At 53.1% G+C, this 230,686-nt stretch carries 204 protein-coding genes, 2 tRNA genes, 3 pseudogenes and 1 other annotated feature (2 of these 210 running past the window's edge); of the genes and pseudogenes, 100 read left to right on the top strand and 109 right to left on the bottom strand.

Annotated features, from left to right (window positions below; all coding sequences use genetic code 11):
* Positions 1-678, top strand: the 3' portion of a protein-coding gene (locus ACZRKO_RS07785; protein WP_463736637.1) for an energy transducer TonB. Its footprint begins 54 nt before the window's first position; the window shows 678 of its 732 coding nt (coding positions 55-732); the start codon falls outside the window, past its left edge; it ends in the stop codon at positions 676-678.
* A 111-nt stretch (positions 679-789) separates the two neighbouring features.
* On the opposite strand, the gene yciA is transcribed toward ACZRKO_RS07785, so the two are convergent.
* The 4 genes from yciA to ACZRKO_RS07765 all read right to left on the bottom strand — a co-directional run bounded on the left by yciA (position 790) and on the right by ACZRKO_RS07765 (position 3,195).
* Positions 790-1,230 (bottom strand): acyl-CoA thioester hydrolase YciA, encoded by a 441-nt coding sequence (gene yciA / locus ACZRKO_RS07780; protein WP_463736636.1) that lies wholly within the window; start codon positions 1,228-1,230, stop codon positions 790-792.
* Between the two features lie 67 nt (positions 1,231-1,297).
* Positions 1,298-1,837: a septation protein A gene (locus tag ACZRKO_RS07775; RefSeq protein ID WP_463736635.1), complete on the bottom strand. Its 540-nt coding sequence runs from the start codon at positions 1,835-1,837 to the stop codon at positions 1,298-1,300.
* A gap of 101 nt (positions 1,838-1,938) precedes the next feature.
* Positions 1,939-2,691 (bottom strand): YciC family protein, encoded by a 753-nt coding sequence (locus ACZRKO_RS07770; protein ID WP_463736634.1) that lies wholly within the window; start codon positions 2,689-2,691, stop codon positions 1,939-1,941.
* A gap of 126 nt (positions 2,692-2,817) precedes the next feature.
* Positions 2,818-3,195, bottom strand: coding sequence for a YkgJ family cysteine cluster protein (locus ACZRKO_RS07765; RefSeq protein WP_463736633.1), 378 nt, complete (start codon positions 3,193-3,195; stop codon positions 2,818-2,820).
* Between the two features lie 288 nt (positions 3,196-3,483).
* On the opposite strand from ACZRKO_RS07765, the gene ompW reads away from it, so the two are divergent.
* Positions 3,484-4,116 carry an outer membrane protein OmpW gene (gene ompW, locus ACZRKO_RS07760; protein WP_463736632.1) on the top strand — a complete coding sequence of 211 codons (633 nt, stop codon included), beginning with the start codon at positions 3,484-3,486 and terminating at the stop codon, positions 4,114-4,116.
* A 72-nt stretch (positions 4,117-4,188) separates the two neighbouring features.
* Here ompW and ACZRKO_RS07755 read toward each other — a convergent pair whose 3' ends face one another.
* The 6 genes and pseudogenes from ACZRKO_RS07755 to ACZRKO_RS07730 form a co-directional block, all read right to left on the bottom strand.
* The gene (locus tag ACZRKO_RS07755; RefSeq protein ID WP_140471614.1) at positions 4,189-4,503 is read right to left on the bottom strand and encodes a BON domain-containing protein; all 315 of its coding nucleotides are present in this window, start codon (positions 4,501-4,503) and stop codon (positions 4,189-4,191) included.
* Between the two features lie 224 nt (positions 4,504-4,727).
* Positions 4,728-5,534, bottom strand: a complete 807-nt coding sequence (trpA, locus tag ACZRKO_RS07750) for a tryptophan synthase subunit alpha (protein WP_463736631.1) — start codon at positions 5,532-5,534, stop codon at positions 4,728-4,730.
* Entirely contained in the window at positions 5,534-6,724 is a 1,191-nt protein-coding gene (trpB, locus tag ACZRKO_RS07745; protein ID WP_463736630.1) for a tryptophan synthase subunit beta, read from the bottom strand. Before trpB ends, trpA begins: the two co-directional genes overlap by 1 nt.
* 46 nt (positions 6,725-6,770) lie before the next feature.
* A complete protein-coding gene (gene trpCF, locus ACZRKO_RS07740; protein WP_463736629.1) occupies positions 6,771-8,135 on the bottom strand; it encodes a bifunctional indole-3-glycerol-phosphate synthase TrpC/phosphoribosylanthranilate isomerase TrpF in 1,365 nt (454 codons plus the stop codon).
* A 3-nt stretch (positions 8,136-8,138) separates the two neighbouring features.
* A pseudogene (gene trpD / locus ACZRKO_RS07735) lies at positions 8,139-9,746 on the bottom strand (bifunctional anthranilate synthase glutamate amidotransferase component TrpG/anthranilate phosphoribosyltransferase TrpD).
* 1 nt (position 9,747) lies between these two features.
* Positions 9,748-11,310: an anthranilate synthase component 1 gene (locus ACZRKO_RS07730; protein WP_463736628.1), complete on the bottom strand. Its 1,563-nt coding sequence runs from the start codon at positions 11,308-11,310 to the stop codon at positions 9,748-9,750.
* A gap of 42 nt (positions 11,311-11,352) precedes the next feature.
* Positions 11,353-11,453 (bottom strand) — a sequence feature (Trp leader region).
* Between the two features lie 281 nt (positions 11,454-11,734).
* Here ACZRKO_RS07730 and rnm point away from each other — a divergent pair.
* The 4 genes from rnm to ACZRKO_RS07710 all read left to right on the top strand — a co-directional run bounded on the left by rnm (position 11,735) and on the right by ACZRKO_RS07710 (position 15,689).
* A complete protein-coding gene (gene rnm, locus ACZRKO_RS07725; RefSeq protein WP_463736627.1) occupies positions 11,735-12,640 on the top strand; it encodes an RNase RNM in 906 nt (301 codons plus the stop codon).
* 15 nt (positions 12,641-12,655) lie between these two features.
* Positions 12,656-13,276: an L-threonylcarbamoyladenylate synthase gene (locus ACZRKO_RS07720; RefSeq protein ID WP_463736626.1), complete on the top strand. Its 621-nt coding sequence runs from the start codon at positions 12,656-12,658 to the stop codon at positions 13,274-13,276.
* 827 nt (positions 13,277-14,103) lie between these two features.
* Positions 14,104-14,970: a 23S rRNA pseudouridine(2605) synthase RluB gene (gene rluB / locus ACZRKO_RS07715; RefSeq protein ID WP_463737504.1), complete on the top strand. Its 867-nt coding sequence runs from the start codon at positions 14,104-14,106 to the stop codon at positions 14,968-14,970.
* A 119-nt stretch (positions 14,971-15,089) separates the two neighbouring features.
* Positions 15,090-15,689, top strand: a complete 600-nt coding sequence (locus ACZRKO_RS07710; protein ID WP_463736625.1) for a histidine phosphatase family protein — start codon at positions 15,090-15,092, stop codon at positions 15,687-15,689.
* A gap of 36 nt (positions 15,690-15,725) precedes the next feature.
* Here ACZRKO_RS07710 and cobO read toward each other — a convergent pair whose 3' ends face one another.
* Both cobO and ACZRKO_RS07700 read right to left on the bottom strand, forming a co-directional pair.
* On the bottom strand, positions 15,726-16,331 hold the full coding sequence (gene cobO / locus ACZRKO_RS07705) for a cob(I)yrinic acid a,c-diamide adenosyltransferase (RefSeq protein WP_463736624.1): 606 nt from the start codon (positions 16,329-16,331) through the stop codon (positions 15,726-15,728).
* A 9-nt stretch (positions 16,332-16,340) separates the two neighbouring features.
* Positions 16,341-17,102: a YciK family oxidoreductase gene (locus ACZRKO_RS07700; protein WP_463736623.1), complete on the bottom strand. Its 762-nt coding sequence runs from the start codon at positions 17,100-17,102 to the stop codon at positions 16,341-16,343.
* A gap of 366 nt (positions 17,103-17,468) precedes the next feature.
* Between ACZRKO_RS07700 and sohB the strand changes: the two genes are divergently transcribed.
* A complete protein-coding gene (gene sohB / locus ACZRKO_RS07695; RefSeq protein WP_463736622.1) occupies positions 17,469-18,512 on the top strand; it encodes a protease SohB in 1,044 nt (347 codons plus the stop codon).
* A 58-nt stretch (positions 18,513-18,570) separates the two neighbouring features.
* On the opposite strand, the gene ACZRKO_RS07690 is transcribed toward sohB, so the two are convergent.
* Together ACZRKO_RS07690 and ACZRKO_RS07685 are read right to left on the bottom strand one after the other, a co-directional pair.
* Positions 18,571-19,746 carry an IS4 family transposase gene (locus ACZRKO_RS07690; protein ID WP_463736621.1) on the bottom strand — a complete coding sequence of 392 codons (1,176 nt, stop codon included), beginning with the start codon at positions 19,744-19,746 and terminating at the stop codon, positions 18,571-18,573.
* 161 nt (positions 19,747-19,907) lie between these two features.
* The gene (locus tag ACZRKO_RS07685; RefSeq protein ID WP_463736620.1) at positions 19,908-20,159 is read right to left on the bottom strand and encodes a YciN family protein; all 252 of its coding nucleotides are present in this window, start codon (positions 20,157-20,159) and stop codon (positions 19,908-19,910) included.
* Positions 20,160-20,597: 438 nt separating this feature from the next.
* On the opposite strand from ACZRKO_RS07685, the gene topA reads away from it, so the two are divergent.
* The 3 genes from topA to acnA all read left to right on the top strand — a co-directional run bounded on the left by topA (position 20,598) and on the right by acnA (position 27,591).
* A complete protein-coding gene (topA, locus tag ACZRKO_RS07680; RefSeq protein ID WP_463736619.1) occupies positions 20,598-23,195 on the top strand; it encodes a type I DNA topoisomerase in 2,598 nt (865 codons plus the stop codon).
* 357 nt (positions 23,196-23,552) lie between these two features.
* Positions 23,553-24,527, top strand: coding sequence for an HTH-type transcriptional regulator CysB (gene cysB, locus ACZRKO_RS07675; RefSeq protein ID WP_463736618.1), 975 nt, complete (start codon positions 23,553-23,555; stop codon positions 24,525-24,527).
* A gap of 388 nt (positions 24,528-24,915) precedes the next feature.
* The gene (gene acnA, locus ACZRKO_RS07670; RefSeq protein WP_463736617.1) at positions 24,916-27,591 is read left to right on the top strand and encodes an aconitate hydratase AcnA; all 2,676 of its coding nucleotides are present in this window, start codon (positions 24,916-24,918) and stop codon (positions 27,589-27,591) included.
* 81 nt (positions 27,592-27,672) lie between these two features.
* On the opposite strand, the gene ribA is transcribed toward acnA, so the two are convergent.
* Positions 27,673-28,263 carry a GTP cyclohydrolase II gene (gene ribA / locus ACZRKO_RS07665; protein ID WP_463736616.1) on the bottom strand — a complete coding sequence of 197 codons (591 nt, stop codon included), beginning with the start codon at positions 28,261-28,263 and terminating at the stop codon, positions 27,673-27,675.
* 293 nt (positions 28,264-28,556) lie between these two features.
* Here ribA and pgpB point away from each other — a divergent pair, with 293 nt between their 5' ends.
* From pgpB to lapB, 3 genes are all read left to right on the top strand, one after another.
* Positions 28,557-29,327 (top strand): phosphatidylglycerophosphatase B, encoded by a 771-nt coding sequence (pgpB, locus tag ACZRKO_RS07660; protein ID WP_463736615.1) that lies wholly within the window; start codon positions 28,557-28,559, stop codon positions 29,325-29,327.
* Positions 29,328-29,581: 254 nt separating this feature from the next.
* On the top strand, positions 29,582-29,893 hold the full coding sequence (locus tag ACZRKO_RS07655; RefSeq protein ID WP_463737503.1) for a LapA family protein: 312 nt from the start codon (positions 29,582-29,584) through the stop codon (positions 29,891-29,893).
* A 6-nt stretch (positions 29,894-29,899) separates the two neighbouring features.
* Entirely contained in the window at positions 29,900-31,069 is a 1,170-nt protein-coding gene (gene lapB, locus ACZRKO_RS07650) for a lipopolysaccharide assembly protein LapB (protein WP_463736614.1), read from the top strand.
* Between the two features lie 181 nt (positions 31,070-31,250).
* Here lapB and ACZRKO_RS07645 read toward each other — a convergent pair whose 3' ends face one another.
* The gene (locus ACZRKO_RS07645) at positions 31,251-31,532 is read right to left on the bottom strand and encodes an Arc family DNA-binding protein (RefSeq protein ID WP_463736613.1); all 282 of its coding nucleotides are present in this window, start codon (positions 31,530-31,532) and stop codon (positions 31,251-31,253) included.
* 191 nt (positions 31,533-31,723) lie between these two features.
* Between ACZRKO_RS07645 and pyrF the strand changes: the two genes are divergently transcribed.
* Together pyrF and yciH are read left to right on the top strand one after the other, a co-directional pair.
* Positions 31,724-32,467: an orotidine-5'-phosphate decarboxylase gene (gene pyrF, locus ACZRKO_RS07640; protein ID WP_463736612.1), complete on the top strand. Its 744-nt coding sequence runs from the start codon at positions 31,724-31,726 to the stop codon at positions 32,465-32,467.
* On the top strand, positions 32,464-32,793 hold the full coding sequence (gene yciH / locus ACZRKO_RS07635) for a stress response translation initiation inhibitor YciH (protein WP_463736611.1): 330 nt from the start codon (positions 32,464-32,466) through the stop codon (positions 32,791-32,793). Before pyrF ends, yciH begins: the two co-directional genes overlap by 4 nt.
* A gap of 212 nt (positions 32,794-33,005) precedes the next feature.
* Here yciH and osmB read toward each other — a convergent pair whose 3' ends face one another.
* On the bottom strand, positions 33,006-33,233 hold the full coding sequence (osmB, locus tag ACZRKO_RS07630; protein ID WP_463737502.1) for an osmotically-inducible lipoprotein OsmB: 228 nt from the start codon (positions 33,231-33,233) through the stop codon (positions 33,006-33,008).
* Positions 33,234-33,575: 342 nt separating this feature from the next.
* Between osmB and araD the strand changes: the two genes are divergently transcribed.
* Positions 33,576-34,271 (top strand): L-ribulose-5-phosphate 4-epimerase, encoded by a 696-nt coding sequence (araD, locus tag ACZRKO_RS07625; protein ID WP_463736610.1) that lies wholly within the window; start codon positions 33,576-33,578, stop codon positions 34,269-34,271.
* A 17-nt stretch (positions 34,272-34,288) separates the two neighbouring features.
* Here araD and ACZRKO_RS07620 read toward each other — a convergent pair whose 3' ends face one another.
* From ACZRKO_RS07620 to ACZRKO_RS07610, 3 genes and pseudogenes are all read right to left on the bottom strand, one after another.
* Positions 34,289-35,035 carry a DeoR family transcriptional regulator gene (locus ACZRKO_RS07620; protein WP_463736609.1) on the bottom strand — a complete coding sequence of 249 codons (747 nt, stop codon included), beginning with the start codon at positions 35,033-35,035 and terminating at the stop codon, positions 34,289-34,291.
* 49 nt (positions 35,036-35,084) lie between these two features.
* A pseudogene (locus tag ACZRKO_RS07615) lies at positions 35,085-35,195 on the bottom strand (hypothetical protein); the annotation flags it as partial.
* A 158-nt stretch (positions 35,196-35,353) separates the two neighbouring features.
* Positions 35,354-35,571: pseudogene (locus ACZRKO_RS07610) on the bottom strand (glycyl-radical enzyme activating protein); the annotation flags it as partial.
* Between the two features lie 234 nt (positions 35,572-35,805).
* Here ACZRKO_RS07610 and fsa point away from each other — a divergent pair.
* Entirely contained in the window at positions 35,806-36,471 is a 666-nt protein-coding gene (fsa, locus tag ACZRKO_RS07605) for a fructose-6-phosphate aldolase (RefSeq protein WP_463736608.1), read from the top strand.
* Between the two features lie 316 nt (positions 36,472-36,787).
* Positions 36,788-37,786, top strand: a complete 999-nt coding sequence (gene kdgT, locus ACZRKO_RS07600; RefSeq protein ID WP_463736607.1) for a 2-keto-3-deoxygluconate transporter — start codon at positions 36,788-36,790, stop codon at positions 37,784-37,786.
* 293 nt (positions 37,787-38,079) lie between these two features.
* Here the strand turns inward: kdgT and ACZRKO_RS07595 are convergent, their stop codons facing one another.
* From ACZRKO_RS07595 to spy, 6 genes are all read right to left on the bottom strand, one after another.
* Entirely contained in the window at positions 38,080-38,385 is a 306-nt protein-coding gene (locus tag ACZRKO_RS07595) for a YbdD/YjiX family protein (protein ID WP_463736606.1), read from the bottom strand.
* Positions 38,375-40,444 carry a carbon starvation CstA family protein gene (locus ACZRKO_RS07590; protein WP_463736605.1) on the bottom strand — a complete coding sequence of 690 codons (2,070 nt, stop codon included), beginning with the start codon at positions 40,442-40,444 and terminating at the stop codon, positions 38,375-38,377. Before ACZRKO_RS07590 ends, ACZRKO_RS07595 begins: the two co-directional genes overlap by 11 nt.
* Positions 40,445-40,695: 251 nt before the next feature.
* Complete coding sequence (locus tag ACZRKO_RS07585; RefSeq protein WP_463736604.1) at positions 40,696-42,501, bottom strand: carbon starvation CstA family protein; 1,806 nt, start codon at positions 42,499-42,501, stop codon at positions 40,696-40,698.
* A 138-nt stretch (positions 42,502-42,639) separates the two neighbouring features.
* Positions 42,640-43,365 carry a two-component system response regulator BtsR gene (btsR, locus tag ACZRKO_RS07580; RefSeq protein WP_463736603.1) on the bottom strand — a complete coding sequence of 242 codons (726 nt, stop codon included), beginning with the start codon at positions 43,363-43,365 and terminating at the stop codon, positions 42,640-42,642.
* The gene (locus ACZRKO_RS07575) at positions 43,359-45,050 is read right to left on the bottom strand and encodes a LytS/YhcK type 5TM receptor domain-containing protein (RefSeq protein ID WP_463736602.1); all 1,692 of its coding nucleotides are present in this window, start codon (positions 45,048-45,050) and stop codon (positions 43,359-43,361) included. The genes btsR and ACZRKO_RS07575 overlap by 7 nt, the downstream gene beginning before the upstream one ends.
* 162 nt (positions 45,051-45,212) lie before the next feature.
* A complete protein-coding gene (spy, locus tag ACZRKO_RS07570; protein WP_463736601.1) occupies positions 45,213-45,719 on the bottom strand; it encodes an ATP-independent periplasmic protein-refolding chaperone Spy in 507 nt (168 codons plus the stop codon).
* A gap of 366 nt (positions 45,720-46,085) precedes the next feature.
* Here spy and ACZRKO_RS07565 point away from each other — a divergent pair, with 366 nt between their 5' ends.
* Positions 46,086-47,507: an aminotransferase-like domain-containing protein gene (locus ACZRKO_RS07565; protein ID WP_463736600.1), complete on the top strand. Its 1,422-nt coding sequence runs from the start codon at positions 46,086-46,088 to the stop codon at positions 47,505-47,507.
* Here ACZRKO_RS07565 and ACZRKO_RS07560 read toward each other — a convergent pair.
* From ACZRKO_RS07560 to ACZRKO_RS07535, 6 genes are all read right to left on the bottom strand, one after another.
* Positions 47,504-48,121: an SIS domain-containing protein gene (locus tag ACZRKO_RS07560; RefSeq protein WP_463736599.1), complete on the bottom strand. Its 618-nt coding sequence runs from the start codon at positions 48,119-48,121 to the stop codon at positions 47,504-47,506. The genes ACZRKO_RS07565 and ACZRKO_RS07560 overlap by 4 nt on opposite strands.
* Positions 48,121-49,758 (bottom strand): FGGY-family carbohydrate kinase, encoded by a 1,638-nt coding sequence (locus ACZRKO_RS07555; RefSeq protein WP_463736598.1) that lies wholly within the window; start codon positions 49,756-49,758, stop codon positions 48,121-48,123. The genes ACZRKO_RS07560 and ACZRKO_RS07555 overlap by 1 nt, the downstream gene beginning before the upstream one ends.
* A 61-nt stretch (positions 49,759-49,819) precedes the next feature.
* Complete coding sequence (locus tag ACZRKO_RS07550; RefSeq protein WP_463736597.1) at positions 49,820-50,773, bottom strand: ABC transporter permease; 954 nt, start codon at positions 50,771-50,773, stop codon at positions 49,820-49,822.
* A gap of 1 nt (position 50,774) precedes the next feature.
* Positions 50,775-51,764, bottom strand: coding sequence for an ABC transporter permease (locus ACZRKO_RS07545; RefSeq protein ID WP_463736596.1), 990 nt, complete (start codon positions 51,762-51,764; stop codon positions 50,775-50,777).
* On the bottom strand, positions 51,757-53,292 hold the full coding sequence (locus ACZRKO_RS07540) for a sugar ABC transporter ATP-binding protein (protein WP_463736595.1): 1,536 nt from the start codon (positions 53,290-53,292) through the stop codon (positions 51,757-51,759). Before ACZRKO_RS07540 ends, ACZRKO_RS07545 begins: the two co-directional genes overlap by 8 nt.
* Before the next feature lie 176 nt (positions 53,293-53,468).
* Positions 53,469-54,455 (bottom strand): substrate-binding domain-containing protein, encoded by a 987-nt coding sequence (locus ACZRKO_RS07535; RefSeq protein WP_463736594.1) that lies wholly within the window; start codon positions 54,453-54,455, stop codon positions 53,469-53,471.
* 746 nt (positions 54,456-55,201) lie between these two features.
* Here ACZRKO_RS07535 and ACZRKO_RS07530 point away from each other — a divergent pair.
* From ACZRKO_RS07530 to ACZRKO_RS07505, 6 genes are all read left to right on the top strand, one after another.
* A complete protein-coding gene (locus ACZRKO_RS07530) occupies positions 55,202-56,413 on the top strand; it encodes a bifunctional succinylornithine transaminase/acetylornithine transaminase (RefSeq protein WP_463736593.1) in 1,212 nt (403 codons plus the stop codon).
* 29 nt (positions 56,414-56,442) lie between these two features.
* Positions 56,443-57,537, top strand: a complete 1,095-nt coding sequence (astA, locus tag ACZRKO_RS07525) for an arginine N-succinyltransferase (RefSeq protein WP_463736592.1) — start codon at positions 56,443-56,445, stop codon at positions 57,535-57,537.
* On the top strand, positions 57,534-59,012 hold the full coding sequence (astD, locus tag ACZRKO_RS07520; RefSeq protein WP_463736591.1) for a succinylglutamate-semialdehyde dehydrogenase: 1,479 nt from the start codon (positions 57,534-57,536) through the stop codon (positions 59,010-59,012). Before astA ends, astD begins: the two co-directional genes overlap by 4 nt.
* Before the next feature lie 31 nt (positions 59,013-59,043).
* Positions 59,044-60,387 (top strand): N-succinylarginine dihydrolase, encoded by a 1,344-nt coding sequence (gene astB / locus ACZRKO_RS07515; protein WP_463736590.1) that lies wholly within the window; start codon positions 59,044-59,046, stop codon positions 60,385-60,387.
* 17 nt (positions 60,388-60,404) lie between these two features.
* Positions 60,405-61,385, top strand: a complete 981-nt coding sequence (gene astE, locus ACZRKO_RS07510; protein WP_463736589.1) for a succinylglutamate desuccinylase — start codon at positions 60,405-60,407, stop codon at positions 61,383-61,385.
* Between the two features lie 680 nt (positions 61,386-62,065).
* A complete protein-coding gene (locus ACZRKO_RS07505) occupies positions 62,066-63,154 on the top strand; it encodes an iron-containing alcohol dehydrogenase family protein (protein ID WP_463736588.1) in 1,089 nt (362 codons plus the stop codon).
* A gap of 6 nt (positions 63,155-63,160) precedes the next feature.
* Here ACZRKO_RS07505 and ACZRKO_RS07500 read toward each other — a convergent pair whose 3' ends face one another.
* The 5 genes from ACZRKO_RS07500 to ACZRKO_RS07480 all read right to left on the bottom strand — a co-directional run bounded on the left by ACZRKO_RS07500 (position 63,161) and on the right by ACZRKO_RS07480 (position 69,198).
* Positions 63,161-64,033: a MurR/RpiR family transcriptional regulator gene (locus ACZRKO_RS07500; protein ID WP_463736587.1), complete on the bottom strand. Its 873-nt coding sequence runs from the start codon at positions 64,031-64,033 to the stop codon at positions 63,161-63,163.
* Position 64,034: 1 nt separating this feature from the next.
* Entirely contained in the window at positions 64,035-65,378 is a 1,344-nt protein-coding gene (locus tag ACZRKO_RS07495; protein ID WP_463736586.1) for an MFS transporter, read from the bottom strand.
* Between the two features lie 266 nt (positions 65,379-65,644).
* A complete protein-coding gene (locus ACZRKO_RS07490; RefSeq protein WP_463736585.1) occupies positions 65,645-65,965 on the bottom strand; it encodes a hypothetical protein in 321 nt (106 codons plus the stop codon).
* 133 nt (positions 65,966-66,098) lie between these two features.
* Positions 66,099-66,860, bottom strand: a complete 762-nt coding sequence (fhuF, locus tag ACZRKO_RS07485) for a siderophore-iron reductase FhuF (protein ID WP_463736584.1) — start codon at positions 66,858-66,860, stop codon at positions 66,099-66,101.
* A 229-nt stretch (positions 66,861-67,089) separates the two neighbouring features.
* Entirely contained in the window at positions 67,090-69,198 is a 2,109-nt protein-coding gene (locus ACZRKO_RS07480; protein ID WP_463736583.1) for a putative bifunctional diguanylate cyclase/phosphodiesterase, read from the bottom strand.
* Positions 69,199-69,607: 409 nt separating this feature from the next.
* Between ACZRKO_RS07480 and gdhA the strand changes: the two genes are divergently transcribed.
* The gene (gene gdhA, locus ACZRKO_RS07475; protein ID WP_463736582.1) at positions 69,608-70,951 is read left to right on the top strand and encodes an NADP-specific glutamate dehydrogenase; all 1,344 of its coding nucleotides are present in this window, start codon (positions 69,608-69,610) and stop codon (positions 70,949-70,951) included.
* Positions 70,952-71,030: 79 nt separating this feature from the next.
* Here the strand turns inward: gdhA and ACZRKO_RS07470 are convergent, their stop codons facing one another.
* Positions 71,031-72,056 (bottom strand): LacI family DNA-binding transcriptional regulator, encoded by a 1,026-nt coding sequence (locus ACZRKO_RS07470; protein WP_463736581.1) that lies wholly within the window; start codon positions 72,054-72,056, stop codon positions 71,031-71,033.
* A gap of 305 nt (positions 72,057-72,361) precedes the next feature.
* Between ACZRKO_RS07470 and ascF the strand changes: the two genes are divergently transcribed.
* From ascF to ACZRKO_RS07455, 3 genes are all read left to right on the top strand, one after another.
* Positions 72,362-73,843 carry a PTS cellobiose/arbutin/salicin transporter subunit IIBC gene (gene ascF / locus ACZRKO_RS07465; RefSeq protein ID WP_463736580.1) on the top strand — a complete coding sequence of 494 codons (1,482 nt, stop codon included), beginning with the start codon at positions 72,362-72,364 and terminating at the stop codon, positions 73,841-73,843.
* A 23-nt stretch (positions 73,844-73,866) separates the two neighbouring features.
* Positions 73,867-75,297 carry a 6-phospho-beta-glucosidase gene (locus ACZRKO_RS07460; protein WP_463736579.1) on the top strand — a complete coding sequence of 477 codons (1,431 nt, stop codon included), beginning with the start codon at positions 73,867-73,869 and terminating at the stop codon, positions 75,295-75,297.
* 144 nt (positions 75,298-75,441) lie between these two features.
* A complete protein-coding gene (locus ACZRKO_RS07455) occupies positions 75,442-77,496 on the top strand; it encodes an FUSC family protein (protein ID WP_463736578.1) in 2,055 nt (684 codons plus the stop codon).
* A gap of 33 nt (positions 77,497-77,529) precedes the next feature.
* On the opposite strand, the gene ACZRKO_RS07450 is transcribed toward ACZRKO_RS07455, so the two are convergent.
* Positions 77,530-78,456, bottom strand: coding sequence for a LysR family transcriptional regulator (locus tag ACZRKO_RS07450; protein ID WP_463736577.1), 927 nt, complete (start codon positions 78,454-78,456; stop codon positions 77,530-77,532).
* A 154-nt stretch (positions 78,457-78,610) separates the two neighbouring features.
* Here ACZRKO_RS07450 and ACZRKO_RS07445 point away from each other — a divergent pair, with 154 nt between their 5' ends.
* Entirely contained in the window at positions 78,611-79,708 is a 1,098-nt protein-coding gene (locus ACZRKO_RS07445) for a 4-oxalomesaconate tautomerase (RefSeq protein WP_463736576.1), read from the top strand.
* Between the two features lie 73 nt (positions 79,709-79,781).
* On the top strand, positions 79,782-81,224 hold the full coding sequence (locus tag ACZRKO_RS07440; protein ID WP_463737501.1) for an anion permease: 1,443 nt from the start codon (positions 79,782-79,784) through the stop codon (positions 81,222-81,224).
* Positions 81,225-81,304: 80 nt separating this feature from the next.
* Here ACZRKO_RS07440 and ACZRKO_RS07435 read toward each other — a convergent pair whose 3' ends face one another.
* Positions 81,305-82,645: an AppA family phytase/histidine-type acid phosphatase gene (locus ACZRKO_RS07435; RefSeq protein ID WP_463736575.1), complete on the bottom strand. Its 1,341-nt coding sequence runs from the start codon at positions 82,643-82,645 to the stop codon at positions 81,305-81,307.
* Between the two features lie 39 nt (positions 82,646-82,684).
* Complete coding sequence (locus tag ACZRKO_RS07430; protein ID WP_463736574.1) at positions 82,685-83,692, bottom strand: LacI family DNA-binding transcriptional regulator; 1,008 nt, start codon at positions 83,690-83,692, stop codon at positions 82,685-82,687.
* A 204-nt stretch (positions 83,693-83,896) separates the two neighbouring features.
* Here ACZRKO_RS07430 and ACZRKO_RS07425 point away from each other — a divergent pair, with 204 nt between their 5' ends.
* On the top strand, positions 83,897-84,976 hold the full coding sequence (locus ACZRKO_RS07425; RefSeq protein ID WP_463736573.1) for a cellulase family glycosylhydrolase: 1,080 nt from the start codon (positions 83,897-83,899) through the stop codon (positions 84,974-84,976).
* 41 nt (positions 84,977-85,017) lie between these two features.
* Positions 85,018-86,409, top strand: a complete 1,392-nt coding sequence (locus tag ACZRKO_RS07420) for an MFS transporter (protein WP_463736572.1) — start codon at positions 85,018-85,020, stop codon at positions 86,407-86,409.
* Positions 86,410-86,480: 71 nt separating this feature from the next.
* On the opposite strand, the gene ACZRKO_RS07415 is transcribed toward ACZRKO_RS07420, so the two are convergent.
* Positions 86,481-87,380, bottom strand: coding sequence for a LysR substrate-binding domain-containing protein (locus ACZRKO_RS07415; protein ID WP_463736571.1), 900 nt, complete (start codon positions 87,378-87,380; stop codon positions 86,481-86,483).
* A gap of 104 nt (positions 87,381-87,484) precedes the next feature.
* Here ACZRKO_RS07415 and ACZRKO_RS07410 point away from each other — a divergent pair, with 104 nt between their 5' ends.
* Complete coding sequence (locus ACZRKO_RS07410; RefSeq protein ID WP_463737500.1) at positions 87,485-88,123, top strand: NADPH-dependent F420 reductase; 639 nt, start codon at positions 87,485-87,487, stop codon at positions 88,121-88,123.
* Positions 88,124-88,215: 92 nt separating this feature from the next.
* Here the strand turns inward: ACZRKO_RS07410 and ACZRKO_RS07405 are convergent, their stop codons facing one another.
* On the bottom strand, positions 88,216-88,854 hold the full coding sequence (locus ACZRKO_RS07405) for a nitroreductase family protein (RefSeq protein WP_463736570.1): 639 nt from the start codon (positions 88,852-88,854) through the stop codon (positions 88,216-88,218).
* 232 nt (positions 88,855-89,086) lie between these two features.
* On the bottom strand, positions 89,087-90,178 hold the full coding sequence (ychF, locus tag ACZRKO_RS07400; protein ID WP_463736569.1) for a redox-regulated ATPase YchF: 1,092 nt from the start codon (positions 90,176-90,178) through the stop codon (positions 89,087-89,089).
* A 217-nt stretch (positions 90,179-90,395) separates the two neighbouring features.
* Between ychF and ACZRKO_RS07395 the strand changes: the two genes are divergently transcribed.
* Positions 90,396-91,877, top strand: a complete 1,482-nt coding sequence (locus tag ACZRKO_RS07395) for a SulP family inorganic anion transporter (RefSeq protein ID WP_463736568.1) — start codon at positions 90,396-90,398, stop codon at positions 91,875-91,877.
* A gap of 65 nt (positions 91,878-91,942) precedes the next feature.
* On the opposite strand, the gene pth is transcribed toward ACZRKO_RS07395, so the two are convergent.
* The gene (gene pth, locus ACZRKO_RS07390; protein WP_463736567.1) at positions 91,943-92,533 is read right to left on the bottom strand and encodes an aminoacyl-tRNA hydrolase; all 591 of its coding nucleotides are present in this window, start codon (positions 92,531-92,533) and stop codon (positions 91,943-91,945) included.
* Positions 92,534-92,825: 292 nt separating this feature from the next.
* Here pth and ychH point away from each other — a divergent pair, with 292 nt between their 5' ends.
* Positions 92,826-93,098, top strand: a complete 273-nt coding sequence (gene ychH, locus ACZRKO_RS07385; protein ID WP_463736566.1) for a stress-induced protein YchH — start codon at positions 92,826-92,828, stop codon at positions 93,096-93,098.
* Between the two features lie 153 nt (positions 93,099-93,251).
* Here the strand turns inward: ychH and prs are convergent, their stop codons facing one another.
* The 3 genes from prs to lolB all read right to left on the bottom strand — a co-directional run bounded on the left by prs (position 93,252) and on the right by lolB (position 95,874).
* Entirely contained in the window at positions 93,252-94,199 is a 948-nt protein-coding gene (gene prs, locus ACZRKO_RS07380) for a ribose-phosphate diphosphokinase (protein WP_104921955.1), read from the bottom strand.
* A gap of 189 nt (positions 94,200-94,388) precedes the next feature.
* Positions 94,389-95,249, bottom strand: a complete 861-nt coding sequence (gene ispE / locus ACZRKO_RS07375) for a 4-(cytidine 5'-diphospho)-2-C-methyl-D-erythritol kinase (RefSeq protein ID WP_463736565.1) — start codon at positions 95,247-95,249, stop codon at positions 94,389-94,391.
* Position 95,250: 1 nt separating this feature from the next.
* On the bottom strand, positions 95,251-95,874 hold the full coding sequence (gene lolB, locus ACZRKO_RS07370) for a lipoprotein insertase outer membrane protein LolB (protein ID WP_463736564.1): 624 nt from the start codon (positions 95,872-95,874) through the stop codon (positions 95,251-95,253).
* Positions 95,875-96,172: 298 nt separating this feature from the next.
* On the opposite strand from lolB, the gene hemA reads away from it, so the two are divergent.
* The 6 genes from hemA to kdsA all read left to right on the top strand — a co-directional run bounded on the left by hemA (position 96,173) and on the right by kdsA (position 101,617).
* Complete coding sequence (hemA, locus tag ACZRKO_RS07365; protein ID WP_463736563.1) at positions 96,173-97,435, top strand: glutamyl-tRNA reductase; 1,263 nt, start codon at positions 96,173-96,175, stop codon at positions 97,433-97,435.
* Between the two features lie 31 nt (positions 97,436-97,466).
* Positions 97,467-98,549: a peptide chain release factor 1 gene (prfA, locus tag ACZRKO_RS07360; RefSeq protein WP_463736562.1), complete on the top strand. Its 1,083-nt coding sequence runs from the start codon at positions 97,467-97,469 to the stop codon at positions 98,547-98,549.
* Positions 98,549-99,397 (top strand): peptide chain release factor N(5)-glutamine methyltransferase, encoded by an 849-nt coding sequence (gene prmC, locus ACZRKO_RS07355; RefSeq protein WP_463736561.1) that lies wholly within the window; start codon positions 98,549-98,551, stop codon positions 99,395-99,397. Before prfA ends, prmC begins: the two co-directional genes overlap by 1 nt.
* Positions 99,398-99,452: 55 nt before the next feature.
* Positions 99,453-99,845: a SirB2 family protein gene (locus ACZRKO_RS07350; protein WP_463736560.1), complete on the top strand. Its 393-nt coding sequence runs from the start codon at positions 99,453-99,455 to the stop codon at positions 99,843-99,845.
* A gap of 2 nt (positions 99,846-99,847) precedes the next feature.
* Positions 99,848-100,657 carry an invasion regulator SirB1 gene (sirB1, locus tag ACZRKO_RS07345; protein ID WP_463736559.1) on the top strand — a complete coding sequence of 270 codons (810 nt, stop codon included), beginning with the start codon at positions 99,848-99,850 and terminating at the stop codon, positions 100,655-100,657.
* A 105-nt stretch (positions 100,658-100,762) separates the two neighbouring features.
* Entirely contained in the window at positions 100,763-101,617 is an 855-nt protein-coding gene (gene kdsA / locus ACZRKO_RS07340) for a 3-deoxy-8-phosphooctulonate synthase (RefSeq protein WP_463736558.1), read from the top strand.
* A gap of 90 nt (positions 101,618-101,707) precedes the next feature.
* Here kdsA and dauA read toward each other — a convergent pair whose 3' ends face one another.
* Positions 101,708-103,393 carry a C4-dicarboxylic acid transporter DauA gene (gene dauA, locus ACZRKO_RS07335; protein ID WP_463736557.1) on the bottom strand — a complete coding sequence of 562 codons (1,686 nt, stop codon included), beginning with the start codon at positions 103,391-103,393 and terminating at the stop codon, positions 101,708-101,710.
* 276 nt (positions 103,394-103,669) lie between these two features.
* Here dauA and ACZRKO_RS07330 point away from each other — a divergent pair, with 276 nt between their 5' ends.
* A complete protein-coding gene (locus ACZRKO_RS07330; RefSeq protein ID WP_463736556.1) occupies positions 103,670-104,770 on the top strand; it encodes a GGDEF domain-containing protein in 1,101 nt (366 codons plus the stop codon).
* 55 nt (positions 104,771-104,825) lie between these two features.
* Here ACZRKO_RS07330 and ACZRKO_RS07325 read toward each other — a convergent pair.
* Both ACZRKO_RS07325 and ACZRKO_RS07320 read right to left on the bottom strand, forming a co-directional pair.
* A tRNA-Ser gene (locus tag ACZRKO_RS07325) sits at positions 104,826-104,915 on the bottom strand.
* Between the two features lie 168 nt (positions 104,916-105,083).
* Positions 105,084-105,173, bottom strand: a tRNA-Ser gene (locus ACZRKO_RS07320).
* A gap of 406 nt (positions 105,174-105,579) precedes the next feature.
* Between ACZRKO_RS07320 and ACZRKO_RS07315 the strand changes: the two genes are divergently transcribed.
* The 4 genes from ACZRKO_RS07315 to ACZRKO_RS07300 all read left to right on the top strand — a co-directional run bounded on the left by ACZRKO_RS07315 (position 105,580) and on the right by ACZRKO_RS07300 (position 109,618).
* The gene (locus ACZRKO_RS07315) at positions 105,580-107,061 is read left to right on the top strand and encodes a peptide MFS transporter (RefSeq protein ID WP_463736555.1); all 1,482 of its coding nucleotides are present in this window, start codon (positions 105,580-105,582) and stop codon (positions 107,059-107,061) included.
* A 135-nt stretch (positions 107,062-107,196) separates the two neighbouring features.
* On the top strand, positions 107,197-108,138 hold the full coding sequence (gene ghrA, locus ACZRKO_RS07310) for a glyoxylate/hydroxypyruvate reductase GhrA (protein WP_463736554.1): 942 nt from the start codon (positions 107,197-107,199) through the stop codon (positions 108,136-108,138).
* Positions 108,139-108,236: 98 nt separating this feature from the next.
* A complete protein-coding gene (locus tag ACZRKO_RS07305; protein WP_463736553.1) occupies positions 108,237-108,977 on the top strand; it encodes a PHP domain-containing protein in 741 nt (246 codons plus the stop codon).
* Between the two features lie 56 nt (positions 108,978-109,033).
* Complete coding sequence (locus ACZRKO_RS07300; protein WP_463736552.1) at positions 109,034-109,618, top strand: TorD/DmsD family molecular chaperone; 585 nt, start codon at positions 109,034-109,036, stop codon at positions 109,616-109,618.
* A 73-nt stretch (positions 109,619-109,691) separates the two neighbouring features.
* Here the strand turns inward: ACZRKO_RS07300 and ACZRKO_RS07295 are convergent, their stop codons facing one another.
* The 3 genes from ACZRKO_RS07295 to mdtH form a co-directional block, all read right to left on the bottom strand.
* Positions 109,692-110,255: a lipoprotein gene (locus ACZRKO_RS07295; RefSeq protein WP_463736551.1), complete on the bottom strand. Its 564-nt coding sequence runs from the start codon at positions 110,253-110,255 to the stop codon at positions 109,692-109,694.
* A 199-nt stretch (positions 110,256-110,454) separates the two neighbouring features.
* Positions 110,455-111,102, bottom strand: coding sequence for a glutaredoxin 2 (gene grxB, locus ACZRKO_RS07290; protein WP_463736550.1), 648 nt, complete (start codon positions 111,100-111,102; stop codon positions 110,455-110,457).
* Between the two features lie 137 nt (positions 111,103-111,239).
* A complete protein-coding gene (gene mdtH, locus ACZRKO_RS07285; RefSeq protein ID WP_463736549.1) occupies positions 111,240-112,445 on the bottom strand; it encodes a multidrug efflux MFS transporter MdtH in 1,206 nt (401 codons plus the stop codon).
* A gap of 236 nt (positions 112,446-112,681) precedes the next feature.
* Here mdtH and rimJ point away from each other — a divergent pair, with 236 nt between their 5' ends.
* The 4 genes from rimJ (at position 112,682) to murJ (ending at position 116,563) form a co-directional block, all read left to right on the top strand.
* Positions 112,682-113,266, top strand: a complete 585-nt coding sequence (gene rimJ / locus ACZRKO_RS07280; RefSeq protein WP_463736548.1) for a ribosomal protein S5-alanine N-acetyltransferase — start codon at positions 112,682-112,684, stop codon at positions 113,264-113,266.
* A gap of 9 nt (positions 113,267-113,275) precedes the next feature.
* Positions 113,276-113,932 (top strand): DUF480 domain-containing protein, encoded by a 657-nt coding sequence (locus tag ACZRKO_RS07275; RefSeq protein WP_463736547.1) that lies wholly within the window; start codon positions 113,276-113,278, stop codon positions 113,930-113,932.
* 9 nt (positions 113,933-113,941) lie between these two features.
* Positions 113,942-114,874 carry a Gfo/Idh/MocA family protein gene (locus tag ACZRKO_RS07270; RefSeq protein ID WP_463736546.1) on the top strand — a complete coding sequence of 311 codons (933 nt, stop codon included), beginning with the start codon at positions 113,942-113,944 and terminating at the stop codon, positions 114,872-114,874.
* Between the two features lie 153 nt (positions 114,875-115,027).
* Entirely contained in the window at positions 115,028-116,563 is a 1,536-nt protein-coding gene (gene murJ, locus ACZRKO_RS07265; protein WP_463736545.1) for a murein biosynthesis integral membrane protein MurJ, read from the top strand.
* Between the two features lie 120 nt (positions 116,564-116,683).
* On the opposite strand, the gene argS is transcribed toward murJ, so the two are convergent.
* Complete coding sequence (gene argS, locus ACZRKO_RS07260; protein WP_463737499.1) at positions 116,684-118,417, bottom strand: arginine--tRNA ligase; 1,734 nt, start codon at positions 118,415-118,417, stop codon at positions 116,684-116,686.
* Between the two features lie 295 nt (positions 118,418-118,712).
* On the opposite strand from argS, the gene ACZRKO_RS07255 reads away from it, so the two are divergent.
* Positions 118,713-119,267: a VOC family protein gene (locus tag ACZRKO_RS07255; RefSeq protein WP_463737498.1), complete on the top strand. Its 555-nt coding sequence runs from the start codon at positions 118,713-118,715 to the stop codon at positions 119,265-119,267.
* 1 nt (position 119,268) lies between these two features.
* Here the strand turns inward: ACZRKO_RS07255 and ACZRKO_RS07250 are convergent, their stop codons facing one another.
* Positions 119,269-120,417: a MalY/PatB family protein gene (locus ACZRKO_RS07250; RefSeq protein ID WP_463736544.1), complete on the bottom strand. Its 1,149-nt coding sequence runs from the start codon at positions 120,415-120,417 to the stop codon at positions 119,269-119,271.
* A gap of 111 nt (positions 120,418-120,528) precedes the next feature.
* On the opposite strand from ACZRKO_RS07250, the gene cutC reads away from it, so the two are divergent.
* Positions 120,529-121,287, top strand: coding sequence for a copper homeostasis protein CutC (cutC, locus tag ACZRKO_RS07245; RefSeq protein WP_463736543.1), 759 nt, complete (start codon positions 120,529-120,531; stop codon positions 121,285-121,287).
* A gap of 319 nt (positions 121,288-121,606) precedes the next feature.
* On the top strand, positions 121,607-121,822 hold the full coding sequence (locus ACZRKO_RS07240; RefSeq protein WP_463736542.1) for a hypothetical protein: 216 nt from the start codon (positions 121,607-121,609) through the stop codon (positions 121,820-121,822).
* A 76-nt stretch (positions 121,823-121,898) separates the two neighbouring features.
* On the opposite strand, the gene cmoB is transcribed toward ACZRKO_RS07240, so the two are convergent.
* The 3 genes from cmoB to ACZRKO_RS07225 form a co-directional block, all read right to left on the bottom strand.
* Positions 121,899-122,870: a tRNA 5-methoxyuridine(34)/uridine 5-oxyacetic acid(34) synthase CmoB gene (gene cmoB, locus ACZRKO_RS07235; RefSeq protein WP_463736541.1), complete on the bottom strand. Its 972-nt coding sequence runs from the start codon at positions 122,868-122,870 to the stop codon at positions 121,899-121,901.
* Entirely contained in the window at positions 122,867-123,610 is a 744-nt protein-coding gene (cmoA, locus tag ACZRKO_RS07230) for a carboxy-S-adenosyl-L-methionine synthase CmoA (protein WP_463736540.1), read from the bottom strand. The genes cmoB and cmoA overlap by 4 nt, the downstream gene beginning before the upstream one ends.
* Positions 123,611-123,763: 153 nt before the next feature.
* Positions 123,764-124,162: an MAPEG family protein gene (locus tag ACZRKO_RS07225; RefSeq protein ID WP_463736539.1), complete on the bottom strand. Its 399-nt coding sequence runs from the start codon at positions 124,160-124,162 to the stop codon at positions 123,764-123,766.
* A 70-nt stretch (positions 124,163-124,232) separates the two neighbouring features.
* Between ACZRKO_RS07225 and ACZRKO_RS07220 the strand changes: the two genes are divergently transcribed.
* A complete protein-coding gene (locus ACZRKO_RS07220; protein WP_463736538.1) occupies positions 124,233-124,373 on the top strand; it encodes a hypothetical protein in 141 nt (46 codons plus the stop codon).
* A gap of 3 nt (positions 124,374-124,376) precedes the next feature.
* Here the strand turns inward: ACZRKO_RS07220 and ACZRKO_RS07215 are convergent, their stop codons facing one another.
* Entirely contained in the window at positions 124,377-125,195 is an 819-nt protein-coding gene (locus tag ACZRKO_RS07215) for a DUF72 domain-containing protein (protein WP_463736537.1), read from the bottom strand.
* A 69-nt stretch (positions 125,196-125,264) separates the two neighbouring features.
* On the bottom strand, positions 125,265-125,840 hold the full coding sequence (locus ACZRKO_RS07210; protein ID WP_463736536.1) for a hydrolase: 576 nt from the start codon (positions 125,838-125,840) through the stop codon (positions 125,265-125,267).
* A gap of 369 nt (positions 125,841-126,209) precedes the next feature.
* On the opposite strand from ACZRKO_RS07210, the gene aspS reads away from it, so the two are divergent.
* The 6 genes from aspS to ruvB all read left to right on the top strand — a co-directional run bounded on the left by aspS (position 126,210) and on the right by ruvB (position 131,553).
* Entirely contained in the window at positions 126,210-128,003 is a 1,794-nt protein-coding gene (gene aspS, locus ACZRKO_RS07205) for an aspartate--tRNA ligase (protein ID WP_463736535.1), read from the top strand.
* Positions 128,003-128,449 carry a dihydroneopterin triphosphate diphosphatase gene (gene nudB, locus ACZRKO_RS07200; RefSeq protein WP_463736534.1) on the top strand — a complete coding sequence of 149 codons (447 nt, stop codon included), beginning with the start codon at positions 128,003-128,005 and terminating at the stop codon, positions 128,447-128,449. The genes aspS and nudB overlap by 1 nt, the downstream gene beginning before the upstream one ends.
* Positions 128,450-128,466: 17 nt before the next feature.
* The gene (locus tag ACZRKO_RS07195) at positions 128,467-129,210 is read left to right on the top strand and encodes a YebC/PmpR family DNA-binding transcriptional regulator (RefSeq protein WP_463736533.1); all 744 of its coding nucleotides are present in this window, start codon (positions 128,467-128,469) and stop codon (positions 129,208-129,210) included.
* Positions 129,211-129,316: 106 nt separating this feature from the next.
* Positions 129,317-129,838 carry a crossover junction endodeoxyribonuclease RuvC gene (gene ruvC / locus ACZRKO_RS07190; RefSeq protein ID WP_463736532.1) on the top strand — a complete coding sequence of 174 codons (522 nt, stop codon included), beginning with the start codon at positions 129,317-129,319 and terminating at the stop codon, positions 129,836-129,838.
* An 87-nt stretch (positions 129,839-129,925) separates the two neighbouring features.
* Positions 129,926-130,540 (top strand): Holliday junction branch migration protein RuvA, encoded by a 615-nt coding sequence (gene ruvA, locus ACZRKO_RS07185; protein WP_463736531.1) that lies wholly within the window; start codon positions 129,926-129,928, stop codon positions 130,538-130,540.
* An 8-nt stretch (positions 130,541-130,548) separates the two neighbouring features.
* Positions 130,549-131,553: a Holliday junction branch migration DNA helicase RuvB gene (gene ruvB / locus ACZRKO_RS07180; protein WP_463736530.1), complete on the top strand. Its 1,005-nt coding sequence runs from the start codon at positions 130,549-130,551 to the stop codon at positions 131,551-131,553.
* A gap of 107 nt (positions 131,554-131,660) precedes the next feature.
* On the opposite strand, the gene znuB is transcribed toward ruvB, so the two are convergent.
* Together znuB and znuC are read right to left on the bottom strand one after the other, a co-directional pair.
* The gene (gene znuB / locus ACZRKO_RS07175) at positions 131,661-132,446 is read right to left on the bottom strand and encodes a zinc ABC transporter permease subunit ZnuB (protein ID WP_463736529.1); all 786 of its coding nucleotides are present in this window, start codon (positions 132,444-132,446) and stop codon (positions 131,661-131,663) included.
* Complete coding sequence (gene znuC / locus ACZRKO_RS07170) at positions 132,443-133,201, bottom strand: zinc ABC transporter ATP-binding protein ZnuC (protein WP_463736528.1); 759 nt, start codon at positions 133,199-133,201, stop codon at positions 132,443-132,445. The genes znuB and znuC overlap by 4 nt, the downstream gene beginning before the upstream one ends.
* A gap of 95 nt (positions 133,202-133,296) precedes the next feature.
* Here znuC and znuA point away from each other — a divergent pair, with 95 nt between their 5' ends.
* The 3 genes from znuA (at position 133,297) to lpxM (ending at position 136,720) form a co-directional block, all read left to right on the top strand.
* Positions 133,297-134,229, top strand: coding sequence for a zinc ABC transporter substrate-binding protein ZnuA (gene znuA, locus ACZRKO_RS07165; RefSeq protein WP_463736527.1), 933 nt, complete (start codon positions 133,297-133,299; stop codon positions 134,227-134,229).
* Positions 134,230-134,250: 21 nt separating this feature from the next.
* A complete protein-coding gene (gene mepM / locus ACZRKO_RS07160) occupies positions 134,251-135,567 on the top strand; it encodes a murein DD-endopeptidase MepM (protein ID WP_463736526.1) in 1,317 nt (438 codons plus the stop codon).
* A gap of 181 nt (positions 135,568-135,748) precedes the next feature.
* Positions 135,749-136,720, top strand: coding sequence for a lauroyl-Kdo(2)-lipid IV(A) myristoyltransferase (gene lpxM, locus ACZRKO_RS07155; protein ID WP_463736525.1), 972 nt, complete (start codon positions 135,749-135,751; stop codon positions 136,718-136,720).
* Positions 136,721-136,783: 63 nt separating this feature from the next.
* Here the strand turns inward: lpxM and ACZRKO_RS07150 are convergent, their stop codons facing one another.
* The 6 genes from ACZRKO_RS07150 to ACZRKO_RS07125 form a co-directional block, all read right to left on the bottom strand.
* Positions 136,784-138,010, bottom strand: coding sequence for an MdfA family multidrug efflux MFS transporter (locus tag ACZRKO_RS07150; RefSeq protein WP_463736524.1), 1,227 nt, complete (start codon positions 138,008-138,010; stop codon positions 136,784-136,786).
* Positions 138,011-138,097: 87 nt separating this feature from the next.
* Complete coding sequence (locus ACZRKO_RS07145; RefSeq protein WP_463736523.1) at positions 138,098-140,482, bottom strand: GNAT family N-acetyltransferase; 2,385 nt, start codon at positions 140,480-140,482, stop codon at positions 138,098-138,100.
* Positions 140,483-140,492: 10 nt separating this feature from the next.
* On the bottom strand, positions 140,493-141,797 hold the full coding sequence (locus tag ACZRKO_RS07140; RefSeq protein WP_463736522.1) for a lysine N(6)-hydroxylase/L-ornithine N(5)-oxygenase family protein: 1,305 nt from the start codon (positions 141,795-141,797) through the stop codon (positions 140,493-140,495).
* A 12-nt stretch (positions 141,798-141,809) separates the two neighbouring features.
* Positions 141,810-143,354 carry a pyridoxal phosphate-dependent decarboxylase family protein gene (locus ACZRKO_RS07135; protein WP_463736521.1) on the bottom strand — a complete coding sequence of 515 codons (1,545 nt, stop codon included), beginning with the start codon at positions 143,352-143,354 and terminating at the stop codon, positions 141,810-141,812.
* 632 nt (positions 143,355-143,986) lie between these two features.
* Positions 143,987-145,429 carry a pyruvate kinase gene (gene pyk, locus ACZRKO_RS07130; protein WP_463736520.1) on the bottom strand — a complete coding sequence of 481 codons (1,443 nt, stop codon included), beginning with the start codon at positions 145,427-145,429 and terminating at the stop codon, positions 143,987-143,989.
* Between the two features lie 75 nt (positions 145,430-145,504).
* A complete protein-coding gene (locus ACZRKO_RS07125; RefSeq protein ID WP_463736519.1) occupies positions 145,505-146,374 on the bottom strand; it encodes a MurR/RpiR family transcriptional regulator in 870 nt (289 codons plus the stop codon).
* Positions 146,375-146,732: 358 nt separating this feature from the next.
* Here ACZRKO_RS07125 and zwf point away from each other — a divergent pair, with 358 nt between their 5' ends.
* The 3 genes from zwf (at position 146,733) to ACZRKO_RS07110 (ending at position 149,737) form a co-directional block, all read left to right on the top strand.
* A complete protein-coding gene (gene zwf / locus ACZRKO_RS07120) occupies positions 146,733-148,208 on the top strand; it encodes a glucose-6-phosphate dehydrogenase (protein ID WP_463736518.1) in 1,476 nt (491 codons plus the stop codon).
* A gap of 10 nt (positions 148,209-148,218) precedes the next feature.
* Positions 148,219-148,914 (top strand): 6-phosphogluconolactonase, encoded by a 696-nt coding sequence (gene pgl / locus ACZRKO_RS07115; protein WP_463736517.1) that lies wholly within the window; start codon positions 148,219-148,221, stop codon positions 148,912-148,914.
* A gap of 181 nt (positions 148,915-149,095) precedes the next feature.
* Positions 149,096-149,737 (top strand): bifunctional 4-hydroxy-2-oxoglutarate aldolase/2-dehydro-3-deoxy-phosphogluconate aldolase, encoded by a 642-nt coding sequence (locus ACZRKO_RS07110; RefSeq protein ID WP_463736516.1) that lies wholly within the window; start codon positions 149,096-149,098, stop codon positions 149,735-149,737.
* A gap of 64 nt (positions 149,738-149,801) precedes the next feature.
* Here ACZRKO_RS07110 and ACZRKO_RS07105 read toward each other — a convergent pair whose 3' ends face one another.
* The gene (locus tag ACZRKO_RS07105; protein WP_463736515.1) at positions 149,802-150,146 is read right to left on the bottom strand and encodes a RidA family protein; all 345 of its coding nucleotides are present in this window, start codon (positions 150,144-150,146) and stop codon (positions 149,802-149,804) included.
* A gap of 142 nt (positions 150,147-150,288) precedes the next feature.
* Here ACZRKO_RS07105 and ACZRKO_RS07100 point away from each other — a divergent pair, with 142 nt between their 5' ends.
* The 5 genes from ACZRKO_RS07100 (at position 150,289) to rnd (ending at position 156,891) form a co-directional block, all read left to right on the top strand.
* The gene (locus tag ACZRKO_RS07100; protein ID WP_463736514.1) at positions 150,289-152,202 is read left to right on the top strand and encodes an ATP-dependent DNA helicase; all 1,914 of its coding nucleotides are present in this window, start codon (positions 150,289-150,291) and stop codon (positions 152,200-152,202) included.
* 90 nt (positions 152,203-152,292) lie between these two features.
* On the top strand, positions 152,293-152,994 hold the full coding sequence (gene tsaB, locus ACZRKO_RS07095) for a tRNA (adenosine(37)-N6)-threonylcarbamoyltransferase complex dimerization subunit type 1 TsaB (protein ID WP_463736513.1): 702 nt from the start codon (positions 152,293-152,295) through the stop codon (positions 152,992-152,994).
* A 63-nt stretch (positions 152,995-153,057) separates the two neighbouring features.
* Positions 153,058-153,678, top strand: a complete 621-nt coding sequence (locus ACZRKO_RS07090; RefSeq protein ID WP_463736512.1) for a Slp family lipoprotein — start codon at positions 153,058-153,060, stop codon at positions 153,676-153,678.
* Positions 153,679-153,936: 258 nt separating this feature from the next.
* Complete coding sequence (gene fadD, locus ACZRKO_RS07085; protein ID WP_463736511.1) at positions 153,937-155,634, top strand: long-chain-fatty-acid--CoA ligase FadD; 1,698 nt, start codon at positions 153,937-153,939, stop codon at positions 155,632-155,634.
* Between the two features lie 135 nt (positions 155,635-155,769).
* A complete protein-coding gene (gene rnd, locus ACZRKO_RS07080) occupies positions 155,770-156,891 on the top strand; it encodes a ribonuclease D (RefSeq protein ID WP_463736510.1) in 1,122 nt (373 codons plus the stop codon).
* 328 nt (positions 156,892-157,219) lie between these two features.
* Here the strand turns inward: rnd and minE are convergent, their stop codons facing one another.
* The 3 genes from minE to minC are packed head-to-tail and all read right to left on the bottom strand — an operon-like array spanning position 157,220 to position 159,019.
* A complete protein-coding gene (gene minE, locus ACZRKO_RS07075) occupies positions 157,220-157,489 on the bottom strand; it encodes a cell division topological specificity factor MinE (RefSeq protein ID WP_463736509.1) in 270 nt (89 codons plus the stop codon).
* Between the two features lie 3 nt (positions 157,490-157,492).
* Positions 157,493-158,305 carry a septum site-determining protein MinD gene (gene minD / locus ACZRKO_RS07070; RefSeq protein ID WP_140474027.1) on the bottom strand — a complete coding sequence of 271 codons (813 nt, stop codon included), beginning with the start codon at positions 158,303-158,305 and terminating at the stop codon, positions 157,493-157,495.
* 24 nt (positions 158,306-158,329) lie between these two features.
* Positions 158,330-159,019 carry a septum site-determining protein MinC gene (gene minC / locus ACZRKO_RS07065; protein WP_463736508.1) on the bottom strand — a complete coding sequence of 230 codons (690 nt, stop codon included), beginning with the start codon at positions 159,017-159,019 and terminating at the stop codon, positions 158,330-158,332.
* Between the two features lie 136 nt (positions 159,020-159,155).
* Here minC and ACZRKO_RS07060 point away from each other — a divergent pair, with 136 nt between their 5' ends.
* The 5 genes from ACZRKO_RS07060 (at position 159,156) to ACZRKO_RS07040 (ending at position 162,743) form a co-directional block, all read left to right on the top strand.
* A complete protein-coding gene (locus tag ACZRKO_RS07060; RefSeq protein ID WP_463736507.1) occupies positions 159,156-159,428 on the top strand; it encodes a YcgL domain-containing protein in 273 nt (90 codons plus the stop codon).
* Positions 159,429-159,548: 120 nt separating this feature from the next.
* On the top strand, positions 159,549-160,715 hold the full coding sequence (locus ACZRKO_RS07055) for a lytic murein transglycosylase (protein WP_463736506.1): 1,167 nt from the start codon (positions 159,549-159,551) through the stop codon (positions 160,713-160,715).
* A 22-nt stretch (positions 160,716-160,737) separates the two neighbouring features.
* On the top strand, positions 160,738-161,394 hold the full coding sequence (locus ACZRKO_RS07050) for a fumarylacetoacetate hydrolase family protein (protein WP_463736505.1): 657 nt from the start codon (positions 160,738-160,740) through the stop codon (positions 161,392-161,394).
* A gap of 119 nt (positions 161,395-161,513) precedes the next feature.
* A complete protein-coding gene (locus ACZRKO_RS07045) occupies positions 161,514-161,963 on the top strand; it encodes a YcgN family cysteine cluster protein (protein WP_463736504.1) in 450 nt (149 codons plus the stop codon).
* A 321-nt stretch (positions 161,964-162,284) separates the two neighbouring features.
* On the top strand, positions 162,285-162,743 hold the full coding sequence (locus ACZRKO_RS07040) for a hypothetical protein (RefSeq protein WP_463736503.1): 459 nt from the start codon (positions 162,285-162,287) through the stop codon (positions 162,741-162,743).
* 69 nt (positions 162,744-162,812) lie between these two features.
* Here the strand turns inward: ACZRKO_RS07040 and dsbB are convergent, their stop codons facing one another.
* Positions 162,813-163,346: a disulfide bond formation protein DsbB gene (dsbB, locus tag ACZRKO_RS07035; protein WP_463736502.1), complete on the bottom strand. Its 534-nt coding sequence runs from the start codon at positions 163,344-163,346 to the stop codon at positions 162,813-162,815.
* A gap of 187 nt (positions 163,347-163,533) precedes the next feature.
* On the bottom strand, positions 163,534-165,111 hold the full coding sequence (gene nhaB, locus ACZRKO_RS07030; protein WP_463736501.1) for a sodium/proton antiporter NhaB: 1,578 nt from the start codon (positions 165,109-165,111) through the stop codon (positions 163,534-163,536).
* 242 nt (positions 165,112-165,353) lie between these two features.
* Between nhaB and fadR the strand changes: the two genes are divergently transcribed.
* Complete coding sequence (fadR, locus tag ACZRKO_RS07025; RefSeq protein WP_463736500.1) at positions 165,354-166,073, top strand: fatty acid metabolism transcriptional regulator FadR; 720 nt, start codon at positions 165,354-165,356, stop codon at positions 166,071-166,073.
* 75 nt (positions 166,074-166,148) lie between these two features.
* On the opposite strand, the gene ACZRKO_RS07020 is transcribed toward fadR, so the two are convergent.
* Both ACZRKO_RS07020 and ACZRKO_RS07015 read right to left on the bottom strand, forming a co-directional pair.
* Positions 166,149-167,684: a SpoVR family protein gene (locus ACZRKO_RS07020; protein ID WP_463736499.1), complete on the bottom strand. Its 1,536-nt coding sequence runs from the start codon at positions 167,682-167,684 to the stop codon at positions 166,149-166,151.
* Between the two features lie 235 nt (positions 167,685-167,919).
* The gene (locus ACZRKO_RS07015) at positions 167,920-168,423 is read right to left on the bottom strand and encodes an N-acetyltransferase family protein (protein ID WP_463736498.1); all 504 of its coding nucleotides are present in this window, start codon (positions 168,421-168,423) and stop codon (positions 167,920-167,922) included.
* 489 nt (positions 168,424-168,912) lie between these two features.
* Here ACZRKO_RS07015 and ACZRKO_RS07010 point away from each other — a divergent pair, with 489 nt between their 5' ends.
* On the top strand, positions 168,913-170,214 hold the full coding sequence (locus ACZRKO_RS07010) for a D-amino acid dehydrogenase (RefSeq protein WP_463736497.1): 1,302 nt from the start codon (positions 168,913-168,915) through the stop codon (positions 170,212-170,214).
* Between the two features lie 65 nt (positions 170,215-170,279).
* Positions 170,280-171,353: a catabolic alanine racemase DadX gene (gene dadX / locus ACZRKO_RS07005; protein ID WP_463736496.1), complete on the top strand. Its 1,074-nt coding sequence runs from the start codon at positions 170,280-170,282 to the stop codon at positions 171,351-171,353.
* Between the two features lie 8 nt (positions 171,354-171,361).
* On the opposite strand, the gene ACZRKO_RS07000 is transcribed toward dadX, so the two are convergent.
* Complete coding sequence (locus ACZRKO_RS07000) at positions 171,362-172,555, bottom strand: multidrug effflux MFS transporter (protein WP_463736495.1); 1,194 nt, start codon at positions 172,553-172,555, stop codon at positions 171,362-171,364.
* A 146-nt stretch (positions 172,556-172,701) separates the two neighbouring features.
* Entirely contained in the window at positions 172,702-173,532 is an 831-nt protein-coding gene (gene nadE, locus ACZRKO_RS06995) for an ammonia-dependent NAD(+) synthetase (protein ID WP_463736494.1), read from the bottom strand.
* A gap of 465 nt (positions 173,533-173,997) precedes the next feature.
* Here nadE and ACZRKO_RS06990 point away from each other — a divergent pair, with 465 nt between their 5' ends.
* Positions 173,998-174,762, top strand: a complete 765-nt coding sequence (locus ACZRKO_RS06990) for a DUF481 domain-containing protein (RefSeq protein ID WP_463736493.1) — start codon at positions 173,998-174,000, stop codon at positions 174,760-174,762.
* Between the two features lie 122 nt (positions 174,763-174,884).
* On the opposite strand, the gene ACZRKO_RS06985 is transcribed toward ACZRKO_RS06990, so the two are convergent.
* The gene (locus tag ACZRKO_RS06985) at positions 174,885-176,159 is read right to left on the bottom strand and encodes a YeaH/YhbH family protein (RefSeq protein ID WP_463737497.1); all 1,275 of its coding nucleotides are present in this window, start codon (positions 176,157-176,159) and stop codon (positions 174,885-174,887) included.
* A 34-nt stretch (positions 176,160-176,193) separates the two neighbouring features.
* Positions 176,194-178,128: a protein kinase YeaG gene (gene yeaG / locus ACZRKO_RS06980; RefSeq protein WP_463736492.1), complete on the bottom strand. Its 1,935-nt coding sequence runs from the start codon at positions 178,126-178,128 to the stop codon at positions 176,194-176,196.
* A gap of 489 nt (positions 178,129-178,617) precedes the next feature.
* Here yeaG and ACZRKO_RS06975 point away from each other — a divergent pair, with 489 nt between their 5' ends.
* The gene (locus tag ACZRKO_RS06975; protein WP_463736491.1) at positions 178,618-179,367 is read left to right on the top strand and encodes a MipA/OmpV family protein; all 750 of its coding nucleotides are present in this window, start codon (positions 178,618-178,620) and stop codon (positions 179,365-179,367) included.
* 89 nt (positions 179,368-179,456) lie between these two features.
* On the opposite strand, the gene ACZRKO_RS06970 is transcribed toward ACZRKO_RS06975, so the two are convergent.
* On the bottom strand, positions 179,457-180,323 hold the full coding sequence (locus tag ACZRKO_RS06970; protein WP_463736490.1) for a D-hexose-6-phosphate mutarotase: 867 nt from the start codon (positions 180,321-180,323) through the stop codon (positions 179,457-179,459).
* Positions 180,324-180,462: 139 nt separating this feature from the next.
* Positions 180,463-181,461, bottom strand: coding sequence for a glyceraldehyde-3-phosphate dehydrogenase (gene gapA, locus ACZRKO_RS06965; RefSeq protein ID WP_463736489.1), 999 nt, complete (start codon positions 181,459-181,461; stop codon positions 180,463-180,465).
* Positions 181,462-181,808: 347 nt separating this feature from the next.
* Here gapA and msrB point away from each other — a divergent pair, with 347 nt between their 5' ends.
* Both msrB and ACZRKO_RS06955 read left to right on the top strand, forming a co-directional pair.
* A complete protein-coding gene (gene msrB / locus ACZRKO_RS06960) occupies positions 181,809-182,222 on the top strand; it encodes a peptide-methionine (R)-S-oxide reductase MsrB (RefSeq protein ID WP_463736488.1) in 414 nt (137 codons plus the stop codon).
* Between the two features lie 90 nt (positions 182,223-182,312).
* A complete protein-coding gene (locus tag ACZRKO_RS06955) occupies positions 182,313-182,585 on the top strand; it encodes a YeaC family protein (RefSeq protein ID WP_463736487.1) in 273 nt (90 codons plus the stop codon).
* A 76-nt stretch (positions 182,586-182,661) separates the two neighbouring features.
* Here the strand turns inward: ACZRKO_RS06955 and pncA are convergent, their stop codons facing one another.
* The 3 genes from pncA to sppA form a co-directional block, all read right to left on the bottom strand.
* Positions 182,662-183,288, bottom strand: coding sequence for a bifunctional nicotinamidase/pyrazinamidase (gene pncA, locus ACZRKO_RS06950; RefSeq protein ID WP_463736486.1), 627 nt, complete (start codon positions 183,286-183,288; stop codon positions 182,662-182,664).
* Between the two features lie 10 nt (positions 183,289-183,298).
* Complete coding sequence (gene ansA / locus ACZRKO_RS06945) at positions 183,299-184,309, bottom strand: asparaginase (RefSeq protein ID WP_463736485.1); 1,011 nt, start codon at positions 184,307-184,309, stop codon at positions 183,299-183,301.
* A gap of 139 nt (positions 184,310-184,448) precedes the next feature.
* Positions 184,449-186,302 (bottom strand): signal peptide peptidase SppA, encoded by a 1,854-nt coding sequence (gene sppA, locus ACZRKO_RS06940; RefSeq protein ID WP_463736484.1) that lies wholly within the window; start codon positions 186,300-186,302, stop codon positions 184,449-184,451.
* Between the two features lie 213 nt (positions 186,303-186,515).
* Here sppA and ACZRKO_RS06935 point away from each other — a divergent pair, with 213 nt between their 5' ends.
* From ACZRKO_RS06935 to ACZRKO_RS06925, 3 genes are all read left to right on the top strand, one after another.
* Positions 186,516-187,067 carry an NAD(P)H nitroreductase gene (locus ACZRKO_RS06935; RefSeq protein WP_463736483.1) on the top strand — a complete coding sequence of 184 codons (552 nt, stop codon included), beginning with the start codon at positions 186,516-186,518 and terminating at the stop codon, positions 187,065-187,067.
* A 238-nt stretch (positions 187,068-187,305) separates the two neighbouring features.
* Positions 187,306-189,273 carry a DNA topoisomerase III gene (locus ACZRKO_RS06930; protein ID WP_463736482.1) on the top strand — a complete coding sequence of 656 codons (1,968 nt, stop codon included), beginning with the start codon at positions 187,306-187,308 and terminating at the stop codon, positions 189,271-189,273.
* Complete coding sequence (locus ACZRKO_RS06925) at positions 189,263-189,571, top strand: DUF1496 domain-containing protein (protein WP_463736481.1); 309 nt, start codon at positions 189,263-189,265, stop codon at positions 189,569-189,571. Before ACZRKO_RS06930 ends, ACZRKO_RS06925 begins: the two co-directional genes overlap by 11 nt.
* Before the next feature lie 71 nt (positions 189,572-189,642).
* Here the strand turns inward: ACZRKO_RS06925 and add are convergent, their stop codons facing one another.
* From add to malX, 3 genes are all read right to left on the bottom strand, one after another.
* Positions 189,643-190,641 (bottom strand): adenosine deaminase, encoded by a 999-nt coding sequence (gene add, locus ACZRKO_RS06920; protein WP_463736480.1) that lies wholly within the window; start codon positions 190,639-190,641, stop codon positions 189,643-189,645.
* A 167-nt stretch (positions 190,642-190,808) separates the two neighbouring features.
* On the bottom strand, positions 190,809-191,993 hold the full coding sequence (locus ACZRKO_RS06915; protein WP_463736479.1) for a MalY/PatB family protein: 1,185 nt from the start codon (positions 191,991-191,993) through the stop codon (positions 190,809-190,811).
* An 86-nt stretch (positions 191,994-192,079) separates the two neighbouring features.
* Complete coding sequence (malX, locus tag ACZRKO_RS06910; RefSeq protein ID WP_463736478.1) at positions 192,080-193,696, bottom strand: maltose/glucose-specific PTS transporter subunit IIBC; 1,617 nt, start codon at positions 193,694-193,696, stop codon at positions 192,080-192,082.
* A gap of 278 nt (positions 193,697-193,974) precedes the next feature.
* Between malX and malI the strand changes: the two genes are divergently transcribed.
* Positions 193,975-195,006: a Mal regulon transcriptional regulator MalI gene (gene malI / locus ACZRKO_RS06905; RefSeq protein ID WP_463736477.1), complete on the top strand. Its 1,032-nt coding sequence runs from the start codon at positions 193,975-193,977 to the stop codon at positions 195,004-195,006.
* Between the two features lie 82 nt (positions 195,007-195,088).
* Here malI and ACZRKO_RS06900 read toward each other — a convergent pair whose 3' ends face one another.
* The gene (locus tag ACZRKO_RS06900; protein WP_463736476.1) at positions 195,089-196,636 is read right to left on the bottom strand and encodes a YdgA family protein; all 1,548 of its coding nucleotides are present in this window, start codon (positions 196,634-196,636) and stop codon (positions 195,089-195,091) included.
* A 151-nt stretch (positions 196,637-196,787) separates the two neighbouring features.
* Positions 196,788-197,963, bottom strand: a complete 1,176-nt coding sequence (gene manA / locus ACZRKO_RS06895; RefSeq protein ID WP_463736475.1) for a mannose-6-phosphate isomerase — start codon at positions 197,961-197,963, stop codon at positions 196,788-196,790.
* 270 nt (positions 197,964-198,233) lie between these two features.
* Here manA and fumC point away from each other — a divergent pair, with 270 nt between their 5' ends.
* The gene (gene fumC / locus ACZRKO_RS06890; protein ID WP_463736474.1) at positions 198,234-199,634 is read left to right on the top strand and encodes a class II fumarate hydratase; all 1,401 of its coding nucleotides are present in this window, start codon (positions 198,234-198,236) and stop codon (positions 199,632-199,634) included.
* 116 nt (positions 199,635-199,750) lie between these two features.
* On the opposite strand, the gene ACZRKO_RS06885 is transcribed toward fumC, so the two are convergent.
* Positions 199,751-200,428: an SDR family oxidoreductase gene (locus tag ACZRKO_RS06885; protein WP_463736473.1), complete on the bottom strand. Its 678-nt coding sequence runs from the start codon at positions 200,426-200,428 to the stop codon at positions 199,751-199,753.
* 133 nt (positions 200,429-200,561) lie between these two features.
* Between ACZRKO_RS06885 and ACZRKO_RS06880 the strand changes: the two genes are divergently transcribed.
* Entirely contained in the window at positions 200,562-201,308 is a 747-nt protein-coding gene (locus ACZRKO_RS06880; protein WP_463736472.1) for a DUF3750 domain-containing protein, read from the top strand.
* Between the two features lie 468 nt (positions 201,309-201,776).
* Here ACZRKO_RS06880 and nth read toward each other — a convergent pair whose 3' ends face one another.
* The 11 genes from nth to ACZRKO_RS06825 form a co-directional block, all read right to left on the bottom strand.
* Entirely contained in the window at positions 201,777-202,409 is a 633-nt protein-coding gene (gene nth / locus ACZRKO_RS06875) for an endonuclease III (RefSeq protein ID WP_463736471.1), read from the bottom strand.
* Complete coding sequence (locus tag ACZRKO_RS06870) at positions 202,406-203,116, bottom strand: electron transport complex subunit E (RefSeq protein ID WP_463736470.1); 711 nt, start codon at positions 203,114-203,116, stop codon at positions 202,406-202,408. The genes nth and ACZRKO_RS06870 overlap by 4 nt, the downstream gene beginning before the upstream one ends.
* Positions 203,109-203,741 carry an electron transport complex subunit RsxG gene (gene rsxG, locus ACZRKO_RS06865; protein ID WP_463737496.1) on the bottom strand — a complete coding sequence of 211 codons (633 nt, stop codon included), beginning with the start codon at positions 203,739-203,741 and terminating at the stop codon, positions 203,109-203,111. Before rsxG ends, ACZRKO_RS06870 begins: the two co-directional genes overlap by 8 nt.
* A gap of 22 nt (positions 203,742-203,763) precedes the next feature.
* Positions 203,764-204,816: an electron transport complex subunit RsxD gene (gene rsxD / locus ACZRKO_RS06860; protein ID WP_463736469.1), complete on the bottom strand. Its 1,053-nt coding sequence runs from the start codon at positions 204,814-204,816 to the stop codon at positions 203,764-203,766.
* Positions 204,817-206,832 (bottom strand): electron transport complex subunit RsxC, encoded by a 2,016-nt coding sequence (gene rsxC / locus ACZRKO_RS06855; protein WP_463736468.1) that lies wholly within the window; start codon positions 206,830-206,832, stop codon positions 204,817-204,819.
* A gap of 10 nt (positions 206,833-206,842) precedes the next feature.
* Positions 206,843-207,409, bottom strand: a complete 567-nt coding sequence (gene rsxB, locus ACZRKO_RS06850; protein ID WP_463736467.1) for an electron transport complex subunit RsxB — start codon at positions 207,407-207,409, stop codon at positions 206,843-206,845.
* Entirely contained in the window at positions 207,409-207,990 is a 582-nt protein-coding gene (gene rsxA / locus ACZRKO_RS06845; RefSeq protein WP_034790318.1) for an electron transport complex subunit RsxA, read from the bottom strand. The genes rsxB and rsxA overlap by 1 nt, the downstream gene beginning before the upstream one ends.
* 113 nt (positions 207,991-208,103) lie before the next feature.
* Entirely contained in the window at positions 208,104-208,559 is a 456-nt protein-coding gene (locus ACZRKO_RS06840) for a DUF2569 domain-containing protein (RefSeq protein WP_463736466.1), read from the bottom strand.
* Between the two features lie 191 nt (positions 208,560-208,750).
* Positions 208,751-210,115, bottom strand: a complete 1,365-nt coding sequence (gene dcuC / locus ACZRKO_RS06835) for an anaerobic C4-dicarboxylate transporter DcuC (protein WP_463736465.1) — start codon at positions 210,113-210,115, stop codon at positions 208,751-208,753.
* Between the two features lie 151 nt (positions 210,116-210,266).
* Positions 210,267-211,217, bottom strand: a complete 951-nt coding sequence (gene tus, locus ACZRKO_RS06830; RefSeq protein WP_463736464.1) for a DNA replication terminus site-binding protein — start codon at positions 211,215-211,217, stop codon at positions 210,267-210,269.
* Positions 211,218-211,374: 157 nt separating this feature from the next.
* Positions 211,375-212,619, bottom strand: a complete 1,245-nt coding sequence (locus tag ACZRKO_RS06825; protein ID WP_463737495.1) for an MFS transporter — start codon at positions 212,617-212,619, stop codon at positions 211,375-211,377.
* 213 nt (positions 212,620-212,832) lie between these two features.
* On the opposite strand from ACZRKO_RS06825, the gene ACZRKO_RS06820 reads away from it, so the two are divergent.
* From ACZRKO_RS06820 to ACZRKO_RS06805, 4 genes are all read left to right on the top strand, one after another.
* Complete coding sequence (locus ACZRKO_RS06820; protein WP_463736463.1) at positions 212,833-213,738, top strand: LysR family transcriptional regulator; 906 nt, start codon at positions 212,833-212,835, stop codon at positions 213,736-213,738.
* A 153-nt stretch (positions 213,739-213,891) separates the two neighbouring features.
* A complete protein-coding gene (gene mlc, locus ACZRKO_RS06815) occupies positions 213,892-215,112 on the top strand; it encodes a sugar metabolism global transcriptional regulator Mlc (RefSeq protein WP_463736462.1) in 1,221 nt (406 codons plus the stop codon).
* Between the two features lie 207 nt (positions 215,113-215,319).
* Complete coding sequence (gene bioD, locus ACZRKO_RS06810) at positions 215,320-216,006, top strand: dethiobiotin synthase (protein ID WP_463736461.1); 687 nt, start codon at positions 215,320-215,322, stop codon at positions 216,004-216,006.
* A gap of 143 nt (positions 216,007-216,149) precedes the next feature.
* Positions 216,150-217,637 carry an MDR family MFS transporter gene (locus ACZRKO_RS06805; protein WP_463736460.1) on the top strand — a complete coding sequence of 496 codons (1,488 nt, stop codon included), beginning with the start codon at positions 216,150-216,152 and terminating at the stop codon, positions 217,635-217,637.
* Here ACZRKO_RS06805 and ACZRKO_RS06800 read toward each other — a convergent pair whose 3' ends face one another.
* From ACZRKO_RS06800 to ACZRKO_RS06790, 3 genes are all read right to left on the bottom strand, one after another.
* The gene (locus ACZRKO_RS06800; RefSeq protein ID WP_463736459.1) at positions 217,638-218,585 is read right to left on the bottom strand and encodes an ABC transporter substrate-binding protein; all 948 of its coding nucleotides are present in this window, start codon (positions 218,583-218,585) and stop codon (positions 217,638-217,640) included.
* A 9-nt stretch (positions 218,586-218,594) separates the two neighbouring features.
* Positions 218,595-219,692, bottom strand: coding sequence for an LLM class flavin-dependent oxidoreductase (locus tag ACZRKO_RS06795; protein ID WP_463736458.1), 1,098 nt, complete (start codon positions 219,690-219,692; stop codon positions 218,595-218,597).
* A 157-nt stretch (positions 219,693-219,849) separates the two neighbouring features.
* Entirely contained in the window at positions 219,850-220,770 is a 921-nt protein-coding gene (locus ACZRKO_RS06790) for a LysR family transcriptional regulator (protein WP_463736457.1), read from the bottom strand.
* A gap of 192 nt (positions 220,771-220,962) precedes the next feature.
* Between ACZRKO_RS06790 and ACZRKO_RS06785 the strand changes: the two genes are divergently transcribed.
* Positions 220,963-221,583 (top strand): cysteine dioxygenase family protein, encoded by a 621-nt coding sequence (locus tag ACZRKO_RS06785; protein ID WP_463736456.1) that lies wholly within the window; start codon positions 220,963-220,965, stop codon positions 221,581-221,583.
* Positions 221,576-223,219 carry a rhodanese-like domain-containing protein gene (locus tag ACZRKO_RS06780; RefSeq protein WP_463736455.1) on the top strand — a complete coding sequence of 548 codons (1,644 nt, stop codon included), beginning with the start codon at positions 221,576-221,578 and terminating at the stop codon, positions 223,217-223,219. The genes ACZRKO_RS06785 and ACZRKO_RS06780 overlap by 8 nt, the downstream gene beginning before the upstream one ends.
* 54 nt (positions 223,220-223,273) lie before the next feature.
* On the opposite strand, the gene ACZRKO_RS06775 is transcribed toward ACZRKO_RS06780, so the two are convergent.
* Complete coding sequence (locus ACZRKO_RS06775; protein WP_463736454.1) at positions 223,274-223,540, bottom strand: YjbD family protein; 267 nt, start codon at positions 223,538-223,540, stop codon at positions 223,274-223,276.
* A 245-nt stretch (positions 223,541-223,785) separates the two neighbouring features.
* Here ACZRKO_RS06775 and ACZRKO_RS06770 point away from each other — a divergent pair, with 245 nt between their 5' ends.
* The gene (locus ACZRKO_RS06770; RefSeq protein ID WP_463736453.1) at positions 223,786-224,340 is read left to right on the top strand and encodes an N-acetyltransferase family protein; all 555 of its coding nucleotides are present in this window, start codon (positions 223,786-223,788) and stop codon (positions 224,338-224,340) included.
* A gap of 47 nt (positions 224,341-224,387) precedes the next feature.
* Positions 224,388-225,509 (top strand): ABC transporter substrate-binding protein, encoded by a 1,122-nt coding sequence (locus ACZRKO_RS06765; RefSeq protein WP_463736452.1) that lies wholly within the window; start codon positions 224,388-224,390, stop codon positions 225,507-225,509.
* 42 nt (positions 225,510-225,551) lie between these two features.
* Here ACZRKO_RS06765 and ACZRKO_RS06760 read toward each other — a convergent pair whose 3' ends face one another.
* Both ACZRKO_RS06760 and ACZRKO_RS06755 read right to left on the bottom strand, forming a co-directional pair.
* On the bottom strand, positions 225,552-227,600 hold the full coding sequence (locus ACZRKO_RS06760; protein ID WP_463737494.1) for a TonB-dependent siderophore receptor: 2,049 nt from the start codon (positions 227,598-227,600) through the stop codon (positions 225,552-225,554).
* 540 nt (positions 227,601-228,140) lie between these two features.
* The gene (locus tag ACZRKO_RS06755; protein ID WP_463736451.1) at positions 228,141-228,524 is read right to left on the bottom strand and encodes a YebF family protein; all 384 of its coding nucleotides are present in this window, start codon (positions 228,522-228,524) and stop codon (positions 228,141-228,143) included.
* A 133-nt stretch (positions 228,525-228,657) separates the two neighbouring features.
* Between ACZRKO_RS06755 and ACZRKO_RS06750 the strand changes: the two genes are divergently transcribed.
* Together ACZRKO_RS06750 and ACZRKO_RS06745 are read left to right on the top strand one after the other, a co-directional pair.
* Positions 228,658-229,539, top strand: a complete 882-nt coding sequence (locus ACZRKO_RS06750) for an NAD(P)-dependent oxidoreductase (RefSeq protein ID WP_463736450.1) — start codon at positions 228,658-228,660, stop codon at positions 229,537-229,539.
* A 324-nt stretch (positions 229,540-229,863) separates the two neighbouring features.
* Positions 229,864-230,686: the 5' portion of an isopenicillin N synthase family dioxygenase gene (locus ACZRKO_RS06745; RefSeq protein ID WP_463736449.1), read on the top strand. 203 nt of this gene lie beyond the right edge of the window; only the first 823 of its 1,026 coding nucleotides appear in the window; its start codon is at positions 229,864-229,866; its stop codon lies off the right edge, out of view.

Genomic DNA, 230,686 nt, shown 5'->3' with positions numbered 1-230,686 from the left:
GTCGGCATCCACGTCGCGATAATTGCCGCCTTACTGTATGTCACTATGAAGGACCCCATTAAGCTGCCGAAGCAACAACTGCAGGTAATGAGCGTTACGATGGTGAATCCGGCGGATTTTGCACCACCACCAAAACCGCAAGTTGCACCTGAACCTGAGCCGGAACCCGCGCCTGAAGTTAAGCCTGAACCGCCGCCGCCAGAAGCAGTGCCGTTACCGGAGCCGAAGCCCAAGCCGAAACCAGTGAAGAAGCCGGTTGAGAAACCGAAACCGAAGGCCAAACCGGTTGAGAAAACCGTCGAGAGAACGGAAAAACCAAAAGTCACTGACGATGCGTCGCTGTTAAACAACAACAAGCCGGACGTCAAACCTGCGGCTAAGCCGTCTGTACCGGCAACTCAGGGCGTAAGTACCGGGCCACGACCCTTAGACCGTTCCAAGCCACAGTATCCGGCCAGAGCCTTTGCACTGCGTCTGGAAGGCCGTGTACGGGTTCAGTTTGATGTCGATAGCGAAGGGCGCGTGGATAATGTGCGTATTTTATCTGCTGAGCCGCGCAATATGTTTGAGCGTGAGGTCAAACAGGCGATGCGTAAATGGCGCTATGAACCGAAGGCGGCCAATAACCTGGTCGTTAACCTGGTGTTTCGCATCAACGGTGGCACGTCTGTGGAATAAAATCGTCATGCCGTTAATAAAAAGGTCGCCACAGTGGGCGACCTTTTTGCTTTCGGATTTATCTCTTGGTGTTAACGACAGATTTGCTGGAGGTAGCCGTCAAACTTCACCTCAGTCTTCCGACACGCCGCCAGACTCTACGCTGAAATTGCTTCTGCCATCGGGAAGAGTACGTGACTTACCTTCGTCATCAACCGCAACATAGGTAAATACCGCTTCAGTAGCTCTGTAGCGCTGTCCTATTGGTTCGGACGAGACTTTCTTCACCCAGACTTCCACATTGATGGTGATGGAGCTGTTACCGGTTCTGATACATCGCGCGTAGCAGCACACCACATCGCCTACGGCGACCGGTTTCAGAAACGTCATCCCATCGACACGCACGGTGACAACACGACCTTTGGCAATCTCCTTTGCCTGAATCGCTCCGCCCATGTCCATTTGCGACATCAACCATCCACCAAAAATATCGCCATTCGCGTTGGTATCCGCAGGCATCGCCAGCGTGCGTAACACCATTTCGCCATTAGGCAGGCTCTGCTTTTCGTTCATATTGATCGGCTTCTTGGCTATTCATAATTGAGGCCTTTCGAAGAGAAAGGCCCATGCAGGAGAATGCTTATTTTTTTTCTTCATCCGGCATATGCCGGTAAATATAGACCCCGCTCAGCAGGGTAAACACCAGCGTGAGTACGGTCAGGCCGAACACTTTGAAATTAACCCAGACTTCCTGAGGTAGCCAGAATGCGACATATATGTTCGCCAGCCCGCACAGCAGGAAGAAAATCGCCCAGCTGATATTGAGCTTGTTCCAGACGTGGTCCGGCAGCGTCAGCTCTTTGCCCAACATACGCTGAATCAGCGGTTTTTTCAGTACCAACTGGCTGACCAGCAGAGCGCCTGAGAACAACACGTAAATGACCGTCACTTTCCATTTAATGAATTCATCATTATGGAATACCAGCGTCAGGGTGCCGAAAACGGCCACCATGGCGAAAGTGATGAGCGTCATCTTTTCGACTTTACGGTATTTAATCCAGGTGAAGATCAGTGCAAGCGCGGTTGCGGCAATCAGCGCGCCGGAAGCGACAAAAATATCGTACATCTTATAAAAAACGAAAAAGACGACCAGGGGAAGAAAATCGAGGAGCTGCTTCATACTTCATTCCATGTTTATTGTATGGTTTGACTATACCGGAATCGTTTCACGGACAAAAGAAAAGGGCGCCAGAGCACCCTTTCAATGACTGCTCGTGATATTCAGACGCGCAGTTTGGAGTAGAGACGGAACAGATAAATCAGCAGCAGCGCTGAAATCATATTGCTCAATGTACTCATCACGACCGTCGCGGCCATGGTTGGCAGGATGGTCAGATGGCTTACCGCCAGCAGGACCAGCATTTTTGCAGCCAGCCAAAACATGATTGCCGGAAAGACTAAGCGGGCATTGGCAAAGGCCAGCTTACCGCTGACTTTAATGGACTTAAATACGCCCATTTTTTCCGTGCAACTGATGACCGGCGACATAGAAACGGCCACGGCAATCAGCACGCCGGGGACGACAAACAGCGTCAGGCCCAGCTGAATCAGCAGCGTACAGACCAGTATCAGGCCCAGCAAACGTGGAAGAACGGGCGCAGAGGCGCCGATAGCGCGCAGCGCGCTGGTGGACATACCATTTGACACCATTTGAATCAGCGTCAACATCCCACCGACCAGCAGCACATTGCCGACCAGCGCAGAGAAAGTCGCCGCGCCAGACACCCTGAGCAGCACCATTTGCTGTTCGGGTGACATCGTCTGAATAAGTTCCTGCAAGCTCATGCCTGTCGTGCCTGACAGGTCATCACTTGTCGCGCTGAGCAGGCTCAGCTGGTCGCCACCAGGGATTAAGAGTTGATTCAAAATGACGGTAATAAATGCAGTCAGCAGGGCCAGCAGCAGAATGCTGGTCAGCTGGTTACGCATAAAGTTGAAACTGTCACGGTACAACGCACCGGCCGTGATAGGCATGAACGCTCCTTGGCAAAATAATCGAAAGACAATCAGGCGGGGATTGTACCCTGTAATGTTGCACGGTGGCACCCCGGCAATGATATCTGACTGATTTCTTATCGATCCGCCTGATCAACCGCTGAATCATACTGCGGCAACCGTTGCGAAAATAGACAGCGGGAGAGTGAGATTCACAGGAGGAAGACCGTATTGTGCGCGTGCGCGGTCACAGGCCTCATTGCTCACGCCGTTTAGCCCTGACGGATCAAACTCATGGCAAGGCGTCGGGCGGTTAAGGTAAATGGAGCAAGAGACTGACTGACCAATTTCGCCTTCCAGCGCAACACAGCGTGGGGATTTACTGTTGGTCCCCTGCATACAACTTAGAAAAGGGGTGACCTGTTCGGTCAAAGCCTGAGGAACAACCCCGCCAGCTTCTGCTGATTCAGCCCAATAAAAGGAAACGCGGAAATAGGCGCAGCACGCGCCACAGGAGATACACGGATTGTTAATTTCGCTCATTCAGGAAAACTGCCGACTCCTTACAGCATCAAACCAAAATCCACATTGACCATGCACGCTACGCAGCCGCAACTTTTTAAGCAATCACTATTTGTTCACTTTGCGAACACGGAAGAAACACCCGTTATTGATGTGGATCAATTTCTTCCTTTTTAATGATTTAGATTACTTTGCATAAGATGCAATTTCTTAATAAATCATTTAAAGATGTGATCCCGCTCGGATCAAGGCATACCCAAGAGTAGGTATATTCATGCGGATTATGAATCCACACAAAGGAAAGGGATAATGAAAGCAGCATATTGGGCATTAATCGCAGCGGCAGCCATGCCGACAATTGCCAGTGCGAATCAGGCAGGGGATATTATTTTTCGTGTAGGGACCGCGACGGTTCGTCCGACGGGGGGATCAGACAACGTCCTGGGGTTGGGATCATTCAACATTGATAACAACACGGAGCTGGGACTCACTCTCGGCTATATGTTTACCGACAACATCGGTATGGAATTGCTGGGTGCGTCGCCCTTCAAACACAAAGTCGGGCTAGACAGCACAGGTACGATTGCCGAAGTTAAGCAATTGCCCCCTTCATTGATGGCGCAATATTATTTTGGCGATCGTCAGGATAAATTGCGTCCTTATGTCGGGTTAGGGATTAACTACACCACTTTCTTCGATGCGGATTTTAACCAGACGGGACGCGATGCCGGGCTGTCTGATCTCAGCCTGAAAGACTCCTGGGGCGTGGCAACACAGGCGGGGCTTGATTACAATCTTGACAACAACTGGCTGATCAACATGTCTGTCTGGTGGATGGATATCGACACTGATGTGAAATTCAAAGCCGGTGGCGAAGACCAGACGATCAGCACGCGTATCGACCCGTTCGTGTTTATGTTTGCTGTCGGCTATCGTTTCTAAATAAATAACCTGAGCAGCATAAAAAAGAGGCGCTATTGACGCCTCTTCACTTTTTCACATCACGACAACGTCTTATTTAAGACGCATATCGTTCTCGATGGATTTCACACCCGCTACACCACGCGTCACTTCGACCGCACGGTTTGCATCCGCCGTTGAGGTCACGAAGCCGCTCAGTTGAACGCGACCTTTAAAGGTTTCGACACTGATTTCACGCGATGCGATGGTTTTGTCAGCCAGCAAAGCAGATTTAACTTTGGTGGTCACAACAGTGTCATCGATATAACCGCCGGTGCCTTCTGATTTCTTGGTTGGCGCACAAGCGGCTACCGCCATGACGACAACAGCTGCCATGCAAAATGCCGACAATGTCTTGAATAGCTTCATAAATAACTCTCCATGCTAGGTTGAAACTCACCATCTAATGATTAATAACGCACATTCCCCGCGCGGCAACCATAAAAATGAAAGGGATCCTGCGGGTAGTCTAAGTGTGGTGTATGGAGAGAGGATATACAAATGTAAAACGGTAAAAAGAAGTCAACTCATCACAATAAACAACGCCTTATCTGCATGAGCAAATAAGGCGTCGGTCAGGAGGGAAAGCCGAATCAGGCGCGGGTAGCGGCTTTCATTTCACTGACGAAACGTGAAAGCTGCGCCAGCATTTCAGACGGCTGATGCACATTGTTCTCGATGATGCGCACGGTGGCCGATCCGGAGATCGCCCCGGCAGCGCCGGCTGCCAGCGTTTCTTTTACCTGTGCGGGTTCTGAAATACCGAAACCCTGCAACGGTGGTGCTGCGTTATATTCACGCAACTTATTGACCAGATGAGTCAGCGGTGTCAAAGCCCGTTTTTCTGTACCGGTTACGCCTGCGCGGGACAGCAAATAGGTGTATCCGCGGCCATGGGATGAAATTTCCCGCAACAAATCGTCACTGGCATTTGGCGGGCAAATGAAGATGGGTGCTATGCCGTGGCGCATCGCCGCGGCGCGGAAGGGTGCAGACTCTTCATAAGGCACATCGGCGACCAGAACGGAATCCACACCCACGTCGGCGCAGCGTTGGTAGAACGTATCAATGCCGTTATGGAACACCAGATTCGCATACATCAGCAGGCCAATCGGGATGTCCGGGTGTTTTTCACGGATGCGCGCCAGCATATTGAAGCACTGCGTTGGCGTCACACCGGCGGCGAAGGCACGCAGGTTAGCGTTCTGAATCGTTGGGCCGTCGGCCAGCGGATCAGAGAACGGAATGCCCAGTTCAAGCGCGTCGGCACCGGCTTCAATCAGCGTATCGATAATCGATAACGAAAGTTCAACACCGGGATCGCCGAGCGTGACGAAAGGAACGAAGGCGCCTTCTTTTTTGCTTTCCAGACGCTTAAATAATTGCTGATAACGTTCCATTAAATCTCTCCCCGGGCAGTCAGGATGTCATGTACGGTGAAAATATCTTTGTCACCACGGCCAGAAAGATTCACCACCAGAATTTGTTCTTTTTGCGGTGTTTCCTTGATAAGTTTTAGCGCGTAGGCCAGCGCATGGGAAGACTCGAGCGCAGGGATAATCCCTTCGTGACGGGACAATTCCTTAAATGCTTCCAGTGCTTCGTCATCGGTTATCGACACATATTCCGCACGGCCAATGCTGTTGAGATAGGCGTGCTGCGGGCCGACGGACGGGAAATCCAGACCAGCGGAGATTGAATAGGATTCTTCGATCTGGCCTTCAGACGTTTGCATCATCGGGGCTTTCATGCCGAAGTAGATGCCTACGTGGCCGTGTTTCAGCGGAGCACCGTGTTGTCCGGTTTCGATACCCAGACCGCCCGGCTCAACGCCGATCAGCTTCACGCTGGTATCGTCAATGAAATCGGCAAACATACCGATGGCGTTGGAGCCGCCGCCGACGCAGGCGATCACCGCGTCAGGCAGGCAGCCTTCGCGCTCTTGCATCTGGACTTTGGTCTCTTCGCCGATCATGCGCTGGAATTCACGCACGATGGTCGGGTACGGGTGCGGGCCTGCGGCGGTGCCAAGCATATAGTGTGCGGTCTCATAGCTGCCAGACCAGTCACGCAGCGCTTCGTTACAAGCATCTTTCAACGTGGAAGAACCACTGTGTACCGGGATCACTTCTGCGCCCATCAGACGCATACGGAACACGTTCGGTGACTGACGCTCAATATCTTTGGCGCCCATATAGATGCGGCATTTCAGGCCGAGCAGGGCGCAGGCGAGGGCGGAGGCCACGCCATGCTGACCGGCACCGGTTTCGGCAATAATTTCAGTTTTACCCATACGCTTGGCCAGCAGAGCCTGACCCAATACCTGGTTGGTCTTGTGCGCGCCGCCGTGCAGCAAATCTTCACGCTTGAGGTACAGCTTGGTTTTGGTACCCGCGGTCAGGTTTTTACACAACGTCAGGGCCGTAGGACGACCGGCATAGTTTTTCAGCAGGTCAATAAATTCAGCCTGAAACTCCGGGTCACGCTGTGCGCTGACAAAAGCTTCTTCCAGCTGAACCAGCGCGGGCATCAGAATTTGCGGAACATACTGGCCGCCAAATTCGCCGAAGTAGGGATTAAGTAAAGTCATATTATTCCATCCTGTCTGTCAATTTTTGCGTCATCGCGGGTGAAAATCAGTAAGCCCGCAATGTCTGGAATACGGCCGTTATTTTATCGGCATCTTTAATGCCTGGTTCACGCTCAACGCCGGAGTTAAAATCCAGCCCCGCGCAACCAAGCTGTGCGGCATCGACAATGTTGTCAGCCCGCAGCCCGCCCGCAAGTAACACGTTGCTGAGATCTTGTCCGGCCAGCTTGCTCCAGTCGAAACTCTGACCGGTGCCGCCTTTGCCGTTATCGAGTACGTAACGATCAACCTGAGTCAGTTCACGCGCAGGCATGACCTCTTTGACGCTCAGCGCTTTCCAAATCTTGCACGGTTCTGGCAAGAGCGGGCGCAGGGTATCGATATAAGCCTGATCCTCATCGCCATGCAGCTGTACGGCTGAAAGCTGCAATGATCTGGCAATTTCGGCCACGCGGTCTGGCGTTTCATCACGGAATACGCCGACGTATTTCAGCGGCGCGCCAGCCTGAACTTCTTTCGCCTGCTCAACACTCACATGGCGTGGCGAAGCCCCGACAAAAATTAGGCCGCCGTAAATCGCTCCGGCATCATGGGCAACGGCGGCGTCCTGCGGGCGGGTGAGGCCACACACTTTATTATCACCCAGCATCACGCGGCGGACTGCGCCGGTCAGATCGGCTTCTGACATCAGCGCGCTGCCAATCAGGAAACCATTGGCAAAGCGGCTCAGCTCACGGATTTGCGCATAATTATTGATGCCCGACTCGCTGATCACCGTCACACCGTGCGGCACGCGCGGCGCCAGCTGGCGGGTACGATCTAAGTCGATAGAGAGGTCACGCAGGTCACGGTTATTGATGCCGACCACTTTGGCTTTCAGCCCAACGGCGCGTTCCAGTTCTTCTTCATTACTGGCTTCGGTCAGCACGCCCATATTCAGGCTGTGAGCCACGGCGGCCAGTTGCACATACTGTTCGTCATCAAGTACAGACAGCATCAGCAAAATTGCATCGGCCTGATAAAAACGTGCCAGATGGATCTGGTAAGGGTCGATGATAAAATCTTTACACAGCACCGGCTGCGTCACGGCGTTGCTCACCAGAGGCAGGAAATCGAAACTGCCCTGAAAATACTTCTCATCGGTTAATACTGAAATAGCCGAGGCGTAGTTTTTATAGACACCGGCGATTTCTACCGGATCAAAGTTATCGCGGATGGTGCCCTTGGACGGTGAGGCCTTTTTACATTCAAGAATGAAGACCGTTTTTGTCCCTCTCAGGGCTTCATAGAAATTGCGCTGGCTGGGTTTGATTTCGTTTTGAAAGCTGGCCAGGGGTTGCTGTTCTTTACGTGCCGCGACCCAAACTGCTTTATCGCGGACAATCTTGTGGAGCACGGTTTCCTGCTGCATCACTTATCCTCTTGCTGCCAATGCGGTAACACGCTGGAATGCTGCGCCGCTGCGTATTACTTCCAAAGCCTGCTGTGCGTTTTGCTTTAAATTTTCCTGACCGAAAAGGCGCAATAACATCGCCACATTGGCGGCCACTGCGGCCTCATGGGCCGGTTCTCCTTTACCTTGTAATAAGCGTGCCAGAATGTCACGGTTTTCTTCCGGCTCGCCGCCCAGCAGCGCTTCGACAGGATAATTGTCCAGCCCGAAGTCCTGTGGTGTCAGTTCATAGGTAGTGATTTCACCCTTATTCAGCTCGGCAACCTGAGTCGGTGCGTGGATCGCCACTTCATCCATCCCGCCGCCGTGAACCACTGCCGCACGCTCATAACCGAGGGTGCGCAGCGTTTCAGCAATCGGGCGTACCAGTTCTGGGCTGTAAACCCCAATCAATGCCAGCGGCGGACGTGCCGGGTTAATCAGCGGGCCCAGCACGTTGAACAGCGTGCGGGTTTTCAGCGATTTACGTACCGGCATCGCGTGGCGAAAACCCGTGTGATACTGCGGCGCGAACAGGAAGCAGATGCCTAAATCATCCAGCGCCGCGCGGGACTGTTCCGCAGGCATATCCAGTTGAATTCCAAAAGCTGCCAGTAAATCGGAGGAACCGGAACGGCTTGAAACGCTGCGGTTGCCGTGTTTGGCGACGCGGACGCCGCAGGCCGCAGCAACAAAGGCGCTGGCGGTCGAAATATTGATGCTGTTAGTGCCGTCACCACCGGTGCCGACAATGTCCGCGAACTGATAATCAGGACGAGGGAACGGCTCCGCGTGGGCCAACAGCGCCTGTGCTGCACCGGCGATTTCTGCCGGTTGTTCGCCGCGCACTTTCATGCTAATTAAGGCCGCCGCTAATTGCGCAGGCTCCAGTTCGCCCTTCACGATGGCGGTAAATAACTGCTGGCTCTCTTCCTGCGTCATCACCTGAGCGCAGTACAGGTTTTCGAGGATGCCGGAAATTGTTTGAGTTTTCATTGTCAGCACCTCGTCTTATGCCAAAGCCCAGGCCAGCGTCTGCTCTAACAGACGGGCGCCCTGAGACGTTAAAATGGATTCAGGATGGAACTGGAAGCCGCAAACGCGATCTTTATTGTGACGTACGGCCATCACCATATCGCCATAGCGCGCGTTAACCGTCAGCCCTTCAGGGATCTGGCTACCAACCAGCGAGTGGTAACGCGCAACCGGTAACGGGTTATTCATCCCGGCGAACATGCCTTCGTTGTCATGCGTAATAGAGGAAGCTTTACCGTGCAGGATCTCACCGGCCTGTCCGACATATCCGCCGTAGGCTTCCACAATGGCCTGGTGTCCCAGACAGATGCCGATAATCGGCAACTGGCCGCGCAGACGCTTCAGCAGTTCAGGCATACAGCCCGCTTCTGACGGCGTGCCGGGGCCGGGGGAGAGCATCAGCACCGGTTTTTCCAGCAGGCTCAGTTTTTCGAGGATCACGTCAGCTGGGATCTGGTTGCGGTAAATCACCACGTTATGGCCGCTGGAGCGCAGCTGATCCACCAGGTTGTAGGTGAACGAATCCACGTTATCAATCAGTAAAATATCGGCCATCTTAAAATACCTCTTTGGCATTGTGGGCAGTGGCGATGGCACGCAGCACGGCACGGGCTTTATTGCGGGTTTCGTCAGCTTCGGCTTGCGGAACAGAGTCCAGAACCACGCCGCCGCCAGCCTGAACGGTGGCAATGCCGTCTTCTACATAGGCCGAGCGGATAACAATGCAGGTATCGAGATCACCCTGGGCGGTGAAGTAACCCACCGCGCCACCGTAGCTGCCACGACGGCTTTTTTCAGAACCGGCAATCAACTGCATGGCACGGACTTTCGGCGCACCGGTCAGCGTGCCCATGTTCATGACTGCCTGGTAGGCGTGCAGTACGTCGAGATCTGCACGCAGAGTCCCGACCACGCGGGAAACCAGATGCATCACGAAGGAATAACGGTCAACTTTGGTCAGGTCAGCGACATAGCGGCTGCCCGGCTCACATATACGCGCCAGATCATTGCGCGCCAAATCGACCAGCATCAGGTGCTCGGCCAGCTCTTTGTGGTCAGTACGCATTTCCAGTTCGATGCGGCTGTCGAGATCGCGATCCAGAGAGCCGTCTGCACGGCGGCCGCGCGGGCGGGTACCGGCAATCGGGTAGATCTCAATCTGGCGGTTGGTGGCGTCATATTTCAGTGCGCTTTCCGGCGAGGCACCGAACAGGGTGAAATCGTTGTCCTGCATGAAGAACATGTACGGGCTTGGATTGTTGTTTTTCAGCGTTTCGTAAGCTGCCAGCGGCGCAGGGCAAGGCAGGGAGAAACGGCGCGAAGGTACAACCTGGAAAATTTCTCCGGCACGGATGCCTTCTTTCATCTGCTCAACCACGGCGCCAAACTCTTCGTCACTCTGATTAACGCTGAGCTTCATGTCCGTCACATCCTGATGCGGAATGGCGTGTGGCGGCAATTGCAGTTGATGTTGCAGCTGTTCGAGGCGGGCATGCAGACGCTGTTTTTCCTCGCTGTCCGGCGTAAACAGGCTAGCCTGTAAACGGCTGCTGCGGTTCTGGTGATCGAGAACCAGTAATGTTTCTGACAGATAGAAACAGAAATCAGGACAGCGTTGGTCGGCACGAAGTTGCGGTAAATCTTCAAATCCAGCGACTAAATCGTAAGCAAACAGGCCACCGAGCAGGATGGCCTCGCGCTCTTCTTCTGGCGTTTCTACCAGATCCAGAATGCTGCGCAGCGCATCAAACACGGAACGTGAACGCAAACGGGCGTCCTCTTCCTGCATCTGGTCGATAGCCGGGAAAGTCAGTTCGCGGCCGTTAGGTCGCACATCGTTATGGACATCGGCGGGCAGTGCGGCATCCATCAACGGCAACAGTGATGCCCCGTTGGCGGTCAGCGCCTGCACGGACACTTTATTGCCAAGCGCGGTAATGCGCAGCGCACTGTCAATTACCAGCAGGCTTTTCAGGTTCTGTTTGCTGGTGATCTCCGCCGACTCCAGTAACAAGGTCGCAGGGCGTGCACCACAAAGCTGGTGGAAGATGGCCGTCGGGTCACCACGGTAACTTCCTTGTGCGGTCAGCAGTTCTAATCGAGGTCGTTGAATAGTCATGTTGCTTCCTGAAATTTCTACCAAAGGGATAAGAAGACGGCCATAAAAAAGCCCGCAATCAGCGGGCTTCGGGTATCTGCATGTCTGTTAACAGCTATGCGTGATCACACCGCCCGCGAAGGGAAGTGGCGCCACCAGCTGAGTACAGAAATCATTGAAATGTTCATCATCAGATACCCTTCGTCGTTATAAAAATGGTAATCACGTTACTCCGTGAACTTGCGTACTAGTAAACTAGTTCGCGAGGCGTTAGTCAACTCTCTTTTGCATCTTTCTTGATGAGTCAGAAGATTGAAACCCTCGCGATACCGGCCTTTGCCCGTGGCATACAAGCGTCGTCAGGGGAGATAGGGTTAACCCGAAGGCGGTTAACGGGTTATGATAACTGCCGCTTTCAGCAACCGGTTTAACCACTATTACTTTTATGACTTCAATCGCCACCGACATTCCAGAACCCAGCACCGCCTTCACACTCTATGATCTGCACAGCCATACCACGGCCTCTGACGGATATTTGTCGCCTGAAGCACTGGTCGCCCGTGCAGTAGAAATGCGGGTGGGCGTACTGGCCATCACTGACCATGACACGACGGACGGGCTGGCACGGGCGGCGCAGGCCATTGCTGAGCACCATCTTCCATTACAGCTTATCAGCGGCGTTGAGATCTCCACATTGTGGGAAAATCACGAAATTCACATTGTTGGTCTGGGCATTGATCCCCGACATCATGCGATGCAAACCTTACTGGCTTCACAAGCAGCCCTGCGTGTCGAACGTGCGCAGGAAATGGGACGCCGGCTGGAGAAAGCCCTGATAACCGGTGCCTGGGAAGGCGCACTGCGGCTGGCGCAGGGCGGGGCAGTTACCCGTGCACACTTTGCCCGTTATCTGGTGGAAATAGGTAAATGCGACAATATCGCACAGGTCTTCAAAAAGTACCTCGCCAAGGGCAAGACCGGCTACGTGCCGCCACACTGGTGTACAATAGAACAAGCAGTTGACGCCATTCATCTGTCCGGCGGTCAGGCTGTTGTGGCCCATCCTGGACGCTATGGGCTGTCAACCAAATGGCTAAAACGGCTGCTGGCATTTTTTGCCGAACAGGGCGGGGATGCAATGGAAGTCGCCCAATGCCAGCAAGCACCCAATGAACGAAGCCAGCTCGCCGCCTTTGCAAGAGACTATAATTTACTGGCATCGCAGGGTTCTGACTTTCATCAACCCTGCTCCTGGATAGAACTGGGGCGTAAACTGTGGCTTCCCGCCGGTGTCGAACCGGTGTGGAAAGGGTGGGCGGAACCCACACGCATTGCCCCCATTACCCAATGAGTTAAGAAGGGAATTATGAGTCAATTTTTCTATATTCACCCCGAGAACCCGCAGCCGCGTCTGATCAATCAGGCAGTGGATATTTTGCGTAAAGGCGCCGTTATTGTGTACCCGACCGATTCCGGTTACGCACTGGGCTGTCGTCTGGAAGATAAAAACGCGATGGAGCGCATTTGCCGCATCCGTCAGCTGGACGGTAACCATAACTTCACGCTGGTCTGCCGCGATCTCTCTGAGCTGTCGACCTACGCCTATGTGGATAACACCGCGTTTCGTCTGATCAAAAACAATACGCCGGGCAATTACACTTTCATTCTGAAAGCGACCAAAGAAGTGCCGCGCCGTCTGATGAGTGAAAAACGCAAAACCATCGGTCTGCGCGTACCGTCAAATCCTATCGCACTGGCGTTGCTCGACGTACTCGGCGAACCGCTGATGTCCACGACCCTGATGTTGCCCGGTAATGATTTTGCCGAATCCGACCCTGACGATATCAAGGACAACCTGGGCAAGCTGGTGGATTTGATCATCCACGGCGGCACCATCGGCCAGCAGCCGACCACCGTGGTGGATCTGACCGAATCTGCGCCAGAAGTGGTTCGCGAAGGCGCGGGCGACCCAACGCCTTTCCTTTAATGGTATATAAATTAGCCCGCAGATAGATACAAAAAGAGTGCGATTGTGTATAATGGCGGGCTGACTTTTCATAAGTCATTGTTTTGATGAGTGATGCTGTTTTCGCGACGTGAAGTACTCCCTGTATCGCACAGGAATTCCGCAACAGCCGCTGACTTATTCATAAGTACTGAACTGATACTAATTCTGGCGGGCAGACGATGGGTCACATCGTGCTGCCGGCTCTCCCCGACGCCTGTGAAGGCGACAAATGAGGCTGCTCAATGAGCGAGAAGTATAATTCCCAGAAGCATACAAGCGACAGATCCAAACCGGGCCGTTCGGCCACTGACAAACCTAAAAACGGCAGAAATTCAGGCGCAGCCAAAGGCCGTCCTGAACCAACGCGTGCTGAAAAGCGCGGCGAAAAGCCCCAAACTGATAAGGCGCGTACCGATAAGTCACGTAATGACAAATCACGCACCGATAAAGCCCGTCCTGATTCTGCGCGCAGTGATTCCCGTATCGAAAAACCACGTACGGGTAAAGCCCGCCCGGAAGGCGGTCGCTCAGATCGTAACGATAAAGCCCGCTCAGAAGGCGGTCGCTCAGATCGTAACGATAAAGCCCGTCCAGAAGGCGGTCGCTCGGATCGTAACGGTAAAGCCCGTCCGGAAGGTGGTCGTCCGGATCGTAACGATAAAGCGCGTCCCGACAAAGCCCGCAGCGCCAAGCCAAAACCGGCCTCCGCTGTGTTGAAAAATGACGTTGATGCGCCAGAAGACGACGAGCCGAAATACGAGAAGCCAAAAAACGCCCTCGACAGCACTGAAGGTCAGAGCGAAAAGCTGCAAAAAATCCTGGCCCGTGCGGGCCACGGTTCACGCCGTGAAGTCGAAGCGATGCTGCAGGCTGGCCGTATCAGCGTTGACGGCAAAATTGCTTCTTTAGGTGATCGTGTAGAAATGGTCGCCGGAACGAAAATTCGTCTCGACGGTCACGTTCTGTCAATCATCGAATCGCAAGACACCGTCTGCCGCGTGCTGGCGTACTACAAGCCGGAAGGTGAGTTGTGTACCCGCAGTGATCCAGAAGGCCGTCCGACCGTATTTGACCGTCTGCCAAAAATGCGTGGTTCACGCTGGGTGGCGGTGGGTCGTCTTGACGTCAACACCTCCGGCCTGCTGCTGTTCACTACCGACGGTGAGCTGGCAAACCGCCTGATGCACCCAAGCCGTGAAGTTGAGCGCGAATATGCTGTACGCGTATTCGGCCAGATTGACGACGAGAAAATCAAACAGCTGAGCCGTGGTGTGCAGCTCGAAGACGGCCCTGCCGCCTTCCGCAGCATCAAGTATCAGGGCGGCGAAGGTTTGAACCAGTGGTATAACGTTACGCTGACCGAAGGCCGTAACCGCGAAGTTCGCCGGTTGTGGGAAGCCGTTGGTGTTCAGGTTAGCCGTCTGATCCGTGTTCGTTACGGTGATCTGAATCTGCCTAAAGGCTTGCCTCGCGGCGGCTATAAAGAGCTGGATCTGCCGGAAATTAACTACCTGCGTACGCTGGTAGAGATGAACGAAGAAACCGTCAGCAAGATGCCGGTAGAACGTGACCGTCGTCGTGTGAAAGCCAACCAGATCCGTCGCGCCGTGAAGCGTCATACCCAGGTTGCTCCCGCGCGACGCAGCGGTACGCCGTCAAAGCGTAACGGATAACCTGACCATCATAATGCTGTTAGCGTAGTGCTGTTCTGATAAACCGCGGTCTGTGACTGCGGTTTTTTTTGCCCTGTTTATTATACAGCAGCCAGGAAGATAATGCGGATGGAAACGACATGAGATTATATCTGGTTCGACATGGTCAGACTGAGGCCAATGTGGATGGCGTATTTTGTGGCAGTAGTGATGTGGCGCTGACATCACACGGTGTGATTCAGACGCAGCATGTGGCGCAACAGCTGGTTTCCATACCGCTCGACGCCATCATTCACACCGATCTCATCCGCAGCCGCATGACGGCAGAAGCCATAGCGGCAGGGCGTGACACCGCGTTGCAGGTTCAGCCGCTGTTGCGGGAGATGTGTTTTGGCGAGTGGGAGTTGCGTCACCACCGTGACCTGCTTGCCTCTGATGCACCGGGCTACGATTTATGGTGTCAGGACTGGCAGGCGGCACAGGTACCGCAGGGGGAGTCGTTTGCGGCATTCACCCAGCGTATCCGCCAGGCTATGCGTCAGCTCTATCTGATGCCGCCGGAGAGCCGTCTGGCCATCGTCGCCCATGAGGGCTCGCTAAGCCTGATGCTGGCGATGATGCTGAAACTGGCGCCTGCCGATATGTGGCGTTTCCCGTTTAAACAGGGTTGCGTCACTGAGATTGAACTCACTAACGGCTCCTGTGTGATTCAGCGTCTCAATGACAGCGGCACTCTGTGAATGACTGAAGTTAACATGAACGTGCAGGGCGCCGGTTTACCAATCGATGCCCTGTTGCGCCATAATACCAGCGTCAAAAGCATGTTTGACCGGACGCAGTTCGCTTACAGTATCGGCCAGTTCGAGCAAATCACGGTGGCAGCCACGGCCGGTAATAATGACGGTCTGGTGGGCAGGACGCGCTTTTAATGCGTTTATCACTTCGGCCAAATCCAGATAGCCGAAACTGACCATGTACGTCAGTTCATCAAGCACCACCAGATCCAGCGAAGTATCGGCCAGCATACGCTTTCCGTGTTGCCAGACGCTCTGACAGGCCGTCGTATCGGTCTCTTTGTTCTGCGTCTCCCAGGTAAAGCCGGTTGCCATCACCTGAAACTCTACGCCGTGCGGCTCCAGCAGATTTTTCTCACCGTTCGGCCATTCGCCTTTGATGAACTGGATAACACCTGCGCGCTGACCGTGACCCACGGCGCGGGTAACTGTCCCAAATGCCGCCGTGGTTTTACCTTTTCCGTTGCCAGTGAAAACGATCAAGATCCCGCGGCGTTCCTGCGCCGCTTCAATGCGCGCATCGACCTGCTCTTTAAGCCGCTGCTGGCGCTGTTTATGGCGATCATTACTGCTGTTTTCTTCGGTCATTATCTGGCCTTATTCCGCCGGTCCGGCTTTGCGGCCGGGCTGGGCATCAAAGCTGGTGCCGGTTTTACGGCGGCTGTCATCGCCCATTAAATAGAGGTACAGCGGCATGATATCGGCCGGTGCTTTAAGCTTTTCGCTTTTCTCATCGGGGAATGCAGATGCCCGCATACTCGTGCGTGTTCCGCCCGGATTGATGCAGTTAACGCGCAAGTTGGTGTGTTTATATTCTTCGGCCAGCACCTGCATCATGCCCTCGGTCGCGAATTTTGACACGGCATAAGCCCCCCAGCCGCTGCGGCCTTCGCGACCTACGCTTGAAGTAGTAAAGACCAGTGAAGAGCTTGGGGATTTTAGCAACAGAGGCAACAACGCCTGCGTCAGCATGAAGGTCGCGTTGACGTTAACCTGCATCACGTTGTTCCAGTCTTCAAGCTTGATTTCCGCCATCGGAGTAATTTCACTGAGCAGACCTGCATTATGCAACACGCCGTCCAGATGCGGCACCCACCGTGCAATCTGTTCTGCCACATGCTGGCAGTCGTGCTGGCTTGCGGTGAGTAAATCCAGAGTATAAATATCCGCCGGATGGTAGCCGCGCTGGGCAATCTCTTCCTGTACTTTCGCCAGTTTGCTTTCGGTGCGGCCCAGTAAAATCAACTTTGCGCCAAAACGCGCATAAGTCAGCGCGGCTTCACGACCGATGCCGTCACCCGCGCCGGTGACCAGAATAATACGGTGGTTAAGAAGATCGGATTTTGGATGATAATGCACGGGATTTCCTTTTACCTGATTCGAAATGTGGCGCCATTTTGCGTCACACGTCGGAACAAAACGCCCCTGCGGGAACACTAGGGTCTGCAACCGAGGGCGCTTTGGCTAAAGTTTCGTCATCACACGGATGAATACTGGGTTATATGCCTGAAATAAACCTTTGTTTCAACGATTAACCCATCGTTTACGGATTCTTTTGTAACAAAAATGGAACATCGCTGCATCCCTTTTTGCCTGTCATCAGAGGGAAGGGCAAGGAATCACGGCGATAATCTTCTGGCCGCCGACACATTCCGGCAAGACGTTCTGACGCCAATTGTCTAGAATAAGCAGCATCTTATTACCACAGTGTAAAAGGCGGTATGTGTGGATTTATTATCTCTTTATGGTCTGTTTCTGGCCAAAGTTGTCACCGTGGTTATCGCCATCGGGGCGTTAGTGATTCTGGTTGTTGGGCTCAGACAGCGTAAATCGCAGGGAAAAGGTGAACTTCATCTGGTGGACCTGGGGGAACAGTACCGCGAAATGCAGCGAGAAATGCGCACTGCACGCCTTAACCCAAGCGAACAAAAGCTAAGTAATAAAGCCTTTAAAAAGCAGGAAAAGGCGGAAGCGAAACAGAAAAAATCTCAGGCCAAAACCGGCGTGACCAAAAGTAAACCCTGCCTGTATGTACTGGACTTCAAAGGCAGCATGGATGCCCATGAAGTCACGTCGCTGCGCGAAGAGATCTCGGCCGTACTGGCGGTAGCAACACCGGAAGATGAAGTGCTGCTGCGTCTGGAAAGCCCCGGCGGCGTGGTGCACGGCTATGGCCTGGCATCTTCACAGCTGGCACGTTTGCGACAGGGGGGGATTCGTCTGACCGTCGCGGTGGACAAAGTCGCCGCCAGTGGCGGCTACATGATGGCATGCGTGGCAGACCGGATTGTGGCGGCACCGTTTGCCATCATCGGGTCGATCGGCGTTGTTGCGCAGATCCCTAACTTCAGTCGTTTACTGAAAAAGAACGACATTGATGTTGAATTGCATACTGCCGGAGAGTTCAAACGCACCCTGACGTTGTTCGGTGAAAATACTGAGGAAGGGCGCGAGAAATTCCGCGAAGACCTCAACGAAACCCACGTGCTGTTTAAAGAGTTTGTGCATCAACACCGGCCTTCGCTGGACATCGACAGCGTTGCTACCGGTGAGCACTGGTTTGGCACTCAGGCGCGGGAAAAAGGGCTGATTGATGCCATCGGCACCAGTGATGATTTATTAATTGCTGAGATGAAAAACCATGAAGTGATTGCAGTGCGTTATAGCCGCCGTAAACGCATGATGGATAGGTTTACCGGCAGTGCGGCAGAAAGTGCAGACCGACTGTTTCTGCGCTGGTTGCAACGTAGCCAAAAACCCTTGCTCTGAAAACTGCTCTATAAATGAAAAAAGGGACAATTGTCCTGAGGGATCCCCAGAAATATCATCAGTAGACCATGATGATGTCTCGGTAAGCCCTCGCCATTTCTTCATAAATACTGTCGGGGTTCATCCCCGACAGTATTCCCGGTGATTGTTGTATAACGTTTTTACTCAGTGTCAGATACGACAACACCCTTCTCGATTTAATACTGTTCGCCTGAAACCAACAATTTACCCCTTTCTTTTCAAGGTAATAACCTGTCATCCACATAACGATACTGTAGAGCGTTGCAACCAGGCACAGTACCGAAATCCGCTTTTCTCCCCGGCTTTTACTTGCCCGCAGTCCCAGACCATAACGCTCACTTTTTTCATCCCGGAAGTTCTGTTCTATTTGCATTCGACGACTGTAAGCCTTGATTATTTCCCGTGGTTTATAACCCATCAGACGGGTAAAAATTAGCCACGGTTCCTGTGCATTCTTACGATACATCTTGTTCGTTTTGGGGTAACACTGGTTGCCTTTTCTGCCCGTCGCTCGCTTATGCACTGTATAAAAATGCCCCAGACAATCCCGGCTAGTGTTACGTGCCAGGCGGCCAAAGCCCAGATAGGTTGGCTTTGTTGTTGAAGCAATATCCCGTGCCATCTGCCACTCTTCGCCACCGGTTATCTGAAAATATAGGCTTCCCCTTACGCGTCCGACAAAATGCCAGCCCAGAGAACGAATATGATGGAACCAGCTGCTGCGAAATCCGCCATCTGTCACGATGATGACCTGTTTATCATTGCCGATAGCGGCAGCCATCTGCTCAAGAAAGTCGTTCTGAACGGTGGAGTTGTTCTGAAAGCGGGAGGAAATAACTTTACTCATCAGCGGGATGGCTCTGCCATCACATAGCAGGCTTGCCCGCAGCACACTGAGTTCCGCTGACGGATAACCACTCCAGTCAACTGCAATGACACAAAATGGAAGACTGTGAGTCAGGCGGGAAACCAGTTGCTGATAAATAGCAGGAATATCCTTAAACATCAAATCGTTGTTGAGATGCGTATCGACACGCTTGATCTTGTGTTTAACGCGCGCTGTTCCGGGCAGAAATCTGCCGATACTGGTGAGGGAAAGAGAAGCGCCGCGAGTCAATGCAACGGTCATATCTAGCAGAGTGTTTTTGCGATACTGATGTATCGAACGGAGGGACTGACTAAAGAATCTGTGGCAAAGTTGAGAAGCAGGCATAGAGGGGAGATCTTACTTTTTGGTGGAACACTAAGTAGATCACAACCTTCTATGCCTGTCTTTATTTATGGGGAGCCCTCAGGACAATTGTCCCTTTTTTATTGCCCCTGAATCGGGGGTAACGCTTCTTTTATTATCCCGGAATAGCCGGCTAAAAACACTTAATCAGCCAGATGGTATTTTTCTGAAAAGAGATGTGCCAAATGTTTAAACATATTAAACACCGCAGTGGTTTTCAGCGTTGGCAGTCCGTTGTCATCGAGAAAAAATTCCCCGCGAAAAACCAGCACATTTCCTTTCTGTTCAACCCCGGTGGCGACCATTCCATGCAGATAATCGCCATGTTCGCGAATGACTTTATTCGCTTCGGTCAGTAAAGCTTCACGACTAATTGCCGATGTATTTCCGTGCATGTTATTTACTCCCAACTATAATTGCTGGCGATATTGTAATCCCGCCATGGATAAAACCGCAAATCCGCTAAGGTTAAACAAAATCTTAATTGTGTGTATTTTGACCGCATTGGCGAAAAGAAGAATTACGTGCTAATTAAGTTGCGTGGCGATTTTTATCAGGTAGAGTGTGGGATTTTGTGGCTTCAGGTGGAATGTTTTGTTTACGCATGGTCACTTATTGTCATCCTGAAATGTATTACAGTGTTTGAGTTTGCCCGCTAAACTCGCGCAAAATCAGTTAATTGTGCTTCTGGAAGTCAGTTTGAGTGTCGATTTTAAAAAAAGTGTTGACCTCCTGACTCACTGCCGCAATATAAAAAAAGACGTTACATTGTGCCGCGGCATAACAAGTTAAAATCTTCTTCAGCAGAAGAATAAATTAGGTAAAAGGTAATTATGGGCAAAGCTCTCGTAATAGTTGAGTCCCCGGCAAAAGCCAAAACGATTAATAAGTATTTAGGAAATGACTACGTGGTTAAGTCCAGCGTCGGTCATATCCGCGATTTGCCTACTAGTGGTTCTGCCAGCAAAAAAGCCGCCACCTCACCTGAAGAAAAAACAAAGAAAAAAGTAAAAAAGGATGAGAAAACGGCACTGGTTAACCGCATGGGTGTTGACCCCTATCACGGTTGGGAAGCGCAATACGAAATACTGCCGGGTAAAGAGAAAGTCGTCGCTGAGTTAAAAGCCTTAGCCGAAAAAGCCGACCACATCTATCTCGCAACCGACCTTGACCGCGAAGGAGAGGCGATAGCCTGGCATTTGCGGGAAGTGATCGGGGGTGATGAAAAACGCTTCAGCCGCGTGGTGTTTAACGAAATCACCAAGAACGCGATTCAGAACGCGTTCAAGCAACCTGGCGAACTGAATATTGATCGTGTAAATGCCCAGCAGGCGCGTCGCTTTATGGACCGCGTGGTGGGTTACATGGTATCCCCGCTGTTGTGGAAGAAAATTGCCCGCGGCTTGTCCGCTGGTCGTGTTCAGTCCGTGGCAGTGCGTCTGGTGGTTGAGCGCGAAAAAGAGATTAAAGCGTTTGTGCCCGAAGAGTACTGGGAGCTGCATGCCGATTTGCTGGCGCACAAAGATACCGCGCTGCAAATGGAAGTGACGCACCACCTCGAAAAACCGTTCAAACCGGTCAATAAAGAACAAACCCATGCTGCCGTGTCGTTGCTTGAAAAAGCGCGCTACACCGTGGTGGATCGCGAAGACAAACCGACCAGCAGCAAGCCGGGTGCACCTTTTATTACTTCCACATTGCAGCAGGCGGCCAGTACGCGTCTGAGCTTTGGTGTGAAGAAAACCATGATGATGGCGCAGCGTCTGTACGAAGCCGGTCATATCACCTACATGCGTACCGACTCCACCAACTTGAGCCAGGATGCCGTGGAAATGGTCCGTGGCTACATCGGTGAAAACTTCGGTGACAAATATCTGCCGAAAGCGCCGTTGCAGTACAGCAACAAAGAAAATTCTCAGGAAGCGCACGAAGCGATTCGTCCTTCTGACGTGGCTGTCGTTTCCGAACAACTGAAAGACATGGAAGCCGACGCGCAGCGTCTGTACCAGCTTATTTGGCGCCAATTTGTGGCCTGCCAGATGACACCAGCGCAGTACGATTCCACCACGCTGACGGTAAAAGCAGCCGATTACTCGCTGCGCGCCAAAGGCCGCACCTTACGTTTCGACGGCTGGACCAAGGTCATGCCAGCGCTGCGTAAAGGCGATGAAGATCGCGTGTTGCCGGTGATTGAAGTCGGTACTGAATTGAAACTGCAACAGTTACTGCCTACCCAGCACTTTACCAAACCGCCAGCGCGTTTCAGCGAAGCGTCGCTGGTTAAAGAACTGGAAAAACGCGGCATCGGCCGTCCGTCCACTTATGCGTCGATCATTTCGACTATTCAGGACCGCGGCTATGTTCACGTGGAAAACCGTCGCTTTTACGCCGAGAAGATGGGTGAGATCGTCACCGACCGTCTGGAAGATAATTTCCGCGAACTGATGAACTACGATTTTACCGCCCGTATGGAAGATGGCCTCGATCAGGTCGCTAACAACAAGGCGGAGTGGAAAGCCGTGCTGGATGAGTTCTTCACGGAATTCAGCAAGCAGTTGGAAACGGCCGAGAAAGATCCTGAAGAGGGCGGTATGCGCCCAAATCAGATGGTCCTGACCAGCATTGAGTGCCCGACGTGCGGCCGCCCGATGGGTATCCGTACCGCCAGCACCGGCGTGTTCCTCGGTTGCTCCGGTTATGCGTTGCCGCCAAAAGAGCGCTGCAAAACCACCATCAACCTGATTGCTGACGCCGAAGTGCTCAATATTCTGGAAGGTGATGAAGCAGAAGCTAATGCGCTGCGAGCCAAACGCCGCTGTGGCAAATGTGGCACCGCGATGGACAGCTATCTAATCGACAACCAGCGTAAGTTGCACGTCTGCGGTAATAACCCGGAGTGTGATGGCTACGAAATCGAGCAGGGCGAATTCCGCATCAAAGGCTATGACGGCCCGATTGTTGAGTGCGAAAAATGTGGTTCTGAAATGCACCTGAAAATGGGCCGTTTCGGTAAGTACATGGGGTGTACCAACGACGAGTGTAAGAATACCCGTAAGATTTTACGCAACGGCGATGTCGCGCCACCGAAAGAAGATCCGGTGCCGTTACCTGAGTTACCGTGCGAAAAATCAGATGCATACTTTGTTTTGCGTGATGGCGCAGCGGGCGTCTTCCTGGCAGCCAATACTTTCCCTAAATCGCGCGAAACCCGTGCACCGTTAGTGGAAGAACTAGCCCGCTTTAAAGACCGCCTGCCGGAAAAACTCAGCTATCTGGCTGATGCACCGCCAGCCGACCCTGAAGGTAATAAATCGATGGTTCGCTTTAGTCGTAAGACTAAGCAGCAGTATGTCTCTTCGGAGAAAGACGGCAAAGCCACCGGCTGGTCAGCGTTCTACGTTGATGGCAAATGGGTCGAAGGCAAAAAGTAACCAGACTGTTTTACGCAGACGGTATACCTCTAAAAACCAGCTCATCGGGCTGGTTTTTTTATTGCAATAAGATCTATTATCGCTGCGTTATAAGCATTTTGGTACTTAAGCTATTTTTATTCTCTATTCACGTCGTCAGCAGGCCATCAACCGACTATACAATGTGTCAATAATTGATATAATTGTTATATAAAATCTCTTTTTATGCTTTTAAATTATTACCGAGCACTCTGTAAGGCGTTCCGGGCAGGGATGTTAATTGGCATAAAGGAGAAAAAGACAATCTATTTCCAGACCTTTCAGCCGCTTGGCGAACAGGGATGGCTGACAGGGTTTGAAACTAGGATGGTATGAGATATGAAATTACAGCAACTGCGCTACATCGTAGAGGTTGTTAATCACAATCTGAACGTCTCCTCGACGGCAGAAGGCCTGTATACCTCGCAACCGGGCATCAGTAAGCAAGTCCGAATGCTGGAAGACGAACTGGGAATCCAGATTTTTGCGCGCAGCGGCAAGCACCTGACTCAGGTAACACCCGCCGGGCTGGAAATCATCCGCATCGCCCGTGAAGTGCTGTCGAAAGTAGACGCCATTAAAGCGGTTGCCGGTGAGCATACTTACCCGGACAAAGGTTCGCTCTACGTGGCGACCACCCATACGCAAGCGCGTTATGCGCTTCCAAACGTCATCAAAGGCTTCATAGAGCGTTATCCGCGTGTTTCCCTGCACATGCATCAGGGATCGCCTACGCAAATCGCTGAGGCGGTTTCAAAGGGCAATGCGGACTTCGCCATCGCCACCGAAGCGCTGCACCTCTATGACGACCTCATCATGCTGCCGTGTTATCACTGGAACCGCGCCGTTGTGGTTCAGCCCGATCACCCGCTGGCGGGCAAAGATAAAGTGACGATTGAAGAGCTGGCGGCCTATCCGATTGTCACTTATACCTTCGGCTTTACCGGCCGTTCTGAGCTGGATACCGCCTTCAACCGTGCCGGTCTGACGCCACGCATTGTGTTTACCGCGACCGATGCAGACGTCATCAAAACCTACGTTCGTCTCGGTCTGGGTGTTGGCGTTATCGCCAGCATGGCGGTTGATCCGGTGCAGGATCCTGATCTGGTCACGGTGGACGCCCGTGATATCTTCACCTACAGCACTACCAAGATTGGTTTTCGCCGCAGCACGTTCCTGAGAAGTTACATGTATGACTTTATTCAGCGTTTTGCGCCGCACCTGACGCGTGACGTGGTGGATACCGCCGTTGCACTGCGTTCAAATGAAGATATCGAAGCGATGTTTAAAGACATCAAACTGCCGGTGAAGTAGCAGACTCTACCCGTGCAACAGTGAAATCCCGATCGGCCTTAACGGCGGTCGGGATTTTTTTTGCGTTGCCCGCCACCTTCCTCAACAAAGATTCAACCTGATGAACACTTCGTGTTGTTATCAAAATGTTACTCATATTTTGTGTTATGTTTGTATAAGCACTTATAAGCCAGCGGGTTATTCGGCAAGAAATCTGTGAACGTCGATAAACATAACCAGCGCTGCGCTGAGCATTATTAAGCCAATGTTATTTACCTTAAATCATTCAAGTTGCATTAAGGCGGCAACGGAGTGAAGCCCCGGAAGCTTACTGTTGTAAGTGAGAGGGTGAATGAAGGCAGCCAACGCAAAGGCAGCTTGAAGGATGACAGGTAAAAAAGGAGAAGCTATGTCGTCCGATCTTCGAAAGATTAGTCAGGATAAGCTGGCAGCCCTCGATAAGGAATATCACTACTACAGCCTGCCCAAAGCGGCGCAAACGCTGGGTGACATTCAACGTCTGCCTAAATCCCTCAAAGTCCTGCTCGAAAACCTGCTGCGCAACATTGACGGTGACACTGTCACTGAAGACGACCTGCGTGCGCTGGTCGAGTGGCAGAAAACCGGCCATGCCGATCGCGAAATTGCCTACCGACCTGCCCGCGTTCTGATGCAGGATTTCACCGGCGTACCGGCGGTGGTTGACCTCGCCGCGATGCGTCAGGCGGTGAAGCGTCTGGGGGGTAACGTCGAGCAGGTTAACCCGCTGACCCCCGTCGATCTGGTCATTGACCACTCGGTCACCGTCGATGAATACGGTGACGACCAGGCTTTTGACGAGAACGTCCGTCTGGAAATGGAGCGTAATCATGAGCGCTATATTTTCCTGCGCTGGGGGCAAAAAGCCTTTAACCGGTTCCGCGTGGTGCCGCCCGGCACCGGGATTTGCCATCAGGTTAACCTTGAATATCTCGGGCAGACGGTATGGCATGAAGAGATTGATGGCAAAACTGTCGCCTATCCTGACACCTTAGTCGGTACCGATTCGCATACCACCATGATTAACGGCCTTGGCATTCTGGGCTGGGGCGTGGGCGGCATTGAAGCCGAAGCGGCCATGCTCGGTCAGCCGGTATCGATGCTGATCCCCGACGTGGTGGGTTTTAAACTGACCGGGAAACTGGGCGAGGGTATTACTGCTACCGATCTGGTCCTGACAGTGACACAGATGCTGCGTAAACATGGTGTAGTGGGCAAGTTCGTCGAATTTTATGGTGACGGTCTGGCCGACTTACCGCTCGCTGACCGCGCAACTATCGCCAATATGTCTCCGGAATTTGGTGCCACCTGCGGCTTCTTCCCGGTGGATGAAGTCACACTCAGTTATATGAAACTCAGCGGGCGCAGCGACGAGCAAATCGCGCTGGTGGAAGCTTACAGCCGCGCACAGGGGCTGTGGCGTCATGAGGGCGACGAGCCGGTCTTTACCAGTTCGCTTGAACTGAACATGGCACTGGTGGAATCCAGTCTGGCCGGGCCAAAACGTCCGCAGGACCGCGTGGCGCTGCCAAACGTACCGAAAGCCTTTAACGCCGCTACGGAACTTGAAATTGGCAATGCGAAAGGCAAACAGACGCAGTCAGAAAGTTTCACGCTAAATGGTCAGCATCTGCAACTGACCACCGGCGCGGTGGTCATTGCCGCGATCACCTCTTGTACTAACACCTCTAACCCGAGCGTACTGATGGCGGCCGGTCTGCTGGCCAAGAATGCCGCAGAGAAAGGGCTGACCAGTAAACCCTGGGTGAAGACCTCGCTGGCACCGGGCTCTAAAGTAGTGACCGAGTATCTCAACGCCGCCGGGCTGATGCCGTATCTGGAAAAGTTGGGCTTTAACCTGGTAGGTTACGGCTGTACGACCTGCATCGGTAACTCCGGCCCGCTGGCGGACCCTATCGAAGCCGCGATCAAAGAGGGTGACCTGACTGTCGGGGCGGTGCTTTCGGGGAACCGTAACTTCGAAGGACGTATTCATCCGCTGATCAAAACCAACTGGCTGGCTTCGCCGCCGCTGGTGGTGGCCTACGCGCTGGCCGGTAACATGAAAGTGGACCTGACGCACGACCCGCTCGGGGAAGATAAAAACGGCAATCCGGTTTACCTGAAAGATATCTGGCCGACGTCGAACGAGATTGCCAAAGCCGTTGAACAGGTCAAAACCGACATGTTCCATCGGGAGTATGCCGAAGTCTTCAACGGTGATGCTAACTGGCAGACCATCAAGGTCGATGGTACGCCGACTTACACCTGGCAGGAAGACTCCACCTACATCCGCCATCCGCCGTTCTTCAGCGACATGAAAGTTGAGCCCGATGCCGTTGAGGACATCAAAGATGCCCGCATTCTGGCGATACTGGCCGATTCCGTGACCACCGACCACATCTCTCCGGCAGGGAACATTAAAGCCGACAGCCCGGCCGGGCGTTATCTGACGCAGCACGGTGTCGAGCCGAAGTCCTTTAACTCCTATGGTTCGCGTCGTGGTAATCATGAAGTGATGATGCGCGGTACTTTCGCCAATATTCGTATTCGAAATGAAATGGTGCCGGGCGTCGAAGGGGGCTTTACCCGCCATATTCCGTCTCAGGAACCGTTGGCCATTTACGACGCGGCGATGCGTTATCAGCACGAGAGTGTGCCGACGGCGGTGATTGCCGGTAAAGAGTACGGTTCAGGTTCCAGCCGTGACTGGGCGGCGAAAGGGCCGCGTCTGCTGGGCGTACGGGTAGTGATTGCCGAATCGTTCGAGCGAATTCACCGTTCGAATCTGATCGGAATGGGCATCCTGCCGCTGGAGTTCCCGCAGGGCGTGACGCGTAAAACGCTGAAACTGACCGGTGATGAAACCATCAGCGTCAGCGGTATGCAGACGCTAAAACCGGGCCAGACGGTGCCTGTTCACATTACTTTTGCTGACGGACATACCGAAATCGTCAATGCCCGCAGCCGTATCGATACCGGTAATGAACTGACGTACTTCGAAAACGGCGGCATTCTGCACTATGTGATCCGCAAAATGCTGTGATCCGCAAAATGCCGTGACAGATGCAATGAAGACATAAAAAAAGGCACCCTTATCGGTGCCTTTCGTCGTTATCGGGAAACGTTACTGGTCGAGCATATGGCCCATCTTGGCAGCTTTGGTTGCCAAATAGCGCTCATTTTTCGGGTTCTTGCCGACGATAAGCGGAACGCGTTCGACAATATTAATCCCGGCTTCGGTGAGGATCTCGACTTTCTTCGGATTGTTAGTTAACAGCCGTACCGCAGGCACACCCAGCAGCTTAAACATATCAGCACACAGGGTGAAGTCGCGCTCATCGGCGGCGAAACCCAGCTGGTGGTTGGCTTCGACGGTGTCATAGCCCTTGTCCTGCAATGCGTAGGCGCGGATTTTATTCAGCAGACCGATATTGCGGCCTTCCTGACGGTGATACATCAGGATCCCACGGCCCTCTTCAGCAATGTGATTGAGCGCCGCTTCCAGCTGGAAACCGCAGTCACAACGCAGGCTGAATAACGCATCACCTGTCAGGCACTCGGAATGCACACGCGCAAGGACCGGCGTCTCGCCAGTGATATCACCGAAAACTAAAGCCAGATGATCGTGACCTGTTGCCAGTTCTTCAAAACCCACCATCAGGAAATCACCCCATGGTGTGGGCAGTTTTGCTTCTGCCACTCGTTTCAGCTGCATTTTATGCTCCAAATACTCTTCATCTGTGTTTATTAACGTTCAGTATTTTATTCGTTGTTGCGCATCCTACGTCCAGATGCCCGGATTGACCAGCAGAAATCCCGAGGTGATACGAGTTTGCAACAGGCTGATGATTATTCTGCCACAAATCAGGCGGGCGCTTAGCGGGAATATTTGAACAATTACGTCATAACTTATGAATTATAACATCTGTAAAAATAAGAGTTTGTTATGGGATGTTAAGGGTTAATAAGGTTGCTACACTTCGACTCTTTGGCTGTGTAAGGATGCCTATGTATCACATTGTCAGGCGTGTCATTTTGGGCACCGTCATTCTGCTGGCTATGCCCGCTATCGTCTGGACCAGTGGCTGGCTGTGGACTCCTGGACTGAATCCGTCAATCTTGCGACCGTTATTTTGGGTCACTGAAACGGTCAGCGAGCCCTGGGGAATTCTCACGACAATCATTCTGTGCGCCTGGTTTTTGTGGTGCCTGCGGTTTCGTCTCAAAGCGGCGGCAGTGCTGGTGGTCATTCTGGCGGCCTCCATTGTGGTGGGCCAGTACGTGAAAGATGTTATCAAAGGGGAAGTCAAAGAGCCGCGGCCTTATGTGGCCTGGCTGGGGACTTCTCATCAAATGGATGTGATTCAGTTCTACGCAATGAAAGGCAAGGAGCGGGGCAAAGAGGTGAAAGCGCTGTTGGGCGATGATGCCGACCTGCCACATTGGCTGAAGAAAAGCTGGCAGAACGACACCGGCTATGCCTTCCCGTCTGGGCACACGATGTTTGCGGCCACCTGGGCGCTGCTGGCGCTGGGCATCTTGTGGCCACGCCGCCACTTTAAAACCGTCATTTTCATGATGAGCTGGGCGGTGATCGTCATGGGCAGCCGTCTGATGCTCGGGATGCACTGGCCGCGTGATTTAATGGCATCGGTAGGGATTAGCGCCATACTGGTGATGCTCTCCTGCTGGCTGACCGAGCGCTTCATTGGTCCGCTGACGCCGCCACCGGCAGAAAAGCGCGAAATTGCAGCGCGTGAGACACAAGAGACCAAATAGTTGCACTGACAACCGGGACAGATGCCCTTTTAAATGAAGGCCATCATCCCCATATCTTCTACGCTGGCCTATCAGATTGGGCTTTGACGGTGAATTTAAATAGGCTTCGTGGCGTATTTGTCCGAACTTTCTGTGAAGTGCGTTTTATCCGTTCTGAGCATTTCCATGCTTTGTGTGGAAATGCTAACTTATTAGGTCAGGACGTGAGTTTTTGGCATAATTCATCCGGTACACCCGGCATTACAGGAATGAATGTGAAATATTTGCTAATTTTTTTGCTCGTGCTGGTCGTTGTGGTCATCTCCATTACCCTCGGCGCCCATAACGATCAGGTAGTTACCTTCAATTATTTGCTAGCGCAGGGCGATTATCGTGTTTCCACGCTGCTTGCTGTGCTGTTCGCCACCGGCTTTGTGCTGGGCTGGGTCATTTGTGGTTTGTTCTATTTGCGCGTCCGCCTTTCGCTTGGACGTGCTCAGCGTAAAATTAAGCGCCTGGAACAACAGATCGCACCCGTACCGGTGGTGGTTACCCCCGTCGCGCCTTCCGCTGTTAGCAAGGAATAATCCTTTATGTTAGAGCTGCTGTTTCTGTTGTTGCCCGTTGCGGCCGCCTATGGCTGGTACATGGGGCGCAGAAGTTCTCAGCAGGATAAACAGGAAAACGCCAACCGCCTGTCGCGTGAATACGTGGCGGGCGTTAACTTTTTGCTGTCAAACCAGCAGGATAAAGCCGTCGATCTGTTCCTCGAAATGCTTAAAGAGGACAGCAGCACCGTCGAGGCTCACCTGACGCTGGGCAATCTGTTCCGTTCCCGTGGTGAAGTTGACCGTGCCATCCGTATTCATCAGTCACTGATGGAGAGCGCCTCGCTGACCTTTGAGCAGCGTCTGTTGGCCGTTCAGCAATTGGGTCGTGACTACATGGCCGCCGGCCTGTATGACCGCGCCGAAGATATGTTTAATCAGCTAGTGAAAGAGCAGGATTACCAACTATTTGCCCTTGAACAACTGCTTGTTATTCATCAGGCAACCAGCGACTGGCAGAACGCGATTGATGTCGCCGAACGTCTGGTGAAACTGGGTAAAGACAATCGCCGTAAAGAGATCGCCCATTTTTGGTGTGAGCTGGCACTGCAGGCGATGGCCTCTGATGATCTGGATAAAGCCACCGGCTTGTTGAAGAAAGCCGCGTCGGCCGACAAACTCTGCGCCCGTGTTTCCATTATGCAGGGCCGTATCCTGATGGCGCAGGGCGAATACGGCAAAGCAGCCGATGTGTTGAAACGCGTGCTTGAACAAGACAAAGAAGTGGTCAGCGAAACCTTGCCGATGCTGCAAGATTGTTATCAGCATCTCGGCGAACCGCAGGCCTGGAGTGAATTTCTCAAACGCTGTGTGGATGAAAATACCGGTGCCAGCTCCGAGCTGATGTTGGCTGAAATTATTCAGGCGGCCGAAGGTCGCGAAGTGGCACAGGTCTATATGAACCGCCAGTTACAGCGCCATCCCACCATGCGCGTATTCCATCACCTGATGGACTACCATCTGGCGGATGCGGAAGAAGGACGTGCGAAAGAGAGTCTGATGCTGTTACGCGACATGGTTGGCGAGCAGATCCGTACCAAACCGCGTTACCGTTGCCATAAGTGCGGCTTTACTGCGCACTCCCTTTACTGGCATTGTCCGTCCTGCCGGGCGTGGGCGACGGTCAAACCTATCCGCGGCCTCGATGGCCAGTGATCTTCCTCTTCATCCTTCGGGTTGTCTCTGTGTTGGCTGCCTTTAGTCATTCGGCCGTCCCTATGTCTCACCCCAGTCACTGATATAAATCAGCGCCTGGGGATTCGTTCGGTTGCCGCCTTGATACAATCCGGATGCTTTTGAGGATCCTTTGACAATAAAAGGATCGGGAAAGCAGAAACTACTTCTTCTTACTGATCGTTTTACGCACAGAAAGCAGCAGCGTGCGCAGCTTTTTAATCTCTTTCTGGGTCAGGGCTTCTTCGATAATTTCGTTGGTGTGTTGATTGTCGATATCGTGTTCAGTGGCTTTGGCGCTTTTCTTCCCTTTATGAGTAAAACTTTGCTCAAGACGGGCACCGGCTTCGGCGCTTAATGAATGGCCGGCTTCAGCCGCAGCGGCACGGATCTGTTCTTTTAATTCGACAGGGATCTTGATGGTCAGGGTCGTTATCTCGCTCATTTTGCTCTATTTCCTTCAGCCTAAAACTCCAACCTATGCCACGATTATGACGCCGTCCAGAGCTTCATAAAAAATTCACAAAAATGTAACATTACGCGCGACTGGGATTTACGGCAGATGACAGGTAAAATGCGGGCGGCAGAAAATGCCGTGCTGCTATCTTCCCTGAATACTGACAAGAGGTTGACGAAATGAAGTCTGAAAATATCATCCATAACAATGACTTGAACTCATCACCGATTGTTGTCGCCCTCGACTACGCCGATAAATCTGCCGCACTGGCGTTTGCCGACCGCATCGACCCGCGCGATTGCCGTCTGAAAGTCGGCAAAGAGATGTTTACCCACTTCGGCCCGCAAATTGTCAAAGATCTGCAGTCGCGCGGTTTTGAGGTCTTTCTGGATCTGAAATTCCACGATATCCCCAACACCACCGCCCACGCCGTTGCCGCTGCCGCCGATCTGGGCGTATGGATGGTCAACGTGCATGCCAGCGGCGGGGCACGCATGATGGTGGCGGCTAAAGAGGCGCTGAGCCCCTTCGGTGCCGATGCCCCGTTACTGATTGCCGTTACCGTGCTGACCAGCATGGAAGGCAGCGATCTGGCCGATTTAGGCATTCAGCTTTCACCGGCTGACTACGCCGAACGTCTGGCGCGCCTGACCCGCGACTGCGGCCTGGATGGGGTTGTCTGTTCCGCACAGGAATCCACGCGTTTTAAAACGGCACTCGGGAAGGATTTCAAACTGGTCACGCCGGGGATCCGCCCGGCAGGCAGCAAAGCCGATGACCAGCGCCGCGTGATGACGCCGCAGGAAGCACTGGCCGCCGGTGTGGATTACATGGTCATTGGCCGTCCTATTACCCAGTCAGCCGATCCCGCACAAACCCTGCGTGATATCCACGCGTCTCTGCGTTTAGGCGAAATAAAATGAAAAATGACAGCAACAGCCGCCTGGTTTACTCCACCGATTCAGGCCGGATTGATGAGCCGAAAGCCAAAGCTGAACGTCCGAAAGGCGATGGCGTTGTGCGTATTCAGCGTCAGACCAGCGGACGAAAAGGCAAGGGCGTATGCCTGATTTCCGGGCTGGACCTCGATGACGCGGCACTCGACAAACTGGCTGCAGAGCTTAAAAAGAAGTGTGGATGCGGCGGTTCGGTCAAAGAGGGGGTGATTGAAATTCAGGGCGACAAGCGTGATTTACTCAAACAGCTTTTAGAAGAGAAAAGTTTTAAGGTGAAGCTGGCTGGAGGGTGATCCTTCCGGCCCACTTGTAGCCTGAAGCATTCGGACCTGAAACGTTCTGTTCTTAAAAATAAGTAAAAAAATGCTGCTTTCTCATCGAAGCAGCATTTTTTAATAACCGGTTTGTCGTCTCAGAGGATGACAAATAAAAAGAAGACCTGAAAGTTGTGCCAATAACCTGTTTTTAGTTGTTAACCTTTATTCTATTTACTGTCTTTCAGTCTCTATTTGCTTACCTGATGCCCGACAATCCCACCGACTGCCGCGCCGCCTAATGTACCCAGCGTGCTGCCATCAGTCAGAACTGCGCCACCCAAAGCACCGGCACCCGCACCAATCGCGGTATTACGGTCGCGTTTAGACCAGTTTCCACAGGCAGTGACAGACATCGCGAGAGTCAGAATCAATGCAACACTGGCAATACGTTTCGATGTACAACTTGAAAATGACATCATGGTAATTCTCCTTAAGAACGATTAGCTCTCATACCCACGTATAAGTATAGGTAACAACCGTTAATTCACCTTTATTCCGGGCGCAACATCCACCCGGTGGAATAAAAGTAGTGAAATTCTCATTCATTCACTAGGTGAATAGTCTTAATTCACTTTTATGGGCGCGCTTTATAGCACAAAAGCCTCATGCGGCTATCTTCCCGCTGAAGTATCCACCGCTTCATCCGGCAAACTTACGGTTGCAGCAGAACCTTACGTACTCTTTAGCCATTTGCCCCATACCTGCCAGACGGTTCCAACCAGAGAATAAGAGAAACTATAGCCATTCAGGGATCTCTTATGCTCAGGCAACTTAAAGAACAGGTTCTGCACGCCAATCTGGCGCTGCCAAAACACCATCTGGTGACATTTACCTGGGGGAACGTCAGTGCCGTTGACCGCCAGCAGGGGCTGATGGTGATCAAACCTTCCGGTGTGGAATACGAACATATGCAGCTCGATGACATGGTGGTCGTCGAACTTGAAACCGGGAACGTGGTGGAGGGCAGAAAAAAACCCTCGTCTGATACCGATACCCATCGCGTGCTGTACCTCAATTTCCCTGACGCAGGCGGTATTGTGCATACCCATTCGCGCCATGCCACTGTGTGGGCACAGGCGGGGAAAGACATTCCGGCGTGGGGGACAACGCACGCTGACTACTTCTATGGCAACATTCCCTGCACACGAAAAATGACGGACGCAGAAATCGCCGGGCGATATGAGTGGGAAACCGGAGAGGTCATTGTCAAAACTTTTGCCGAGCGGCAGCTGTCAGCCCGCGACGTGCCTGCGGTACTGGTGCACTCTCACGGTCCTTTTGCCTGGGGAAAAGATGCGGAAACGGCAGTGCATAACGCGGTAGTGCTGGAGGAAGTGGCTTACATGGGGATCTTCTCCCGCCAGCTGACGCCGGATCTTGCCGATATGCAGCCACAGTTACTGGATAAACATTTCCTGCGCAAACACGGTAAAAATGCTTACTACGGCCAGTAATTTTGCCGTAGTAAAGATCATTGGCTCACGGCGTTGACGGTGATCCCCGCATTGACCAGCTGTGTGTGAAAAGTTTGTGCCAACTGGTCGTCGGTTATCACGCGCGATACCGCACTGACCGGGCCTAGCGGATGACCGGTGATCTGGCCGAATTTACTGGAGTCGGTAAGTACAACGTTTTCCACGCCTTTCGCCATCACGGCGTTGATGATATCCGCGCGCAGCATATCGCGGCCGGTGAACCCGGTCTCTGCGGTAAACCCGTCAATACCGATAAACGCCTTGCTGAAATTGACCTGTTGCAGGCACAGGCGGGTCAGCGGGCCAACCAGCGTCTGGCTGGCTTTCTGGTACATGCCGCCCAATAAAATCACATCACACGGCATACTTTTAAGCAACGTGGCGACATAGCTGCTGACGGTAACCACCGTCAGGTTCTTTTTGTCGCTGAGATACTGGGCTAGCAAGGCCACGCTGCTGCCACTTTCGAAAAACACCGTTTCCCCATCATGAATCAGCGAGGCGGCAAACTTTGCTAACTGCTGCTTACGGCCGAAATTGGACATCATTCGTTGGTCGACGTCATCCGTGTTTACCGCCACGGCGAAACCGTGCACGCGGCGTAAATAGTTACGCTGCTCCAACAGAGTGAGGTCATGACGGATGGTCACTTCTGAAACCTGACACACCTGCGCCAGCTCATTTACGCTGATGCGCTGCTTGTCGTTGACCCATTGCAAAATGATCTGCTGTCTGTCGTTCATGATTATCCGAAACTGCGGGCAACAAAGGTTGCCCGTGATGTTAGAAAAGTTAGAGCGAGTGCTCGGTGCGGGCGATGATATCATCCTGCGCTTCCGGCGATAAGGCCGTAAAGAAGGCGGAATACCCGGCTACGCGCGCAACGAGGTCGCGGTAGTTCTGAAGCGTCTTCTGTTTCAATCCGCCCGACGATGTATTCCGGGAAAATCGGCGCGGCGCGCGCTCGTTACAGACAGGCGGTTTGACGATATGGATCAGAACCTCTTTGTGTGCCTTGATGCAATCAGAGAGTTTTTCCAGTGTTAACTGAGTCATTATCGTTATCCTCTTAGCAGGGCAGTCAGCCCCTTTTCGGTAGCGTAGTCTTGCGCAAACGTCAGCAAATCGGACCACTCAGCGGCTGGCGAGGTGCCAGATAGGGTTGGTCAAGCAGGTCATACTTATTAATACCCAGCGTGTGAGAGGGCAGAAAATGAATTTCCTGACAGCCGGTTTCACCTGCTGCAATGTCAACGATGGCCTGAACCGAAGCGCGGTCAGGCAATTAAACGGTTCTTCATCAACGTGCTTCACCGGGGCCGTCATGGGTTGAATAACGCTGTATATTGAAGATCATGGGCTGCTCCTGGGATTAAACAACCACCATATTTTACTTTCGTAATAAAATGGATTTCATTCGAAACTATTTTTGTTGACGATCAACAAAAGTACCGCCTTAAGCGGTAAACTCTTCGATACTTTGCATTCGCTCACAGGTTTCAAGGAGAGAGTTATGGAGTTGTATCTCGACACCGCTGATGTCAGCGCAGTAAAACGTCTGTCGCGCATTCTGCCGTTGCAGGGTGTAACGACCAATCCGAGTATCGTGGCTAAAGAGCGCAAATCGCTGTGGGAAGTGCTGCCCGCACTACGTGATGCACTTGGCGGTACGGGTAAGCTCTTTGCGCAGGTGATGGCGGCGGACGCCGAACAGATGGTGGCCGAAGCGGTCCTGCTGAGCCAGCGTGTGCCGGGTCTGGTGGTCAAAGTGCCGGTGACGGCAGAAGGGCTGGCCGCGATAAAAAAACTGAAGCTGATGAATATCCCGACGCTAGGTACGGCGGTATACGGCGCAGGTCAGGGCCTGCTTTCGGCGCTGGCGGGGGCAGAATACGTGGCGCCTTACGTCAACCGATTAGACGCACAGGGCGGTGATGGCATTGCGATGGTAACGGAACTGCAAACGCTGCTGCGCTTGCACGCAACGGGTTCAAAAGTGCTGGCCGCCAGTTTCCGCACGCCGCGTCAGGCCGTCGATTGCCTGCTGGCGGGGTGTCAGTCCATCACGTTACCGGTCGATGTGGCTGAACAGTTCCTGGGCACCCCGGCCGTGAGTGCCGCCGTGGCGCAGTTTGACCAGGACTGGGAGCAGGCGTTTGGTACCCGCTCACTGAACTAGTATTCTCAATACTGCCTTCAACATCTTCATAAGCCCGCGCAGGTTGCCTGTCGCGGGTTTTTTTATGCCCGCATGAGCTTAATCAAAACTGATGATCTATAAAATAGAAACATCGTTTCATTTTTATGTGTTGGATCACTTTCATACAGCAAGCAAATAGATACCTTAGCGTCCACTGAGTTTGTTTATCAGAGAACTTCAGCACTCATGCCAACCTGGAACGGCACTTTACGTAGTCATTATTCAACATAACAACAGCCTCCAGAGCCTGATTCACGGTCTCTGAGAGCGAACATAATGATCAGGTGGACATAAGATGCATATCAAACGTGCGATAGAAAAAATCCCCGGTGGGATGATGTTGGTACCGTTATTTATCGGGGCGATTTGCCACACTTTTGCGCCGGATTCAGGCAAGTATTTTGGCTCATTCACCAACGGACTGATCTCCGGCACGGTACCAATTTTAGCCGTGTGGTTCTTCTGCATGGGTGCCTCGATCAAACTCAGCGCTACCGGAACTGTGTTACGTAAATCCGGCACGCTGGTGGTCACCAAAATCGCCGTGGCCTGGGTAGTGGCGGCACTGGCATCACATTTCATTCCGGAAAACGGTGTCGAATTTGGCTTCTTCGCCGGGCTGTCAACGCTGGCGCTGGTGGCCTCAATGGACATGACCAACGGCGGTCTGTATGCCTCCATCATGCAGCAATACGGCACGAAGGAAGAAGCGGGGGCGTTTGTGCTGATGTCGCTTGAATCCGGCCCATTGATGACCATGATTATCCTTGGCACCGCCGGCATTGCCTCCTTTGAACCTCACGTTTTCATTGGTGCCGTCTTGCCTTTCCTGGTGGGTTTTGCCCTTGGTAACTTTGACCCAGAATTGCGCGAATTCTTCGGCAAAGCCGTACAGACCCTGATCCCGTTCTTCGCCTTTGCGCTGGGTAATACCATCAATCTGGCCGTGATTGCACAAACAGGTTTGCTCGGCATTGCACTCGGCGTTGCAGTGATCATCGTGACGGGTATTCCGCTGATGCTGGCCGATAAATTTATCGGTGGCGGAGACGGAACCGCCGGTATCGCGGCCTCCAGCTCTGCTGGTGCCGCAGTTGCCACACCGGTACTCATCGCCGAAATGGTCCCGCAGTTTAAGGCCGCCGCACCGGCCGCCACCGCGCTGGTCGCCACGTCCGTGATTGTTACCTCAATACTGGTACCGATCATTACCGCGATGTGGGCGCGGAGGGCCCGCAATAAAGCGATTAGCGGGAAGGTCACCATGGATGACCAGATGGCGCGAATTAAGTAGGTTCGGGCTACAGGCAGCCGGTTTGCCTTTGAATTCAAATTCAAATTCAACTTCAAGGTCGTGGGCGCCGGCCCACACCGGGGTAAGGGGATTTAAACGAATCCCCTTACCAATCCCGCGTTTTATTCACTCTGTTGCTGCGCAAGTTGGAACGGACGTGTTTCAGGTAATTCCGTTATAGCCGCAAGCCGCTTAGGCGGTGCCTTCGCCGCCTTCTGAGCGGGTGTGGGCAGCAGGCCCACGACCTTGAATTTGAATTTAAAAAGCGAGAGCGGGTCGCAACCCGCCCACCCTCAGCACGGACATTTCCCCATTTTCCCTCCCTCACTTGGAAATCTCGCCTCAAGACATCGCCGGTGAAAATCCCGCTCCGAGAGCGGGGTGCCGTGCGGGTGGCGGACGCGGAAGTGAGTAACATAGTTGCCGTAATCCTGCACGCCGACCATCAGCCGGAAGCTTTGCGCGGTGCGCCGGGCGATGAGTTTTAGCCACTGCGCCACGTTGTGCGGTTTGGGTTCGACCACAAACAGCGGCTGGCAGCGGGTGATGACCAGAGCGCCTGGCAGACGCGGGGTAAATATCAGGCGGTTATCCGACATGACGAGCCTCCCGGCGCTGAACAACGGCGGTTTCGTGCACCGTCGGCGTAGCTGACTTCAGCGCGCGGCGGATAACGAAGAACGAAGATACCAGCATAGTGACCGCCACCAGCATGAAGAAGGCGCAAAGGGCGGCATTGATTTGATTGCTCAGCACAATAGTATGCATATCGGCCAGCGTTTTGGCCGGTTTGATAATTTCACCGCTGTCGATGCCTGCGGAGAATTTCTTCGCCTGCGCCAGAAAACCGATCGACGGCTTTTCGTGGAAAATCTTTTGCCAGCCCGCGGTCATCGAGGTAATAAACAGCCAGATGGTCGGCAAAATTGTCACCCAGGCGTAACGCTGTTTCTTCATTTTGAACAGTACAACGGTACCCAGAATCAGCGCCATCGATGCCAGCATCTGATTACCAATACCGAACAGCGGCCACAACGTGTTGATGCCACCCAGCGGGTCGACGACACCCTGATAAACAAAGAAGCCCCAACCCGCGACGGCCACGGTGGTTCCGGCGATGGTGCCTATCCAAGAGCGGTTATTGGCAAGCGATGGCACTGCGACACCCACCAGATCCTGCACCATAAACCGGCATGCGCGGGTACCGGCATCGACGGCAGTCAGGATAAACAGGGCTTCAAACAGAATGGCGAAGTGATACCAGAAGGCCATCATGGCGCGGCTGTTAAAGACTTCGGTGATGATGTGCGCCATGCCAACTGCGAAGGTCGGAGCGCCACCGGCGCGGGACAGAATTGAGTGCTCGCCGACGTCTTTGGCGATTTGCGTCAGGATATCCGGCGTGACAACGAAGCCCCAGGTATTGATCACCTGTGAGGCACTTTCTACGGTGGTGCCAATCAGCGCCGCCGGTGAGTTCATGGCGAAATAGACGCCGGGATCGATGACCGAGGCGCAAATCATCGCCATGATAGCGACGAAAGACTCCATCAGCATCGCACCGTAGCCGATGAAACGGATATGGCTTTCACGCTCAATCAATTTCGGCGTCGTGCCGCTGGAGACCAGCGCGTGGAAGCCGGAGATGGAACCGCAGGCGATGGTAATAAACAAGAACGGGAACAGGCCGCCGGAGAACACCGGACCGCTGCCGTCGATAAACTTCGTCACCGCAGGCATTTTCATTTCCGGCATGGCAAATACGATGCCGACAGCCAGCCCCGCAATCACGCCAATTTTCAGGAAGGTGGAAAGGTAATCACGCGGGGCCAGCAGCAGCCAGACCGGCAATACCGAGGCGATAAAACCGTAGATCACCAGCACCCAGGTCAGCGTGGTGCCGTGCAGGGTGAAAATCGGCCCCCAGAACGGGTCGGCCGCCACGTTGCCGCCGTAAATAATCGCCAGCATCATCAGTACGAACCCGATGACTGAGACTTCCGCAATTTTACCCGGACGCAGAAAACGCATGTAGATGCCCATAAACAGCGCGATAGGAATGGTCGCCGCAATGGTAAACAGGCCCCACGGGCTGTCGGCCAGCGCTTTGACCACTACCAGCGCCAGAGCGGACAGAATGATAATCATCACGCCGAGCGCGCCTAACATAGTGACCACACCGGCAAAACTGCCTAACTCCTGCTTGGCCATTTCACCGAGGGAACGGCCATCGCGGCGAGTTGAGATAAACAGGATCAGGAAATCCTGTACCGCACCCGCCAGCATCACCCCGACTAAAATCCAGATCGTTCCCGGCAGGAAGCCCATCTGCGCCGCCAGAATCGGCCCGACCAGCGGCCCTGCACCGGCAATCGCGGCAAAATGGTGACCAAACAACACCCATTTGTTGGTCGGCACGTAGTCAAGACCGTCGTTGTGGCGCTCGGCGGGGGTCATGCGGCGGTCATCAAGTTCGAAGACTTTTTCAGCAATAAAAACGCTGTAGAAACGGTAGGCGATGCTGTAACAGGCGAGGGCAGCGACCACCAGCCATACGGCGTTGATGTGCTCGCCACGACTAAGCGCCAGCATGCCGAAGGCGAAAGCCCCGGCTAACGCCACTACCAGCCAAGCGATCCCGGACTTGACGTTTTTCATGTTTTACTACTCCTTGAGTAAATGGCCTGCGGCAAAACGGCAGTTAATATGTTTTTTAGATGTTAAATTACTGTTTAAAAATAGTGTGTTCGGCGAGGTTGGCATTAAGAGAAAGGTGGAATTGTGACGAAGCTGACGCTTTGCTTGAGGAAGTAACATCGGGGTACAGGGAAAGGGCGACAATGGACGTTGAATCATAAAAAAACCGGCCATATCAGGGCCGGTTTGCAAGATTGAAGGTAGGTTGACCGTCAGGCGAGTTCGGTCATTTCGTCAGGCATGTTTTCACGTTTACCGTTCCACAGCGTAATCCAGCGTAAAACCGAGGCGATCATGATAACGATACCGAGTACCACCATGATGATGGAAATGGTGCCGTTAAACAGGTTGAAGCCTTTGGCTGCAGGGTTGAAATAGACATGTGCCACCATCCAGTACGCGGCGTAGTTCACCGTCACGTACAGGTAGGAGAGCGGAATTAGACAGGTCAGCACGTAGCGGCGTTTTTCCGCCAGACGCAGGATAATGGTGGCGCCAATCATCAGCCCAATTGACGCCATCAGCTGATTTGACACCCCAAACAGCGCCCAGACGGAGTTGATATCGCCAGAGTTCAGCAAATATCCCCACAGCAGACAGGCCACAATGCTACAGGCGACGGCACCCGGCCACCAGTCGGTGCGTTTAAGCGGTGCCCAGATATCGCCGAGGAAATCCTGCAACAAATAGCGCGCCACGCGTGTGCCGGAGTCCACGGCGGTCAGAATAAATACCGCTTCGAACATCACCACAAACTGGAAGAAGTAGGAAGAGAGATGACCGAACCACGGAATGCGGGTGAAAATATCCGCCATCCCGACGGCCAGCGTCACTGCGCCACCGGTACGTCCGGTGAGATCCAGACCAATCGCCGCGCTCAGCTGCGGCAAATTGACCACATTCATCCCAAGACCGGCGAACACTTCCGGTGCGGAGTTAATTGCAAAATAGTCAGCCGGATGCAGAGACGTTGCGGCGATAAGCGCCATCACGCCTACCACACACTCAGCCAGCATGGCACCGAAGCCAACGGGCAGGATATCGCTCCATTTGTCGATCTGCTTTGGTGTAGTGCCTGAACCGATAAACGCGTGGAAGCCGGAAATCGCCCCGCAGGCAATGGTGATCGAGATGAACGGCCAGACCGGACCGGCCAGCACCGGGCCGCCGCCGTGGATAAACTGCGTGACGGCCGGGAACTGAATTTCCGGGTTAATAAATACCACACCGATAATCAGACCACCGAAGACGCCGATTTTCATAAAGCTGGAGAGATAACCACGTGGAGTCAGCAGCATCCAGACCGGCAACGCCGTGGCGAAGAAGGCATAAATCGGCAGCACAAGACTGACGGTTGATGCGCGCAGGCTCAGCCATTCACCAAACGAGGAAGCCTGAATATAGGGGCCTAAAATCACGCAGGCCATGATGGCGATAATGCCCACCCAGGTTGCGCCTTTCATATTGCCGGTGACGCGCTCCCATAAACCGACGCAAATTGCCACCGGAATGGTCATGAACACCGCAAAGGTGCCCCACGGGTTACGCTCCAGCGCATGAACCACCACCATCGACAGCCCGGCCATGGTGATCGTGATAATGAACAGCATCGCAAGCCCGGTACACCAACCTGCTACCGGGCCGAGTTCCAGCTTTGCCACTTCCGACAGCGACTTGCCGCGGTGCTTCATCGAGGCGAACAGCACCACGGTATCGTGGACGGCACCGCCGACGACGCAGCCGATAAGCAGCCACAATAAGCTCGGCAGATAGCCATACTGCGCCGCCAGCACCGGTCCAACCAGCGGTCCGGCCGCTGCGATGGCCGCAAAGTGACTGCCGAAATTGACCCATTTCTTGGTGGGAACATAATCTTTGCCATCTTCTAAAAGATGCGACGGAGTAACCTGAGTGTCATCGGCCCGCAGCACCTTACGCACGAAAAATACGCCGTAAAGCCGGTAACAGATGGTCAGGATACAGAGCGTCGCAATCACAAACGTCAGTGCGTGTTGCATACCTTTTTCTCCAGAGGGTGAGGTTTCGGTCGCAGACTAAACCTCGTTTCCGGATGCGGACAGCCTTAAATCGGTAAGCGGTTGCCAGGCGCGCTGAACGGTAAAAAAGGGCGGCTGAGCGGTAAGGGACACTGGATATTAATGACCTAATCCCAACTGCTCTTTGAGGGATTTCAGATAGCGGCGGCTGACAGGAATGGTTTTGCCATTGCTCAGATGCAGCTCGGCCTGACCACTATCATCAAAGCGGATCTCACGCAGATGTGCCATGTTCACCAGATATTGCCGGTGACAACGTAACAGCGGCGTCCGAGCCTCCAGTGTGCGCAGGGTAAGATCTGTCATGCCTTCCAGCCCGTCGTGGCGCACGGCGCTGATACCGCTGACGCCGGAGCTGACATACAGAACCTCACCAACAGGCAGCAGGTAAATCCGGCTGTGGCCGGTACAGGGAATATATTGCAGGTGGCTTTCACTCTCTTTCAGCCCGGAGAGAGGCTGCGGCGGGCGGTGCTGATGCAGGCGTTGCAGGGTTTTGTTCAGTCGCCGGGCTTCTACCGGTTTGAGCAGATAGTCAAACGCGTGCTCCTCAAATGCCCTGACGGCGTACTCATCAAAGGCAGTCAGAAACACGATGTAAGGCATCGCCTGTGGATCAATCATACCGACCATTTCCAGCCCGCTGATGCGCGGCATCTGAATATCTAGAAACACCACATCAGGGCGGTGGCGGTGAATGGCACCAATGGCGTCAATGGCATTGGCGCATTCCCCCGTCACGCAAATCTCCGGATCCGCCTGCAACAGGCCGCGCAGGTTCTCCCGCGCCAGCGGTTCATCATCAACAATCAGTACGTTCAGCATGGCGTTTCCTTTTCCAGCGGCAGGTGCAAAATGATGCGGGTAAAATGATCCGGCTCACACTCCACGCGCAGCCCAAAGGCATCGCCGTAGCGCAGCCGCAAACGCTTATCGACCAGCGTCATGCCGAGGCCGGATTTGTCGTTATTGTCCTGATACAGCCCGGCGTTATCCTCCACCGTAAACTGCCATTGCAGCGCACTGGCGGACGCCCTCAGGTGAATTGTGCCACTGGTCAGCAGATGAGAGGTTCCGTGTTTGATGGCATTTTCGACGAGGGGTTGCAGGGAGAAGGCCGGTAAGCGCAGCGCCAGCAGGTGTTCGGGTAAGTCAAAAGTGACGTGTAAACGATCGCTGAACCGCGCTTTTTCGATTTGCAGATAGGCATTCACGTGCTCTATTTCATCGGCCAGCGTGACTTCGTCACCGGGACGTTTGAGATTTTTGCGAAAGAAGGTTGAGAGATACTGCACCAGTTGACAGGCCTGTTCACCGTCCCGGCGGATCACCGCCACCAGCGTATTGAGAGCATTAAACAGGAAATGCGGATTCACCTGCGCGTGCAGCAGTTTAATTTCTGACTGCGTCAGTAACTGTTTATGCCGTTCATATTGACCAGCAATAATTTGCGCCGATAGCAAGCTGGCGATCCCTTCGCCCAGAGTACGGTTAATCGAGCTGAACAGACGGTTTTTGGCTTCATACAGTTTGATGGTGCCGATCACCACATTATTCTCGCCACGGAGGGGGATCACCAGCGTCGAACCGAGTTTGCACTGAGCATGGAGCGAACAGCGATAGGGCATTTCGTTGCCGTCGGCATACACCACCTGACCTTGCTCAATGGCCCGCCGTGAGTGCTCTGAAGAAATCGGGGTGCCCGGCAGATGGTGGTCATCCCCCGTGCCGATGAATGCCAGCAGCTTGTCACAGTCGGTGATGGCGACCGCACCGATGTCCAGCTCCTGATAAATCACCTGCGCCACCTTCATGCTGTTTTCCTGATTGAAACCCTGACGCAAAAGCCCTTCGGTGCAGGCGGCAATTTTTAACGCGCGGGCAGAAAACGCCGTGGTGTACTTTTCAAACATCGCACGGCGGTCGAGCAGAATGCGCATAAACATGGCTGCGCCGACGCTGTTGGTGACGACCATCGGCAGGGCGATGCTTTTCACCAGAACCAGCGCCTCGTCAAAGGGTTTGGCGACCAGCAAAATCACGCCCATTTGCATGATCTCCACCCCGAGCGTCACTCCGGCGGCGGTCAGCGGATTGAACAGGCGGTCGATGCGGCCGCGTTTGAGCAGTATCCGGTGCATCAGCCCGCCAACCAGCCCACCAAGAATGGTGGAAAGCATACAACTGAGCGCTGTCATCCCGCGGAGGGAATAGCGGTGCAGTCCGCCGGTCAGCCCCACCAGCACGCCCACGACTGGCCCACCCAGCAGACCGCCGAGCACGGCACCAATGGCGCGGGTGTTGGCGATAGAGTCCTGAATGTGCAGCCCGAAATAGGTGCCCATAATGCAGAAAATTGAAAAAATCACGTAACACAGCAGCTTGTGCGGCAGGCGCACCGTGACCTGCATCAGTGGAATAAACAGCGGCGTTTTACTCAGCAGATAGGCGATGACCAGATACACGCACATCTGTTGCAGCAGCAGTAAGACTAAGTTGAATTCGTACATCCTCACTTCCTGTGACATGACCCCGAAACAAAACGGGACGCACTATAAAGGAGAATGACATTACAGACTATGAGGAGACTCACTCATTAGAGACATGAGCAGGGAAATATAAAAAAAACCGGCCAGCAAGGCTGACCGGTTTGGATGGGGCTAAAAGCAGAATTATTCAGCGGCGGCTGGCGCAGCTTCACCGGCTTTGTGTTCGTGCATTTTTTCCATTTTCTCTGCGCGTTTCTGATAGTTCTCGTTGAACTGTTTTTTCTGCTCAGGGGTCAGCAGGTTATACATTTTGTTCTCGGCACGGGCACGGTCAAGCATGTGCTGGGACTGGGACTGCGTCATGGTGTCGATCTGCGATTTCACTTTGGCTTCATCGAAGCTGTCAGCAGCGACCAGGCCATGCATGGTGTCCATTTGGGCCTTCATTGCAGCGCGGTCAGGACGCGGGCCGCTGTCTTTCATGATCTCTTTCATCTGAGTTTTTTGCTGCTCAGTCAGGTTCAGGCCAGCGAATGGGTTCATACGATGCGGGCCTTTATGGTGCATCATTTTGCCCTGAGTGGCCGCCGCAGGTGCGTCAGTTGCCGGAGTCGTCTCAGCAGCGAAAGCGAAAGAAGCCGAGCTAAGAGCCAAAGTTGAAGCCACAATCATTGCGGTAAGTTTACGCATAATTAAATTCCTTATAGGGGTTTCAGGCACGTCGCCCGTTTGTGTTGACGAAGGAAAGTCTAACCCTATGAATGAATAGTAATACGGGCAAGTTGTAAAAGAGTGAAAGGTGACGTGTCTTTTTTTAGGCGATCGTGGAGAAAACGTTTAGAAAGCGTAAGGTTGCGAACAAAATCCTAGCAGTCGTTCGGATTAATCTGGGGCTCGCGGGGGATTGAGAAACATTATCATGGTTAATGTTTAGTCTCAAAGCATCATTGAGAAATATGTTTGCGACGTAAAGAGGGTTTAAGGCGCGTTGAAAGTGCAAACGTGACTATAATAGTTATCATTTTATTAACATCATCTATAACAGTGAGTCACTCCATGGCGCTTACCCGTTACGAAAACCTTGCTCAGACGCTGCGTCGCCAGATAGACACACAGGTCTGGTTGCCGGGCGACAAGCTGCCGTCGCTACGGGTGAGCTGTAAACAGTCGGGGCTGAGTCTGATGACCGTTTTGCAGGCTTACCAGTTGCTGGAAAGCCAGGGGCTGATTGTGGCCCGGCCGCAGTCAGGCTATTACGTGGCACCGCGCAAAATGCGGGCTGTGAGCCGCAAGGCGGACCAGACATTGCACGCCGCCGAACAGGTGGACGTCAATGATGCAATTTTCGATATTCTTAAAGCCGGGCAGGATGCGTCGATAGTTCCGCTGGGTTCAGCCTTTCCCGATCCTCTGCTCTTTCCACAACCCCGTCTGGCGCGATCCCTTGCCAGCGCTGTGCGCCGCATGTCGCCGCACAGCGCCATGGCAAATCTGCCGCCGGGAAACGAGGAACTGCGCCGCAGTATTGCCCAGCGTTACGCCCAAAACGGCATGGAAGTCGCACCGGATGAAATCGTGATCACATCAGGTGCGATGGAGTCACTGGGGCTGAGTCTGCAGGCAGTGACGGAACCGGGCGACTGGGTAGCGATTGAGTCACCGGCTTTCTATGGCGTTTTGCAGGCCATCGAGCGGCGCAAACTCAAAGCGGTGGCGATCCCGACCGATGTCCGCACCGGCATTGACCTGGATGCGCTGGAACAGGCGCTCAATACCTATCCCATCAAAGCCTGCTGGCTAATGTCTAATTTCCAAAACCCTCTTGGCTGCACGCTTTCGCCGGAGAAGAAAACACGGCTAGTGACAATATTACAGTCTCATAGCGTAACGGTGATTGAAGATGATGTGTACGGTGAGCTTTACTTTGGCGGTGAGCCGCCTATGCCGCTCAAGGCGTCGGAGAACCGCCGCCAGATCCTCCATTGTTCATCATTCTCAAAATGTCTGGCCCCCGGATTTCGCGTGGGTTGGGTAGCCGCGGGTGTGTTTGCCGGGAGGATTCAGCGTTTACAACTGATGAGTACATTATCTGCAAGCGTACCAGTACAACTCGCGTTGGCAGATTATATGCAGCAGGGCGGTTACGACACGCATTTGCGCCGTCTGCGCCGCCAGCTTGAACAGCGTCAGATGGCGATGTTCAATGCCATTACCGGGGCTTTTCCCGCCAGCGTGTCCTTCAGCCAGCCAGAGGGCGGCTACTTCCTGTGGCTGGATCTGGGGGAAAAGGTCGATGCGGCAAAAATCTATCAGCGTGCGCTGGCGCAGGGTGTCAGCATCGCGCCCGGCACAATGTTTGCTGTCGATGACCGCTACCGGCACTGCATCCGTATCAATACCTCCTTTGAATGGGGGCCACCGGTTGCCAGGGCCATTCAGGTATTAGCCACGCTGGTGGCGGATGAACTGAAAACTTAACCCTCGCTCTCACGCAGCGACTTGCCCACATTTCCCCCCGGATGTACCGCCAGCAGCGTCTGTTTGTCGAACCCGTTGCGCAGCATGATGCAGCCGCAGATAGCGTCAAACACGGCCAGTACCAGCACGATAGAGGTTGTTGCCAGCATATTCAGCGGATCAATTTCCCGCTGAATATGGGTTTTCAGCACCAGCGTCGAGGCACGGGCGATAGCCGAGTCGAGATTTTCGGTGACGCTGATGAGCGTCACGCCTTTGCGTGCCAGCGTCGGCAGCAGACGTGTCAGTTCCCCGGAGTTGCCACCTCGGGAAATCATAATCATCACGTCTTCCGCCCGCAGGAAACCTAAGTCTCCGTGTGCGGCGTCGGTGGCGTTGAGATAGATGGCTGGCTGCTCAACGCAGGCCAGCATGTGTGCCACTTTACGGGCGGCAATCCCCGAGGTCCCAACTCCGGTGACAGCAATTTTTCCCTTGCAGGCAGCCAGCGTATTCAGCACCTGCTGCCAGATTTGCGGATCCACATTCTGCTGCAATGCCAGCAGTTCCTGACTGTAGGTTTGCCATCCGGCGCAGGCCTGTTGCCATTCGGCACGTTCAGGTTTCTCTGACATCAGACCTCCTCCTGCATCAGGCGGCGGTATTTCATGTGGTCGTGGTAAAGCTCATGAAACACCTTATATTTGCGGTCGTAATACTCTTTGATTTTGTTAGTCTGCGGCGTCACGGTTTTCCCGATGCGGCTCATGGCGGCCATGGCTTCCGGCAGGGAGTCATAAGCGCCGGCAGCCACCGTGCCCATCATGGCGCTGCCGAGTAACATCGCTTCGCTCTCTTCCGGCAGCAGCATGGCGCAACCGGTAGCATTGGAGTGCTCCTGCACAAATACCGGGTTTTTGGTGCCACCGCCGCTGGCCATCATCGTGTCGATGCAATAACCGCTCTGATTCATGGTTTCAATAATGTGACGTGTGCCAAGCGCAAGCGCCTGAATGGTCGCCAGATAGTGAAGCGCCATATCCTCCGGTGTGCGTGAGAGTTTAAGGCCGGTCAGCGTACCGGTTAACGTCGGGTTAGCGCGTGGTGAACGGTTGCCGTGGAAGTAGGGCAGCATATGAATATCTTTGGTCAGGAACGCGATGTTCTCCGGCTCGCCCGCCATTTTTCGCAAAATCCCGTTCAGCACTTCATAAATAGTTTTACCGCTGTCTTTGCCCTGTTTCAGCAGATCCTGATAGCAAGGGTGTGACTGGATCACATGGTCGATAAGCGCGCCGGTAGTGGACTGGCCGCCTTCATTGAGCCAGTAGTCCGGTAAAATGGCAGAATAGTACGGCCCCCAGATGCCGCCGATATAGCGGGCGCTGCGCGACATCGCCATATGCGCGGTTGAGGTGCCGCCAATCAGCGCGATGCGATGGTCGAAATCGGCTGTTTCGCCGGAAGCACCGCTGGCCCCCAAAATTCCGAGACTGCCTGCGTGGGCATCGATGATCGACACGCTGACCGCCGTGCCCGCCATCAGGCCCATTTCTGCGGCGGCGCGTTGCGTCAGGCCGTGGCCCAGCGGCTGGCCCATGGTTTTCACTTCGCTGCCAATTTTAGCGGCATTATTTTCCAACAAATCTTCGAGGCCGATCTGTTTGAAGTAGCTGGAGTCCCAGCGGTCTTCATGACCCACGTAGGTCCATTTACACACCGTCGAGCACAGTGAGCGGGTGGTGTCCTGCGTGGCGCGCCAGGTCAGGAAGTCGGGCAGGTCGAACAGATGACCGACGTTGTTCCAGGTAGTCGGCATATGTTGCTTAAGCCACAGTAATTTAGGCGTCTGCATCTCCGGCGAAATAATCCCGCCAACAAACTCCAGCACCCGGTGGCCGGTGGCATTTATGCGGTCGGCCTGCGTGATGGCGCGGTGATCCATCCATACGATAATATTCTGCTCACTGCGTCCGGACGGGCTGACCGTCAGCGGCTTGCCCTCTTTATCCAGTACGACCAGCGAACAGGTAGCATCAAATCCCATGCCTTTTACCTGAATCGGGTTGATGTCGGCCTGATTCATTGCGTCTTTGACCGCGTTACACACCGCCTGCCAGATCTCATCTGAGGATTGCTCGACAAAGTCGGCCTTAGGGCGGAATAACGTGATATCGCGGCTCGCCTGTCCGACCATCCGCCCGGTCATGTCAAACACGCCTGCGCGGGCACTGCCTGTACCTACATCCACGCCAATAAAATAACTCGCCATGTTGATTCCCTTTCTTGTCTTATTCTTTATTGAGACAGCAGCCTGCCGGGTGAACCACCGGTCAGGACTTACGATTTTGTAGAGCGATAAACAGGATCAGCACGCCGCCCCATAATGCCATGGTCAGATAACTGCTCACGCCCATCAGGTTCAGGCCACTCTCGAGCATCTGCAATACGATCAGCGCCAGCACGAGGCCCAGTACGCGGCCAAAACCGCCGTCCGGGTTAATGCCACCGAGTACCGAGGCGAGGATGGTCACCAGCAGGTAGGAGTCGCCATAACCGGCCTTGGCCGAGTTGAATTTGGACATCATCAGCAGTGCCGCCCCCCAGCCAAGCAAGGCGGAGAGGATATAAACCGCAATGGTGACTTTATGTGTGTTGACGCCGCTAAAGCGGGTGGCCTGCTCATTGGAGCCCATCAGATACAGGCTGCGCCCGAGCGTGGTGTGTTCGAGCAGTACCCAGAGCAACAACGCCACCAGTAAAAACAGCAATAGAGCCACCGGAATACCCAGCAGGCTGGCGTTACTCAGATACTGAATAGCCGCCGGAAAACCGGAGATCACCGCGCCGTTGGTCAGCAAAATGTTCAGCCCGGCGATCAGCGTCATAGTGCCGAGTGTGGCGAGAATCGGTGAGACGCCGATAAAGGCAATCAGCGCACCGTTCAAGGTGCCAATCGCCAGCGCAACGGCCAGTCCGGCCAGCATCGCCAGAATGAAATAGACGGGCTGATCAGGGTGCGCCACTAAAATGGCGGCCATCACCAGCGAACAGGCATTGGCCCCGGCAATGACCGACAGATTGATCCCGCCGGTCAGCATGGTGATGCCCATGCCCAGCGCCAACATGCCTAAAATCGGCAACTGCGAGGAGATGGACTGGAAGTTACCCAGACTGAAGAACTGCCCGCCAAGCGTGAACGAGAAGAGCAGGGCTACGGCCAGGATGATCAGTAACTGCAAACGGATGATGCGGTCCGCCGGGATAAATCGGGTTAAGGTTGTCATGTCACATTCCCTTCGCCAGTTTGCGTTTTTCATTCCACGCGGTGCTGCTGATGCTGACCAAAATGATCACCCCACTGAAAACCTGATGCCAGTAAGAGGAAATACTCAGCAGCGTAAGCCCGTTTTGCAGGAAGGCCAGAAGCATCACACCAAGCACCGTGCCGGTCAGCGATCCGCGTCCGCCGGTCATACTGGTGCCGCCTAAGACAACAGCGGCCAGCACCGTGAGCTCATAACCTAGCAGTGAGTTTGGTGCGACAGACTGGGTGATTTGCGCCTGTACCACGGCAGCAATCCCGGCCAGCAGTCCCATAAACCCGTAAGCATAGAAGTGCAGCCGCAGAATGTTCAGGCCAAGACGTGACGCTGCGTCGCGGTTGCTGCCCATCGCGTAGATCTGGCGGCCAATGCGTGTACGGTTCATCAACATGCCGGTGGCGATAATCACACCAATCAGGCTGAGCAGCGGCAGTGTCAGGCCATAGTCATAGCCATCCGAGCCTTTGAACGAGAACCAATTGATACCGTTCATAAACCAGTCCGGGAAGCCATACAGCCAGGTGCCGTTTGTCAGGTAAACCAGCAGACCGTAAAACAGATTCAACGTGGCAATGGTGATGATGATGGCCGGAACGCGTAGCCAGTAGACCAGGAAACCGTTAACCAGCCCGAGCAGCAGACCGACACCCATCGCCATAGCAAAGGCTATCGGGAAGCTGCCACCGTGATGGATGATATAACTTGCCATCACGTACTGACCGATAGAGGTCACGGCCGGGAAGGAGATATCGATGCCTCCGGCGATCAGCACCACGAACAGGCCGCAGGCCAGAATGCCGAGAATGGCATAGCTGGTGGCGACGTCGGTCAGGTTACCGAGGGTCAGGAACTCTTTGGTGCCAAGGCTCAGGCCAACCGCCAATACCAAAACCAGTAACCCGAGCCAGAATTCATGCTGCGCAAAGGCTTTACTCAGATGTTTTTTATCCATTTATCACCTCCGCAATTTCGGCTTCGCTGCACTGGTGTGGTGCGAACTCGGCAATCAGCTGGCCTTTACGCATCACCAGCACGCGGTGGCTGTTGTAATAGGCCTCAGGAATTTCATCGCAAATCATTAATACCGCCATACCGGACTCGGCCAGATCCCGCGCGATGCGGTAAATACCCTCTTTATTGGCGATATCCACGCCGACCGTCGGTGAGTCGAGGATCAGAATGTGAGGGTTGGTCGCTACCCATTTGGCAATCGCAATACGCTGGGCGTTACCGCCGGAGAGTGTTTTCACCGGCAGTGCGCTATCCGAGACTTTAATGTTCAGGTCGCGGATCAGATCTTTCACCACCGATGCCGCCTTGCGGTGGTCCATCAGCCCGCTGCGGGTTTGCAGCTTGTTGAAAATTGACACCAGCGTGTTGTCATAGATGGATTGCTCCATGATTAACCCCTGCGTCAGGCGGTCTTCTGACACGTAGGCAATGCCGTGGCGGATAGCATCACGGTTACTGTGCAGCTTGACCTTCTTGCCGTTCACCCTGATGTCACCGCTGTCCGGCTGGCTCATGCCAAACAGGCTCATGCACAGTTCGGTACGCCCGGAACCGAGCAGGCCAATAATTGAGGTGATTTCCCCCTGACGCAGCGACAGCGAAATATCCGCATACTGACCGGCGCGGCTCAGATGACTGACTTCCAGCAGCGGCGTGGCCTCTGCCGGTGCGCGGTGGGGCAGATGACTGTAGCTGAAACGCTGGCCGGTCATCAGAAACGCCAGTTCATTGCTGTCGAGTTCGCTGGCGGGATAAGTACCGACCAGTTTGCCGTCGCGCATCACGCTGATGCGATCGGCCACTTCCATCACTTCGTCCAGACGGTGGCTGACAAACACCACGCAGATCCCGGCGGCTTTGAGTTCATTCACTACGCGTAGCAGGCCGTTTACTTCGGTGCGGGTCAGTGAGGCAGTCGGCTCATCCATGATGACCAGACTCGCATCAGCGGCGATTGCCCGGCATATTGCCACCAATTGACGGTCGGCAATGGACAACTTTTCGACTTTACGATCGGGATCCAGAGACACCCCGACGCGTTGCATAGCCGCCAGCGCTTTATTGCGCATTACCTCGCGATGTACCCAAAAATCTCCCCCCGGCAAATAGCGGTGTATGGCAATATTTTCGGCAACCGATAAATTAGGGAATAACGACAGATCCTGATAAATCACCTGAATGCCGTAATAAGAGGAGAGCTGCGGCGTCAGCGAATGAAATAATTTACCGTCAAGGGTAATGGCTGCGCCTTTTTCCGGATTATAAACGCCGGAAATCACTTTAATAATGGTGCTTTTACCACAGCCATTCTGACCGGCAAGGCAATGCACTTCGCCCTTATTTAATGTCAGGGTGACATTATCGAGCGCCAGTACGCCGGGGAATTTTTTACTGATTTTTTCGAGGCTGATGAATGCTTCAGCTGGAACCGGGGGAGCGAGCGAACTGGAATTTGATGAAGTATTCATCATGTTATCCTTACAGCGTTCTGTGTTTTATATGTTTTTTAGCTTTTGTATAGAAAGGCAGATACGGCACAGCATACAACGCCGTATCTGTTTCTATTTGCCTGGTGAAGGCGGCTTGGAGTGAAAAGACTCCCGATCAAATCAATGCATTATTATGAGTATTCAAAAGCTTATATTCAGAAACCTAAAGACTTCGCATTCTCTGGCGTGACTTCGAGGATCTTATTAAAACGAATTACGTGCTTATCCATATCGACGTCGGCTTTACCCAAACCGTCAATGGTCAGATCTTTCGTTACGGGCTTACCCTGTAACATCTGGTCGGCCACGCTGACCAGCGCAAAGCCCGCATCTTTCGGATCCCACAGCAGGACTTTTTTAATGTCACCGCGCATCAGGTAGGGTGCGGCCTGAGCAGGCATGGCAATACCCACTACGGCAATTTTATCTTTGGCGCGTTTTTGCTGAACCGCCTGACCGGCCCCGATTGGGCCTAATGAACCAAACCCGATAATGCCTTTCATATCAGGATAGGTTTTCATTAAATCCAGTGTGGTGGAGTAAGACTTATCAATATTTTCAGCCACCGGCAGGCGTGAAGTGACTTCATGCATGTCCGGGTATTTTTCTTTCTGGTATTTAATCGCTGCATCAGCCCACGCATTATGCAAAGGCACGGTCAGGGAACCGACATAAATAGCGTAACCGCCTTTGCTGCCCATATCCTTGGCTAACTCATCCATGTTGGCTTCGGCATATTTTTGGCTATCAATGGTTTCAATATCCCACTGACCAATTTGCTGGTCGGGCGATTCGTGGGTTAACACCACAATACCGGCGTCACGAGCTTTTTTAAGCACCGGCTCTAATACTTTGGCATCGTTGGGAACCACGATAATGGCATCAACTTTTTTAGCGATTAAATCTTCGATGACTTTAACCTGCGCAGCCGGATCAGGCGTTGAGGCCCCAACCTGATAGGCATTAACGTGAAGTTTTTGCGCGGCATCTTTTACGCCGACTTCCATGCGGGTGAACCACGGAATGCCGGTGACTTTGGCAACCAGGGCGATATCGTAGGGCTTGGCGGCGAAACTTGGTGTGGAGATCAACATGCATGCAGAAACCACACATGCGCTGACTAATGCGAGGTTAAATTTCATGGCTTTTACCTTTCTTATGATCTTCTGTGTAGGGGTAGTGGTTATTTTTTCCACGCCCTGAGATTAGCAAAGGGTAAATGTCGTGCACGTGGGAAAGTGAACGTAATGTGATCAATGCCCGGAAATGTAAAATCTAATGATTTTTAATGTTAAATTTAGGTTAAAATTTTAAGGTTGATTGGAACGGAAAGGGTGGTTGTGGTCTTTTGTTAAATCAATTGAATTAATGCATCATTTAAATAACATTAAATTAACAATAAAGGGCGGTTAGCCTGCCGTTTTCCATAATGTCAGCGGCAAGCGTCAAACAGAATGCGCAGATTGTGAGAATAATCACGTATTGCCGGGGCCTCTCGAGCGGTTTCTTTGGTTCTCAACCCGGTTCGCGCTCACCAAAAGCGTGCAGTGCGCTCCCCGACATGGTGCGCAAGCCGGTACCTGCTTCATCCCCGACATGCCTGCGATCACACTCCTGAGTGAAATATTCATAAATTCCCCCTGCATACTCAGTCGAACGGGCTTCATGCTGCAAAAGGGAATTATTTTTATTATTCAGTTTTTATGCATTTTATGTGAATAGCGGCCGCTTTTAAGTGGTTGTTTTTTCTTGCTGACGCCGTTTTTATGCATTTTTTTCCTTTGCTGGCACGAACACTGCAATCTATTATCAACCCAAGAGAGTTAATTTTTTAACTTAAAAGTAACAATTTCGTAGCAGTCCGACCCCCTTTGACTCTGAGGTAGATATGCAACAACAACACAACGTCAGCCGCCAAAACTTTGATGACTGGATGGTGCCGGTTTACGCACCTGCCTCCTTTATACCGGTACGCGGCGACGGCGCCTGGTTATGGGATCAGGAGGGCAAGGATTATGTCGACTTCGCCGGTGGCATTGCGGTAAATGCGCTGGGCCATGCGCACCCGGAAATCAAAAAAACACTGATGGAGCAGGCGGAGAAGGTCTGGCATCTGGGGAACGGTTATACCAACGAACCGGTACTGCGTCTGGCAAAACAGCTGATTGACGCCACCTTTGCCGACAAAGTGTTCTTCTGTAACTCGGGGGCGGAAGCCAACGAAGCCGCGTTGAAACTGGCGCGTCTCTATGGACGCAAGCAGGGCGGGAATAAGAGCGAAATCATCGCGTTCAAAAACGCCTTCCACGGACGTACCTTGTTTACTGTGACGGCGGGCGGGCAGCCTAAGTATTCCGAAGATTTCGCACCGCTGCCGCAGGACATTACTCATCTGCCGTTTAACGATCTGGCCGCGGTAGCCAGCCAGATCTCTGATCGCACCTGTGCGGTGATCGTCGAGCCTATTCAGGGCGAGGGGGGCGTACTGCCTGCCGATGCACATTTCCTGCAAGGGTTGCGCGAGCTGTGTGACAAACATCAGGCGCTGCTGATTTTCGACGAAGTTCAGACCGGCGTAGGCCGTACCGGTGAGCTGTATGCCTATCAGGGTTACGGCGTGGTGCCGGATATCCTGACCAGCGCCAAGGCGCTCGGCGGGGGTTTCCCGATTGGCGCGATGCTCACTACAGACCGCTACGCGGTGTTGTTCCAGCCGGGAACCCACGGTACGACCTACGGCGGTAACCCGCTGGCGACGGCGGTAGCGGGAAAAGTCTTTGCGATTATCAATACGCCGGAAGTGCTGAATGGCGTGCAGAAGCGCCACCAGTGGTTTATTGACGGCCTGAAACGCATTAACGATCAGTACCACGTGTTCTCAGAAGTGCGCGGCGGCGGTTTGCTGCTGGGTGCAGTGATGAGTGAACGTTTTGCCGGTCAGGCCAAGCAGCTTAATACGCTGGCGGCAGAAGAGGGGCTGATTGCCCTGATCGCCGGGCCGGATGTGCTGCGCTTTGCGCCATCGCTGATCATTGCGGGTAGCGATATCGAAGAAGGGCTGAACCGTCTCGAACGCGCGGTAAAACGCCTTTGCGCGTAACCACGACTTAAGTTAATGAGGTAAACACCATGATGTTGATACGCCCTGTGCGGCCCGGCGATCTCGCTGATATCCTGCAGCTGGCCGGCAAGACCGGCATCGGTTTAACCTCTTTGCCAAAAGATGAGGCGCATCTGCGCACGCGCATTGAGCGCTCGGTTGCCACCTGGGAAGGACGGCTGGACAAAGCCGATCAGGGCTATCTGTTTGTGCTGGAAGATACCGACGTCAATCAGGTCGTCGGCGTCAGCGCCATTGAAGTGGCGGTGGGGCTCAGTGAGCCTTGGTACAACTTCCGCCTAGGCACGCTGGTGCATGCGTCGAAAAGTTTGAATATTTATAAGCCGGTGCCGACGCTGTTTCTAAGCAACGATCACACCGGCTATACCGAACTCTGCACATTGTTTCTCGATCCCGACCGCCGCAACGGCAAGAACGGTCAGCTGCTGTCGAAGGTACGTTTCCTGTTTCTGGCCGCATTCCGCGAACACTTCTCGCGCAAAGTGATCGCCGAAATGCGCGGTATCTCTGATGACAATGGCAATTCGCCGTTCTGGGAGAGCGTCGGGCGGCACTTCTTTGGCATGGAATTCGCCGAAGCCGACCGTCTGACCGGCATGGGGCAGAAATCCTTTATTGCCGAACTGATGCCCAAACACCCCCTTTATACTGAACTGCTCAGCCCGCAGGCGCGTGAAGTGATTGGCCAGGTGCATCCGCACACCGCCCCGGCCCGTGCGGTGCTGGAGGGGGAAGGGCTGCGCTACGCCGGTTACGTAGACATTTTTGACGCTGGTCCGACGCTGGAAGGCGAAATCGATGAACTGCGTGCGGTCAAAAACAGCCGTCTGCTGACGGTCAAAATCAGCGAAGAGATCGCTGACGAAGATGCGCCGCTGTATCTGGTCGCCAATGAAAACTATCAGGATTTCCGCGCCGTACTGGTCCCCGGCGGGCACGCCCTCAGCAAACTGACTCTGGATGCCGCTACGGCCCACACCCTCGGCGTCACGGCAGGGGATAAAATCCGCGCCGTGGCGCTGTTTCCCTTTCAAGGCTCCGTCAATGCATCACTCCTGATGGATACCCCTACCGATTTAAGCACTGAGGAAAGTCTCGTATGATGCATCCCGCACTGTTTATTAAAGGCCAGTGGCGCAGCGGACAAGGCGCGTTATTGGAGAAAACTAACCCGGCCGATAACGCCGCACTGTGGTCGGCGCTGTGCGCCAGCCCGGAAGATGTTGAAGCTGCCTGCGCCGCCGCCCGCGAGGCATTTCCTGGCTGGGCGCGCAAAACGCTGGCTGAGCGTGCTGCCGTAATCGGTCGTTTCGCCGAACTGTTGACGGAACATAAAAGCCGTCTGGCTGAGATTATCAGTCTGGAAACCAGTAAACCGCACTGGGAAACGCTGACAGAAATTCAGGCAATGATAGGCAAAGTAGCAATCTCCCTTGAAGCCAATCAGGCCCGTACCGGTGAAAAACATACGCCGATGCCTGATGGCGAAGCGGTGCTGCGTCATCGCCCGCACGGCGTACTGGCGGTGTTCGGCCCGTATAACTTCCCCGGTCATCTGCCGAACGGCCACATTGTTCCGGCGCTGCTGGCGGGGAATACTTTGGTTTTCAAACCGAGTGAACTGACGCCGAAAACGGCGGAAGAGACGGTGAAACTGTGGCAACAGGCCGGGCTGCCGGACGGCGTGCTGAATCTGGTGCAGGGTGGGCGCTCCACCGGCGAAGCGTTGGCGGCATCGGCGCAACTCGACGGTCTGCTGTTTACCGGCAGCGCGGGAACCGGTTATCAGTTACATCGCCAGCTTGCCGGGCAGCCGGAGAAAATTCTGGCCCTGGAAATGGGGGGCAATAACGCGCTGATCGTCGAACCGGTGGACGATATCGATGCGGCGGTCAACCTGACCATTCAGTCGGCGTTTATTTCCGCCGGACAGCGCTGTACCTGCGCGCGTCGCTTGCTGGTAAAGCAGGGGAAAGCGGGAGATGTCTTCATCCAGCGCCTGATAGAAGTGACCGCGTCACTTTTGGTCGGGCGCTGGAACGATACGCCGCAGCCGTTTATCGGTGGGGTGATTTCTGATGCCGCCGCGCGCGGTATGCTGAAAGCGCAGGATGACTTGATTGCCCTCGGGGGCAAACAGTTGCTGACGCTGACCCGCCCTGATCCTCATAGCACCTTGCTTAAACCGGGCATTATCGATCTGACCGGTGTGGCAGGCGTGCCGGACGAAGAGTACTTCGGCCCGCTGCTGAGTGTTATCCGCTACAACGATTTCGACCAGGCAATTTCGCTGGCGAATCAGACCCGCTTCGGGCTGGCGACCGGGCTGATTTCCAACAATCGTGCGCAATTTGATCAGTTACTGATTGAAGCCCGCGCCGGGATTGTGAACTGGAACAAACCGCTGACCGGGGCATCCAGTAATGCGCCCTTTGGTGGCATCGGCGCATCCGGTAACCACCGCGCGAGCGCGTATTACGCCGCAGACTACTGCGCCTGGCCGATGGCCTCGCTGGAAAGCGACAAGCTTGAACTTCCCGTGACGTTGTCACCTGGAATTGATTTCAGCCGCGTCTGAAAGCCATCAGCAACGCAAAAAGGAGAGACGCATGTCCGGATGTGAAGCAAATTTTGACGGGCTGGTAGGGCCGACGCACCACTACGCGGGGCTGTCATTTGGCAACGAAGCCTCGACGCGTAATCAGCACGCAGTCGCTAACCCAAAACTGGCGGCCAAACAGGGTTTGCAGAAGATGAAATCCCTGGCTGACCTCGGTTTTGCGCAGGGCGTGCTGCCGCCGCACGAAAGACCGCACTTAGCCACGCTGCGCCAGATGGGTTTCGGCGGCAGCGACCGTGACGTGCTGAGCCAGGCACAGGCCTATTCGCCGCGCCTGCTGTCATCACTGAGTTCCGCATCATCGATGTGGGTGGCGAACGCCGCGACGGTGTCCCCTTCGGCGGACAGCGCAGACGGGCGCACGCATTTCACTGTCGCCAACCTGAACAACAAGTTTCACCGCGCCATCGAGGCCGACACCACGTCGGCTATTTTGCGCGCTACCTTTAAACACGACGGCCACTTTGCCCACCATGACGCGCTGTCGCAGGTGGCGGCACTGGGCGACGAGGGCGCCGCCAACCATAACCGTCTGTGCGGGGAATACGACCAGCCCGGCGTGCAGGTATTTGTTTATGGCCGTGACGGACTGGTGGCCGGTGAAAACGAGCCGGTGCGCTATCCGGCGCGCCAGACCCGTTTAGCCAGCGACGCAGTGGCAAGATTGCATCAGCTCAGCCCATCGCGCACGGTGTTCGTACAGCAAAACCCGGAAGCGATTGACTGCGGCGTATTCCATAACGACGTGATTTCCGTCAGTAACCGCAATGTGTTGTTTCACCATCAGCAGGCTTTTCTCCACTCGGGTCAGGCGCTGGATGAGATCCGCCGCAAAATGGCCGCGCTGGAGCTGGATTTCCAACCCATCTGCGTACCGCAAAACCGCATAACGATTAACGATGCGGTGGCGACCTATCTGTTTAACAGCCAGCTGCTGAGCAAAAACAACGGTAAGATGATGATCGTGGTGCCGGAAGAGTCCCGCCAGCATATCGGCGTGTGGGATTATCTGTGCGAATTGCAGGAAAGCGGCGGACCCGTTGATCAGATTGAAGTTTTCGACCTGCGTGAAAGTATGCGTAACGGCGGCGGGCCGGCCTGTCTGCGTCTGCGTGTGGCGCTGAACCGCGCCGAGCTGGCGGCGGTCAACGACGGGTCTCTGATGAATGACACACTGTTTACCGGTCTCAATCAGTGGGTGGACAAGCATTACCGTGACCGTATGCAGGCCGAAGATCTGGCCGATCCCCAGTTGCTGACCGAAGTGCGCTACGCGCTGGATGAACTGACGCAGATCCTCGGGCTGGGTACGATTTACCCGTTCCAGCGCTGAATTTGCAGGGAGCACCTATGTTTGATTTTCTAAGCCAGACCCTGAGCGGAGAACCGCCTGTGGCCATCACCGGACAAACCACCATGCTGGACTGGATATGGCGCGCAGAGGGCATTCTGGAGCTTTCGCCGCATCACGCCTGTGACAGTGCGGTAGTGATTTCCGCCGGTATCCACGGCAATGAAACGGCGCCGATTGAGCTGCTTAATCAGCTGGTGTCAGAATTGCTGAGCGGCGAACGGACGCTGAATGTCAGGTTGCTAGTGCTGCTCGGCAATCCGTCGTCGATGCGCATTAATAAGCGTTTTGTGGAGGCCGACATGAACCGCATGTTCGGCGGCCGTCATGCACGCTATTGCCCGAACGGTGAAACACAGCGCGCGCACGAACTAGAGCAGGCGATGGCGCTGTTTTACCGTACCGCGTCCGCCGCCGGTGCCTCCCGGCGTTTTCATTATGATTTGCACACCGCCATCCGTGGATCACTGCATGTCCGTTTCGGCCTGTTACCGTTGCAGGCCCGCCCGCACGGCGCAGAGATGCTCCACTGGCTGGACGCCGCCGGGCTTGACGCGCTGGTCTTTCACCGCTCACCCGGCGGTACCTTCACCCATTTCAGCAGCGAAGTGTTTTGCGCTGAGAGCTGCACGCTGGAGCTTGGCAAAGCCTTGCCCTTTGGCAGTAACGATCATCAGCAGTTCACTGGTATCCGCCTGGCGCTGGAAGCCTTAGTCAGTGCAGAACCGCTGCCAGAACGGCAGGCCGATACCCCGTTAAAACGTTACCGCGTCACGCAGGATGTCATCCGTACACAGGACGATTTTCAATTACATATTCCGGGGGATGCCCTGAATTTTTCAGCCTTCCCGAAGGGGTTTGTGATTGCGGAGGAAACCGGTAAGGTTTTTCGGGTTGAAGCGCCGGAAGAATATGTGTTGTTCCCGAATGCCTCGGTGGCGTTGGGGCTGAGGGCAGGATTGATGTTGGAGCGCTTTTGAAAGCGCTGGAAACTTTCAAATTCAAATTCAAGACCTTGGGTTGCCACCCAAACTGGCCTTAAGAGGCGCCTATCGCCGCGCCTCTTAAGAATCTCCGGCTCTTTTAAAAACAGCAGCTGCGCAGGTCACAATGGCCGTGTTTCAGGGGCCATGGTTATAGCCGCAAACTCCGCCGCTGCGCGGTGCTCTCATTTCGGGTTCGGACCAGCTCGAAAAAAGCCTCTCACCGTTTCTCACCGCTCATTCGACGTCGTTTTGAACGCGGCCGAGGCTTTTCTAAATTCAAATTCAAATTCAGATCTGCTTTGTCTTTAAAAATGTCGAGGCCGCATTCAAAAATACCGCCGGAGGAGAGGCGCAAAACCGCGAGTCTTTTTACGCGGGTTGAAGCCCGAACGAAGGGAACCGCGTAGCGGCGGGATTTTGCGGCTATCACAGCGGCGACTGAAACACGGCCATCCCGATTCAGCGATAGCGCGCAGTTAAAGAGCCGGAGATTCTTAAGAGGCGCGGCGATAGGCGCCTCTTAAGGCCAGTTTGGGTGGCAACCCAAGGTCTTGATCTTGAATTTGAAGTTTTAAAAGCGGATTCGGGCCGCAACCCGACGTCGATACCGGCAGAATCGCCCGCCAGCGACTACGCTTCTCTTTAATGATTCCTTTGTCATCATAAGGACAACTATGTATACCCATCGGTTGGTTTTCCCTGCCAGCGTGCTGCGCGGGCGCGGGGCGGTTAAGCATCTGGGGGCTGTGTGCGGGCGTCTGGGGCAACGGGCATTGCTGGTGGGCGGAAAGCGTGGGATAGCCAGCGTGGAGGCGCGGGTGGCGGACCAATTGGAGCAACAGATGGTCAGTTATCTCGGGCATGAAGTGTTTAACGGCGAGTGCTGTCAGGAAGAGATAACGCGGCTGGCGGATGTGTTCCGCGTGCAAGGTGTTGAGGTGATTATCGCCACCGGCGGCGGGAAGGCGCTGGATACCGCTAAGGCGGCGGCCGTGGCCTGTAATCTGCCGGTGGTCACGTTGCCTAGCATCGCCGGGACCTGTTCGGCGGTGACGTCGCTGTCGTTTCGCTATCATCAGGACGGACAGTTTCGCGATATGTTCCCGCTGACGTATGGCCCGGCGGCCGCGGTGATTGATGCCGATATTCTGGCACAGGCACCGCTGAATTGGCTCTCTGCAGGTATCGGCGATACGCTGGCGAAATGGTATGAGTACCGCGCTATCAGTGACCTGAATACACTTTCCGGGTTATCCGGTGTGGCGCGCACCAACAGCGAACTGTGCTTTACGCTGATTGAGCATTTTGCCGCCGACGCCTGTTTGGCGGTCGGAGAGGGCAAAGCTAACGCAGCACTGGAACAGGTGCTGGACGCGATTTTCCTGTACGCCGGGTTGACGTCGATCATGAGCAACGGCGCGCATACCGGCGCGGCACATGCCTTATATGAAGGGTTTACGGCCTGTGGAAAAACCCGCCACTTCCCACACGGGCTGCTGGTCGGCTACGGCAACTTGTGCCTGCTGGCGCTGGAGAATCGCAGTGATGAAGAGCTGCACGGTGCGCTGGCGCTGGCGCGGGCCAGTGCGATCCCGACTCAGCTTGACCATCTGGCACAAGGCATTACGGAGCAGGATCTGGCGGATATAATCGACCGCAGCCTGAGTGCGCCGGATATGGTGAATATGCCGTTTGAGGTGGATTTCGCCGCCATGAAGGCGGCGATAGAGCGGGTTAACGGGTTGAGCCAGACGCTAATCTGATAACCATTATTTACGCCGTCTGGCGGTGACCACGTCATGCGTGCGTTGCAGGGCATCGCGCGCGGCGGGCAGGCGCTGGGTTACGCCAATAAACAGACAGTCGATGATCAGTAACTGACTGGTGCGGCTGGCCATCGCGGCGGCGCGAAAGCCCAGCTCCCGGCCGCTGGTCAGTAACACGCAGTCGGCTTTACGGCCAAGCGTGGAGCGGGCACTGGCGGTTATCGCCAGCGTAAAGGCGCCGGCGTTTTTAGCCTGTTGCAGGGCATCGGCGGTTTCGCTGGTTTCGCCCGAGTGGGAGATAGCCAGCGCGACGTCCATCGACGTCAGCAGACAGGCGCTGACCAGACTTTCATCCCCGCTGCCGTAAGTCTGGCAGGCGATACCAATGCGCCTGAGTTTCTGGCAGAAATCCTGCGCAACCAGCGATGACGCCCCCACACCATACACATCGATGCGCCTTGAGTGACTCAGGGCGTTGATCGCCTGTTCCAGCCCGTCGCTGTCAATCAGCTCTGCCGTCGCCGTCGCCCCTTCCACTTCAAACGCCAGCAGTTTGCGCAGAATTTGTTGTGGACTATCCTGATCGCCGATGTCAGCCACCAGCGGTGAGGGCGGCTTCGTCTCGTCACGGAAGAGTTCGGCTGCCAGCGCCAGCCGCAGCGCCGGATAGCCTTCAAACCCCAGACGACGGCTGGCACGGACTACTGTCGCGGTACTGGTCGCTGCCTGCTTCGCCAGCGCCGTCACGCTGATGTGGGCAATGCGCTGCGGGTCTTCAGCGATCAGGCTGATCACCCGCTGCTCCGCCTGTGAAAAGCTGCCCTGCAATGCCCGCAAACGGGCTTCAAGACCGAGGCCACCCGAAAAGATAGGCATATTATTTTTCCAGCTCACGCAGGTGGTCATCTTTACGCAGCGTCATCAGCGCAAACAGGCTGACGATACAAGTGCCGACCACGTAATAGGCCGGGATATCCAGATTGCCGGTCTCTTTAATCAGGCCGGTGATGATAAGGCCCGCACAGCCCGAGAAGACCGCATTCGACAGGGAATAGGACAGGCCGAGCCCGGTATAGCGCACGCGGGTCGGAAACATCTCCGCCAGCATCGCCGGGCCGGGGCCTGCAATCATACCGATGGCCGCACCGGCGATCAGTACCGCGATGCCCTTAGCCATCAGGCTGCTTTCGGTGTCCTGCAACAGATGCAGCAGCGGGAAGGTCAGCAGGATCACCGCCAGCACGGCTATGATCATCACTTTCTTACGGCCAATTTTATCGCTGAGGATCCCTGCGGGTAGGATTGCCAGTGCGAAACCGACGTTTGCCAATACGGTGGCGACCAGTGCCTGTAGAAAAGTGGCATGCAGGGAGGTTTGCAGGTACGAAGGCATGACTACCAGGAAGGTGTAACCGCCTGCGGACCAGCCCATCATGCGGCCAATGCCCAGTGCGATGGCTTTAAGCGTGGCGACAGCAGAGGCTTTCTCCGCGGCGGTTTTCTTGCCTTTGGCTGGTGCCTGCTGGCTGGCCTGAAAACTCGGGGTTTCATCCAGTTTTAGCCGCAGCCAGAGGGCCACAAAGCCCATCGGCAGCGCCAGCAGGAAGGGAATACGCCAGCCCCACTCTTTCATCTGCGCATCGGGCAGAGTTTGCACCAGCAGGGCGACAAGACCGACGCCGGTCAGCAGGCCAAGGGCGACGGTGAACGACTGCCATGCACCGTACAGTCCACGTTTACCTTTAGGGGCAAATTCGGTCATCAGTGAGACGGCGCCGCCAAATTCACCACCGGCAAACAGCCCCTGGAACATGCGCAGCAGCGTCAGTAATAGCGGGGCGGCTACGCCAATTTGGGCATAAGTCGGTAACAGACCAATCAACGCCGTGGCGAGGGTCATCAGCAGCACCACGGCAATCAGTGTGGGTTTACGGCCAATGCGGTCGCCGATGCGGCCAAAGATGATTGCGCCAATCGGGCGGCAGAAGAAGGCCAGCGCAAAGGAGGCGTAGGTCAGAATAAGTCCCGTCATGCCGCTCTGGCCTTCGAGGGTGAAGAAGTTACCGGCGATAAGCGTCGCCAGATAGCCGTAAACGCCAAACTCATACCATTCGATGAAGTTACCGACCGAACCGGCGACCAGCGCACGGCGTGACTGCCTGGCGCTGACTGCTGGCGGTAAGGTGTGTTGTTTGAGTGTTGTATTCCCGGAGCTGGTCATCAGTTACCTCAAAGGTCGTGAAGATTGTTTTTTTTATAAAAGCAAAGGGGTGGTGAAAAATCTTGTAAACAATTTTCTAAATTTATGCTGATTTAATGTCAATGATTTTCATGTTTTGAACAAAATAAAAGCGAAAGATGTGGAGCAGGCAACGTTTTGCAGGGGATGGGGCGGCAGCGGGCAAAAAAACAGGCTGCTCCGTTTCGGGGGGCAGCCTGTTTTTAGGAAGAGTTATGAGGAACGATGAAACGCTATTTACACAAGATTCAGAGGGTATGAATATCGATACCATCGCCGATATTACTGTTCTGATAATAGTTGCGCGGGACTTCTACCTGATACTGCTGGTCGTCGCAGGCGACTTCCAGAATGTATCGCTCATTTTCAAAAGAGTCGATTGGGATAAACCCGAAGAAACCTTCCGCAACGCTAAATGTGCGCGATGAGGGAATAGCGTAACGGTGAACAATCCTTGCTCTTAGCGGCTGCTGCTTGCCGGTTAACGTGTTCCATACGCGGTTAACGGGTTGCGACAGTGTGACGAGCACATCTGAGGCCAGCGATTTGATAGTCATCTTGGATGTCATAAAGTGAATACCTCGTTGGTCGTTATAACCCAATTCTTATAATTTCGTCGGGCTAAGATCCAATCTTTTTTTCACCTAAGCTTAGAGCGTAATTCGTGCGTAAAGGTAAGTGCCGGAGAAATCGAGGCTTATTTCAGGCCGGACTTTTTCTTTTTTTTCCGGATTTACGTTCTGCTAGCAATAACGGGCAAGAAGGGCACATCACGTGGTCGGACAATTCATAGCGCAGACAACACTGGCGGCGGAACTGCGGGCTGTTTTCATCCTGCGGATCTTCCGGGCGCATGGGCTGGTGCAGCGGGTTTTTTCCGCCGTAATGCAGTTCGCGGGCGTTAAGCAATGCCATGCCGTCGGAGATATCGGCATTAACCAGCTCGGCCTGCTTAATTCCCCAACCGACGCGCACGCCAGCGTTGCTCCAGTAAATTCCCGGTTTCAACCCGGAGACGTCCGCCAGCGCCTGACAGACCGGGCGCAGATGCTGTTCGATCATCTCATCAAAACGCGCCATCGGCTGCGCGGACAGCAGCGCCTCACCGGGGCCGTCGAGGTAAATCTGGTTGGGCAATCCCTCTTCCTGAAGCGAAAGATAGACGTTTTGCGCGGCAATGGGCAACTGCCAGCCGTGGCTGAGGGAGATGATCACCCAGCTCGGCAGCAGGTTGGCGAAGTACCATTGTGACCACATTGAGATACGTGCACGGCGTTTTTCCGCATCACGGGCATCTTCGGCGTAGATCGTCAGATAGCGTTCGAGCACGCGGGTGCAGCCCTCAGCGGTCGTCAGCAGGGACATCGGCAGGGCGTTGGTCACCAGCGGCGTCATCGGTTTGAAACTGTCGGCAACCCAGCTAATCGGGGTGTCACGGAAACTGTTGAGGATCGTCTGCATCATCGCTTATGAATAGGTTCAATAAATCACGCTAATGAAAACAGGGTAACCAAAAATAAAGTGAAATAGTAATGATTTCTATTTGTATTGGCATTGAGTGTGTATTTTTCTTCCGGTTTTTCGACAGGGCGCAGCAAGCCACGCCCGGCGTAACCCGAACCAAAAAGTAATAAGCCGAAAAGCGGGGTGAATCAAGCGCTTATCACCTCATTAAACGCGTCATTTTCGTGGTCTACTGTGCACACTGAAGTGACAAATCTACCGGTGTAAATCCGGTCAACCGTGATTCAGACGGTTGCGGACGACCAAAGAAATAGCCCTGGAACAACGAGCATCCCTCTTCTTTCAGGCGTCGGAACTGCTCGTCGGTTTCCACGCCCTCGGCGGTGGTCTGAATATCCAGACTGCGGCTCATACCGGTGATAGCCCGGATGATAGCCAGCGCTTCGCGGCTGTCCTGCATGTCATTAATAAAGGATTTGTCGATTTTGATTTTGTCGAACGGGAATGAGCGCAGGTAACTCAGCGACGAGTAACCGGTGCCAAAATCATCCAGCGCGATACGCACACCCAGCGCCTTGAGTTTTTCGAGCGTCGCCACATTGCTGTGGTTGTTGTCGAGCAGCACTGATTCGGTGATTTCGACCTCCAGCCGGTGCGGCGCCAGCCCGGATTCGGTCAGTGCTGCTTCGATAACCGACAGCAGGGCGCTGTTTTTAAACTGAACCGGAGAGAGGTTGACCGCAATGGTCTGTTCGCCCACCCAACTGGCCGCTTCATGGCAGGCTTCATGTAGCGCAAAAGCGCCGATACTGTGGATAAGCCCGGTCTCTTCGGCAATCGGAATGAAATCCATCGGCATGATCAGGCCGTTAACTGGATGGTTCCAGCGCATCAATGCTTCATAACCAATGATTTCGTTGTGCGCACTGTCGGTGATCGGCTGGTAGTAGAGACGCAACTGCTTGCCGGTGATGGCGTCGCGTAAATCCAGCTCAATATCGCGCCGTTTACGGGCTGCTTCGTCCATCTCTACCCGGAACACTTCATAGCGATTACGGCCATTGCGTTTGGCTTCGTACAGCGCCATATCTGCGCAGCGCAACAGATGGTCCGGCGAATCTTCGCTGTCTTCTGCCATAGCAATCCCGACGCTCAGCCCGACGGTGAGCGAATGGCCTTCAATGTTGATCGGCGGTTTGACCGCTTCAATCAGCCGCTGGGCAATCTGATGCGCCTTTTCAACGTAAGGAAGGTTCGGCAGCACGATAGCAAACTCATCGCCGCCAACGCGGGCCAGCGTGTCCTGCTCGCGCAGCACAAAGCGTAAACGCTTGGCGATGCCGCGCAGCAGTTCATCCCCAATCTGATGACCGAGTGCATCATTCACATTCTTGAAATTATCCAGATCCAGACAGAGCGTGGCGGTCAGCCGGTTGGAGAGTTTCGACATATTCAGCGCTTCCTGCAAACGCTGGCCAAACAGCACACGGTTCGGCAGGCTGGTCAGGTTGTCGTGGTGCGCCATGTGATGAATGCGTGCATGGGCCGCGTGCTGATCGGTGACGTCATCGGCAATCATCAGAACATAACTGGTTTGCGCATCGCTGCCGCTGATCATTGATGCGGTGGTTTGCAGGGTGCGTTCGCCAATGGGTGTCGCCAGCTGTTGTTCACTTTTATGCACACCTTCAGAGCGCAGGCACTCGTCTGACTGCTTGTTCAGGTAATCACTGATCCCCTGATTGAGGCAGTCCTGTGGACGCTTGCCGATCATCTGCTCGCGCGGCTTGCCCAGGAGTAATTCAGCCTGACGGTTAACCAGTAATATTTCGCGCGAGACAGCATTCTCGACGATCACCGACGAAGGAATATTGGCGATCACCGTGTCGAGGAACTGCGACAGGGCAGTCATCCGCTCATTGTTAGCTTCCGCCAGATCTTTTGCCGCCAGCAGTTGCTGTTCATATTCACGCCGTTGGGTGACATCGCGGGTCACTTTGGCAAAGCCAATCAGCACGCCAGCTTCACGAACTGCCTCGATAATAACGTGCGCCCAGAATTGGGTGCCGTCTTTACGCTGCCGCCAGCCTTCTGCTTCATAACGGCCCACGCTGCGGGCTGTTTCCAGCCCGTGCGACGGCCAGCCTGCTTTTTGATCTTCAGGAATATAGAAACAGGAGAAATGTTTGCCCACGATTTCGTCGCGCCGGTAGCCTTTCGCGCGCTGCGCACCGGCGTTCCAGTTGGCGATAACCCCCTCGGGCGTGAGCATATAAATGGCGTAATCTTCCACGCTTTGAACCAGCAACCGATACATTACATCAGAATCTTCGTTCATTTTATTTGCCTGATAGCGGACCGCCACTGTTCAGGATCCTCCCAAACAAGGGTCCGGCTGTGATTTACGTCTGTCCCGACGCATTTTTGCTGTGTTGTGTGGCCTGACGTTAGCATAAGAAAATTCCTACTACGTCTGGTTTTGGCAGTAATGTGTTCATATTTAGGCTGTTACAGTAAAAAGATCGGACTTAAGCAAAATTTCCTTCGCGAGGCCGGTGTAACAGAAGGGAGGTATCGGCCATTTCCACGAAAACTTTATGGTCATGTAAAAAAGTTTTTCAACCCGTTGCTGTATGCATCTAAAGCGGTGATATATTCGGGTTGCACAACATCTTCTCCGGACGGTTTTAATAATAAAAGCACCTAAAAAGTTGTCGGGGATATTTACTGAATAAAAGGAATTAATAATGAAGGGTTTGACCTCTCTCGAGTCGTTTTTAGAATCATTACAACAACGTGATCCTCACCAGCCTGAATACCTGCAGGCGGTGCGTGAAGTCTTTACCTCGTTGTGGCCTTTTCTGGAACAACATCCTCATTACCGCGAACAGAGCCTGCTTGAGCGTTTAGTCGAGCCAGAGCGCGTGATCCAGTTCCGCGTAGCCTGGACTGACGACCGCGGCCAGGTGCAGGTTAACCGAGCGTGGCGCGTACAGTTCAACTCCGCTATCGGTCCATACAAGGGCGGTATGCGTTTTCACCCGTCGGTCAATTTATCCATCCTCAAATTCCTCGGGTTTGAACAAACGCTGAAAAATGCCCTGACCACGCTGCCGATGGGCGGCGGGAAAGGCGGGTCGGATTTTAATCCGAAGGGTAAAAGCCAGCTTGAGGTGATGCGTTTTTGTCAGGCATTGATGACGGAGCTGTATCGTCATCTTGGCCCGGATACCGACGTTCCGGCAGGGGATATCGGTGTCGGTGGCCGTGAAGTGGCCTTTATGTCCGGCATGATGAAAAAGCTGTCCAATAACACCGCCTGCGTGTTCACCGGCAAAGGTCTGTCGTTTGGCGGCAGTCTGATCCGCCCGGAAGCCACCGGTTATGGGCTGGTCTATTTCACGGATGCCATGCTGCAACGCCACGGTCTGGGTTTTGAAGGTAGCCGAGTGTCTGTCTCCGGGGCCGGCAACGTCGCACAGTACACTATAGAGAAAGCCATGCAGCTGGGTGCGCGGGTTGTGACCGCGTCGGATTCAGGGGGCACGGTGGTGGATGAAGCCGGTTTCACGCCTGAAAAACTGGCGCATCTGGCTGAGATCAAAAACACGCGTTATGGCAGTATCGAAGAGTACGCGAATGAACGCGGGCTGGTCTATTTAGCGGGCCAGCAGCCGTGGAGCGTGCCGGTAGATATCGCGCTGCCGTGCGCCACGCAAAACGAGCTGGGTATTGATGCTGCACGCGTGCTTATTGCCAACGGCGTGAAAGCGGTGGCCGAAGGCGCGAATATGCCTACCACGATTGAGGCCACGGATGCTTTCCTCGATGCCGGTGTGCTGTTCGCGCCGGGCAAAGCAGCCAATGCGGGTGGTGTGGCGACCTCCGGGCTGGAAATGGCGCAGAATGCGGCCCGCCTTAGCTGGAAGTCAGAGAAGGTCGACGTGCGCTTGCACCACATCATGCTGGATATTCATGAGTCCTGTGTGGAGCACGGCGGCGAAGGCAAGCAGACCCACTACGTGCACGGCGCGAACATCGCAGGTTTTGTTAAAGTGGCAGATGCCATGCTGGCTCAGGGCGTGCTTTAGCCCTTACGTTGTTCTAAAGGTATGAAATAAAAATCCGCGTTAATTCGCGGATTTTTATTTTGAGTGTTTTTAATGAAGACTATTTTTCTGTTTTAAAATAAGGACCAGCGCTTACAGAGTCGCGAATAATAAGTTCTGAGGAGAACAGATTATTATGGGATAAATAGCCGCCATCCAGCATGGAAATTAACCGGTTGATCACTTCATTAACCATATCGCGAACCGGATCTTTTATGCTCGATAATGCGGGCTGAAGGAAAGGGGCCGTCGGAATATTATCAAAGCCAATCACTGACACTTTTTCCGGCACGGGAATACGTGCATCACTTAACGTCTTCATTGCACCAATTGCCATTTCGTCATTGCTTGCCAGCACGGCGCTGAAGGCAATTTCACCGGCGATAAGCTGACTGAGGGCCGCCGCACCGCTGGTGGGCGTCCATTTTCCGGCCACGATCAGATTGTCGTGAACCGGGATGCTGAAAGTGTTCAACGCCTGTTTATAGCCGGAAAGTCGTTCAATCGCGGTCGGTGAGTCAAGCGATCCGGTGATAAATGCAATCTCGCGGTGACCCTGTTCAATCAGGTATTGAGTGGCATTGAAGCTCGAGCCTTTATGGTCACAGCAAATACAGTGACTTTGATGTTTTCGCAGCTTACGGTTCACGACCATCACCGGTTTATTACTCTGTTCAATAACAAGGTCCAGGGCATCGATGGTTAAAAAACGCGGGTAGATAATAATAGCGTCACAGCGTAAATCCAGCAGGAACTGGATCGCCTGCTGTTCTTCTTCTGCGCTGTGTTTACCATCGACCAGAATAAGCTGACGGCCCGTATCTTCTAGTTTCTGCGCGGCCTGAGAGAGTAACTCATTAAAGTAACTCCCGTTATAAAGTGTATTCGTCACCACCATACCGATGCACTCTGATTTACTGGAAGCCAGATTGCGCGCCAGTAAATTTGGCCGGTATTCCGCCTCTTCTATGGCTTTGTAGACGGCGTTTTTCGTCGCTTCGCTGACATACCCTTTACCAGATAACACGCGTGAAACAGTGGCTTTCGATACGCCTGCTTTTGTCGCCACTTCTTTCATTGTTGACATCGGGTCTTCCTGAAGCCTTGTAAATTATCGACATTCTATACCCAATTTCCCGTCAGTTGCAGGCAGACAGTAAACGAGCCGATGAAGGGTTTATCGATGTCGATCAAGATCACATAACAAACATTTTACAACTTCATCTATTGATGTCTTCTTCGCATGTGCACATTCTTGTGTGGAACCGGTTACCTATTTACCTCTGTTGTACACCTAAGAAGAAATTTAAGAAGAAGAAATTGCGCGCATGACCGGTGAATAACGCGCCCGCAAAAAACTCACAACCCTATGAAGTGAAGAGAGTTGCCCCTATGTCAAAGAGCTATGCAGCAATATCACTGTCGATCATCGATGCCATCGGCGGCGCCGCGAATGTCTCGGCGGTAACCCACTGTATGACCCGTTTACGCTTCGTGCTGAACGACGACGCCAGCGTCGATACCGCGAAACTGAAAGCCATCAAAGGCGTGCTTGGTGTGGTGCGCAGCGAAAACCAGTGTCAGGTGATCATCGGTAACAATGTTTCGCAAGCCTATGCCGAAGTGGTGAAGCTGCTGCCGGATGACGCGCTGACGCCCAACGCGAAAGTGCCTGACAATAAAATTACGCTCAGGCGTATCGGTGCAGGGATCCTCGACGCCCTGATTGGCACCATGTCACCGCTGATCCCGGCGATTATCGGCGGTTCAATGGTGAAACTGCTGGCAATGATCCTCGACATGACCGGCGTCGTTGAGAAGGGCGCTTCGACGCTGGTTATCTTAAATACCATCGGTGACGGCGCGTTCTTCTTCCTGCCGGTGATGGTGGCCGCGTCGGCGGCGATAAAATTCAAAACCAATATGTCGCTGGCGATTGCCATCGCCGGGGTGCTGGTACATCCCGCATTTATTGAGTTAATGGCCAAAGCGGCGCAGGGGCAGAAAGTCGAGTTTGTCGGGCTGTCCGTCACGGCAGTGAAATACACTTACACCGTTATCCCGGCGCTGTGCATGACCTGGCTGCTCTCTTACATCGAAAGATGGGTGGATCGTATTACGCCGGCGGTGACCAAAAACTTCCTCAAGCCGATGCTGATCATGCTGATTGCCGCACCGATCGCCATCCTGTTCATTGGCCCGCTGGGTATCTGGATCGGCAGCGGGATTTCAGCGGTGGTCTACACCGTTCACGATTATCTGGGCTGGCTGTCTGTCGCCATTATGGGCGCGCTCTGGCCGCTGCTGGTGATGACCGGTATGCACCGCGTGTTTACGCCGACCATCATTCAGACCATTGCTGAAACCGGTAAAGAGTCGATGGTGATGCCCTCTGAGATTGGCGCCAACCTGTCGCTCGGTGGCTCTTCACTGGCGGTTGCATGGAAGACGAAAAACCCTGAGCTGCGCCAGACCGCGCTGGCGGCGGCGGCGTCTGCCATTGTGGCCGGTATTTCTGAACCCGCACTGTACGGCGTGGCGCTGCGGCTCAAACGCCCGCTGATCGCCTGTCTTATCAGCGGCTTTATTTGTGGCGGCATCGCCGGTATCGGTGGGCTGGCCAGCCATTCGATGGCGTCGCCGGGGCTGTTTACCAGCGTTCAGTTCTTCGATCCGACCAATCCGATGAGCATTGTCTGGGTATTCGGCGTGATGATTCTCGCCGTGGTGATCTCGTTTTTCACTACCTTATTGCTGGGCTTTGAAGACATCCCGGTTGATGAACCGCCGGTGGACGAAGAACCGGTTGACACTAAACATGACGACGCCAACCCCAATCCGTTTGCTGCGACCCCGAACGCAGTAAACAATTAACTCAGTAACAGAAGGACTTGCTCATGCAGGCAACAACATTTCCCGACGGTTTCTTATGGGGCGGCGCATTGGCCGCCAACCAGGCTGAGGGGGGCTGGCGCGAAGGCGGTAAAGGGCTGACGACAGTCGATATGATCCCGCACGGCCCGCACCGTCTGGCGGTAAAAATCGGGCAGGAAAAGCGTTTTTCGCTGAAATACGACGAATTCTATCCAAGCCATCAGGCCATCGATTTCTATCATCGCTATAAAGAAGATATCGCCCTGATGGCCGAGATGGGGTTCAGTGTGTTTCGCACCTCGATTGCCTGGAGCCGTTTATACCCGAACGGCGATGAACTGGCGCCCAACGCTGACGGGATCGCGTTCTACCGTGACATGTTTGCCGAATGCAAAAAGTACAATATCGAACCGCTGGTGACGCTGTGCCATTTCGACGTGCCGATGCATCTGGTGGTGGAATACGGCTCGTGGCGTAACCGCAAAATGGTGGAGTTCTTCAGCCGTTACGCCCGCACCTGTTTCGAGGCGTTTGATGGGCTGGTGAAATACTGGCTGACCTTCAATGAAATTAATATTTTGCTGCATAGCCCATTTTCCGGCGCGGGGCTGGCGTTCGATGAGGGCGAAGATCAGGAGCAGGTGAAGTATCAGGCGGCGCACCATGAGCTGGTGGCCAGTGCGCTGGCGACCAAAATCGCCCATGAGGTGAACCCCGCTAATCAGGTCGGTTGTATGCTGGCGGGCGGAAATTTCTACCCGAGAACCTGCAAACCGGAAGACGTCTGGGCCGCGCTGCAAAAAGACCGCGAGAACTTGTTCTTTATCGACGTTCAGGCGCGCGGTGCCTATCCGTCGTACACCCGCCGCCTGTTCAAAGAAAAAGGCATTTCTATCGTGGCCGAAACAGGCGATGACGAACTGCTGAAACACACCGTCGATTTCGTCTCCTTCAGCTATTACGCCTCACGCTGTGCGTCGGCCGACATGAACGATAATAACAGCAGCGCAGCGAACATCGTCAAATCGCTGAAGAACCCCCACATTCAGGCCAGCGAATGGGGTTGGGGCATTGATCCGCTGGGTTTACGCATCACCATGAACATGATGTATGACCGCTATCAGAAACCGCTGTTTCTGGTCGAGAATGGGCTTGGCGCAAAAGATGAGATCAATGCGCAGGGTGAAATTGAGGACGATCACCGCATCAGTTATTTGCGCGAACACGTTCTGGCGATGCGCGAAGCCATCGAAGACGGCATTCCGGTCATCGGCTACACCTCGTGGGGTTGCATCGATCTGGTCTCGGCTTCTACCGGTGAAATGAGCAAACGCTACGGCTTTGTTTACGTCGACCGGGACGACTCAGGCAATGGCACGCTGGACCGCAAGAGAAAGAAATCCTTCTACTGGTATCAGAAAGTGATAGCGAGTAATGGGGCTGATTTGGGGTGATAGATAAAAAGCGTCGTTAGAATAAATGCCGCATCACTGACATCGGAATAGTTAGCATGCTTTTTGTTACAAACTTGGTCATAGTTCAACGTCAGGACCAGTATAAAATACTGTTTTGGAATTCTCTGAGTTGTTGATTTAACGATGAAATGGTTAACAAAAAATGCTGTTTTATTCTCTGTTAAAACGTGTATTGCGGCATTTTTGTCACTCTATATCGCGCTCGAACTCAATCTCGATAAGCCTGCCTGGTCAATGGTGTCGGTTTACGTTATTTCACAGCTCTATTCCGCCTCGACGCTCTCAAAAGCGACCTATCGCTTTTTAGGCACAGTGCTTGGCGGGATTTTCATCTTTCTGATTTACCCGGCCACCGTCACTAATCCGATGCTGTTTAGCTTCAGCGTGTCGCTGTGGGTGGCGTTTTGTCTCTATCTTTCGCTGCATGACCGCACGCCGCGGGGCTATGTGTTTATGCTGGCCGGATACAGCGCAGCGATCATGGGGTTTGCGGATGTCGATACGCCGCTGTCGATCACCTATACCGTTATCTCGCGTATTGAAGAGATCACCGTCGCCATTATTTGCAGTACGCTGATCCACATGCTGGTGTTCCCGGTGCGGATGCGTAATTTGCTGGAGAACAGTGTCAGCAACTGGTACGACAGTGCAAAAAAACTTTGTACCGAACTGCTGACCGCACAGGCTAAAGAGAGCTCGCCGGAACGGCAGCATATTCTGGTGCAGATGGCGAATTACCCCATTAACGTTGAAGCGCTGATCACCCACTGTGTCTTTGAGGGCGATTCGGCACGCAAGCTGATCCGTCTGGTGTCGGCGCAATATCAGCATCTTTCCTATTTAATCCCTACGCTGACTGCGATAGAAAAACGCCTGAGTTTACTGGCGGAGCAGGGGATCACTTTCCCGAATTTTGTCTCTGCGACTTTCAGTCAGTTCCTGCTGTGGCTTAACAGCCCGGAGCAGAGCGGGAACGCGCAGGCCATTCAGGAGGAAATCCGCAGCTCACAGGAAAGAATAAAAAACCAGTATGGCACCGGGGAAATGAGCGCCGAAGAGGGCTTACTGCTCATTGGCCTGCTGGAACGCTTGCAGAATTTTATTCATATCGGGGAAGCTTATTTTGGCGTTACCGAGCGGGTCAGTCAGGTAAGCCGTGATAAAAAACGCGGCAAACTGACGCTTTTCAGAAAGCACAAGGACGAAGGGATGATCCTGCTTTCCTCCTTCAGCGCCTTTGCGGCTACCATGATTGGCTGCCTGTTCTGGATAGGCACCGGCTGGCGCGACGGGGCGTCGGCACCGATGATGGCGGCGGTTATCTGCTCATTCTTTGCCACACTCGACAGCCCGATTGCGTCCATCCACGTCTTTCTGAAAGGGGTGCTGATCGCCATCGTGATCAGCTTTGTGTATGTCGCGGTGTTTATCCCGATGTCGATCAACTTTGAAGCGCTGGTTATCTGCCTTGCGCCGGGTTTACTGGCGCTGGGGCTGGTGATCGCCAACCCGGCCACAAACTTTATCGGGTTGATTATCGCCACGCAGATACCGGGTTTTATCGGCATGAATCATGATTTCAAACCGGATCTGCTGGCTATCGTAAATGCGTCGATTTCCACCATCGTGGGAATTGTTATTGCACTGCTGACCACGGCGCTGATCCGCAATAAACGCCCCTCCTGGACCGCCAAACGCGCATTGCGCAAAGGCATTAAAGAGCTGCTGCAATTTACCAACGAAATCAAAATTAATGCATCATCCCTGCTGTCGCGTCAGCAATATGTCGCCAGTATGCTGGATAAAGTGAATATTATTCTGCCGCGCAATAAAGTGGACCCGATACCCAACGTGGCGCTCGGCGGCAACTTAATTACCGAAATCTGGCTGGGGGTAAACTGCTACGACTTTTATGCACGCCATCAGGGGATTTTACGCAGCCACACCTTTGAAGCCGACACCCTGATGTATGAAATTAATCAGTATCTGAAACGTCGGCTTAAAAACATCTATATCGGCCCGCCTGATTCATTATTAGAAGAATTAAACCGCGCATTGCTTCAACTTGAGTCACTGTGCCGGGATGATATGCAGCTGTTTGCGCCGCTGTTTCATCTGTTTAATATCCGCATGGCGCTGTATCCGACCGAGCGCTGGCCGGAGGCTCTGGCGGCGTAAATAGCGAAGCGCGAATGAGGGGTTGGTTTTGATTCACCCATTAAACTTGTTGATCCACGGGCTGCTCTGTTGGTTTGACCACTGTTGCAGCAACAATTCTTTAAAGCGCTCGGCGGCAGGCGTTAATGCCGGATCCCGGCGCTGCACCAACCCTAAAGTGCGCCGCACGACGGGTTCCACCAAGGGTTTGCTGACCAAAATCGGGTGATCATCTTTTGGCATCGCCAGACTCGGCAGGGCAGCAATGCCCAGACCGGCCTCCACTAACCCCAGAGAAGTAGAAAGATGGCGGACTTCATAAAACCAGTTCGGTTTCCAGGATAAGCCCTGCAAGGCTTGTTCAATCAGCACGCGATTACCGCTGGAGCGGCGCACGCCAATCAGGGGGTAATCTGCCAAATCTTCCCACATCACGAGAGACTGCTGCGCTAAAGGGTGGTCGCGGCGACAGGCCAGTACAAAAGGTTCGTTTACCAGCGGGGTGAACTCCACGTTGGCATTTGTGACATTGATCATATTCAGGCCGAAATCGGCGTTACCGTTTAGCACGGCCTCGAGGCAATCATAAGCGCTGTGTTCCAGAATTCGCAGACGGATGTTGGGGTATTGCTGATTATAATGGCGGATAACCACCGGCAGAAAATAGAATGCCGCCGTCGGCAGACAGGCGATGGTCAGCATCCCGCTTTGCTGGGATGCCATCTCTTTGATGTTCAAAATCGAGTTATTAAATTGATCCAGCAGAAGGCGCGCGTCGGGCAAAAACTTCCTTCCCACCGCTGTCAGGACTACCTTGCGTGTCGAACGCTCAAATAGCTGCGCGCCGAGGCGCTCTTCCAGTTTTTTGATTCGCCGGGTCAGGCTGGGCTGCGTGGTATTTAATAATTCAGCGGCACGGGTAAAGCTATTTACCTCGGCGATTTTGACAAAGGCATAAATACCTTGCAGTTCTTGCTGCATGATTGCTTTTCCTTGCTGGGTAAGAGATCTCCATCAGTGCTTTTCACATTAATACGAATAACGCATTAATAACGTGATTTTCGACATTAGAGTCAGCGATAGCTCTATGCAATGCTTTGATTAAGGGGTTACTTATCTGACAGGGAAGGAAATTATGTTACATATCCCATGCGTATTAATGCGGGGAGGGACGTCAAAAGGCCCGTTGATTCTGGCCAGTGATTTGCCCTCTGATCCGCAGGAACGCGATGATATTTTACTGGCACTGATGGGGGCAGGGCATGAGCTGGAAATTGACGGCATCGGCGGGGGGGCTCCCCAAACCAGTAAAGTCGCGATTGTTAGCCGCTCAACCCATCCCGACGCGGATGTGGATTATCTGTTTGCTCAGGTCATGGTGAAAGAGCGGCGGGTGGATACCACGCCCAATTGCGGCAATATGCTGTGCGCAGTGGGCCCCTTTGCCGTTGAGAAGGGGCTGGTGGCGGTGAGCGGCCCGGTTACACGTGTCCGTATCCGAAATATGAATACCGATACCTTTGTGGAGGCCGATATTCAGACACCCGGGGGCGCGGTGACATACGAGGGTACGACCGCGATTGACGGCGTGCCGGGATGCGCTGCACCGGTGGGATTAACCTTCCTCAATGCAGCCGGGTCGAAAACCGGCAAATTGCTACCTAGCCTGCGGATAACGGAGTCGTTTGACGGTGTTGAAGTGACCTGTATAGATATGGCGATGCCGATGGTATTAATTCATGCCGCCTCAATGGGAAAAACAGGCAGTGAGTCGCCCCAAGAGCTGGAGAGCGACCCACAGTTTTTGCAACGGCTGGAAAGTATCCGCCGGCAGGCCGGTCAAGCGATGGGGCTGGGGGATGTCAGCCAGAAAGTGATCCCGAAACCTGTACTGCTGTCGGCGCCGCAGGCCGGAGGCTCGCTGCAGGTGCGCTATTTTATGCCGCATAACTGCCACAAATCGTTGGCGGTCACTGGGGCGATAGGTATTGCTTGTGCAACTGAAATATCTGGCAGTGTCGCGCAAAAAATTGCCATCAGTAATAAAACGGCGGGTGATGCTATCAACGTTTCACTGGAACATCCCAGCGGAAAAATAACCGTGGGTCTGGTCCGGCAGGGAAATAATGTCGAGAACATACGTGCTTCTGTTATCCGAACGGCGAGAAAACTATTTTCTGGCAATGTGTATGTTCCCGAGAATGCTCACGAACTCATGAGTATCGCCGAATAGTTTATTTTTAATCGAAGGAATTATCATGGCTGATAATATCTTGGCCGGGCCACGTCCGGCGAAAAAAGTGGGAATGAATCCCATTATATGGAAATTGGCAGTGCTTTTTATTATCCCATTAATGACGTTTATTATTCCTGCCCCTGAGGGATTACAGGATCTGGCCTGGAAATTATTGGGTATTTATCTGGCGGCAATCGTGGGTCTGGTTATTAAACCCTATCCTGAAGCGGTGATCCTGCTGCTGGCTATCGCCGCTTCAGCAGGGGTTATCGGTAATATCGGTATGCCGGGCGCAAAGGGCGGCTTAAAGATTGATTCCGTGCTGAGCGGGTATGCGTCTGGGACCACGTGGCTGGTGTTTGCGGCATTCACCTTGAGCGCAGCCTTTGTGACCACGGGGCTTGGCAAACGTATCGCCTATACCTTGGTAGGGAAAATCGGCAAAACCACGTTGCGCCTGGGATACGTAACGGCGCTGCTGGATTTACTGCTGTCACCTGCGACGCCGTCGAACACCGCCCGCGCTGGCGGGATTGTGTTCCCGATTTTCAACAGTATCGCCGTTGCTTTAGGTTCCGACCCGGAGAAAAGCCCGAGTAAAGCGGGACGCTATCTGATGGTGAATATTTATATGGTCACTAAAACGACCAGCTATATGTTTTTGACAGGTTTTGCCGGTAATGCCCTCGCGCTGTCACTGATGCGCGATATTTTGCATATCAAACTCAGTTGGGGTGGGTGGGCATTGGCGGGGGTATTACCAGGCCTAATCATGTTAACGGCGATCCCCTATATTGCGTATAAAATAGCCAAGCCGGAACTAAAAAGTATCGATAATAAAGCGATTGCTGAAAAAGGTCTGGCTGAACTGGGGGCCATGAGTATTAAAGAGAAAGGTCTGTTGGTTATCTTTATTTTTGCGCTGCTGGGTTGGATATTTTCGGGGTATATCGGCATGAATGAAGCGTCGGTTGCCGTGAGTGTCATGAGTATTACGTTATTATGCGGCGTCGTCAGCTGGGATGATATTTTAAAAAATAAAGGCGGCTGGAGTACTTTAATATGGTACGGCGGCATCATTGGTCTCAGTTCGACATTGTCTAAAAGCGGCTTCTTTACCTGGCTGGCGGACACGTTGGCTCATCGCTTTGATTTCAGTGGCATGGGGGAATCTGTGGTTGCCGTATTGTTGCTGGCGAGTATTTTGGTGCGTTACCTGTTTGCTTCCGGCGGGGCCTATGTGGCGGCTATGGTGCCGGTATTTGCTACGCTGGGTCTGGTAAGTGGTACGCCACCGATGGTGCTGGCTCTGGCAATATTGTTCTCCAATTCCTATGGCGGCTGTGTGACCCACTATGGCGGTGCGGCCGGGCCTGTGGTCTTTGCCGCAGGCTATAATGACATTAAATCCTGGTGGATTATCGGCCTGACGGTTTCACTTATCACTTATGTGGTGCAGTTGTTTATCGGCATTCCGTGGTGGGAGTTTTTGATCAGCCACGGCTGGTTGTAAGGCAGGGCGCGTTAATTACTGTCAGCGAAGTAAAAATCCCGACCTCAAGTCGGGATTTTACGTTTGAATAGAGACTGCCGTTAACGCAACTGACACGCCTGCTCAGTGCTTTGGCTGACTAAATGCGTGAACGTTTGCAGCGGGCAATAGCCTTCGGCAGTCTGGTCATTGCACCCCGGTATTTTGAGTTGCACACGTCCCGCCGGCTCTTTCAGTGTCAGCGGAGTCTGCTCACGCAACTGCGCCAGCGTCTGATACATCATATTCACGCTAACGAACTGTTTCCCGGCTTTATCTGACCAGCGCTCAAAAACCAGCGCGCCGCCCGGTGGGGTATTGTCGGGCTGCCCTGGTAGTGTCCATGACATATCCAGCATCCCTGAAATATTGGCGATATTAGTGTCGTGACCGGCAATAAACAGGATCTTATTATCCGGGGAGATATCCGGCATTTTGCTGGTGGCGGCGTTCGGATCAAGCGCATTGGCGATGGTTTGCAATAATGGCGTACCGTTATGTTTGGCGATATAAGGTGTGCGCGACATCAAATTAAACTGCGCGTTATGCAATTTCAGCAAGGATGCCCATTCTTGTACTGAATGAATGTTGCCCCATGCAGGCTGTGGCATCCCCTGTGACTGTTCCAGCAGGAAAATTTCTGCCAGCGTTGACGAAAGCCCGACGGCACCGCCAAGCGCGACTTTATTCCCGTTGTCGGTTACCGACAGTTTGGTTGGCATTGCCTGCGAAAAATCACATGTTTTATCTGCGTGATGTTGCTGACAATAGGCTGATTTGGGGAAATTGAGCACGTTGCTCATGAGCGTCAGGGAAGGGAGATATTGTTGATTAAGGGTATCAAGCGGCACTCCGGCCTGCTTTTCGACGGCCTGCTGCACCTGCGTTTTGTCCATTGAGCAAACACCTGCCTTCACAGGGTGAAACAGCGGATCAACCTGCTTGAGATTCTGCTGGTGGTGAATAGTTAAGCCGCATTGCGGGGCAAGGCCAGCCAGAAACGCCTCGCCGGTTTTGCGGGTGCGCTGATCGACGTCTGCCCAGACATATACCGAGCCCGGTGCCGGACAACCTTCTTTTGACAGAATGCTTCGCTGTTGATACTTCAGCCGGTAAAACCCGCCCATCAGGCTAATCAGATGCTCGCCGCGCGGCGTGAGGTAACCGAGTTTCACCGGCCACTCCGGCCAAACTTCAGGCGTCACGTCGCGCATGGTTTGCGTCATTTTGGTGGGCGCCCGCACGCCGTGGCGGCTGAGTATGACCACCTTTTCTAACCGGTATCCAGAAGGTGGAGTGTCGCTGGCATAAGCTGCGGAGCTCAAGGACGATGCAGAGATAAGGGCGAGCAGAATTCCATTGCGAAGGATAAGGTTAGTGCGTTTAAACAGAGAGATTGTCATTTACAGCCTCTTTATTATTTGCAGCGTTGAACTGGGGTTTTAGCCGAGCGTACTTGCCCGCATCTTTAATCTTCCCGCCATAATCACCCGCGTGGCAGCATCTTCGCCGGAGCAGAGATATTCCACCGCCATGCGGCCAAGTTCGATATAGGGCAGCTGGACGCTGGTCAGCTTGGGTGTCATCTGGTCGGCGATGCGTTGATCGTCGTAACCCGCCACCAGAATGTCCTGCGGAATACGCAGATGCAGTTCGGTCAGTGCCTGATAGCAGCCGATGGTCATCCAGTCGCTGGAGCAGAAAATCGCATCCGGCGGTTCAGGCTGTTGCATCAGTTGTAACGTAGCGCGATAGGTTTCGTTCAGTGACCAGTTGGTGGTTTTGACCCGTTGATCGTCGTGTGAAATTCCGGCTTGCGATAGGGCTTCGCGATAACCCTCGAGGCGCATTTCACAGGCTTCCATCCAGTGATCGCCCATGATGTGGGCAATGCGGGTAGCCCCCTGATCGATAAGATGGCGGGTGATCTGCAACGCATTGGCGCGATCATCTGGCAAAAAGGTGGGCAGCAGCGGAAACGCGCGATCATAGACGTTCAGCAGGACAACGGGAAGTTGGGTCTGGTTGATGAACGGGGAAAAGTCCATTGCCTGCGTGACAGGTGAAGCAATGATAATTCCCGCGCAGCGCCGTTGATTGAGTTGCGCAATGATACGCACCGCCAGTTCGACGTCGTCGCCGTAATCATAAATCGTCAGCAGGGTATCATGCCTCCACGCGGCTTCACGGGCTTCACTCAGGGCATCTACAAAGGGGTCATAACTAGGCATGGTGTTGATTAGCAAGGCAATCTCTTCCTGACCATTATCGCGGTGCGGCGCAGGCATTTTTTTGTAGCCCAGAGCCAGCGCGGTGTTGAAGACCCGCTCACGGGTTTCATCACTGAGTTTAACCGAGCGCGAATTGTTTAAAATCAGTGAAACAGTGGCCTGAGAAACGCCCGCTTCACGCGCGATATCAATCATCGTGACTTTGTTTTTCTTCTCCATTTTCCCTATCCCGTCGCCCATTTTTCTCCCCGCGCACTATATCACAACCGCTCATTTTCCCAGACCACAGGACCGGGAAGATGAAAGAGTGTGATCTCACTTCCAGAACCTGAATGTCTGATTTGCAGCCAAAGTTAATTGATAATAAAAATTAGCTAATAATATTAGTTGATGCATTTTCATTCTAAAACTAAGGGCAATGAGATGAAAGAGAAATGGAGTGAGCAGCAGGCTGGAGAGTGGGGAAAACGGCAGGGATGGATATGTGCCTTTAACTATTTGCCACGTACGGCGGTGAACTGGACGGAACTCTGGCAGCGCGAGACCTTTGATGCCGTGACCATTGATCAGGAGCTGGGCTGGGCACATGGCATTGGCTACAACCAGTTGCGCATCAATCTGCCGTTTATTGTCTGGCAGGACGACCGCGAGGGTTTACTGGCGCGTATCGATCAGTTCCTCGCCATTGCTGACAGTCATCAGATTAAGGTAATGCTGACGCTGATGGACGACTGCGGGTTCTCAGGCGACGAGCCCTATCTCGGGCCGCAAAAAGCCCCGGAACCGGGAAAACATAACAGTCAGGCGGCCGCCAGCCCGGGGCGGGATATCGTCTGCAACCGCGAAAAATGGCCGGAGGTTGAGCGGTATGTTCGTGACGTGATCCGCCGTTTCCGTGACGATCCGCGTATCGCGATTTGGGATTTATACAACGAACCCGGTAACCGGGGCACGTTTGCCACCGGCCTTGAAGAAGTGTTGTATGACGAAAAGCTGGAAGTCTATGCGCTTGAGCTGATGCAGAAAGCCTTTGTCTGGGCGCGCGAGGAGGATCCTGTGGCACCGTTAACTGTCGGCGCATGGCATTTTTCACAAGATCTGGATCAGCCCGAAAGAGAATTTTTCACCCATCCTGTCGACGTCGCAGCGGCAGAGCTGTCCGATATCATCAGTTTCCACGCCTATGTGGCGACGCCGAAACTGCTGCAGGCGCTGCGTTTCTGGCAGAAGTTTAATCGTCCGATGCTGTGTACCGAATGGCTGGCGCGCCACGTCGGCAGCGTGTTTGAGGAGCAGTTACCGCTGTTCAGCGCCTTCAACGCGGGCTGTTATCAGTGGGGATTAGTGCGTGGCAAAACACAGACTACGCTGCCGTGGCCCATTGTGCGCAAAGGAAACCACGATTATGCCCATCTATGGTTCCACGACGTGCTGGACGAGTACGGTATCCCGTTCCGTCGCGCTGAAATGGACCTGGTCCGCCGTTTAACAAACATAAAATAACTCTTACAACAGGCAGCACAGGGACGTGCGGGGCGAAAAAAATGACGATTTCAATGAAAATCCCTCCCAGGGAATTGTGGTCTTATTTCGGTTACGGGTTGGGGCAGTGTTTCAGTTTCGGGTTGGTGGGTTCTTTTATTAACTATTTTTATACTGATGTTCTGGGTATTTCAGCACTGGCCGCCAGTACTATCTTTCTGGTTGCCCGTGCATGGGATGCGATTCACGATCCGTTATTTGCCAGCGTAATGGACACCATTCAGACCCGCTTCGGCAAATTCCGTCATTTTATGTTACTGGCACCTTTTCTGATCACGCTGGTGACGCTGGCATCGTTTTATAATATTAACGCGCCGATGGGCACGAAAATTATCTATGCTGGCGCCACTTATATTCTGTGGGGAACGCTGTACGCGATTTCGGATATTCCGTTCTGGTCGATGAGTTCGGTAATGAGTTCCGAGCCGAAAGAGCGTACCAAGGCAGTGACCGCTGCGGTACTCGGCGTCAACGCCGGGATCGCCTGTGCGTCGATTTTCTTCCCGCGTCTGACGGCATTTTTTGCGCCAGGTTCCGACGACCACGGTTACTTCTGGGCGACAGTGGTAATGATGGTGGTGGGCCTGCTGCTGATGTTCAATGGCTTCTGGCATATTAAAGAACGCGTGCCACCGAGCAGTGAAAAAGTCACGATGCGGGACACTTTCCATAATCTGAAGAACAACCGGCCACTGTTTTTCGTCTTAGCCGCGTTCTTTTTCTGCGTTCTGCATAATATTGCCAATGGTATTTATATCTACTTCTTTATTTATAATATGGGCGACGGGGCATTACAGGCCGTTATTGGTATTATGGGAATATTAGCGGCGATCACCTGCCTGACAGCGCCGTTATTAACCCGCCGGTATAAAAAACGCACGCTGTTCATTGTGCTGTGTATGCTGGATATTCTGGTGCGTATCCTGTTGTGGTTTGCCGGTTATCACAATCTCACTGTGCTCTTTATCCTGCTTGGGTTAAGTACCGTCTTCGTGATGATGAGTAATCTGTTCACGTCCGCCATGATTGTCGACACCATCGAATATGCCGAATACAAAACCAACAAACGCTGTGCGGCCATCACATTCTCTGGCCAGACGTTTACCGGCAAAATGTCGGTCGCGGTCGGCGGCGGGCTGGTGGGGATTTTTCTCACGGCGATTCACTATGTCCCTCATGCGGCGCAGCAAAGCGAAAGTGTGCTGAACGGGCTATTCTTTGGTATCAGTCTGTTACCTGCCGTCGGGTCGCTTATCCGCATTGGCTTTATGTGGTTCTTCGACTTTACCGAAGATAAACATGCCGAAGTGCTGGCGATTCTGGCACAGCGACGCACGTCTGGCGGGGTGTTTGAGGAAGGGAAAGAAGCGAAGGGAAAACTGCTGGAAGTCTGATTTTCGGCGATACAGTCAGTGTCAGCCGGGCCCGCGTATTTATGTCGGTTTCGGCTGTCGCTGACGGGGCTTTACCGGTTGTGTTCACCCAATGCTTCTCTGAGAGCATGAATAAAGCTGCGGACTTTAACCGTTTGTCTCATTCCCGCCGGTGTCAGGACGTGCATCGGCCGCGAAGGCCCTTCATAATCTGATAAAACCTGTACCAGACGACCGGCCCTGATCTCTTCATTCAGTACGTCCTCCGGGCCCAGCGTCACGCCGTACCCTCTGACCGCCGCATGGAGCAGCGCTCGCCAGTCATTGGCGCGAAAACGGCCTGTGGGCTGGATCTCCTGAGATTTCCCCTCTTTGCAAAACAACCAACGGCAGGGTATCTGCGGGGACCAAATTCCGTAGATAAGACACGAGTGCCGCGCGAGGTCGTCGGGGTTTTGCGGCATACCGTGCTGGGCCAGATATTCCGGCGATGCGCAGGCAATCAGCCGGTAGGGGCGCAGCGGGTAGGCAATCATCGGGCTGTCGTTCAGTTCACCAATACGCAGGATCACCTCATAGCCTTCTTCGACCGGATCGACGAAGCGGTCACTCAGCGTCAGTTCAACCTGGGTGTCGGGGTATTTATCGAGATACTGCGTGATAAAAGGGGCCAGGGTCGAGGTGCCAAAGGTCACGGGGGCATTGACGCGCAGGGTACCTGAGGGACTGGCTTTCATCTCCAGTGCAATAGCATCGGCGGCTTCTGCTTCTGAAAGCACGACCTTACAGCGTTCATAGTAACTGCGGCCGATATCTGTCAGGTGCTGGCGGCGGGTGGTCCGGCTCAGCAGCGCGGTCCCCAGCCGTGATTCGAGTCGGGCAATATGTTTGGCCACCATCTGTGGAGAAATTCGCAGCGCGTTCGCTGCCGCCGCGAAGGATCCCAGCTCTGCGGCCCGTACGAAGACATTCATGCTGGTTAACCGATCCACGATCCCCTCCTTTTTGTTGTTTATCTATGGCTTTGATGGGTATTTATCAACACTCAGTATTGAATTATCTTAATCTTTCGGTAGCTAAATGAAAGGTGAGAATGATGAACATAGGCATTATCGGAGCGGGATTTGTGGGCCGTGCGGTCGCGAAACTGGCGATTCAGGCCGGGCATCGGGTTATGGTCAGTAATTCACGGGGGCCGCAGACGCTGTTCAGCCTGAAGCCAATGTTGGGTTGCGACATCGGCACCGCCACGCAGGCGGCGAGTTTTGGTGACATCGTGGTGATCGCGGTTCCTCTTACGGCCATCGGACAACTGCCGGTGGCCGAACTTAGCGGGAAACCGGTTATCGATGCCGTGAACTATTATCCCGAACGCGACGGGCAGATAACAGAACTGGATCAGCAGATGACCACGACCAGTGAGTATCTGGCGGGTTTTCTGCCGCAATCGAAGATAACTAAGGCCTTTAATGCCATTCAAATGACAGACCTCGAAAAAGAGGGGCTGCCCGCCGGAGACCCTGAGCGCCGCGCATTGCCACTGGCCGGAAACGATGCGGCAACTAAAAGTCTGATTATCACGCTTTACAACGCTTTTGGTTTTGACGCGGTGGATGCGGGCGCACTCTCCGAAGGCTGGCGTTTCCAGCGTGGAATGCCGAGTTATTGCGTACGAATGACGAAGAGCGAGTTGAAGGGCGTTCTGGCAGAGGCGCATCGCCCGGATCCGGCGTAACGGGTCAATGTCAGTGCTTCATAATGGATAAGGAATTGATAAAAAAATCCACGCTCTGACGTGGATTTTTTGTTAGCAGACTGCCATCCGGTTTACTTAATTTCAGTGACGAAGTCTTCGCGACTGCGCCGGACTTTCTTCAGGTTCACCAGCCAGTCGCCTTCTGTTGCCCGATAACCCAGCGGGAGCATCACCACGCTGCGTAAGTTCTTCGATTTCAAACCGAGGATCTCATCAACGGCAACCGGGTCAAACCCTTCCATTGGCGTGGCATCGACCTCTTCGAACGCTGCGGCAATCAGCGCGGCGCCAAGGCCAATATAAGCCTGACGGGCTGCTGCCTGGTAATTCGCTTCGGTTCCCCGTTCAGCGACAATCCCCAACAGCATCTGGCGATAGTTTTCCCATCCTTCGTTTTTAAAACCCCGGACGTCGTTGGTCAGGTCGAACATCATATTCACGCGATCCGCGGTGATGTCGTCCCATGCAGCAAATACTAGCAGGTGGGAGCAGTCGGTAACCTGCGCCTGATCCCAGGACACGGTTCTGATTTTGGCGCGGATATCAGGGTTGCTCACCACAAAGAGTTCAAACGGTTGAAGCCCGCTCGACGTCGGTGCCAGCCGCACAGCCTCTACGATATGTTCGAGTTTTTCGGCAGGCACGGTTTTCGTTGCGTCGAATTTCTTGGTCGCGTAGCGCCACGCCAGTCTTTCATTTAAGGTCGTCATTTTGTTTTCCTGAAGAATAATGTGAGAAGCGGTGTGGTGATGCCGGTGAAACTCATTTCCCCGAATAGTGGCTGATAATCGCACTATCCACCGGCTTTGTTTTGTGAATTTGAGCCCTGTGTGGTGGAGAGAATCGTACTGCGCAGATCCCTGAAAACAAAAAAATCCACGCTTTCGCGTGGATTCTGAAATTGCTTTCTGTATCCAACAGTGCCAACCGGCGCAGGATAGATTAGACGTTGAACAGGAAGTTCATGACGTCGCCGTCTTTCACGATGTAATCTTTGCCTTCTGAACGCATTTTGCCGGCTTCTTTCGCGCCTTGTTCACCTTTGTAGGTGATGAAGTCGTCAAAGGCGATAGTTTGTGCGCGGATAAAGCCTTTTTCGAAGTCGGTGTGGATTTTACCGGCTGCCTGCGGGGCGGTAGCGCCAACTGGGATGGTCCAGGCACGGACTTCTTTCACGCCAGCGGTGAAGTAAGTTTGCAGGTTCAGCAATTCATAACCAGCGCGGATCACGCGGTTAAGACCCGGCTCTTCCAGACCCATTTCAGCCATGAATTCTGCACGGTCTTCATCTTCGAGTTCAGCGATATCAGATTCAACGGCGGCACAGACGGCAACCACAACGGAACCTTCAGCTTCGGCAATTTTGCGTACGATATCGAGGTACGGGTTATTTTCATAACCGTCTTCGTTAACGTTGGCGATGTACATGGTTGGCTTCAGGGTCAGGAAGCTCAGGTAACGGATGGCCGCTTTGTCTTCATCAGTCAGATCCAGCGCACGCAACATGCCGGCTTCAGAAAGCTGCGGCAGACATTTTTCCAGCGCGGCCAGCTCGGCTTTGGCATCTTTGTCGCCGCCTTTGGCACGTTTCTGTACACGGTGAATGGCGCGTTCGCAGGTGTCGAGGTCCGACAGGGCCAGTTCGGTGTTGATAACGTCGATGTCGTCAGCCGGGTCAACTTTGTTATTTACGTGGATGATGTTGTCGTTTTCGAAACAACGTACTACATGGCCGATAGCTTCGGTTTCACGAATGTTGGTCAGGAACTGGTTACCCAGACCTTCACCTTTAGACGCGCCTTTTACCAGACCGGCGATGTCCACGAATTCCATGGTTGTCGGCAGGATACGCTGCGGTTTTACGATGGCGGCCAGCTGGTCGAGGCGTGAATCAGGCATCGGCACCACACCGGTGTTGGGTTCGATGGTACAGAACGGGAAGTTAGCTGCTTCGATACCCGCTTTGGTCAGCGCATTGAACAGAGTAGATTTACCGACGTTCGGCAGGCCCACGATACCGCATTTGAATCCCATGTTGTTCTCACCTTAATATCTTAATAATCAAGCAATTAACGTTAATTGCGCGATGTAATGACCGTATTAGGCCGCATTATACACGCAATAGCGCTTTTTCTCGAATACCCGTCATCCTTCGAACCGCTGCTGCGTGGAATCAATCCTTGCCTCACTCCACCCATTTTTAGATACTTGTCACAATTATTTAACTGACTGGAAATAAACCGGATGTTTTATGTTTAGCCTGCGTGGTCTGAATATGGTGGAAGTGAAGAACGACACGCTGGCAGGATTTGTGGTGGCGGTGTCGATGATCCCGGAAGCCGTCGGGTTCTCGCTGGTGGCGGGACTGTCGCCGATTGTCGGGCTGCACACGGCATTTATCATCGGGCTGGTCACCGCGTTGTTTGGCGGCAAACCGGGAATGGTATCAGGCGCTGCGGGCTCTATTGTGGTGGTGCTGATGAGTCTCGCCGCGCAGCACGGTATGGGCTATGTGCTGTGGGCGACAATTTTTGCCGGAGTCATTCAGATACTGATTGGCGTGTTCCGGTTGGGGAAATTTATCCGGCTGGTGCCGCTGCCCGCGATTCACGGTTTTGTTAACGGGCTTGCGATCGTCATTATGCTGGCGCAGTTACACATGATTGCCGGGCAGGGGCCGCTGATGTACGGGCTGGTGCTGTTGGCGATTCTGGTGGTGGTATTTTTCCCGAAACTGACGCGGGTCATTCCTTCTTCGCTGGCCGCGCTGATCGTGGTTGCCGGCGTGGCGATTGGCTTTAACCTGCATACCCTGCGGGTTGGGGATTTGGCGGATATCTCCGGTGCCTTGCCGCACTTCAGCCTGCCCGTTGCACCTTTTACTCTTGAGATGCTGAAGGTGGTGCTGCCTTACGCGGTGGTGATCGCGCTGGTCGGATTGATTGAATCGCTGTTGACCATGACCGTGCTGGATGAAATGGGCAACAAAAAGGGTAACGGGAATCGAGAAAGTATCGCTCAGGGGGCGGGAAACACGATTTGCGGGCTGTTTGGCTGTTTTGCCGGTTGCGCGATGATTGGTCAGTCGATTATCAATTTTACCTCGGGCGGCCGTGGGCGTATTTCCGGGGTGGTCGGTGCTATTCTATTGATTCTGTTTGTGATTAGCCTGTCGGGTTACATCGGTTTGCTGCCGGTGGCGGCTCTGGCGGGGATCATGCTGGTCGTGTGTTACAACACCTTTGAGTGGAGTTCGCTGCGCAGGCTGCGTCGCATGCCCAAGGCCGACGCGCTGGTGATGTTGATTGTCACCTTAATCACCATTTTCACCGATCTGGCCGTCGCGGTGATCAGCGGAGTGATTATCTCCGCGCTGGTCTTCGCGTGGCAGCAGGCGCGTATCCGTATTCGCGAACATAAAACGAAGGGCGACCTGACGATTTATAAGCTGGAAGGACCACTGTTCTTTGGCTCCTCGGCCAGCTTCGCCGAGTTATTCGAACCGCAGAACGATCCGCAAAACGTGGTATTGGATTTTGCCGCCACGCGGGTGATGGACTCCAGCGGCGTTGAGGCGATTGATAAACTGACTGCGCGCTATCTCGAGGCGGGGAAATCGATTCGACTGCGCCACCTCAGCGATGACTGCGTGAACCTGCTGAAAAAGGCCGGGCCGTTCTGTAGTCACGAGCTGGATGACCCGCAGTATTACGTCGCCGAAGACAGTCTGTAAGGCAATCAGCAATAAAAAAGGCGCGAATTTCGCGCCTTTTGGCTTTTAACTGACTTCTAACTCATTTACGGCTGGGCTTTAAAACTGTGCAGGCGCTGGACGGTTTTCTCTAAACCTTCTTTCATCAGCATCTCGGTACAGCGTAGCGACTCGTCAATCGCATCATCAATCAGTTTCTGCTCACTGGCCGGCGGTTTACCGAGCACAAATCCCACGACTTTACTTTTGTCCCCCGGATGCCCGATACCAATGCGCAAACGGTAAAAGTTCGGGTTATTGCCCAGTTTGCTCTGAATATCTTTCAGACCGTTATGACCGCCATTGCCGCCACCAAGTTTGATTTTTGCTACGCCCGGCGGAATATCCAGCTCGTCGTGGGCGACCAGAATTTCATCTGGCTCGATGCGGTAGAAGTTAGCCATCGCCAGCACGGCTTTGCCGCTGAGATTCATAAAAGTAGTTGGCACCAGCAGGCGGACGTCGTGACCTGACAGCGACAGGCGTGCGGTATAGCCGTAAAACTTACTCTCTTCTTTCAATTGCTGATTGTGCTGGCGGGCGAGAAGATCCACGTACCAGGCACCGGCGTTATGTCGCGTTTGGGCGTATTCCGCACCGGGATTGGCCAGACCCACTATTAATTTAATGCTGCTCACGTTGGTTTCGCTTCTTCATGAGGTGACGATCAGGGCGCTAGTTTACCTGCGCAGCTCTGTTGTGCCAAACCCGCGGAAGGGAATTACCGGTTATTACTTCGAAGGGTGAATAATATTGATCACCTATTATTCATCCTCCGAAGGTAAATGACCGAATAACGTAAAGATTTGTCATTTGATGTTTCACGACTGTGATCGTTGCCGCAAAGTTAAATCCGGTCGCCGACTACACTTTAATCAGGAAAAGCAGATAAGCATCGCTGTTTAATTGATGGATTACAGGAGGTGACATATGAAACGTAAAACCGCAGCAGTATTAGGCAACGTGCTGATGGGGCTTGGTCTCGTCACTATGGTCGGCGGAGTCGGATACTCCATACTTAATCAACTGCCGAGTATGAATTTACCGCAGTTTTTGGCCCACGGTGCCGTCGCCAGTATTTTCCTCGGCGCGATCCTTTGGCTGGCTGGTGCCAGAGTCGGCGGACGTGAACGTGTCGCTGACCGTTACTTTTGGGTTCGTCATTACGATGCCCGCTGCCGTAAAAGCCATCGCCACCCTTAATGCCTCCCGATTAGAACTCTGGTAAAACAGTTTTCTAATAAAAGAAAAACCCGTTATCGCCAAGGCCATAACGGGTTTTTTGTTTTCTATTTTTCCCACACGATGTTTTAACCGATTAATTCATTTCCCTTCCCTAAGAGGAAGGGGGAATGATTAATGTTCGAACATGGCAGAAATAGATTCTTCATTGCTGATACGGCGAATTGCCTCGGCCAACATACCTGACAGGGTCAGGGTGCGGACTTTTTTCAGCGCACGAATTTCCGCAGACAGCGGGATGGTATCGCAAACAATCACTTCGTCGATCACGGAGTTTCTGATGTTTTCAACAGCGTTGCCGGAGAAGATCGGGTGAGTTGCGTACGCAAATACGCGCTTCGCACCGCGTTCTTTCAGTGCTTCAGCCGCTTTACACAGCGTACCACCAGTATCAATCATGTCATCAACCAGCACGCAGTCGCGGCCTGCCACATCACCAATAATGTGCATCACCTGAGAAACGTTTGCGCGAGGGCGACGTTTATCGATGATAGCCATGTCGGTGTCGTTAAGCAGTTTAGCCACGGCGCGGGCACGGACAACACCGCCAATATCCGGAGAAACCACGATTGGGTTTTCCAGATTTTGTTGCAGCATATCTTCCAGCAGGATTGGACTACCGAACACGTTATCAACCGGTACGTCGAAGAAGCCCTGGATCTGTTCGGCGTGTAAATCTACGGTAAGAACGCGGTCAACACCCACGCTGGAGAGGAAATCAGCAACGACTTTAGCAGTGATTGGCACACGGGCCGAACGCACCCGGCGATCCTGACGTGCATAACCGAAATAAGGAATGACGGCGGTAATACGGCCGGCGGAAGCGCGGCGTAAGGCATCAACCATTACGACCAGTTCCATCAGGTTATCGTTAGTAGGCGCGCAGGTGGACTGGATAATGAAAATATCTCCGCCACGTACATTTTCGTTGATTTGCACACTTACTTCACCGTCGCTGAAACGACTGACGGCGGCGTCACCAAGACTGGTGTATAAACGGTTGGCAATACGTTGTGCTAGTTCCGGGGTGGCGTTACCAGCAAAAAGCTTCATATCAGGCACGAGAAGAACCTCAGGCTTGCGTCCAGGGAAGACATCGGCTTATGACACCACCGGGCGGTGAGCGGTGCCACAGCATTATGCTTACGAGAAAAAATACTACGATACATCAAAACGTTACTGCAAAAATAACTCTGTTGTCTACTGAGAGGCTGGCAAAGAACAGACACAGACAACGGGACTGTGATTGCTCTACGCTTTGCCTGCGGCCCTCAACAGTTCTGCGCGGTAAGAGTGAAGGGGGGAGACGTTAACGCCTTTCGCCACAAAACCCGAAACCCACGCAGGAACCTGACGCAAAACTTCACGGGCTTCATGCTCTGAGTTGAATTCGGCAAACACACAGGCACCCGTCCCAGTCATACGTGACGGCGCGTATTCTAACAGCCAAGAAACAAGCTGTTCAACCTCGCAAAATCGTTTTCTCGCAATCGGTTGGCAATCATTTGTCCAGGCTGTGCTTAAAAGCACATTAATCGGACGTTTTGGAGTGTTGCGGGTCAATTGCGGATCACCAAAAATGGCCGGAGTTGGAATATGAATTCCCGGATGCGCCACCAGATACCATTTTTCCTCCGGTTCAACGGGTTGCAGTACTTCACCAATGCCTTCGGCAAAAGCGGCATGACCCATGACAAAAACCGGCACATCAGCACCCAGTGCCACGCCCAACTTAGCCAATTGTTCGTCTGAAAGGGCGCATTCCCACAGCAGATTAAGCGCAATCAGCACGGTGGCAGCATTAGATGAACCGCCGCCAAGGCCGCCGCCCATCGGGATACGCTTGGTCAGCGCAATGCCCGCACCCAGTGGCGTGCCGGTGTGACTTTTCAACAGACGTGCGGCGCGCACCACCAGATTATCTTCATCATCGACACCGGAGACCGGCGTGGTGAGGATAATCTGACCGTCGGTGCGCGGCGTAAAATCGAGGCTGTCGCCGTAATCCACAAACTGAAACAGCGTTTGCAGTTCATGGTAACCGTTGGCGCGCTGCCCGGTGATATACAGGAATAAATTGAGTTTAGCCGGAGAAGGCCACGATTGCGTCATCTCAGTTTAATGTCCAGCTGTCCATTTTCAACTTGATACGCTGATCGCCCTGAGTCAGTTCCAGACGATCTGGCAGGGAAGGGATGACCTCATCGCTGTAGCTCTGGTAAACCACGTTGCCCTTCAGGCCGTTGTGGCTGTAGTTCACTTTTGACAGGCGGTACTGGCTGTCGAGGGTGAAATCACTCTCATCGCCCGGCAGGCCGAGCATCCACAAACGCAGGTTAGCCAACGGAATCGACATGCCGGTCAGTTTCTGGATCATTTCGTCAGGATTGTCGCTGGTATATTTCTTGCCCTGATTATTGGTGAGCTGGGCGATGCCGCTTTGTACTTTCAGTTCCATCTCGGTGCTGCCGAGCGGATTGGTCAACAGCAAACGGTAGCTGTCCGGCGAGTATTGCTGCCAGAAGAAGCGCGCATAAACTTTCTGCCGGTCGGAAATATAGGCGAAGGCGCCGCGGGTCTGATAATGCTCCAGCTGTTTGACCTGCGCTTCGTGCTCACGCCACTGCGGCGAAGTCGGGCTGGTTGCCGGGCCTTTAGGAGCATTGATCGAACAGGCGGCAAGAACCAGGCTGGCAAGAGGAAGAAGGCGAAGTAAGTGGGCTTTACGCATTGGCATATCGGATTAAGTCCTTGGGTGCTGAGGCATCAGTGCCTGGGCAAATTCGGCGGTCGCCAGTTTATCACACTGGCGCGATGCGCGTTTTCAAAAACAGGAACATTTCCCTGTTGTTCTCTCATTAAGAAAGAAACAGAAGCGTTGATCATCTTTGAGAAGCCTGCCAGTGGCAAAGCTGATTTGTAATAGGATTTAACGGATAATGCTGCTTAGCTTTTATTGATCCCGCGCATTATGTAGAATGCGCTTCAGACGTAAACCCATACCAACATAAGTATTACTCGATAATCGCTTCCCTATGACCCTGCTTGCATTAGGTATCAATCACAAAACCGCACCGGTTTCTTTGCGTGAACGGGTAACTTTTTCCCCCGAGACCATTGAACAGGCGCTCTCCAGTCTGCTCCAGCAACCGCTGGTGCAGGGCGGTGTCGTGTTGTCCACCTGTAACCGGACTGAGCTCTATCTCAGCGTGGAACAACAGGAAAATCTTCAGGAACAGCTGGTGAACTGGCTGTGTGATTATCACAAGCTTAGCGTTGAAGAAGTCAAAAAAAGCCTTTACTGGCATCAGGATAACGCCGCTGTCAGTCATCTGATGCGTGTGGCAAGTGGTCTTGATTCGCTGGTACTCGGTGAGCCACAAATTCTCGGCCAGGTTAAAAAAGCCTTTGCAGAATCCCAGCATGGGCAGGCTGTTTCCGGTGAACTTGAGCGTTTATTCCAGAAGTCCTTCTCCGTAGCCAAGCGTGTACGCACTGAAACCGATATCGGCGCCAGCGCCGTGTCTGTGGCATTTGCCGCCTGTACGCTGGCGCGCCAGATCTTTGAATCCCTCTCTGACGTCAGCGTGCTGCTGGTCGGGGCCGGTGAAACCATCGAACTGGTGGCGCGTCATCTGCGTGAACATAAAGTTCGCCATATGATGATTGCCAACCGTACCCGTGAACGTGCGCAAGTGCTGGCCGATGAAGTCGGCGCGGAAGTGATCACCTTACAGGATATCGATTCCCGCCTGGCGGAAGCCGATATTATTATCAGTTCCACTGCCAGCCCGCTGCCGATCATCGGTAAAGGCATGGTGGAAAGGGCGCTGAAAGCCCGCCGTAATCAGCCGATGTTGATGGTGGATATCGCCGTTCCGCGCGACATTGAGCCGGAAGTCGGCAAACTCGCCAATGCCTACCTTTACAGCGTTGACGATCTGCACAGCATTATTCAAAACAATCTGGCCCAACGTAAAGCCGCAGCAATACAGGCGGAATCGATCGTTGAACAGGAAAGCTCTAATTTCATGGCGTGGCTGCGTTCGCAGGGCGCGGTGGAAATTATTCGTGATTACCGCTCGCGTGCCGATCTTGTCCGTGCCGAGGCCGAAGCCAAAGCGCTGGCGGCCATTGCGCAGGGCGCCGATGTCACCGCGGTTATCCATGAATTAGCGTATAAATTAACTAACCGTCTTATTCACGCTCCCACCCGCTCTTTGCAACAGGCCGCCAGCGATGGTGATGTCGAACGCTTGCAAATTTTACGCGACAGCCTCGGGCTGGATCAGCAATAGTTCTTTTTTCTCACAGGGTTAAACACCACGCATGAAGCCTTCTATTGTTGCCAAACTGGAAGTGTTACAAGAGCGCCATGAAGAAGTACAGGCGATGCTCGGCGATGCCGCCGTTATTGCCGATCAGGACAAATTCCGCAATCTTTCCCGCGAATACGCACAGCTGACCGACGTCTCTGAATGTTTTCTGACCTGGCGTCAGGCGCAGGAAGATTTAGCCGCAGCCGAAGAGATGCTCGACGATCCAGAGATGCGGGAAATGGCACAGGACGAAATCAAAAGCTGTAAAGCCAAACTGGAAGAACTGGAACAGCAACTTCAGCTACTGCTGTTGCCAAAAGATCCGGATGATGAACGCGGCTGCTTCCTTGAGATCCGTGCAGGAACCGGCGGTGACGAAGCGGCGATTTTCGCCGGTGATCTGTTCCGCATGTACAGCCGTTATGCTGAAACCCGCCGCTGGCGTGTCGAAATCATCAGCGCCAACGAAGGCGAGCACGGCGGTTATAAAGAAGTGATCGCTAAAGTGACGGGTGAGGGCGTTTACGGCCAGTTCAAATTTGAGTCTGGCGGTCACCGCGTCCAGCGTGTACCGGAAACCGAGTCTCAGGGCCGTATTCATACATCAGCCTGCACCGTAGCCGTAATGCCGGAAGTGCCGGAAGCCGAGCTGCCGGAGATCAACGCCGGTGATTTGAAAATTGACACCTTCCGCTCTTCGGGCGCGGGCGGTCAGCACGTTAACACCACTGATTCCGCCATCCGCATTACCCACTTGCCCACCGGCATCGTGGTTGAATGTCAGGATGAGCGTTCTCAGCACAAGAACAAAGCCAAAGCGATGTCGGTGCTCGGGGCGCGTATTCGTGCGGCAGAAATGGCAAAACGCCATGCGGAAGAAGCGTCAACGCGCCGCAACCTGCTCGGCAGCGGTGACCGTTCGGACCGTAACCGTACTTACAACTTCCCGCAAGGTCGTGTGACCGATCACCGCATCAACCTGACGATTTACCGTCTGGATGAAGTGATGGAAGGCAAACTGGACGCGCTGATCCAGCCTATCGTGCAGGAATATCAGGCCGACCAGCTTGCTGCGTTGTCAGAGCAGGATTAATGGATTTTCAACACTGGCTGGCTGTGGCCACGATGCGTCTGGCGGCGGGCGAAAGCCCTAAGCGGGACGCGGAAATTTTGCTGGGGTTTGTCACGGGTAAGGCGCGCACCTTTATTATGGCCTTCGGTGAAACACCGCTGACGGCCACTCAGTCAGAACAGCTTGAAGCCCTGCTGGCGCGACGCGAGCAGGGTGAACCTGTTGCCTATCTGGTCGGTGAACGCGAATTCTGGTCACTGCGGCTGAGCGTTTCTCCTGCCACATTGATTCCCCGTCCTGATACCGAATGTCTGGTTGAACAGGCGCTGCTGCGCCTGCCTGCCACGCCGGTCAATGTGCTGGATCTCGGCACCGGCACCGGGGCAATCGCACTGGCGATTGCCAGCGAGCGGCCGGATTGTGACATCACCGGTATCGACCTGCACCCCGAAGCTGTCAAACTGGCTGAGCATAATGCGCAGAAACTGGCGATCCCCAATGCCCGGTTTCTGCACGGCAGTTGGTTTACGCCGGTTCCCCGGCAGCGTTTCGCACTGATCGCCAGTAATCCTCCTTATATTGATGCAGCCGATCCTCATCTTGCTGAAGGTGACATACGTTTTGAACCTGCCAGCGCACTGGTGGCTGAAAATGCCGGTCTGGCCTGTCTGGCGCATATTATTCAGTCGGCAACGGCGTATCTTGACGAGGGAGGGTGGCTGCTGCTCGAACATGGCTGGCAGCAGGCAAAGGACGTACAAAACATATTTGCTCAGGCGGGATACTGTGAAATTTCTACCGTGAAAGATTATGGCGGTAACGATCGGGTCACGCTGGGGCAATGGGTCAAAGAGTCACTCAATCAATAATAACGCAGTGACCGGCCTGGCATCAGGCCATTTTTTACTAACAAGGAAGCCGGATATGTCGTCATATATTTGGGTTAAGAATCTCCATCTGGTCACTATAACGCTGAGCATTATCTTGTTCGTCTTGCGTTTTTTCTGGAAATGGGCCGGTTCTGCTATGCTGCAAAAGCGTTGGGTGAAGATCATGCCTCACGCCGTCGACACGCTGTTATTGTTGAGCGGTGTAGCGCTGATTTTTATTACCCATTTCTATCCGTTCAGCCCACAGGGAACCTGGCTGACCGAAAAGCTTTTTGGCGTTATCATTTACATCCTCCTGGGTTTTGTGGCCTTGAGTAAGCGCCCGCGCAGTCAGACGACGCGCTGGATTGCCTTTATTCTGGCACTGGGATGCTTGTATTTGATCGTGAAGCTTGCCATGACCAAAATACCGCTGCTAATGGGATAACTATGAGTGCCATTGCTGATTTTGAATTTAACACCTCGCCGCTGAGCGCCGGGGTGATCCTGGTGACACAGGCGATTCGCTTTGATTTTAAAGCCGAAGAGGTCAGTCGCCAGTTACAGTCGCTGGTTGATGAGGCGCGCCAGGTGGTGCCACAAGATCTCAATCAGGATCAGCAACTTGAAGTATTAATTAAGTTGTTTTACCGCACCTGGGGTTTCGGCGGTGCGGGCGGTGTCTATCGCCTGTCAGATGCTATCTGGTTGGACAAGGTGTTGGCATCACGTCAGGGAACCCCGGTATCGCTGGGGATTATTTTCCTGCATATCGCCCATGAACTTGATTTACCCCTGATGCCGGTTATCTTCCCCACTCAGCTTATCCTGCGTGCCGACTGGCTCGATGAAGAGATGTGGCTGGTGAATCCGATCAACGGCGATACGCTGAGTGAGCACATTCTGCACGTATGGCTGAAGGGCAATCTGGGTGTCAGTGCGGAAATCGAGGATGATGATCTCGAAGAAGCGGAGCACACCGTCATCGTGCGTAAAATGCTCGATACTCTCAAAGCGGCGTTGATGGAAGAGAAACAGATGGAACTGGCACTGCGCGCCAGTCAGGCCGTGCTGGAGTTCGATCCCGAAGATCCCTATGAAATTCGCGATCGCGGGTTGATTTATGCCCAGCTGGATTGTAACCATGTGGCGATTTCTGATTTAAATTACTTTGTTGAGCAGTGTCCGGAAGATCCGATTTCCGAAGTGATCAAAATGCAGATCCATGCCATTGAACACAAGCAAGTGACGCTACACTGAGTTACAATCTGCAACGAATTTTCAGATATCAATGACCAGATTTGCGTTTAAATACAGCAAGTTAACTGTATTACCGTACCTGATTACTCTTTATAAGGCCAAAGCATGAAACAGAAAGTGGTTAGCATTAAGGATATTAACGTCGCGAACGACCTGCCGTTTGTATTGTTCGGTGGTATGAACGTGCTGGAATCACGTGATATGGCAATGCGTGTTTGTGAGCATTACGTTACCGTCACGCAAAAATTGGGCATTCCTTATGTGTTCAAAGCGTCTTTTGATAAAGCCAACCGCTCGTCTATCCACTCCTACCGTGGGCCAGGTCTTGACGAAGGGATGAAGATTTTCCAGGAGCTGAAAAAAACTTTCGGCGTGAAAATCATCACCGACGTGCATGAATCCTGGCAGGCACAGCCTGTTTCAGAAGTGGTTGATGTGATTCAGTTACCTGCGTTTCTGGCCCGCCAGACCGATCTGGTTGAAGCGATGGCTAAAACGGGCGCCGTCATTAACGTCAAGAAACCACAGTTCGTCAGCCCAGGCCAGATGGGCAATATTGTGGATAAATTCAAAGAAGGCGGCAACGATCAGGTTATCCTGTGCGATCGCGGCAGCAACTTTGGTTATGACAATCTGGTTGTCGACATGCTGGGCATCAACGTAATGATTAACGCCACTGGCGGTCATCCGGTGATCTTCGACGTGACTCACGCCCTGCAAACCCGTGACCCGTTTGGTGCCGCTTCCGGTGGCCGTCGTGCACAGGTGGCTGAACTGGCCCGTGCCGGTATGGCCGTTGGCCTTGCGGGTCTGTTTATCGAAGCTCATGAAGATCCGGAACACGCGAAGTGCGACGGTCCTTCCGCATTACCGCTGGCTAAACTGGAGCCTTTCCTGGTACAGATGAAGGCCATTGATGATCTGGTCAAAAGTTTCCCGGCGCTTGATACCAGCAAATAAGCGACAGTGATCCGCATGGTTATCCGTGCAGAAAGTAAAAAGGCGGCCTCTGCAGGTCGCCTTTTTCATTTTAACTTTTCACTGCATTTCTCAGCGTGGTAAGGGGTCCATGAGTGCTTCGGAAAGTGAACTGTAGAAACTGAGGCGTCCAGCCACGGGCTTCACTCCCGCGCGTGCCAGCGTTTTCAGCGGCTGGAAGGGGATATCAGTGATCACCAGTTCTACGCCCTCGGGCAACGCTTCAATGTAACTTTGCAGCGCGCTCAGACCACCGGCATCGAGCAGAGCAACGCGATCCCAAATCAGAATGATGCGTTTCGCGCTACCACTGCGAACCAGCAACTGCGTAAAAATACGCTCAGCGGCAGGGAAGAACAGCGGGCCGCTGATGCGTAATACACACTCGTCGGCGCCATATTCTCCAGGAACCTCGGTCAGGCGGGTCATTTTCGCGATGCGGCGCATAAACAGCAGCGAGGCCATGACAATCCCGGCAGTAATGGCGATCACCATGTCGAACAGCACGGTGAGGCTCATACAGGTCAACATCACCAGAATGTCATCCTTCGGCGCACGGCGCAGGAGGTTAATGACTTTGTGCGCTTCACTCATATTCCACGCCACCATCAGCAGCAGGGCGGCCATCGCGGCTAGCGGCAGCCATGACAGCCACGGAGCCAGCACCAGCAGCGCCAGAATAACCAGCAGGGAGTGAATAATGGCGGAGATCGGTGAGGTCGCTCCGGCACGCACGTTTGCCGCTGAACGGGCAATGGCTGCCGTGGCGGTGATCCCGCCGAAGAACGGCGTGATGATGTTGCCAATACCCTGACCGATCAGCTCGTTGTTGGAGTGATGCTTTTTGCCTGTCATACCGTCGAGTACCACGGCGCACAGCAAGGACTCGATGGCCCCGAGCATCGCCATGGAGAAGGCCGCAGGCAGCAGCGCCTGAATCAGATCAAGGTTCAGCCCTTGGCCGCCGCCCTGAACCCAGGGCAGGGTGAACTGCGGCAGGATAGCCGGTATGCCGCTGCCCTGTGAACCGTCAGGCAACAGATATTGAAAGCGTGAGCCTATTGTCGCCACCGGATGACCGGCCTGTATGAAAAGGGCCATCACCGCACAACCTGCCAGCAATGCCGGTAAATGACCGGGAACCCGCAGGCCAAGTTTTGGCCAGACTATCAGGACGGCTAATGTCACGACGCCAATCAGTGCGTCGCCGATATCCAGCGTCGGCATGGCCTGCACCAGCGCTATCACTTTACCGACGTAGTGTTCCGGCATAGCCGCGACGCTTAGCCCGAAGAAATCCTTAATCTGCATAGTCGCGATGGTGATACCAATACCCGAGGTAAACCCAAGCGTGACCGGCAGCGGAATGTATTCAATCAGCCTGCCAAAGCGCGCAAGCCCCATCAAAACCAGCATCAGCCCGGACATCAGGGTCGCCAGCAGTAAGCCAGATAAACCGTACTGTTGCGAGACCGGATAGAGGATCACCACGAAAGCCGCAGTCGGGCCGGAGACGCTAAAACGTGAGCCCCCGCAGACCGCAATGATAATCCCGGCGACGGCGGCAGTATAAAGGCCATATTGCGGGGGTACCCCGCTGCCGATAGCCAGTGCCATCGCCAGCGGAATGGCGATGATCCCGACAGTGACACCAGAAATGACGTCTTTTAGCAGGCGCTGCACGGTATATCTTTCGTTGATACAGGCGTCGATAAGGGCGCTGAAGAGACGCAGAGGACGATTTGTTGGGGTATTCATAACATCGTGGATCACCTGAAAACTGGCATAAAATAAGGCGGGTTTGGTACCCGTCACGGGTTATTGCGTGACCATACGCCTTTTTACCGCCGTTGTTGTAGATATAAATCAATGACCGTCTGGGTGAGCGATAAGATAATGGATTAATCTCATTTTTGGGTGGAAGAGAAACCAACATCACAATTTTTTTGCCGTGTTCACGGCGTTCAGATTGTTCATCTATATTTAAATCAGTGCTTATTTCGCTGGGTTTTCACAAAGGAAATTCTATTCCTCATGCCGGATTTCACTTCTCTGGGCAATTTATACGCTGGTATTTGCGTGACTTACGCCACGCTGTCGATCAGCTATTTTGTTCTCAGCCGCAGCGAACCTTTTAATTTCAACGGAGACGTGTGGAAACGGATAGTCTTTGGCCTCGCGGCCGGCGTTTCAGCGTTGTTTCTGTCAGGCGACCGTCTGGTACTGAACGAACATCTGTTTTACAGCTTCGAAATGTTGCCGATGATTCTGGTGACTTTTTTTGGTGGCTGGCTCAGCGGGGTGTGCTGTTATGTCTTTGTGTTTGCCTTCACCGGCGCTTTTACGCTGAATAATCTGTTCATTGCCTGCATTATGATGCCGCTGCTTTTATTTCGCGTCTGGCGTAACCGCCGTCACCGGGTATTTTACATTGCCATCATTTTAATTGGCTTGCTGCGTTTGGCGTTGGTCTCCAGCCTGCAGGGATTATACGCGGCCTGGACCTCGCTAATTTTATATCAGCTGACCGCCGCCGCCTGCATGATTTTGTGTTATCACGCGCTGAATTTTAAAGAAATCTACATGAATAAGGTGTTCAACATTCGGGTACAGGCCGCGACGGATGAGCTTACGCAAATTAATAACCGCGCGAGTATTGATTACCGCCTGTTATTACAGCAAAGACAGCGTCAGGCCTGCGGGTTGATTATTATTGATGTCGATAATTTCAAGCAGGTCAATGACGGCTACGGACATCTGGTTGGCGATCGTGTGCTGAGCGAAGTGGGACGATTACTGCGCCATCTCACCCGCAATGAAGATTTTGCGGGGCGCTTCGGCGGCGAGGAGTTTCTTGTGATGACGGCGACCTATGAGCCGGAGACGCTCATTTCTATTGCCGAACGCATCCGTCAGGAAGTTGAACAGTGCGTCATCGTACTCGACGACGGGCGGCAGTTGAAAGTGACGGTATCGCTCGGGGTATCGCTCTATTTGCCCGGAATGATGATCCGCAAAGCGCTGAAACTGGCAGATCAGGCGCTTTATCAGGCCAAACGGAAGGGCAAAAATCAGGCGATCGTCAGCTCGATTTTGCATCTGGCCAGATTAGGCGACAGAAAGCCAAAAGTTTAAATCAGCAAAAGCAAAAAGGGCCTGGATTTTCATCCAGGCCCTTTTTGCTTTTATATGGCGGTGAGAGAGGGGTTCGAACCCTCGATACGCGTTAGCGTATACACACTTTCCAGGCGTGCTCCTTCAGCCACTCAGACACCTCACCGTATTCGTTACATCGCTATGCAGTGCAACGGGGCGCTACTATAGGGAGAGCAGCCTGACGGGTCAAGAAGAATTTAGCAGATTAGGTTCAGGTGGTTAAGACGTGGGCAGTTGACTCGTTGGAAAGCAAAAGGGCCTGGATTTTCATCCAAGCCCTTTTGCTTATATATGGCGGTGAGGGAGGGGTTCGAACCCTCGATACGCGTTAGCGTATACACACTTTCCAGGCGTGCTCCTTCAGCCACTCAGACACCTCACCGTAAGTCGAACATCGCCGTAGCGCTGTTGACCGGCGCTAATGTAGGGAAAAGCGGGCCCAGCGTCAACACTCTTTTTCACGATCCGATCCGATGACTCAAACTTAAAGCAATTTGCTGATTTACAGAGCAAAAAAAGGCGCAGCACTGAACAACGAGGGAAAAGAATTTCGTGTTATTAATCTCACTAATGATTGTGAATAAATAATTAGAAAAAATGCATAGAAGCACAATTATCACGCAAACAGTTATCTCTCGAAGTAAATAGCAAAATATGTTGTGAAAAAGTGCACTTGCGGGGGTATAACAATGCCCTTCATCAGTTTGCCTCATAAAAAAACCACATATAAAGAGGGTTAGGCAGACCGTATTTCGTTTATTCACATTATGGTAAGACGGGGTTCACACTTGAGTCATTCACAGAATGCGGCATCGCCGCACCACGGGCACCGGTCGGTCATTCCGGCAGGTTCCGGCGCGCTATTCTTTATTCAAACCTTTTCGACATTAGGTTTTGCAGTGCTGTACTCCACGCTGGTGCTTTACGCCACCAAGCGTCTCGGGTTCAGCGAGGCTAACGCCAACGCCATTATGGGGGTGTTCGGCGCCTTCAACTATGGGCTGCATATGTTTGGCGGTTATCTGGGCGGGCGTTATCTCAGTAACCGTAATCTGTTTGTTCTCGGCATGGTATTGCAGGTGTTTGGCTGCGGGCTTATCGCCATGGAAGGGGCGCTTGGCCTGTACTGGGGCCTGGCGATGTTCCTCACCGGCAGTGGTCTTAATGTGACCTGTCTGAATATGATGCTGACCCAGCGTTTTGCGCCGGACGATGACCGCCGTGAGTCGGCATTCCTGTGGAACTACGCCGGGATGAATCTGGGCTTCTTTATCGGTTTCGCCGTTGCGGGTTATTTCCAGCTGAGTGAAAACTATAAAGCCCTGTTCCTGTTTGCCACCCTCGGTAACGTGCTGGCGATTATCGTCACCTTCACCCGCTGGCGGATTCTGGCCGATATCAGCACGCCGCTCAGGGAGGTCAGCCGCAGCCAGTTTATGCGCCGTGGCGCTATTGGCATCGCCGTGTTGGTGGTGCTGGTACCGATTATCCGCCTGATGCTCACCCACGCTGAGTTCAGCAGCTATTTTGTGGTAGTGCTGGGTATTGTGATTTTTGCCGCCATGGCGCTGCTGACATTCCGTCATCGCGACCGCGACGAACGCCGCAGCATGAAAGCCTATCTGATTCTGGCGCTGGGTTCGCTGGTATTCTGGACGCTTTATCAGCTGGCGCCGATGGGATTGATGCTGTTCTCCGAGCACAACATCGATCTGAACGTTTACGGTATCCGCGTTGCGCCGCAGTGGGTGCAGAACATCAATACTGTGGTGATTGTTGTCGGCGGTCCGCTGATGGCACTCTGGTTCAAAAGCCTGCGTCAGCGTGGCTGGAAGCTGGATATTCCCCTGCAATTCTCCGCCTCGCTGTTCTGCATGGGGCTGGGAATGCTGGTGCTTCCGTGGGGTATCAGTCTGGCGGGTGGCAATGGTCTGGTGGCGTTCAAATGGATTGCCATCAGCTACATCCTGCAAAGTATCGGTGAACTGCTTATCTCGCCAATTGGTTATGCGATGATTGGCAAACTGGCTCCGGCCCGCTATCAGGGCGTGATGATGGGCTGCTGGATGATGGTGACCGGCGTGGCATCCGTGCTCGCGAGCTATGTTTCCGGTCTGATGCCTGAAAACGCAGGCAGCACACCGGTGCTGACCAATCCGGGCTACAGCGCAGTGTTCAGCGCGCTGGGTTGGGGTTCAGTCGTTACCGGCGTGGTGCTGGTCGTTCTCATCCCGCTGCTGCGCCGTTTGATCCAACGCGTTCCGGCCTGAAGGCCACGCCCTATTCAGGGCATCAATGGATAACAACACAGGCTCCGTTCTACGGGGCCTGTTCTTTTTTTCATCTTTGGGTTGCATCCTGATGATATTCGGGGAAATCTATCAGGGCTTAGGAGGCAAACCACCATGAACATTATTTTTTACCACCCTACATTTGATTCGAAGACATGGATTGACGGAATAAGTAAAAGATTACCGCAAGCCCGCGTCCGTGCATGGCACCGTGATGACACACAACCCGCCGATTACGCTCTGGTCTGGCAGCCACCCCACGAGATGCTGGCGCCGCGCACGACACTCAAAGGCATCTTTGCCCTCGGCGCTGGCGTTGACGCCATCATCACGCAGGATCAGCAACAGCCGGGGACATTACCGCCCGGTGTGCCCTTGCTGCGCCTCGAAGATACCGGCATGTCACTGCAAATGCAGGAATATGCGTTGGCCACGGTGCTGCGCTATTTTCGCCGCATGGACGAGTATCAGCTGCTCCAGCAACAAAAACAGTGGCGTCCGCTGACCCCGCATCAGCATCAGGATTTCACCGTCGGGATTATGGGCGCAGGCGTGCTTGGCAGCAGCGTCGCAGAAAAACTCATCGGTATGAATTTCCAGGTTCGCAGCTGGAGCCGCCGTCTTAAAGATATTCCGGGCGTCAAAAGCTTCTTTGGCGACGAACAGCTCCATGAATTCGCCAGTGGCTGCAAGCTGCTCATCAACCTGCTGCCTAACACGCCGCAAACCGCAGGCATTCTGAATCAGGGCCTATTTTCCCATTTGCAGGATCACGCCTATCTGATCAATCTGGCGCGGGGGATGCATCTGGTTGAGGGCGATTTACTGCGCGCGCTCGACAGCGGACAGATAGCCGCTGCGACGCTGGATGTTTTTGTCGAAGAACCTCTGCCGGGTATGCACCCTTTTTGGTCACATCCGCGTGTTAGCATTACGCCGCACATCGGTGCCAATACCTTACCGGAACAGGCTATGGACAACATCGCCGCCAATATTTTGGCAATGGAAGAGGGGCGCGCACCGACGGGGCTGGTGGATTTGACGCGCGGCTATTAAGCACCGTCTCACCGGCCCGATAACCCATCAGAGTCTGCTAAAATTAATTCAGCCACGGCGAACATCGCCGCCGTGGCTGCTAACTTCAGGGAGCCACTATGCCGTATCCGGTTGATTTACATATGCACACCGTCGCCAGCACCCATGCTTACAGCACGCTGCATGACTATATTGATGAAGCGAAAGGAAAGGGCATCAAATTATTTGCCATCACTGACCATGGCCCGGACATGGCGGATGCGCCGCATTACTGGCACTTTATGAATATGCATGTCTGGCCGCGTCTGGTGGATGGCGTCGGCATCCTGCGTGGGATTGAGTCGAACATTAAAAATATTGAAGGTGATATCGACTGCACGGGACCGATGCTGACTGCCATCGATGTGATCATTGCCGGTTTCCACGAGCCGGTGATGCCGCCTTCCGATAAAGAAACTCACACGGCGGCGATGATCGCAGCCATGGCCGGTGGCGAAGTCCATATCATCAGCCATCCGGGCAATCCGCGTTATCCGATTGATATTCCAGCCGTGGCCGCCGCCGCCGCGAAATATAATGTAGCGCTGGAACTGAATAACTCGTCGTTTACCCATTCGCGCAAAGGCAGTGAGCCAAACTGCCGCGCTATCGTAGAGGCTGTGAAAGAGGCTGGCGGCTGGCTGGCGCTGGGCTCCGATTCACACATTGCTTATTCGCTTGGCGGGTTTGAACATTGTGAAAGAATTCTGCGTGAAGTTGGCTTCCCTGAGGAACGTATCCTCAACGTTAGCCCGCGCCGCTTTCTGGATTTTCTGGTCATGCGTGGCCGCGCACCCATTGCTGAATTAAGCGAACTGTGACATTGTCACGTCCGTTTTGAATTTCCCTTTTTCTTCTGGCTTAGCAGGTTGCCGATATGAATGAATTTTCCGTAGTTTGCCGCGTACTCGGCACATTGTTTTACCGCCAGCCGCAAGATCCCCTGCTGGAGCCGCTGTTCGGTCTGATCCAGCAAGGGAAGTTGCTGGAACACTGGCCGCTGGAGCAGGATGCCTTGCTGGTCCGCCTGCAACAAAGTGCCGATCCGCAGGCGCTGTCTGCCGAGTTTAATTATCTGTTTGTTGGCGCAGAATGCGCAGTCTCCCCGTACCGCAGCGACTACGTTGAAGGCGCGAACGAACTGGATGTGCGCACTTTCCTTCAACAGCGCGGTATGCCGCTTGGCGAAACACCTGCGGACCATTTTGGGTCTATGCTGCTGGCCGCGTCTTGGCTGGAAGATCAGTCAACTGAAGATGAGGTGGTGGCCCAAACCACACTGTTTGACGAGTTGTTGTTCCCGTGGTGCGGCAAGTTTTTAGGCAAAGTTGAAGCCCATGCGACCAGCGGTTTCTACCGCACGCTGGCTGAAATCAGCCGTGAAGCCTTACAGGCAATGCGTGATGAGCTGGAAGAAGCGGCGCCGCAGGACATTGAAGGCGACGAGGAAGACGAGCAGTAATTCTTCTTAAATCACCAATAAAAAGCCCGGACATGAAATCTCATGCCGGGCTTTTTTATGCAACCTGCAAAGTTTAGTCAGTAAAAGGGATCACCAGTTCACCCGGTTTCACTTCCAGTCCTTTCGCCAGCTTCTTCGCCATCGCTTCGCCTTTGCTGTGATCGGCATTGAGCACATAGGCGGGTTTCTGATCAAAGTAAGATTTCAGTGACTGATTGAGATAAGGCATCAACCCTTTCATCACAGAATCCATTTTTTCCGGCTTTATGGTGTAATCCACGACTTCCATATCTTTCAGGAAAATCGCCCCTTTCTCTTTATCGAACGAGGGCTGCGCTTTCAGCGTCAGGGTCATGTCGGCTTTTTGCGGTCCGAACAGCGAGGTGATATCCACGCTGGCATTGCCTGTCAGGGTCACTTTGCCTGGCTCTGCGCGACCGATCTGGCTGTTAAGATTGGTCAGGATGATTTTGGCATCCACCAGGCCGGGTACGCCCAGCTGTTTCTGAAAATCATTATGCTGGTGCAAGTAATCATTTACCTGCTGCTCACTCAGTGTGTATTGCGTGAGCTGGTTACATCCGGCAAGCAGGCCGGCTAACATCAGGGCAGCAGCCCCTAAAAATAGCTTTCTCATTTATTCCTCTGCGACAGCGACGTAACGCGGCAAGACAGGTAAACCCTGTTTTCTATGAACAACCTTGCCAGCATGGTCTGTTAAAAACCCAATGCCAATCAGACAACGCCGAATAGCCTAAGTGCTTGAGGGCGGGATTAAAAGAGGAAAATGTGCCTATGGAGGGAAGTAGCCGGAGCGGAACTCCGGCTGAAAAGGTTCAACTAGCCATGCTGGTCAGCAGATTCACTTGCGTTTGTTTCGCCATATTATCGCGGTACGCCTGAACGCGGGAGGGCAGATCCACGCCCTGAACAATCGACAGCGAGCGCAGCAGCGGCCACAGGCTGAAGTCATCTTCGGATAATTCGCCATTCACGGCATTAGGTTCAACGATCAGTTTGTCCAGCGCCCGTAGGTCGTTGCTGATCTTTTTGACCAGCCCCTCGGAGTGCTGCAGGTGCTCCTTAAAGTCGCCAATCTGTGCCTGCTTTTTCTCGGTGAAATATTTGCGGGCCGCAGGGGTGGCGAATTCCTCAAGAGGAGCGTGAGCAAAGCGCGGGAGCAGTAATTTTGCGGTGTATTCCGAGACCTGACGTAGCCAAGCGGCAATCGCAGGATTGGTGGCGCCGGTCAGCAGCGGCTCGCCGTCGCTTTTATCGATGAAAAGCACGATATCCATGCTTTCCGGCATAAAGCTGCCATCTTTTTTTTGCAGGATAGGCACCATTTTTTTACCGACCATCGAAACAGGGGTCTTTTCGTCGTCGTTTAGCAGGGCTTTTATTTCAATCGGGATGTTTTTCAGACCGAAAATCATGCGGGCTTTAACGCAGAAGGGACAATGTTCGTAGATGTAAAGTTTCATAATGCAATGCTCCTTTATCCGTGGCAGGCCTGTAGGGTGGATGAAAAGGTCTGCCGGGTTACGACGCATTATGAAGTATGGGTAAAGAATGCAGTGAGATCAAACCACCACCCTGAAGCAGCGATGGCTAAACCGCATTAATTACCGCTTAGCATCGCCGGTTCAATGCGGCGCAGATTGAATTGCCAGTATAAACCGGTGAGCGTGATAAACCCGACGATACCGAGTAAAAACCACGGCAATTCTGGCACATCGAGCGCGCGTCCGGTGTCGTACATCCAGCCTCCGCCGGTGTAACCGATAACCCCGCCCAGCGCCAGACCGAGCCGGCTGAACCCCATATAACTGCCGCGCGCCCGCGCATCAGCGAGCGATGCCCCCAGCGTTTCACGGGCGGGTTCGGCAATGATTGAACCCATATAGAAAAAGCCAATCAGCAGCAATAACGGATTAATAGATGTCACCAACCCCACCGGCAGCAGACTCAGGGTCATGATCAGTAACCCGAACATCAGGCGTTGCTCCAGACGAAAACGTTTCTCGCTCCAGCGGGCAATTGGATAAAGCAGCGTCAGCGACAGGGCGGCTTCAATGGCATACATCCATTTCACCGCCGTAGGGCTGCCGGCGATGTCATTGACCACAATCGGTAGCATCAGCATGACCTGCACGGTCAGCATGTAATATCCGGTGAGAGTCAGCACGTAGCTGACAAAACGGCGGTCGCGCAATACGCGCATCATCCCTTCACGCATCGGGGCCCGAACGGTGGAGATGCGATAAGCCGGCAGCAGCCAGGCGTTACAGGCGGCTGCGAGTACAAAAATAGCGGCACCGGCCCAGCATACGTAGTGGAAGTCATACTGCAGCAGCCAACTGCCGATAAGTGCGCCAATTACGGCGCCAGCGCTGTCTTGCATCATCAATAAGGAATAAAAACGGCTACGCTCATGGGGGCGGGTGAGTTTTATCACCAGCGCGGTGCGGGGTGGGTCAAAAAGAGTCCCGCCGAGACCGGACAGTACGCAGGAAGCCACGAGGATCCACGGCGCATCCGCCATGGCCATCGCGGCAAAACCCGCCGCACGTAGCAACATTCCGGTGACGATCATTGGTTTTGCACCAAAGCGGTCGGCAATGGCACCGCCAAATATGCCCAATCCCTGCTGGGTGAGCTGCCTGACACCCAGAGCCAGCCCGACAGCCATCGCGGCCCAGCCGAGCTGGTCGACAAAGTGGATCGAGATCAGGGGAAACACCATAAAAAAGCCTAAAATAACCAGCGCATTATCTAACAGCAGGAAATATTTACCCAAGCTCCGAGCTTGCGAGACCAATGACATGCTTCACCTGAAGGGTTGTCTGCACCCGATCCAACAGGTGCTGATAGGAGAAATTTTACCGTTACAATTCTGAACCTCAAACGGATAATAGGATAGGGCGCTATAGATAATATTTTTTTATCGTCAAGCCGCGCAGAGACTGGCAGAATTGACCACCTGACGATGGCTGGACTCGCCCGATCGTTTGTTTCCTATCAATACTTCTTATCGACCTGTGCGGACTGTGGAGGGAAGGGATGTTTGGCTATAAATCTGCCACACCAAGAGTGCGGCTTACCACTGACCGGATGGTCCTGCGTTTAGTCCATGAGCGAGATGCGCACCGCATGGCGGATTACTATGTTGAGAACCGCGCCTTTCTCAAACCCTGGGAACCCGTTAGGGATGAAAGTCATTGCTATCCGTCCGGCTGGCAGGCGCGTCTTGGGCTTATCACCGAGATGCAAAAACAGGGTAATGCCTACTATTTTATTCTGCTCGACCCCGATGAAAATCACGTTCAGGGCGTGGCGAATTTCAGTAATGTTCTGCGCGGTTCGTTTCATGCCTGTTTTCTCGGCTACTCGCTGGGTGAAAAGTGGCAGGGGCATGGGCTGATGTTCGAAGCACTGCAGTCGCTTATCCGCTACATGCAACGCCAGCAAAAAATGCACCGTATAATGGCCAACTATATGCCGCACAATCAGCGCAGCGGGGATTTACTCGCCCGGCTGGGGTTTGAGCGGGAAGGTTATGCCAAAGATTACTTATTGATCGACGGTAAGTGGCAAGACCACATTCTGACCGCCCTGACTTATCAGGAATGGACCGCCTCCCGTTAAGGAAGCCGCATGAAACATGAACTGAGTGCCAAAGAAGCCCGCGTTGTCGGTTGTTTGCTGGAAAAACAACTCACCACGCCTGAACAATATCCGATGACGCTCAACGGTCTCACCACCGCGTGTAATCAGAAAACCAATCGTGAACCGGTGATGGAACTGAGCGAAAACGACGTGCAGCAAACGCTGGATTTGCTACTGCGCAAACATATTATCCGCACCCTCAGTGGCAGCCGGACGATGAAATATGAGCATCGCTTTTGTAACTCTGAATTCGGCAATCTGAAATTTTCACCGCAGGAAGTGGCGATCGTCACCACCCTGTTGTTGCGCGGTGCACAGACGCCGGGCGAACTGCGAACCCGCACTAACCGCCTGCATGATTTCTTGGATGTGGGCGAAGTGGAACAAACCCTGACCGAACTGGCGGCCCGCGAAGATGGCCCGTTCTGCGTGCGCCTGGCGCGTGAGCCGGGGAAAAGAGAGAGCCGTTTCATGCATCTGTTCAGTGGCGAAGTGACTAACATCGCCACCACGGCAGAAGAGGATGTATTTGCAGCGCCGCGGGTGGGCAGTTCTGCTCTTGAAGAGCGTGTTGCGGTGCTTGAAACAGAAGTGTCTGAACTGAAACAGAGGCTGGAACACCTGCTGGAACGTTTGGCGGATTAAGGAACAGAGATGAGTAAATTACGAATTGGTGTTGTCGGCCTTGGTGGTATTGCACAAAAAGCCTATCTGCCGGTGCTCAGCCATGAAGAGAACTGGACGCTGGTGGGCGGATTCTCTCCTAATCAGCAAAAAGCTCAGGCGGTTTGCGACAGTTACCGTATGCGCTGTTTCTCGCGTCTGGATGAACTGGCCGCGCAGTGTGACGCCGTGTTTGTCCACAGCAGCACCGCGACGCATTTTGATGTGGTTGGCCAGCTATTGCAGCAGGGTGTTCATGTTTATGTTGATAAACCGTTGGCGGCAGAACTGGATCAGGCTGAACAGCTAATAGAGCAAGCACATAAGGCGGGAAAAGCCTTGATGGTGGGCTTCAACCGGCGTTTTGCTCCACGCTATATCGAACTTAAACAGCAGATTGAACAGCAGCCTGCGGCTTCTTTACGCATGGATAAACACCGTTCGGACAGCATCGGGCCCAACGATCTTCGATTCACGCTGCTTGATGATTATCTGCACGTGGTGGACACCGCGCTGTGGCTGGCCGGTGGTCAGGCAAATTTAGTGAGCGGGCAGCTCACCGTTAACGACCAGCAGCAGCTGATTTACGCTGAGCATCACTTCCACTGTAACGGCAGTATGGTTACCACGTCGATGCATCGCCAGGCTGGCAGCTCACGGGAAATTATTCAGGCGGTCACTCAGGGCGCGGTCTATCAGATAAGTGACATGAAGCAATGGCAGGAAGAGAAAAAAGAGATCATCAGCCAGTTACCGGTCGCCAGTTGGCAGACCACGCTGGCCCAGCGCGGATTTGAAGGGGCGATTAAACATTTTATCAATGCTATCGCCAGTCAGACCATACCGCAAACCAGCGGTGAGCAGGGCATTTATGCCCAACGTATTATCGCGAACATTCTGAAAAGCAACGGAATAACTGCCTGAAAGCAGGCAGGTAATATTATATAACAACTGCCGGTAGCTATTGCATTCGGTATGCGTAGACTATGGCGCACGTTAGAGCCCTGCCGGGCCTTTCCAGTCACGCCTGCTGTTGCAGGCGTGACTGTTTAGTCACTGGCAACTAAGAAAAATGACATGAATCTACTGAAATCTTTGGCAGCCGTCAGTTCAATGACGATGTTTTCACGTGTATTAGGATTTGCCCGCGACGCCATTGTGGCGCGCGTTTTTGGCGCTGGTATGGTCACCGATGCCTTCTTTGTGGCATTCAAACTTCCTAACCTGTTGCGCCGGATTTTTGCCGAAGGCGCATTTTCGCAGGCGTTTGTCCCCATTCTGGCCGAATATAAAACCCAGAAAGGCGAAGAGGCAACGCGAACGTTTGTCGCTTATGTCTCCGGCTTACTGACGCTGGTACTGGCGCTGGTGACGATCCTCGGCATGCTTGCCGCTCCGTGGGTAATCTACATAACCGCCCCCGGATTTGTCGACTCCCCGGATAAATTCGCGCTGACCAGTGCGCTGCTACGGGTCACGTTCCCCTATATTCTGCTGATTTCACTGGCGTCACTCGCGGGGGCTATTCTCAACACCTGGAACCGCTTCTCGATCCCGGCATTTGCACCAACGTTTCTCAACGTCAGCATGATTGGTTTTTCTCTGTTTGCGGCGCCTTACTTCCATCCGCCGGTGATGGCACTGGCGTGGGCTGTGGTGGTCGGTGGTGTATTGCAATTGGGCTATCAGCTGCCGCATCTGAAGAAAATCGGCATGCTGGTATTGCCGCGCCTTAACCTGAAGGACGCAGGTGTCTGGCGGGTGATGCGTCAGATGGGACCGGCTATCCTCGGGGTTTCTGTCAGTCAGATTTCGTTGATCGTCAATACTATCTTCGCCTCATTTCTGGTTTCAGGCTCTGTCTCGTGGATGTATTACGCTGACCGCCTGATGGAGTTCCCGTCAGGTGTCCTTGGCGTTGCGTTAGGCACCATCCTGCTGCCTTCACTGGCGCGCAGTTTCTCCAGCGGCAATCACATGGAATATAACCGCCTGATGGACTGGGGCCTGCGCCTGTGCTTCCTGCTGGCGTTACCGAGCTCTGTCGCCCTGGGCATTCTGGCAAAACCGCTGACCGTTGCCTTGTTCCAGTACGGGAAATTCAGTGCTTTCGATGCTCTGATGACCCAACGGGCGCTGGTGGCCTATTCTGTGGGGCTGATGGGGCTTATTGTCGTGAAGGTATTGGCGCCGGGCTTCTATTCCCGTCAGGACATCAAGACGCCGGTCAAAATTGCCATTATCACGCTGGCTTCAACGCAGGTGATGAACCTGGCGTTTATCGGGCCGCTGAAACATGCCGGGCTGTCGTTGTCGATTGGTCTGGCCGCCTGTCTGAATGCCGGTCTGCTTTACTGGCAGCTGCGTAAACAGGATATCTTCCAACCGCAGCCGGGCTGGCGCATCTTCCTGATCAAACTAATTGTTGCTGTCGTGGTGATGTCCGCTGCGCTGCTGGGCATGATGTATGTGATGCCAGACTGGGACTTGGGTGGAATGGCCTATCGTCTGGCCCGCTTACTGGCGGTAGTGGTAGTGGGCGTGGTGGCCTATTTTGGCGTGCTGGGTCTGCTGGGCTTTCGTGTTAAAGAGTTTGCGCGTCGTCTGGATTAATGCGTTGTTAGCTGCAACTGAAAACAAAAACATAAAAGGGCGCTAAGCGCCCTTTTACTTATGTAAAACCTCATACCTAAAACCCTTCAGACCGTATTAAGGGGCCTGAAGGAACTAGGATTACATACGTTCTACGGTTTCGATACCTAAAGTATCCAGCCCAGTTTTCAGCGTGCGCTGCGTCAACAGGGCCAGTTTCAGGCGGCTGTTGCGGCTGGTTTCGTCTTCGGCATTGAGGATCGGGCAGTGCTCGTAGAAGCTCGAGAAAAGGCCTGCAACGTCGTAAAGGTAAGCGCACATGGTGTGCGGCGTCCCTTCACGGGCAACGACGGTCAGGACTTCTTCGAACTGCAGCAGACGGGTCGCCAGGGCGGCTTCGCGATCTTCGCTGATCACCATAGGTTGCGTCAGGCTGTTAACGTCAATATCGGCACGTTTGAAGATCGACGCCACGCGGGTATAAGCGTACTGCATATAGGGCGCAGTGTTACCTTCGAAGGCCAGCATGTTATCCCAGTCGAAGATGTAATCGGTGGTGCGGCTTTTCGACAGGTCAGCGTATTTAATCGCACCGATACCCACGGCGTTAACCAGTTTCTCCAGCTCTTCGGCGTCTTTCAGCTCAGGGTTTTTCTCTGTGATGAGCTTACGTGCGCGTTCAATCGCTTCGTCCAGCAGGTCTGACAATTTCACTGTACCGCCGGAACGGGTTTTGAACGGCTTACCGTCTTTCCCCAGCATCATGCCGAACATGTGGTGTTCAAGCGCGACAGAGTCAGGTACATAACCCGCTTTACGCGCGATGGTCCATGCCTGCATCAGGTGCTGGTGCTGACGTGAGTCGATGTAATACAGCACGCGATCTGCACCCAGCGTTTCGTAACGGTATTTGGCGCAGGCGATGTCCGTGGTGGTGTAGAGGTAGCCGCCATCCTTTTTACGGATGATGACGCCCATCGGATCGCCGTCTTTATTCTTGTATTCGTCCAAATAAACGACCACCGCGCCTTCACTGTCAACCGCCAGCCCTTTGGCTTGCAGATCGGACACGATGCCTGGCAGCATGTCGTTGTACAGGCTTTCGCCCATCACATCGTCTTGAGTCAGCGTCACGTTCAGACGGTTATAGGTCAGTTGGTTCTGGGCCATGGTTACGTCAACCAGTTTGCGCCACATCTGACGGCAATATGCGTCGCCGCCCTGAAGCTTAACCACGTAACCTCGTGCGCGGGCCGCAAACTCTTCGTCTTCGTCATAGTTTTTCTTGGCAGCGCGGTAGAACTCTTCGAGGTCGGCCAGATTCATGTCACCGGCGTTCTCGTTCTGCACTTTTTCCAGATAGGCAATCAGCATCCCGAACTGTGTACCCCAGTCGCCTACGTGGTTGGCACGGATCACTTTATGGCCCAGCAGCTCATTGGTGCGAACAGCGGCATCACCAATAATGGTGGAGCGGATGTGCCCAACGTGCATCTCTTTCGCTACGTTCGGAGCCGAATAGTCAATGACGATAGTCTGTTGTTCTACCGGAGAAATACCCAGTTTGGCATCTTGCAGAGCACTGTCGGCGTTTGCCGCGACGAAGCCACGGTCGAGGAAAATATTGATGAAACCCGGACCGGCAATATCCACATTGGAAGCAATACCGCTCAGATCTAACAGCTCAACCACTTTCTCTGCCAGTTGTCGTGGCGCCATACCCAGTTTTTTGGCCACTGACATTATGCCGTTAGCCTGATAATCACCAAACTGTGCCTTGGCAGACTGACGGACCTGCGCTTCGCAATCAGCAGGCGCGCCTGCTGCGGTCATCGCCTGACTGACTTTATCGGAAAGAAGTGCCTGTATATTCACTGAGTTACCTTTAGTAGAACTCACCGTATCCTTCATGCCACAGCGGCGCTTTACCGCTTGCCTGCAACAAGAATGATTAAGGGAGGAACGTGATTGTTTACTGATTCGCCACTTATGTGAAGAACCGAAAATGATGCGTGTTTATATCATATTAGCCCTGCGGAGTCAGTATTGCCGCATGAAGAGAAGGAGGCAAAAACCTATTCTGCGGCATGTATCTGGCAACGGAATGAAAGCCTGTGTAAATTAGCCGCCGAGGGTGATGACTAAAAAGGAAATAGCTACCATGCAGAACATGAAAGAGGTCACCGGGCTGGCCGATCTGGTTAATGATATGCCGCGCTTTGTTGAGGCGTTGCGTGCCTTTGCTGATAAATTGCAGCTCGATTTGTCTGTCTATCATGCAGACCACATTTCGCTGCGTTGTCATCAGAACACTACCGCTGACCGCTGGCGTGAGGGGTTGGCGCAGTGCGCCACGTTGCTCAATGAGACCGAAATCAATGGTCGCCCGATCTGCCTGTTTTCACTGACATCGCCGTTAAGCGTAGGGCCACTGAGTATTGATCTGGTCGAGTTGCCGTATCCGGGCGAAAAACGCTACCCGCATGAAGGCTGGGAACATATCGAACTGGTACTGAGCGGGGGGGAAGAGGGGTTCTATGCCCGGGCACTGGCCCAACTGGCTGACGAAGCCTTAGTGGCACCGGGCATAAAGTTAAAACAGAGTTCGCCCAAAGGTGAGCATGAACGGCTGCCTAACCCGACGCTGGCTATTACGGATGGTACGGTCACCATCAAATTCCACCCGCACAGCCTGCGGGATATCGTCGCCAGCGAACGAGAATAACTTAGCGGTTGAGGCCCGCCAGCGCGTTGTCCATGCGTTCCATGGCCTGTTCCAGCAGCGCGCGCTGGCAGCCAAGGTTAATGCGCACAAACTTCGCATTGCCAAAATCGGCTCCGGAAGTGAAACCCACCCCCGCGTCAACGAAGAAACGGTAAGGGTCTTCAACCGGCAGTGCTGAAGCGTCTATCCAACCTAGGTATGTACCTTCAATCGGCAGTATACGTAGACCGGGCATAGCGTTAATGCGTCGGGTGACCAGATCCCGATTATCCCGCAGGTAATCGAGTTGTGCTTCCAGCCACGTCGCGCCATCACGGTATGCGGCGGTGGCGGCAACGTACGCAAGAATATTGACGTGGGGAACAATGCCACGAGACGTATCTTTAAATTTCCTGCGCAGCGCGGCGTTGGGGATAATCGCCATCGAGGCGCCAAGCCCGGCGAGATTAAAGGTTTTGGACGGTGACATCAGGGTAATTGAGCATTGTGCGGCATCCTCATTCAATGACGCAAAAGGAATATGTTTCAGGCCGCGTTCCAGCAGCAGGTCGCAATGAATTTCATCGGAGCAGACCACCAGATTGTGGGCCTGTGCGAAGGCCTGTTGTTGTAACAATTCTTCGCGGCGATAAACAGTGCCACCCGGATTATAAGGGTTACAGAGCATCAGCAATCTTTCAGTGCCATCGAGTTGCTGGCCGATATCGCTGAAATCAGCCAGCCAGCGCTGTTGTTGCGCTTTCACCGGGATGTTTTTAAAGCGGCGCCCTTCTGATTGCGCGGCCTCGATAAACGGCGGATAAATTGGTGAAGGCAGCAGGCTGGTTTCATCCAGCGCCGTATTGGCGCGAACGGCGACATTCAGTCCGCAGACTAACCCAGGCAGTGAGACAATCCATTCGGGTTTGATATCCCATTGATAACGATCGCTCATGCGTTGCACAAAAAGCGCGACCAGTTCGGGCGGTGTAAAACCGTAGCCAAAAACGCCCTCGGCCACACGCTGTTGAAGTTCTGCGATCACCTGTGGCGGAGAAGTAAAGTCAGTGTCGGCGACCCAAAGAGGAATGACATCCTGATCTTTATATTTGTTCCACTTAACGCTGTCACTGTGACTACGGTCTACCCATTGATCAAAATTGAGTGTCATAGTTAACTTTCCAAAGCAGGCAGTTGGGCGGGATGCTCATGCTAAAGCCTACGCGACATGGCCCGTTACAGACAAGTGTTGTAGCATAATGCCGTTATTCAGGAGAATCACATGACTAAGTTAGAAGTGTGTTGTTATAGCGTGGACTGTGCGTTAACGGCTGAGCAGGCTGGCGCCGATCGGGTTGAATTGTGCGCAAGTCAGGCCGATGGCGGCATCACGCCAAGTTACGGAACCTTAAAACTGGCACGGGAAAAAGTAACCATACCGGTTCACCCGATTATTCGACCAAGGGGCGGTGACTTTTGCTACAGCGAAAGTGAATTTAATGTTTTGAAAAGCGACGTTGCCTGCATTCGTGATCTCGGTTTCCCCGGTCTGGTGGTCGGTATTCTGGATTCAGAAGGGCATATTGATATGCCTAAAATGTGGGAAGTAATGGCGCTTTGCGGTGATATGGCGGTGACGTTTCATCGGGCATTCGATATGTGTCTCAACCCTAAAGTGGCGCTGGAGCAACTGACCCAGTTAGGCGTGGCACGCATTCTGACGTCGGGGCAGCAGCAAAATGCCGAGGTCGGTTTACCGATGTTACGGGAACTGAATGAACTCAGCCGTGGTCCAATCATTATGGCCGGTGCGGGTGTTCGTTTGACTAACTTGCAGAAGTTTGTCGACATCGGCCTGAGCGAGTTACACAGCTCCGCCGGGCGTCAGGTTCCGTCTTCAATGCGTTATCGCAAAGCAGGTGTGACCATGAGTTCTGATACCGATTTCGATGAGTTCAGCCGTTATTGTGTTGACGGCGATATCGTGGCAGCGATGAAAACGGCATTAGAATTTGGCGATGAACTTTCACGTAGCGCGTGACGTGCGGCATGAATGAATGTGCAGGAGACAGGTTTTTTCTGTGCAGCTGATTTAACCGGGTCTAAGGACCCTTATTGCGTCGCCCTGCGCAAGTACCAAGCCCCGTCATCTTGTCGGGGCTTTTTTTATGCTTTTGACCCTCGCAGATTTGCCCGTCACTGAAAGGGTCATTCATCAACAAATTTGAAGTTTAATGGTGTTTAAAGCGAAATAAGCCCTTTGTACACTCGCATTTTTCATGGAGTTTGGCTATCTTGAAGGTAAGAAAATTACCATTCCGCGAGGATTGCAATAGGCATAGTCCTAATGCATACATTTTATGCCTGATATGCAAATTTATTGCGATAGCTGTGGGTGCGATCGCTTTACGGTGAGTAAAACTAAACCGATGGACGTAGCGGTGAAATCGCTTATTTGCCGCTCCTGCGGCGCGCCAACACGGGCTGACAGTGTGGTGGTGTTCACTGAACACACCTGGATAAGCCAGCTGCCGAGTGTGGATGCTGAAGAAGAAAGCTCCAGGCTGACAGGGTAGTTTCGGAAGTAAAAACAGAAAATGGCGGTGTTAAACCGCCATTTTCTGTTCTGCAATATGAGTCACATCCAGCGGGTTAAGGCTTGCGTGCAATCAGCAAGGCGCGACGAGGAGCCGGATATCCTTCAATCGTTTTAGTCGGATCCTTCGGATCAAGGAATTCGGCCAGTGACTCACTGGTCATCCAGTCAGTGCGGTGCTGCTCTTCCACGGTAGTCACGCTGACATCGGCAATTCGGACGTCAACAAATCCGCACTTAATCAACCAGCCTTTCAGAGCTTCTGCTGAGGGAATGAAATAGATATTGCCCATCTGCGCATAGCGATCGCCCGGCACAAGTACTTGCTGACGGTCACCTTCCACCACCAGCGTTTCCAACACCAACTCTCCTCCACTGACTAACTGATTTTTCAGTTGATAGAGATGGTCCAACGGGGAGCGGCGGTGGTACAACACCCCCATTGAAAAGACGGTATCGAAGGCATTCAGTTCTGGCAGTTGTTCAATACCCAGCGGCAACAGATGAGCACGCTGATCGCCGCCCAGCAGCTTACGCACGGCCTCAAACTGACAGAGGAAGAGTTGCATCGGATCGATACCCACTGCCAGATGTGCGCCCGCGCCAATCATGCGCCACATGTGGTAGCCACTGCCGCAGCCGACATCCAAAATGGTACGGCCGGCCAGCGGAGATATATGTGGCAGAACGCGATCCCACTTCCAGTCGGAGCGCCATTCAGTATCAATCTCCACGCCGTAGAGCGAGAAGGGGCCTTTGCGCCATGGCATCAGGTTTCGCAGCAGGTTTTCAACACCTTCGCGCTGACCCAGAGGTAAAGGTTCCAGCATACTGGCGCTGACGCTGTGCAACAGATCCAATTTTTCCGGTTGCAACAGAGGCAGACGGTCAACGGCGTTAAACCACATTTTGAATTTGCCATGCAACGACTCTTTCTGCCACGCGGTCAGTTGTGAAGGCAGGGTATTTAGCCACGGGCTAAGCGGACCTTTGGCGATGCGCTGATAGAAATCACCGAATTCGATCATTGGGCTTCCCCGGCTTTAAGGGCTATCAGTGAACCGAAATTGAAACACTGGAACCAGACTTCGGAGTGTTCAAAACCGGCCTGTTTCAGACGGGACTTATGAACTTCCACCGAGTCGGTCAGCATGACATTTTCCAACATGCTGCGCTTCTGACTGATCTCGAGTTCGCTGTAACCGTTGGCGCGCTTAAAGTCGTGATGCATGTTGTAGAGCAACTCGCCGACGTCTTTATCTTCAAAACTGAATTTTTCCGAGAGCACCAGCGCGGCACCCGGGCGCATTCCCCGATAAACCTGATTAAGCAACCGCTGACGATCGTCTGGTTGCAAAAATTGTAGGGTAAAGTTGAGCACGACCATAGAGGCATTGCTCAGTTCGACATCCAGAATATCTGCTTCTATAACGTTAACCGGCGTATCGGCACGAAAGGCATCAATATGGCGGCGGCAACGTTCGACCATAGCCGGTGAGTTATCGACAGCAATAATTTCGCAACCCGGCACTTTAATATTGCGACGCATCGACAACGTGGCGGCACCCAGCGAGCACCCAAGATCATAGACCCGGCTGTCAGGTTGTACAAAACGCTCGGCCAGCATACCAATCATCGAAATAATATTGGAATAACCCGGCACGGAGCGCTGGATCATGTCGGGGAAGACTTCGGCAACGCGTTCATCAAACGTCCAGTCGCCGAGTTTGTCTATCGGTGCAGAAAAAAGAGTATCGTGGTTAGCCATAGTGCTGAGTCAGACCAGAAATTGAAGGGGCATAATTTTGAGGGCAGATTTTAACAGAGTCTGCGGTGAGCAGATACCGGTAAAATGTGCCCATTGTTGCGCGGGCGCAGGATTTTTAGTGATAACGGGGGCCGCACTGAGGACGTTAAACGCTTACCAGCGGATATTTAAAAACTGCGACCAGGGCAGATAAATTATATTCACCACCACCATCAGCAGAAGGGAAATATAGGTTGCGCCCATGCCGTTGCGACGCCAGGTAAATTCGCGGTGCTTCAGGCCATAATAATGGAACAGGCGGCCAACAATCAGCATCAGTCCGCAGACGTGGACCATCCAGGCTTCCGCACCATTCATTTCCATCATAATCAGTAATAAACAACCGATTGGCAGATATTCCACCGCATTGCCATGCACACGAATGGCTGTCTGTAATTCGTACGACCCGCCGTCACCTGTAGCAATCCGATATTCCATACGCAATCTGACGACATCGAAAGATAATTTAAGTAATAGCACTGCAGCGAGCACGACATATAACGCGCTTATCATTTTACAACCTCGATATTACAGGATTGACTAATTGCCCAGGCCGCTTAATCGCTATACCGAAAAAACGACGATGCAGGAAACCGCGCAAGCGGCGGGCAACATTCGCCTGCAAAAAAGCATGGCAATAATAACGGGGGAACAAATCACTGTCTTGGATAATACCGCTGATGCGCCCAAAAAGCGCATCAAAAAGCCTGAGGGCCAATCTTAATACTCAAAACAGGGAATCTTGCTCCGGCCAGTCCGGGGCAGGTGGCAGATCGGGCAGGGCGAGACGCAACTGTTGCCACAAACTTTGTGCCTGTTGCGGGGCATCGCTGCAATCGGGTGTGTGGATAAAAAGATAAGGCTGATGCCCGCTAGCGCACCACTGTTTGAGCTTTTCTGTCCAGACGGCGAACAGCTTTTTATTGTCTTCCAGCACATCGCCGCCAATGAAGCGCACTATCGGGTGCTCAGCGGTTGCCAGTGCATGGACCGGCAACACTGGCTTTTTCTGCTGGGCGTCACGCACAGCATCTGTGTGTGGCTTGGCGCTATGCACCGGGCGGCTGTCGAGGATTGCTCGGTTAATTCCCCGCTGATGCAGACCCTGATTCAGCGCACGTTCCTCTTCGCCTTTGTTGAAAAATAGCGGGTGACGTACTTCGACACCGTAATCAAAGCCATGCGGCAGGGCATCCATAAATTGCCATAAACGATCCAGGTCAGCAGGTGAAAAGGCGGCAGGAAGTTGTAACCATAGCTGGCCGACACGCTCACCCAGCGGGGCGATGCATTGATAGAAGGCGTCCAGTTCAGTTTGACAATCACGCAGGGCGGCTTTGTGACTGATGGCGGACGGGAATTTAAAGCAGAAGCGGAAAGTGTCCGGCGTCATATCGTGCCAGCGCATCACCACTTCCTGTTTCGGCAAGGCATAAAAGGTGGTATTGCCTTCTACGCAGTTAAAGTATTGCGCGTAATCAGCGAGGTCACGCAGGCCAATACGGCTCCAGGCACTGTGGTGCCATTGCGGCAATCCAATATACATACGGGCAATATCCTTATTAAAACGCCCCCAAACAGGCGGCGTAATGATTCAGTTTTTTCCAGACTAACCTTACTGGGGAAGGGCAGCAAGCACCTCTGCGGTGGATCTAACGCGTGAGATGCGTGGGAAGATGTTTTTCACGCTGGACTGATGATGTTCATCGTTGTGCGCGCTACAAGCATCTTCGGCTATTACCAACTCATAGCCGTGTTCCCAAGCGTTACGCGCAGTAGACTCGACGCCGATGTTGGTCGAAATACCCGCCAGCACGATGGTTTTGATGCCACGGCGGCGCAGTTGCAGATCCAAATCTGTGCCGTAGAACGCGCCCCACTGGCGTTTGACGACCTGAATGTCGCTTTCAGTCACCGCCAGTTGTTCGGGGAATTCCCACCACACTGCCGGTAAACCACCTTCTGGCATCTTCGCAGGCATATCTACTTCCTGTTTCAGCGCTTCGGCAAAAGTGTCTGACCAGCCGACGCGTACCATCACCACCGGTGCACCGAGTTGGCGAAAACGGGTGGCCAGACCGGTGGCGTTATCCAAAACGTGCTGGGCGCTGTGCGGGCCGCCGGCAAAAGGTAGGATACCTTTCTGTAAATCGATAAGTACCAGTGCGGTGGTTTTTGGGTCGAGTTTCATCGGTTGTGGCTCCGGGGGGGCTGATAAAGGTCAGACAAAAGGGGGTACTCATTAAAATTATTTGCCTGCTACCTATAAAAAGGTTCAGGCGAGTTTATGCTAAGGCATGGACGGAAATGTGGATAATATTGTTAAATTATGTGTGACAGAGGTTAACGATGGAAATCAGCGGGGTGCAGCGCGTCTTCGCTCTTATCCTAAGGCGGAAATTCCTTTATAATGACCGCCTTTTTTAGAACCTTAGATTTCTAACATAAGCAAACCTATTCCGCGTGCCGCAGTTTTTATGCGAGTGGGCGACCAGAGTGAATAACCGTTTCTGTGCCCGTGAGCCATGTGACCGGGTAGTAGGATCAAAAGGATACCGTTATGCGTACTGTGTATTGTGGAAAACTGAATGCGTCCAACGTGGGCCAGGAAGTGACGTTGTGTGGCTGGGTTAATCGTCGTCGTGATTTAGGTGGTTTGATTTTCATCGATATGCGTGACCGTGAAGGTATCGTTCAGGTTTTCTTCGACCCGGATCAGGGTGAAGCTTACAAGCTGGCTTCTGAACTGCGTAACGAGTTCTGTATTCAAATTACCGGCACCGTGCGCGCTCGTCCGGAAAGCCAGTTCAACAAAGATATGGCAACCGGTGAAGTGGAAGTATTCGCCAGCGGCCTGAACATCATCAACCGTTCAGAATCACTGCCGCTGGACTCCAACCACGTCAACACCGAAGAAGCACGCCTGAAGTATCGCTATCTGGACTTGCGCCGCCCTGAGATGGCTAACCGCCTGAAGGCTCGTGCGAAAATTACCAGCCTGGTACGCCGTTTCATGGACAGCCATGATTTCCTCGACATCGAAACCCCGATGCTGACTAAAGCCACGCCAGAGGGGGCGCGTGACTATTTGGTACCAAGCCGTGTGCATAAAGGTAAGTTCTACGCTTTGCCGCAGTCTCCACAGCTGTTCAAACAGTTGCTGATGATGTCCGGCTTTGACCGTTATTATCAAATCGTGAAATGCTTCCGTGACGAAGATTTGCGTGCTGACCGTCAGCCTGAATTTACCCAGATCGACGTCGAAACTTCCTTCATGAGCGCAGAGCAAGTGCGTGAAATTATGGAGAAGTTGGCCCGTGAACTGTGGACCGAAGTGAAAGGCGTAGATCTGGGTGATTTCCCGATCATGACCTTCGCCGAAGCCATGCGCCGTTACGGTTCAGACAAACCTGACCTGCGTAACCCGATGGAACTGGTTGACGTTGCTGATCTGTTCAAAGATATCGAGTTCAAAGTCTTCGCTGATCCGGCCAACGATCCGAAAGGCCGCGTGGCTGCACTTCGCGTACCGGGCGGCGCTATCCTCAGCCGTAAGCAGATCGACGAATACGCTAAATTTATCGAAATTTACGGCGCGAAAGGTCTGGCCTATATCAAGGTTAACGACATCACCAAAGGTCTGGAGGGGATTCAGAGTCCGGTGGCTAAATTCCTGAACGAAGAGTTACTGCTGGCGCTTATCGGCCGTACCGGTGCGCAAGACGGTGACATGATCTTCTTCGGCGCAGCCAGTGCGAAAATCGTGACTGATGCTATCGGCGCACTGCGTCTGAAAGTGGGCCGTGACCTGAAAATCACCAAAGAAGACAGCTGGGCACCGCTGTGGGTGATTGACTTCCCGATGTTCGAAGACACCGATGAAGGCGGCCTGTCAGCCATGCATCACCCGTTCACCGCGCCAAAAGAGATGACGGCTGAAGAGCTGGCGTCGAATCCGGTTTCTGCAATCGCCAATGCCTATGACATGGTGATCAACGGTTACGAAGTGGGCGGCGGTTCTGTGCGTATTCACCGCAGCGAAATGCAGCAAACTGTTTTCGGCATTCTGGGTATTAACGAACACGAACAGCGTGAGAAGTTTGGCTTCCTGCTCGACGCCCTGAAATACGGCACACCACCGCATGCGGGTCTGGCGTTTGGCCTTGACCGTCTGGTGATGCTGCTGACCGGTACGGATAACATCCGTGACGTTATTGCTTTCCCGAAAACCACCGCTGCGGCCTGTCTGATGACCGAAGCACCAAGCTTTGCCAACCCGGCATCCTTGCTGGAGCTGGGTATTGCGGTTGTTGCGAAAAAAGCGACGCCCGACACAAATTTAGAGAATATCTAATGAGTCATAAGCGTCCTGAGTCGATACTGTGCGTCATCTACGCCAGCAACACCGGCCGGGTGCTGATGCTTCAGAGGCGGGATGACCCGAATTTCTGGCAGTCGGTGACCGGCAGTCTGGAAGGTGGGGAGTCCCCGGAATACACTGCGCAGCGTGAGGTCCTGGAAGAGGTCGGTATCGATATCGCCGGTGAAAGCCTGCTTTTACTGAACTGCCAGCGCTGCGTGGAGTTTGAGCTGTTTGCTCATTTGCGTTATCGCTACGCTCCCGGCGTGACCCGTAACAAAGAACATTGGTTCTGTCTGGCACTACCCGAAGAGCGGGATGTAAAAATCACTGAACATCTCGCGTACCAATGGCTCGATAAAGTTGCAGCAGCGACCTTAACGGTGTCCCCGAGTAACCAGCAGGCGATTGAAGAATTTGTAACTATTGAGTCTGATTAGACTAACTGGAGATTTTTATGGCAGGTCACAGTAAGTGGGCCAACACCAAGCACCGCAAAGCGGCGCAGGATTCAAAACGCGGCAAAATTTTCACCAAAATTATTCGTGAGTTGGTGACCGCCGCGAAACTGGGTGGTGGCGATCCGGGCGCTAACCCGCGTCTGCGCGCTGCCATCGACAAAGCACTGGCCAACAATATGACCCGTGACACCCTGAACCGTGCGGTTGCGCGTGGCGTCGGCGGTGATGATGATACCAATATGGAAACCATCATTTATGAAGGTTACGGTCCTGGTGGCTCAGCTGTGATGGTTGAATGCCTGAGTGACAACCGTAACCGTACCGTGGCTGAAGTGCGTCATGCCTTCAACAAAACCGGCGGTAACCTAGGTACCGATGGTTCTGTTTCCTATCTGTTTGCCAAGAAAGGGGTGATCACCTTCGCACCGGGTCTGGATGAAGACGCTGTAATGGAAGCTTCTCTGGAAGCTGGCGCTGAAGACATCGTCACTTATGACGATGGCGCTATCGACGTTTTCACTGCCTGGGAAAATATGGGCGAAGTGAAAGATGCGCTGGAAGCCGCAGGCTTTAAAGCAGACTCCGCTGAAGTCACGATGATCCCATCGACCAAAGCCGATATGGATGCCGACACTGCACCTAAACTGTTGCGCCTGATCGACATGCTGGAAGATTGTGACGATGTACAGGAGGTTTACCACAACGGTGAAATCTCTGACGAGATTGCAGAAACACTGTGATTTCCGTGCCGCCGGTGGTTTCCACCGGCTGGCTATCCTGTTACCCCGCAGCAGTTTATACTCTCCCACTTCCTTATAAAAACGACATACAAGGCGTTGCTTGGCTATGGCTATTATTCTGGGGATTGACCCCGGCTCGCGTATTACCGGCTATGGCATTATCCGCCAGACAGGGCGACAGCTGAGTTATCTCGGCAGTGGGTGTATCCGCACCGTTGTTGACGATATGCCGACGCGTCTGAAACTGATATACGCAGGTGTATCGGAAATCATTACCCAATTTCAGCCTGACTTTTTTGCCATCGAATCCGTGTTTATGGCGAAAAACCCTGATTCAGCGCTGAAGCTCGGTCAGGCGCGCGGTGCTGCGATTGTCGCCGCCGTGAATCAGGATTTACCGGTGTTTGAATACGCCGCCAGACAGGTTAAACAGACTGTCGTGGGCACCGGTGCAGCCGAGAAATCGCAGGTTCAGCACATGGTGCGTTCTTTACTGAAATTATCGGCCAACCCGCAGGCGGATGCCGCCGATGCGCTGGCGATAGCCATCACGCATTGCCACATGAGCCAGAACTCAATTCGTCTCAGCACGGACAAATTACAGATGGCGCGTGGAAGAATGCGATAGCTGACGCAAGTCCATTAGGCTGGATATCCATCCAGCCTTTTTTATGATATAAACATCGCAGTTTTTGACCCAATAAGGAAAATGAACGTGATAGGCAGACTACGAGGCATTATTCTGGAAAAACAGCCACCGTTGGTGCTGTTGGAAACTAACGGCGTAGGCTATGAAGTGCATATGCCGATGACTTGTTTTTACGAATTGCCGGAGCTGGGTCAGGAAGCTATCATCTTCACGCAGTTTATTGTCCGGGAAGATGCGCAACTGCTTTACGGATTCAATGACAAACAGGAACGTGCGCTGTTCCGTGAGCTGATTAAAGTCAACGGTGTAGGGCCAAAACTGGCGCTGGCTATCTTGTCTGGCATGTCGGCTCAGCAGTTTGTCAGTGCGGTGGAAAAGGAAGAGATCACCGCCTTAATTAAGTTACCAGGTGTGGGTAAGAAAACCGCAGAACGCCTGGTCGTCGAAATGAAAGACCGGTTTAAAGGATTAAACGGTGATCTATTTAACAATCATACTGATATCACGCTACCGGCATCGGCGTCGAAAGCAAAAGAATCTGATGCCGAAGGCGAAGCCGTTGCAGCCCTGATTTCACTAGGCTACAAACCACCGGAAGCCAGTCGAATGATCAGCAAAGTCGCCAAAGCGGGCGCTGAATCCGAAACGTTGATTAGAGAAGCGCTGCGCGCTGCACTGTGAGGTAATAGATGATCGAAGCTGACCGCCTGATTTCGTCTGAAGTTTTCACGGAAGAAGAAGTCATTGACCGTGCGATCCGCCCGAAGCTGCTCTCTGAGTATGTCGGCCAGCCGCACGTACGCTCGCAGATGGAAATCTTTATTCAGGCAGCTAAGCAACGTAAAGACGCGCTCGATCATCTGCTAATATTTGGGCCACCGGGGCTCGGGAAAACCACACTCGCCAATATCGTGGCTAACGAAATGGGCGTGAACCTGCGCACCACGTCTGGCCCCGTGCTGGAAAAGGCGGGCGATCTGGCTGCCATGCTCACCAACCTCGAACCCCACGACGTGCTGTTCATTGATGAAATCCACCGTCTCTCTCCAGTGGTCGAAGAAATTTTGTATCCGGCAATGGAAGACTATCAGCTGGATATCATGATCGGTGAAGGGCCTGCTGCGCGCTCCATCAAACTTGATTTACCACCGTTTACCCTGATTGGTGCGACGACCCGCGCAGGTTCCCTGACGTCACCGCTGCGTGACCGTTTTGGTATCGTGCAACGTTTGGAGTTTTATCAGGTAGCGGATTTACAGCACATCGTCGGGCGCAGTGCATTGTGTCTGGGGCTGGAGTTGTCGGAAGAGGGCGCGCACCAGATAGCCCGCCGTTCACGCGGTACACCACGTATTGCCAACCGTTTGCTGCGCCGTGTGCGTGACTTCGCCGAAGTGAAGGGCGACGGGACCATCAACGGCGACACGGCTAACGGCGCACTGGATATGCTGGACGTTGATGCAGAAGGTTTTGACTATATGGACCGCAAATTGCTGCTGGCGATCATCGATAAGTTTACCGGGGGGCCGGTTGGCTTGGATAACCTGGCTGCTGCCATTGGTGAAGAGCGTGAAACTATCGAAGACGTCATTGAACCCTTCCTGATCCAGCAGGGCTTTATTCAGCGTACACCGCGTGGCCGTATGGCGACGAATCATGCTTACAAACACTTCGGCATGACGCGTCCTGAATAAACCTCAACACGTCTGTTCGTTATAACGAATATTAAAAGAAACGGACGCCACATTGGGCGTCCGTTTCTTTTGGTGTTTATCGGGATGAACGTTAAGGCGCTAACGCGTTATGCCACCTGTTTTTTCGTCAGACTGAGCATAAACATGATTGCAGCGCTCAGTACGACTGACGGCCCGGCCGGTGTGTCATAAAACGCCGAGAAGGTCAGCCCGCCGGTGACGGCCAGAATGCCAACGGCAATAGCGACCAGCGCCATCTGCTCCGGCGTTTTTGCAAACCGGCGCGCCGTTGCGGCAGGGATAATCAGCAGTGAGGTGATGATGAGTGCCCCGACAAATTTCATGGCAAGACCGATCGTCAGCGCGGTAACCAGCATCAGGATAATGCGCGAACGCTGAAGATTCACGCCATCGACGTGGGCCAGTTCCGGGCTGATGGTCATCGACAGCAGAGAGCGCCACTGCCAGCAAAGGACGCCAATCACCACCACCACACCGACGCCAATCATCCAGATGTCGCTGAGGGTAACAGACAGCAAATCACCAAACAGATAGGCCATCAGATCGACGCGCACATTGGACATAAGGCTGACCACCACGAGACCGAGCGACAGTGCGCTGTGTGCCATGATGCCGAGCAGGGTATCGACGGCCAGATGCGGTTTGCGCTCCAGAACGACCAGCAGCAGTGCCAGCAACAGAGTCACCACGATCACGGCGTAAAACGGATTCACGTTCAGCAGCAGGCCAAAGGCCACACCGAGCAGCGAGGCGTGGGCGAGGGTATCGCCGAAATAAGACATGCGTCGCCAGACCACGAACGAACCCAGCGGGCCCGCTGCCGTCGCCAGCAAAATACCGGCCAGCCAGCCGGGCAGTAATAATTCAATCATGCGTCACGGCCTCCGCTATTACGCAAAATAATTTTTCCCTTTAAATCGTGACGGTGATTGTGATGATGGCGGTAAATGGCCAGTTGCTCTGCCCCACGATTGCCAAACATGGCAATAAATTCCGGATGCATCGACACCACTTCCGGGGAACCGGAACAGCAGATATGTTCGTTCAGGCATAAAACCTCGTCGGTTTTCGCCATCACCAGATGCAGGTCATGAGACACCATCAGCACCGCGCAGCCGAGTTCACAGCGCAGGCTGTCGATCAGGTTATACAGCGCCAGCTGTCCGTTGACGTCTACACCCTGAGTCGGTTCATCGAGGACCAGCAACTGAGGACTGTTCATCAGCGCGCGGGCCAGCAAAACGCGCTGGTTTTCACCGCCGGACAGTTTTTGCATCGGCTGATCGATAAGGTGTGCTGCCTGCACGCGTTTCAGCGCAGGTAAAATATCCTCACGCTTAACGCCGGGTTTGAGGCGCATGAACCGGCTGACGGTCAGCGGCATGGTGGCATCAAGATGGAGTTTTTGCGGCACGTACCCGATGCGCAGACCGGGCTGGCGGGTCAGGGTGCCGCTGGTTGGCACAACCAGGCCGAGCACCACGCGGACCAGCGTGGATTTCCCGGCGCCGTTCGGGCCGAGCAGAGTCAGTATTTTTCCGGGTTGCAGCGTCAGCGAAATATCCGACAGCACGCGCCGGGAGCCGAAAGTGACCGAGATATTACGTAATGTGGCTAAAGTGGGCATGTCAGTGATGTCTTGCAGAACAAATCGAATGTTATAATATTGCGTTTTCGACTAAATAACCAGTTTTCACCTTAACGATAATGAGTTAACGCCTTATGAAACAGAACAAGAAAACCTTTAAACGGATGTTATTAGCCGCCGCGTTAGTCTCTGGCTTTACGTTAACTATGGCGCAGGCCTCCGTTGTAACCTCCGTCCGTCCGCTCGGATTTATCGCTTCGGCCATCGCTGATGGGGTAACGCCGACAGAAATTCTGTTACCTGATGGTGCATCGCCACACGACTTTGCCCTGCGTCCTTCCGATTTACAAAAAATGCGCCGCGCCGATCTTGTGGTGTGGGTGGGGCCTGAGATGGAAGCCTTTATGTCCAAATCTGCCGCACAGTTGCCGCCGAACCGGCAGGTGGAAATCGCCACATTAAGTACGGTTACGCCACTTTTACAGAAAGGCGATCATGACGACGATGAGCATGAACACGGTCAGGATGAACACGCCGATGACCACCATCACGGCGAGTATAATATGCATGTATGGATGTCGCCTGAGATTGCAAAACAGACTGCGATCGCAATTCATGGAAAGTTATTGGAACTAATGCCACAAAAGAAAGACAAATTAGACGCCAACTTAAAACAGTTTGAAGATAGCTTGACAAAAGTTGACAAAAACCTTGGTAAGATGCTGCAGCCTGTGCAGGGTAAGGGATATTTTGTTTTTCATGATGCTTATGGCTACTTTGAGAAACACTTCGGCCTTTCGCCACTTGGCCACTTTACGGTCAATCCCGAGATTCAACCCGGTGCGCAGCGATTACATCTCATTCGAACTCAGTTGGTTGAGCAGAAAGCAGTCTGTGTTTTTGCTGAACCACAATTCAGGCCGGCCGTAATTAATGCCGTTGCCCAGGGAACAACAGTGCGTATGGGCACATTGGATCCGCTGGGGAGCGGGATCGCATTGGGTAAGGACAGTTATGTGAACTTCCTGTCACATCTGACTAACCAGTACGTGAGCTGCCTGAAGTAAGATTAAAAGGACAGTATTAAAGTGCAGCTGATAGTCCGTTCTATCGCTCTGGCGTATAACAACCTTCCACGGCCCCACCGCGTCATGCTGGGGTCGCTTACCGTCGTCACACTTGCCGTGGCCGTTTGGAAACCGTTCGTTTATCACCCAGAGCAAAATCCTATAGTTAAGCATATCGAACTCGACAGCGAACAGGTACGTTCGCTGCTTCCCGAAGCCAGTGAACCCATTGACCAGTCCCCGCCAGCAGAAGATATTCCGCAAGACGATCTCGACGAAAAAGTGGAGTCAGAAACTGGCGTTCATGAATACGTGGTCTCGACCGGCGACACGCTGAGCAGCATTCTGAACCAGTATGGGATCGATATGTCTGATATCACCGCACTGGCTTCTGCCGATAGCGATTTGCGTAATCTGAAAATTGGTCAGCAACTGTCATGGACCGTCAATGATGATGGCGAATTACAGCGTGTGACCTGGGAGAAATCCCGTCGCGAAACCTACACCTATGACCGCTCCGGCACCGGCTTTAAATCCAGTCTTGAGACCCTGCAAGGTGAATGGAAAGATAACGTGCTGAAAGGGCGTTTAGACGGCAGTTTCGTCACCAGCGCCAAAGCTGCCGGGCTGACCAGCGGTGAAATCAGTTCGGTTATCAAAGCGCTACAGTGGCAGCTCGATTTCAAAAAATTACGCAAAGGCGATGAGTTCTCCGTGCTGATGTCGCGCGAAGTGCTCAACGGCAAAAGTGAACAAAGTCAGCTGCAGGGCGTGCGTATGCGCAGCAGTGGCAAAGATTATTACGCTATCCGCGCCGAAGACGGCAAATTCTATGACCGTAACGGCAGCGGGCTGGCGCGTGGTTTCCTGCGCTTCCCGACCATCAAACAGTTCCGCGTCTCGTCAAACTTCAATCCGCGCCGTCTCAATCCGGTCACCGGCCGTATTGCGCCGCACCGTGGCGTCGACTTTGCTGTCCCGGTCGGTACGCCGGTACTGGCCGTCGGTGATGGGGAAGTGATGGTCGCGAAAAATGGCGGGGCAGCGGGCAATTACGTCGCCATCCGTCATGGCCGCCAGTATATGACCCGTTATATGCACCTGCGCAAAATTCTGGTGAAACCGGGTCAGAAGATCAAACGCGGCGACCGTATTGCGCTGTCGGGGAATACCGGCCGTTCTACCGGCCCGCATCTGCACTTTGAAATGTGGATTAACCAGCTGGCCGTCAACCCGCTTACCGCCAAACTGCCACGCTCCGAAGGACTCACCGGTAAAGACCGCAGTGATTACCTGGCGACCGTGAAACAGGTTATTCCTCAATTGAAACTGAACTGAGTTAAAAACTCAGCCGTTTCGGCCTTTCGCTTGCGGGCAAAACAGACGGTTTATGCGTTTTGTTTTGCCCGTTATTCGCTTTTCTTTATTAACACGACGTCGTGAGTTTCTTTGCAAATGAGTGCGCTGCACTTATCATTGAACGATTGTTGTCTTAAGAACATTGTATTAAGAGCCGTTTATGCAGCCAGAGAAAAAATCGACCGTCGAGTTTATTCCGCAATTTCAGAAAGCTTTCTTTCACCCACGGTATTGGGGTGTATGGCTGGGCGTGGGCGCAATGGCTGGAATGGCATATGTTCCCGCAAAAATTCGTGACCCTATTTTAGGCTCGCTCGGTCGTCTGGCAGGTAAGCTCGCGAAAGGTGCCCGCCGTCGTGCGCGCATCAACCTGCTGTATTGCATGCCGGAAGTGGCAGAAGCGGAACGCGAACACATCATCGATGAAATGTTTGCCACCGCACCGCAGTCGATGGTGATGATGGCTGAACTGGCCTGCCGCAAACCTGAAAAAGTACTGAGCCGCGTTCACTGGCACGGTAAAGAAATTATCGACCAGATGCAGGCTGACGGTAAAAACGTCATTTTTCTGGTTCCGCACGGCTGGGCGGTAGATATTCCGGCCATGCTGCTGGCCGCCAGCGGTCAGCCAATGGCCGCGATGTTCCATAACCAGAAAAACCCGCTGACTGATTTTATGTGGAACAGTGTACGTCGCCGCTATGGCGGGCGTCTTCATGCGCGAAATGACGGGATTAAACCTTTTATCAGTTCGGTCCGTCAGGGCTATTGGGGCTACTATCTGCCCGATCAGGATCATGGCGCAGAACACAGTGAGTTTGTGGATTTCTTCGCGACGTACAAAGCGACCTTGCCCGCCGTCGGGCGGCTGATGAAAGTATGCCGCGCGTCGATTGTGCCGCTGTTCCCGGTCTATAACGGGCGTGACAACCGTTTGGATATTTATATTCGTCCGCCGATGGATGACCTGGCCACCGCCGATGACCATCAGATAGCCCGCCGGATGAATGAAGAGGTCGAAATACTGGTCGGGCCAAACCCTGAGCAGTACACCTGGATCCTGAAATTGCTGAAAACGCGCAAGCCGGGTGAGATAGAACCTTATTCCCGTGACGAGCTCTATCCGAAGTAACCGGCAGTGTTAAATCGAAAAGGCTGGGATAAACTCAGCCTTTTGTGCTTCTGACGATTCTATTTAGTTTTTGGCTGCCGCCCTCCGGGCGCGCAAAAATAGGGTGATCAGAACAGTTGCTGCGATGCCGCTCGCCAGACCAAATTGGTTGAAAAGAGCATGACCTGCCACAAAATAGAGTTGCTTCGCTACCTCAATCCCCAGTGCGAACACCAGGATAGTGATAAGCCCCAACGTCGCTGCCACTGTGCCTTTACCGACTGTGCTGGAAAACAATGTCAGGCGGTATAGCCCGGCATTAACCAGCCCCGAACCCAGCGCGTAAAGACTGAGCCCGGCAATCACGCCACCCCTGGTATGGTCGAAAAATGTGGCGCACAGCGCAGCGATGCAAAGCCCCAGCACCACAGGAATAACGCCAATCCAGATGGGGGTAGTGACTTTTACCTTGCCACTGAGTTTGCTCAGTATTAGGTTACCGGCGATCAGCCCGGCAAAAATCGGCACCTGTGACCAGCCATATTGCAGCGATGACATTCCCGCATCCTGAATCAAAATCACCGGCGACTGCGCCACCCACGCCAGCAGCGGTAAGGTTACCAGACCAATCGACAGCGAACCCAACACCACACCCTTGTTAGTCAGCACCAGCTGATAATCCGCCAGTACCCGGCGCAGCGAGAACGGCTGACCATCGCGTGGCGCGGTTTCCGGCATACTGCGCCATAACCCCCACCAGGCCAGCAGCGAGACCAGCGCAAACAGTCCGAACATCGCTTTCCACGGCGCATAGTGAATAAAAACGGCACCGGCCAGCGGCCCGAGCAGCGGGGCAATCAGCGTAATATTGGCCATCAGTGCCATCAGTTTGATGCTAAGGCTTTCGCTGAAGGCTTCCTGAATCGCGGCGTAACCGACCGCGCCGATAAAGCACAAACTCATACCTTGCAAAAACCGCATCAGAATAAATTGCTCAATGCTCTGCGTCAGTAACGTTCCCAGACAGGTGACGACGAAAAAGGCAACGCCGGTCAGCAGAACGGGGCGTCGGCCTAAGCGGTCAGACAGGGGGCCGAGCAGCCATTGCAGCATAATGCCGCCGCACAGATAGGCGGTCAGTGACGTCGAAACCCAGTCTGCGCTGGCGCTGAAATCACTGACTACCTGCAACATACCCGGCTGGATCATATCGTGGGCGATGTAAGTGGCGAATTCGAACAGTACCAGCGACAGCGGGAAGAGCCACTGGCGGCGGTTTAGCTGCTCAGCCGGTTGGAATACGGACGACATGATAAAAGCTCCCATAAAACAGAAAAATGCGGCCTGCACGGGCCGCGCTGAAAAATAGCAATAAAATAATGAACGATCAGGGGTTCATTACCTGTGCTTAAAAGGGGCTAAGGGGTTGTCCAGCGTGCCGGCAAACTTCAGGTTTTGCGCCGGGTCAGACAGATTGATCATCTGCTGGTTATTCGCCAGTTGCAGGCGGTTCAGGCATGAATGGGTGAACGCCGGGCAGAACAGGTCGTAACGGGCAAATTTCTCTGCCAACTGCGGATACTGCTGCTGGTAATCACGCACGGTATCGGCAACCACACGCCAGAATTCGTCAGTTTTCATTACATCCTGCTCTTCCAAAATGCGCGAAATAAAGCGGAATACCCCGGCGAAAACGTCGGTGAAAATCGACAGAATTTTCAGCTCTTCCGGCACATCGACGGCCAGACGTTTGGCGATGTCCGGCAATACTGCATCCGGGTTCATCACCGCGATTTCCTCGGCGATATCCTTCATGTAGGCTTTGACCGGGATGTTATTTTCAAACAACAGGATCAGGTTTTCGCCATGCGGCATAAAGACCAGATCATAATGATAGAAGCAGTGCAGCAGGGGGCTGAGATAGGCCGTGGTGTAGCGTTTGAGCCAGTCTGCGGCATCTAGTCCAGATGAACGGATCATCTCGACGATCAGTGCATCTCCGTTGAAATCTGTGTGCAGCAGGGCGGCCATCGTCATCAGGCGCTGATCGGGCTGTAGCAGGGCCACCGGATTTTCGCGCCACAGTGCGGCAAACATTTTTTTATAGGCGCTGTCCCCTTTAATTGCCCGTTCGAAGTAGTGGTTGTGATAACCCAGCGAGGCAACCTCTTGCAGAATGCTGAAGCCGTTGGCTTGCAGGAAGGCGTCGTTGTTGACCAGTTCGGCCAGCCATGCGTTGATGCCCGGTGTGGTCGCCATGTAATACGGTGACAGTCCACGCATAAAGCCCATGTTGAGAATCGACAGCGCGGTTTTCACATAACGGTATGTCGGCTGACTGGCGTTAAAGAAAGTACGGATCGACTGCTGCGCCAGATACTGATCTTCACCTTCGCCAAGATAAATCAGGAAATTGCGTGCAATGTCCGGGGCGAAGACGGTGAGCAATTTGTTCTGCCATTGCCACGGATGGACGGGCATAAAGTAGTAGTTTTTGGCATCCAGACCCTGACCGGTCAGGGTTTTGGTAAAGGCGTGGATTTGTGCCTCTCCCAACTCTTCAGTAATCAGTTTCTCATATGGCAAACCTTCCACGCTGGCGAAATGCGCTTTGTCGTGATGTACCGCTACCCAGACCAGTTTCATCGGGCTGGCGGCTTCCGGCGTATAACGCACATAGTCTGCGGCATCAAAACCAATCCGGCCGTTGTTGGCGATGAAACTCGGATGGCCTTCGGTCATGCTGCTTTCTACGGTCTGGAAATCCGCCTGACTCAACTGCTGCGCGGTGGTGCGGTTGTTCTCCAGCTTCCATGCGCTGCCATAGAGCGTGCTGGAAATTTCTTCCATATAGGTGGGCAACATGGCCTGCGAAATGCCGATCTGCTCGGCGAATTCGATGATGAATTGCAGGGCGTCCAGCGGCTGAGGAGAGAGGTTATCCAGACGCTGAATGCTCTGCGGCTCAATCAACCAGTCGTTGAGCGGTAGCTGGCGCGCACGGAAACGGTACTCGACTTCGCTACCCGGCACGGCGAGCTGATAGACGTTCCAGCCTGATGACGAATTCAGGGCTATCGGTTCGATAAGACGTTCATGAGCCAGCTCGGAGAGACATTTACGCAGCAACAGCGCGTTGGCCTTGGCCCAGTGTTGCGGTTGCAGGTGCTGGCCGGTTTGCATGGCAGATTGTGTGTTCATGAGGTTTTTTTCCTTCTGGCGGGCCAGTAGATAGTCTTCACGCTGGCAGAACGCCAACCAGGCGGTTTTATGCGGCAGTCTGATTTGGCGCTGGTAGCGAAAACCAGCGCGTTTGTTCAGCCGGTGAATTTTGTCATTGCGGACGTCCGGCTCAACCACCACACGTATTACGTCCGGCAGGCTGAACAGGTATTCCATTACCGTGGAAAATACCTGCCAGCTGAAACGCGGCAGTGGGCAGTCAGGCGGCGACAATAAAATGTGCATACCGATGTCACCGGGCTGCACATCGTAATGTTCATGCAGCGGGTCGTTTTCTACCGGATAGCACTCGATCAGAAATGCCGGTTTGCCGTCGTGTTCACCGATCAGTGCCGCGTGCGGATTACCGACCGTCAGGTCGCGGTAGAAGCTTTCTACTTCATGACGATGGCTCTCCTGCATACCCCAGAAGTGGGCATAGGGCTGTGTCATCCAGCCGTGCAGCAGGTCGGCGTCTTGCGGGAAGACCAGTTCGCGCAGCGTCAATTTGCCTGCTTCATGTGTACGCGAAAACAGCGCTTTGGTTTGCGTTTCAAACATCTTTGACTCCTTAAAGTCCGCGGGCGCAGAAAGTCTGGAAGGCAATGGCCTGTTCAATCGGGTAAACATCTTCACCCAGCATGGCGCGGATGATGCTGCTGTTGCGGTAGCAGGCCATGCCGAGGTCAGGCGTGACGAAACCGTGGGTATGTAATTCGGCGTTCTGCACAAAAATCTGGTTATGGGCGTCAATACTGTAGTTGCGTTTTACTGCGTAGCGTCCGGCATCATCCCACTGAATACGCGGGTGGATCCCTTCGATGCACTGCGGCGGTTGATAGCTGTAGCCGGTGGCCAGGATCACCGAACCGGTGATATGCCGATATTCCTGCTGTTGCTCCTGTTGCAGGAACGTCATCTCCAGCGCGCCGCCAGGGCTTTGGGCCATTCCGGTAAGCTCAGAGTGAGTGTACAAATTGACATTCAGCAGTCCGTCGAGGCGTTTGGTGTACATCAGGTCGTAAATGTCGTTGATTAAACTGATATTGATGCCTTTGTAGAGACCTTTCTGTTCACGGTTCAACTGGTCGCGCTTACTCATCGGCAGGTCGTGGAAATAGTCGATGTACTCCGGTGAGGTCATCTCCAGCGTCAATTTGCTGTATTCCAGCGGGTAAAAGCGCGGTGCGCGGGTCACCCAGGTCAGCTGGTAATCATGCTTTTCGATATCTGAGAGCAGATCGTAGAAAATTTCAGCCGCGCTCTGGCCGCTGCCCACCACGGTGATGGATTTAGATTGCTGTACCTGCTCCTTGTTGGGCAGATAAGCGCTCGAGTGGTGGATATGGCGGTTGACGCCGCGGGCGCAGGAAGGCAACCAAGGTGATGGGCCGGTGCCCAGTACCAGTTTTTTGGCACGATAAACCTGTTTGTCGCCACCTTGTGTAGAGCGGGCCTCTACCAGATAGCACTGCTGCTCTTCACTCCAGGTCACCCATTCCACGCGCGTGGAAAATCGCAGGCTGGTCAGTTGCTCGCAGGCCCACTGGCAGTACTGGTTAAACTCTTTGCGCATCATGAAGAAGTTTTCACGGATGTAGAACGAGTAGATTTTCCCCTTCTGCTTCAGGTAATTGAGAAAACTGAAACGGCTGGTCGGGTCGGCCAATGTCACCAGATCAGCCATGAACGGGGTCTGCAACATGGCGCTTTCGAGCATCATGCCGGTGTGCCAGTCGAAGCCCTCATTCTGATCGAGGAACAGGCCATTCAGCTCTTTTACCGGTTCAGTCAGACAGGCCAGCCCGAGGTTAAACGGGCCAATGCCGATGGCGATAAAATCATAGGTTTGGTCAGGGTGATTAAGGTTTGGCATGGTGAGTTCCTGTTATTGACCTTGTTCAGCGTTCAGTGCAGCACGGGTCAGTTCCTGGCCGTAATGCGCGATCAAACGGATGACGTCAGCGATGTCATCCTGTGTGGTCATGGGGTTGAGCAGGGTGAATTTCAGATACTGGCGTTTATTCACTTTGGTACCTGCGATGACGGCGTTTCCGGCACGGAACATCGACTTACGGATATCGGCATTCACGGCGTCTGTCTGTTCATCGCTCAGTGACTGGCGCGCAATGAAGCGGAACACCAGCGTGCTCAGTTCGGGCTTATGCAGGATCTCGATATTCGGATGCGCGACCAGTTGCTGGTGGGCATCCGTTGCCAGCGCCAGCAGGGTGTCAAAGGATTCTCCCAGCGCCTGCTGGCCCATGATGCGCAGCGTCAGCCACATTTTCAGCGCGTCAAAACGGCGCGTGGTCTGAATGCTTTTGTTCACCAGATTCGGCGTACCCTCCAGTCTAGCGCTCAGCGGATTGAGGTAATCGGCGTAACAGGTTACGTGCTCAAAATGCTTCTGGTCATTGAGCAGGAATGCACTGCAACTGACCGGCTGGAAGAAGGATTTGTGGTAATCAACGGTGACGGAGTCGGCCAAATGAATGCCGTCAATGCGCTGGCGGTGCTGCGGTGAAACCAGCAGGCCGCAGCCGTAGGCCGCATCTACATGCATCCAGATTTTTTCGTGGCGACAGATTTCGGCAATGCTATTGAGCGGATCGATACTGCCAAAATCGGTCGTACCGGCGGTAGCCACAATGGCGATCGGAATCAGACCTTCGGCATGGCAGCGTGATATCTCTGTATTCAGCGCGCTCATGTCCATGCGAAAAGCACTGTCGCAGGCGACGGGTACCACGGCGTCATAACCGAGACCTAGCAGCGCAGCAGATTTCTGAATGCTAAAATGGCTGACCTGAGAGCTGAATATCCGCCAGCGGCTGGCCTCCGGCGGCAGCCCCTGATACTTAATGTTGTGTTCAGGCCGGGTGCGCTTACAGCATGCATCGCGGGCCAGCAACATCGCCATAAGGTTTGACTGCGTACCGCCGCTGGTGAAAATGCCGTCAGATTGCGGCCCGAACTGGATACGGGCCAGCGTCCAGTCAATCACCTTTTGTTCAATCAGCGTGCCGCCTGCGCTTTGATCCCACGTATCGACCGATGAGTTGATGGCGCTGATAAACAGCTCCGCCAGTTGGGCCGGTAAGACGGTAGGGCAATTCAGATGTGCGAGGTATTTCGGGTGATGAAAATAGACCGCATGTTGCAGATATAAATCATCCAGCTCTTCAAGGGCTAATCTTGTGCCGGGTAATGGCTGCGTCAGATCAATATGGCGGAACTGATCGGCTAATTCAGCTGGTGTAATACCCGAGAAAGGTTTTTCCTTGCTGTTAATATGGTTTTTGATTATTTCAAGGCCATTTTCAATCTGTGTCTGCCACTCATCAGTGCTATTCTGATTGAAAATAAAACCCTGATTTTGGGTTATTAATGACGCTGAAGAGTCTGTTGCAGAATAATTTATCTGGCTCATTACCGGTTCCTGTCTTTTCCCTTTTTGCACCGTGCAGGCGTGGGGAAGCCGCCGGACATTGTCGGGATAGTTGAGTGAGGCTGATTTGTCATCGGGCAGGGGAGATCTCTGCGCAGATGCGAAGTGTGTTTTAAAATATTTCTTTAAATTAAATTATAAGATTTTAATTTTGTGTAAATTCCTTTGTGCGGAGTGAGGCAATGATTTAACCAATGAGAATCATTATAAATGCAAATCATTATCATTCAATATCAGTGATGATCATTCGGCGGAAAGAAGCAAAGTTTATGATTTTTTGTGATACCGATCACGCAAATACACCGAAATTGGAATTTCATACATAAACCCCATCGGATTTATCCTTATTTCTTATGACAAATAGGTGCCGGAGAGGGGGGGTGAATGAGAGTTTTGGCATATTTACCCATAATGATTTCGGGAGTAATGACGTTATTTCGATCGTTATTAAATGAGACTGAAGTCTTATTTCGTGCAAGGCGCAAAGAATTAAACAAGACGAGATATTAAAAACAGAAAAAAGATAAATAAAAAGCCAGTCCGAATGAACTGGCTTAATAGGAAGAGAGTAAAATAAAAAGAATTAAACCCTCCGGTTTATGTGCTTATAATAATTAATCGACCCGTAATACGCGGCTGGTATTGGTGGTACCGACGGTACTCATTACATCACCCTGCGTCACAATCACCAGATCACCCGAGAGCAGGTAACCTTTGTCACGCAACAACGTGATAGCGTCGTGCGCAGCTACGACACCATCGTTGTTACTGTCAAAGAACACCGGCGTGACACCGCGATAGATAGCGGTAAGGTTCAGCGTATGTTCGTGGCGAGACATGGCGAAAATCGGCAGGCCGGAACTGATACGCGACATCATCAGGGCAGTACGGCCAGATTCGGTCATAGCAATAATAGCGGTGACACCTTTCAGATGGTTGGCGGCATACATAGAAGACATCGCAATGGCTTCTTCAATGTTGTCGAATTCCACATCCAGACGGTGTTTTGATACGTTGATGCTTGGGATTTTTTCAGCACCCAGACAAACGCGCGCCATCGCGGCCACGGTTTCAGAAGGGTACTGACCGGCGGCGGTTTCCGCAGAAAGCATCACGGCGTCGGTACCATCAAGAACGGCGTTGGCAACGTCCATGACTTCGGCGCGTGTTGGCATCGGATTGGTGATCATCGATTCCATCATCTGCGTCGCTGTGATCACCGCGCGGTTCAATTTACGGGCACGGCGGATCAGTTTCTTCTGGATCCCGACCAGTTCCGGGTCACCAATTTCAACGCCCAAATCGCCACGGGCGACCATGACGACGTCTGAGGCCAGAATGATGTCATCCATCGCTTCGTCAGATGCGACGGCTTCGGCGCGTTCCACTTTAGAAACGATTTGTGCATTACAGCCGGCATCACGCGCCAGACGGCGGGCGTAGTTCAAATCTTCGCCGGTACGTGGGAAAGAGACGGCCAGATAGTCAACGCCAATTTTGGCTGCGGTGACAATGTCAGCTTTATCTTTTTCGGTCAGCGCTTCGGCAGACAGACCGCCGCCCAGCTTGTTGATGCCTTTATTGTTGGACAGCGGACCGCCTACGGTCACTTCGGTAAACACTTTCATACCCTGAACTTCGAGCACTTTCAGCTGTACGCGTCCATCGTCGAGCAGCAGGATATCGCCGGGTACAACGTCTGCCGGTAAACCTTTGTAGTCGATACCGACTTTTTCTTTATCGCCTTCGCCTTTGCTCATGTTGGCATCGAGCAGGAATTTGTCGCCAATATTAAGGAAGACCTTGCCTTCCTTAAAAGTAGACACGCGAATTTTAGGGCCCTGCAGGTCGCCGAGGATCGCCACGTGGCGGCCAAGACGTGCCGCGATTTCACGCACTTTATTGGCGCGAATGATGTGGTCTTCTGCGGTGCCGTGGGAGAAATTCATACGCACGACGTTAGCGCCGGCGGCAATGATCTTTTCCAGATTATTATCACGGTCAGTGGCAGGGCCGAGGGTACAAACAATTTTGGTTCTTCTGAGCCTTCTGGACATGTATTACTCCGTTGACTGGTGAACAAGTGTGTTGCAAAAAAAACAGTGAGAACTTCTTTATCATTCAGACTACGCTTAGTCGAAAACATTAGGAACGGGCATGCCTTTATCAAACCGCGATTCTTTCAACGCGTCTTTGACCCGCTTCAGGTTATCTCTGAATTTTGCTCCGCGACGTAAAGTAAAACCGGTTGCCAGCACGTCAATCAAGGTCAACTGAGCAATGCGTGACACCATCGGCATGTAGACGTCGGTGTCTTCGGGCACGTCAAGCAGCAGCGCCAGCGTGGCTTCGCTCGCGAGCGGGGTGTTTTGCGAGGTAATGGCGATCACTGTGGCGTCATTTTCACGGGCCAAATGGGCCAGTTCTACTAGGTTTTTGGTGCGTCCGGTATGGGAAATCAGCACCACCACATCGCCTTCAGTACAGTTCATACAGCTCATGCGTTGCATAACGATGTCATCAAAGTAGACCACCGGAATATTGAAGCGAAAAAACTTGTTCATCGCGTCATGCGCCACGGCGGCTGAGGCACCAAGCCCAAAGAAGGAGATTTTTTTCGCCTGAGTAAGCAGGTCCACCGCACGGTTAATCGCGCTGATGTCCAAGGTGTTTTTCACCTGATCGAGCGTCGCCATGGTGGATTCGAAAATTTTGCTGGTATAGGCGTCCGCGGCATCACCTTCATCGACATTGCGGTTAACGTACGGCGTGCCGTTAGCCAGACTCTGGGCCAGATGCAATTTGAAGTCAGGGAAGCCTTTCGTGTCGAGGCGGCGGCAAAAACGGTTTACAGTAGGTTCACTGACATCGGCCATACGGGCCAGGGTGGCAATGCTGCAATGGATGGCGGTCTGGGGAGAGGCGAGAATGGCCTCGGCAACTTTTCTTTCAGACTTGCTCAGGATATCCAGATGACTTTGGATCTTTTCCAATGTATTCATTTGCGCGCCACTCATAGGTTTCAACGATTTCTATGAAAAGAGGAAATCATGTCGGTTTGATGAAAATATACTACGAGCCTGATTGGGTTGGCAGAAGCAATGTGGTGAATTGTAAGCTTTTCTCCTCAGAGTATGACCGGGATCTAAATTTCAGTATGGTAAATCCCCTCCATATTTGTCATAAAATTACAGAATTCGGCAGTTTTAGTGGCGAATTTAACATCTATGACAAAATATGTGGTTTTTATTCATTTATTAACGTTTTAGATCGAGGTTTACGGGCCCCGACCAATCAGAGTACATTGTTGCTGAAATAAAATTACAATATATCCTGCATTCTTGCATTAAGGAGAAGAACATGGCGGTAACCCAGACAGCCCAGGCCTGTGACCTGGTTATTTTCGGAGCTAAAGGCGATCTTGCGCGCCGTAAACTGTTGCCTTCCCTGTATCAGTTAGAGAAGGCTGGCCACATCCATCCTGACACCAAAATCATCGGTGTCGGCCGTGCAGAGTGGGACAAAGCGGCATATACCGAAGTTGTCAAAGAAGCGCTGGCCACCTTCATGAAAGAAGAAATCAATCCGGAACTGTGGGGAAAACTCAGTGCCCGTCTTGAATTCTGCAACCTTGATGTCAACGATCTGAAGCATTTCAAAGTGTTGGGCAAGATGCTCGACCAGAAAAATCGCGCCACCATCAACTACTTTGCGATTGCGCCAAGCCACTTTGGTGCTATCTGCCGTGGTTTAGGTGAAGCCGGGCTGAACAAAGAACCTGCTCGCGTCGTGATGGAAAAACCACTGGGACACTCTCTGGAGTCTTCTCAGGTCATCAACGATCAGGTCGCAGAATACTTTGCTGAAACTCAGGTTTACCGTATCGACCACTATCTGGGTAAAGAAACGGTACTGAATCTGTTGGCACTGCGTTTCGCCAACAACCTGTTCGCCAGCAACTGGGACAACCGTACCATCGACCACGTGCAGATCACCGTGGCCGAAGAGGTGGGTATCGAAGGCCGTTGGGGTTACTTCGATGAAGCCGGTCAAATGCGTGACATGATCCAGAATCACCTGCTGCAAATTTTGACCATGATCGCCATGTCACCACCAGCTGATCTGAGCACCGACCGTATTCGTGATGAAAAAGTCAAAGTGCTGCGCTCCCTGCGCCGCATCGACCAGTCCAATGTGCGTGAAAATACCGTGCGCGGTCAGTACACCGCCGGTTTTGTTCAGGGCAAAAAAGTCCCAGGTTATCTGGAAGAAGAGGGCGCGAAAAAATCCAGTACCACGGAAACCTTTGTCTCTATCCGCGTGGATATCGACAACTGGCAATGGGCTGGCGTGCCGTTCTACCTGCGCACTGGTAAACGTCTGCCGACCAAGTGTTCAGAAGTGGTGGTCTATTTCAAAAGCCCTGCGCTGAACCTGTTCCGCGATTCTTACCAGCAACTTCCGCAGAATAAACTGACCATTCGTTTGCAACCGGACGAAGGTATCGAGATCGAAGTGCTGAACAAAGTGCCTGGTCTTGAGCACAAGCACCGTCTGCAAACCACTAAGCTGGATTTAAGTTTCACCGAAACCTTCAACGAACAGCACATCGCCGATGCCTACGAGCGTCTGCTGCTGGAAACCATGCGCGGTATTCAGGCCCTGTTCGTGCGTCGTGACGAAGTGGAAGAAGCCTGGAAATGGGTCGATTCCATCATGAACGCCTGGGCTGCAGAGAGTGAAGCACCAAAACCTTACCAGTCCGGTACCTGGGGTCCTGTCGCGTCAGTGGCAATGATCACGCGTGACGGCCGCTCCTGGAACGAGTTCGAGTAAAGGGACACTTATGGCTCATTTTGTCGAATTTTCCGGCGCATTGGCGCTAAACCAAAACTTCGCCGGAAAGATTGCGGATGCCCTTCGTCAGGGGATTGCGGCAAACGGCAAAGCCAGTCTGGTGGTATCGGGTGGTCGTACACCGCTCGATCTTTTTATTCAGCTCACGCGTCAGGAACTGGACTGGAGCAACGTGGTCATTACGCTGGCCGATGAGCGCTGGGTCGGTCCGGAAAATGGCGCCAGTAATGAAAAGCTGGTACGCGAAAACCTGTTGCAAGGGTTTGCTGCGTCAGCCACGTTTATTGCCCTGAAAAATGCGGCTCCGTCACCCTTTGAAGGGGCGGCTGAAACCGAAGAAGCGCTGAAGGCGTTACCGCGACCTATCGACGTGGTGATCCTCGGTATGGGCGATGACGGCCACACGGCCTCATTATTTCCCGGTGCAACCAATCTGACCGCTGCGCTGGCGTTGGATTCAGGCCATACCTGCATGGGCATGACGCCACTGACTGCACCGCTTGACAGGATAACCCTGACATTGCCGTTGCTGCTCGACAGCCGCAATATCTACCTGCATCTGATGGGCGAAGCTAAACGCGAAGTGTATGAGCGGGCCGAAAAGGGCACCGACGTAAACGAAATGCCGGTGCGTGCCGTGCTGAATCAGCCGCAAACGCCAGTCAGCGTTTACTGGACGGCCTGATAGTAGTTTCTGAAACCGTTGCTCAGGCAGCGGTTTTTTATTGATGTTTTTAATACCCCAAATCATTCAGATTGCAGGGTTAGCTAATGGGTGTGGTCGGTAACCTGCATTTTTTGCAGGCCCTGTGGCAGGGGCACGCCATCAATCACAACGATGCCCAAGGGCATGAATGGAGACAAAGATGAAAAATTGGAAAACAAGCGCGGAACAGATTCTGACGTCCGGTCCGGTTGTTCCGGTGATTGTTATCAACAAACTTGAACATGCGGTTCCACTGGCCAAAGCGCTGGTCGCGGGCGGTGTTCGCGTGCTGGAAGTGACGCTGCGTACAGCGTGTGCGATGGATGCCATCAAGGCGATCGCCAGAGAAGTGCCTGATGCCATCATCGGTGCAGGTACCGTGCTTAACGCGGTGCAACTGGCTGAAGTGACTGCGGCGGGCGCCCAGTTTGCCATTAGCCCAGGCCTGACCGAAGATTTACTGAAAGCCGCCAATGCGGGGTCGATTCCGTTGATCCCAGGCATCAGCACCGTATCGGAACTGATGCTGGGTCTGGATGCCGGTCTGCGTGAATTCAAATTTTTCCCGGCGGAAGCGAACGGCGGCGTGAAAGCCCTGCAAGCAATTGCCGGCCCGTTCCCGCAGGTGCGTTTCTGCCCGACCGGTGGTATTACACCGAACAATTACCGTGACTATCTGGCGCTGAAAAGCGTTCTGTGCATTGGTGGTTCATGGCTGGTACCCGCGGATGCGCTGGAAAGCGGTGATTACGCGCGTATTACGCAACTCGCGAAAGAAGCTGTCGCTGGCGCACAGAAATAAACTCTGTCCGGCGAAAAACAAAAAACCTCCTGCGGGAGGTTTTTTTATGTCTGCTGGTCAGCGCTTAACGTGCGGCGATGATCTTGATTTCAATTTTGTATTTCGTGTTCATCAGATTGGCCTGAACTGTACAACGCACCGGTGCATTGCCGGGAGAAACCCACGCATCCCAGGCTTCATTCATGGCTTTAAAATCTTCCTTGTGAACCAGAAACAGCGTGGCATCGAGGATTTTGCTTTTATCAGAACCGGCTTCAGTCAGCACGGCGTCGATGATTGCCAGCGTTTCAGCCGTCTGGTCTTTAGCATTTGCATCCAGGTTTTCCGGCACGGCGGTATAGTAAATTGTGTCGTTGTGGATCACCACATCGGACATACGCGGCTCGGGTCTGATTCGTTCGATGGTCATATTTTCATGCTCCTTCAGTCACTTTCTAATGATGACGCTAGGGTATCACAAAGGCGGATTACGTTGGATTGACAGATGCCGGTAGCCGCGGAGGCATTGGATTGGCATAATCACTGCTGATCCGTACAGGTAGAGAGACAGCGTGACAGACGATTTTGCACCAGACGGCGCGTTAGCGCAGAAAATTGAAGGTTTTAAACCGCGTGAACCTCAGCGTCTGATGGCGCAGGCCGTCAGCAAGGCGATCACCAATAAGCAGGGACTGGTGGTCGAAGCGGGCACCGGTACCGGTAAAACCTATGCTTATCTGGCTCCGGCGCTGCGCTCCGGTAAAAAAGTGATTATTTCTACCGGTTCCAAAGCCCTGCAGGATCAGCTCTATTCCCGAGACTTACCCAAAGTTGCCAGCGCCCTGAAATTCAAAGGCAAGCTTGCTCTGTTGAAAGGGCGCTCAAACTACCTGTGTATCGAACGGCTCGAACAGCAGTCTCTGTCCGGTGGCGATCTTGCCAGCCAGTCATTAAGTGATTTGGTACATCTGCGTAACTGGTCGAGCATGACCGAAGAGGGGGACATCAGCACCTGCGCGGTGGTGGCTGAAGACAGTTATGTCTGGCCGCTGGTCACCAGTACTAATGACAATTGTCTCGGCAGCGACTGCCCCGCCTACAAAGAGTGCTTTGTGGTGAAAGCCCGCCGTAAAGCGATGGATGCCGACGTCGTCGTGGTCAACCACCATCTGTTTATGGCCGATATGGTCGTTAAAGAGAGCGGATTTGGAGAATTAATTCCGACCGCGGACGTGATGATTTTCGATGAAGCGCATCAGATCCCCGATATCGCCAGCCAGTATTTCGGCCAGCAGGTGACCAGCCGTCAACTGCTGGATATGGCCAAAGACATCACGATCGCTTACCGCACAGAAGTGCGGGATTCGGTCCAGCTGCAAAAAAGCGCCGATCGTCTGAGCCAGAGCACGATGGATTTTCGTCTGGCACTCGGCGAACCCGGTTTTCGCGGCAACCTGCGCGATGTGCTCAACCAACCGGCGATTCAGCGCGCGCTGTTACTGCTCGATGACGCACTCGAGCTTTGCTATGACGTTGTGAAACTCTCCCTTGGCCGTTCAGCCCTGCTGGATGCCGCGTTTGAGCGTGCGACGGTGTACCGTAACCGCCTCAAACGCCTGAAAGATGTCACCATTCCCGGTTACAGTTACTGGTACGAATGTAATTCGCGCCATTTTGTGCTGGCGCTGACGCCGCTGTCGGTGACCGACAAATTCAGTGAAATGATGGCCGATAAACCCGGCGCGTGGATTTTCACCTCCGCCACGCTGTCGGTGAACGATCAGCTTCATCACTTTACCGCCCGTCTTGGGCTGGATAACGCCGAAACCTTACTGCTGGCGAGCCCTTTCGATTATGCCAATCAGGCGCTGCTTTGCGTGCCGCGTTTCCTGCCGTCACCCAATGAACGTGGCGGTTCGCGCCAGCTGGCTAAAATGCTGCTGCCGCTGATCGAGGCTAACAAAGGGCGTTGTTTCTTCCTCTGTACTTCGCACCTGATGATGCGTGAACTGGCCGAAGAATTTCGGGCCAGCACTACGCTGCCGGTGCTGCTACAAGGGGAAACCAGCAAAGGCCAGCTGCTGGCCCAGTTTGTCGAGGCGGGAAATGCCTTGCTGGTGGCAACCAGCAGCTTCTGGGAAGGGGTGGATGTGCGCGGTGAAGCGCTCTCCTGCGTTATCATCGACAAACTGCCGTTTACCTCGCCGGATGACCCGCTGCTAAAAGCGCGTATTGAAGATTGCCGCTTACGCGGTGGAGATCCGTTCAACGAAGTGCAACTTCCCGATGCGGTGATCACCCTTAAGCAGGGCGTCGGGCGTTTAATACGCGATACCGACGACCGTGGCGTGATGATCATCTGCGATAACCGGTTGGTGATGCGTCCTTATGGCGAAGTTTTTTTGAACAGCTTGCCCCCAGCGCCGCGTACCCGAGATTTAGCGAAGGCGATCCGTTTTCTGCAAAATGTTGAACAGCAGAAATAGCCCGCCGGTTATGCTAGAATTCCGCCCCGAAAAAGGCCTTTACCTGCGGGTTTATGGCCTTTAACTCCTTTATTCCGCCTGAGGGTTGGCATGTCCACGCGAATTTTAGCAATTGATACGGCGACAGAAGCCTGTTCGGTTGCACTTTACAATGATGGCGAGACGCTCGCTCATTTTGAACTCTGCGCGCGCGAACACACGCAGCGTATTCTGCCGATGGTTCAGCAAATCTTGTCCGAAGCGGGCCTGACGCTCAGTCAGCTCGACGCACTGGCTTTTGGCCGTGGTCCTGGCAGTTTTACCGGCGTACGTATTGGTATTGGTATCGCTCAGGGGCTGGCTTACGGCGCTGAACTGCCGCTGCTCCCGATATCCACTCTGATGACCATGGCGCAGGGCGCGCATCGCCTGAACGGTGCTGAGCGCGTATTAGCCGCCATTGATGCTCGCATGGGCGATGTCTACTGGGGCGAGTATTACCGCAGCGCAGACGGTGAGTGGCAGGGCGAAAAGAGTGAAGCGGTGATCAAACCCGAGCAGCTCAAGATGCGCGCCGCCGATTTCTCGGGCCGTTTTGCAACCGTCGGTACCGGCTGGCAAACCTATCCTGCTCTGCTGGGCGAAACGTCGAGCGCAGAACTCTTTGATGGTGAGATGTCTCTGCCACAGGCCGAAGACATGCTGCCATTAGCGCTGCAAATGTGGCAGCGCGGCGTGCGCGTTACCCCTGAACATGCGGAACCTGTTTATCTGCGTAACGAAGTGACCTGGAAAAAGCTTCCCGGACGGTGAGTTATAGCAACTTGTGCATGAAACCGTGGTCAAAATTAACAATATCGTCCAGGAGTTTTTGCTATGCGTAAGTGGTCAGGTGTTCCACGGTTTTCGGCTCTGACGTTCAGTGCCATCAGTTTGAGTGTTTTATTACTGTCCGGTTGCGTCACGGTCCCCGATGACATTCGCGGAACAACGGATACGCCGCAGATGAATCTGCAAGTGGTGCAGGGCGCGCCACAGCTGTATGTCGGTCAGGAAGCGCGCTTTGGCGGGAAAGTGGTAGGTATTACCAACGAGCAAAATAAAACGCGCCTTGAAATTGCCACGATGCCACTTGATGATGGTGCAAGACCGATTCTCGGCGCCGCTTCACTCGGGCGTATTCATGCGTATGTGAATGGCTTCGTTGATCCTGTCGATTTCAAAGGTCAGTTGGTGACCGTTGTCGGGCCAATTACTGGTGTTGAAGAGGGCACCATCGGACAGACGTCGTATAAATTTGTTACGGTGAACGTCAACAGCTTCAAACGCTGGCGCCTTACTCAACAAGTCGTGATGCCACCGCAACCAATGGGGCCATGGGGTTGGGGATACGGAGGCCCTTATGATCCACGCTGGGGGCGAGGCTATGGGCCCGGCTGGGGCCCCGGTTGGTATGACACACAACCGGCACGTGTCGAAACCGTCGTCACCGAATAAATCACCGCCACCGGTCAGAGGAAAAGTGCCACCCCCTCCTCCTCCGGCGGCGAACAAGAAGTGAGTAAGATTTTTATAGGCGGCTCAGGCCGCCTTTTTCTTTTTTGGGCCATGGAGGCCCAGCAAAATTAGTGACCGGCCTCTCAACCTAAACATTGTTTAAAACGCAACTGGTAAGCTGAGTTAAAATATTGTTAAAGACGTGATAAAACTCGTCACATTGAGATGGCAGCAACACATGATTTCAGGAGTATTACCTTGGAAAAGGTTTGGCTAAAACGTTACCCATCGGATGTTCCTGAGAACATCGATCCGGACCGCTACAGCTCGCTGGTGGAGATGTTTGAGAATGCCGCGCTGCGTTATGCAGATAGCCCGGCGTTTATCAACATGGGCGAGGTGATGACGTTTCGTAAACTTGAAGAGCGTAGCCGCGCATTTGCTGCTTACTTGCAAAATGAACTAGGGCTGAAGAAGGGCGATCGTGTCGCACTGATGATGCCGAATTTGCTACAGTACCCAATAGCCCTGTTCGGCGTGTTGCGCGCCGGTATGGTGGTGGTCAACGTCAACCCTCTGTATACCCCGCGAGAGCTCGAGCATCAGCTTAATGATAGCGGCGCTAGTGCGATCGTCATTGTGTCGAACTTTGCCCATACGTTGGAGAAAGTCGTCTACAAAACGCAGATTAAGCATGTGATCCTGACCCGCATGGGTGACCAGTTATCCGCTGCAAAAGGCACGCTGGTGAATTTCGTCGTTAAATATGTCAAAAGACTGGTGCCGAAATACCATCTGCCTAATGCGATCTCCTTTCGCAGCGTACTTCAGCAGGGACGGAGGATGCAGTACATCAAGCCGGATGTGATCAATAGCGATTTAGCCTTCCTGCAATATACCGGTGGGACCACCGGTGTGGCGAAAGGAGCGATGCTGACTCACCGTAATATGCAGGCGAATCTTGAGCAGGCGAAGGCGGCGTATTCACCGTTACTGCAACCGGGTCATGAATTGGTGGTGACCGCATTGCCGCTTTATCATATTTTCGCGCTGACGGTAAACTGCTTGCTGTTCATTGAACTGGGCGGGCGGAGTCTACTTATTACCAATCCGCGGGATATTCCAGGGATGGTCAAAGAGCTGGCGAAGTACCCCTTTACCACCATCAGCGGTGTGAATACCTTGTTCAACGCGCTGCTCAATAATGAAGATTTCCGAGAACTGGATTTCTCTACGCTGCGCCTGTCAGTCGGCGGGGGTATGTCAGTGCAGAAATCGGTGGCGGATAAATGGGAAAAACTCACCGGCAAACATTTGCTTGAAGGCTATGGTCTGACAGAATGTTCACCGCTGGTGGCCGGTAACCCTTATGATTTGAAACACTATAGTGGCAGCATTGGCTTGCCGGTGCCTTCAACTGAGGTGAAACTGGTCGACGATAACGGTCATGAAGTGGCTGACGGCCAACCTGGTGAACTGCTGATCCGCGGGCCGCAGGTGATGCTCGGTTACTGGCAGCGTCCGGCTGCTACCGACGAGGTGCTAAAAGATGGCTGGCTCTCAACCGGTGATATCGTTACAGTGGACGAGCAGGGTTTTTTACGCATCGTGGATCGTAAAAAAGACATGATCCTGGTATCAGGTTTCAATGTTTACCCTAATGAAATTGAAGAAGTGGTCTCTCAGCATGAAAAAGTGCTGGAAGTGGCGGCAATAGGGATTGCGAGCGAATCGTCCGGCGAAATCGTTAAGATTTGCGTGGTGAAAAAAGATCCCTCGCTAACCAGTGAAGAGTTGCTGGCCCACTGTCGCCGGATGCTGACAGGCTACAAAGTCCCTAAGATTATTGAGTTCCGCGATGAATTGCCGAAATCAAATGTTGGCAAGATTCTTCGTCGCGAACTTCGTGATGAACAGAATAAACCTAAGTCTGATGCGGCACAGAACGCCGCGTAGCATGTCACAAGTTTGTTTGGTTTGACGCAGCAGACTCTCACAACGCCGGCGATGTCCGGCGTTGTCACGTAACAAAGCAATGATACCCACGTGATTCAACGTGAATAACGGGTATATGAAGAAGAGAATCAAAGTTTGAACTATCAGTTAATCACCACCAACGACGCACTGGAGCAGGTTTGCCTTCAGGCGCGCGCGCACAGCCAGATTGCCCTCGATACCGAATTTGTCAGAACCCGTACCTATTACCCGCAGCTGGGCCTGATCCAACTGTTTGACGGCGAAACACTGACCTTAATTGACCCTTTGCCGATCACTGCATGGCAGCCCTTTATTGATCTGCTGACCAACCCGGATGTGGTGAAGTTCCTTCATGCGGGTAGCGAGGATCTTGAAGTCTTCCTCAATGCCTTTGGTGTGATGCCTGTGCCATTAATTGATACCCAGATTCTGGCAGCCTTCAGCGGGCGTCCTCTCTCCTGCGGTTTCGCACGTTTGGTGCAGGAAACCACGGGTGTGGAACTGGATAAAAGCGAATCACGCACTGACTGGATTGCCCGTCCTCTGAGCGAAAAACAGTGTGTGTATGCCGCTGCCGATGTCTGGTATTTATTGCCACTGGCAAAACAGTTGATGCGCGAGACACAAGAAGCAGGGTGGATGAATGCTGCTCTGGATGAATGTCTGGCGTTATGTCGTCGCCGTTCCGAAGTGCTGCTACCTGAGCTGGCTTATCTGGACATCACCAATGCCTTCCAGCTGCGCCCACGTCAACTGGCATGCCTGCAGAAGTTAGCGTCCTGGCGCCTGACTCAGGCCCGTCAGCGTGATCTGGCGGTCAACTTTGTCGTGCGCGAAGAGAATCTCTGGCAGGTGGCGCGTTATCAGCCGACGTCATTAGGTGAACTTGAGGCGCTGGGCCTGAGTGGTCCGGAGATTCGCTACCACGGGCGCACATTGCTGGCACTGGTGGCAGAAGCCAATGAGTTAGATGACACCGAACTGCCTGCACCGCTATCGAACCTGATTGATCAGCCGGGTTATCGTAAGGTGTTCAAAGACATTAAAGCGCTGATTCAAGCTGTCAGTGAAGAGAGTGGGCTGAGCGTTGAATTATTAGCTTCCCGTCGCCAAATTAACCAATTGTTAAACTGGCATTGGCAGTTGAAGACCAAAGAACATTTGCCTGAACTTATTAGCGGATGGCGTGGGAAGTTGTTGGCTGATAAATTAAGCGAAATACTTAAAGAATATTAAGATGTCGTCAGATTTATAGCGTAAGAAAAGTAGTTGAAAGGGCAGGCAGCGTTCTGCCTTTTTTATTGCTCAATAATTACTATGGAAAAAAATAGGAGGGGAATTAACATTAACTCTCGGTGAGATTAGCAGGTTATAGATAAGCGAAGCGATAACCTATTAGAAAACTCTCATTCACTGTTTGACGATATTTGGTATGTATAATAACAGTAACCAATAATTGAAGAGGGAAAGTAGCGGGTGTTGTATATTTATACAGTTACCCCCTGAAGGTCAGGGGGCTACTATTTTGAAGAAAAAGGCCTCAAAAAGAACAGTTCCATCTCTGTCATTTAGGCGCTTCTTCCGATTCCGGTAAGGTGACGTTAAGTTCAAGTACTGAAATATCATCACCTTTTTGCTCAAACTGTACCTGGAGCATTTCAGGGTCAATCTTGATGTATTTGCAAATCACCGCAAGAATATCGCGTTTGAGCTCCGGCAAATAAGAGGGTTCACTGTCCCCCCTGCGTCGCTCAGCTACGATGATTTGTAGCCGTTCCTTGGCTATATTGGCTGTCGGCTTTTTGCGGGACAGAAAGAAATCTAACAAGGCCATGGTTTATCCCCCAAAAAGGCGTTTCAGGAAACTCTTCTTCTCTTCTTCAATAAAACGGAACGCGCGTTCTTCACCAAGCAGACGGCTGACGGTGTCATCGTACGCTTTACCCGCATCGGATTCCTGATCGAGAATGACTGGTTCGCCCTGGTTGGACGCGCGCAGTACAGACTGATCTTCAGGGATCACACCTAATAGCGGAATGCGAAGAATTTCAAGCACATCTTCCATACTAAGCATGTCCCCGCGGCTAACGCGGCCCGGGTTATAACGGGTGAGAAGCAGGTGTTCTTTAATCGGCTCTAAGCCTTGTTCCGCACGACGGGATTTTGAGGACAAAATACCTAAAATGCGGTCTGAGTCACGAACTGAAGAGACTTCAGGGTTGGTGGTGATCACCGCTTCGTCAGCGAAATACAACGCCATCAGGGCGCCGGTTTCAATGCCTGCCGGTGAGTCACAGACCACGAAATCGAATCCCATCTCATTCAGGTCATTAAGAATTTTTTCAACGCCTTCGTGAGTCAGCGCGTCTTTATCACGCGTTTGCGAAGCCGGAAGAATAAACAAATTGTCAGTGCGTTTATCTTTGATAAGCGCCTGATTCAGCGTGGCATCACCCTGTATCACATTGACAAAATCATAAACAACGCGGCGCTCACAGCCCATGATCAGGTCAAGGTTACGCAAACCGATATCAAAATCGATGACTACGGTTTTCTTGCCTTTTTGAGCTAAACCGGTAGCAATGGCTGCGCTTGAAGTGGTTTTGCCAACGCCCCCTTTACCCGATGTAACAACTATAATGCGTGCCATGAAAGGATTCCTTGTCAAAAGGGCTTAGTTTAAAGGTTGTATGGTTAACACGTTATTCAACAGGCTGAGGCGTGCTGCCTGTCCGTAATAGTCGGACGGGATTTGATCACTCAACCAGTACTGCCCTGCGATTGAGACTAGCTCAGCTCCCAGATGCGTGCAAAATATCTGACAATTTGCATCACCTGCGGCACCAGCCAGCGCACGGCCTCGCATCATGCCATAAATATGGATGTTGCCATCGGCAATAAGTTCCGCACCGGCGCTCACACTACTTGTAATGATGAGATCGCTGTTACGGGCGTAAATCTGTTGGCCAGACCGGACTGGCGAGCTGATGATCCGGGTTTTCGCTGGCGCGTTGTCTGGCACGACAGGCACCGGCGGTTCTGCGGCAATACGCTGCGCACGGCCTTCACTCAGTAGCGGTAAACCGGTACGGGAGATGGCACGTTTCTGACGTTCGTCTTTGCAACCACTGATGCCTACAACGCGAAAACCAGCAGAAGCGACAGCCTGTTGAATGTCTTTCCAGTTCGCTTCGCCTGTAAGCGCCGCGACGTTGATAACAACAGGGGCATTTTTGAGAAAAGCAGGAGCTTGCTCCACTTTTTCTTGTAATGCCTGATGAATAACCTCGGGTTGTGAACTATGTAAATGAACAACCGATAAGGTAAAACTGCTGCCTTTTAGTTCTATTGGCGATTGTGACATCTATCCTGACTCAGTCTCAGCAACTTCTAATCCCCGGAATACCACTCGGGGGGCGATATTCCGATGTACGATAAGCATGTTATAGTTACACTTATATCTAGGCAAGCCACCGTTTCAATAAATTAGAGTTAAAAAAATGCTTTGTGCCATCTATAGAAGTAACAAACGCGATCGAACTTACCTATATGTCGAAAAAAAAGACGATTTTTCCCGTATCCCTGAAGAATTATTGCAAGGATTTGGTAAGCCAGAGTTCTCGATGGTGTTAAACCTCGCTCAGCGAAAAAAATTAGCCACTGCCGATATTGAGAAAGTAAAAAAGTCACTCGAAGAGCAAGGTTATTATTTACAAGTTCCACCGCCAATGGAAAGTTTATTGAATATGCACCTGGAAAACGGTGAAAAATAAAGCGTTGTCATGGGTTGTTGGTGAGATTTTGTAAATTCGGAGCTGTCGTCTTGCATTCATCTCCTGCCTCCTTCAGGTTGATGACAACCCAGATGCATCGAGATAATAAGGAATAGCGTGATGAAATTGTCGGTATTGGCAGTCTTAGTGACCAGTGTGATCCTCAGCGGTTGCGCCAGAGAAAGTGTGGCCACGGAACCTCAGGTCGTCGCACCGACGGCGACAGCGCCTGCGGCGGAGAAACCCGCTAAAACTACGCTGGCTGACCAGGGGCGCGATCCCGCAGAGTTTCCGGCCTATGTTGAGCAGCTTAAAACTCAGGCCCGCCAGCAGGGCATCAGTCAGCAGACTATCGACAGCGCCTTCGCGAATGTGCACTTTCTCGATCGCGTCATAAACTCCGACCGCAATCAGCTGGAAAAGAAAATTACGCTGGATGATTACCTGACGCGCGTCCTGCCGCAGGCAAAAATCGAGCAGGCTCGGATCCAGTATCAGGCCAATCTCCCAGCACTGACTCAGGCCAGCGATCGTTATGGCGTGCAACCGCAGTACATCGTTGCTTTGTGGGCTATGGAAAGTAATTTCGGTAAAATTCAGGGCAAAGAGGATGTTTTTTCCGCCCTGGCGACATTGGCCTTTGAAGGGCGCCGCGAAGCCTTCTTTACTAAAGAATTCATGGCTGCACTGAAAATTGTCGACTCCGGTCACGCGACCAGCGACATGATGAAGGGCTCCTGGGCAGGCGCTATGGGCCAGTCGCAGTTTATGCCGACCTCTTATCTGAATTACGGTGCAGACGGTGATGGTGACGGGAAAATTGATATCTGGAATGATACCAACGATGTCTTCGCATCCACCGCCAATTATCTCTCTACCGAAGGCTGGAAAAGGGGACAGGGCTGGGGACAGGAAGTAAAACTCCCGGCTGGTTTTGATGCGAGTCAGACCGGTCTGAAAAACAACCAGATGCATACGGCCAGTTACTGGCAGCAAAAAGGTGTGACGCCGGCCGATGGTAGCACGCTGAGTTCCACGGCTACCCGCGCTTGGATTATCACCCCGGATGACCTGCAAGGCCGAGCATTCCTGGTTTATGATAATTTCCGTACTATCATGCACTGGAACCGCTCGACCTATTTCGCATTGAGTATCGGCATGATGGCTGATGCTATTGTGGCAGAACCGGCTCAGGCTGAGACTCAGACGCCTGCAGCGGCAAGGCCCAACGCACCGGCGGTCACGGCACCGTCTGCTCCGGCGGGTAAAAATCCTTTTGGCGGCTGACTGACACTTTCAGGAGTTTCTCATGTACCAACACAGAGACTGGAACGGCGCGTTACTCGATTTTCCGGTAAACAAAGTGGTGTGTGTTGGCAGCAATTACGCTGATCACATCAAAGAGATGGGCAGCCAGACTGCAGCTGAGCCGGTACTGTTTATGAAACCAGAAACGGCGCTATGCGACATTCGTCAGCCCATTGCTATCCCTGCGAATCTGGGTTCGGTGCATCACGAAGTTGAACTGGCTGTTCTGATTGGAACGCCTCTCAAACAAGCCAGTGAAGATCGGGTAGCTAATGCCATTGCGGGCTACGGCCTGGCTCTGGATTTAACGCTGCGTGATTTGCAGGCTGGGTTTAAGAAAGCCGGTCAGCCATGGGAAAAAGCCAAAGGTTTCGACGGGTCATGTCCGATCAGCGGATTTATCCCGGTCAGTGAGTTTGGTGATGCTCAGGCGGCCGACCTGCTATTAATTGTGAATGGTGAGGTCCGCCAGAGTGGAAACAGCCGCGATATGCTGACCAAAATTCTGCCGCTGATCGCCTATATAAGCCGTTTCTTTACGCTTCGAGCGGGCGATATCATTCTAACGGGTACACCGCAAGGTGTGGGGCCGATGGCGACTGGCGATATCATTGAGGTATCACTCAATGGGAAAAGTGTCACTACCCGCGTTATTTAAGCCCGCCTGATCTGCCGCAAGTTATCCGCTGCCTGGGCCGTTTTCAGGCAGCTTTACTTGCATCTGTGCGCTAAAATGTTTATATAAGCCCCCTCATTTTATTAAACCCGGATGCCACCATGACTGAACCCAATTTTTGGCAGCAAAAAAAGCTGTCTGAAATGACTGATGAAGAGTGGGAAGCGTTGTGCGACGGTTGCGGGCAATGCTGCTTACATAAGTTGATTGACGAAGATACAGACGAAATATATTTCACCAACGTCGCCTGCAATCAGCTCAACATTAAGTCCTGCCAGTGCCGTAACTACGACCGCCGTTTCACACTGGAAGAAGACTGCATCAAACTTACCCGCGAAAATCTCACCACTTTTGACTGGTTACCGCCAACCTGCGCCTATCGTCTGATCGGTGAAGGGAGGTCATTACTTCCATGGCACCCGTTGCTCAACAAGTCCTCAAAATCAGCGATGCATACGGAGCGCATTTCCGTGCGTTATATTGCTGTACGCGAGGATGATGTTGAAGACTGGCAGGACCACATCATGAATAAACCGAGCTGGGCTAAGTAAGACCTCAGAAAACGAAAAAGCCCCGAGTATATAAAATACCCGAGGCCTTACCAATCATTGCTACATGAAGTGGACGGCGATTATGTCTAAAGCGGGGGGATTAGTAAACAACTAAATCCGTGATGGGTAAGTGTTTTTTGCTAAGCCACTGCGGGATGCCACAGTGCTTGTTTTATAAACCCGCTAAGGCGGGTTTTTGCTTTTAAAAATACGAAAAAACAGCATTCTGCACATGATGCATTGCCTTAGTTTCTCTCGCTGCTATCATTTGCACATCAATTTTTTGCATATCAATGGGTTCGTCCATTCAGGAAGACAACGATGAAAAAAACGTTTATTGCGCTGGCAGTACTGTTAGTGGCCGGTTGTTCGGGTAAGAATCCCTATCAGCCAGCCCCGCAGGCCCTTCAGTCTGCGGTAGTGACTGAAAGCCAGACCAACAAAACGCAGAGCCCTGAGCAGGATAAGGCAGATCAGGTTAAAGCCGAGCAGGGTAAAACCATTGTCCGGCTTCACCGGATGGATCAGTGGACCGTCATTCCTTTCGAGAGAACCTGTCCGCTGTATGTGCGCGTGGATGGCAAACTGGTTGCGGCACTGCAATTTAACGAATATGTCGATTTACGCATGGTCAACGGACAGCGTAATGTCAAAGTGAGCCTTGCCTGTACGATGACCGGCCGGTCTGCCGAAGCGGTTATTGACGCTAATGGCATACATCAAGAGTATGAAACTGACAGCGGTTGGTATGGTCAGCTTCGTTTGTGGCGTACAAAGTAACGTGTAGAACATAAAAAGAGGCGCCTGTTGAGGCGCCTCTTTCGTTTTAATCTTTTAAAAAAATCAGTCTCAGCGACCGAATAAATCACGACGCTTAGGTTTTACAAACTGAGCAATCAGGACCAGCGCGCCAATAACCATAAACACGCTGAAAACGACGACCAACCACTGCGGCATACCGAGGCTCAGGAATTCCCACTGTTTTTCTGCGCAATCGCCAGAAGCAACAAACACAGCAGGGAACCATTTATCTAACGGTAACCAAGTTGGGAAGCGCGCTGCGAAGTCGCAGGTCGCAAACGGTGAAGGATGCAGCTGGATCATGGTGTGTTCCCATGAGAGGCGGATCCCTTCGTAGGCGCTATAGAGCCAAATAAAAATACCGGCATAACGAAATACTCCGGATTTTGGGGCAATAGCACCCACAATCCCGGCACCCATAATGCCAAACAGTGCGCAACGTTCATAAATGCACATGACGCAAGGTTTTAATAACATGACATGCTGAAAGTAAAGGGCGACGAGTTCAAGAACCAAAGCGGTTAATGCCATCAGAAGCCAGGCACCGCGCCCTTGAGAGCAACGGTTAAGGTATTGCAACATAGTTTTTTTTCCATGCAGTAAGCTACTGGCAAGCAGTGTAAACCAATTCATCTTGGCTGCCAGCCCGTTGATTTCAAAATCAGTTAAAAATAGTGCGTAAACCGCACTCTTTGGCGTCGGATAGGGAGATTTGCTTTAATCCGACACCTTAGAGGAACACTAATGTTTAGCGTTCTTAAATCGTCTGTTAATGCATTGGGATAATCCCGTGAGCATCCGGTAACGATATCCACTGCATCGCACTAAACCATGCAGTCATATCAGGCAATAAATATTGCACACACAACCAACCTGTCAGAGTCATCACCACCGTATAAGGCAGTGCCATCCACACCATACGGCCATAGGAGAGGCGAATAAGTGGCGCAAGTGAGGAGGTCAGCAGGAAAAGAAACGCAGCCTGACCGTTGGGGGTGGCGACGGAAGGCAAATTGGTACCGGTATTGATGGCAACAGCCAGCAGTTCAAACTGTTGTACCGAAATTGCGCCGCTTTGTAATGCTGCCTTTGCCTCGTTGATATAGACGGTACCGACAAAGACGTTATCGGAAACAGAAGAGAGCAGACCATTAAACAGATAAAACAGCGAAAGCTGATCGCCGGGCTGTGCCTGCAAAACGAAATGGACGATCGGGCTGAACAGATGCTGCTCAATAATCACCGCGACGACGGCAAAGAATACCGTCAGTAAGGCGGTGAAGGGTAATGAATCCTGGAAGGCCTTACCGATCGCGTGCTCATCAGTCACCCCACAAAGTGCCGTAGAAAAGATAATCACCGACAAACCAATCAGTCCGACCTCAGCCAGATGAAAAGCCAGCGCTGCAATCAGCCACACACCAATGATCGCCTGCACGTACAGCTTGATGCGTTCTTGCTTATCGCGTTTAGCACTATTTTGCTGGTCATATTTCTTGAGCACTTCAAAGACCGGATGCGGTAATTTTGCGCCGTAGCCGAACAGACGAAAACGTTCTACCAGAAAACAGACTATCAGCCCGCAGACGAAAACCGGCACTGAGACAGGTGACATCCGCAGGAAGAAATCGGCAAATTGCCAGCCCGCAGATTTTGCAATAATCAGGTTTTGCGGCTCACCGACCATGGTCATCACGCCGCCCAGCGCGGTACCCACCCCTGCATGCATCATCAGGCTGCGCAGGAAGGCGCGGAACTGTTCCAAAATGGCCTGACGTTGTTGGTTTCCGGTAAAGCTGCTGTCGTCTTTAACATCTCCCTGGTCGTCGTTACTTGATGCCACACGATGATAAATCGAGTAGAAGCCAACGGAGACGCTGATCACCACGGCGATCACGGTCAGGGCATCAAGAAAGGCGGAAAGGAAGGCGGCCGCGAGGCAGAAAGAGAGCGACAGGGCGATTTTACTACGGATATTCAATAGTAATTTCGTAAACACAAACAGCAGCAACTGCTTCATGAAATAGATGCCGGCGACCATAAAGATAAGCAGCAGGATCACTTCCAGATTCGAGGCAATTTCCTCGCGTATCCGCTCCGCGCTGGTCATACCCATCATCACTGCCTCAATAGCCAGCAATCCTCCTGGTTGTAAGGGATAACACTTCAGCGCCATGCCCAGTGTGAAAATGAACTCGACAACCAGCAACCAGCCCGCCAGAAAAGGGCTGACCAGAAAATAGATCAACGGATTAATAATAAGAAAGGCGATGATCGTCAGCTTATACCAGGCGGGCGACTGGCCTAGAAAATTTTTGACGAACGCGCTTCTGAAAGTCATGTCCATGCTGTTGTCGTTCTCCAGAGTGTAATGCAAGAAAATCAATACTATAGGCTAGTCAGTTCAACCACTAAAGGCGAGTCAAATGAATAAAAAGTTCGGTAATTGCTTAATTAAGGGAAAATAGTGCCAAGCTATGCACAGTTTCAACACAAGTTCTGACAGGCCGCTATATCCTGTCTTTTTCGTCTGGTATGATGAGCTGAACTACATCGCTTATAAAAAGTCCTAAACGGAACGTAAAAAACATGGTTATTAAGGCGCAGAGTCCTGCCGGTTTCGCCGAAGAGTACATCATTGAAAGTATTTGGAACAGCCGTTTCCCACCGGGAACTATTCTACCTGCTGAACGTGAACTTTCTGAATTAATTGGCGTAACCCGTACCACATTACGTGAGGTATTACAGAGGCTTGCGCGCGATGGCTGGCTGACGATCCAACACGGCAAGCCGACTAAGGTCAACAATTTCTGGGAAACTTCCGGGCTGAATATTCTGGAAACGCTGGCACGTCTTGATCACGACAGCGTACCGCAGCTGATTGATAATCTGCTGTCTGTCAGAACCAATATTGCGACTATCTTTATCCGTAAAGCGATGCGTCGTAACCCGGAAGAGACACAGCAGGTTCTGGCTAAGGCGCAGGAGGTCTCTGACAGCTCGGAAGCCTTTACCGAACTGGATTACGGAATTTTCCGCGGTCTGGCGTTTGCCTCAGGAAACCCGATTTACGGATTGATTATCAATGGATTACGCGGCCTGTATACCCGCGTCGGGCGTTATTACTTCTCCAATCCGGAAGCACGTAAACTGGCGATAACTTTCTATCAGAAGCTTTCCCGCATCTGCGATGAAAAGAGCTATGATCAGATTGTCGATTGCGTACGTGATTATGGTCGTCAGAGTGGTGAAATCTGGCACAGCATGCAGGGCGCGATGCCCGGTGATCTGACCGACAAAAAACGCTAATCAGCCACACCAATAATTTCTAAAGGAAAGGGCGCCTGAGCGCCCTTTTTTATGATTTAAATTCGCCGCTACACCTCACAGCGCAGCTGGACGTGGCGGGCATCGCTCCAGTAACTCCACACCACCATCTTCATTTAACTGCTCCATGAACACGTCAAAGCCCCACAGGCGGTGAATGTGCTTCATCACTTCCCGGCGGCTCTTGTCAAGCGGGGCGCGGTCCTGCGGGATATAACGCAGCGTCAGCGAACGGTCACCTCGCAAATCCACATTCCAGACCTGAATGTTTGGCTCATGATTACTGAGGTTGTACTGAGCGGATAATTCCTGGCGGATCGCGCGGTAGCCTTCCTCATTATGAATGGCGGCAATCTCAAGATAATTGTTGTGGTCATCATCGAGCACGGTGAACAGTTTGAAGTCGCGCATGACTTTTGGTGACAGGAACTGGCTGATGAAGCTCTCATCCTTAAAATCACGCATGGCAAAATGCAGAGTTTCAAGCCAGTCAGAACCTGCGATGTCCGGGAACCAGTAACGATCTTCCTCCGTGGGTGACTGACAGATTCGCTTAAGGTCCTGGAACATGGCAAACCCCAGCGCATAAGGGTTAATACCGCTGTAATAGGGGCTGTTGTACGGCGGCTGGAAAATCACGTTGGTATGGCTGTGAAGAAACTCGAGGATGAATTTCTCCGACACTTTCCCTTCGTCATACAGATGATTAAGAATGGTGTAGTGCCAGAAGGTTGCCCAGCCTTCGTTCATTACCTGCGTCTGTTTCTGCGGATAAAAATACTGGCTGATCTTGCGCACTATGCGCAGGATCTCACGCTGCCAAGGTTCCAGAAGCGGTGCATTTTTTTCCATAAAGTAGAGAATGTTTTCCTGCGGTTCGGACGGGAAGCGCCGGATGTGCTCCGGCGCATCCACATTGTCTTTTCGTGGCAGGGTTTTCCACAGTGAGTTTACCTGACTTTGCAGGTAAGCTTCGCGGCTTTCCTGGCGGGCTTTCTCCTCCAGCAGAGAGATCTTTTGCGGTCTTTTATAGCGATCAACACCGTAATTCATCAACGCATGGCAGGAGTCGAGCAAACGCTCTACTTCTTCTACACCGTAGCGCTCCTCGCACTGACTAATGTAGCGGCGGGCAAACAGCAGATAATCCACAATTGAACTGGCATCAGTCCAGCTGCGAAACAGATAATTGTTCTTGAAGAAAGAGTTGTGTCCATAGCAGGCGTGCGCCATCACTAACGCCTGCATGGTCATGGTGTTTTCTTCCATCAGATAGGCAATGCAGGGGTTGGAATTGATGACAATTTCATACGCCAGCCCTTGCTGACCGTGCTTATAGCGCTGCTCGGTTTCGATAAACTTCTTGCCGAACGACCAGTGCGTATAATTGATGGGCATACCGATGCTGGAGTAAGCATCCATCATCTGTTCGGACGTGATCACTTCAATTTGGTGCGGGTAGGTTTCAAGCCGGTAAGATTTCGCGACCCGATCAATTTCTTCGAGGTAAGTCTGCAATAACTCAAACGTCCAGTCCGGTCCATCGCTCAGACGTTTGTCTTCAGTTTTGTGTTCCTGGGTCTTTGTCGTCATAAGCCGCCACCCTCATTCAGTTACGGACGCAACAGAGTGTTTGATTCAGAACTGTTTCTTACTAATTTGCGCGCCCCTTGATAATCGTAGCTCAATCTGTTGGTGATGGAGAGTTTCCCCGCCACAAAGTGAACATACACCTTCGTGGGCATTGTGTAATTAGCGGTCAATCGCCTATACATAAATTTGCCATTTACCCCCGTGTCCAGGGCTAAATGGCGGCAAGCACTTTGCGTTATACGTTTACCATCACCAAATCGCGATGCTTGTCTTTACCGACATAAAAAGAAGTTTCTCCGACAGAGCTAAACCCTTGGCGAGTGTAAAACTTAAAGGCGCGTTCATTTTCGTCATTGACCAATAATCTTACGCCGCCGGAAACGGTTTGCAGGGTGGCTTTTACCAACTCCTGCGCGTGGCCCGCGCCATGAAATTCCGCCAAAAGATAGCAACGCGTTAGTTCGGGAATGCCATCCGCCTGCGAAATTCCTACAGGTTCAGGTTTAAGATTCAGCAGGCTATAGCCAATAATGCGTCCGTCTACTTCGAGAACGTGGATTTTCCTCTTTGCGGAACTGAGGATATTTTCAAAGTTTGCCACTTGCAGGTTATCGGCAATGTAGTTCTTTATATCTTCGGCAGGAGTGCTTACTGGGCAAGCCATAGGGAAGGTGGTAATGGCTAAATCGCTGATAGACTTGGCATCTTCAAGCGTTGCAAGACGAACCTGTAAACTCATCGAAATCTCCCTAATGGGTTGTTTAACGGGGTATTGATTGGAGTTAGCCATGGCCTGATCGGTAACGCAACACCAAGTGCGAATTAAAACGCTATGGAGCCAATGGCGGGTTAGAAGGGAGTAAAATCGGCTCTCGACATGACACCATCTGACAATATTTCCAATAACTCAATTTTTAGATGATTATTCTGCAAAATCGCATTTTAGTTAGAGTTAAATAACAAAAAAAATGCGCCTTTAAACGCTAATGCTGAACAGAGAAGAATTATTGCCACGACAGTCACATTCTTGATTTACCGTGATGATAGCCTGAATGTTGCGCGTTATTGTTATTTTTAAGTAACTATTGAAAAAAATCTTCAGATCGAGGATAAATAATTGTGAATTACGTCACAGTTATAACTACGGATGTTGGCAGTTTTCTTCCGTCAGGTTAATTTCCTGTGCACAGAATATTATGCTTTATATTGCCTTGGACTGGAGTTGAGTATGCGTGTGGTAATTTTAGGCAGTGGCGTCGTCGGTGTCGCCAGTGCTTGGTATCTGGCGAAAGCCGGACATCAGGTAACGGTCATTGACAGACAAGCCGGTCCGGCGGAAGAGACCAGCGCGGGGAATGCCGGGCAGATCTCCCCTGGCTATGCCGCGCCGTGGGCCGCTCCGGGTGTTCCGCTGAAAGCCATTAAATGGATGTTCCAGCGCCATGCGCCGCTGGCCATTCGCCTTGATGGCAGCCGTTTCCAGTTACAGTGGATGTGGCAGATGCTGCGCAACTGCAATATGGATCACTACCAGACTAACAAAAGCCGCATGGTCAGACTGGCGGAATACAGCCGCGACTGTCTGAAAGCCCTGCGCGAAGATACCGGTATTCAGTACGAAGGGCGTCAGGGCGGGACGTTACAACTTTTCCGTACTGCACAACAGTTTGAAAGCGCGTCCAAGGATATTGCAGTTTTACAGGATGCGGGCGTGCCTTATCAGTTGCTGGAAGCCAGTCAGTTGGCGACAGTGGAACCGGCGCTGGCTCAGGTAGCGCATAAGCTGACCGGAGGCCTGCGTTTGCCGAATGATGAAACCGGCGACTGCCAGCTGTTTACTCGCCAATTGGCTGAGATGGCGCGTCAGGCGGGTGTAGTATTTGAATTTAACCGCAGCGTAGACAAGCTGCTGGTAGAAAACGGCCAGGTCACCGGCGTGCAGTGTGGTGCAGAAGTCGTTATAGGCGACGCCTACGTGGTGGCTTTTGGTTCTTACTCGACGGCCCTGCTGAAAGATTTAGTCTCAATTCCGGTCTACCCGCTGAAAGGCTATTCGCTGACCATCCCGATAACCGATCCCGCTTCTGCACCATACTCCACCGTGCTCGATGAGAGTTATAAAATTGCCATTACCCGTTTTGATGATCGTATCCGCGTCGGCGGGATGGCAGAAATCGTCGGCTTTAATACTCAGCTGGCAAAAGCGCGGCGCGAAACGCTGGAAATGGTCGTTCGTGACCTCTATCCGAACGGTGGCAACATTGAACAGGCCACCTTCTGGACCGGCCTGCGGCCGATGACGCCGGACGGCACGCCAATTGTGGGCAAAACCCGCATTAAAAATCTGTTTCTCAATACCGGTCACGGGACGCTGGGCTGGACCATGGCCTGTGGCTCAGGCCAGCTGCTGGCAGACATTATGTCCGGCGTGACACCGGCGATTCCGGCGGATGATCTGGCTGTTGAACGATACAGTGCGGACTTTGCGGCAACGCATCCGACCAGCCACAAAATGCATCCGATCGGTTAATCCCGTTTCCTATTCGTTGTCTCACCTCTGGCATTTTATGTGCCTGAGGTGCTATCGGAGTCACTATGCCTCGCCCGATTTCCGCTACGTTGTCACTTTCTGCATTATCACAAAATCTTCAGGTTATCCGGGGTTTTGCGCCGCACAGCAAGATATGGTCGGTAGTGAAAGCCAACGCCTACGGCCACGGTCTCAGCCGTATCTGGAAAAGTCTTTCCGCTACGGATGGCTTTGCTTTGCTGGATTTTAACGAAGCCATTTTGCTGCGTGAATCCGGCTGGCGGGGGCCGATCCTGCTGCTGGAAGGGTTCTTCAGCCCGCAAGATCTGACGTTGATCGACCAGTATTGCCTGACCACAACAGTTCACAGCGACTGGCAAATTGAAGCACTAAAAAATGCCACACTCAACCAGCCGGTGAATGTTTACCTGAAAATTAACAGCGGTATGAACCGGTTTGGTTTCCCTCCAGCACGTATTGCGTCGGTATGGCAGACGTTGAAAGCCCTGCCGCAGGTTGATGAGATCACCCTGATGAGCCATTTTGCTCACGCTGATGGCCCGGAAGGCGTTGACGGTCAGATGCAGCAGATTCTGGCTGCCGGGGAAAGCATTGCCGGACCGCGATCGCTGGCCAATTCGGCGGCGACGTTGTGGTATCCGCACACCCATGCTGACTGGGTTCGTCCCGGCATTATTTTATACGGTGCTTCTCCCAGCGGGAAATGGCGGGATATCGCCGACAGCGGCCTGAAGCCGGTAATGACGTTACGCAGTGAGATTATCGCTTGCCAGACGCTACTGGCCGGTGACCGTGTCGGTTACAGTGGCCGGTATCGCGCTGCACAGGCGCACCGTATTGGTGTCGTGGCCTGCGGTTATGCGGACGGCTATCCACGTCATGCGTCGACGGGGACGCCGGTCTGGATTGATGGCGTGCGTACTGTGACAGTGGGGACGATTGCTATGGATGTCATGATGGTCGACCTGACACCTTGCCCACAGGCTGATATCGGTTCGGTCGTCGAGCTTTGGGGGGAGAATCTGCCGGTCGATGATGTGGCGACGGCAGCCGGTACGCTGGGCTACGAGCTGCTGACCGCGCTCGCGCCCCGTGTACCTGTCACAGTGATAGAGTAAGGATAGAATTAACCGAGGCGGGTCAGGCGGCCCGCTGACGCCTTACTGGCCCGTCTTGCAAGCAGGGCCAGCACGCCACCTGCCAGCATCACCAGCGCCAGACTTAGCTTCGGTGGTAATGGCAGGGCCATCGCAATAAAACCGAACAGCGCGCCGCCCGTCATCTGTACCGAACCGACTAATGCTGATGCCACGCCTGCTTCATTGGAGAAGGGCTCCAGCGCGTAGCTGGTGGCCGGTCCAATCAGGAATGCCAGGCCGGCACAGGCGCTGGCAACCGGCATCATATACAACCATGTCGCGTGCTGCGCTTCGGGTGCCACCATCGTTAAACCGGCTATCAGACCCGCACACCCCATGAACATCAATACGCCGCCGGTTGCCAGACAAAGCGGTCTGCCCACTTTCTGAATTATGCGGTTGGCAATAAAGCTGACTGCCATAATCCAGAAGCCGTTGGCACCAAACACCAGCGAGAATTCAAAGGGTGTCAGACCGGCCTGGCTCATCAGTACCGTCGGTGCCAGTGAGACATAGGTCAGCGCCATCCCCATCGCGCCCGCATTGACGGCGGCAAAGGTAATGAAACGCTTATTGAGCAAAATTCGTGCATATTGCTTAAACGGCAGTGCGCCGCCTGATTGCGTGTCCGCCGGGCGGGTTTCCGGCAGCTTAAACAGGATCAGGATAAGCACCGCGATAGCGTAACCGAACAGTGCCCAGAAAGGGGCGCGCCAGCCGTAATACTGTGCGATCAGTCCGCCAATCAGCGGAGCCAGTGCCGGGATAATATTCAGCGTACCGTTAAGGAATCCGTAGGCACGCGCCGCATCGTTACCGCTCATGCGGTCACGGACGCCGCTGAAAATCACCACTGACGTACAGCAGACGGCAAGCCCCTGAATCACGCGTGAGAGCATAAACATAAAGGGTGTTAAGGAGGTGGCGGCAACGGCCGCGCCAATCAGGTAGACCAGCACGCCGATGATAGCCATCGGGCGGCGTCCGAAGCGATCAACCAGCGGACCGGCGATCAACTGACCTAATCCCATAACCAGAATGAACAGTGAAATGGAGGACTGAATCACCTCGTCGGAACTGTTTAATCCCTGGGCGATAGCGGGAATGGCAGGGAGATAAAGATCGATCCCTAATGGTCCCAGCAGGACAAGGCTCAGCAGCAGGAAAAGGAATTTTTGCATAGAAAACATCACAGTCCGTGTTCGAAGGGAGGCTAAGGGTAATGATTTCATCCCTGGATGGAAAGCGGTTGTTAAAAGTTGGAGATAAAATTATTAAAAAAGGGCACCAGCGTGGTGCCCATGACGTTTAGTGGTTTGGCGTGAGGTTATTTTTTCTTCCAGAAATCGTCAAACACTGTGACCGGCGGCTGACGCTTATGCTCGGTGCGGGTGTACCAGCCTTCAATGGTGGCGGCAGATTTGTCATCAATTTTTTTGCCTTCGAGGTAATCATCAATCAGCTCGTAGGTGACGCCAAGAGCGACTTCATCTGGTAGTGAAGGGCGGTCCTCTTCCAAATCTGCCGTCGGTGCTTTGGTGTATAAATGTGCCGGGCAGCCGAGGTAACGCAGAAGGGCTTTACCCTGACGTTTGTTCAGACGAAATAACGGATTGATATCAGTACCGCCGTCGCCGTATTTGGTGAAGAACCCAGTTACTGCTTCTGCTGCGTGGTCCGTGCCGACCACAACGCCTTTCTTTATACCCGCGATGCTGTACTGGGCTTTCATGCGCTCACGTGCTTTTTCATTACCCTTGATAAAGTCGCTTAATTCTACCCCAATCTCACGCAACGTGGCTTCACTGGCCAGCACCGCGCCTTTGATATTCACAGTAAGAACCTGATCAGGTTTGATAAACTCGATGGCGTCCACGCAGTCGGATTCGTCAGCCTGTACACCGTAAGGTAAACGCACGGCAATGAACTGGTAGCTGCTGTCCGAAGTTTCCGCACGTAATTCACTAATTGCTGTTTGGCAAAGTTTACCGGTGAGAGTAGAATCCTGCCCGCCGCTGATGCCCAGTACCAGTGATTTGATAAAGGGGTGGGCCAGCAGGTAATTTTTTAGAAAATCGACGCTAACGCGAACTTCCTGTGCAGCATCGATGTGAGGTTTAACGTGCAGAGCCTGAATAATCTCTTGTTGTAAAGCCATGACCACTCCTCCTGAAGGCAACCTGCGAGGACCTCGCGGTGCAATAAGATGTTATCAACTGGTCTAAAGCTAACTCGCTGCGCCGAAAAGGACAAGAAGGCGCTGAGGGTTCGGCCGAAATCTGCACAGTGAAAGCGGCGAAATAAGCCTGTCAGGCTGTATCCGGGCTGATGCTAAAGAACGGGTAAGGGCAGTGTAAGGATTGCGGTTGTTTTCTTTTCAGAAAATAACTGTCACTCGGAACAGTCTAAAAAGTCCCGTTTTAAAAGGATATTGGCCTCAAGGTGCTGTATATTTGTTCGAGTTTTTATTGTTGGAATGAGTCCGTGTGTCATCGAAGGGAGTTGCCAGGCTTGATTAAGGGAACTTAATAAAGGGCAGAGTTATTTCGATGAGTGCTATTAATTTGAGTAAAGCGCTAACGTCAGTGCGTGTTATTTGCCTTAAGTCCATTGGGGAAGCAAAATGTTTTTTCAGGTTGTACGTCGTTTACCCGCTTACGCCGTAGTGTGCGGTGCAGCGTTATTCAGTATCTCAAGCCTTGCAGACACCACCATTTTTACCGCACTGGACGATCCGTCCACGGCTAAAAAGCCTTTCGAAGGCAACATTCAGGCGGGTTACACGGCGCAAACCGGTAACACCAGTAACTCATCTCTGAGTGCAGACACCACCATGACCTGGTTCAACACCAATACTGCTAACAGTATCTGGGGTTCAGCCCGTAATACATCGTCATCAGGTGTGCGTTCTTCTGAGAAGTATCAGGCCGGTGCCCGTAGCCGTTACAACCTCGATGACAGTAACTACATCTTTGGTCAGGGAAGCTGGCTGAGCGATCGTTACAATGGTTACCGCGCGCGTGATGTCGGGACAATAGGTTATGGTCGCCAGATCTGGAGCGGTCCGGTACATACGCTGAATCTGGAAGCGGGTCCGGGTGTTCGTCACGATGAGTTTGAGCAGGGCGGAAACAAGACACGTGCTCTGGCTTATGGCTCAGGCGTTTATGGCTATAAAATCAGTGATACGGCTCAGTTCACTCAAGCCTTCTCTGTATTAGCGAATGATGAAACCACTTACAACTCAGAAACTGCGTTGAAAGTGGCGATCAACAGTCATTTCTCGCTGAAACTGGCTTATGACGTGACCTATAACACCCAGCCGCCAGCCAGCGCGCCGGATAAAACCGATACAGTGACCTCGATTAACTTGGTTTACGGAATGTAATTTCATTCCCTGTGCGGTTTGCGCAATATGAAGTGAAAAAAAAGCCAGCTGATAACCAGCTGGCTTTTTGTTTTAAAGATCGGAATATTTTTTTAAACTCAAACCTGCACTAAAAATAAGGTTTAATTCTCGACCGTCTGCTTATGGAATAATTCACGAAATACCGGGTAAATATCTTCCGGTTCGCGGATATGTTGCATGGCAAAATTGCCGAACTTCTCCTGCAAGACTTCATACTCGCGCCATAACGTCTGGTGAGCACGGCGGGTTATTTCGATGTAACTGTAATAACGCACCATCGGCAGCAGTTTCTGCGCAAGAACCTGGTGACACAACGGCGAATCATCAGCCCAGTTATCGCCATCGGATGCCTGCGCGGCATAAATATTCCATACTGCCGGGTCATAGCGCTCCTGAATCACTTCATCCATCAGTTTAAGCGCGCTCGACACAATGGTGCCGCCGGTTTCCTGCGAGTAGAAGAACTCCTGTTCATCCACTTCTTTAGCCTGCGTATGGTGACGGATGTAGACCACGTCCACGTTCTTATAGGTTCTGCTCAGGAACAGATAGAGCAAAATATAGAAACGCTTGGCCATATCTTTGGTTGCCTGATCCATGGAGCCAGAGACGTCCATCAGACAGAACATCACCGCCTGGCTGGAAGGCTCTGGGCGACGTTCATAATTTTTGTAGCGTAAATCGAAGGTGTCGATAAACGGCGTTTTGGCGATTTTTTGCCGCAACTCGGCAATCTCTTTGCGCAGCCGTTCCTCTTCCAACAGTTGCGCAGGCTCACTGTTCTCCACATCACTTAGTGTGGATTCCAGTGCGCGCAACTCCCGTTTTTTCCCTGCGGTCATCGCGGTGCGGCGGGCAAGGGAGTTTTGCAGTGAGCGGACAACACTAATATTCGCCGGTACACCGTTGGAGGTATACCCGGAACGGTGGGTTTTATATTCGGTCAGCTGCCGGTACTGGTTTTTTTGCAGATTAGGCAGCGCCAGATCTTCGAAAAGCAGATCAAGGTATTCGTCTTTGGAAATCTGGAATGAGAACTCATCCTGACCTTCACCATCTTTACTGGCGTCGCCCTGACCGCTACCGCCGCCACCTCCACCTGGCGGACGCTCGATACGGTCATTCTGCACGAAGTGATCATTACCCGGATGAACGCGGTGACGTAAGCCACCGCGACCCTGATGGAACATAGGCTCGTTGATATCTTCAATGGGGATCGAGACGGACTCCCCACTGTCCACGTCGGTAACCGAACGCTTGTTAATGGCCTCGGCAATCGACTGTTTGATTTGCGACTTATAGCGGCGCAAAAAGCGCTGGCGGTTAACCGCGCTTTTATTCTTGCCATTCAGCCGACGGTCAATAAAGTACGTCATATTTCCCCCAAACGACGTTGCCATCGATCCTCTGTTATGAGGATTTTCTTACGCGCAGATACCATTCACACAGCAGACGAACCTGTTTGCGTGTATATCCTTTCTCCATCATTCTGTCGACAAAGTCATCGTGTTTCTTCTGCTCATCGGTCGACGTTTTGGCGTTAAACGAGATAACTGGCAGTAATTCCTCGGTATTTGAGAACATTTTTTTCTCAATCACCGTGCGCAGTTTCTCGTAACTGGTCCAGTTCGGATTGCGGCCGCTGTTTTGCGCACGGGCACGTAACACGAAGTTCACGATCTCGTTGCGGAAGTCTTTCGGATTGCTGATCCCGGCCGGTTTCTCGATTTTTTCCAGCTCGGCATTCAGCGCTTCACGGTCAAACAACTGGCCGGTGTCTGGGTCACGGTATTCCTGATCCTGTATCCAGAAATCAGCGTACGTAACATAACGGTCGAAAATGTTTTGTCCGTATTCTGAATAGGATTCCAGATAGGCGGTCTGAATCTCTTTGCCAATAAATTCAGCATATTTCGGGATCAGATAACCTTTCAGGTGTTCGAGGTATTTTTCCGCGATGTCCTGCGGGAACTGCTCGCGCTCAATCTGCTGTTCCAGCACATAGAACAGATGAACCGGGTTAGCCGCCACTTCGGCGTGGTCGAAGTTGAATACCCGCGACAGAATTTTGAAGGCAAAACGTGTCGACAGGCCATTCATCCCTTCATCCACCCCTGCGTAGTCGCGATATTCCTGATACGACTTGGCTTTAGGGTCAGTGTCTTTCAGGCTTTCGCCGTCATACACCCGCATTTTGGAATAGCTACTGGAGTTTTCCGGGACTTTCAGTCGGGACAGAATAGAGAAACGCGCCAGCGTTTCAAGTGTTCCCGGCGCACAAGGGGCATGTACCAGTTCACTATTGCTGAGCAGTTTGTCGTAGATTTTCATCTCTTCCGACACCCGTAAGCAGTAAGGCACTTTGACGATATAAACGCGGTCGAGGAAGGCTTCATTATTCTTATTATTACGGAACGTCACCCACTCAGATTCGTTGGAGTGCGCCAGAATAATACCGTTAAACGGCAGGGCAGAGATCCCCTCGGTACCGTTGTAGTTACCTTCCTGCGTTGCTGTCAGCAACGGATGGAGGACTTTGATCGGTGCTTTGAACATCTCGACGAATTCCATCACCCCTTGGTTGGCTCGGCACAGCGCACCGGAATAACCGTAAGCATCGGGATCGTTTTGCGCGTGGTTCTCCAGTTTACGGATATCCACTTTACCCACCAGCGCAGAGATATCCTGATTGTTCTCATCGCCGGGTTCAGTTTTCGCGATAGCGATTTGTTCAAGGATCGACGGCCAGACTTTGATGACTTTGAATTTGGTGATATCCCCGCCGAATTCGTGCAGACGTTTGGCGGCCCACGGCGACATGATGGTGCCAAGATAGCGGGTAGGGATGTTGTACTCTTTTTCAAGAATAGTGGCATCTTCCTGTGGGTTGAACAGGCAAAGCGGGTGATCGTTCACCGGACTGCGGTCACCATTAGCACTCAGCACGTAGATAGGAACACGTTGCATCAGGGCTTTCAGGCGTTCAGCCAGGGAGGATTTACCACCGCCCACCGGGCCCAGTAAATAGAGGATTTGTTTCTTTTCTTCCAGTCCCTGCGCGGCGTGTTTCAAGTAGGAAACTATCTGTTCGATAGCATCTTCCATACCGTAAAACTCTTCAAACGCAGGATAACGGGCGACAACCCGGTTAGAGAATAAACGCGACAGGCGTGGTTCAAGCGCGGTATCTACCATCACTGGTTCACCGATTGCCATTAGCAGACGTTCTGCAGCGTTTACGTACGCACTGCGATCCTGCTTAGCAATGGTAAGGAATTCCTGAAGTGTGAACTCTTCGTCCTTGGCAGCCTCATAGCGCTGGCGATAGTGGTCAAATATGTTCATACGATGCCCGTCCTTCGTTATTAGCACAGGTAAATGAGAGCGTTAGGAATCTATCTGCTCCCGGAGGAAAGCTCCCCATCTCAGTACAGCAACCCTTATGCCAACTTGCAGAAACCCATTTTTTGGACTGGCAGAACGCAAATAGAATGGTCTGCCTGATATCCGCGGGTAGGGAAGCGCCTCAGGTGGAGTCTTTCATCTATTAATAAGCGTAGTTTGGCATTACAAAAATTTCCTCTACCGTCCTCCCATTTTTTAAGACATATCAATGACTCACTTAAGGGAATTCTACTTTGAAGCCTTGCAGGACGTGGGCTGGGCGGGTGATGAAATTCTTTTAGTCATTTTTATTTCATACTTTGCATATAAATTATGCGATCGTCTTGGTTTTCTTGGGCAAAATATAAAAGTACAACTGTAAATGCTAAGCGAAGTCATTAAGCTTCGCTTACACTATTGGCGGTTTTTACTCTAAGGAATTTATTAACAATGAAAGCTTCGCATTTCAGAACTCTGTCCATCGCGGCGACTGCCATCATGTTCAGCCACGCGGCCTCAGCTGGTACCTGGGCGCTGGGCGCATCTGCATTAGTTGATACCAGTCCGTACAAAGGCTATAACACCAAAGTCTATCCTGTACCGATTATCAGCTATGAAGGCGATGATTTTTATTTTCATACTCTGACCGCCGGTTACTACCTGTGGAAGGATGACAAAAACAAATTCAGTTTGACGGCAACTTACGTTCCGCTTGGGTTTAATACCGATGATACCGATGATTCTCAACTGAAGCGTCTCGACAAACGTCGTGGAACTCTGTTGGGCGGTCTGGCGTATTCGCATAATGAAGCGTGGGGGACAATCCGCACAACCTTCAACGGTGATGTTCTAAATAATAGTAATGGTTTAGTCGCTGATGCGGCGTACCTGTATGCATTCCATCAGGATAATTGGGCATTAATCCCAGGTGTGGGTGTGTCATGGAGCAGCAGCAACCAGAACAAATATTACTATGGTGTGAGCAGCAATGAGTCACGTCGCAGTGGTTTGAATACCTACTCGCCAGACGATAGCTTCAGTCCGTATCTAGAGCTGTCTGCCAAGTATGACTTTAACAGTCAGTGGCAAGGCTTCTTCACCGGTCGTTATATTCGTTTAGCAAGTGAAGTAAAAGACAGTCCGATGGTCGATAAATCCTACACAGGTGTTCTGTGGACAGGTGTGACTTACAGCTTCTAATACACCAGTGCGTTAATATGGTGCGTTTATTGTAATAAAATGGGGCATTACGCCCCATTTGTACATCTGTGGTGCAGTGCCCCTGGTTATTAACGCTGACTGATGGTCACACCCAGTTTAGCGGGCGTTGATGCCGTGCTTTTTTGCGGTGCGCTGACAGCCGCTGTCTCAACACAAACCATGGTTTTGTAGCTGTCATCAGCCATATCTTTCATGCTGACAGAGAGCTCAGCGCCCGGATTCCATGCAACTACGTCGCTGTTATGGTGATGCTGAATAACCAGTGTACGGTTCAGTGCGCTATCCACGATCAGGCTGGTCGCTTCTGCCTGGGTGAAAATGCGGTCAGTCTGACCACTGAAGGTCAAATCACCGTTTTGTTGCGCTGTTTTCCCGCCGTCAACTTTATCAATGAAGCTTTTGCCCAGACCGGACACTTTCACTTTATCAATGTCGCCAATATTGAAGTAGGCGTGCAGGGCGCTGGTGGTTTCAAAATCACCCGTCGATTCCAGCTCAATATGACACTCTTTACCCAGACGGAAACGTGCCGTCAGTGTGAAGTCGTGCGGCCATAATTCGCGGGTTTCTGCACTTTCTTTCAGGGTTAACACCAGCTCTACACCGTTTTCATCTTCATGGTGAGAAGTCAGTTTCCATGGCAAATTACGGGCAAAACCATGCGATGGTTTTCCGGCCGGACCAAACCACGGCCAGCAGATTGGCACACCACCACGAATGGCAACGCCTGTCTTGTATGCAGACTCGCTGCTCATCCAGAGTACGGGCTCTTCGCCAGCAGGCTGATAAGCCAGAAGATGCGCGCCCTGAAGCGTGATCGCTGCGCGGACTTTTGGGTGGGTAATAACCAGAACGGGTAATTCATCAATCTGACGCTGACTGATAACCGGTGTGATCTGTTTTAAGACGGGAAGGGTAAAGAGTTTTGCGGTCATGAGGTGGGTCCTGTGATTTTATTAGAAATCCAGACCAGTGATGAACGGCTGCTTCACTGACTTATTGGTGCTTACTGTGGAGCAGAAAGCAAAAGGGCGACTTAGCGTCGCCCTTCAATCAGTTCATCACATCGGCCAATTATTTGGAGACGTGTGAAATCAGGTCCAGAACTTTGTTTGAGTAGCCAGTTTCGTTATCGTACCAGGCAACCAGTTTCACAAAGTTGTCGTTCAGCGCGATACCCGCTTTAGCATCGAACACAGAAGTCAGTTTTTCACCGTTGAAATCGGTAGAAACAACGTCGTCTTCGGTGTAGCCCAGAACGCCTTTCAGTTCGCCTTCAGAAGCTGCTTTTTTAATTACTGCGCAGATTTCTTTGTAAGACGCGCCTTTTTCCAGACGTGCAGTCAGGTCAACTACAGATACGTTTGGAGTAGGAACACGGAACGCCATACCTGTCAGTTTACCGTTCAGAGCAGGAATGACTTTACCTACTGCTTTAGCTGCACCGGTAGAAGAAGGGATGATGTTCTGAGACGCGCCGCGGCCGCCGCGCCAGTCTTTATGAGACGGGCCATCAACAGTTTTCTGAGTCGCAGTCGTTGCGTGAACTGTGGTCATCAGGGCTTCAACGATACCGAAGTTGTCGTTGATAACTTTAGCCAGTGGTGCCAGGCAGTTAGTGGTGCAAGATGCGTTAGAAACGATTTCCTGACCTTTATATTCTTTATGGTTTACGCCCATAACGAACATAGGGGTGTCATCTTTAGATGGACCAGTCAGAACAACTTTCTTAGCGCCAGCTGTAATGTGTTTACGTGCAGTCGCATCGTCCAGGAACAGACCTGTTGCTTCAGCAACAACGTCAACGTTAACTTCGTTCCATTTCAGGTTAGCTGGATCACGCTCAGCAGTAACACGGATGGTTTTGCCATTAACAACCAGATGACCGTCTTTAACTTCAACGGTGCCGTTGAAACGGCCATGCGTTGAGTCGTACTTCAGCATGTATGCCATGTATTCAGCGTCTAACAGATCGTTGATTGCTACGATCTCGATGTCAGAACGTTCTTGAGCAGCACGGAAAACAATGCGGCCGATACGGCCAAAACCGTTGATACCTACTTTGATAGTCATATATTCCACCAGCTATTTTTTAGTGAATAAAAGGTTGGTTGTAAAATTACAAAAACCTTGCTGAGCGTCAAGCGGAATCGTGTCAATTCTTGCTGTAAGTCAAAGCTCAGACTCACTTTTGCGCGGATATTGCACATTCCGTTTTTTAATCGGCTATTAAGTACATGGGGATGAATAGCCGAATATAAAGTGCATGAAGAATAAATATGTGATCGCCGTCACACGGCACTTTCACTTAACGCCGATGGCATACAGTTTAAGCCAAAACAGGCAGACTCGTTGTTAATTTTTTGTTATTATTAACTGTTATTTTAGTTGATTTTCCTATCTGGCAGAGAATGATAACCATGGCCAATGACTCTAAAGAACCCATTTCTTCAGTACAACTGACTGAAATTCAAAAGTATGTTACTCAAGAGCGCGGTACCGAACGTCCGTACAGCGGAAAACTCCTCCACAATACGCGCGATGGTATCTACCACTGCCTAGTGTGTAACTCACCGCTGTTTTACTCCGACACCAAGTTTGATTCCGGGTGTGGCTGGCCAAGTTTTTACCAACCGGTCGAACACGACGCAATAAAGTATCTGACTGATAACACTCATAATATGGAAAGAGTGGAGATTCGCTGTTCAAATTGCGACGCTCACCTTGGTCACGTTTTTCCTGATGGCCCGGAGCCAACGGGTGACCGTTATTGTGTGAATTCCGCATCGATGAGTTTTATCGATGGTGAGAACGGTGATAAGACCGCAGGGTGATTTACAGTAAACTGTAATTTAAACGACAAAATCGATTCAGCCATTATTCAACATGTGATGAATAATCAGCCGATATGAAGAGAGCTGTTGATGGAAATTAATGAGTTGGTGGGTGTCATGACCCCGGAGATTTATCAGCGACTGGCGCAGGCGGTTGAACTGGGTAAATGGCCCGATGGTGTGGCTCTGACACCAGAGCAAAAAGATAACAGCTTACAGATGGTGATGTTGTATCAGGCCCGCCACAATACGGATGCGCAGCATATGAGCATCGGGACTGACGGGCAAATCGTCACGAAAAGTAAGCAGGAACTGAAACAGCAGTTTGCTCAGGAAGCGTTAATCCGTATCAAACCTGAGTAACCGTACGTAAAAACAGCAATGAAAAGGGCGCACATTAGTGGCGCTCTTGTTATTTCTTATCAGTGGTGGCAGTTGTTTAACCCAGTTCAGACAGGGTGATTATTTTTGCGCCTGCCTGCTGCATCTGCCCGATAGCCGTTTGGCTGTCATGCGGATGCAGATTCACGCCGCGACACCCCTCTTCGAGCAGTGCCACCTGATATCCCAGTTCCAGAGCATCAAGTACGGTGAATTTCACACAGTAATCCGTGGCCAGCCCCATGACGACCAGACGGTCAATCTGCTGGCCACGCAACTTCTCATGCAAGGTCGTTGCAGCACGGTGATCGTTATCGAAGAATGCGCTATAGCTGTCAATATTGCTGTTCTGGCCTTTACGCACCACATAATCGACAGCCTGACTGTTCAGTTGCGGATGAAACGCCGCGCCGGTCTGCTCCTGAACGCAATGCACCGGCCACCAGACCTGCGGCAGACCGTCGAGGTGACCGGCTGTCCAGGGCTCTGCGCACGCATTCACCGCAAAACTGCCATGATTATGTGGATGCCAGTCCTGAGAAGCCACTACAGTCATTCCCCGCGCCTGAAAGCGGGCTATAGCCTGATTCGCGACGGCGATCACCGCATCACCATCCTGTACTGCCAGCGAGCCACCGTGACAGAAATCATTTTGCAGATCGACCAGCAATAATGCGCTTTTCATCAGGCTTCCCTTATTCGGTCAGTTCACCGCGCAGATCTTGCTGCATCAGTGTGCGTATTTCATCCGAAGACAACGGTTGACTGAGCAGATAATGCAGCTTGGTCAGCGCGGCTTCTACGGTCATATCGAAACCACTGATCACCCCGGCATGCGCCAGTGCGTTACCAGTAGCATACCCCCCCATATTCACGCGGCCAGAAATACACTGCGTCAGGTTGACTACCACGATGCCACGTTCGGAAGCGTCTTTGAGCACCTTCAGCAGATCGCCTTTTTGCGGGGCATTGCCCACGCCATAAGAGCGCAGAATCAGTGCCTTTACAGGCTGCATGAGAAAGTTTTGTACGACTTCAGCAGAAATGCCGGGATAGATGGTCACGACGCCAATCGGCTGAGGTGTGATGTCATGCACTTTCAGCGGCCCGGCCACGACCGGCAGCGACGGTGTAGACAACCGGCGGATATGGATCCCGGCCTCCAGCAGAGGAGCAAGGTTTGGTGAAGCGAAGGCATCGAAGCCGTCGGCATGGGCTTTTGTCGAGCGGTTACCGCGATACAGACGGTTGTTAAAAAACAGGGTAACTTCATTGACCGGATGATTGGCAGCGATATACAGGGCGTTAAGCAGGTTGATTTGTCCGTCGGAACGCAGTGCTTCAAGTGGGATTTGTGACCCTGTCACAATGACCGGCTTACCAAGATTCTCCAGCATGAAAGAGAGTGCTGAAGACGTGAATGCCATGGTGTCAGTACCGTGCAGAATGACAAAGCCATCGTACTGGTCGTAATGCGCCAGAATATCATCGGCGATGTGCTGCCAGTCTTCCGGCGTCATGTCGGAAGAGTCCATCAGCGGCGCATATTCCTGAATGGTGAACTCAGGCATCTCGGGGCGGTGGAATTCCGGCATTAAAGCCAGCTGGCGCTGTAAGTGCCCTGAAACAGGAATATAGCCGTTCTCAGAGCGCTGCATACCGATGGTGCCGCCGGTATAAGCGACGTAGATAGATTTTTTGGTCATTAACAGGATTCTTTGGGTTGAAAAGACACGTGCATGATGAGCTGAAGTATAAAGGCATCTGCGCCTGCGTCTCAAAATAAAAAAGCCCGGGGAATCATTTCTAATGAATCACCGGGCTTAACAGATTACCGACTAACAGTTATTTCACATCACCGCAGGTCAGGCACAGGGCATAACGGTTTTGCGGATCGTTCATGTTATTGAACAGGTCAGCCTGGGATTTAAGCTCCAGCGCCATTTTGCTGACCGGGGCAGGCAGGTAAGCCTGAACCGCCGCAGGTAGCATCGCATGTGCTGAAGCGCTGACTTGTGAGAACACCATATCGGTCAGGCTTGGCTCGCTGACGTACCAGTTCAGTTGCCATTTTGACACTTTCGCCAGTTCCGCGGCTTTCTTCACGGCGTCATCGAAATCACCAAGCTGATCGACCAGGCCGTTGTTTTTGGCATCGCTGCCTATCCATACGTGGCCCTGAGCAATTTCATCAATCTGTTCTGGTGTCTTATTACGTGCCTTAGCCACCAGACCGATGAAGTTTTTATAACCGTTCTCGATGTTCATCTGCATCATCTGCGAGAACTCCGGCGGCAGCGCTTTGGTTGACGCAATATCTGCCAGCGGCGAGGTAGCTACGCCATCGGTATGCACCCCAAAATTATCCAGCGTGTTCTGGTAGGTATTGATCACGCCAAAGATACCGATAGAACCGGTCAGTGTGCTCGGGCTGGCGATAATGTAGTTCGCCGGCGTCGAGATCCAATACCCGCCAGAAGCCGCCATGCCGCCCATTGAAACGACAACAGGTTTACCGGCAGCGCGTGCGGCGACCAGTTCAGAACGGATCACTTCAGAGGCGCTGACGCTGCCGCCAGGGCTGTTGACACGCAAGATAATGGCTTTGATTTTCGGATCCAGACGGGCATCACGAATTTGCTGGGCCGTGGTATCACCACCGACTGCACCCGGCTGTTCTTCACCGTCATTGATCGCGCCATTGGCGAAGATCACCGCGATCTGTGGATCGTTGTTGTCTGGCTTAGGTTTCGGCGAATAGTCATAAATACTGGTGAAGTTAAAGTCTTTGGATTTCTTGTTCCAGCCAAAGGCTTTCACCATCTCGCTTTCTGCTTCAGGGCGTGAAGCCAGCGCGTCCACCAGTTTGCTGTCCAGCGCGTACTGCGCCATATCACCACCGGTTTTCTGCATACCCGCCAGCACACCAGCAGCACCCGGGAACAGTTGCTCAGGCGTGATCTGACGGTTAGCGGACACCGTATTGAGATAGTTACCCCACAGTCCGCCAATCCAGCGGCTGTCAGCATCGCGGGCAGCAGGGGACATATCATCACGAATCAACGGCTCAACGGCGGATTTGTACGTCCCGACGCGGAAGATATTGGTGGTGACTTTCAGCTTTTCGAGCAACGACTTGTAATAAAGATTATTGGTCGCGAAGCCGTGCAGATCGACCGCACCCTGAGGCGACAGGTAAATTTTATTAGCATAACTTGCGAGATAATATTGTGACTGATCGTAGCTGTCATTGATGGCATAAATGGGCTTGCCGGAATCACGGAACTCTCGCAGCGCTTTACCGATGTACTGCAACGACGTCTGGTCGGTGCCGGTAAAGTCGGTCAGCTGTAACACCATGCCGGTGATATTTTTGTCATCTTTGGCCTGACGGATGGTATCGACCAGATCAAACAGGGAGTTTTCTTGCAAGCGGTTACTGGAGGTGCCCAGCAGCTCGCGGCCCCATTGGCGCACTTTATTATTGACGGACGGTTTGTCCACGACCGTACCGCTAAGGTCAACCAGCAGCGCACCTTGGGTGGTGTCAGCCGGTTTGTCCTGAAATGAAAAATAGATGCCGACACCGACCAGAATGATCAGGATCAGGAATACGTTGAGAATAAACTCTCTGACGAAATTAAGAAGACGCCAGGTCCACTTAAAAAAACCGGCGATAATTCGCCACAATGTGCGCATGGTCTCTCCAACAAGACGGGAAAAGTATCGCTATCCTAATGACCCGCCGGGAAAATGTCAGCTTTAAATCATGTCAGAATTTACCAATCGCACTGCGTTGCAGCGTTATACCGCCGTAACCGCGTCAGCACCTGCGGTTGGTAAAACGCGGCACGCCTATGTTAACGTAAAGTAAATGCCTATCATTATCAGATGTTCTTTAAGGAGAGTTTTATGGATGCTCTGGACTTATTACTGAACCGCCGTTCGGCTTCCCGTCTGGCAGAACCCGCGCCGTCTGGCGAAGTGCTGCAAAATATCATCAACGCCGGTATGCGGGCACCTGATCACGGTGCTCTCCAGCCATGGCGATTTGTGATCGCTGAAAATGACGGTCTGGTGCGTTTCAGCGAATTACTGCGGGCTGCGGCCATCAAAGATGGCGCGGATGAGAAGGCTATCGAGAAAGCCACACAGGCACCGCTGCGCGCGCCACAAATCATCACGATTATTGCCGCCTGCAAAGAGAGCCCGAAAGTGCCACAGTGGGAACAGCTGCTGTCCGCCGGTTGTGCGGTGCAGGCCATGCAAATGGCTGCGCTGGCACAGGGCTTTAACGGTATCTGGCGCACCGGTGCGTGGACCGATCACGCCACTGTACGTCAGGCTTTCAAATGTGGTCCGAATGATAAAATTGTCGGTTTCCTCTATCTCGGCACGCCGCAGCTGAAATCCAGCACCCAGATTATTCCCGCCGACAGCAGCGCTTTCGTTAGCTATTTCTAGGCCGGTTAACGTCCAGAAATTCACCGGTTTAACGGGAATAAATCCGATAAACCGGTTATTCGTCGACTTTGTGAGCGGCCATGCGGCTCCTGACACCTTCCTGACTTACCAATTACCTCGCCAGCAGCTAACATAGTCCTACCTGCAACCAGACGATGCTGCGAACAAAGGAAGGGATAATGATCATTAAGGCAATGAAAAAGGTGCGGCCGCGCCTGTCAGCGAAGGGTGCCACCTGATGCGTTTGTTTATTGCCGAAAAACCCAGCCTTGCCCGCGCTATCGCCGATGTGCTGCCAAAACCGCATCGCCGCGGAGACGGTTTTATTGCCTGCGGCAACGATCAGGTCGTCACCTGGTGCGTCGGCCACTTACTGGAACAGGCCCAGCCTGACGCCTATGACAGCCGCTATGCGCGCTGGACGCTCAATGATCTCCCCATTATTCCCGAAAAATGGCAGCTTCAGCCGCGTTCTTCCGTCGCCAAGCAACTCAACGTGATCAAAAAGCTGCTGCTGGAAGCCAGTCAGGTGGTACATGCCGGTGACCCGGATCGCGAAGGACAACTGCTGGTAGATGAGGTGCTGGATTATCTCGAACTCACGCCGGAAAAACGTCACGCCACGCAGCGCTGCTTGATTAACGATCTCAACCCGCAGGCCGTTGAGCGGGCGATTGATCGCCTGCGTGATAACCGTGACTTTATTCCGCTGTGCGTGTCGGCGCTGGCGCGCTCCCGCGCCGACTGGCTGTATGGCATCAACATGACTCGCGCCTATACCATTCTCGGGCGCAATGCAGGATACAACGGCGTGCTGTCGGTTGGCCGCGTTCAGACGCCGGTGCTGGGTCTGGTGGTGCGCCGCGATGAAGATATTGAAAATTTCATCGCGAAAGATTATTTCGAAGTGAAAGCGCACATCGTGACGCCTGCCGACGAGCGTTTCATCGCGCTATGGCAGCCGAGCGACTCCTGTGAACCCTATCAGGATGAAGAGGGGCGCTTACTCCATCGTCCGCTGGCCGACCACGTGGTAGCGCGCATCGCCGGGCAGCCCGCGCTGGTCACAGGCTATAATGACAAGCGTGAAAATGACACCGCACCGCTGCCATTTTCCCTCTCAGCTTTACAGATTGAAGGCTCGAAAGCCTTCGGCCTCAGTGCCCAGCAAATACTGGATATCTGCCAGCGTTTGTACGAAACGCACAAATTGATTACGTATCCGCGCTCTGACAGCCGATATCTCCCTGACGAGCATTTCGCCGGGCGTCACGCCGTGTTCAATGCAATCAGCATTCATCAGCCGGATTTACTGCCGCAACCGACCGTCGACACTGACCGGCGCAACCGCTGCTGGGACGACAAAAAGGTCGATGCCCACCACGCTATCATTCCGACAGCGCGCAGCAGCAAAGTAAATCTGACCGACGATGAGCAAAAAATTTATAACCTGGTGGCACGCCAGTACCTGATGCAGTTCTGCCCGGATGCGGTGTTCCGCAAATGCGTGATTGATTTGGATATTGCCGGGGGCAAATTTATCGCCAAGGCACGTTTTCTGGCGGAAGCCGGATGGCGCACTATGCTCGGCAGTAAAGAGCGGGACGAAGAGAATGAAGGTACGCCGCTGCCGGTGGTGGCCAAAGGTGACGAACTGTTGTGCGAAAGAGGTGAAGTGGTTGAGCGTCAGACTCAGCCGCCGCGACCCTTTACCGATGCCACCTTGCTATCAGCGATGACCGGTATCGCGCGTTTCGTGCAGGATAAGGAGCTGAAAAAAATCCTGCGAGCTACCGATGGTCTCGGTACCGAAGCGACCCGAGCCGGGATCATTGAATTACTGTTCCGCCGTGAATTTTTGTACAAAAAAGGGCGCTATATTCACTCCAGCGATACCGGGCGAGCTTTGATTCATTCGCTGCCAGATATCGCGGGCAGGCCAGACATGACCGCTGACTGGGAGTCGAGCCTTACCCGTATCAGCGAGAAAAACTGTCGCTATCAGGATTTCATGCAACCTCTGGTCGCGACCTTACAGAACCTGATTGTCCAGGCTAAAAACAACCGCGTTTCGTCAGCATTTCGCACCATTCCGTCTAAACCGGCGGGGGCTGGCAAAGCGGCTACCGGCGCGAAAAGCGCCAAAAGTGCACCCAAACGCCGCAAGGCAACGCCCAAAGGGAAGGAAGCGACACATGATGAATAAATTGATAATGACAATGCTGGTCAGTTCCTCCCTGCTGGCTGCCCCGGCGATGGCAAACCGCGCCGGGCTGAGCGGAAACAGTACGGACGTCGTGGTGCCGTTGCCGCCACAAATCTGGGATAACAGCGGTGCGAATAATCAGAACAGCGCGCCGACCTGCCACCGTTGCTGTATTTACAACAATAAAAGTTACAGCGAAGGGTCGGTAGTGACCGCAGACAGCGTGGTTTTACAATGCGTGCGTGACCCGCAGGTGGTGGGAACAAACGATTTGAAATGGCAACAGCTGAAAAAATAGCAGGCACACTTTCTACCTGCTGAAAACGTTGTATATCAGGGGCGCAGCATTCGCTGCGCCCTTTGACTGAATTACCCTTTCACTTTAGCGCGGATCGCGTCTTTCTCAGCATGACTCAAAAACGCCATCGTCAGGCCGTTTTCCTGCGCCTGACGGATCTCTGCGGTGGTCAGCCCGGCTGCCGGTGCCGCAACGCGATACTCGTGCTCAATTTCGATACCCTGAACCGCCGGGTCATCGGTGTTGATAGAGGCCAGCACGCCGTGACGCAGGAACACTGCCAGCGGGTGATTCTCCAGTGAGGAGACGGTGCTGGTCTGGATGTTTGAGGTCAGACAGGATTCCACGCCAATCTGGTGTTTCGCCAGGAAATCCATCAGTTCGGTATCTTCCGCGGCTTTTACGCCGTGGCCGATTCGCTCTGCACCCAGTTCACGGATAGCCTGCCAGATACTTTCCGGTCCAGCCGCTTCACCGGCATGCACGGTAATGCGCCAGCCTGCGTCACGTGCTTTATTGAAATGGTTGAGGAACAGACTGCCCGGGAAACCGAGTTCATCACCCGCCAGATCAAGGGCGGTGATGCCGTCGCGATGCGCCAGCAGACCGTCCAGCTCCTGTAAACAGGCGGCCTCGCCGAAAGTACGGCTCAGGATACCAATCAGGCGCACATCGATATTATGGGTTTTCTGACCCAAACGAATACCTTCAATCACCGCTTCCACTACGCCTGCCACCGGCAGCTTGTGGGTCATCGCCATGTAATAAGGCGAGAAGCGCAGTTCGGTGTAGTGCAGACCGGCTCTGGCCGCATCTTCCACGTTCTCCTGTGCGACACGGCGGCAGGCATCCAAATCGCCCAGCACTTTGACGCCCCAGTCGAGTTTTTGCAGGAAGCTCACCAGATCCGGTGCGGTTTCCATCACCTGTACGTGCGGGCGCAGGGCTTCAATTTCACTGGCAGGCAGGGCGAGATTAAACTGGCGGCCTAAGTCGAGAATAGTCTGAGCGCGGATGTTGCCATCAAGGTGGCGATGAATGTCAGTCAGAGGAAGGCGAGAATCAATCATGGGGTGCACTCATTATCGTTAGAAAAGTGCGGGGCATTATAACGGTTGGAAGAGATTTGGGGAAATTGTGTTGCGCAACAAATGCGTAAAAATAAAGCGATTGAGTTTTATTTTGCGCAAGAAGAGGGGCGCGATACGGGCGCAGAGGCTGCGCCCGTCAAAATGACTTACTGTAAAGCCCGGATCCCGGCGATCAATTTCTCTACGCCCAGCTCCACTTTCGAACGAGGGCAACCGACGTTCAGACGCAGGAACCCTTCACCTTCCACGCCGTAGGTATAGCCCGGCATGATGGCGACTTTCTGATGTTCGATCAGCTCTTTCTGTAGCAATTTATCATCAATGCCGAGCGGGCGAAGATCAATCCAGGCCAGATAGGTAGACTGCGGTGGTTGCCAGTTCAACTGCGGGAAGGCGGCATTCAGTTGGTCAGCCACATAGCGCAGGTTATCTTGCAGATATTCACGCAGGGCATCAAGCCAGATATCACCTTCACGGTAGGCCGAAACGTGTGCCAATACCGCCAGTACGGCCGGAGAGGAAAGACCGTCGCAGGCTTTGAGCTGATGCAGATAGGCTTCACGCTGGTTTTTATCGCTGATCAGCCCGTAAGCGCCGGTCAGCGCCGGTATATTGAAGCTTTTCGAGCCTGAGGTCAGCAAGGCCCATTCCCCGCGTGCTACGTCATTCCAGGGCGTATGTTTATTGTCGCCCCAGACCATATCCATGTGGATCTCATCGCTGACTACGCGTACCTGATGGCGTTCGCAAAGTTCAGCGATAAGCGTCAGTTCGCTGCGCGTCCAGACTTTGCCGGTCGGGTTATGCGGGCTGCACAGCAGCAACAGTGTGCATTGCGGTTGAGCCAGCTGTTGTTCCAGCAGAGGCGCGTTCAGCGTCCAGTCATTGCCGTTTTTATCCAGCGGACAGGCGATGATGTCACGCTGATTTCCTTCCACCACTTTGAAAAATGCATCATAAGCAGGGGTAAAAGTCAGTACGCCATCGCCCGTCTGCGTCCACTGGCGGATCAGCTGCGCCACCATATAAATTACCGACGGGCCGTAAACCACCATGTCGCGGTCAATCTGGCTGCTAAAACGCTGCTGATACCAGTGTTCGATAGCGCCGATGAAGTCATCGTGCTTCCAGCGGCTATAGCCCAGCACGCCGTGTTGCAGGCGTTTTTGCAGCACTTGGATAATGCAGGGGGCGGTGGCGAAATCCATATCGGAGATAGTGAAGGGCAGTAAGTCGGCGCTGCCAAAGCGGTCTGCGACGTAATCCCACTGGGTACACCAGGTGCCGTGACGGTCAATGACGGCGGAGAAATCAAACTCATTTGAAGACATTATTTCACTCCCTGAAAAGGGTCAGTACTAAAGCAGAAAAGGGCGACCTGACGTCGCCCTGTGATCATGACTCTTTCTGTCACCGTTTACGCGGTGGCAGGTTCAGACGCAGCGGCCTGATTGTTTGCTTCGCGGATCAGATAATCCAGCTCATCTTTCACCGACTGTACTTGTGGTCCAATAACGACCTGCAGGTTATGGTCATTGAGGTGAACAACCCCGATGGCACGGTTCGCTTTCAGCGTCGCATCGTCAACCAATGACATATCGTGTACGGACATACGCAGACGGGTGATGCAGTTATCCAGTGACACAATGTTGTCCGCGCCACCGAGTGCGCTGAGGATCACCGGTACGTTGTAACCTGATTTGCTGGAAGACGGCACTGGCGCAGCATTCGGCATGGTGTCAGATTCGCGACCCGGCGTTTTGATATTAAAGCGCGTGATAGCAAAGCGGAAGATGGCATAGTAAGCCGCGAACCAGATAGCGGCTACAAGCGGCACCAGATACCACTTGGTCGCCATACCGTGCAGAATACCGAACACCACGAAGTCGATGATGTTGCCGTCGGTGTTACCGATGGTCACACCCAGAACAGACATCACGGTGAAGCCCAGACCGGTCAGGAACGCATGGATCACATACAGAACCGGTGCGACGAACAGGAACAGGAACTCGATCGGTTCAGTGGTTCCGCCCACCACGCAGGCAACGACGCCGGAAATCAGCAGGCCTTTAATTTTATGACGATTTTCTGGTTTAGCACAGTGGTACATCGCCAGTGCAGCACCCGGTAAACCACCGAGGAAAGCAGGCATTTTGCCCTGTGACAGGAACTGCGTCGCGCTCTCGGCAAAGCCGTGAGTTGTCGGGCATGAAAGCTGTGCCTGGAAGATGGTCAGCGCACCGCTCACTTCACGGCCACAGACATCCAGCGTACCGCCCGCTTCGGTGAAGCGGATTAATGCCACCAGAATGTGGTGCAGACCGAAAGGCAGCAGCAGACGTTCACCGGAGCCAAAAATCATCGGACCGAACACACCGGCGTCATGGATCAGACGTCCCAGACCGTTAATACCGGCGGCGAAGAATGGCCAGATCAGTGGAATGATAAGACCAACCAGACCGAGCACCACGGTAGTGACAATCGGAACAAAACGGGTACCGCCGAAGAACGCCAGCGCATCCGGCAGGCGGATGGTGTTGTAACGCTCATGCAGGATATAAACAATCACGCCGACAATGACCGCACCCAGAATACCGGTATCGATAGACTGAATGCCGAGGATCATCTGAATGTTGTTGGCTTTGAGGATCATCGGGTCGACCGTCGGCAGTGTGCCGTTGGCGGTCAGATAGAAGTTGATCGCCAGATTCAGTACCGCATAACCGACGAAACCAGAGAACGCAGCCACGCCTTTGTTCTCACGCGCCATACCTAGCGGGATAGCGATAGCGAACATCACCGGCAAGAAGCTGAAGGCGAATGAACCGACTTTGCTCATCCAGGTGAAGATCAGTTGCAGGATTGGATTACCGAGCGCTGGCAGCAGCGTGGTAACGTCATGGCTGCTTAAAGAACTGCCGATCCCCATCATGATGCCGCAGAACGACAGCAGGGCAACCGGAAGCATAAAGGTTTTACCTAAGCTTTGGAAAAACTCCCAAAGTGTGACGCGTTGTTTTTTACTGGCTGGCATTATCATTCCCCTGAAAAGATTAAAAACGAACCAAGTTTTGTTGATGGGCGCTAAGATAAAACGTTTTACCTAATTTAATCGTGCGGAAGCTCACATTAATCAACCATGCCCGCAAGATAAGCTTACGGACAGATAAAACGTTTTATCTAAGTTTCGATTTTGTTAGGCTTTCTTTCTGCGGGATCGCAGATTTTACAAAATTGCTGGCAGTGAAAAGGATCAGCAGTTCCGGGAGTTTTCATGACAGGCGTAAAACTTTTTATGGCATCCGTAAAACCATGAGCCAGAAAAAAATCACCATAATCGACGTGGCACAACACGCGGGTACGTCGGTGACGACGGTTTCACTGGTGCTCAGTGGCAAAGGGCGTATCTCCCCGGCCACGGCTGAACGGGTTAATCAGGCCGTTGATCATCTTGGGTTTGTGCGTAACCGCCAGGCCAGTACCCTGCGTGGCGGGGAGTCCGGCGTGGTCGGGCTGATTGTCCGCGACATTTGTGAGCCGTTTTATGCCGAGATGACCGCCGGGTTAAGTGAAATGCTGGAAGCGCAGGGTAAAGTCCTGTTTCTGTTGCAGAGCGGTTCTTCCGGCAAAGGGTTGTCGCGCTGTTTTGAAACGCTGCTGACGCACGGCGTCGACGGTATTGTGATAGCGGGTGGAGAGAACGCACCTGCCAGTTTGAAAGAGAGGGCCGATGAGCAGGGTGTTCCGCTGATTTGCGCCTCCCGCGCCAGCGGGATAGACGGCGTGGACCTGGTCCGGCCGGACAACATGCTGGCCGCCAAAATGGCGACAGAATACCTCATCAAACGCGGACATAAGCAAATTGCTTATCTGGGAGGGCTAAGTGACTCCCTGACCCGTGCCGAGCGGTTAGGGGGCTTTTGCGCCACGCTGGTTCAGTACGGCCTGCCGTTTCGCAGCGAATGGATCATCGAGTGCGACTATCAGCAGAAATGTGCCGCCGACGCGGCTGAAAAACTCCTCAAGCACTACCCGAAAATCAGCGCCATTGTCTGTCATAAGTCCTCGGTGGCGCTGGGGGCCTATTTCGGCGTTATGCGTACCGGTAACCTGATTGGCGGGGGGGCGGTCGATAACTTTTTCCAGCAACAGATTGCCCTGATCGTCATGGAGGACGCCCCCGGAGCGGAGCTGACCGAACCGCCATTAACGGCTATTGCCAGCTCAGCGCGCGATATCGGCCACGCGGCCGCGCGGCGTCTGCTGATGCGCATCGGCGGGCAGAATCTCGAAGCGCAGAGCATTATCGTACCGCCAGGTCTGATTGAGCGCGAATCGGCCTGAGCCCGAAAGATTCCGCAGTCAAATCGCAGACATAAAAAAGCCCGTCCTGAGACGGGCTTTTGCAGGGTGCTTGAGTCAGTGCTTATTGCGCGTTGGGTGCGACTGGTGCGACCGGTGGCGTCAATGGCGCTGGAGCTTCAGTTTGTGGCGCAAGGGCGTTACCGCCAAAGATACCAAACAGACCGGCAAATTCCTGAAGGGTCATTTTCTGGCCGTTCAGATCAATTTGGTTATCTGCATACTGGAAGCTGCTGGAGATGGTGTCATCTTTCAGCGTGGTAATTTTGAACATCTGACCCATTGCTGCGATGCCCTGAACCTGCTGTTTAGCCAGTTTCTCAGCATCATCACCGTTGTAACCCTGAAGTTTCGCCGTCTGGGTGGTCATCTCAGTTGCCATGGCAACCGGGATAGTCAGCTTCGCGTCAACTTTGCTCACCAGCTGTGAAATCAACTGATCGCCACTTTGCGCCTGAGAACCCGCTGCCGGATCTTTCAGATCAACTTGCAGGTTGAAGCTGCTTTCGCCTTTGCTGTTTTTCCAGCTCAGCGGAGCGATGCTGATGCTAGGATTACCTTTGAGCAACAGTGGCAGATTAGCCGCCAGCAGTTCAGTTGCCTGCTGCTGATAAACCGCCGGATCCAAATCACCCGTCTGCGCCAGCAACTGCTGGGACTGCTGGTTGTAGCTGTCTGAGAAGGTTTTCAGCGCAGCGCCATCAAGACCGCTGATTTTCACGGTCAGTTTACCTGAGCCGAAATCTGCGCCCTGAATTTTCAGTGCATCAAGGGTGTAATCCTGCTGACCCTGGATGTTGCTGCCATCTTCACTGAACTTGCTTACCAGTTTGAAGTTATCCAGAGAGGCGGCATCTTTACCATCAATGTTAACGAGAATCTGTTTAACGGTCAGATTCTGGTCGCCAACGCTGACTTTAAACTTGCCCTGGTGGGTATCGCTGTCGAGAGAAAAACCATTCAGGGTGACTTTTTCCAACTGACCGAACTGGTTCTGTGACGTCAGCGCGATGCTGTCACTTTTGCCATCGAGGGTCATTTTGGTCAGGTCTTTATCAACGGCGACATTGATATCAGCGCCGCCAAATTGCAGCTTGCTGTTGTTCTTGTCGTAGTCAACCGGAATGATATTGATGGCTGAAGCGCTGCCGCCACTGTAAGAAACGCGGGTATCAGCCGTGACCAGAGATTTGCCTTTGGTGACGTCAAACAGCGGTTTCAGCGTTGGGGTGTTTTGCAGTTCGGAATGTACTGATGCCATGCTTGGGATCAGGTTAAGTTTTTTCAACTGAGCTGCGGGGAAAGGGCCGTGATCGATAGTTTCGATAAAGGCAATTTCATCACCGGTTTTCAGCGCGCTGGTTCCTGCTGCTGCGGCGGCGACATCAGGTTTCAGGACAATGCGCACATGGCTGCTGAACAGACCACGCTGATAATCCTGATAGGAAACGGTAACCCCGGCTTTCGGGAATGCAGTTTGCAGCTGGCTGTTGGCATTCGTGGTGACTTCCGCCATATGCTGCTCGATCATCTTACCTGTGTACCACGAGACGCCTGTCCAGGCCGCGCCAAGGACCACAATGACGCTTACAGCGACTAACGATTTTTTCATAGCTCTGTTCATCCTTAGAAAATGTCCCGAAAATAAATAACGCCTTACGGCGCCATTTATTGTGGGTGAAGTCGGACCTAAATGGCAAATTTTTCACTAAAATGAGGTATTTCGCCTCAAAGGCTCGCTGACTATTCTATCTAATATGTCGTTAAAGACGGTTAAACACCCGTGCAATACGGCCATTACCGCTGACGTTGACCGGTGATTCGCTGGCAGACAAATAACAGGATTCACCCGGCTTCAGCACCAGCGTTTCTTCGCCTTTCGTCAGTACCGCCTGGCCTTCAATACAGAACACAATGGCGGCGCTCTGCTGGGCCAGCGTCTGTTCGGTGGCCGACAGGCTATGGATCGAGAAAGCAAAATCTTCGACAGGAATAGGGAAGTTGAGTTCATCACCGTGCTTCACCGGCGTGGTCAGCAACTCACTGGCAGGTTTGGCGGTAAATTTCAGATTCTCCAGTAATTCTGGCACGTCGATGTACTTAGGCGTCAGACCGGCGCGCAGCACGTTGTCGGAGTTTGCCATGACTTCGAGTGAAACCCCGCTGAGATAGGCGTGCGGTGTTTCGGCATAAAGGAACATGCCTTCGCCCGGCTGCAGGGTGACCACATTAAGCAGCAACGGAGAGAACAGGCCGCTGTCATCAGGGTAAAACTCACTGATGCTGCGGATGGTGTCCCAGGGCTGGCCTTTCTGGTTATTGAGCGCAGACTTCAGCACGCCAAGCGCCAGCAATTTCGCCTCGCCTTCAAGGCTTAGCAAACCGGCAAACAAGGTGCGAAGGTGGTCAACATCCGGGTGCGTCAGAAATTCGGCAATGTGCGGATTCGCACCAGACACCGGTTGCAACAGCGAAACAATGTCGCTTAATTCACGAAAACCGTTCATGGCCTGGAAAGGGGTCAGGGCATAGACCAGCTCGGGTTTATGGTTGGGATCTTTGTAATTACGCTCTGCAGCATCAAGCGGAATACCGGCGGCATTCTCTTTGGCAAAACCCATTTCAGCGGCGCGTTTACTCGGGTGAACCTGAATCGACAGTGGCTGATCGGCGCACAGCACTTTAAACAGAAAAGGCAGTTCCCCGAAACGTTCCGCGACTTTTTTGCCCAGCTCGTGTTCGAGGTTGGCGCTGATTTGCGCACGTAGGGAAATTTCCTGTCCTTCGGCATTATTGACGTACGAACTGCTTTTCGGATGGGCACCCATCCACAATTCTGCCATCGGTTTGCCGTCTGGATTGGCAATACCGTACAGCTTGGTCAATGCGTCCGTACTGCCCCAGGCGTAATTTTGTACGCCATTGTTCATTTTTTGCATATTTCGTCCTGAAATCCCGCTGAGTGTGGGATGAAAATAAAGAAAACATCTGTTGCGTAGTAAACAATGACCTCACCCGCTTAAGCAACTCCTGATGAAGAAAAAGTGCGGTGAGAGCTAAATCCCATAATTCCGTCGCCAGGGCATTATACCTTGAGGATATATGTCACTATACTCGACGGGCCGCCGGTGAAGGTAATGCGTGGGAGCGCAAGGCGGCAACCCTGAAGAACATATAAACATTCATTAAAGAGTGCTAAGGAGACAGTAATGGCAGCAGCGACTCGCATTGAAAAAGACTCAATGGGTCCAATCGACGTACCGGCAGATAAGCTTTGGGGTGCACAGACGCAGCGTTCACTCGAACATTTCCGTATCTCTTCTGAAAAAATGCCTGAAGCCCTGATCCACGCGCTGGCGCAAACCAAGCGTGCAGCGGCCTGTGTCAATATGGATTTAGGTCTGCTCCCGGCCGAACGCGGCAACGCCATTATTGCCGCTGCCGATGAAGTGCTGGCAGGTCAACACCCGACCGAGTTCCCGCTGGCTATCTGGCAGACCGGTTCCGGTACGCAAACCAACATGAACATGAACGAAGTGCTGGCTAACCGGGCGAGTGAAATCCTCGGTGGCGAGCGCGGCGAAGGGCGTAAAGTTCACCCGAACGATGATGTGAATAAGAGCCAAAGTTCCAACGACGTCTTCCCAACGGCCATGCACGTCGCGGCTGTGATTGAACTGCGCGAAACCCTGCTGCCTGAGCTGAAAGAGCTGCACAAAACGCTGGCGGCTAAATCTGAAGCCTTCAAAGATATCGTAAAAATCGGTCGTACCCATCTGCAGGACGCCACGCCGCTGACGCTGGGCCAGGAGATTTCTGGCTGGGTTGCGATGCTGGCTCACAGCATGGTTCACATCGAAGCGAGCATCCCGCACATTGCCGAACTGGCGCTGGGCGGTACTGCGGTCGGTACTGGTCTGAATACCCACCCGGAATACGCAGTACGCGTGGCGAAGGCGCTGGCTGAACAAACCAAACAGCCTTTCGTGACTTCCCCGAACAAGTTCGAAGCGCTGGCGACATGTGACGCTCTGGTTCACGGCCACGGTGCCCTGAAAGGCCTGGCGGCATCGCTGATGAAAATTGCCAATGACGTCCGCTGGTTATCTTCCGGCCCACGCTGCGGCATTGGTGAAATCTCTATTCCGGAAAACGAACCAGGCAGCTCCATCATGCCGGGCAAAGTGAACCCGACCCAGTGCGAAGCCATGACAATGCTGTGCGCGCAAGTGCTGGGCAACGACGTTGCGGTGAACATCGGCGGCGCGTCAGGCAACTTCGAGCTGAACGTTTTCCGCCCGATGGTGATTCACAACTTCCTGCAATCCATCCGCCTGCTGGCCGACGGTATGCGTGGTTTCAATGAGCACTGCGCCGTGGGTATCGAACCTGTGCGTGACCGTATCACCCAGTTGCTCAATGAGTCACTGATGCTGGTAACGGCATTGAATACCCATATCGGTTATGACAAAGCAGCTGAGATTGCCAAGAAAGCGCATAAAGAGGGTCTGACCCTGAAAGGCTCGGCGCTGAAACTCGGTTACCTGACCGAAACTCAGTTCGACGAGTGGGTACGACCGGAAGACATGGTAGGAAGCATGAAGGGATAAAACGGGGGTCAGTTTTATCACCGTTTGAGCGAGGCCAGATTAGCGTCTGGCCTCGTTTTTTTTGTTTTAATGGCAAATTTAAATATTTTAAAGCCGGTTTGGGCGGTAGCCCAAAATTACCACTTTAATTCCCGCCCCGAGTACTCGATGAAGTGATGCCCCCCTTTACCACGCCATGCTTCGAACTGATCAACAATACCTTGCGTGCTTTCGGAGATGGTCAGTGTGGCATTCTCGCCGCCCATATCGGTTTGCACCCAACCGGGATGAACGGATAACAGCGTCTGTCCGTGCTGGTCAGTCGTGGCCTTAAGACCGCGTGTCAGCATGTTTAACGCCGCCTTGCTGGCGGAATAAAGCGGATACGTTGCCACGTCGTTTTCGTTCAGACTGGCGAGCTCCGACGTCATCAGGGCTATGATGCCGGTTTTGGGTTTTAGCAATGGCAGTAACTCTGCGGCGCAGCGGACCGGTGAGAAGGTGTTGCTCATAAACAGCTGCATAATCTCGTCGTCGCTGGCTTTTGTGACATCCTGATGGTCTGGTCCGAATACGCCGGCATTGATGAAAATCAGATCAAAACGGCTGTCTGAAAGAAGCTCTTTCACCGCGTGCCTTTCCGCCTGTTTATTGATGTCGAGCTTCAGCCACTCTACGGAAACCGGGGCGCCATGAGGTGTTGCACCACGGGTGGTAGCCGTGACCTGCCAGCCACGATGTGCGAGTTCATTCACGGTGCCTAAACCAATGCCACGCGATGCGCCGATAATCAGAGCATTGAAGGAGCCAGTCATAGTTGTCCTTTATCGTTAGGGAATGAGCAAAAAATGCCGGAAGGTTTGTCTTCCGTGAAGTGTAGTTTCATATTGTCTGTCCCGTCAGCATGCGTACAGTGGTTTTCTCAGAAAAGACAAAGGTGAATAAAGCATGATCGCCATGAAATGGTTAACTCTTGGATTTGTCTGCGTTCTGTTGCTTTCATTTGGCTACAGCTACGCCAAAGCCACACAGAACCGGGAGCAACCCGCCGGGCAGAACTGGTCAACGGCAAGAAGGGACTCAGCAGGAATAGCGCCGGATCCGCATAAAATGAAAAGTATCGCGATCGTTCAGATTTATACCGCACCGACTTACGGATGGCGCGGTCTGGTGGCGGTGCATCCGTGGATTATCTTCAAGCGCGAAGGGGAAACAGAGTTTACCCGCTACGACGTGATCAGTTGGGGCAGTACCAATGTAGTTCGCCGCGACTACGCCATCCCCGACGGTTACTGGTTTGGTTCACAGCCTAAACTGCTGGTGGAACACCGTGGTGCGCAGGCTGAGGCGATGATCCCGAAGATTGAAGCCGCCGTTAAAAGTTATCCGTTCCCGCACACCTACCACGCATGGCCTGGCCCGAACAGCAATACGTTTATGGCGCATATAGGGCGCGAAGTCCCTGAGTTACAACTAGATCTTCCGTCGAATGCCATTGGCAAAGATTACCGCGCCATCACCAATCCCATCGGTTTACCGCCCTCCGGCCGTGGCGTACAGGTCTCACTTCTTGGCCTGCTCGGCGTGACGCTGGGCGTGGAAGAGGGTATTGAGGTTAATGTCCTGGGGCTGAATTTGGGCGTGGATATTAAGAACCCAGCACTGAGGTTACCGTTTGTGGGGCGCATAGGGTGAGGGAATTTTGGGGCAGCCCAAGTCTGCTTTTATATCTTTAAATTTAAATTCAAATTCAAATTCAACATCAAGACCGTGGGCCTGCTGCCCACACCCGCCCAGAAGGCGGCCAGTCGCCGCCGCCCTCTGGACTCCCGGGCTCTTTCATGAGGCACCGACAACTGGGCTGGTCACAATGGCCGTGTCACCGCTGTTATAGCCGCAAAATGCCGCCGCTTAGGCGGTGCCTTCGCTGCGGGTTTTGAACCTAAGGTCTCGAACCTCTTGCTCAGCGCCACTTTTGAATGCGGCCCACACTTTTTTAAATACAAAACAGGTCAGGTTTTTATCTTCCGGTTTTCATCTTTTGACCAAAATAACCGCTAAGGCGCAGTCAAAAATGGCACCTGATGAGCGGTTCGAGACCTGAGGCCCAAGGTTTGGAATTGGAAGTGGAATTTAAAAAGGGAGTTAGGGGAACGCCCCTGATCACTCGACTTTTTCTTTAAACTCGCAAAGATCTTCGATCAAACACGATCCACACCGTGGCTTCCTCGCTATACAGGTATAACGCCCGTGCAGGATAAACCAGTGGTGGCAGTCGAGTTTGAACTCGGAAGGGACAACTTTCAGCAGTTTGTCTTCGACATCCTCTACCGTCTTGCCCGGAGCAAAACGGGTGCGGTTACAGACGCGGTAGATGTGGGTGTCGACGGCGATGGTGGGCCAGCCGAAGGCGGTGTTGAGCACCACGTTGGCGGTTTTTCGCCCGACGCCCGGCAGGGCTTCGAGGGCGGCGCGGTCTTCCGGAACTTCGCTGTTGTGTTTTTCCAGCAGAATCCGGCAGGTTTTGATCACGTTCTCGGCTTTGGCGTTGAACAGACCGATGGTCTTGATGTACTCCTTCACGCCGTCTACGCCGAGTTCGAGCATCGCCGCAGGCGTATTGGCAACCGGATAAAGCTTCGCGGTGGCTTTGTTCACGCTGACGTCGGTGGCTTGGGCTGAAAGCAGTACGGCGATCAACAACTCGAACGGGGTGGTGTAAACCAGTTCGGTAGTCGGATGCGGATTGTTTTCCCGCAGACGGCTGAGAATAGCGATGCGTTTTTCTTTATTCATGAGGCATTGCCCGCGCTGCCATCGGGCAGGGTTTCCTGCCGGGCAGCGGCCTCTATTTTGGCGGCTTGTTTGGCTTTCTGGCGCTGGTCAATCAGGTACTTTCCAGCCAGCAACAGACCAAGACCAATAAAGGCGCCCGGTGGCAGCATCGCCAGCAGGAACGGATTATCCAGATGAATCACTTCGACGCGCAGCACTTTGGCCCAGCTGCCGAGCAACAAATCTGCGCCGTTAAACAGCACGCCGCTGCCCAGAATTTCACGCATCGAGCCCAAGACGAACATGGCTGCCGTTGCACCCAGGCCGGTCATCATGCCGTCGAGGGCGGCCAGATGTACCGGGCTGCTAGCGGCGCAGGCTTCGGCGCGACCTACCACAATACAGTTAGTCACGATAAGCGGGATGAAAATCCCCAGCGCCTGATAAAGGCCAAAGGCGTAGGCGTTGATCAGCATCTGCACGGTACTCACCACCGAGGCGATGATCAGCACGTAAATAGGAATACGGATCTCATTGGGTACCCAGCGGCGGAATGCAGAGATCATGGCGTTGGTACAGGTCAGCACCAGCGTGGTTGCCAGTCCCAGCCCGAGTGCATTGGTCGCCGTTGAGGTGACCGCCAGCAGTGGGCAGAGGCCCAGAAGCTGTACCAGCGAGGAGTTATTGGTCCACAGACCCTGAACAATTATCTTCTTGGCTTCACTCATCACGGGCTCCACAAGAGGTGAGGTGGGAAAGCTGAGACGGTACCGTCTCGATAAACAGTGACGTGCGTTTTACGGAACGTACTACGGCACGCGGGGTGATAGTCGCACCGGTAAACTGATCATACATGCCGCCATCTTTTTTGACTGCCCAGCGTGCATCGTCAGGTCCGTTGATAATCTGGCCTGCGAAGCTTTTGATCCAGTCCGAAATACGTACTTCAATTTTGTCCCCCAGCCCCGGCGTTTCATGCTGTTCCAGCACGCGGGTGCCGTAAACGTTGCCATGAAAATCTGCTGCAACTAACAACTGAATGGCACCGGAGTAACCGTCTGGCGCGGTGGTTTCAATGGCGGCGGCCACCGGCTGACCGTCTTTACGCGCCAGATAAAGGCGGTGAGGCGTAGCGCTACCGAGTGACTCATCGGTGACGTTGTAACACTCATTTTGCATATCATTATCATAAACATCCGACGGGATCACTTCATCGAACAAATTCTTCTGCTGCAACAGCGCCTGATGCTCAATGGTCGGTTTGGTGAGCATATTGACGACCGCCGTCATGCCGGTCATCAATGCGCCGAATACCGCCAGCGTCACGCCGTGGCGGCGCATGGTCTGTAACATTTTGCCCTTTTCCATGCTGTCCTCAGCGGTGCCCGTAAACGCGCGGTTGGGTGTAGTGGTCAATCAACGGTACGGTAATGTTCGCCAGTAACACGGCGAAAGCGATACCGTCCGGATAACCGCCGTAAGTGCGGATAAGCCACACCAGCAGGCCGATCAGCGCACCGAAGATCAGACGGCCTTTCGGCGTGGTTGACGCGGTTACCGGATCGGTGGCGATAAAGAACGCACCCAGCATCGTCGCGCCGGAGAACAGACCGATCATCGGCGGCGGATAGGCTTCGGGTGATAAGTCCCAGGCCAGCGCAGCGCAGAAAGTCAGCATCACTAACATACTGACCGGAATGTGCCAGCTGATGATTTTCTTCGCCATCAGGAACAGGCCACCGGCCAGAAAACCGAGGTTGATCCACTGCCAGCCCAGACCGGCCAGAATGCCGCTAAACAGCGGTTCAGACAGAACCTGGTCGGCGCTGTGGCCGGAGCGCAGTCCGGTTTTGAAGGCGTCCAGCGGGGTAGCCTGCGTGACACCATCGACATTCATCTGTAGCTGATAGGCGGTTAAATCCTGACTGTTATGGCCGGTAAATATGGTCATCAGCGTATCAGCAAAGCTGACGTGATGATGTTGCAATGCATCCGGCGGCAGCCAGGTGGTCATCTGTACCGGGAAGGAGATCAGCAGCACCACGTAACCGACCATTGCCGGATTGAAGGGATTCTGGCCCAGACCGCCGTATAACTGCTTGGCGATGACAATGGCGAATACCGTACCAATAACCACCATCCACCACGGCGCGAGCGGCGGCAGGCTGATGCCGAGTAAGACTGCGGTCAGCAGGGCTGTGTTATCGCCCAGACGTTTTTTGACCGGCATTTTGCGCAGTTGCAACACCGCGCCTTCGGTCAGCAGGGCGATGACAATCGCCAATGCAAGTTGCACCAGCGTACCGTAACCGAAGAACCACACCTGTGCCAGCAGGCCGGGAATACAGGCTAAAATCACCATCAGCATAATAGTGCTGGTGTTTTGCCGGTTATGGGTAAAAGGAGAACTCGCGATTCTGAAGGCCATTTATTCCTCGTTCGACATAGTCTGAGCGGCAGCTTTACGCGCCTTAACCCGGGCGATCGCAGCAGCAACTGCGGCTTTGCGTGGATCACTTTCTTGTTGTGTTGGTTCTGATGCGACGTCCTCAGATGTCTCTTCCTGTGCGGCGGCTTTTTTGGCCTTCGCACGGGCAATGGCTGCCGCCACGGCGGCTTTACGTTTGTCATCGGCAGAAGGTTCGGTAGGTGACGGTGTCACGGATAGGGTGCTGTCAGTGGCTTCTATCACTACGCCGGTATTCCTGGCCTTTTTAGCTTTCACGCGAGCGATAGCCGCGGCCACGGCGGCTTTGCGGGCGCTGTCATCTTCAGTCTGCACGGGTGCCGATGGCGTGGTGATGGGTTCAGAGGCCACGGCGGCCTCCTGAGTGGCAGCGGCTTTTTTAGCTTTTGCGCGCGCAATGGCGGCGGCCAGCGCAGCCTGACGCGGATCGACATCAGCGACGCTCTCCTGCGCCTCAACGGACGTCACGACCTCTGTTTTTGGTGTTTTCTCTGCTACCGGCGTGTCGAGTTTCACTGCCGATTTCTGGTGCTTCTCTTCGCGGGCCAGTTTCTCGCGTTCCATGCGTGCCTGTTTTGCTTCGAATCGCGCTTTGGCCTCGGTGGCTTTTGCGGTTTCTAAATCCACGGCGCGGATTTCAGCTTTCTCCTGGCGGTAATATTGCACCAGCGGAATGTTGCTCGGGCAGACGTAGGCGCAGGCACCGCATTCGATACAGTCGAACAGATTATGATTGCGCGCTTTCTCGTGTTCCTGGCCGCGGCTGAACCAGTAGAGTTGCTGCGGCAGTAACCCTGCCGGGCAGGCGTCCGCGCACAGGCTGCAACGGATACAGGCTTCTTCCGGCTCAGACTCGCCCATCTCACTTTCCGACGGGGCCAGCAGGCAGTTGGAGATTTTCACCACCGGCACGTCAAGGGATGGCAGGGTGAAGCCCATCAGCGGGCCGCCCATGATCACCATTTTCTGCGTACCCTGCGGGCGCAGCGCGCCTTCGGCCATCAGGTCTGCAATTGGCGTGCCCAGACGAGCCCAAACGTTACCGGGCTTAGCCATGGCTTCACCCGTCAGCGTCACCACGCGTTCAATCAGCGGTTCGCCGTCGATAATTGCGCGTTTAATGGCAAACACGGTACCGACGTTCTGCATTAATACGCCGATGTGCGACGAGTGGTGGCCTTTAGGTACTTCGAGGCCGGTCAGAATTTTGGTCAACTGCTTGGCACCACCGGACGGGTATTTGGTCGGTACCACGCGCAGCTCAATCGCTACACCGTCAGCCTGTTCAGCGTTAATGGCTTGTTTCAGCGCACGGATAGCGTCGGGTTTGTTGTCTTCAATGCCGATGATCACCCGCTCAGGGTTGAGCATATGGCAAAGAATACGCGTGCCTTCGAGGATCTCTGCGGCGTGTTCCTGCATCAGCCGGTCATCGGCGGTGATGTAAGGCTCACATTCGGCGGCGTTGAGGATCAGTGTGCGTGTGGAGGTCAGTCCACCCTGAAGTTTGCTGGCAGTCGGGAATCCGGCACCGCCAAGACCTGCGATACCGGCCTGATGAATACGCGCGTTGAGTTCGGCCGCGTTAAGTTGGCGATAATTCGTGACAATGTCACGTTCGGTCCAGCAGTCTTCACCGTCGGCATGAATCAGTACACACAGCTCTTTCAGACCGGACGGATGCGCGGTGATATGCGGCTCAATGGCGGTGATAACGCCCGACGTCGGAGCATGAACGGGCACGGTACGGCCGCGGCCCGTCGTCAGCGGCTGACCTTTTAAGACCCGATCACCGGCTTTTACGCACAGCTCACCCTCAGGACCCAGATGCTGCTGAAGAGGAATAATAAAGCGCTCAGATAACGGCACACGACGCAGAGGAACGTGGCTCGACTGGGTTTTCATTTCAGGCGGGTGAATGCCGCCGTCGAAGTCCCACAACTTGTCTTTTTTGAGCGCAGAAAACAGATTAAACATGGCGTTCCGCTTACTCCGCATGAATGACGTGCACCGGAATGGATTTCATATCCCACTTCCAGTTTGCGGTGGTGGTTTTAATCGGCAGCATTTCTATGCAGTCGGTCGGACAGGGGGCGACGCACAAGTCACAGCCGGTGCATAAATCGGTGATCACGGTATGCACCGCGCGCGTGGCACCGACGATGGCGTCGACCGGGCAAGCCTGAATGCATTTGGTGCAGCCGATGCAGTTACTTTCGTCGATATAGGCCACGGTGCGAATGGGCGCGGCAGCGGCGACGTCATTGCCCAGCGGCTGGGGGTCAACGTTGAGCAGAGCGGCGAGTTTCAGCATCACCGCTTCGCCACCAGGCACACATTTATTGATGTTATCGCCATTGGCGACCGCTTCTGCGTATGGCTTACAGCCAGGGTAACCGCACTGCGCGCACTGGCTCTGCGGCAGAATGTCGTCAATCTGATCGACAACAGGATTGCCTTCAACGGCAAAGCGGCGCGACGCATAACCCAGCAGCAGCCCGAAGACCAGTGCCAGTGCCGTCAGCGCACCAATCGCAACCCACAGTTCAAACATTAGAATTTCACCAGGCCGGTAAAGCCCATAAAGGCCAGTGACATCAGGCCCGCAGTGACCAGCGCAATGGACGAACCTTTGAACGGCGCAGGGACGTCAGCCACGACGAGGCGTTCGCGGATAGCCGCAAACAGCACCATTACCAGCGAGAAACCGAGCGACGCGGCAAAACCATACAGCGCGGACTGCATGAAATTGTGGGCCTGGTTAATGTTGAGCAGAGCCACGCCGAGCACTGCGCAGTTGGTGGTGATAAGCGGCAGGAAAATCCCCAGCAGGCGGTAAAGCGACGGGCTGGTCTTGCGCACGACCATTTCGGTGAACTGCACGACAACGGCGATGACCAGAATAAAGGCCATGGTGCGCAGATAAACCAAACCCAGCGGCATCAGGACGAAGGTGTTAACAATCCACGAGCAGATATTCGACAACGTAATGACGAATGTTGTGGCTAATCCCATGCCGATGGCGGATTCGAGTTTTTTGGATACGCCCATAAACGGGCATAAACCGAGAAACTTAACCAAAACAAAATTGTTCACCAGCACGGTGCCGACGAACAGTAAAAGGTAAGAAGTCATGACATTGCCTGAAAATAACGGGAAATAAATCAGCGTCTGGCCGCAGGGAACAGACGCTACAACCGCTTATTATCTGAAATAAGCGCCCCGGGGACAACGGGGTAACCGCAGGGTTATTCGGTAAAAGTCTCTTTCACCCTGCGCGAGCGTTTGAAATAGGGTACCAGCAGGGCGGCCGCTAACAACGCCAGCAGCAGATTACGCACTGCCATATCGTCAGCCACCGGCGAGAAGGCGAACGCTTTCACTGAAAGCAGTACGGTACATAACAGCCAGATGATAAACATCTTTGGTACCACGCGGGTACGTTTGCAAAATTGCCACAGTACCGCGACGGTAAAGGCCCCCATCGCAAGCGTCGTCACCACCGAGAAGTACCATTGCAGGGTAAATGCCTGCGAATTGGTTAGCAGGTAATCCCGAGACTCGGGTATAAACAGCGCCATCGAGAACAGCACCAGCATCAGCACAACGCTCATCAGCGTAACAATCAGGTACGCCAGCGGAGCCAGTAACCAGCCGCCAATGCGCTTATTGTTTTTTTCACGGGTGATCGGTTGTTCGGACATAGTCAGCCTTCGGTTCGATGCAGAATGATGGCAGGTGTTGTCCGGATCATCAGGACAACCCCATCTTATAAGGCGCAGAAGTTTACCCTGAGATGCCGGATGGCTCTATCGTATTCATGTGATTGATGGAATGAAGGGAACATGACATTGCGGGGAGTTCGGGCGCAGGAGTCTGCGCCCGAATGCAAAACTTAGTGCAGGGGAATAAACACTTCGGTGGCGATCACGACCACAATCAGCCCGACGAGTACCGGAACTGAGGTGCGTTTCACTACTTCGAACGGGGAGATTTTTGCCATACCGGCCACGGCGACAATCACGCCGGATACCGGGGAGATTGTGCGGCCCAGATTTGACGCCTGTAACATCGGGATCACCAGATATTCCGGGTTGATGCCCATTTTTATCGCCAGCTTAGGGATGAGTTCCACGAAAGCATAAAACGAAGCATTACCGGAGCCGGTCGTCATGGCCGCCAGCACGGTGATCGTCACCAGCACCAGCATCATCACGATACTGCCGGAACCGACGTTTTGCGCCAGACCGATCAGGCTGCTGATAAAGCCCACCGTACTCAACCCCTGCGCAAAAACGCCTGCCGCGACGAGCAGCATGACCACGTTGGCAAACGCATCTGCCATACCGCGGTAAGCCACGTCCAGACCGGCAAACACCGCTTTTCCGTTGCGGTTGCGGACAGTTTCGATGATGGCGGTCAGGAACATACAGATCACTAAAATGGTGATGATATGCAGATTCGGGCCCCATTTACCGTCGAATACCAGCACGCCAACAATGGGCGTGAAAGGCAAAATGGCGTAGAACCACGGTGCATTGGTTTCAACCGGCGCGGTTTCAGTTTCGATAACGACATGTTCGTTGCCTGCCTCGCGTTTGTCGAGATAGCGCTGCCAGAAGAAGTGCGCGATGGCCATCGCAACAATGGCGGCGATGGAGATAGGCAGGGTGGCTTTGAAGGCAAAATCCACCAGTGACATATTGGAAGCCTGTGCTGCCAACACGACATCGCCTGAGGTTGGGGACAAAATAATCGCCGCCGGAGAGGCGCAAATGGCCGCTGCCGCACCGCGGCTGATGCCGACGTTAACCATAATCGGGAATAGAGTCGCCATCAGCAACACGCCAAGTCCGGTCGCGGAGGAGACGGCCAGTGACATCAGGCAGGCCAGAATGTATGCGGCCACCATCAGAACATAGGGGGAATTAATCATCGCCAGCGGGCGGGAGGCCAGTCTGACCACCACATCATTGGCACCGATATGCGTCATATAAGCTGCAAACCCGCACAGCATCATGATCATCATCCCCAGATCGCCACCGCGGCTCATCAGCAGGATTTTTACATATTCGACAATATCCGTCGCATTCCAGCCGGTAGATTTTGCCCCTTCAGGCAAGACGCTGTGGCCCATCAGTGCGCTGATAATCAGCAGTGACAAACCGCCGACCATCAATACGCCGGTCGGCGAATACCCTTTGATGATATAGCGGCCCACGGCCACCGTTACCACCAGTCCAATCAGTAAATCCCACATGATTTTAGGTCCCCAGAAAATTGTAAGAAAATACAAAGGCGGGCACTTTGCACAATCGCAGGGGCTACCGTCAATGACGGTTATCAATGAATTGTTGGTCAGCTATAGGCAGAAGCCATAAATGTGAGGCAAAAGACGCTAAATTCAAAAATCATTCAGGGTTCTGGTCTGCGGACCAGTCGGTATAAAGATGAAGCCGCTTAATCAGCAAATTCAGTGGCTGGGCATCCGGCTTGTATTTATGCTTCACCGCACCCGCGTCGTAGTCCGGCAGTTCGCCGAGTTTGGGGAGCTGGAACGTCGGCGTTTTGAGACACAAAGCGATAAGCGGCATCGGGCAGGGGTGCTGTATCTGTTTCTGGCTGTTGCGATACCACACGCGGGCGATGGGCTGAACCTTCACCGGGCGTTTAATCTTCAGCACGGCGTGTTCGGGTATGCGTTTAACGTCGTTGATTTCGCGCGTAATATTATCTGTCCACTGCTCGCGGCTGTAGGGCGGGACGGAACGCCCGGCGTTCAGGCTCTTATCCAGTTGCGCCAGAACCTCCTCACGACTGACATTCTTAATGATGTGCTTATTGGCCCAGCCGAAGCGCACGGAGTCCGGATCATTTAGGAAGGAAATCGTCCGGTAAGCATTCAGCGTGATCAATCCGCGCAGATGAGTGTGCACAAACTCAAAGCGCTGCTCACGCGCCAGGCCGGATTCCACCGTCACAATGTGTTCCAGCTCGGCCTTCAGCTTATTGACCTCTTCAATCAGCAGCAGGGCAGCCTGATGTTCAGCTGCATCCACCGCGTAACACAGCACACCGGGCAGACGGACGGCCGATTTACTGCTGATATTTTCGCCCTGATGATGAATAAACAGATTCTGAAAGTGTTGCAGCGCAAGCTGATGCGCGGCTTCACCCACGTGCGGCGTGACCTGAATATGCTCGGCAGGATTGTGTTCTTCGCCTTTGGCAATCTCCGGCAGGCTGAATACGCGTGCCTGCAATAAATCGAGCTGCTTTAATAAACGGCTGAGATCGCCCAAAGCCAGTTCAAGTTCGTTGAAACACCCGTTCATCCGGGCAATCAGATCATAATCCGCCATGCACCCTCCATTTAGTTACAACATACAATATAGAATAAAAACACTAAACGTGCACACCTCAATAACACAGATAACCGTAAGTTCCGTGGCGGAGTGTCTGGCAGAGGGAAAAGGGCGCGAGCGCCCTGACAGGAGAGTAAAAGACCGACAGCGGTTTTCAGGCCATAACCGGGCGGCCTTCCGCTAGGCGCATTAAGCGGTAACCTACAATAATCGCCACAATCAGCATAAGACTGATGAACGCGGTGATGCCGTACCAGCCAAAACTGTTCCAGAAATAACCGCCCAGCGTCCCGGCCACGCTGGAACCGGCATAGTAGGAGAATAAATAGAGCGAGGAGGCCTGTCCTTTGGCCCTGCGGGCGCGGCGGCCAATCCAGCCGCTGGCGACCGAGTGCGCGGCAAAGAAACCACCGGTCACTAACACCATGCCGATGAAAATTGCCCAGATAGGGGAAAATGCGGTGATCAGGATCCCGACCAGCATCAGTGCCGCAGAGCCTATCAGCACAGGCCCGCGCCCATAGACGCCTGTCAGCGCACCGGCTTTCGGCGAACTGTAGGTGCCCATCAGATAGACCACAGAAATGACGCCGACCACCGCCTGGCTGAGATGATAAGGCGAACTGAGCAACCGGTAGCCGATGTAGTTAAACATGGTGACAAAGCTGCCCATCAGCAGAAAACCTTCGGCAAACAGCATCGGCAGGCCGGTGTCGCGCCAGTGCAGCGTAAAGTTAATCAGCATTTTCCGTGGTTTCAGTGAGCTGGCGCGAAAGTGTTTTGACGCCGGTAAAATGCGCCAGAACATAATGGCCGCAGCCAGCGCAAACAGCCCGACCACCGCAACGGCAATGCGCCATGAGAAGAAATCTGTCAGCACGCCGCTGACCAGACGTCCGCTCATGCCACCGATTGAATTACCGCTGATATACAGGCCCATTGAGAAGGCCACGACGCTTGGGTGGATCTCTTCGCTCAAATAGGTCATGGCCACCGCAGCCACGCCACTCAGTGACAGCCCGATCAAGGCCCGCATCAGTAAAATGGCGTTCCAGCTCTGCATAAAGGCGCAAATCAGCGTACAAGCGGCCGCCAGCATCAGCGCCACAACCATCACCGACTTGCGGCCCACGGCGTCAGAAACCGGCCCGGTAAACAGCAAACCCATTGCCATCAGCCCGGTCGATAACGACAGCGACAGGCTGCTGGTTGCCGGTGACACGCCGAAATCGTGTGAGAGCACCGGCAAAATAGGCTGCACACAATAGAGCAGGGCGAAGGTTGCCAGACCGGCGGAGAACAGCGCCAGCGTCACCCGGATAAACTGCGGCGTACCGCGTTTAATAAAGGGTGTTTTTGATAACGGGGATAACGCAGATGAGGGCGAGTCGGGGGTTATTTCGTCATCGTTGACCGAACTCCCCTGACTGACAGAAGAATGGCTGAGATCTGAAGCGGCAGATTTACGCCCGGTGGTGTTCACTGAAGATCCTTAGCGGAAGCATTTCATACAACTAAATTTAAAATGTATGAAAATTTTATCAGGGCGACTTATTTTGTCTAATATATTAATCTCTGTGAAACAATACATTTGAGATATCAATCAGCCGCCATGAACTATGTCGAACTGCGCCATCTACGCTACTTTATTGCCGTTGCCGATGAGCTACATTTCGGCCGTGCGGCGCAGAGACTCCATATTTCGCAACCGCCGCTGAGCCAGCAGATTCAGGCGCTGGAAGCCCATATTGGCGCTCAGCTGTTTAACCGTAACAACCGTAATGTGAGTCTGACGCAGGCCGGTGAAAGTTTTCTTAAAGAGGCGCGACAAATTATTGGGCGTGTGAATGATGCATCATTGCAGGCGGCTAAAATCCACCGCGGTGAGGCGGGGAATCTGACGCTCGGTCTCACTTCATCAGCCCCTTTTCTGCGCCGCGTGCAGCGGACCATTCAGCGTTTTCATCTGCTGTACCCTGAAGTGAATATCCGCATCGAAGAGATGAACAGCACCCAGCAAATTGAACCGCTGCTGGAGGGGCGCATTGATCTGGGCGTAATGCGAAATCGCCTGTTGCCCGATACTTTGCATCACCAACTGCTGCTGTCAGAGCCTCTGGTAGCCGTAGTCCATGAAGACAACCCGCTGGTGAATTTGCCGGAAGGGGAGCTGACTTTCCATCATCTGGCGGACCAGCCGTTTGTGTTCTTCTCCAAAGACGCCGGAACTTCCCTGTATGACGATATCCGCACGCTGCTGAGTTCGCAGGGGATCACGCCGTTTATTACCCAGGAAGTCGGCGAACCGCTGACTATCATCGGGCTGGTGTCAGCCGGCCTCGGTGTCTCGATTTTACCAGCGTCCTACTTACGGATTCAGGTTGATGGTGTGCGCTATTTACGTTTTGGAAAACAGCTGGGGACCACGCAAGTTTGGATGGTGAATCACCGCTATCGCCCGGTTAGTGCTCCGGCTAACGCTTTTATGAAGTTAATGATGCAGGACGAACAGCCCTGAGAACGCTGTTTTTCCAGTCAATTCCTATCAGGTTTCAGGCCAATATGTGCACCGAATCACATAACGAATCAAATAGTTGACGGCATATGGCAAAAACCTCAACATACCCATTAATCTTTATTTTGAAGCGCGAAAAATAACGGAGTTTCTGCTGTGAACCCTGATGGGCAACCCGGACATATTGATCAAATCAAGCAAACCAATGTCGGTGCCGTGTACCGGCTGATAGATCAGTTTGGGCCAGTTTCGCGTATTGAGCTGTCAAAAAAGGCGCAGCTTGCTCCCGCCAGCATTACCAAAATTGTCCGCGAATTATTGCAGGCGCATCTGGTTCAGGAAACGGAGTTTCAGGAGCCCGGCAGCCGTGGTCGCCCGGCCATTGGTCTGGTGCTGGATACCGACGCCTGGCACTATCTCTCTGCACGCATCAACCAGGGTTTTATTACCCTCGGATTGCGTGATCTGAGCAGTAAACTGGTGGTGGAAGATGTGTTGCCGCTTCCCGCCCATGCTGAATTGCCGCTGCTTGAGCGCATTATCGGCGAAATTGACCAGTTTTTTATCCGTTATCAGAGCAAACTTGAGCGCCTTACGGCCATTGCCATTACGTTGCCGGGCATGATTAACGCCCGCGCCGGGGTGGTACACCGTATGCCGTTTTATGATGACGTCAATGAAATGCCGCTCGGCAGCACCTTAGAAGCACATACCGGTTTACCGGTCTTTGTGCAGCATGACATTGGCGCCTGGACCATGGCAGAAGCGCTTTACGGCGCCTCGCGTGGTTGTAAAAACGTGATTCAGGTCGTGATCGACCACAACGTCGGCGCCGGGGTGATCACCGGCGGGCGTGTCCTGCACGGGGGCAGCAGCAGCGTGGTGGAAATTGGTCATACTCAGGTGGACCCTTACGGCAAGCGCTGTTACTGCGGTAACCACGGCTGTCTGGAAACCGTGGCGAGTACCGACAACATTCTGGAACTGGTGCGCCAGCGGCTATCAACCGCTGTCGGGTCAAGTTTGCAGGGCATTCCACTGACCATTGAGGCGGTATGTGATGCCGCCAACCGTGGCGATCAACTGGCCCGCGATGTGATAATCAGCGTCGGCCACAGCGTGGGTCGGATACTGGCGATCATGGTCAATTTATTCAATCCTGAAAAAGTGCTGATTGGCTCACCGCTTAATTTTGCCAAAGAGATCCTGCATCCGGCAATTATGTCCTGCATTCAGCAACAATCGCTGCCGTCTTACAGTGAAAATATCAAACTGGAGTCGACAGAGTTTTATAACAAAGGAACCATGCCGGGCGCTGCCTTAGTCAAAGACGCGCTGTATAATGGCTCTTTGTTAATTAAGTTATTACAGGGTTAATTATTGCCCTGAATTAACAAAAGTAATTTATATTAAAAGTAATAGACGTCCTATTTTGTCAATTATCCCCGTCAGTGACCAAAACATTGCGCTAACGCAAATCGTTCTCGAATCCAATCGCCTAGACTTTCAACCTGTCACTCAGTCTCAGACCCAACGTCGGGGACAATTTTTAGTCAAGCGGAGAGATCCCGGAGCCTGAATTCCATGTTAACGCACTTTTTCGTCACGGGTACGGATGCTCGTGTAGGTAAAACCATCGTGACTCGCGCTTTGCTTCAGGCAATGGCAGCGCAAGGCAAATGCGCATTGGGTTATAAACCTGTCGCAACAGGAAGCCAGGAGTTGGCAGACGGTATCCGAAATAAAGATGCGGTGACGCTGCAAAACTCATCATCTATTTCTTATCCTTTTGAAAAAATAACGCCATTAGCATTATTAAATGAAGATATTTTTGTCAGCGATACTCCTGCCAATATTTTCGAAATAATGACGGCAGGCCTGAAATTTATGCGTGAGGGCGGGGATGCGGTGGTGATTGAAGGCTGTGATGGCTGGAGAACGTTAATCACACCACAGCGTTTTTATTCCGACTGGGTTCGTCAGCAAAATATACCGGTTATTCTGGTCGTAGGTATTCAGGAAGGTTGCGTGAGCCATGCACTATTAAGCGCTCAGGCTATTATTGCCGATGGTTTACCGTTGGCGGGGTGGGTCGCGAATCGTATTAATCCATGCCTGTCCCATTATCAGGAAACCATTGATGCCATTGGATGCAATATTCCTGCGCCTTTACTGGGCGAAATCCCCTATTTACCGCGTGCGGAATCCCGCGATATGGCGAAATATATCGACTTGTCACTGCTGCATATCAACAGTGAGCAGTCTGCTTAAGTTGTAACTCGTCATTTTTGACGATAAGAATCTTCAGGGCTCTGCATGCAGAGCCTTTTTATTGCCTCATTTCTTCTGCTTTTCTCCGGCGCTGGTATACTCAAAAAATCCTCCTAAACCACGACAGCCGACGCCTGGATGCAATGAATCAGACTCACGCGCAATCTCCCGTACCCCTTAAACACCGTCCTCTCATTCTTATGGCCTGCATGTTGTCGATGTTCATGGCGGCAGTGGAAGTCACCATTGTGGCTACTGCCATGCCGACCATCATTGCCGATCTCGGCGGTTTTTCGCTGCTCGGCTGGGTGTTTGCGGTCTATCTGCTGACGCAGGCCATCACCGTCCCCGTTTATGGGCGTCTGGCGGATCTCTACGGTTGCCGGAAAATCTTCTTCATCGGCACCACGTTGTTTTTGGCGGGTTCCGTTCTGTGTGGTTTCGCACCATCGCTGACCTGGATGATCGCCTTTCGCGCATTGCAGGGGCTGGGTGCCGGGGCCATCACGCCAATTGCCACGACGCTGATTGCCAACGTGTACGGGCCGCAGGAGCGGGCCAAAGCACAGGGATATCTCGCCAGCGTCTGGGCAGTATCAGCCATTGTGGGGCCGCTGCTGGGGGCGTTCATCGTCTCGCATTTTCCGTGGGCGGTCGTTTTCTGGGTAAATGTGCCGATTGGCCTGTTCGCCATGGCGATACTCATGCGTTATTTGCCGGCGGACAGCCAGCGCAAACAGCACCAGCTTGACCTTGTGGGTACTGGCCTGCTGACGCTCTCAGTTGCTTCGCTGCTGCTGGCGCTTTTACAGGCTGAAGCATTGGGCTATTGGGCGCTGGCGCTGATTGGCGTGGCGGTACTCAGTGCCTGTTTACTTGTTCGGCAGGAGCGAAAAACACCGGAGCCGCTGTTTCCGCTGGCGCTGTGGCAGAGCAAAGTGATCATCGCCGGAAATATCGGCGGGTTGGTGATTGGTGCGACCATGATGGGGATCAGCGCCTTTCTGCCCACCTACGTGCAGGGCGTTATGGGCGGAACCCCGTTGCAGGCGGGCACTACGCTGGCGATGATGTCTATCGGCTGGCCCGTGGCCAGTATGCTGAGCGGGAATCTGATGCAGGCCACGTCTTATCGTGCCACGGCGCTCATCGGGGCACTACTTCTGGTCAGCGGAAGCCTGATCTTACTGCTGCTGACGGCAGATTCTGGGTTGTGGTGGGCGCGGCTGGCCGCACTGACCATCGGGGCCGGAATGGGGTTGTGCAATACGACGTTTCTGGTCTCGGTACAAAATGCGGCCGAAATATCGATTCGTGGCATCGCCACCGCCTCGACGCTGTTTACCCGTATGCTCGGTTCTGCCATCGGTACCGCACTACTGGGTGCGACGCTGAATCTGAATCTTGAAAAGCGTCTGCCGGACATTACCGATCCGGTGCAGCAACTGATGGAAAAACAGAGTCGCCAGTCGATAGATCCAACGCAGCTCAGCGCCATCACAGACAGCGTGTCGGCGTCACTGCATTGGGTATTTATTGTGGCGGCGGTGATCTCCCTGTTTGCGCTCGCCGCCGGAACCTTGATCCCGACGGGAGAACGGCCAAAAGGTGAACCGCAAAAAGAAGGGTGATTATTGGGCGGGCTTAAGGACAAAGCTCTCGTCCCACGTATCTTTCACCTCAAGTTTTACCGGCAGCAGACCCTGCTCGTGATAAAAATCAGCGGTCTGCTGCTGCTGGACTTTGGTTGCGTCATCGATGGGCTGCCACCAGGATTTACGCCGCTCGAAAGAGAGTCTGGCCGCGGGTAGCGGGAAGCCGATGATCTTCGCCAACTGCTGGCTGTACTCATCAAGATGCTGATAAGCCCAGACCTGCGCATCGCTCAGACGTTGCAGATAATCAGCAATGGCTTCCCGTTTTTCCTTATCTTTTAGCGCCGTATCGGTGGCGGCCAGGAAACTGTTGCCCGACCACAGCCCGCGTCCGTTGACCAGCACGCGCAGATGATCCTGGGTTTCAGCAAATGCGGTATAAGGTTCCCACGTTGCCCAGACATCCACAGAACCCTGAATCAGCGCCAGTTTGGCATCGCTCGGTGTCAGAAAGCGGAAATTCACCTCTTTGGCCGACAGACCCGCCGAGGCCAGCGCTTTCAGGGCCACAAAATGGCCGATGGAACCGCGATTAGTGGCAATACTTTTCCCTTTCAGGTCAGCGGCCGTTTTGATCGGGCTGTCTGCTTTTACCAGGAGCGCGGTGCCATAAGCGTCTGACTTATCTACCGCAATCGCTTTGACCTGTGCACCTGCTGCCTCGGCAAACAGTAGCGGAGCATCGCCAATGATCCCGACGTCGACCGCCTGCGCATTCAGCGCTTCGGCCAGCGGTGCTGCGGCCGGAAACTCCGCCCATTCAATTTTGTACGGCAGATCTTTCAGCTTTCCAGCGGCCTCAAGCTGGGCGCGCATATTGCCTTTCTGATCGGCCACCCGCAGTACAACCTGATCCGCCAGCGCGGGCAGCACGCTGCCGATCAATATCACCGCCACGAGCAGTTTTCCAATATATCGTCGCATTATCATGCTCTATACCGCCGGTTCGTGATAGGGATGACGTTGTGCCAGGCGCGCCGCAATTTTCTGCCGCGTCAGCGGGATCAGCTCTTTGCCGTATTCCACTGCATCATTTAGCGGGTCGAAGCCACGGATTAAGAACGTGCTGATGCCTAAGTCGTAATACTTCAGCAGGGCGTCGGAAACCTGCTCCGGCGTACCGACCAGCGCGGTCGAATTGGAACCGCCACCGATCAATCCCGCAATGCCGGTCCACAGCCGTTCATCCAGACGGTCACCCAGTGCGACGGCCTGTAGCAGACGTTCTGCACCGACGCTCTGCGGTTTGCCCGGCTGCGGCAGGCCGTTGCGTTCGATTTGTGCAATGGCCTTTGCCCGTATTGCTTCGGCTTTCGCCCAGGCTTCCTCCTCAGTACGCCCGAGGATCGGACGAAAAGAGATGCTGAAACCTACGTCGCGCTGATGCTCTGCGGCGGCGGCTTTCACGGCGCTGACGGTTTCGGCGGCGCTCGCCAGCGGCTCGCCCCATAGCGCAAATACGTCTGCCTGTTTTCCGGCCACGCGGATCGCGTCTTCAGACGAGCCACCAAAGAACACCGGCAGAGTTTTATTGAAAGGTTTGATAGCAGAGAAAGCGTTGTCAGCCTGATAAAATTCGCCCTGATGGTCGAAGCCCTTTTCTGAATACCAGCTTTTTTTCAGCACATCAATGTACTCATCGGTACGGGCATAGCGGCCGGATTTCGGCACAAAATCGCCATCCCGGCGTTGTTCAGCATCGCTGCCGCCGCTGATGATATGCACCGCCAGTCGTCCATCCAGCAGATGATCCAGCGTGGCGAGCTTTCGGGCGGCTAATGTAGGGGAGACAAAACCGGGGCGGTGGGCCAGCAGGAAATGAATACGTGAAGTATGAGCCCCCGCGTGGGCGGTCACCAGAAAGGCGTCGGGCTGGTCGGAAGCGTAGGCCACCAGAACGCGGTCGAAACCTGCCTCCTCATGGGCCTGGGCGAATTCGGCGATATATTTTTTGTCAAAAATCGGGCCGGTGGCCGGGATGATCTCGGAAGCCAAACGATGGCCGATCATTCCAATAAATTGCACGCTCATAGGCTGTCACTCCTGGAGTCAACGGATTGCCAGCGGAAAACCGATGGCAGGAGTCTTGTACCTTAAACAGCCTTTTACTATGTGAGAAATTAATTTTTAACATAAGCTAATATAAAAAATGCGCATTAAATATTTTCGACGCCTGCAAAACCCGGCTTTACTGATGTGGCAGATTGGCTGCCAGCGGCGCGAGATCTAACCCGTGGGCAATGGCGGCGGCAAAAGCATCGATGGCCGGGATCTGACTGGCGGGAACGTTGGGATACACCAGCCACAGCTGGCTGCGCGGGGCGAAATCCTGTAGCGAATAGATTTGCAGCAGCGGGCGCAGGGCGTGGCGTTCAACCAGCGCCCGCGGCATCAGGCCCAGGCCGCGACCTTCGGCGATCAGCGAAAGTTGTAACGTCACGCCAAAAGCTTCCAGATTCAGCAATAAAGGCAGGCCTTGCTCGGTCAGCGCCCGTTGCAGAGCCGCGCGAAAACCGCAGCCTTCGGGATTTAAAATCCAGCCGCGCTGATACCCCTCTTCCAGCCTTTTCAGCGCGGGGACCGTCGGTTCATTCGGGCCGACCACCACCAGATCAACCGACCCGAGCGCCTGACTTTCCAGCCCGGCGGGAAATTGTTTACTGGCGGGAAACAGCACCACGGCAGCTTCCAGCTCCTGACGCTGAACGCGCAGCAGCAACTCTTCACCCCAGCCGCTGGAGAGGCGTGGCTGAATTTGCGGGAAATCAGATGAGAGCATTTTCAGCGCGGGAAGCAGGCTAGTTTCGCTCAGACTTTGAGGGACCGCCAGACGCAGCAGACCCGACGGCGGAGTATCTGCCGCCACCAAATCATTCAGTGCCTCGACCTCACGCAGAATATTACGGCATTGCTGGAATACGCGTTTGCCCATCAGCGTCGGTTTCAGCGGTTTGGTTTGTCGGTTGAGCAGCGGTAAACCCAGAGATTCCTCGAAATTCTGTACGCGTCGCGTGATCGCCGGTTGCGTCAGCCCCAGTTCTTCCGCCGCCAGCCGGGTGGATTGCAGGCGGATCACCGCGACGAACGCGGTCAGGTCTTCAATTTTCATCAGTAAAAGCCGTCTCTTTCGGTAACGCCGTATGTGGCATCCATGAAGGGAGCATAAAACAATTTGCGCCGCGAAGCCGGAATGCACAGCACATTTTTATGTGTGATTTGCATATTAGCTTATCCATAAAATGAATTTTGGTTGAGTCAGGCCAGTGCTAGCCTGCGTTGAAGCCCATCTTACGGAGCAGATATGACAGCCTTATATGACCCCTCATTACACTTTTCACCGCTGCGCGACTTTCTGGCCTCCCTGACCCGGCTGGTTGAAGCCCCGCATGGGGAGACGGAAGTTCTGGCGCAGGGCGCTGAATTGCTGAGAAAACTGATTGCCCGTGATGTATGGCTGCCTGATGAATATGCACAGCCGCACCCGGAGCACTACCAGCAGTACCTGCTGTATGCCGATCCGTTATCGCGGTTTTCCGTTGTGAGTTTTGTCTGGGGGCCAGGGCAGAAAACACCGGTGCACGACCATCGCGTATGGGGGTTGATCGGCATATTACGCGGCGGGGAAATCAGCCAAAACTTTAACATCGGCGCGTCAGGTCAACTGCACAGCGTGGGTGAGGCCATCCACCTGACACCGGGCAGCGTGGAGAAAATTTCCCCCGCGCAGCAGGATATTCACCAGGTCAGCAATGCTTACAGCGACCGCGTTTCGATCAGTATTCACGTATATGGCGGCAATATCGGTGCCGTATCCCGTGCGGTATATCAGCCGGACGGCCAGCAAAAAACCTTTATCTCCGGCTACTCCAACCCGTATCTCCCGAATATCTGGGACCTGTCGAAAGAGAACTCTCATGTCTGAAGCTTTATTGAATCGTTCACCGAACTCCGCTGATGTGCCGCTGCGCCATGTCGCGCAATTACAGGATACGCTGCGAAACGGCGGTGAGGTGGCGCTGGTCGATCTGCGCGAGGAAGCGGTATTTGCCACCGGCCACCCGCTGTTTGCGGTCAATCTGTCGCTGTCGAAACTGGAAATCGAAGTGTCTGACCGTCTGCCGCGCCGTGGCGTGCCCATCACGTTGTATGACAACGGCGAGTTCTGGGACGCCGGGCAGGGCATCCGAAAAACCACGCGCGCCGTTGCCACGCTGCAGGCGTTGGGTTATCTCGATGTTGCGCTGCTGGCAGGCGATCTTGACGGCTGGAAAGAGGCGGGCGGCGAACTGTTTATTGATGTCAACGCACCCGGCAAAGCCTTCGGCGAATGGGTGGAGCATCACTACCACACGCCTTCCTTTAGCGCCGAACAGGTGCAGGCGTTGCAGGCACAAAACGCCAATATTGCCATTCTCGACGTGCGCCGCTTTGATGAATTCAACACCATGAGTATTCCCGGCGGTTCCAGCGTGCCGGGCGGTGAACTGGTGCTGCGCCTGCGCGATGCAGTGCCGGATCCGTTCACGCAGATTGTCATCAACTGTGCGGGGCGCACGCGCAGTATTATCGGTACGCAGTCGCTGATTAATGCCGGTATTCCCAATCCGGTCGCGGCATTACGTAATGGTACCATCGGCTGGACGCTGGCCGGGCAGAAACTGGCCCATCAGCAACAGGCCAGTTTCACTGCGCTCAGTGAGGCGTCACGCGATGCGGTGGCTGACAATACCCGTACGCTGGCAATCCGGGCGGGTGTTAAACGCATTACTCCCGAACAACTGGCAGACTGGCAGCAGGAGACGTCGCGCACGTTATATCTTTTTGATGTACGCACAGTCGAAGAATTTGCAGCGGGGCACATTCCTGGCGCGCGCCACGTACCGGGGGGGCAGCTGATTCAGGAGACCGATCACTATGCCAGCGTGCGTGGTGCACGCATCGTGCTGAGTGATGACCAGGGCGTGCGGGCCGAAATGGCCGCCTCATGGCTGGCGCAGATGAACTGGGAGGTCGCGGTGCTTGGCGCACCCGCCATCGCTTACAGCGAACCGGGCAACTGGAGTGCTACCGTGGCAGCCGCGCCGGCGGTGGAAGAGGTGACACCTCAACAGTTGCGTGGCTGGCTGGCCGAGGGGGATACGGGCGTGATCGACCTGACTACCAGCGCCAATTTCCGCCTGCGCAGGATCCCCGGTGCCTTCTGGACCACCCGCGCTAATATTGCTCAGGTGCTGCGCCAGCATCCTGCGATAAAACGCTGGGTGGTGACCTGCACCAGCGGCCTGCTGGCCCGCTATGCGGTGACCGAAGTGGCTGAACTCAGCGGATTGCCGGCTTATTTACTGCTGAAGGGAACGGTGGGCTGGATTGACGCCCATTTGCCGCTGGAACATGGGGGATCCGTCTGGATTGAAAACGCGCAGGATCGTTACCGTCGCCCTTATGAAGGCACGGACGTCAGCCCGCAGGCGATGCAGGATTATCTCGACTGGGAATATGGTCTGGTGGCGCAGTTGGAAAAGGACGGGACTCACGGGTTCAGGCTGTTGGAGCAATGAGGTGGTGAACAAATGGAGGGGCTCAGCGTAACTACTGAGCCCGTTTTGAATCTCTTAACGACGGCCGCGTGGATGCGTTCTGGCGGTCCAGTCGTAGGTCGCTGACGTACTGGGTACGGCTTTCGCGCGGCGTTTCTCTGCACGGGCTTTGGCGGCGACTTTCTCTTTTTCTTCCATGAGCTTATCGATGTAGTTGTCTTTAATCTTGTTCGTTTCTGAGTTTGTCAGGTCGCGCCCCTGAGCTTTACGGCTCTGGTCAAGCAGCGTTTTAAGCTCGCGCTGTTCGCTTTCCGTCATATCTTGCTGAGTCAGTCTTTTCATTTACGGGCATCCGTGTGAGGAAAGTGTTCTCCAGTGTAGCCTTTTTCAGCCAAAAAACTCAGCGATAACGCGTTAAACCCCAAACTTGATGCCGAAATACGCCAAAGCGATTTTTTATTGAGCACATCGCTCACCACAGCGTGATAAACCTTCAGCTATAAGTTTTACTTATTATCCAATTTTCTGACGCAGGCATATTCTTTCTTTTAACAATGAAACCCTTATCCCTGACGAGAGAAAGAATCATGTCCGTTTCACTGCGTGAGACCATCACGCTCCACGATGCCAGTATTGCCGATATGGCGCAGATCCAGGCGATTTACGCCCACCACGTGATCCATGGAATTGCCTCTTTTGAAACGGAGCCGCCAACGCTTGAGGAGATGCGATCGCGTCGTGAAAATATCATCAGTAAAGGCCTGCCCTATCTGGTCGCCAAACGCGGTGAACGAGTATTAGGTTACTGTTATCTGGCCCCTTACCGGCCGCGCTATGCCTACCGTTTCACCTGCGAAGGCTCGGTGTATATCGCCGAAGAGGAGCAGGGACAGGGGATTGGCAAACAGCTAATGCAGGAAGCGATCCACCGCGCCACCGCAGGCGGCTGGCGCCAGATGATTGCCAATGTCGGCAACAGCAGCAATTTTGGTTCCATCAGGCTGCATGAATCGCTGGGTTTTGAAATCATCGGTACGCTAAAAAGTGTGGGCTTCAAGCACGGACGCTGGATTGACACGGTGCTGCTGCAGCTGGAACTGGGCGAAGGGGATATCACGTTGCCCGGCAATTGCGGAAATTAACGATAATCATTATCATCCTCAGCCTGTTCACTGGATTCTGAGACGTTATGCGTATTTCCTGCCGGATGTTGTTACTTACAACCCTGATGATCACGGGGCTGGCGCAGGCCAGAACGGTGGTTGACCTCTATGACCGTACGGTTGAAGTGCCGGATCACCCTCAGCGTATCGTGCTGGGGGAGAGCCGTATGCTGTATACGCTCAGCCTGGTACAAGAAGGCAACCCGGCCAAAAACGTGGTGGGCTGGCCGGGGGATATGCAAAATCTCGATCCGCAGAGCTGGCAGCTTTACGTCAAGGCCTTCCCGGATATCGCCAATATTCCCCAATTCGGCAAAAATAACTTCACCCAGATGAACCCGGAAAAAGTCATCGCGCTGCATCCGGATCTGGTGATCCTGCCGCGTTACGCCAAACAACCCGCCGATCACGACCAGATGCAGGAGAGCCTGACCCGTGCCGGTATCCCGGTGATCTACGTTGATCTGCGCGTTGATCAAATCAACAACACCGTACCGAGCGTCAGACTGCTGGGCGAGGTGCTGAACAACCCGCAGAAAGCGGAGCGCTTTATCGCTTTTTATCAGCAACATATGGATCGGGTAAAAGAGCGCATTGCGCAGTATCACGGCACGAAAACCCGCGTCATGCTGCAACTGCAACCGGGCCGCCGTGAAGGCTGCTGTACCACGGTGTCTCACGGCAATCTGGCGGATTTACTCAACTTTGCCGGGGGTGACAATATTGCCCGTGGCGCATTTAAAAGCGTGTTTGGCGAAATGAACCCGGAAGCGGTGATTGCCGCCAACCCTGATGTGTATATCAGTACCGGTATGGGGAGCCCGCAGGCAAATCCGGGATCAGAGATCCTGCTCGGACCGTTGGTTTCTGCCGTTCAGGCGCAGGGAAGTTTTCGTCTGATGATGGACAAACAGCCGCTGCTCTCGCATCTGACGGCGGTCAGGGAGGGGCGTGCGTATGCGGTCTGGCATAATTTCTACCTTAGCCCCTACCATATGGTTGATGTCGAAGTCTTTGCCAAAGCGCTCTATCCGCAACTGTTTCAGGACGTCAGTCCGCAGCAGACAATAAAAGACCTTTACGCGCAGTTCCTGCCTATTCCATTTAGCGGCACGTACTGGACGCAGCTTCGCCCCCGTGCAAATTAAGGGGTAATTTTGCGTCCCCCATAATCAGGGGACGCAAAAGCCTTAAAAATCGACCACCGCAGACAACACCACATTGCGCGGTTCACCTTCAATAACCCGCAGGTTACCGGCGCTGGACGAGTAATATTCCTTATTGAACAGATTATTCACGTTCAGCTGTAGCTTGGTGTGTTTACCCAACAGCGGGCTGTCCCAGGCAACAAACGCATCGGCCACGGTGTAGGACGGCATGGTGAAACTGTTTTCAGGATCCCCGGCGCGGCTGCCCACATAACGGGCACCACCGCCGACGCGGACATCGCCCGGCACCGGTACCCAGCGCAGGGTATGGCTCAGGTAGAGACTGCCCATCTGAGTTGGCGCGTTGACTAACCGGTTACCGACGTTGTCCTGATTGACGTTATCCTGCGTGATTTCGGTTTTGTCGTAGCTGTAGTTGGCGCTGACGTTCCAGTCGGTGGCAATCTCGCCATTCACTTCCAGTTCAACACCGGTTGAGCGCGCTTTCGGAATGCTGCGCGTCACGCCATTGATGAATACCGACATGTCTTTTTCATCGATACGGTACAGCGCCAGCGTGGCATCCACGCGCGGGGAGACTTGCCATTTGGTGCCCACTTCATAGGTTGTCCCCAACTCAGGCTGCGCGACGTTACCGTCGTCATCGGTGTCGGTAGACGGCGTAAACGAGCGGCTGAAACTGCCATAAAACGACACATCCTGCGTCAGCTTATATACCAGCCCCAGTTGTGGCAGGAATTTGGTATCGGTGTTATCCAGCGTTTGCGTCGGGTCAACAAAACCATACGAGGACTTCTGGTTATATTGCTGATAGCGGCCGCCCAACACACCAATCCACTGGTCAGTAAAGTGAATGCTGTCTTTCACATACACAGATTTGTTGTAGAGCGTATTGCGCAGATTACTCAGCTTGTCGTTGTAGGTGCTGCTGTCGGTGGTCGGTGACAGTCCATACACCGGGTTATACATATTGAACTGATTGTTCACTTTGCCGCGATACGAGTACTGCTTATAGGTTTCATTTTTCTCATAATCCACCCCGAGCAGCAGGTCATGGGTCATGCCGAAGATTTCGGGCGTGCCAATCCAGTCCCACGCGGTGTAATCAGTTTGATGATTAAAACCTCGGTTGGCATCGGCACGGCGGGTTACCGCGCCGGTCGTGGTGTTAATGGCCGTTGCGCGCACTTCGTTACTGTCATAACGGCGCTGCATCCAGGCGTAAGTCAGACGCGTTTTCCACTCCGGACTGAGTTCATATTCCCAGGTGGTATTCAGGCGCTTATTTTTGCCCCAGGCATGGTTAGCCTGCTCGTCAAGGCGGCGCTCATAGGGAATGTCGATCGGTTGGCCGTTGATAAACGCGGTGCCGCGATCGTAAGGAATATCGTATTTGTACTCCTGATAGCTGATATTGAAACTGGCTTTATCGCCGAACCAACTGAGGGAGGGCGCGAGCAGGGTGTGCTGATCTTTGCCGAAGTTACGCCAGTAGTCATCAGATTGCCTTTCGGCGATCATGCGAAACGCAAAACCATTACCCAGCGGGCCGGTGACATCAATCGCGCCGCTCCCGCCACCCGATCCCCCGGTGCTGCCGCTGACCTGCGTATTCCAGTCATACTGCGGTTTCTTGCTGATGATATTGATCACGCCGCCGGGATTCTGAATGCCGTAGAGCAGTGACGCCGAGCCTTTGAGCACTTCGACGTGGTCAGTGGTGGCGTTGAATCCCAGCCCCTGATTACTGCGCACGCCGTCGAGCAAAACAGACCCGTCACTGTTAGCGCCAAACCCGCGTTTAACGAAACCATCCTCCGTTCCGCCCAGCGTATTGCCCTGAGTCACGCCGCTGACAAATGTCATCGCGTCGTTCAGAGACTTCATCTGATAATCATCGATCATCGATGCCGTCACCACGCTGACCGACTGTGGTGTATCAATGAGGGGCGTTTCGCCTTTACTGGCGGTAGAGGACTGACTGGCGCTGTAGTCGGTCGCGTAAGGTGAATTATCGTCAGCGGTCACCGTCAGCGTATCCGCCTGCGGTGTAGTTTCTGTTGCCGCCATGAGTGAAGAACAGTTGAAGATGGCCAGTGCCAGTACGGATTTTTTCAATCCGCTCGTGGCGATATTGTGGTTTTTTTTAACGATCACGTGAACTTTCCCTGAAATGCAAATAATAACGATTTGCATTCTAATTAAGAATGTCGCGATGTGAAGGGAAATTTTGGCTTTTTGGAAAAGCCTTTAAATTTTTTACTCCAAATTCAAATTCAGATCTGTGTTTGTTTTTAAAAAATGTATGGGCCGCATTCAAAAATGCCGCCGGAGGAGAGGCGCAAAACCGCGTGTCTTTTTACGCGGGTTGAAGCCCGAACGGAGGGGACCGCAACGCGGCGGGATTTTGCGGCTATAACAGAGGCAACTGCAACACGCCCATTGTGACCAGCGCAGCTGCGGTGTTGCAGCAGAGAAAAAACGCAGGATTGTTAAGGGCAGCGTTTACTGCCCTTAACCCGGTGTGGGCCGGTGCCCACGACCTTGAATTTGAATTTGAATTTAAAGAAGATTTAGCAGGTTTGGGCAGCCGCCCATGACTCACAGCAGTTAGTCGACCGTCGAATACTTAATGTAATGATTCGTGCAGTTAAAATTCCCCACATAATGCAGCTCACCATCCGGGCCTTTGGCGGTGAAAGGTACGCGGTAGGTGCCTTGGTCGTTTTTCACGTCTTCGCTAACGAACGACAGGATGGGCACAGCGGTGCCGATGTTGTCTTTATCGTTGCCCCAGTTAGGAATGCGGTTTTGCATGAAATCTGCGGTGACGCTGTCAATGGCATTTTGCGGGGTGATGTCAGCACAGGCTTGTGGCGTGGTGCGCTGCATCCACATCGGATAAACGTAAACGGACCCTAACATCACCACCATGATGATAAAAATGGCTGAAATCATACCGATGAGTATTACTTTGCTCTTATTTCCGACCACGTTCTCTCCTGAGCAGCCCGCATTGATTGATAGACCGCGTTGATAAATCGATGTAAATCATAACGTCATAGCCTGCATGTTACGATAGAACGCGATCTATGATCCATTTTCACTTTAACCGGAGGAGATTTTTATGAGTCAACAACCCACCGTCGCCGTGCTGGGACTGGGCGCAATGGGCCATGCGTTTGCGGCCAACCTGCTGAAAAAGGGCTTCGAAACCCACGTCTGGAACCGTACCGCGTCACGGGCGGACAGTCTGGTTAAAGGTGGCGCGATCCAGGGCAAAACCGTACGTGAAACCGTCGAAGGGGTTGATGTGGTGATCACCATGCTGACCGACGGCAAAACCACACAGGCCGTGTTTGAAGGTCATGATGGTTTACTGGCCGGGCTGAAGCAGGGCGCGATCATTGCCCAGATGGGAACGTTGGGCGTGGAAGCCACCGACGCGCTGATTGCGCTGGTCGGGCAGCAACGCCCGGACGCCGTGTTTATCGATGCGCCGGTGTCAGGCACCAAAACCCCGGCTGAAAATGCGCAGATTGTAGTGTTAGCCAGTGGTGACCGCGCCGCAGCCGCCAATGTTGAACCGGTATTCGCCGCCATCTCCAAAGGCGTGAAGTGGCTCGGCGAAGCGGGCAGGGCATCGAAAATGAAACTGGTGGTCAATGCCTGGCTGATTTCCATGATGGAAGGCATCGCCGAAAGCGCCCAGCTGGCCGATGAGCTCGGTTTCACCACCGATGAGCTCTGGGATGTGCTGGAAGGCGGCCCGTTAGCCGCGCCTTATATCAAAGGCAAAATGGAGATGTTCAAAAGCGGCGACTACACGCCACAGATGCATCTGACCTGGGCGCTGAAAGACATCAATCTGGCGCTTAAGGCCGGTGAAAACCGCCAGTTGCCGGTGATGAAGCGCATCAGCGAAACCTGGCAAAGCGCCGTGGATGCCGGCTATGGCGAACAGGATCTCAGCGTGGTTTATCGCTACTTAGGTTCATCTAAAAAATAACCCTCCGTATACGCCTTCCTCTTTCTTCAGGGGAAGGCGACATCAATATGCCGTCCTGCTTAATCCTCTTAATTCCCTTAGCTATTAATCGCAAAACCTCACCCACCTGCTGAATATAGCTTGCTTTCGTTTCATTTCGTTTTTATAAAATCCTTATAAATCATATTTATAGAGTATTAGATTTCCGTGGTTCTTTGGTTATTTTCGCCATTTAAATTAACGTCATATCTTAGTCGTTTTAAATATTAGAGCGCCTGAGTGCGCCAGTGTTAGCGTTATTTTATGACTCCGCACAGGAGGCGCCATATTAAAATGGGAGACGTTATGTCAGAAAGTAAAGTGAGCAGCATTCCCTTAATTGATTTCACTCAGTTCGCACAACCGGGTGAAGCCCGCGACAACTTCCTGTCGCAACTGCGCACCGCGGCGCGGGATATCGGTTTTTTCTATCTGAAAGGCCACGGCATTGATAAACAATTGCTGAGCGATGTCCAGCAAGCCTCACGCGCCTTCTTTGCGCTGCCAGATGAACAGAAACTGGCGGTGGGGATGATCAACTCTCCGCACTTTCGCGGCTACAACCGGGCGGCGTCAGAAATTACCCGTGGTCAGCCGGACTGGCGCGAACAGTTTGATCTGGGCGCTGAGCGTCAGCCTTTGCCGCTGGAAGCCAAAACGCCGGGCTGGGCGAGATTACAGGGGCCGAACCAATGGCCGGACTCTCTGCCGGAACTGCGCCCGCTATTGCTGCGCTGGCAGCAGGAGATGACCCAAATGTCGCTGCGCCTGCTGCGCGCCTTTGCGCTGGCATTGGAATTGCCGGAGAAAACCTTCGACCCGCTGTACGGCGAGAAACCAAATGAACATATCAAACTGATCCGCTATCCCGGTCACAGCGAAGGCCAGAGCGGACAGGGCGTTGGCGCGCACAAAGACTCCGGTTTTTTGAGCTTCCTGTTACAGGACCAGCAGCGCGGCTTGCAGGTGGAAGTTGAAGAGGGTCAGTGGGTGGATGCCCTGCCGCTGGAAGATACGCTGGTGGTCAATATCGGCGAACTGCTGGAACTTGCGACTAACGGCTATCTGCGGGCCACCGTGCACCGCGTGGTGTCGCCACCGGCCGGACAGGAACGTCTGTCGTTAGCCT

The organism is Ewingella sp. C233 (assembly GCF_055407225.1).
Note: the sequence above shows the minus strand (reverse complement) of the source record. Positions and strands in the feature narration are given on the sequence as shown.

Excerpts from the sequence above, each read along its gene's own strand:
- ACZRKO_RS06790 (WP_463736457.1), bottom strand. The coding sequence starts at position 220,770 with ATGAAAATTGAAGACCTGACCGCGTTCGTCGCGGTGATCCGCCTGCAA.
- ACZRKO_RS07440 (WP_463737501.1), top strand. The coding sequence starts at position 79,782 with ATGAATCCCATTATATGGAAATTGGCAGTGCTTTTTATTATCCCATTA.
- ACZRKO_RS07405 (WP_463736570.1), bottom strand. The coding sequence starts at position 88,854 with ATGACGACCTTAAATGAAAGACTGGCGTGGCGCTACGCGACCAAGAAA.
- ychF (WP_463736569.1), bottom strand. The coding sequence starts at position 90,178 with ATGGGATTCAAATGCGGTATCGTGGGCCTGCCGAACGTCGGTAAATCT.
- ACZRKO_RS07000 (WP_463736495.1), bottom strand. The coding sequence starts at position 172,555 with ATGCAAAAATTCCTTTTCCTGCTGCTGAGCCTTGTCCTGCTGGGACCA.
- ACZRKO_RS07585 (WP_463736604.1), bottom strand. The coding sequence starts at position 42,501 with ATGCAACACGCACTGACGTTTGTGATTGCGACGCTCTGTATCCTGACC.
- ACZRKO_RS07535 (WP_463736594.1), bottom strand. The coding sequence starts at position 54,455 with ATGAAATTTAACCTCGCATTAGTCAGCGCATGTGTGGTTTCTGCATGC.
- ACZRKO_RS07530 (WP_463736593.1), top strand. The coding sequence starts at position 55,202 with ATGCAACAACAACACAACGTCAGCCGCCAAAACTTTGATGACTGGATG.
- ychH (WP_463736566.1), top strand. The coding sequence starts at position 92,826 with ATGAAACGTAAAACCGCAGCAGTATTAGGCAACGTGCTGATGGGGCTT.
- cobO (WP_463736624.1), bottom strand. The coding sequence starts at position 16,331 with ATGACCGAAGAAAACAGCAGTAATGATCGCCATAAACAGCGCCAGCAG.
- rsxA (WP_034790318.1), bottom strand. The coding sequence starts at position 207,990 with ATGACTTCTTACCTTTTACTGTTCGTCGGCACCGTGCTGGTGAACAAT.
- sppA (WP_463736484.1), bottom strand. The coding sequence starts at position 186,302 with ATGCGCACATTGTGGCGAATTATCGCCGGTTTTTTTAAGTGGACCTGG.
- ACZRKO_RS07575 (WP_463736602.1), bottom strand. The coding sequence starts at position 45,050 with ATGTACGAATTCAACTTAGTCTTACTGCTGCTGCAACAGATGTGCGTG.
- ACZRKO_RS07150 (WP_463736524.1), bottom strand. The coding sequence starts at position 138,010 with ATGTCGTCCGTATTCCAACCGGCTGAGCAGCTAAACCGCCGCCAGTGG.
- ACZRKO_RS06985 (WP_463737497.1), bottom strand. The coding sequence starts at position 176,159 with ATGACGTACTTTATTGACCGTCGGCTGAATGGCAAGAATAAAAGCGCG.
- ACZRKO_RS07010 (WP_463736497.1), top strand. The coding sequence starts at position 168,913 with ATGCGTGTGGTAATTTTAGGCAGTGGCGTCGTCGGTGTCGCCAGTGCT.
- ACZRKO_RS07730 (WP_463736628.1), bottom strand. The coding sequence starts at position 11,310 with ATGACTATTCAACGACCTCGATTAGAACTGCTGACCGCACAAGGAAGT.
- ACZRKO_RS06775 (WP_463736454.1), bottom strand. The coding sequence starts at position 223,540 with ATGAAAAGACTGACTCAGCAAGATATGACGGAAAGCGAACAGCGCGAG.
- astA (WP_463736592.1), top strand. The coding sequence starts at position 56,443 with ATGATGTTGATACGCCCTGTGCGGCCCGGCGATCTCGCTGATATCCTG.
- ACZRKO_RS07225 (WP_463736539.1), bottom strand. The coding sequence starts at position 124,162 with ATGATAAGCGCGTTATATGTCGTGCTCGCTGCAGTGCTATTACTTAAA.
- kdsA (WP_463736558.1), top strand. The coding sequence starts at position 100,763 with ATGAAACAGAAAGTGGTTAGCATTAAGGATATTAACGTCGCGAACGAC.
- astB (WP_463736590.1), top strand. The coding sequence starts at position 59,044 with ATGTCCGGATGTGAAGCAAATTTTGACGGGCTGGTAGGGCCGACGCAC.
- ACZRKO_RS06900 (WP_463736476.1), bottom strand. The coding sequence starts at position 196,636 with ATGAAAAAATCGTTAGTCGCTGTAAGCGTCATTGTGGTCCTTGGCGCG.
- ACZRKO_RS07460 (WP_463736579.1), top strand. The coding sequence starts at position 73,867 with ATGCAGGCAACAACATTTCCCGACGGTTTCTTATGGGGCGGCGCATTG.
- ACZRKO_RS07295 (WP_463736551.1), bottom strand. The coding sequence starts at position 110,255 with ATGAGAAAGCTATTTTTAGGGGCTGCTGCCCTGATGTTAGCCGGCCTG.
- cutC (WP_463736543.1), top strand. The coding sequence starts at position 120,529 with ATGACTAAGTTAGAAGTGTGTTGTTATAGCGTGGACTGTGCGTTAACG.
- ruvB (WP_463736530.1), top strand. The coding sequence starts at position 130,549 with ATGATCGAAGCTGACCGCCTGATTTCGTCTGAAGTTTTCACGGAAGAA.
- ACZRKO_RS06970 (WP_463736490.1), bottom strand. The coding sequence starts at position 180,323 with ATGACCGCAAAACTCTTTACCCTTCCCGTCTTAAAACAGATCACACCG.
- kdgT (WP_463736607.1), top strand. The coding sequence starts at position 36,788 with ATGCATATCAAACGTGCGATAGAAAAAATCCCCGGTGGGATGATGTTG.
- ACZRKO_RS06820 (WP_463736463.1), top strand. The coding sequence starts at position 212,833 with ATGAACTATGTCGAACTGCGCCATCTACGCTACTTTATTGCCGTTGCC.
- cysB (WP_463736618.1), top strand. The coding sequence starts at position 23,553 with ATGAAATTACAGCAACTGCGCTACATCGTAGAGGTTGTTAATCACAAT.
- minD (WP_140474027.1), bottom strand. The coding sequence starts at position 158,305 with ATGGCACGCATTATAGTTGTTACATCGGGTAAAGGGGGCGTTGGCAAA.
- zwf (WP_463736518.1), top strand. The coding sequence starts at position 146,733 with ATGGCGGTAACCCAGACAGCCCAGGCCTGTGACCTGGTTATTTTCGGA.
- dadX (WP_463736496.1), top strand. The coding sequence starts at position 170,280 with ATGCCTCGCCCGATTTCCGCTACGTTGTCACTTTCTGCATTATCACAA.
- ACZRKO_RS06955 (WP_463736487.1), top strand. The coding sequence starts at position 182,313 with ATGGAAATTAATGAGTTGGTGGGTGTCATGACCCCGGAGATTTATCAG.
- ACZRKO_RS07060 (WP_463736507.1), top strand. The coding sequence starts at position 159,156 with ATGCTTTGTGCCATCTATAGAAGTAACAAACGCGATCGAACTTACCTA.
- minC (WP_463736508.1), bottom strand. The coding sequence starts at position 159,019 with ATGTCACAATCGCCAATAGAACTAAAAGGCAGCAGTTTTACCTTATCG.
- ACZRKO_RS07050 (WP_463736505.1), top strand. The coding sequence starts at position 160,738 with ATGTACCAACACAGAGACTGGAACGGCGCGTTACTCGATTTTCCGGTA.
- nudB (WP_463736534.1), top strand. The coding sequence starts at position 128,003 with ATGAGTCATAAGCGTCCTGAGTCGATACTGTGCGTCATCTACGCCAGC.
- ACZRKO_RS07720 (WP_463736626.1), top strand. The coding sequence starts at position 12,656 with ATGAGTCAATTTTTCTATATTCACCCCGAGAACCCGCAGCCGCGTCTG.
- ACZRKO_RS07055 (WP_463736506.1), top strand. The coding sequence starts at position 159,549 with ATGAAATTGTCGGTATTGGCAGTCTTAGTGACCAGTGTGATCCTCAGC.
- ACZRKO_RS06765 (WP_463736452.1), top strand. The coding sequence starts at position 224,388 with ATGCGTATTTCCTGCCGGATGTTGTTACTTACAACCCTGATGATCACG.
- msrB (WP_463736488.1), top strand. The coding sequence starts at position 181,809 with ATGGCCAATGACTCTAAAGAACCCATTTCTTCAGTACAACTGACTGAA.
- ACZRKO_RS07040 (WP_463736503.1), top strand. The coding sequence starts at position 162,285 with ATGAAAAAAACGTTTATTGCGCTGGCAGTACTGTTAGTGGCCGGTTGT.
- lapB (WP_463736614.1), top strand. The coding sequence starts at position 29,900 with ATGTTAGAGCTGCTGTTTCTGTTGTTGCCCGTTGCGGCCGCCTATGGC.
- ruvC (WP_463736532.1), top strand. The coding sequence starts at position 129,317 with ATGGCTATTATTCTGGGGATTGACCCCGGCTCGCGTATTACCGGCTAT.
- grxB (WP_463736550.1), bottom strand. The coding sequence starts at position 111,102 with ATGAAACTTTACATCTACGAACATTGTCCCTTCTGCGTTAAAGCCCGC.
- ascF (WP_463736580.1), top strand. The coding sequence starts at position 72,362 with ATGTCAAAGAGCTATGCAGCAATATCACTGTCGATCATCGATGCCATC.
- trpB (WP_463736630.1), bottom strand. The coding sequence starts at position 6,724 with ATGACTTTACTTAATCCCTACTTCGGCGAATTTGGCGGCCAGTATGTT.
- ACZRKO_RS07135 (WP_463736521.1), bottom strand. The coding sequence starts at position 143,354 with ATGAGCCAGATAAATTATTCTGCAACAGACTCTTCAGCGTCATTAATA.
- prmC (WP_463736561.1), top strand. The coding sequence starts at position 98,549 with ATGGATTTTCAACACTGGCTGGCTGTGGCCACGATGCGTCTGGCGGCG.
- ACZRKO_RS07450 (WP_463736577.1), bottom strand. The coding sequence starts at position 78,456 with ATGCAGCAAGAACTGCAAGGTATTTATGCCTTTGTCAAAATCGCCGAG.
- ACZRKO_RS07770 (WP_463736634.1), bottom strand. The coding sequence starts at position 2,691 with ATGCCTATCACGGCCGGTGCGTTGTACCGTGACAGTTTCAACTTTATG.
- sirB1 (WP_463736559.1), top strand. The coding sequence starts at position 99,848 with ATGAGTGCCATTGCTGATTTTGAATTTAACACCTCGCCGCTGAGCGCC.
- araD (WP_463736610.1), top strand. The coding sequence starts at position 33,576 with ATGCTCAGGCAACTTAAAGAACAGGTTCTGCACGCCAATCTGGCGCTG.
- ACZRKO_RS07685 (WP_463736620.1), bottom strand. The coding sequence starts at position 20,159 with ATGCACGGAAATACATCGGCAATTAGTCGTGAAGCTTTACTGACCGAA.
- ACZRKO_RS07275 (WP_463736547.1), top strand. The coding sequence starts at position 113,276 with ATGAAACATGAACTGAGTGCCAAAGAAGCCCGCGTTGTCGGTTGTTTG.
- osmB (WP_463737502.1), bottom strand. The coding sequence starts at position 33,233 with ATGTCATTTTCAAGTTGTACATCGAAACGTATTGCCAGTGTTGCATTG.
- ACZRKO_RS06930 (WP_463736482.1), top strand. The coding sequence starts at position 187,306 with ATGCGTTTGTTTATTGCCGAAAAACCCAGCCTTGCCCGCGCTATCGCC.
- fumC (WP_463736474.1), top strand. The coding sequence starts at position 198,234 with ATGGCAGCAGCGACTCGCATTGAAAAAGACTCAATGGGTCCAATCGAC.
- ACZRKO_RS07455 (WP_463736578.1), top strand. The coding sequence starts at position 75,442 with ATGAAATGGTTAACAAAAAATGCTGTTTTATTCTCTGTTAAAACGTGT.
- malX (WP_463736478.1), bottom strand. The coding sequence starts at position 193,696 with ATGCCAGCCAGTAAAAAACAACGCGTCACACTTTGGGAGTTTTTCCAA.
- dauA (WP_463736557.1), bottom strand. The coding sequence starts at position 103,393 with ATGAATACCCCAACAAATCGTCCTCTGCGTCTCTTCAGCGCCCTTATC.
- ACZRKO_RS07470 (WP_463736581.1), bottom strand. The coding sequence starts at position 72,056 with ATGTCAACAATGAAAGAAGTGGCGACAAAAGCAGGCGTATCGAAAGCC.
- nadE (WP_463736494.1), bottom strand. The coding sequence starts at position 173,532 with ATGGCTTTACAACAAGAGATTATTCAGGCTCTGCACGTTAAACCTCAC.
- ACZRKO_RS07270 (WP_463736546.1), top strand. The coding sequence starts at position 113,942 with ATGAGTAAATTACGAATTGGTGTTGTCGGCCTTGGTGGTATTGCACAA.
- pyk (WP_463736520.1), bottom strand. The coding sequence starts at position 145,429 with ATGTCCAGAAGGCTCAGAAGAACCAAAATTGTTTGTACCCTCGGCCCT.
- yeaG (WP_463736492.1), bottom strand. The coding sequence starts at position 178,128 with ATGAACATATTTGACCACTATCGCCAGCGCTATGAGGCTGCCAAGGAC.
- bioD (WP_463736461.1), top strand. The coding sequence starts at position 215,320 with ATGTTAACGCACTTTTTCGTCACGGGTACGGATGCTCGTGTAGGTAAA.
- ACZRKO_RS06990 (WP_463736493.1), top strand. The coding sequence starts at position 173,998 with ATGTTTTTTCAGGTTGTACGTCGTTTACCCGCTTACGCCGTAGTGTGC.
- pyrF (WP_463736612.1), top strand. The coding sequence starts at position 31,724 with ATGAAGTCTGAAAATATCATCCATAACAATGACTTGAACTCATCACCG.
- ACZRKO_RS07690 (WP_463736621.1), bottom strand. The coding sequence starts at position 19,746 with ATGCCTGCTTCTCAACTTTGCCACAGATTCTTTAGTCAGTCCCTCCGT.
- ACZRKO_RS07540 (WP_463736595.1), bottom strand. The coding sequence starts at position 53,292 with ATGAATACTTCATCAAATTCCAGTTCGCTCGCTCCCCCGGTTCCAGCT.
- rsxB (WP_463736467.1), bottom strand. The coding sequence starts at position 207,409 with ATGTTTGAACTGTGGGTTGCGATTGGTGCGCTGACGGCACTGGCACTG.
- ACZRKO_RS07195 (WP_463736533.1), top strand. The coding sequence starts at position 128,467 with ATGGCAGGTCACAGTAAGTGGGCCAACACCAAGCACCGCAAAGCGGCG.
- ACZRKO_RS06915 (WP_463736479.1), bottom strand. The coding sequence starts at position 191,993 with ATGTCTTCAAATGAGTTTGATTTCTCCGCCGTCATTGACCGTCACGGC.
- nth (WP_463736471.1), bottom strand. The coding sequence starts at position 202,409 with ATGAATAAAGAAAAACGCATCGCTATTCTCAGCCGTCTGCGGGAAAAC.
- ACZRKO_RS06840 (WP_463736466.1), bottom strand. The coding sequence starts at position 208,559 with ATGTCCGAACAACCGATCACCCGTGAAAAAAACAATAAGCGCATTGGC.
- ACZRKO_RS07620 (WP_463736609.1), bottom strand. The coding sequence starts at position 35,035 with ATGAACGACAGACAGCAGATCATTTTGCAATGGGTCAACGACAAGCAG.
- znuA (WP_463736527.1), top strand. The coding sequence starts at position 133,297 with ATGAAACAGAACAAGAAAACCTTTAAACGGATGTTATTAGCCGCCGCG.
- ACZRKO_RS07305 (WP_463736553.1), top strand. The coding sequence starts at position 108,237 with ATGCCGTATCCGGTTGATTTACATATGCACACCGTCGCCAGCACCCAT.
- ACZRKO_RS07015 (WP_463736498.1), bottom strand. The coding sequence starts at position 168,423 with ATGAGTTTACAGGTTCGTCTTGCAACGCTTGAAGATGCCAAGTCTATC.
- ACZRKO_RS07410 (WP_463737500.1), top strand. The coding sequence starts at position 87,485 with ATGAACATAGGCATTATCGGAGCGGGATTTGTGGGCCGTGCGGTCGCG.
- ACZRKO_RS07240 (WP_463736542.1), top strand. The coding sequence starts at position 121,607 with ATGCCTGATATGCAAATTTATTGCGATAGCTGTGGGTGCGATCGCTTT.
- hemA (WP_463736563.1), top strand. The coding sequence starts at position 96,173 with ATGACCCTGCTTGCATTAGGTATCAATCACAAAACCGCACCGGTTTCT.
- ACZRKO_RS07045 (WP_463736504.1), top strand. The coding sequence starts at position 161,514 with ATGACTGAACCCAATTTTTGGCAGCAAAAAAAGCTGTCTGAAATGACT.
- astD (WP_463736591.1), top strand. The coding sequence starts at position 57,534 with ATGATGCATCCCGCACTGTTTATTAAAGGCCAGTGGCGCAGCGGACAA.
- ACZRKO_RS06935 (WP_463736483.1), top strand. The coding sequence starts at position 186,516 with ATGGATGCTCTGGACTTATTACTGAACCGCCGTTCGGCTTCCCGTCTG.
- ACZRKO_RS07545 (WP_463736596.1), bottom strand. The coding sequence starts at position 51,764 with ATGGATAAAAAACATCTGAGTAAAGCCTTTGCGCAGCATGAATTCTGG.
- ACZRKO_RS07550 (WP_463736597.1), bottom strand. The coding sequence starts at position 50,773 with ATGACAACCTTAACCCGATTTATCCCGGCGGACCGCATCATCCGTTTG.
- ACZRKO_RS06800 (WP_463736459.1), bottom strand. The coding sequence starts at position 218,585 with ATGCGACGATATATTGGAAAACTGCTCGTGGCGGTGATATTGATCGGC.
- add (WP_463736480.1), bottom strand. The coding sequence starts at position 190,641 with ATGATTGATTCTCGCCTTCCTCTGACTGACATTCATCGCCACCTTGAT.
- ACZRKO_RS07500 (WP_463736587.1), bottom strand. The coding sequence starts at position 64,033 with ATGCCTATCTTTTCGGGTGGCCTCGGTCTTGAAGCCCGTTTGCGGGCA.
- znuC (WP_463736528.1), bottom strand. The coding sequence starts at position 133,201 with ATGCCCACTTTAGCCACATTACGTAATATCTCGGTCACTTTCGGCTCC.
- pncA (WP_463736486.1), bottom strand. The coding sequence starts at position 183,288 with ATGAAAAGCGCATTATTGCTGGTCGATCTGCAAAATGATTTCTGTCAC.
- rimJ (WP_463736548.1), top strand. The coding sequence starts at position 112,682 with ATGTTTGGCTATAAATCTGCCACACCAAGAGTGCGGCTTACCACTGAC.
- ribA (WP_463736616.1), bottom strand. The coding sequence starts at position 28,263 with ATGCAGCTGAAACGAGTGGCAGAAGCAAAACTGCCCACACCATGGGGT.
- ACZRKO_RS06885 (WP_463736473.1), bottom strand. The coding sequence starts at position 200,428 with ATGACTGGCTCCTTCAATGCTCTGATTATCGGCGCATCGCGTGGCATT.
- acnA (WP_463736617.1), top strand. The coding sequence starts at position 24,916 with ATGTCGTCCGATCTTCGAAAGATTAGTCAGGATAAGCTGGCAGCCCTC.
- ACZRKO_RS07330 (WP_463736556.1), top strand. The coding sequence starts at position 103,670 with ATGCCGGATTTCACTTCTCTGGGCAATTTATACGCTGGTATTTGCGTG.
- ACZRKO_RS06975 (WP_463736491.1), top strand. The coding sequence starts at position 178,618 with ATGAAAGCTTCGCATTTCAGAACTCTGTCCATCGCGGCGACTGCCATC.
- ACZRKO_RS07435 (WP_463736575.1), bottom strand. The coding sequence starts at position 82,645 with ATGACAATCTCTCTGTTTAAACGCACTAACCTTATCCTTCGCAATGGA.
- ACZRKO_RS07425 (WP_463736573.1), top strand. The coding sequence starts at position 83,897 with ATGAAAGAGAAATGGAGTGAGCAGCAGGCTGGAGAGTGGGGAAAACGG.
- ACZRKO_RS06780 (WP_463736455.1), top strand. The coding sequence starts at position 221,576 with ATGTCTGAAGCTTTATTGAATCGTTCACCGAACTCCGCTGATGTGCCG.
- ACZRKO_RS06805 (WP_463736460.1), top strand. The coding sequence starts at position 216,150 with ATGAATCAGACTCACGCGCAATCTCCCGTACCCCTTAAACACCGTCCT.
- ACZRKO_RS07255 (WP_463737498.1), top strand. The coding sequence starts at position 118,713 with ATGAAAGAGGTCACCGGGCTGGCCGATCTGGTTAATGATATGCCGCGC.
- ACZRKO_RS07775 (WP_463736635.1), bottom strand. The coding sequence starts at position 1,837 with ATGAAGCAGCTCCTCGATTTTCTTCCCCTGGTCGTCTTTTTCGTTTTT.
- rnm (WP_463736627.1), top strand. The coding sequence starts at position 11,735 with ATGACTTCAATCGCCACCGACATTCCAGAACCCAGCACCGCCTTCACA.
- ACZRKO_RS07645 (WP_463736613.1), bottom strand. The coding sequence starts at position 31,532 with ATGAGCGAGATAACGACCCTGACCATCAAGATCCCTGTCGAATTAAAA.
- dsbB (WP_463736502.1), bottom strand. The coding sequence starts at position 163,346 with ATGTTGCAATACCTTAACCGTTGCTCTCAAGGGCGCGGTGCCTGGCTT.
- yciH (WP_463736611.1), top strand. The coding sequence starts at position 32,464 with ATGAAAAATGACAGCAACAGCCGCCTGGTTTACTCCACCGATTCAGGC.
- ACZRKO_RS07140 (WP_463736522.1), bottom strand. The coding sequence starts at position 141,797 with ATGCCAAACCTTAATCACCCTGACCAAACCTATGATTTTATCGCCATC.
- pgpB (WP_463736615.1), top strand. The coding sequence starts at position 28,557 with ATGTATCACATTGTCAGGCGTGTCATTTTGGGCACCGTCATTCTGCTG.
- lolB (WP_463736564.1), bottom strand. The coding sequence starts at position 95,874 with ATGCCAATGCGTAAAGCCCACTTACTTCGCCTTCTTCCTCTTGCCAGC.
- ACZRKO_RS07125 (WP_463736519.1), bottom strand. The coding sequence starts at position 146,374 with ATGAATACATTGGAAAAGATCCAAAGTCATCTGGATATCCTGAGCAAG.
- lpxM (WP_463736525.1), top strand. The coding sequence starts at position 135,749 with ATGCAGCCAGAGAAAAAATCGACCGTCGAGTTTATTCCGCAATTTCAG.
- ACZRKO_RS06750 (WP_463736450.1), top strand. The coding sequence starts at position 228,658 with ATGAGTCAACAACCCACCGTCGCCGTGCTGGGACTGGGCGCAATGGGC.
- aspS (WP_463736535.1), top strand. The coding sequence starts at position 126,210 with ATGCGTACTGTGTATTGTGGAAAACTGAATGCGTCCAACGTGGGCCAG.
- ACZRKO_RS06880 (WP_463736472.1), top strand. The coding sequence starts at position 200,562 with ATGATCGCCATGAAATGGTTAACTCTTGGATTTGTCTGCGTTCTGTTG.
- dcuC (WP_463736465.1), bottom strand. The coding sequence starts at position 210,115 with ATGTGGGATTTACTGATTGGACTGGTGGTAACGGTGGCCGTGGGCCGC.
- ACZRKO_RS06770 (WP_463736453.1), top strand. The coding sequence starts at position 223,786 with ATGTCCGTTTCACTGCGTGAGACCATCACGCTCCACGATGCCAGTATT.
- ACZRKO_RS07250 (WP_463736544.1), bottom strand. The coding sequence starts at position 120,417 with ATGACACTCAATTTTGATCAATGGGTAGACCGTAGTCACAGTGACAGC.
- ACZRKO_RS07210 (WP_463736536.1), bottom strand. The coding sequence starts at position 125,840 with ATGAAACTCGACCCAAAAACCACCGCACTGGTACTTATCGATTTACAG.
- trpCF (WP_463736629.1), bottom strand. The coding sequence starts at position 8,135 with ATGCAGCAGGAAACCGTGCTCCACAAGATTGTCCGCGATAAAGCAGTT.
- ACZRKO_RS07590 (WP_463736605.1), bottom strand. The coding sequence starts at position 40,444 with ATGAAAAACGTCAAGTCCGGGATCGCTTGGCTGGTAGTGGCGTTAGCC.
- ansA (WP_463736485.1), bottom strand. The coding sequence starts at position 184,309 with ATGACCAAAAAATCTATCTACGTCGCTTATACCGGCGGCACCATCGGT.
- ACZRKO_RS07300 (WP_463736552.1), top strand. The coding sequence starts at position 109,034 with ATGAATGAATTTTCCGTAGTTTGCCGCGTACTCGGCACATTGTTTTAC.
- ACZRKO_RS07350 (WP_463736560.1), top strand. The coding sequence starts at position 99,453 with ATGTCGTCATATATTTGGGTTAAGAATCTCCATCTGGTCACTATAACG.
- trpA (WP_463736631.1), bottom strand. The coding sequence starts at position 5,534 with ATGGAACGTTATCAGCAATTATTTAAGCGTCTGGAAAGCAAAAAAGAA.
- ACZRKO_RS07145 (WP_463736523.1), bottom strand. The coding sequence starts at position 140,482 with ATGTTTGAAACGCAAACCAAAGCGCTGTTTTCGCGTACACATGAAGCA.
- yciA (WP_463736636.1), bottom strand. The coding sequence starts at position 1,230 with ATGAACGAAAAGCAGAGCCTGCCTAATGGCGAAATGGTGTTACGCACG.
- ACZRKO_RS07555 (WP_463736598.1), bottom strand. The coding sequence starts at position 49,758 with ATGGCGAGTTATTTTATTGGCGTGGATGTAGGTACAGGCAGTGCCCGC.
- malI (WP_463736477.1), top strand. The coding sequence starts at position 193,975 with ATGAGCCAGAAAAAAATCACCATAATCGACGTGGCACAACACGCGGGT.
- ACZRKO_RS07090 (WP_463736512.1), top strand. The coding sequence starts at position 153,058 with ATGCGTAAGTGGTCAGGTGTTCCACGGTTTTCGGCTCTGACGTTCAGT.
- tus (WP_463736464.1), bottom strand. The coding sequence starts at position 211,217 with ATGGCGGATTATGATCTGATTGCCCGGATGAACGGGTGTTTCAACGAA.
- murJ (WP_463736545.1), top strand. The coding sequence starts at position 115,028 with ATGAATCTACTGAAATCTTTGGCAGCCGTCAGTTCAATGACGATGTTT.
- ACZRKO_RS07595 (WP_463736606.1), bottom strand. The coding sequence starts at position 38,385 with ATGTCGGATAACCGCCTGATATTTACCCCGCGTCTGCCAGGCGCTCTG.
- ACZRKO_RS07755 (WP_140471614.1), bottom strand. The coding sequence starts at position 4,503 with ATGAAGCTATTCAAGACATTGTCGGCATTTTGCATGGCAGCTGTTGTC.
- ACZRKO_RS07220 (WP_463736538.1), top strand. The coding sequence starts at position 124,233 with ATGCAGGAAACCGCGCAAGCGGCGGGCAACATTCGCCTGCAAAAAAGC.
- ACZRKO_RS07110 (WP_463736516.1), top strand. The coding sequence starts at position 149,096 with ATGAAAAATTGGAAAACAAGCGCGGAACAGATTCTGACGTCCGGTCCG.
- ghrA (WP_463736554.1), top strand. The coding sequence starts at position 107,197 with ATGAACATTATTTTTTACCACCCTACATTTGATTCGAAGACATGGATT.
- ACZRKO_RS06760 (WP_463737494.1), bottom strand. The coding sequence starts at position 227,600 with ATGGCGGCAACAGAAACTACACCGCAGGCGGATACGCTGACGGTGACC.
- tsaB (WP_463736513.1), top strand. The coding sequence starts at position 152,293 with ATGTCCACGCGAATTTTAGCAATTGATACGGCGACAGAAGCCTGTTCG.
- ACZRKO_RS07490 (WP_463736585.1), bottom strand. The coding sequence starts at position 65,965 with ATGACATCCAAGATGACTATCAAATCGCTGGCCTCAGATGTGCTCGTC.
- ACZRKO_RS07710 (WP_463736625.1), top strand. The coding sequence starts at position 15,090 with ATGAGATTATATCTGGTTCGACATGGTCAGACTGAGGCCAATGTGGAT.
- ACZRKO_RS07765 (WP_463736633.1), bottom strand. The coding sequence starts at position 3,195 with ATGAGCGAAATTAACAATCCGTGTATCTCCTGTGGCGCGTGCTGCGCC.
- rsxD (WP_463736469.1), bottom strand. The coding sequence starts at position 204,816 with ATGGCCTTCAGAATCGCGAGTTCTCCTTTTACCCATAACCGGCAAAAC.
- ACZRKO_RS07430 (WP_463736574.1), bottom strand. The coding sequence starts at position 83,692 with ATGGAGAAGAAAAACAAAGTCACGATGATTGATATCGCGCGTGAAGCG.
- ACZRKO_RS06870 (WP_463736470.1), bottom strand. The coding sequence starts at position 203,116 with ATGAGTGAAGCCAAGAAGATAATTGTTCAGGGTCTGTGGACCAATAAC.
- astE (WP_463736589.1), top strand. The coding sequence starts at position 60,405 with ATGTTTGATTTTCTAAGCCAGACCCTGAGCGGAGAACCGCCTGTGGCC.
- ACZRKO_RS07480 (WP_463736583.1), bottom strand. The coding sequence starts at position 69,198 with ATGAACGAAGATTCTGATGTAATGTATCGGTTGCTGGTTCAAAGCGTG.
- spy (WP_463736601.1), bottom strand. The coding sequence starts at position 45,719 with ATGCGTAAACTTACCGCAATGATTGTGGCTTCAACTTTGGCTCTTAGC.
- ACZRKO_RS07420 (WP_463736572.1), top strand. The coding sequence starts at position 85,018 with ATGACGATTTCAATGAAAATCCCTCCCAGGGAATTGTGGTCTTATTTC.
- fhuF (WP_463736584.1), bottom strand. The coding sequence starts at position 66,860 with ATGATGCAGACGATCCTCAACAGTTTCCGTGACACCCCGATTAGCTGG.
- ACZRKO_RS07445 (WP_463736576.1), top strand. The coding sequence starts at position 78,611 with ATGTTACATATCCCATGCGTATTAATGCGGGGAGGGACGTCAAAAGGC.
- ACZRKO_RS06795 (WP_463736458.1), bottom strand. The coding sequence starts at position 219,692 with ATGAGCGTGCAATTTATTGGAATGATCGGCCATCGTTTGGCTTCCGAG.
- znuB (WP_463736529.1), bottom strand. The coding sequence starts at position 132,446 with ATGATTGAATTATTACTGCCCGGCTGGCTGGCCGGTATTTTGCTGGCG.
- cmoB (WP_463736541.1), bottom strand. The coding sequence starts at position 122,870 with ATGATCGAATTCGGTGATTTCTATCAGCGCATCGCCAAAGGTCCGCTT.
- gapA (WP_463736489.1), bottom strand. The coding sequence starts at position 181,461 with ATGACTATCAAAGTAGGTATCAACGGTTTTGGCCGTATCGGCCGCATT.
- rsxG (WP_463737496.1), bottom strand. The coding sequence starts at position 203,741 with ATGTTACAGACCATGCGCCGCCACGGCGTGACGCTGGCGGTATTCGGC.
- ACZRKO_RS07020 (WP_463736499.1), bottom strand. The coding sequence starts at position 167,684 with ATGACGACAAAGACCCAGGAACACAAAACTGAAGACAAACGTCTGAGC.
- manA (WP_463736475.1), bottom strand. The coding sequence starts at position 197,963 with ATGCAAAAAATGAACAATGGCGTACAAAATTACGCCTGGGGCAGTACG.
- pgl (WP_463736517.1), top strand. The coding sequence starts at position 148,219 with ATGGCTCATTTTGTCGAATTTTCCGGCGCATTGGCGCTAAACCAAAAC.
- cmoA (WP_463736540.1), bottom strand. The coding sequence starts at position 123,610 with ATGGCTAACCACGATACTCTTTTTTCTGCACCGATAGACAAACTCGGC.
- ACZRKO_RS07215 (WP_463736537.1), bottom strand. The coding sequence starts at position 125,195 with ATGTATATTGGATTGCCGCAATGGCACCACAGTGCCTGGAGCCGTATT.
- ACZRKO_RS07565 (WP_463736600.1), top strand. The coding sequence starts at position 46,086 with ATGGCGCTTACCCGTTACGAAAACCTTGCTCAGACGCTGCGTCGCCAG.
- fsa (WP_463736608.1), top strand. The coding sequence starts at position 35,806 with ATGGAGTTGTATCTCGACACCGCTGATGTCAGCGCAGTAAAACGTCTG.
- btsR (WP_463736603.1), bottom strand. The coding sequence starts at position 43,365 with ATGCTGAACGTACTGATTGTTGATGATGAACCGCTGGCGCGGGAGAAC.
- rsxC (WP_463736468.1), bottom strand. The coding sequence starts at position 206,832 with ATGTTTAATCTGTTTTCTGCGCTCAAAAAAGACAAGTTGTGGGACTTC.
- minE (WP_463736509.1), bottom strand. The coding sequence starts at position 157,489 with ATGGCCTTGTTAGATTTCTTTCTGTCCCGCAAAAAGCCGACAGCCAAT.
- ACZRKO_RS07495 (WP_463736586.1), bottom strand. The coding sequence starts at position 65,378 with ATGACCAGCTCCGGGAATACAACACTCAAACAACACACCTTACCGCCA.
- gdhA (WP_463736582.1), top strand. The coding sequence starts at position 69,608 with ATGAAGGGTTTGACCTCTCTCGAGTCGTTTTTAGAATCATTACAACAA.
- ACZRKO_RS06925 (WP_463736481.1), top strand. The coding sequence starts at position 189,263 with ATGATGAATAAATTGATAATGACAATGCTGGTCAGTTCCTCCCTGCTG.
- ACZRKO_RS06785 (WP_463736456.1), top strand. The coding sequence starts at position 220,963 with ATGACAGCCTTATATGACCCCTCATTACACTTTTCACCGCTGCGCGAC.
- mdtH (WP_463736549.1), bottom strand. The coding sequence starts at position 112,445 with ATGTCATTGGTCTCGCAAGCTCGGAGCTTGGGTAAATATTTCCTGCTG.
- fadR (WP_463736500.1), top strand. The coding sequence starts at position 165,354 with ATGGTTATTAAGGCGCAGAGTCCTGCCGGTTTCGCCGAAGAGTACATC.
- ACZRKO_RS07560 (WP_463736599.1), bottom strand. The coding sequence starts at position 48,121 with ATGTCAGAGAAACCTGAACGTGCCGAATGGCAACAGGCCTGCGCCGGA.
- ACZRKO_RS07395 (WP_463736568.1), top strand. The coding sequence starts at position 90,396 with ATGTTTAGCCTGCGTGGTCTGAATATGGTGGAAGTGAAGAACGACACG.
- prfA (WP_463736562.1), top strand. The coding sequence starts at position 97,467 with ATGAAGCCTTCTATTGTTGCCAAACTGGAAGTGTTACAAGAGCGCCAT.
- ACZRKO_RS07505 (WP_463736588.1), top strand. The coding sequence starts at position 62,066 with ATGTATACCCATCGGTTGGTTTTCCCTGCCAGCGTGCTGCGCGGGCGC.
- topA (WP_463736619.1), top strand. The coding sequence starts at position 20,598 with ATGGGCAAAGCTCTCGTAATAGTTGAGTCCCCGGCAAAAGCCAAAACG.
- nhaB (WP_463736501.1), bottom strand. The coding sequence starts at position 165,111 with ATGGACATGACTTTCAGAAGCGCGTTCGTCAAAAATTTTCTAGGCCAG.
- ACZRKO_RS07105 (WP_463736515.1), bottom strand. The coding sequence starts at position 150,146 with ATGACCATCGAACGAATCAGACCCGAGCCGCGTATGTCCGATGTGGTG.
- ompW (WP_463736632.1), top strand. The coding sequence starts at position 3,484 with ATGAAAGCAGCATATTGGGCATTAATCGCAGCGGCAGCCATGCCGACA.
- ispE (WP_463736565.1), bottom strand. The coding sequence starts at position 95,249 with ATGACGCAATCGTGGCCTTCTCCGGCTAAACTCAATTTATTCCTGTAT.